The 216,585-nt window shown below is 55.8% G+C and carries 183 protein-coding genes and 1 pseudogene (1 of these 184 cut by a window edge); 90 read left to right on the forward strand and 94 right to left on the reverse strand.

Annotated features, from left to right (window positions below; translation table 11 throughout):
• The 3 genes from ACP15R_RS19580 to ACP15R_RS19590 form a co-directional block, all read right to left on the reverse strand.
• On the reverse strand, positions 1–812 hold the 5' portion of the coding sequence (locus tag ACP15R_RS19580; protein WP_424987890.1) for a zinc metalloprotease. The gene continues 106 nt to the left of window position 1, outside the view; 812 of the gene's 918 nt are visible here — the first part of the coding sequence; its start codon is at positions 810–812; its stop codon lies beyond the left edge, outside the window.
• A 371-nt stretch (positions 813–1,183) separates the two neighbouring features.
• The gene (locus ACP15R_RS19585; RefSeq protein ID WP_424987891.1) at positions 1,184–1,741 is read right to left on the reverse strand and encodes a DUF1330 domain-containing protein; all 558 of its coding nucleotides are present in this window, start codon (positions 1,739–1,741) and stop codon (positions 1,184–1,186) included.
• Between the two features lie 175 nt (positions 1,742–1,916).
• Positions 1,917–2,945: a zinc-binding dehydrogenase gene (locus tag ACP15R_RS19590; protein WP_424987892.1), complete on the reverse strand. Its 1,029-nt coding sequence runs from the start codon at positions 2,943–2,945 to the stop codon at positions 1,917–1,919.
• Between the two features lie 228 nt (positions 2,946–3,173).
• Between ACP15R_RS19590 and ACP15R_RS19595 the strand changes: the two genes are divergently transcribed.
• Genes ACP15R_RS19595 through ACP15R_RS19605 form a run of 3 tightly spaced genes read left to right on the forward strand, consistent with a single transcriptional unit; the run spans position 3,174 to position 8,152 of the window.
• On the forward strand, positions 3,174–4,841 hold the full coding sequence (locus tag ACP15R_RS19595; RefSeq protein WP_424987894.1) for a VRR-NUC domain-containing protein: 1,668 nt from the start codon (positions 3,174–3,176) through the stop codon (positions 4,839–4,841).
• The gene (locus tag ACP15R_RS19600; protein ID WP_424987896.1) at positions 4,838–7,345 is read left to right on the forward strand and encodes an ATP-dependent DNA helicase; all 2,508 of its coding nucleotides are present in this window, start codon (positions 4,838–4,840) and stop codon (positions 7,343–7,345) included. Before ACP15R_RS19595 ends, ACP15R_RS19600 begins: the two co-directional genes overlap by 4 nt.
• Positions 7,346–7,357: 12 nt before the next feature.
• Positions 7,358–8,152 carry a CLCA_X family protein gene (locus tag ACP15R_RS19605; protein ID WP_224868435.1) on the forward strand — a complete coding sequence of 265 codons (795 nt, stop codon included), beginning with the start codon at positions 7,358–7,360 and terminating at the stop codon, positions 8,150–8,152.
• On the opposite strand, the gene ACP15R_RS19610 is transcribed toward ACP15R_RS19605, so the two are convergent.
• Together ACP15R_RS19610 and ACP15R_RS19615 are read right to left on the reverse strand one after the other, a co-directional pair.
• Positions 8,109–9,908: a DUF885 domain-containing protein gene (locus ACP15R_RS19610; RefSeq protein WP_424987897.1), complete on the reverse strand. Its 1,800-nt coding sequence runs from the start codon at positions 9,906–9,908 to the stop codon at positions 8,109–8,111. The genes ACP15R_RS19605 and ACP15R_RS19610 overlap by 44 nt on opposite strands.
• Before the next feature lie 159 nt (positions 9,909–10,067).
• Complete coding sequence (locus ACP15R_RS19615; protein WP_224868431.1) at positions 10,068–10,862, reverse strand: SDR family NAD(P)-dependent oxidoreductase; 795 nt, start codon at positions 10,860–10,862, stop codon at positions 10,068–10,070.
• A 185-nt stretch (positions 10,863–11,047) separates the two neighbouring features.
• On the opposite strand from ACP15R_RS19615, the gene ACP15R_RS19620 reads away from it, so the two are divergent.
• From ACP15R_RS19620 to ACP15R_RS19630, 3 genes are all read left to right on the forward strand, one after another.
• Complete coding sequence (locus ACP15R_RS19620) at positions 11,048–11,707, forward strand: DsbA family oxidoreductase (protein WP_424987898.1); 660 nt, start codon at positions 11,048–11,050, stop codon at positions 11,705–11,707.
• Between the two features lie 41 nt (positions 11,708–11,748).
• Positions 11,749–12,366, forward strand: a complete 618-nt coding sequence (locus tag ACP15R_RS19625) for a hypothetical protein (protein WP_424987899.1) — start codon at positions 11,749–11,751, stop codon at positions 12,364–12,366.
• 112 nt (positions 12,367–12,478) lie between these two features.
• Positions 12,479–13,132 (forward strand): putative glycoside hydrolase, encoded by a 654-nt coding sequence (locus ACP15R_RS19630; RefSeq protein WP_224868425.1) that lies wholly within the window; start codon positions 12,479–12,481, stop codon positions 13,130–13,132.
• Between the two features lie 263 nt (positions 13,133–13,395).
• On the opposite strand, the gene ACP15R_RS19635 is transcribed toward ACP15R_RS19630, so the two are convergent.
• Entirely contained in the window at positions 13,396–15,648 is a 2,253-nt protein-coding gene (locus ACP15R_RS19635; RefSeq protein ID WP_424987900.1) for a carbohydrate-binding protein, read from the reverse strand.
• 273 nt (positions 15,649–15,921) lie between these two features.
• On the reverse strand, positions 15,922–18,516 hold the full coding sequence (locus tag ACP15R_RS19640; RefSeq protein WP_224868421.1) for a glycoside hydrolase family 3 protein: 2,595 nt from the start codon (positions 18,514–18,516) through the stop codon (positions 15,922–15,924).
• A 249-nt stretch (positions 18,517–18,765) separates the two neighbouring features.
• Between ACP15R_RS19640 and ACP15R_RS19645 the strand changes: the two genes are divergently transcribed.
• The 3 genes from ACP15R_RS19645 (at position 18,766) to ACP15R_RS19655 (ending at position 23,674) form a co-directional block, all read left to right on the forward strand.
• Entirely contained in the window at positions 18,766–19,899 is a 1,134-nt protein-coding gene (locus ACP15R_RS19645) for a sensor histidine kinase (RefSeq protein ID WP_224868419.1), read from the forward strand.
• Positions 19,886–20,722, forward strand: a complete 837-nt coding sequence (locus ACP15R_RS19650; RefSeq protein ID WP_224868417.1) for a LytR/AlgR family response regulator transcription factor — start codon at positions 19,886–19,888, stop codon at positions 20,720–20,722. Before ACP15R_RS19645 ends, ACP15R_RS19650 begins: the two co-directional genes overlap by 14 nt.
• A gap of 255 nt (positions 20,723–20,977) precedes the next feature.
• Complete coding sequence (locus tag ACP15R_RS19655; protein WP_424987901.1) at positions 20,978–23,674, forward strand: TonB-dependent receptor; 2,697 nt, start codon at positions 20,978–20,980, stop codon at positions 23,672–23,674.
• Between the two features lie 91 nt (positions 23,675–23,765).
• On the opposite strand, the gene ACP15R_RS19660 is transcribed toward ACP15R_RS19655, so the two are convergent.
• Positions 23,766–25,637: a beta-lactamase family protein gene (locus ACP15R_RS19660; protein WP_224868414.1), complete on the reverse strand. Its 1,872-nt coding sequence runs from the start codon at positions 25,635–25,637 to the stop codon at positions 23,766–23,768.
• Between the two features lie 141 nt (positions 25,638–25,778).
• Here ACP15R_RS19660 and ACP15R_RS19665 point away from each other — a divergent pair, with 141 nt between their 5' ends.
• Positions 25,779–27,896, forward strand: a complete 2,118-nt coding sequence (locus ACP15R_RS19665) for a winged helix-turn-helix domain-containing protein (RefSeq protein ID WP_224868412.1) — start codon at positions 25,779–25,781, stop codon at positions 27,894–27,896.
• Positions 27,897–27,941: 45 nt separating this feature from the next.
• Here the strand turns inward: ACP15R_RS19665 and ACP15R_RS19670 are convergent, their stop codons facing one another.
• From ACP15R_RS19670 to ACP15R_RS19705, 8 genes are all read right to left on the reverse strand, one after another.
• Positions 27,942–28,952, reverse strand: coding sequence for a fumarylacetoacetate hydrolase family protein (locus ACP15R_RS19670; RefSeq protein WP_224868409.1), 1,011 nt, complete (start codon positions 28,950–28,952; stop codon positions 27,942–27,944).
• 28 nt (positions 28,953–28,980) lie between these two features.
• Positions 28,981–29,529 (reverse strand): VOC family protein, encoded by a 549-nt coding sequence (locus ACP15R_RS19675; protein WP_222230671.1) that lies wholly within the window; start codon positions 29,527–29,529, stop codon positions 28,981–28,983.
• 39 nt (positions 29,530–29,568) lie between these two features.
• Positions 29,569–30,660 (reverse strand): 4-hydroxyphenylpyruvate dioxygenase, encoded by a 1,092-nt coding sequence (gene hppD, locus ACP15R_RS19680; protein WP_222247865.1) that lies wholly within the window; start codon positions 30,658–30,660, stop codon positions 29,569–29,571.
• Positions 30,661–31,001: 341 nt separating this feature from the next.
• Positions 31,002–31,736, reverse strand: a complete 735-nt coding sequence (locus ACP15R_RS19685) for a tyrosine-protein phosphatase (RefSeq protein WP_224868407.1) — start codon at positions 31,734–31,736, stop codon at positions 31,002–31,004.
• A gap of 145 nt (positions 31,737–31,881) precedes the next feature.
• Positions 31,882–34,065 carry a GumC family protein gene (locus ACP15R_RS19690; RefSeq protein ID WP_224868405.1) on the reverse strand — a complete coding sequence of 728 codons (2,184 nt, stop codon included), beginning with the start codon at positions 34,063–34,065 and terminating at the stop codon, positions 31,882–31,884.
• Positions 34,066–34,073: 8 nt separating this feature from the next.
• Positions 34,074–34,637 (reverse strand): polysaccharide biosynthesis/export family protein, encoded by a 564-nt coding sequence (locus ACP15R_RS19695; RefSeq protein WP_224868403.1) that lies wholly within the window; start codon positions 34,635–34,637, stop codon positions 34,074–34,076.
• Positions 34,638–34,648: 11 nt separating this feature from the next.
• Positions 34,649–35,860 carry a hypothetical protein gene (locus ACP15R_RS19700; RefSeq protein WP_224868400.1) on the reverse strand — a complete coding sequence of 404 codons (1,212 nt, stop codon included), beginning with the start codon at positions 35,858–35,860 and terminating at the stop codon, positions 34,649–34,651.
• Between the two features lie 50 nt (positions 35,861–35,910).
• Positions 35,911–37,323, reverse strand: coding sequence for an undecaprenyl-phosphate glucose phosphotransferase (locus tag ACP15R_RS19705; protein ID WP_224868398.1), 1,413 nt, complete (start codon positions 37,321–37,323; stop codon positions 35,911–35,913).
• Positions 37,324–37,894: 571 nt separating this feature from the next.
• Here ACP15R_RS19705 and ACP15R_RS19710 point away from each other — a divergent pair.
• The 4 genes from ACP15R_RS19710 to ACP15R_RS19725 all read left to right on the forward strand — a co-directional run bounded on the left by ACP15R_RS19710 (position 37,895) and on the right by ACP15R_RS19725 (position 44,074).
• A complete protein-coding gene (locus ACP15R_RS19710; protein ID WP_224868396.1) occupies positions 37,895–38,563 on the forward strand; it encodes a hypothetical protein in 669 nt (222 codons plus the stop codon).
• Positions 38,564–38,715: 152 nt separating this feature from the next.
• Positions 38,716–41,421 (forward strand): AMP-binding protein, encoded by a 2,706-nt coding sequence (locus ACP15R_RS19715; protein WP_224868394.1) that lies wholly within the window; start codon positions 38,716–38,718, stop codon positions 41,419–41,421.
• A 118-nt stretch (positions 41,422–41,539) separates the two neighbouring features.
• Positions 41,540–43,093, forward strand: coding sequence for an MBOAT family O-acyltransferase (locus ACP15R_RS19720; protein ID WP_224868392.1), 1,554 nt, complete (start codon positions 41,540–41,542; stop codon positions 43,091–43,093).
• A 63-nt stretch (positions 43,094–43,156) separates the two neighbouring features.
• Positions 43,157–44,074, forward strand: a complete 918-nt coding sequence (locus ACP15R_RS19725) for a hypothetical protein (RefSeq protein ID WP_224868390.1) — start codon at positions 43,157–43,159, stop codon at positions 44,072–44,074.
• 47 nt (positions 44,075–44,121) lie between these two features.
• Here the strand turns inward: ACP15R_RS19725 and ACP15R_RS19730 are convergent, their stop codons facing one another.
• The 3 genes from ACP15R_RS19730 to ACP15R_RS19740 are packed head-to-tail and all read right to left on the reverse strand — an operon-like array spanning position 44,122 to position 48,023.
• On the reverse strand, positions 44,122–45,348 hold the full coding sequence (locus ACP15R_RS19730; RefSeq protein ID WP_224868388.1) for a sulfotransferase family protein: 1,227 nt from the start codon (positions 45,346–45,348) through the stop codon (positions 44,122–44,124).
• A gap of 9 nt (positions 45,349–45,357) precedes the next feature.
• Positions 45,358–46,731 carry an oligosaccharide flippase family protein gene (locus tag ACP15R_RS19735; RefSeq protein ID WP_424987902.1) on the reverse strand — a complete coding sequence of 458 codons (1,374 nt, stop codon included), beginning with the start codon at positions 46,729–46,731 and terminating at the stop codon, positions 45,358–45,360.
• An 8-nt stretch (positions 46,732–46,739) separates the two neighbouring features.
• Positions 46,740–48,023 carry a glycosyltransferase family 4 protein gene (locus ACP15R_RS19740; RefSeq protein ID WP_224868384.1) on the reverse strand — a complete coding sequence of 428 codons (1,284 nt, stop codon included), beginning with the start codon at positions 48,021–48,023 and terminating at the stop codon, positions 46,740–46,742.
• A 145-nt stretch (positions 48,024–48,168) separates the two neighbouring features.
• Between ACP15R_RS19740 and ACP15R_RS19745 the strand changes: the two genes are divergently transcribed.
• Positions 48,169–50,142 carry a PKD domain-containing protein gene (locus ACP15R_RS19745; RefSeq protein ID WP_224868382.1) on the forward strand — a complete coding sequence of 658 codons (1,974 nt, stop codon included), beginning with the start codon at positions 48,169–48,171 and terminating at the stop codon, positions 50,140–50,142.
• 70 nt (positions 50,143–50,212) lie between these two features.
• Here ACP15R_RS19745 and ACP15R_RS19750 read toward each other — a convergent pair whose 3' ends face one another.
• Positions 50,213–52,099, reverse strand: a complete 1,887-nt coding sequence (locus tag ACP15R_RS19750; protein WP_424987904.1) for an immunoglobulin-like domain-containing protein — start codon at positions 52,097–52,099, stop codon at positions 50,213–50,215.
• Positions 52,100–52,732: 633 nt separating this feature from the next.
• On the opposite strand from ACP15R_RS19750, the gene ACP15R_RS19755 reads away from it, so the two are divergent.
• Positions 52,733–53,923, forward strand: a complete 1,191-nt coding sequence (locus tag ACP15R_RS19755) for a glycosyltransferase family 4 protein (protein WP_424987905.1) — start codon at positions 52,733–52,735, stop codon at positions 53,921–53,923.
• Here the strand turns inward: ACP15R_RS19755 and ACP15R_RS19760 are convergent.
• The 10 genes from ACP15R_RS19760 to ACP15R_RS19805 all read right to left on the reverse strand — a co-directional run bounded on the left by ACP15R_RS19760 (position 53,910) and on the right by ACP15R_RS19805 (position 65,211).
• On the reverse strand, positions 53,910–55,268 hold the full coding sequence (locus ACP15R_RS19760; protein ID WP_224868376.1) for a glycosyltransferase family 4 protein: 1,359 nt from the start codon (positions 55,266–55,268) through the stop codon (positions 53,910–53,912). The genes ACP15R_RS19755 and ACP15R_RS19760 overlap by 14 nt on opposite strands.
• 9 nt (positions 55,269–55,277) lie before the next feature.
• Positions 55,278–55,994: a hypothetical protein gene (locus ACP15R_RS19765; protein WP_424987906.1), complete on the reverse strand. Its 717-nt coding sequence runs from the start codon at positions 55,992–55,994 to the stop codon at positions 55,278–55,280.
• 27 nt (positions 55,995–56,021) lie between these two features.
• Positions 56,022–57,335, reverse strand: coding sequence for a hypothetical protein (locus tag ACP15R_RS19770; protein ID WP_424987907.1), 1,314 nt, complete (start codon positions 57,333–57,335; stop codon positions 56,022–56,024).
• Between the two features lie 62 nt (positions 57,336–57,397).
• Complete coding sequence (locus ACP15R_RS19775; RefSeq protein WP_224868371.1) at positions 57,398–58,663, reverse strand: glycosyltransferase; 1,266 nt, start codon at positions 58,661–58,663, stop codon at positions 57,398–57,400.
• Positions 58,664–58,674: 11 nt separating this feature from the next.
• A complete protein-coding gene (locus tag ACP15R_RS19780; RefSeq protein WP_224868369.1) occupies positions 58,675–59,721 on the reverse strand; it encodes a glycosyltransferase family 2 protein in 1,047 nt (348 codons plus the stop codon).
• A 9-nt stretch (positions 59,722–59,730) separates the two neighbouring features.
• Positions 59,731–60,501 (reverse strand): WecB/TagA/CpsF family glycosyltransferase, encoded by a 771-nt coding sequence (locus ACP15R_RS19785; RefSeq protein ID WP_224868368.1) that lies wholly within the window; start codon positions 60,499–60,501, stop codon positions 59,731–59,733.
• A 9-nt stretch (positions 60,502–60,510) separates the two neighbouring features.
• Positions 60,511–61,602: a glycosyltransferase gene (locus tag ACP15R_RS19790; protein ID WP_224868366.1), complete on the reverse strand. Its 1,092-nt coding sequence runs from the start codon at positions 61,600–61,602 to the stop codon at positions 60,511–60,513.
• Positions 61,589–62,512 (reverse strand): sulfotransferase family protein, encoded by a 924-nt coding sequence (locus ACP15R_RS19795; RefSeq protein WP_424987908.1) that lies wholly within the window; start codon positions 62,510–62,512, stop codon positions 61,589–61,591. Before ACP15R_RS19795 ends, ACP15R_RS19790 begins: the two co-directional genes overlap by 14 nt.
• On the reverse strand, positions 62,509–63,510 hold the full coding sequence (locus ACP15R_RS19800; protein WP_224868362.1) for a glycosyltransferase family 2 protein: 1,002 nt from the start codon (positions 63,508–63,510) through the stop codon (positions 62,509–62,511). Before ACP15R_RS19800 ends, ACP15R_RS19795 begins: the two co-directional genes overlap by 4 nt.
• A 924-nt stretch (positions 63,511–64,434) precedes the next feature.
• Positions 64,435–65,211, reverse strand: a complete 777-nt coding sequence (locus ACP15R_RS19805) for a ferredoxin--NADP reductase (protein ID WP_224868360.1) — start codon at positions 65,209–65,211, stop codon at positions 64,435–64,437.
• A gap of 121 nt (positions 65,212–65,332) precedes the next feature.
• On the opposite strand from ACP15R_RS19805, the gene ACP15R_RS19810 reads away from it, so the two are divergent.
• On the forward strand, positions 65,333–66,214 hold the full coding sequence (locus ACP15R_RS19810; RefSeq protein WP_224868358.1) for a LysR family transcriptional regulator: 882 nt from the start codon (positions 65,333–65,335) through the stop codon (positions 66,212–66,214).
• Positions 66,215–66,428: 214 nt separating this feature from the next.
• Here the strand turns inward: ACP15R_RS19810 and ACP15R_RS19815 are convergent, their stop codons facing one another.
• The 10 genes from ACP15R_RS19815 to ACP15R_RS19860 all read right to left on the reverse strand — a co-directional run bounded on the left by ACP15R_RS19815 (position 66,429) and on the right by ACP15R_RS19860 (position 75,526).
• Positions 66,429–67,115, reverse strand: a complete 687-nt coding sequence (locus ACP15R_RS19815) for a hypothetical protein (RefSeq protein ID WP_224868356.1) — start codon at positions 67,113–67,115, stop codon at positions 66,429–66,431.
• Between the two features lie 42 nt (positions 67,116–67,157).
• Entirely contained in the window at positions 67,158–67,652 is a 495-nt protein-coding gene (locus ACP15R_RS19820; protein WP_077399208.1) for a hypothetical protein, read from the reverse strand.
• Between the two features lie 153 nt (positions 67,653–67,805).
• Positions 67,806–69,515: a M28 family metallopeptidase gene (locus ACP15R_RS19825; protein ID WP_224868354.1), complete on the reverse strand. Its 1,710-nt coding sequence runs from the start codon at positions 69,513–69,515 to the stop codon at positions 67,806–67,808.
• Between the two features lie 87 nt (positions 69,516–69,602).
• A complete protein-coding gene (locus ACP15R_RS19830) occupies positions 69,603–70,352 on the reverse strand; it encodes a hypothetical protein (RefSeq protein WP_224868352.1) in 750 nt (249 codons plus the stop codon).
• Positions 70,353–70,467: 115 nt separating this feature from the next.
• The gene (locus tag ACP15R_RS19835) at positions 70,468–70,878 is read right to left on the reverse strand and encodes an ACT domain-containing protein (protein WP_224868350.1); all 411 of its coding nucleotides are present in this window, start codon (positions 70,876–70,878) and stop codon (positions 70,468–70,470) included.
• On the reverse strand, positions 70,875–71,756 hold the full coding sequence (locus ACP15R_RS19840; RefSeq protein WP_224868348.1) for a hypothetical protein: 882 nt from the start codon (positions 71,754–71,756) through the stop codon (positions 70,875–70,877). Before ACP15R_RS19840 ends, ACP15R_RS19835 begins: the two co-directional genes overlap by 4 nt.
• A gap of 172 nt (positions 71,757–71,928) precedes the next feature.
• Positions 71,929–72,474, reverse strand: a complete 546-nt coding sequence (locus tag ACP15R_RS19845) for a hypothetical protein (protein ID WP_224868346.1) — start codon at positions 72,472–72,474, stop codon at positions 71,929–71,931.
• 172 nt (positions 72,475–72,646) lie between these two features.
• Positions 72,647–73,870, reverse strand: a complete 1,224-nt coding sequence (locus ACP15R_RS19850; RefSeq protein ID WP_424987909.1) for a hypothetical protein — start codon at positions 73,868–73,870, stop codon at positions 72,647–72,649.
• 134 nt (positions 73,871–74,004) lie between these two features.
• On the reverse strand, positions 74,005–74,682 hold the full coding sequence (locus ACP15R_RS19855; RefSeq protein ID WP_224868343.1) for a thiol:disulfide interchange protein DsbA/DsbL: 678 nt from the start codon (positions 74,680–74,682) through the stop codon (positions 74,005–74,007).
• Between the two features lie 193 nt (positions 74,683–74,875).
• Positions 74,876–75,526 (reverse strand): c-type cytochrome, encoded by a 651-nt coding sequence (locus ACP15R_RS19860; RefSeq protein WP_224868341.1) that lies wholly within the window; start codon positions 75,524–75,526, stop codon positions 74,876–74,878.
• A gap of 135 nt (positions 75,527–75,661) precedes the next feature.
• On the opposite strand from ACP15R_RS19860, the gene yihA reads away from it, so the two are divergent.
• Positions 75,662–76,318, forward strand: coding sequence for a ribosome biogenesis GTP-binding protein YihA/YsxC (gene yihA, locus ACP15R_RS19865; protein ID WP_224868339.1), 657 nt, complete (start codon positions 75,662–75,664; stop codon positions 76,316–76,318).
• 683 nt (positions 76,319–77,001) lie between these two features.
• Here the strand turns inward: yihA and polA are convergent.
• Positions 77,002–79,743 (reverse strand): DNA polymerase I, encoded by a 2,742-nt coding sequence (polA, locus tag ACP15R_RS19870; protein ID WP_224868336.1) that lies wholly within the window; start codon positions 79,741–79,743, stop codon positions 77,002–77,004.
• A gap of 232 nt (positions 79,744–79,975) precedes the next feature.
• Between polA and ACP15R_RS19875 the strand changes: the two genes are divergently transcribed.
• Entirely contained in the window at positions 79,976–80,566 is a 591-nt protein-coding gene (locus ACP15R_RS19875; RefSeq protein ID WP_224868334.1) for a hypothetical protein, read from the forward strand.
• Positions 80,567–80,585: 19 nt separating this feature from the next.
• Here ACP15R_RS19875 and ACP15R_RS19880 read toward each other — a convergent pair whose 3' ends face one another.
• On the reverse strand, positions 80,586–81,542 hold the full coding sequence (locus ACP15R_RS19880) for a metal ABC transporter substrate-binding protein (protein ID WP_424987910.1): 957 nt from the start codon (positions 81,540–81,542) through the stop codon (positions 80,586–80,588).
• Positions 81,543–81,708: 166 nt separating this feature from the next.
• Between ACP15R_RS19880 and znuC the strand changes: the two genes are divergently transcribed.
• Together znuC and znuB are read left to right on the forward strand one after the other, a co-directional pair.
• Positions 81,709–82,533 (forward strand): zinc ABC transporter ATP-binding protein ZnuC, encoded by an 825-nt coding sequence (znuC, locus tag ACP15R_RS19885; RefSeq protein ID WP_224868684.1) that lies wholly within the window; start codon positions 81,709–81,711, stop codon positions 82,531–82,533.
• Positions 82,533–83,336, forward strand: coding sequence for a zinc ABC transporter permease subunit ZnuB (znuB, locus tag ACP15R_RS19890; protein ID WP_224868330.1), 804 nt, complete (start codon positions 82,533–82,535; stop codon positions 83,334–83,336). The genes znuC and znuB overlap by 1 nt, the downstream gene beginning before the upstream one ends.
• Before the next feature lie 170 nt (positions 83,337–83,506).
• On the opposite strand, the gene ACP15R_RS19895 is transcribed toward znuB, so the two are convergent.
• The 8 genes from ACP15R_RS19895 to ACP15R_RS19930 all read right to left on the reverse strand — a co-directional run bounded on the left by ACP15R_RS19895 (position 83,507) and on the right by ACP15R_RS19930 (position 89,408).
• Positions 83,507–83,686 (reverse strand): hypothetical protein, encoded by a 180-nt coding sequence (locus ACP15R_RS19895; RefSeq protein WP_224868326.1) that lies wholly within the window; start codon positions 83,684–83,686, stop codon positions 83,507–83,509.
• A 33-nt stretch (positions 83,687–83,719) separates the two neighbouring features.
• Positions 83,720–83,929: a hypothetical protein gene (locus ACP15R_RS19900; RefSeq protein WP_224868325.1), complete on the reverse strand. Its 210-nt coding sequence runs from the start codon at positions 83,927–83,929 to the stop codon at positions 83,720–83,722.
• Positions 83,930–84,078: 149 nt separating this feature from the next.
• The gene (locus ACP15R_RS19905) at positions 84,079–84,912 is read right to left on the reverse strand and encodes a lysostaphin resistance A-like protein (protein ID WP_424987912.1); all 834 of its coding nucleotides are present in this window, start codon (positions 84,910–84,912) and stop codon (positions 84,079–84,081) included.
• Positions 84,913–84,953: 41 nt separating this feature from the next.
• Positions 84,954–85,622 (reverse strand): SCO family protein, encoded by a 669-nt coding sequence (locus ACP15R_RS19910; RefSeq protein WP_224868320.1) that lies wholly within the window; start codon positions 85,620–85,622, stop codon positions 84,954–84,956.
• Position 85,623: 1 nt separating this feature from the next.
• A complete protein-coding gene (gene cyoE / locus ACP15R_RS19915; RefSeq protein ID WP_224868319.1) occupies positions 85,624–86,532 on the reverse strand; it encodes a heme o synthase in 909 nt (302 codons plus the stop codon).
• A gap of 216 nt (positions 86,533–86,748) precedes the next feature.
• Positions 86,749–87,801, reverse strand: a complete 1,053-nt coding sequence (locus ACP15R_RS19920; protein ID WP_224868317.1) for a COX15/CtaA family protein — start codon at positions 87,799–87,801, stop codon at positions 86,749–86,751.
• An 18-nt stretch (positions 87,802–87,819) separates the two neighbouring features.
• On the reverse strand, positions 87,820–88,485 hold the full coding sequence (locus tag ACP15R_RS19925; protein ID WP_224868315.1) for a hypothetical protein: 666 nt from the start codon (positions 88,483–88,485) through the stop codon (positions 87,820–87,822).
• A gap of 89 nt (positions 88,486–88,574) precedes the next feature.
• Entirely contained in the window at positions 88,575–89,408 is an 834-nt protein-coding gene (locus ACP15R_RS19930; RefSeq protein ID WP_224868313.1) for an SURF1 family protein, read from the reverse strand.
• Positions 89,409–89,440: 32 nt separating this feature from the next.
• On the opposite strand from ACP15R_RS19930, the gene ACP15R_RS19935 reads away from it, so the two are divergent.
• Entirely contained in the window at positions 89,441–89,665 is a 225-nt protein-coding gene (locus ACP15R_RS19935; RefSeq protein ID WP_224868311.1) for a DUF2909 domain-containing protein, read from the forward strand.
• Positions 89,666–89,712: 47 nt separating this feature from the next.
• Here ACP15R_RS19935 and ACP15R_RS19940 read toward each other — a convergent pair whose 3' ends face one another.
• From ACP15R_RS19940 to coxB, 4 genes are read right to left on the reverse strand one after another with little or no spacing between them, the layout of a single operon-like run.
• Positions 89,713–90,603 (reverse strand): cytochrome c oxidase subunit 3, encoded by an 891-nt coding sequence (locus tag ACP15R_RS19940; protein WP_222230793.1) that lies wholly within the window; start codon positions 90,601–90,603, stop codon positions 89,713–89,715.
• Between the two features lie 5 nt (positions 90,604–90,608).
• A complete protein-coding gene (locus ACP15R_RS19945; protein ID WP_224868310.1) occupies positions 90,609–91,181 on the reverse strand; it encodes a cytochrome c oxidase assembly protein in 573 nt (190 codons plus the stop codon).
• 24 nt (positions 91,182–91,205) lie between these two features.
• The gene (gene ctaD, locus ACP15R_RS19950) at positions 91,206–92,756 is read right to left on the reverse strand and encodes a cytochrome c oxidase subunit I (RefSeq protein ID WP_224868309.1); all 1,551 of its coding nucleotides are present in this window, start codon (positions 92,754–92,756) and stop codon (positions 91,206–91,208) included.
• Positions 92,757–92,780: 24 nt separating this feature from the next.
• Positions 92,781–93,941: a cytochrome c oxidase subunit II gene (coxB, locus tag ACP15R_RS19955; protein ID WP_224868308.1), complete on the reverse strand. Its 1,161-nt coding sequence runs from the start codon at positions 93,939–93,941 to the stop codon at positions 92,781–92,783.
• 419 nt (positions 93,942–94,360) lie between these two features.
• Here coxB and ACP15R_RS19960 point away from each other — a divergent pair, with 419 nt between their 5' ends.
• Positions 94,361–95,719 carry an MATE family efflux transporter gene (locus ACP15R_RS19960; RefSeq protein ID WP_224868307.1) on the forward strand — a complete coding sequence of 453 codons (1,359 nt, stop codon included), beginning with the start codon at positions 94,361–94,363 and terminating at the stop codon, positions 95,717–95,719.
• Positions 95,720–95,875: 156 nt separating this feature from the next.
• Complete coding sequence (locus ACP15R_RS19965; protein WP_222247961.1) at positions 95,876–96,535, forward strand: hypothetical protein; 660 nt, start codon at positions 95,876–95,878, stop codon at positions 96,533–96,535.
• A gap of 98 nt (positions 96,536–96,633) precedes the next feature.
• Here ACP15R_RS19965 and ACP15R_RS19970 read toward each other — a convergent pair whose 3' ends face one another.
• From ACP15R_RS19970 to ACP15R_RS19980, 3 genes are read right to left on the reverse strand one after another with little or no spacing between them, the layout of a single operon-like run.
• Complete coding sequence (locus tag ACP15R_RS19970; RefSeq protein ID WP_224868306.1) at positions 96,634–97,440, reverse strand: hypothetical protein; 807 nt, start codon at positions 97,438–97,440, stop codon at positions 96,634–96,636.
• Positions 97,441–97,456: 16 nt separating this feature from the next.
• Positions 97,457–97,717 carry a YheV family putative zinc ribbon protein gene (locus ACP15R_RS19975; protein WP_224868305.1) on the reverse strand — a complete coding sequence of 87 codons (261 nt, stop codon included), beginning with the start codon at positions 97,715–97,717 and terminating at the stop codon, positions 97,457–97,459.
• Positions 97,718–97,740: 23 nt separating this feature from the next.
• Complete coding sequence (locus ACP15R_RS19980) at positions 97,741–99,789, reverse strand: M3 family metallopeptidase (RefSeq protein ID WP_224868304.1); 2,049 nt, start codon at positions 99,787–99,789, stop codon at positions 97,741–97,743.
• Between the two features lie 132 nt (positions 99,790–99,921).
• Between ACP15R_RS19980 and ACP15R_RS19985 the strand changes: the two genes are divergently transcribed.
• Together ACP15R_RS19985 and ACP15R_RS19990 are read left to right on the forward strand one after the other, a co-directional pair.
• A complete protein-coding gene (locus tag ACP15R_RS19985; protein WP_224868682.1) occupies positions 99,922–100,461 on the forward strand; it encodes a gamma carbonic anhydrase family protein in 540 nt (179 codons plus the stop codon).
• A gap of 30 nt (positions 100,462–100,491) precedes the next feature.
• A complete protein-coding gene (locus ACP15R_RS19990; RefSeq protein ID WP_224868303.1) occupies positions 100,492–101,331 on the forward strand; it encodes a helix-turn-helix transcriptional regulator in 840 nt (279 codons plus the stop codon).
• Positions 101,332–101,418: 87 nt separating this feature from the next.
• Here the strand turns inward: ACP15R_RS19990 and ACP15R_RS19995 are convergent, their stop codons facing one another.
• The 5 genes from ACP15R_RS19995 to ACP15R_RS20015 form a co-directional block, all read right to left on the reverse strand.
• Positions 101,419–102,834, reverse strand: a complete 1,416-nt coding sequence (locus tag ACP15R_RS19995) for an NAD(P)/FAD-dependent oxidoreductase (protein WP_224868302.1) — start codon at positions 102,832–102,834, stop codon at positions 101,419–101,421.
• A 38-nt stretch (positions 102,835–102,872) separates the two neighbouring features.
• Positions 102,873–105,200 carry a TonB-dependent receptor gene (locus ACP15R_RS20000; RefSeq protein ID WP_224868300.1) on the reverse strand — a complete coding sequence of 776 codons (2,328 nt, stop codon included), beginning with the start codon at positions 105,198–105,200 and terminating at the stop codon, positions 102,873–102,875.
• 176 nt (positions 105,201–105,376) lie between these two features.
• Entirely contained in the window at positions 105,377–106,780 is a 1,404-nt protein-coding gene (locus tag ACP15R_RS20005) for an APC family permease (RefSeq protein WP_224868298.1), read from the reverse strand.
• A 53-nt stretch (positions 106,781–106,833) separates the two neighbouring features.
• A complete protein-coding gene (locus ACP15R_RS20010; RefSeq protein WP_224868296.1) occupies positions 106,834–108,261 on the reverse strand; it encodes an aldehyde dehydrogenase family protein in 1,428 nt (475 codons plus the stop codon).
• Between the two features lie 220 nt (positions 108,262–108,481).
• Positions 108,482–109,444, reverse strand: a complete 963-nt coding sequence (locus ACP15R_RS20015) for a LysR substrate-binding domain-containing protein (RefSeq protein ID WP_224868295.1) — start codon at positions 109,442–109,444, stop codon at positions 108,482–108,484.
• 163 nt (positions 109,445–109,607) lie between these two features.
• On the opposite strand from ACP15R_RS20015, the gene ACP15R_RS20020 reads away from it, so the two are divergent.
• Positions 109,608–110,855 (forward strand): Zn-dependent hydrolase, encoded by a 1,248-nt coding sequence (locus ACP15R_RS20020; protein WP_224868293.1) that lies wholly within the window; start codon positions 109,608–109,610, stop codon positions 110,853–110,855.
• 192 nt (positions 110,856–111,047) lie between these two features.
• Positions 111,048–111,959 (forward strand): dimethylarginine dimethylaminohydrolase family protein, encoded by a 912-nt coding sequence (locus ACP15R_RS20025; protein WP_077399111.1) that lies wholly within the window; start codon positions 111,048–111,050, stop codon positions 111,957–111,959.
• Positions 111,960–112,046: 87 nt separating this feature from the next.
• Here ACP15R_RS20025 and ACP15R_RS20030 read toward each other — a convergent pair whose 3' ends face one another.
• Both ACP15R_RS20030 and ACP15R_RS20035 read right to left on the reverse strand, forming a co-directional pair.
• Complete coding sequence (locus ACP15R_RS20030; RefSeq protein WP_224868291.1) at positions 112,047–112,436, reverse strand: c-type cytochrome; 390 nt, start codon at positions 112,434–112,436, stop codon at positions 112,047–112,049.
• 34 nt (positions 112,437–112,470) lie between these two features.
• Complete coding sequence (locus tag ACP15R_RS20035; protein WP_224868289.1) at positions 112,471–112,872, reverse strand: hypothetical protein; 402 nt, start codon at positions 112,870–112,872, stop codon at positions 112,471–112,473.
• A gap of 543 nt (positions 112,873–113,415) precedes the next feature.
• On the opposite strand from ACP15R_RS20035, the gene ACP15R_RS20040 reads away from it, so the two are divergent.
• Positions 113,416–113,949, forward strand: coding sequence for a hypothetical protein (locus tag ACP15R_RS20040; RefSeq protein ID WP_424987913.1), 534 nt, complete (start codon positions 113,416–113,418; stop codon positions 113,947–113,949).
• Here ACP15R_RS20040 and ACP15R_RS20045 read toward each other — a convergent pair.
• From ACP15R_RS20045 to ACP15R_RS20090, 10 genes are all read right to left on the reverse strand, one after another.
• Complete coding sequence (locus tag ACP15R_RS20045; RefSeq protein WP_424987915.1) at positions 113,921–114,280, reverse strand: hypothetical protein; 360 nt, start codon at positions 114,278–114,280, stop codon at positions 113,921–113,923. The two genes, ACP15R_RS20040 and ACP15R_RS20045, sit on opposite strands and share 29 nt — an antisense overlap.
• 2 nt (positions 114,281–114,282) lie before the next feature.
• A complete protein-coding gene (locus ACP15R_RS20050; RefSeq protein ID WP_224868286.1) occupies positions 114,283–114,774 on the reverse strand; it encodes a hypothetical protein in 492 nt (163 codons plus the stop codon).
• Between the two features lie 264 nt (positions 114,775–115,038).
• Positions 115,039–116,175 (reverse strand): 5-(carboxyamino)imidazole ribonucleotide synthase, encoded by a 1,137-nt coding sequence (locus ACP15R_RS20055; protein WP_224868284.1) that lies wholly within the window; start codon positions 116,173–116,175, stop codon positions 115,039–115,041.
• Positions 116,176–116,262: 87 nt separating this feature from the next.
• Positions 116,263–116,754, reverse strand: coding sequence for a 5-(carboxyamino)imidazole ribonucleotide mutase (gene purE / locus ACP15R_RS20060; RefSeq protein WP_318247436.1), 492 nt, complete (start codon positions 116,752–116,754; stop codon positions 116,263–116,265).
• A gap of 344 nt (positions 116,755–117,098) precedes the next feature.
• A complete protein-coding gene (gene aroE / locus ACP15R_RS20065) occupies positions 117,099–117,947 on the reverse strand; it encodes a shikimate dehydrogenase (RefSeq protein ID WP_224868282.1) in 849 nt (282 codons plus the stop codon).
• 91 nt (positions 117,948–118,038) lie between these two features.
• Positions 118,039–118,470, reverse strand: a complete 432-nt coding sequence (locus ACP15R_RS20070) for a hypothetical protein (RefSeq protein ID WP_224868280.1) — start codon at positions 118,468–118,470, stop codon at positions 118,039–118,041.
• Between the two features lie 52 nt (positions 118,471–118,522).
• Positions 118,523–119,428 (reverse strand): oxygen-dependent coproporphyrinogen oxidase, encoded by a 906-nt coding sequence (gene hemF, locus ACP15R_RS20075; protein ID WP_224868278.1) that lies wholly within the window; start codon positions 119,426–119,428, stop codon positions 118,523–118,525.
• 48 nt (positions 119,429–119,476) lie between these two features.
• Positions 119,477–120,103, reverse strand: coding sequence for an L-threonylcarbamoyladenylate synthase (locus ACP15R_RS20080; RefSeq protein ID WP_224868276.1), 627 nt, complete (start codon positions 120,101–120,103; stop codon positions 119,477–119,479).
• 470 nt (positions 120,104–120,573) lie between these two features.
• On the reverse strand, positions 120,574–121,728 hold the full coding sequence (gene dprA, locus ACP15R_RS20085) for a DNA-processing protein DprA (RefSeq protein WP_224868274.1): 1,155 nt from the start codon (positions 121,726–121,728) through the stop codon (positions 120,574–120,576).
• A 108-nt stretch (positions 121,729–121,836) separates the two neighbouring features.
• Positions 121,837–122,904 carry a LysM peptidoglycan-binding domain-containing protein gene (locus tag ACP15R_RS20090; RefSeq protein ID WP_224868272.1) on the reverse strand — a complete coding sequence of 356 codons (1,068 nt, stop codon included), beginning with the start codon at positions 122,902–122,904 and terminating at the stop codon, positions 121,837–121,839.
• A 304-nt stretch (positions 122,905–123,208) separates the two neighbouring features.
• Here ACP15R_RS20090 and def point away from each other — a divergent pair, with 304 nt between their 5' ends.
• From def to ACP15R_RS20115, 5 genes are all read left to right on the forward strand, one after another.
• Positions 123,209–123,715 carry a peptide deformylase gene (gene def / locus ACP15R_RS20095; RefSeq protein WP_222230840.1) on the forward strand — a complete coding sequence of 169 codons (507 nt, stop codon included), beginning with the start codon at positions 123,209–123,211 and terminating at the stop codon, positions 123,713–123,715.
• Between the two features lie 207 nt (positions 123,716–123,922).
• The gene (gene fmt / locus ACP15R_RS20100; RefSeq protein ID WP_224868270.1) at positions 123,923–124,891 is read left to right on the forward strand and encodes a methionyl-tRNA formyltransferase; all 969 of its coding nucleotides are present in this window, start codon (positions 123,923–123,925) and stop codon (positions 124,889–124,891) included.
• A complete protein-coding gene (gene rsmB / locus ACP15R_RS20105) occupies positions 124,884–126,194 on the forward strand; it encodes a 16S rRNA (cytosine(967)-C(5))-methyltransferase RsmB (RefSeq protein ID WP_224868268.1) in 1,311 nt (436 codons plus the stop codon). Before fmt ends, rsmB begins: the two co-directional genes overlap by 8 nt.
• 274 nt (positions 126,195–126,468) lie before the next feature.
• Positions 126,469–127,854, forward strand: coding sequence for a Trk system potassium transporter TrkA (trkA, locus tag ACP15R_RS20110; protein ID WP_224868266.1), 1,386 nt, complete (start codon positions 126,469–126,471; stop codon positions 127,852–127,854).
• Positions 127,855–127,871: 17 nt separating this feature from the next.
• The gene (locus tag ACP15R_RS20115) at positions 127,872–129,323 is read left to right on the forward strand and encodes a TrkH family potassium uptake protein (RefSeq protein WP_224868263.1); all 1,452 of its coding nucleotides are present in this window, start codon (positions 127,872–127,874) and stop codon (positions 129,321–129,323) included.
• A 33-nt stretch (positions 129,324–129,356) separates the two neighbouring features.
• On the opposite strand, the gene ACP15R_RS20120 is transcribed toward ACP15R_RS20115, so the two are convergent.
• The 3 genes from ACP15R_RS20120 to ACP15R_RS20130 all read right to left on the reverse strand — a co-directional run bounded on the left by ACP15R_RS20120 (position 129,357) and on the right by ACP15R_RS20130 (position 131,864).
• Positions 129,357–130,004 (reverse strand): CDP-alcohol phosphatidyltransferase family protein, encoded by a 648-nt coding sequence (locus tag ACP15R_RS20120; protein ID WP_224868261.1) that lies wholly within the window; start codon positions 130,002–130,004, stop codon positions 129,357–129,359.
• Positions 130,005–130,082: 78 nt separating this feature from the next.
• Positions 130,083–130,652: a DUF2239 family protein gene (locus tag ACP15R_RS20125; protein WP_224868259.1), complete on the reverse strand. Its 570-nt coding sequence runs from the start codon at positions 130,650–130,652 to the stop codon at positions 130,083–130,085.
• Positions 130,653–130,976: 324 nt separating this feature from the next.
• Complete coding sequence (locus ACP15R_RS20130) at positions 130,977–131,864, reverse strand: lysophospholipid acyltransferase family protein (RefSeq protein ID WP_224868257.1); 888 nt, start codon at positions 131,862–131,864, stop codon at positions 130,977–130,979.
• A 177-nt stretch (positions 131,865–132,041) separates the two neighbouring features.
• Here ACP15R_RS20130 and glyQ point away from each other — a divergent pair, with 177 nt between their 5' ends.
• From glyQ to ACP15R_RS20150, 4 genes are all read left to right on the forward strand, one after another.
• On the forward strand, positions 132,042–133,022 hold the full coding sequence (gene glyQ / locus ACP15R_RS20135) for a glycine--tRNA ligase subunit alpha (protein ID WP_222230855.1): 981 nt from the start codon (positions 132,042–132,044) through the stop codon (positions 133,020–133,022).
• Positions 133,022–135,103 (forward strand): glycine--tRNA ligase subunit beta, encoded by a 2,082-nt coding sequence (gene glyS / locus ACP15R_RS20140; protein ID WP_224868255.1) that lies wholly within the window; start codon positions 133,022–133,024, stop codon positions 135,101–135,103. Before glyQ ends, glyS begins: the two co-directional genes overlap by 1 nt.
• Before the next feature lie 10 nt (positions 135,104–135,113).
• Positions 135,114–135,662, forward strand: coding sequence for a D-glycero-beta-D-manno-heptose 1,7-bisphosphate 7-phosphatase (gmhB, locus tag ACP15R_RS20145; protein WP_263600896.1), 549 nt, complete (start codon positions 135,114–135,116; stop codon positions 135,660–135,662).
• A gap of 96 nt (positions 135,663–135,758) precedes the next feature.
• Entirely contained in the window at positions 135,759–136,901 is a 1,143-nt protein-coding gene (locus ACP15R_RS20150) for a class I SAM-dependent rRNA methyltransferase (protein ID WP_263600997.1), read from the forward strand.
• Between the two features lie 66 nt (positions 136,902–136,967).
• Here the strand turns inward: ACP15R_RS20150 and ACP15R_RS20155 are convergent, their stop codons facing one another.
• Entirely contained in the window at positions 136,968–139,133 is a 2,166-nt protein-coding gene (locus ACP15R_RS20155; RefSeq protein WP_224868249.1) for a TonB-dependent receptor family protein, read from the reverse strand.
• 323 nt (positions 139,134–139,456) lie between these two features.
• Between ACP15R_RS20155 and ACP15R_RS20160 the strand changes: the two genes are divergently transcribed.
• Positions 139,457–139,810 (forward strand): GNAT family N-acetyltransferase, encoded by a 354-nt coding sequence (locus ACP15R_RS20160; RefSeq protein WP_424987917.1) that lies wholly within the window; start codon positions 139,457–139,459, stop codon positions 139,808–139,810.
• A gap of 81 nt (positions 139,811–139,891) precedes the next feature.
• On the opposite strand, the gene gyrB is transcribed toward ACP15R_RS20160, so the two are convergent.
• The 4 genes from gyrB to dnaA form a co-directional block, all read right to left on the reverse strand.
• Positions 139,892–142,312, reverse strand: a complete 2,421-nt coding sequence (gyrB, locus tag ACP15R_RS20165) for a DNA topoisomerase (ATP-hydrolyzing) subunit B (RefSeq protein WP_224868245.1) — start codon at positions 142,310–142,312, stop codon at positions 139,892–139,894.
• Between the two features lie 122 nt (positions 142,313–142,434).
• Complete coding sequence (gene recF / locus ACP15R_RS20170; RefSeq protein WP_224868243.1) at positions 142,435–143,535, reverse strand: DNA replication/repair protein RecF; 1,101 nt, start codon at positions 143,533–143,535, stop codon at positions 142,435–142,437.
• Positions 143,536–143,668: 133 nt separating this feature from the next.
• Positions 143,669–144,778 (reverse strand): DNA polymerase III subunit beta, encoded by a 1,110-nt coding sequence (dnaN, locus tag ACP15R_RS20175; protein ID WP_224868241.1) that lies wholly within the window; start codon positions 144,776–144,778, stop codon positions 143,669–143,671.
• A gap of 82 nt (positions 144,779–144,860) precedes the next feature.
• On the reverse strand, positions 144,861–146,591 hold the full coding sequence (dnaA, locus tag ACP15R_RS20180) for a chromosomal replication initiator protein DnaA (RefSeq protein WP_224868239.1): 1,731 nt from the start codon (positions 146,589–146,591) through the stop codon (positions 144,861–144,863).
• A gap of 664 nt (positions 146,592–147,255) precedes the next feature.
• Here dnaA and rpmH point away from each other — a divergent pair.
• The 20 genes from rpmH to ACP15R_RS20280 all read left to right on the forward strand — a co-directional run bounded on the left by rpmH (position 147,256) and on the right by ACP15R_RS20280 (position 166,779).
• Positions 147,256–147,390: a 50S ribosomal protein L34 gene (gene rpmH / locus ACP15R_RS20185; RefSeq protein WP_043319858.1), complete on the forward strand. Its 135-nt coding sequence runs from the start codon at positions 147,256–147,258 to the stop codon at positions 147,388–147,390.
• Between the two features lie 44 nt (positions 147,391–147,434).
• A complete protein-coding gene (gene rnpA / locus ACP15R_RS20190; RefSeq protein WP_404804161.1) occupies positions 147,435–147,938 on the forward strand; it encodes a ribonuclease P protein component in 504 nt (167 codons plus the stop codon).
• Positions 147,935–148,204 carry a membrane protein insertion efficiency factor YidD gene (yidD, locus tag ACP15R_RS20195; protein ID WP_224868237.1) on the forward strand — a complete coding sequence of 90 codons (270 nt, stop codon included), beginning with the start codon at positions 147,935–147,937 and terminating at the stop codon, positions 148,202–148,204. The genes rnpA and yidD overlap by 4 nt, the downstream gene beginning before the upstream one ends.
• A gap of 7 nt (positions 148,205–148,211) precedes the next feature.
• Positions 148,212–149,867, forward strand: a complete 1,656-nt coding sequence (gene yidC, locus ACP15R_RS20200) for a membrane protein insertase YidC (protein WP_222248053.1) — start codon at positions 148,212–148,214, stop codon at positions 149,865–149,867.
• Between the two features lie 114 nt (positions 149,868–149,981).
• The gene (gene mnmE / locus ACP15R_RS20205) at positions 149,982–151,355 is read left to right on the forward strand and encodes a tRNA uridine-5-carboxymethylaminomethyl(34) synthesis GTPase MnmE (RefSeq protein ID WP_224868235.1); all 1,374 of its coding nucleotides are present in this window, start codon (positions 149,982–149,984) and stop codon (positions 151,353–151,355) included.
• Between the two features lie 646 nt (positions 151,356–152,001).
• Positions 152,002–153,891 (forward strand): tRNA uridine-5-carboxymethylaminomethyl(34) synthesis enzyme MnmG, encoded by a 1,890-nt coding sequence (gene mnmG / locus ACP15R_RS20210; protein WP_224868233.1) that lies wholly within the window; start codon positions 152,002–152,004, stop codon positions 153,889–153,891.
• A gap of 4 nt (positions 153,892–153,895) precedes the next feature.
• Positions 153,896–154,540: a 16S rRNA (guanine(527)-N(7))-methyltransferase RsmG gene (gene rsmG, locus ACP15R_RS20215; protein WP_224868231.1), complete on the forward strand. Its 645-nt coding sequence runs from the start codon at positions 153,896–153,898 to the stop codon at positions 154,538–154,540.
• A gap of 184 nt (positions 154,541–154,724) precedes the next feature.
• Complete coding sequence (locus ACP15R_RS20220; protein ID WP_224868229.1) at positions 154,725–155,543, forward strand: ParA family protein; 819 nt, start codon at positions 154,725–154,727, stop codon at positions 155,541–155,543.
• A gap of 18 nt (positions 155,544–155,561) precedes the next feature.
• On the forward strand, positions 155,562–156,470 hold the full coding sequence (locus tag ACP15R_RS20225; protein WP_224868227.1) for a ParB/RepB/Spo0J family partition protein: 909 nt from the start codon (positions 155,562–155,564) through the stop codon (positions 156,468–156,470).
• 269 nt (positions 156,471–156,739) lie between these two features.
• The gene (locus tag ACP15R_RS20230) at positions 156,740–157,153 is read left to right on the forward strand and encodes an ATP synthase subunit I (RefSeq protein ID WP_222248068.1); all 414 of its coding nucleotides are present in this window, start codon (positions 156,740–156,742) and stop codon (positions 157,151–157,153) included.
• Between the two features lie 117 nt (positions 157,154–157,270).
• Complete coding sequence (atpB, locus tag ACP15R_RS20235; RefSeq protein ID WP_224868223.1) at positions 157,271–158,212, forward strand: F0F1 ATP synthase subunit A; 942 nt, start codon at positions 157,271–157,273, stop codon at positions 158,210–158,212.
• Positions 158,213–158,304: 92 nt separating this feature from the next.
• Positions 158,305–158,553, forward strand: coding sequence for a F0F1 ATP synthase subunit C (atpE, locus tag ACP15R_RS20240; RefSeq protein ID WP_010131056.1), 249 nt, complete (start codon positions 158,305–158,307; stop codon positions 158,551–158,553).
• A gap of 54 nt (positions 158,554–158,607) precedes the next feature.
• Positions 158,608–159,078 (forward strand): F0F1 ATP synthase subunit B, encoded by a 471-nt coding sequence (locus tag ACP15R_RS20245; protein ID WP_077407905.1) that lies wholly within the window; start codon positions 158,608–158,610, stop codon positions 159,076–159,078.
• A gap of 11 nt (positions 159,079–159,089) precedes the next feature.
• Positions 159,090–159,623 carry a F0F1 ATP synthase subunit delta gene (locus ACP15R_RS20250; RefSeq protein WP_222248070.1) on the forward strand — a complete coding sequence of 178 codons (534 nt, stop codon included), beginning with the start codon at positions 159,090–159,092 and terminating at the stop codon, positions 159,621–159,623.
• 47 nt (positions 159,624–159,670) lie between these two features.
• Positions 159,671–161,215 carry a F0F1 ATP synthase subunit alpha gene (atpA, locus tag ACP15R_RS20255; RefSeq protein ID WP_222230897.1) on the forward strand — a complete coding sequence of 515 codons (1,545 nt, stop codon included), beginning with the start codon at positions 159,671–159,673 and terminating at the stop codon, positions 161,213–161,215.
• A gap of 65 nt (positions 161,216–161,280) precedes the next feature.
• Positions 161,281–162,141, forward strand: a complete 861-nt coding sequence (gene atpG / locus ACP15R_RS20260; protein WP_222230900.1) for a F0F1 ATP synthase subunit gamma — start codon at positions 161,281–161,283, stop codon at positions 162,139–162,141.
• A gap of 38 nt (positions 162,142–162,179) precedes the next feature.
• The gene (gene atpD / locus ACP15R_RS20265) at positions 162,180–163,577 is read left to right on the forward strand and encodes a F0F1 ATP synthase subunit beta (RefSeq protein WP_010131051.1); all 1,398 of its coding nucleotides are present in this window, start codon (positions 162,180–162,182) and stop codon (positions 163,575–163,577) included.
• 67 nt (positions 163,578–163,644) lie between these two features.
• Positions 163,645–164,064 (forward strand): F0F1 ATP synthase subunit epsilon, encoded by a 420-nt coding sequence (locus ACP15R_RS20270; RefSeq protein WP_010131050.1) that lies wholly within the window; start codon positions 163,645–163,647, stop codon positions 164,062–164,064.
• Positions 164,065–164,189: 125 nt separating this feature from the next.
• Entirely contained in the window at positions 164,190–165,233 is a 1,044-nt protein-coding gene (locus ACP15R_RS20275; protein WP_224868221.1) for a patatin-like phospholipase family protein, read from the forward strand.
• A 73-nt stretch (positions 165,234–165,306) separates the two neighbouring features.
• Positions 165,307–166,779, forward strand: coding sequence for a tetratricopeptide repeat protein (locus tag ACP15R_RS20280; RefSeq protein WP_224868219.1), 1,473 nt, complete (start codon positions 165,307–165,309; stop codon positions 166,777–166,779).
• Between the two features lie 70 nt (positions 166,780–166,849).
• Here ACP15R_RS20280 and ACP15R_RS20285 read toward each other — a convergent pair whose 3' ends face one another.
• Entirely contained in the window at positions 166,850–170,176 is a 3,327-nt protein-coding gene (locus tag ACP15R_RS20285) for an amidohydrolase family protein (RefSeq protein ID WP_224868217.1), read from the reverse strand.
• Between the two features lie 342 nt (positions 170,177–170,518).
• Here ACP15R_RS20285 and glmU point away from each other — a divergent pair, with 342 nt between their 5' ends.
• The 7 genes from glmU (at position 170,519) to ACP15R_RS20320 (ending at position 178,916) form a co-directional block, all read left to right on the forward strand.
• A complete protein-coding gene (glmU, locus tag ACP15R_RS20290; RefSeq protein WP_224868215.1) occupies positions 170,519–171,880 on the forward strand; it encodes a bifunctional UDP-N-acetylglucosamine diphosphorylase/glucosamine-1-phosphate N-acetyltransferase GlmU in 1,362 nt (453 codons plus the stop codon).
• A 289-nt stretch (positions 171,881–172,169) separates the two neighbouring features.
• The gene (gene pdhA / locus ACP15R_RS20295; protein ID WP_224868213.1) at positions 172,170–173,279 is read left to right on the forward strand and encodes a pyruvate dehydrogenase (acetyl-transferring) E1 component subunit alpha; all 1,110 of its coding nucleotides are present in this window, start codon (positions 172,170–172,172) and stop codon (positions 173,277–173,279) included.
• On the forward strand, positions 173,280–174,332 hold the full coding sequence (locus tag ACP15R_RS20300; RefSeq protein ID WP_224868211.1) for an alpha-ketoacid dehydrogenase subunit beta: 1,053 nt from the start codon (positions 173,280–173,282) through the stop codon (positions 174,330–174,332).
• Entirely contained in the window at positions 174,329–175,483 is a 1,155-nt protein-coding gene (locus ACP15R_RS20305; protein ID WP_224868209.1) for a dihydrolipoamide acetyltransferase family protein, read from the forward strand. The genes ACP15R_RS20300 and ACP15R_RS20305 overlap by 4 nt, the downstream gene beginning before the upstream one ends.
• Before the next feature lie 72 nt (positions 175,484–175,555).
• Positions 175,556–176,317, forward strand: coding sequence for a DeoR/GlpR family DNA-binding transcription regulator (locus ACP15R_RS20310; protein ID WP_224868207.1), 762 nt, complete (start codon positions 175,556–175,558; stop codon positions 176,315–176,317).
• A 35-nt stretch (positions 176,318–176,352) separates the two neighbouring features.
• Positions 176,353–178,182, forward strand: a complete 1,830-nt coding sequence (gene glmS / locus ACP15R_RS20315; protein ID WP_224868205.1) for a glutamine--fructose-6-phosphate transaminase (isomerizing) — start codon at positions 176,353–176,355, stop codon at positions 178,180–178,182.
• A gap of 158 nt (positions 178,183–178,340) precedes the next feature.
• Positions 178,341–178,916 carry a cysteine hydrolase family protein gene (locus ACP15R_RS20320; RefSeq protein WP_224868203.1) on the forward strand — a complete coding sequence of 192 codons (576 nt, stop codon included), beginning with the start codon at positions 178,341–178,343 and terminating at the stop codon, positions 178,914–178,916.
• Positions 178,917–178,997: 81 nt separating this feature from the next.
• On the opposite strand, the gene ACP15R_RS20325 is transcribed toward ACP15R_RS20320, so the two are convergent.
• Positions 178,998–179,537, reverse strand: a complete 540-nt coding sequence (locus ACP15R_RS20325) for a fasciclin domain-containing protein (protein WP_224868201.1) — start codon at positions 179,535–179,537, stop codon at positions 178,998–179,000.
• Positions 179,538–179,801: 264 nt separating this feature from the next.
• On the opposite strand from ACP15R_RS20325, the gene ACP15R_RS20330 reads away from it, so the two are divergent.
• The 8 genes from ACP15R_RS20330 to ACP15R_RS20365 all read left to right on the forward strand — a co-directional run bounded on the left by ACP15R_RS20330 (position 179,802) and on the right by ACP15R_RS20365 (position 187,401).
• On the forward strand, positions 179,802–181,271 hold the full coding sequence (locus ACP15R_RS20330; RefSeq protein ID WP_224868199.1) for a cytochrome ubiquinol oxidase subunit I: 1,470 nt from the start codon (positions 179,802–179,804) through the stop codon (positions 181,269–181,271).
• On the forward strand, positions 181,258–182,262 hold the full coding sequence (cydB, locus tag ACP15R_RS20335; protein ID WP_224868197.1) for a cytochrome d ubiquinol oxidase subunit II: 1,005 nt from the start codon (positions 181,258–181,260) through the stop codon (positions 182,260–182,262). The genes ACP15R_RS20330 and cydB overlap by 14 nt, the downstream gene beginning before the upstream one ends.
• The gene (locus ACP15R_RS20340; RefSeq protein WP_224868195.1) at positions 182,262–182,378 is read left to right on the forward strand and encodes a DUF2474 family protein; all 117 of its coding nucleotides are present in this window, start codon (positions 182,262–182,264) and stop codon (positions 182,376–182,378) included. The genes cydB and ACP15R_RS20340 overlap by 1 nt, the downstream gene beginning before the upstream one ends.
• A 19-nt stretch (positions 182,379–182,397) precedes the next feature.
• Positions 182,398–182,922, forward strand: a complete 525-nt coding sequence (locus ACP15R_RS20345; protein ID WP_224868193.1) for a lipocalin family protein — start codon at positions 182,398–182,400, stop codon at positions 182,920–182,922.
• 163 nt (positions 182,923–183,085) lie between these two features.
• Positions 183,086–183,628 carry a sorbitol dehydrogenase family protein gene (locus ACP15R_RS20350; RefSeq protein ID WP_224868191.1) on the forward strand — a complete coding sequence of 181 codons (543 nt, stop codon included), beginning with the start codon at positions 183,086–183,088 and terminating at the stop codon, positions 183,626–183,628.
• A gap of 2 nt (positions 183,629–183,630) precedes the next feature.
• On the forward strand, positions 183,631–185,238 hold the full coding sequence (locus ACP15R_RS20355) for a GMC family oxidoreductase (RefSeq protein ID WP_224868189.1): 1,608 nt from the start codon (positions 183,631–183,633) through the stop codon (positions 185,236–185,238).
• 6 nt (positions 185,239–185,244) lie between these two features.
• Positions 185,245–186,579: a c-type cytochrome gene (locus ACP15R_RS20360; RefSeq protein ID WP_224868186.1), complete on the forward strand. Its 1,335-nt coding sequence runs from the start codon at positions 185,245–185,247 to the stop codon at positions 186,577–186,579.
• An 18-nt stretch (positions 186,580–186,597) separates the two neighbouring features.
• Entirely contained in the window at positions 186,598–187,401 is an 804-nt protein-coding gene (locus ACP15R_RS20365) for a glucose 1-dehydrogenase (protein ID WP_224868185.1), read from the forward strand.
• Between the two features lie 21 nt (positions 187,402–187,422).
• On the opposite strand, the gene ACP15R_RS20370 is transcribed toward ACP15R_RS20365, so the two are convergent.
• From ACP15R_RS20370 to ACP15R_RS20385, 4 genes are all read right to left on the reverse strand, one after another.
• Positions 187,423–188,349, reverse strand: a complete 927-nt coding sequence (locus tag ACP15R_RS20370; protein ID WP_224868183.1) for an alpha/beta hydrolase — start codon at positions 188,347–188,349, stop codon at positions 187,423–187,425.
• A 73-nt stretch (positions 188,350–188,422) separates the two neighbouring features.
• Positions 188,423–190,315, reverse strand: a complete 1,893-nt coding sequence (locus ACP15R_RS20375) for a monovalent cation:proton antiporter-2 (CPA2) family protein (RefSeq protein ID WP_224868181.1) — start codon at positions 190,313–190,315, stop codon at positions 188,423–188,425.
• A gap of 86 nt (positions 190,316–190,401) precedes the next feature.
• Positions 190,402–191,724 (reverse strand): cation:proton antiporter, encoded by a 1,323-nt coding sequence (locus ACP15R_RS20380; protein WP_224868179.1) that lies wholly within the window; start codon positions 191,722–191,724, stop codon positions 190,402–190,404.
• Between the two features lie 100 nt (positions 191,725–191,824).
• Positions 191,825–192,703: a pirin family protein gene (locus ACP15R_RS20385; RefSeq protein ID WP_224868177.1), complete on the reverse strand. Its 879-nt coding sequence runs from the start codon at positions 192,701–192,703 to the stop codon at positions 191,825–191,827.
• A 149-nt stretch (positions 192,704–192,852) separates the two neighbouring features.
• On the opposite strand from ACP15R_RS20385, the gene ACP15R_RS20390 reads away from it, so the two are divergent.
• From ACP15R_RS20390 to gstA, 5 genes are all read left to right on the forward strand, one after another.
• The gene (locus tag ACP15R_RS20390; RefSeq protein ID WP_224868176.1) at positions 192,853–193,740 is read left to right on the forward strand and encodes a LysR family transcriptional regulator; all 888 of its coding nucleotides are present in this window, start codon (positions 192,853–192,855) and stop codon (positions 193,738–193,740) included.
• A 37-nt stretch (positions 193,741–193,777) separates the two neighbouring features.
• Positions 193,778–194,782: a Gfo/Idh/MocA family protein gene (locus ACP15R_RS20395; protein ID WP_224868175.1), complete on the forward strand. Its 1,005-nt coding sequence runs from the start codon at positions 193,778–193,780 to the stop codon at positions 194,780–194,782.
• Positions 194,783–194,950: 168 nt separating this feature from the next.
• Entirely contained in the window at positions 194,951–195,355 is a 405-nt protein-coding gene (locus ACP15R_RS20400; protein ID WP_077407850.1) for a DoxX family protein, read from the forward strand.
• A 33-nt stretch (positions 195,356–195,388) separates the two neighbouring features.
• Complete coding sequence (locus ACP15R_RS20405) at positions 195,389–196,360, forward strand: glutathione S-transferase family protein (RefSeq protein ID WP_224868174.1); 972 nt, start codon at positions 195,389–195,391, stop codon at positions 196,358–196,360.
• Between the two features lie 58 nt (positions 196,361–196,418).
• Positions 196,419–197,018 carry a glutathione transferase GstA gene (gstA, locus tag ACP15R_RS20410; RefSeq protein ID WP_224868173.1) on the forward strand — a complete coding sequence of 200 codons (600 nt, stop codon included), beginning with the start codon at positions 196,419–196,421 and terminating at the stop codon, positions 197,016–197,018.
• Between the two features lie 9 nt (positions 197,019–197,027).
• On the opposite strand, the gene ACP15R_RS20415 is transcribed toward gstA, so the two are convergent.
• Positions 197,028–198,272: a multidrug effflux MFS transporter gene (locus ACP15R_RS20415; protein WP_224868172.1), complete on the reverse strand. Its 1,245-nt coding sequence runs from the start codon at positions 198,270–198,272 to the stop codon at positions 197,028–197,030.
• 238 nt (positions 198,273–198,510) lie between these two features.
• Complete coding sequence (gene hexR, locus ACP15R_RS20420) at positions 198,511–199,365, reverse strand: transcriptional regulator HexR (protein WP_010130290.1); 855 nt, start codon at positions 199,363–199,365, stop codon at positions 198,511–198,513.
• Between the two features lie 295 nt (positions 199,366–199,660).
• Between hexR and uvrD the strand changes: the two genes are divergently transcribed.
• Both uvrD and ACP15R_RS20430 read left to right on the forward strand, forming a co-directional pair.
• Positions 199,661–201,877 (forward strand): DNA helicase II, encoded by a 2,217-nt coding sequence (gene uvrD, locus ACP15R_RS20425; protein WP_224868171.1) that lies wholly within the window; start codon positions 199,661–199,663, stop codon positions 201,875–201,877.
• A 105-nt stretch (positions 201,878–201,982) separates the two neighbouring features.
• On the forward strand, positions 201,983–203,116 hold the full coding sequence (locus ACP15R_RS20430) for a TRAP transporter substrate-binding protein (protein WP_224868169.1): 1,134 nt from the start codon (positions 201,983–201,985) through the stop codon (positions 203,114–203,116).
• A gap of 53 nt (positions 203,117–203,169) precedes the next feature.
• Here the strand turns inward: ACP15R_RS20430 and ACP15R_RS20435 are convergent, their stop codons facing one another.
• Positions 203,170–203,559, reverse strand: a complete 390-nt coding sequence (locus ACP15R_RS20435) for an acyl-CoA thioesterase (RefSeq protein WP_077407834.1) — start codon at positions 203,557–203,559, stop codon at positions 203,170–203,172.
• 669 nt (positions 203,560–204,228) lie between these two features.
• On the opposite strand from ACP15R_RS20435, the gene ACP15R_RS20440 reads away from it, so the two are divergent.
• From ACP15R_RS20440 to ACP15R_RS20475, 8 genes are all read left to right on the forward strand, one after another.
• A complete protein-coding gene (locus ACP15R_RS20440; protein ID WP_224868165.1) occupies positions 204,229–205,518 on the forward strand; it encodes a TolC family protein in 1,290 nt (429 codons plus the stop codon).
• Positions 205,519–205,536: 18 nt separating this feature from the next.
• Positions 205,537–207,126, forward strand: a complete 1,590-nt coding sequence (locus ACP15R_RS20445; protein WP_224868163.1) for an efflux RND transporter periplasmic adaptor subunit — start codon at positions 205,537–205,539, stop codon at positions 207,124–207,126.
• Positions 207,123–210,254, forward strand: coding sequence for an efflux RND transporter permease subunit (locus tag ACP15R_RS20450; protein ID WP_224868161.1), 3,132 nt, complete (start codon positions 207,123–207,125; stop codon positions 210,252–210,254). The genes ACP15R_RS20445 and ACP15R_RS20450 overlap by 4 nt, the downstream gene beginning before the upstream one ends.
• Positions 210,255–210,269: 15 nt before the next feature.
• Positions 210,270–210,626: a copper resistance CopC family protein gene (locus tag ACP15R_RS20455; RefSeq protein ID WP_224868159.1), complete on the forward strand. Its 357-nt coding sequence runs from the start codon at positions 210,270–210,272 to the stop codon at positions 210,624–210,626.
• Between the two features lie 79 nt (positions 210,627–210,705).
• Positions 210,706–211,488 (forward strand): copper resistance D family protein, encoded by a 783-nt coding sequence (locus ACP15R_RS20460; protein WP_424987918.1) that lies wholly within the window; start codon positions 210,706–210,708, stop codon positions 211,486–211,488.
• Positions 211,489–211,507: 19 nt separating this feature from the next.
• On the forward strand, positions 211,508–211,987 hold the full coding sequence (locus tag ACP15R_RS20465) for a YybH family protein (protein WP_224868155.1): 480 nt from the start codon (positions 211,508–211,510) through the stop codon (positions 211,985–211,987).
• A 53-nt stretch (positions 211,988–212,040) separates the two neighbouring features.
• Positions 212,041–212,757, forward strand: a complete 717-nt coding sequence (locus tag ACP15R_RS20470) for a PepSY domain-containing protein (RefSeq protein ID WP_224868153.1) — start codon at positions 212,041–212,043, stop codon at positions 212,755–212,757.
• Entirely contained in the window at positions 212,754–213,503 is a 750-nt protein-coding gene (locus ACP15R_RS20475) for a PepSY domain-containing protein (RefSeq protein ID WP_224868152.1), read from the forward strand. The genes ACP15R_RS20470 and ACP15R_RS20475 overlap by 4 nt, the downstream gene beginning before the upstream one ends.
• A gap of 23 nt (positions 213,504–213,526) precedes the next feature.
• Here ACP15R_RS20475 and ACP15R_RS20480 read toward each other — a convergent pair.
• Positions 213,527–214,234, reverse strand: a pseudogene (locus tag ACP15R_RS20480) (TRAP transporter large permease subunit); the annotation flags it as partial.
• A 22-nt stretch (positions 214,235–214,256) separates the two neighbouring features.
• Positions 214,257–215,021, reverse strand: coding sequence for a delta-class carbonic anhydrase (locus tag ACP15R_RS20485; RefSeq protein WP_424987919.1), 765 nt, complete (start codon positions 215,019–215,021; stop codon positions 214,257–214,259).
• Positions 215,022–215,601: 580 nt separating this feature from the next.
• Here ACP15R_RS20485 and ACP15R_RS20490 point away from each other — a divergent pair.
• Positions 215,602–215,829: a hypothetical protein gene (locus ACP15R_RS20490; RefSeq protein WP_424987921.1), complete on the forward strand. Its 228-nt coding sequence runs from the start codon at positions 215,602–215,604 to the stop codon at positions 215,827–215,829.
• 134 nt (positions 215,830–215,963) lie between these two features.
• On the opposite strand, the gene ACP15R_RS20495 is transcribed toward ACP15R_RS20490, so the two are convergent.
• The coding region (locus ACP15R_RS20495) for a TRAP transporter large permease subunit (RefSeq protein WP_424987922.1) at positions 215,964–216,585 on the reverse strand (622 nt) is incomplete at its 5' end.

The following is a 216,585-nucleotide window of genomic DNA, read 5'->3' on the forward strand; positions in this document are numbered from 1 at the left end:
GGATCCAGTCCAGCTGCGTTTTTACCTTTTGTACAGGAATCGCGCCCTACCGGACACCCGTATGCTGGCGATTTTTCCGCAGGTGTATCGGCAACATAATCCCCACTTCCGGAGCACCCACCCTGAAAAGTGTGGTACAGGCCCAGCCAGTGCCCGACTTCATGAGTCAGTGTATCCCCTTCATTGTATGGGGCCGCATCGCCGCCAGGCATTGAGTCCGTTAGAATCACCACGCCGTCATCCAATGGAGCAGACGCATAGCTGCTCGGGAAGGTAGCCCATCCAAGCAGACCATCGCCAATATTCGCCGCGTAGATATTCAGCGTGCCGGCATCGCCCTGACGCAGAGCAGTTTTCATCTGCTGTTCCGCAGACGTGTTATACCCGACATTGTACCAAGCATTGTTCGCAGTCACCGTGGTCGCGACCAGGTTGAATGTAAACGGCGTGCCGGCGTAGGCATCGTTGAGCACGGCCATCTGCGAGTTGATTTCACCACTGGAGAGCGCGCCATTATTGGAACTGTCAGTGATTACATGAAAATGGACATCGACACTCACCGAACCAGCCGGACGCGGTGTATAACCGCCGTCATCTCCACCACCCGGTTTGCCCCGCATGGCAGTAAAGTGCTGCTCCTTCAGAGCTGCCTCTTGGATTGAGGGATGCTTGGTGCCGCAGCGCTTGAACTTGGCATTATTGTTTGCGTTGTCCATGGCAGCACCGCTTTGCGCAAGTGCGACACCCGGTGACGCTAACAGACATAGAGACAGAACTGTTTTGATTGATACTGAGAGAGCGGTTTTTTTCATAACCCTGACCTTAACTTTATTATTCGAGTGGATACCTCTTCAGACCGAACCAACCTTCGTCTCTTAACCAAACTAAAGTCAATAGAACTAGTGCATACGGTTATAATAACGGCGTTAAATCCTTTATTTTGGCACCGTTTTCAAAACAGGGATCACTAGGACCTTTCTTTCTTCGCTACAAAAAAATCGACAGCACAGCAATAGGCACTTTAGTGCCAATTAAAAGTTCTCGTTATTCGGTCGCGTATCCACTGTATCCGGTTTCTGTGCACGAAAGAGTTACGACGAGATAAAAAACGGCCGCGCCATCAATGGCGCGGCCGTGCTTAGCGGTTGTCATTTTACAGTGTCAAACGACACTGAAAGGCTGCCTAGAAATTGACGTGTAGACCACGTTCGTAGATGGCTACCATAAAGTCACCAGCCTGATCGCGGAGCACAGCCAGCTCGGTATTGGTTTGGCTTCGCCAGAAGTCTTTTGCACGACTCTCACAAGGGAAGCGCGTCAGCATGAGAACTTCCGCGCCTGACTGGGCACCGTGCACTACTGTACTGGGTGATTGCTGCGTCAGTACCAGGCCATCATAATCTTCCACTTCCTCGGCGTAAGCTGCCCGATAACTGGCCAGAGCGCCTTCACTGCGTAATGTGCCACTGTGCACCAGATAAGCCGTGCGGTTACAGCTATTGCTATAGCCACTCTGGCCGCTATCCGTCACATTGATCGACACACAGCCCGACAGGACAGTGAATAAAGTGGCCACTAGCGCTACTCGAATCATCATTGGTTTCTCTCGATTTACTACGAATGGATCATATCGGATAGTTAGACGCACGTTGTCGATGCTTGGATGCGGGAAAGATGAAAACAATCCTGCGACAATCTGGCGCAGTAATTGAATCCAAAAGCGTCTTATGTTCAGCACCACAAGACGACCCCCACCATCGTGTATTCCAGTTGCCCCATGCTGAACGGGTGCGGTTCTGGAAACTGAAGAGGAACACATGCAGATTCTCGACGAGCATCTGGCGGACGTCACCCCCACTAGGTCTGGGCATTAGCGTATGGCGGTACCGTGGAGTAAAAAACAGTAACCGTAAAATTTAGCTGCTGATATTCAGCACCACCTTGCCAATGGAATTGCCACTGCGCAGGCACTCGATGGCATCGTGGGCCTGCGCAAAGTCGTATTCGTGACCAACATGGGGGGCGGGTAAATCCAGGCTCGCGCAGCCGCCTAACAGCTCATCGAACAATGCCTGTTCCTGCCATAACCAGATCAGGTTAAAGGCCAGCACGGATTTGTTGGTGCTGATCATGTCCATCACATCGTAGCGCGGACGCTTCAGGTACAACCAGGCCGCTTTCAGCCAATTAGGTTTATCGCCCGGAGTAAACTCCGCCGCACCAAATACTACCAGACGCCCGGTCGGCGCAAGCGCCGCGAAACACTGCTGCTGGAGCTTGCCGCCAATCCCGTCGAGAATGGCATGCAGTGGCTGCCCGCCCAGTTGCAGTTTTAACTGATCGGCAAAATGTTCGCCGCGCACAATCACATCGGTAAAACCCTGCGCGGCAAGAAACTCACACTTGTTTTCAGAACTGACCGTGCCGATGGGGATGGCCCCCATCTTCTCCACCATGCGCATCGCCTGCAAACCCACACCGCCCGCAGCACTTTGAATCAACACCTGCTGCCCCGGCTTTACTGCCGCCAGATTGGTCAGCGCATAGTAGGCGGTGAGGCTCTGGGCGGGAAAGGCGGCACCTTCGGCAAAACTCCAGGCATCCGGGATCTTGCGGCAGTGTTGCGCGGGAATATCGATCACGGTGGCATAGCCACCAAAACGGGTACAACCGTACACACGGTCTCCCACTTTTAAATCGGTTTGCGTATCCGCGGCCACTTCACTTACCACTCCGGCAAATTCCAGGCCGGGGATAAAGCTGCCTTCCGGCGTAGCGGAGTACAAACCGGTCAGCGCAAAAATATCCGCGAAATTAAGCCCGACGGATTTCACCGCCACGCGCACCTGGCCACTAACGAGGGGCGCAAGCGGCTCCTCTAGCAGCCGTAGATTGCTGATCGCACCGGCCTTGCGTGTACGCCATACGTGCCGGATTTGCTCCATCTGTCATTCCTTAGTTTATTTTCCCAAACCTAATTCGGACCGGTACTGTATCGCCTCTATATCGGTATATGAGAGTAACGATATTTCACGACCCAGCGCCAGTGAACCGTGCATGGATGAGCGGTCGATGTGAAGTTTGTCCCACTTCCACACATGCTGTATAACCATACAGCCCCTGGATGGCGCCCATACCCTTCAACAGCAATTGATTTCCCTAGCGAAACTCCCATGGCCGAGCCCGTCGAACTGGCACCAGACTATTACCTAAGCAATTTCCACGCCCTAGTGGAATTTGTGGTAACGCGCTATGACGCGCTGCTGTCTGACGAAGAGCGGTGTTTCCACCAGTGCTTCTGCGCACTCGATACCGATAGCCAGAAACTCTATGTACGCCTGCTGTCACGCAAGGGAGTGCCCTCCACCGCTGGTGCACTCTTTCGGCAATCCAAACTGGCGTACCAGGAAATTCACAACCTGCCGCACGCGGTGGAAACCCTGGCAACTGCTGGGCTGTTCCTGCGCGATCCGGCCCTGGACCTGACAGACATTCTGCCGCTGTTCACCAAAAACGAACTGCTAGCCTATAGCCTCGAACCGCTGCCCAAAACACTCAAGCGCCCGGCACTGGAGCAGGCACTCCTGCAGCAAGACCACGACTCTGTTCGCGCACAGCTGACCTTTGATGAACCTCTGCTCGCGGTACAGGCGGCAGCACACTTCGAGACCTTCAAGCTATTGTTCTTCGGCAACCTGAATCAGGACCTTACCGATTACGTACTGCGGGATCTTGGACTGTTCCGCTACGAAAATTATCCGCTGGAGCAGTCGCAACTGCCATTTAAAAGCCGCGCGCAGGTCGAGCGCCATCTGCACTATTACGCTTGTCTCGCACAATTGGAGCAGGCACTCAGCGCTGATGCGCAAGCCATCACCACCCTTGCCGCCGAACTGCCGGAAAACCCGCAAGGTGATACCACACTGCAACGGCGACTGGATCGCCTGCGCCTGGCACTGGCGCGCCAGCTGGAGCGGCTGCAAGCATTGGAAGCGGCCAATACGCTGTACCAACAATGTCAGCGCCCGCCGGCGCGCGAGCGCCGCGCCCGTATCGCCGCCACTCAAGGCAATACCGATGCGGCTCTGACTATCTGTGCCCAGATACTGGCGCAACCGGAGAATGAGCAGGAGCGCGAATTCGCTGCGAGCTTCGGTCATCGCACCGCCAAGAAAACCTCGCACTGCGACACCTGGCCTGCGCCAAAGCGTTATCGGGCACCCACGCACACCGTCACCCTGACGCAAACCAATGAGCGGGTGGAAGTCCGGGCTGCACACTATCTCGCAGACGCCGCCGCCGGCAATCAGTGCTTTTATGTGGAAAACACACTGATCAACGGCGTATTGGGCCTGGCCATATGGGATATCGTATTCGCGCCAATTCCCGGTGCTTTCTTCAATCCATTCCAGGTTGCGCCGAGCGATTTTCGCAGTGCAGATTTTTATCCACAGCGGCGGGCGGCATTCACCCAGCGCCTGACCGAACTGCAGGAAACCGGGCTCGACGAATGGGTATGGCACCACTTCCGCGAGAAGCGTGGTATCGCTAACCCGCTGGTGCACTGGGACGGGCTTTCGGAGCCACTGCTGGAACTGGCACTGTCACAGATCCCCACCGAGCACTGGCTGGCACTGTTTCGCCGGCTGCTGAACGACATTGCCCATCACCGCAGCGGCTTTCCGGACCTGATCTTGTTCCCCGCTGATGGCGGCTATGAACTGGTAGAAATCAAAGGGCCGGGGGATCGCCTGCAGCAAAACCAGCAGCGCTGGCTGGCTTATTTCGCCCAAAACCAGATACCGCACCGGGTATTGCATGTTGAGTGGGATACTTTGTGACTGGCACCCTGAACGCCCCTCTGGAAGACACTGAGTGTCGCCCAACAGCAGAGGATACCCTGCAGCTCTCTGTAGGGGAGCTGGTAGCGTTTGCCTGTCGCAGTGGCGATCTGGTTAGCGAACACAGGCACGGTGGGCCCACTGCCGCGGAGGGCATCCGCGCACACCAGCGTCTGCAACGCAAACGCCCGAAAGGCAGCGAGGCGGAATATCGCCTGCAAGTAGAACTGGAGCAGGACGGTCAGGCAGTGACGCTGAGCGGGCGCGTCGACATACTCCACCCCCAGGTGGACCTGCATACCCCAGTCCAACTCGACGAGATCAAAACCACCTATGTGCCACCGGAGGCACTCGCGGAATCCGCGCGCGCCCTGCACTGGGCACAGCTGAGGATCTACGGCTTTTGCTACGGCCTGCAGCACCAGTTCACGGCAGCTACGCCGGTAGCCCTGCAAATGCTCTGGCACAACCTCAAGGACAAGAAAACCTACCCCGAATCCCGCGAGTTCCGCTGGGGAGAACTAGAGGCCTTTACCCGCGAGGCGCTCACCACCTACATACAGTGGCATCGGCGCTGGCAGGCGCACCGACATACCGTGCGCGCGTCGGCTCGCGCACTGGCATTCCCATTTCCAGACTACCGCGCCGGCCAGCGCGAACTCGCGGTAGCCGCCTACCGCTGCCTGCGCGACGGTGGCGAACTGGTGGTGGAGGCGCCCACCGGTATCGGCAAGACCATCAGCACACTGTTCCCCGCCATCAAGGCGATGGGAGAAACCCCGCTCGATCAGCTGGTTTACCTGACAGCAAAAAATTCCGGCCGCCAGGTAGTGCGGGAAACGGCCACACGCTTACATGATCGTGGACTAACCCTGTCGGTGCTGGAGATTCAGGCGCGGGACAAAACCTGTGCGTGTAGCCTGGGCCTGTGTAGCCGCGACGACGCCGGGATTTGCCCACGCACGCGCAACTTCTTTGACCGCCTGCCGGAGGCGCGTATTAACCTCCTGGGCAAACCGTTGCTGACCCCGGAAGTGATTGCCGAGGAAGCCGACCGCCTGCAGCTGTGTCCCTTCGAACTGTCGCTACAGATGCGCCCCTGGGTGGATCTGGTGGTGTGCGATTTCAACTACGTGTTCGACCCGCTGGTACAAATGCACGGTTTGCTGGATAGCAGCCGGCAACGCGCGGTGTTAATCGATGAGGCCCACAATCTAGGGGATCGCGCCCGTGGCATGTTCAGCGCAAGCCTCAAGCGCGGCGACAGCCGCCGTGCCGCAGCCGCCTGTAAAGGTTCCCACCCGAACCTGCACCGGGCTATCCAGTCTCTGGTAAGAGCGCTGGACAAATGGGTGGAGGAACAGCGCGGCAGTGCGGAAGACCCGGCAGAGAACACTGCCGAGATATCCACAGCGGCAAATTTTCCCACCGAGGGAACCAAAAATCGCGAGCTGTGGATAACTTCACTGAGCGACGGCGCACCGCAAAAGATCAGTGCCGCGGTGCAAAAAGTGCTGCTGGTTGTGAACCAGTTATGGGAGCAAGGCCAGCAACCACCCGAAGACATCAATGACTGGCTGCGGTCGCTATTTCGCTATCAGGTGATCGAACAGTCGGTGGCGGAGCAGCACCGCTGTATTACCCGCGTCCAGAGCGCTTCCAACCCGGATAGTCACTGGCGGGAACAGGAAGTCGAATTACTTTGCCTGAATGCCGCCACCTATTTACAGCAGGCATACCAAGCCTTCCACGCGGTCATCGGGTTTTCCGCCACCCTGCGCCCGCCCGGCTACATCTGCCAGCAGCTCGGCTGGCAACAGAATGCCCCTTACCTCGCCCTGCCCTCGCCATTTCGCAGCGAGCAGCTGGGACTTTTCCTGTGCCCATACGTGGATACCCGCTACCGGGCACGGGACCGCGCCGGCGAGCACCTGGTGGAGATGATTGCTCGCACGTATCAAAGCCGCCCGGGTAACTATCTGGTGTTCTTTCCCTCCTACCGCTTCCTGCAGCAGGTGGCCGAGCGCTTTGCCAGTGCCTACCCGGAGATACCGCTGCTGCTACAGGAATCTGGTAGCTCCGACCAGCAGCGCGCGGAATTCCTGCAACAGTTTCAGGCGGGTAACCGCACCCTGGGGTTTGCCATCATGGGGGGGATCTTTGGCGAGGGGATCGACTATGTGGGCGAACAGCTGATCGGTACCATTGTGGTCGGCACCGGACTGCCGCAGGTCAATGAAGAGCAGGAACTGTTGCGAGCAACCTGGGAGCAGCAAGGGCAAAATGGCTTCGATATCGCCTATCGCTACCCCGGACTCACCCGGGTGCTGCAAACCGCCGGGCGGGTAATACGTACAGAGAGCGACCGCGGCGTAGTGATTCTGGCAGACTACCGCTTCGCCGACCCATTTTATCGGGCCCTTTACCCGCAACACTGGCAACCACACAGCTGCCGCAACGGTCAGGCGCTGTCCGACGCACTGACAAGGTTCTGGAACGAATAATTTTCTGCACGCATGGTTTTAGATCGCAAGTTTTACCGCCGCAGCCCACACCTGCGCCCCCAATCGGGCGCACAGGAAACTGTGGGCTTTAACGATGTGCGTAAACGCTTCGACTTCCGCTCCATCGCTATCGGGCGCTGGGTCACCGAGGCGGAAAAAACCCGCGCGGCGGGATTGTTTTACGGCGCGCTGGAAGACCTGATGACTATTCTGCAGGGGCCGGAATTGCTCATCTCCCTGCGCGGCACCCTCGCCTTCCAGTATGGCACCGGCGGCCGCCCGGGTATCTGTGCCCACTATGAACCCGGAACCCGCACCTTTGCCCTGGCAAAAAACGCCGGCCCCGGCTCCATTGCCCACGAGTGGTTCCACGCACTGGACCACTACCTCGCCGGCAAAGCGTTTAGCGATGCACCGGGAAACATGTTCGCCTCGGAAGCCTGGCTGCGCGAAGCCACACCGGTGCCCCACCCCGTCAATGACCGGCTGTTTGCCTGTTTCCGCGCGGTTATGCTGGACGCAAGCGGGGAGCACCCCAGTGATATGTTCCGCGCTTCAAAAGCGGCGGATAAGGCAAACGGTTGCGTCTACTACGCGTCGCCGGCCGAGATGTGCGCGCGGGCCTTCGAAGCCTTTGTGCAGGACGCAACCATCTCCAATAATTTTCTGGTGGCCGGCACCAAGGCAACGGAAGAGGCAAGATTGGGGCTGTATCCACAGGACGTACAGCGCACGCGAATCAATCTTGCCTTTACGGATTACTTCACTGTGCTGGGCGCGAGCTTGCGGCGCGCTGGTCAGCAATAAACAGGTTCATCTGCGCTTCCAGCATCTCCATGGGCACCGCGCCGTTGGCAAGCAACGCATCGTGGAATGCGCGCAGATCAAATTGATCGCCCAATTCCCGTTCGGCTTTTTCGCGCAACTCGCGAATCTTTATCTCACCCATCTTGTAAGACAGTGCCTGCCCCGGCCAGGAAATGTAGCGGTCTACTTCCGCGCGTACATTGCCTTCGGATAAGGAGGTATTGTCGGCGAGGAAATCCAGAGCCTGCTGACGGCTCCAGCCCTGGGAGTGGATGCCGGTGTCGATCACCAGGCGTGCGGCGCGCCACATTTCATAACTCAGGCGCCCGAAACTCTGGTAAGCGGTGTCGTACACACCCATCTCTTCACCGAGGCGCTCGGTATAGAGCGCCCAGCCCTCGCCAAAGGCGCTCAGATACAGGTTCTTGCGGAATGCGGGGACGTCTTCCAGTTCCAGTGACAGCGCGCCCTGCAGGTGGTGGCCGGGTACCGCTTCGTGCAGGGTCAGCGCGACCAGCTCGTAGAGCGGGCGCTGGTCCAGTGCATAGGTATTCAGCCAGTAGGCGCCACCGCGGGTGCCGCCGATCGCTGCAGGATTGTAGGACGCGGTGGTGTAGTTGGGAGCGATTTCATCGGGCACCGGCACCACCCCATAGGGCAGGCGCGGCAGCTTGCCGAAGAATTCCGGCAGGCGGTAATCGATGTTCTTGGCGATGTATGCGGCTTCCTTGAGCAGCTCCTGCGGTGTTTCCGCATAGAACTGCGGATCGGTACGCAGGAACTCGGTGAACTCTTCAAAGCTGCCCTCGAACCCGCTGTCTTCGATCAGCTGATTCATTTCCCCACGGATACGCTTCACTTCCGCCAGCCCAATCTTGTGGATGGCATCCGGGTCCATGTCCAGGGTCACATAAGTACGAATGGCATGACGATAGTAGTCTTTGCCACCGGGCAACTGCTCGGCGCCGAGGCTGTCGCTGGCCGCGTTCAGGTAATCGCCTTCGAGAAAGGTCGCCACGCGATCAAACGCGGGCATGGCGTATTCGCGAATGGCCTGCTTGCCGTGCGCCTGCAGACGCTGTTTGTCTTTGTCTGAAAAGCTCTCGGGAAACTTTTTGAAGGGCTCGTAAAGACTACTATTGGTCGGGTCCTGGTAAACCTGGGCACGTACCGTCGGTGCAATGCCCTCGATCACGATTTTCGGCAACACGAAACCGTCTTTGATGCCCGCGCGCATATTCGCGATATTCTCATCAAAGAAGCGACCGGTATCCTCAAGGCGTTTGATGTAATCCTCGTAGTCCGATACCTGCGGCATATTCAAGCCGCGACTGGCGCCAAGGGCGGTATTCCAGAAGCTGTAGAAGGTATTGACCGGGGTGCGGTCCAGATAAAGTTCGTTTGACTCGATGGAATTATTCAGCACCCACAGCAGCAGATCGCGGTTGACCTGTTGATCCCGCGACAGCTTGGCGGAGTCAATCTTCCGCAGGCGCTCTACAAACGCTTTTTCTGCCTGCAAGCGACGAGCGCGATCGGCATCGGCAACGCCGGGCAGGCGGTCGTTATAGCGCTTGTCACCCATGCGGCTGGCCGCCGTCGGGTTCTCTTCAAGATAGTACTGCCAGTGGTCGTCGATAACTTGCTGCAGCTGCTGCGCCGCGCTGTCAGCTAGAGCGCTGGCGCTGAAGATAAAAAGTGCAAACGCAACCAATAACCGTGGCAGGCTGCGCGAAGGGGAAAACATGACCGACATGTGGTTCTCCGGTTCTGTACCTAGTCGGTCATAAACATACCATGTCCACCGGACGCTTTGTTGTCCTATTCACATTGTCCTATTCACATTGGCCTAGTCACATTGGCCTAGTCACGCCGCCGCATACAAGTTGACCCATTCAAGAAGACCGGTTCCTTATTAAGCAATACTCTTGATCAACCCGCCTTCCGCTTTGATGCTCGACCCGTTGATGGCGATACTCAGTGGCGAAGCAACAAAGGCCACCACCGCGGCAATTTCTTCCGGATTGATAAAGCGCTGCAACAGTGACGTCGGCTCGGTCTCCTGAAAGAAGTCGCGCACAAAATCCTCTTCTGATTTGCCCTGCACTTCCGCACTCTCCTTGAGCCAGGTTTCAACTCCCGAGGTAAGCGTCGGGCCCGGCAGCACCGAATTAACGGTGATATTACGGCCGCAACCGCGGGTCAAATTTGCCATCCCGCGCCCCATGACAATTTGCGCCCCTTTGGTAACCGAGTAGTGCACCATGCTCTCCAGGCCGCGCATACCCGCCTCGCTGGAAATGTTAATCACACGACCGAAATCCTGCTCCAGCATCTTCGGGAAGTAGTAGCGCGACAGTCGCACGGTACTCATCACATTGACATCGAGAAAGTTGCGCCACTCTTCATCGGATATTTCCGCAAAGGGTTTCGGGTTAAAAATACCCATATTGTTCACAAGAACTTCAAGTGCACCATGCTTGTCGATCTCGCCACAAATTCTTTCCGCATCACCGGCGTCCGCCAGGTCACCATCGATGCCGATCGCTTCCCCATATTGTGCGAGTTCCGCCGCCGCATCCGCACTGCCAGAGCGACCATTAACGATTACCCGGGCACCCTCCTGTAGCAGGCTGACGGCTATAGCGCGCCCGATGCCTTTGGTCGAACCACTGATAAATGCCAGGCGGCCGTTTAATTGCAGGTCCATGGTTTACCTCCCGATAAATTCCCCCATAGTAGTTTCGGTCTGTTTTGGATCAAAAAGGTGCCGTTCAATGCCCGCGGGACTACACTATGCGCGCCTGCGCAATTGCTTGGGCAGATTCAAGTTGGGCAAATTCGGGCTTGTCGCCCTCGGCGCCATGCACAACCCACAACACAAGACAAATCGTTATGCAGAAGCTTCCCCTTCGAATCGACATCGTTTCCGATGTGGTTTGCCCCTGGTGTGTCATCGGGTACTACCGACTGCAGCAGGCCCTGGATAATTTTGACGAGGCCATTGATCCCACGATTAACTGGTTACCGTTCGAGCTGAATCCGGATATGCCCAGCGAGGGGCAAAACCTGCGCGAACATATCGCCGAGAAATACGGTACCAGTCCCGAGGAAAGTATTACCGCACGCGAGCGCCTAACCAAGCTGGGTGCGGATGTGGGCTTCCACTTTGATTACTTCGATGAAATGCGCATGGTAAACACCTTCCAAGCGCATCAGTTATTGCACTGGGCGGCAAGTGAGGGCAAGCAGCATGCTCTTAGCCTGCAGCTTTTTGCTGACTTTTTCAGCCATCGAAGAGATGTCAGTGCGTTCGATGTATTAATCGCCGCGGCGGAAAGCGCCGGTTTAAATAACTTCGCAGCGCGGGAGGTGCTGGCACAGCAGACCTATGCCAATGAAGTACGCCAGCTGGAGCAGGGAATCGTCAGCAAGGGGGTGCGCGGTGTGCCGCTATTTGTGTTTAATGGGCAATACGCGTTAAGTGGCGCCCAGGAAGTAACAACCTTCGAGGCGCAACTGCAGCGCATAATTGATGACAAACATACGGTTTGACACCCGTCTCAGTTCAATTTCTATCTAAGTTGAGAGTAAACATGATGCGCTTATCCATGGTAACCATGGGATGCCTTGTGGGCCTGGTCGGTCTGCTGCAGGGCTGCCAACAAAAGCATGACGCCACGGTGCCCGCCGATGTATTCCTGAAAAATATCTCCGCCTATTGTGGCAAGGCGTTTGCCGGCAAGATCGTCGCCAATGAACCAGAAACCGATACGCCAGATCCATTTGAGGGCAAACAGCTGATTATGCATGTGCGGGGCTGTGACCAACCCGATACGCAAATCAAGATTCCCTTCCATGTTGGTGATGACCATTCCCGCACCTGGATACTCACTCGTACCGACAACGGCCTGCGCCTGAAGCACGACCATCGCCATAAAGACGGTAGCGAAGATGCTGTGACCATGTATGGCGGCGATAGCCAAACGGTCGGAACCAACAACCGACAGGAGTTTCCGGTGGATGCTGAATCCATAGCCGTGTTCAACAAAGAGGGCTTATCTGCTTCTGTGGAGAACACCTGGGCGATGGAGGTTCACCCGGGATCGATGTTTGCCTATGAACTCACTCGCCCAACCGGTCGAAAATTCCGCGTTGAGTTTGACCTCACCCAGCCTGTGGAAATACCACCGGCGCCCTGGGGGTCAGATTAGATCGCACGCGATCCGCTCGTCTCACACAGATACCCGGACAGCGCGATCTCCGCCCTGAAATACATAAACGTGCCAGTATTCAATTTCATAAAATAAATTGAATAGGCCAAAGATGATTAAGTATTTCGGGTATGGTGTCGCGCTTGCCTGCGCCCTGGGGAGTAGCGTAACGCACGCTAGTGCTAGCAATCTTGAGAATAATGCATTGGGCAATGGCGTGCTGTTGTCTGGCGGTGCAGTGGGTGACCCCTGGAAATTCTATGTGGGCAACCCAACAAATTGGCACACTCCAGTGCGCGACGGCTCCGCTAACACGCGCTCGCCGAAGAATGTACAAGTCGATTTCATAGAAGATGCTATCGGCTACAACGTAGTAGAGGCAAAGTGGCGATCGGGGAGTACCGGTCAGATACTTTGGCAAAGCAAGCGCAAACTCGACCTCGAACCGCTGGCCACTGAAGGCGGTGCTCTTAGCCTGGTATTGCGTGTGGATGAAGTACCCACTGACAAGGTGACTCTGCGAATGGATTGCGGTTACCCGTGTACGGGCTCCTTTAAACTCGGACAGATTCTCTCTGCAGTACCACAAAAGCAATGGTTCCACCTCGCGATCCCTCTTTCCTGCTTCGCGGATGCTGGCACCAAATTATCCAAGGTAGACTCACCCCTCGTTGTTATCACTAATGGCAGTTTGGGACTTTCTCTTGCGGACGTGCGCTTGGTAACAAATGCGCCTGAGAGTTCAACGATCAATTGCTCAACTTAAAGGTTTTGCTGCGCTGGACTTGCAGAATAGCGATAAAAAAATAGCCCCACCAAAGTTTGGTGGGGCTTAGGCGAAATAACCGTGAAGCACGGCGCATTGCCTGAGAGGAAACAACACAATCTGTTGTACTGAAGCTCTTACTTCTCGCGTATTAAAAAGATACCCACTCCACAATCTTTTAATTTTCTTTTTTGCCGTTGTGTTGGCCATTCGGCTTAACAGACGCGGCCCGAAGGCCGCGCTTCATCCTGTGAGATGAACTTTTAGAAGCAGCGATTCACGCTGGATGTCTCATCGTAATTCAGGCTACCGCTGACATCACTCACGCAGAACTCTACTGCCAGATTGCCGCCCGCACTTACGCTGCTCTGCAGTACCGCAACGCCATTGGCATCGGTAACGCCGGACACACCGTTTTCGATAATGCCGCTGGTGAAGTTACCGGTTACAGTGGCACCGGAAACCGGGTTGGCGTTGTTGTCCAGCACGGTAACCGTTGCCGTGCCGTACTTCTGGCCGCGACCCGCACCCACGGTACCGGTTACCACCGAAGATACATACATGTCGGTGCCAGCCGGAGGCGGCGGAGCGCTACCTTCCTGGATATCAAAGCTGATCAGGTTAAAGCCACCGGCACTGGCCATTTTCATTACCTGAATGCCGGAGACGAGCTCAACTTCTTTGGTGATATTGACCCAGTTATTCCAGGCACCAGTATTCGGCGTGCTAATCGGGCCGGAGACATCCACACCATCAAATTCCATATGGAAGCTGCCGTTGTCTGCAGCGGACGCCACACGGAAGGTAAAGGTGTAGGTACCGGCACTCTGCACGTCGACGGTGTAGGTCAGCCATTCACCGGGATCAATCCAACCTACGTTGGGTACACCCTCATTACTCGCCTCAATATCGACACCTACGTCAAAGCGATAGGCACCGCCCCAGTTCTCGTCGTCGATGTCATGATAGGCAACACCCTCACCGCCGTGGTCGAAATCTGCTGCGAGCAATGGGCTAGCAGTTGGAATCGCGGTCGGTGAACCATTGAAAGGACCGGGGGCCGGCGGCGGCGGCGGAGTCGGTGCATCAGGCGCGCCACCGGCTTCGGTCACATACGCCAGAGTGGCGGGGCCGTTGATGGAAGCATTATCACCGTTAGCAGAAAGCTTGCCCGCGTTTTGGCCGCGTTCAACACTTCCCCACAAGTGACCACCGCCACCCCATGGGCGCAGGGCGAAGTCGCCTGCCGGTAGCTCCACCCATTCCCATTTCTCTGCATTGCCAATACTGGTAGCCGTCACGGTCATCGGTAGGCCGTCACCCGCCGCAGAGACATAGTTGCCGTTGTCTGCGCGCAGGCCGACATAACCGTTGCCAGCATCTACCACGGTGAAATTCTCTCCATTGGCTTTGCTATAGGTGGCCTTGTTTGCGCTGAGCTTGTCTCCATCCAAACTCACGAACATTCCCTGTCCACGACTATAGATACCAATCTCCGCACCCAGTGGAATGTTGGGCGCGCCGCTGGCCGGCCAAGTGGTTTCCGCCAGTTCGGGCTTCCACACAGTACCAGCATTATCCAGCTTGTTTTTCAGGTTCTCCAAGTCCAAATCATTCGCGCCCAGCCACTGGAACTGCTGCCAGCCGATGTGATACGTCTCAAACGCAGCGTTGTAGCCGTTTTCTGTATCGCCCGGCCAGAACTCGGTACAGATCAGCGCAGGGTAGTCCGTGCTGGCCAGGAACGGTGCGATGGTCTTTTCGATATCCGGCAGGTTCCAATAGCCATGGAAAGCGAAACCGGCGTTATCCCAGGATACGCCCTGTGCTTTCAACTGGTCGGCGCCTGCAATGGCCGCGCTACCGCCGAAGAAGGACATAAATGAACCCAACAAGATCATGGTGTCCGGCGCAATGCCACGGATATGGTTATACATGATCAGCTGGTTGTCCCAGTCCTGCTGGGTCCAGTTCGATAATGTTGAGGGCGCCGGCTCATTGTGCGCCTCGAAAATCACATGGGTTTCGTTCTTGTAGCGCTCGCCATACAGGGACCAGAAATCCAAGGTCTTTTGCATACTGTGGATCGCACCGTTTTCACCGTTATTACCCACGGTAATAATCAGATACAAATCCGCGGCACGAGTACGTGCGACCAGTTCATCGGCGAGCGCCAGATTAATGCCAACGGGATCAGGGTTTTGGCCCGCATCACCCTCAAGATATACGTGCACGGTGTTATAACCATACTCCGTATTCAACGCATCCAAAGACTCCTGCGACGGCATTACCGCGGGTAAAGTCCCATATGGATCACCACCATCGAAAGACAAGCTGACACCACGTAACGTAGTGTTTTTATCGGAAAGGATGACATTGTAGCCAAGTGACTGATCAATGTGCGGACGGTCCCGCACGGCCAGTGCATCGTTCGCGGCCAAAGTCATACAAAGAGCGATCCCTGCCGTACATATGCGCCGCCATCCTGGCTGCACTCTTCTCATCAAGATATTCATCGGAGATATCCTATATTTATTGTTATGCCGGCTCGGATACTGCAGACAAACCTTATATTTCTTTCCGTGCCGAGCTTTGGGCACCCGGTATATTGCATTGCTACCGGTAAGAGGTACTGCTACATCAAGTTCTAACGGCTAAAGAGAACGTGAAATTGGTCAAGCGCTTTTTCGGGCAAAGTTCGCCCCTCAGCATTAATAATTTGCTGAAAAATTTTCTATTTTATTGATGCGGCGCGACTGCGCCGCCCAGTGAGTTTGCTAGCTGTTAAATTAGCTACTGCAAGTCATATGATGTTTCGCCGGCGAGCCGATGGATATGCGACTGAAACTAAGCTGCATGGTGCCGTCGGTCGATAGCTGGAAGGGCATATCGACTTTACTAAAGTCCATTTCTCCACTTCCGAAACAGCTCAAGTCAACACTCAACTTTTGCCATTCGGATATCGAGAGATTTTTTACCAGGTCCGACACTTCCACTTTTGCACCACAATTGTCGCCACAGCGCATCTGGGCGAATATTGATGCGCTCGGCTTTTTGTCGAGGCGCACTTCTGCGACCAATGCACCATCCGCAACCAAGTACTCAGAAAGATCGAGTCGATTCCACGCCTTCAGGTACACCGAGCCGGTGCCGTTCCCGAGCCATTCGATGGAGCGCGCATCTTCCTGCATGTTGCGATCGATAGCCGCAATACTCATATGCGCATTATTGTGACGATTACCGGTCATTTCGAGCTCGGCACCCTGATCATCACCAATAAATAAATGCCAGGGTTCCATTGGTCGCGCGGCAAACAAATCCAGTTCTGCCAATTCCGACACATCAATTTGTGGACGCTCCTCATTCAAGCGAGCAAGGGAAACTTCGTCGTCAGCGCTCATACCAAATCCGTACTCGAATAGCGCTGTTGTTTTGTCATCGTGGCGATTTACCACTTTTTGCGCGAGACTCTCCGGCCAGCTAAATGAAAGCTTTCCGGTAAAGTCATGATTAATCGATCCATCACTGTTGCGGAAAAGGACGTCGGCGACCGCGGCGCCCTCGCTCCCCGGTAGCCAGGCGACAACAAAGGCATCAGAAGCGTTAATTTCCGCATTCACCCAAAGAGGACGGCCAGTCAGAAAAACGGAAACCACCGGGATACCCTGAGATCGGAGTTTATTTAGTAACTTCAGATCTTTGCGATTACCGGCCTGGTATTCGAGGGTCTTCAGGTCACCCTGCATTTCTGCGTAAGGATTCTCACCAAACACCACAATGGCAACATCCGCGTCAAAACCCTCTTCGATATCGCCCGACACACTCAGTTTGGCGACGCCGCCAGCTGCCTCAACAGAAGACTGAATGCCGTCATAGATTGACGTACCACCCGGAAAATCCGAATTTGAGTTTCCGGTCCCCTGCCAGGAAATCGTCCATCCCCCCGATTGCTTACCGATGTTATCGGCCCCATCTCCGGCAACCAGTACACGCATATCGCGCTGCAGCGGTAGCAACCGATTTTCATTTTTGAGAAGTACCAGAGACTCGCGTACCGCCTGGCGCGCAACCTCCCTGTGTGGCTCGGAACCGATAATGTCGAGTTCACCGGCGAGTGGACGTTGTGACGGGGGTGCGTCAAACAGACCCGCACGTAATTTCACTCGTAGAATACGGGTTACTGCATCGTCCAGACGCTGCTGCGGAATTTCACCCGTCTTCACCTGGTCAATGGTGTTGTGATACAGGGTCTTCCAGTCTGCATTGGACGCCATAAACATATCGAGGCCGGCGTTTATCGACTGTGCGCAACTTACTTCACTACAGCCGGGCACAAATGCATGCCCAAGCCAGTCACCCACTACAAACCCGTCAAAGCCCATCTGCTCCTTGAGAACCTCCGTGAGCATGTAGTGACTGCCGTGCAGCTTTTCACCATTCCAGCTGTTGAACGACGCCATGACGGTTTGCACACCGGCTTGCAGAGATGAGAAATAGCCCTGGCCGTGAATCTCCATCAATTCACGCTCTGTCAGCTTGGTATCACCGCGATCGATACCGTTTTCGGTACCTCCGTCACCAATAAAATGTTTTGCCGTCGCGACTAATTGCCCCGATCCAAAACGCCCGCGCTCGTCGCCCTGGATACCACGCACAATTTCACCAGCGTATTGGTAGATAAGCTCCGGATCTTCCGAGTAGCCTTCATAGGTACGGCCCCAGTGATCATCTCGCGGTGCGGCGACAGTGGGTGCGAACAACCAGTCAATTCCGGTCACCGCGACTTCACGAGCGGTTACCTCACCTATCTTGCGCATCAGCTTGGGATTGCGGGTCGCACCGAGACCGATATTGTGTGGAAACAATGTGGCTCCGATCACATTATTGTGACCGTGCACGGCGTCTGTGCCCCAGATAATCGGAATTGCGCGCCCGCCCTTCGATGTATCCATGGAGGCGAAGTAGTATTTATCCGCAAGCGCAATCCAGTCTTCGGGCGTTGCGTATTTGTTATTCCCAGGGAAACTGCCTCCACCGTTCAGCACCGACCCCAAGTGAAAATCGCGCACATCGTCCGGTGTGGTGAACTTGATCTCCGTCTGGATGATCTGACCGACCTTTTGCTCTAGCGTCATAGTCGCCAGCAGTTCCGCAGCACGCTGCTCCAGTTCGCTGTTTGGTTGCACTTCGCTGGCGATTTTCGGCCAACCTGACGCACTGTTAGCGGACCCGGAGTTGGGGTTTTCCGCCTGCGCTATCGGCGCGCTGGGCCATTTGATTTGCTGCGCACTGTATTCGCTTTGTGGGTCCACACGCTCGCAACCCGCCATAATCAACAACAATGAACCCGCCGCGGCGGCAAATAGTGGGAAATGTTTTCTCATCATTCACTCGTCAATCGCTTAGTGGCAATCGACCCTATTAGAGTTATTCACGGATTCGACGGTAACAAACCGCCCCACCCTAGCTCCATGCGGATGCGACAAGCCGGAACATCGTTACGACAACCTACACAGCGGGTTGCCAAGTAGCGTCCACATACCCGCTCTGATCGATGGCGGGGGTTATTCCAGCGTTGTCTCGCTTTGCCATTGACAGCGTCCGCCACTCAACACTACCCTCAAGAAAAAATAATGATTGCCATGTATATAGCGAATCCTTCTCTCCACTATCCGCCAGCGTTGTCGTTGCTGCGGAGCCACAATCGACTATTCTGGGGTCTTCAGGGCGCTGGTTGGTCAGGCTATTTTTTGTTGGTTTACGTGGCCGTGGTGATCCCAAGGCTGACGCCCGACAATCTATTGATTGCGCACACACATATTTTTCTGGAGACAATGACCGGATTGCTGACGTCTCTGGCACTCAGACAGGTGCTTCGACTGGCAATACGGCTGCCCCTATCGATGGCGGCCATCGGAGCCGTCATCCTTTCCGCGCTGTTCGCCGCAGTGTGGAACTTCTTCAAGCTCTGTACTTTCGACTTTCTTTATAACTTTCCGTGGCTCAACTGGAGCTGGCACGATTTCGGCGCCTGGTATCTATTTTCCCTAACAACTATGGCCGCCTGGACAGGCCTGTATTTCGTATTCAAGTTCTATGGCGCTTTACAGGCGGAGCACCACAAGGCGCTGCAGGCGGAGAGCTCAGCACGTGAAGCGCAGCTGAAAATGTTGCGTTATCAGCTAAATCCGCACTTTATGTTCAACACAATGAACGCCATTTCCACGCTTATTCTCAAGCGGGAAAATGACACTGCCGGTGAGATGGTTGATCAACTCTGCCAGTTTTTGCGCAGCTCGCTGGACAATGATCCATCCACCCAGGTCACTCTCAAAAATGAGCTTGAAGCGTTAGATCTATATCTCAACATTGAAAAAGTTCGCTTTGAAAAACGACTTCTTATTAAAAGATCGATAGATCCTGTGACGCAGTTTGCACTGGTGCCCAACCTCCTGTTACAGCCACTCGCTGAAAATGCCATCAAGTATGCCATCGCCCCGCGCAAGCATGGCGGTGAGTTGATCATCAAAACGACCAAACAGGGTGGTGAACTGGTCATCGAAGTTGGTGACGACGGGCCTGGATTAGAAGACTCTAAGGGCGGCAATGAGCGCCCGTCCGGCATCGGGCTAAGTAATACCCGCAATCGCCTGACAACACTTTATGGAAGCAACCACAAATTTTCCCTGAAAAGCCATGCAAACGGGCTGACTGTGGAAATTCGTATTCCGTTTCAATCCGGGAGCACGGCGAATGGCACAAAGTAAGTTAAATACGCTTCTCGTAGACGATGAACCACTGGCACTGGAGGGGCTGCGATTACGCCTGTCGCAAATCGATCAAGTGGAGATAATCGGTGAATGCAGCAGTGGCGAAGAGGCTATTGAGCTTAACAATATGCTTAAGCCAGACCTTATCTTTCTCGATATGGAAATGCCGGGCATTAACGGTTTGGAAGTCGTTGAAGAACTGCGCACATGTTCTGACCCGATTATTATTTTCGTCACGGCTTACGATAAATATGCAGTTGATGCATTTGAACTAAATGCAGATGACTATCTGGTAAAGCCGGCAAGCCTTGGGCGCCTGAAACAAGCTATAGATCGCGCGCAACAGCGCCATGTACCGTTAGCAAATGATGGCTGTCAGGAAAAACTCATGGCGGCTTTGCACGATGTATCCGGGATCTCGATGCCCGAACTCGAAGAATGGCTTGATAGTGATGTACCGCTTCCCAGCGGGTACCCGGATAAACTGGAAATTAAAAATTCAGACAATGAAACTGTAATGGTGCCGACAGGCTCAATCGACTGGATTGATGCCGCAGGTGACTACATGTGTATCCATGCTGCCGGCGAGACACACATACTGCGTATTACCCTCAAGAAACTTCAGCAACTGCTGAACCCGAAACTGTTCTTTCGCATTCACAAATCCACCATAGTTAATGCTGAACGCGTGTCCAAGATTATTCCACTGCGTAATACAGAATGTATTCTGGTGCTGGATGGCGATATTCAACTTAAGGCAAGCCGCAATTTTAAGGATCAGGTCCACGCACTGCGCAGCCGTCAGGCGACACACGCCTAATCCCAGTTAGGACCCTGCAGGTTATCGCAGGTAGATCTCACCTTGTCGTGCAGTCCCGCAGTGTCTGCGCGACGTCTAGGGCTTCTCTCCCGATACCGATTTCCGATTGAGACCAGCGCGCAAGGTCAACAAACTAAACACTGGCGGTTAAGTGGGGCAGACATGGCACCAGTATTGGTGCACTAGCGACCGCCGGCAAATCGGCCAGGAGTTATGGCCATTAAAATCATAACGATACGAGAGAGAACACCGACGATGATGCGCTACAAAAAACTTGCAGCAGCAATCGCTCTGTCAAACCTCGCCTTTGGTTCTGTGGCACTGGCCCAGTCCAACGAGACCGCTGACACACAAAACGAAAATGATGATTCGGCGCTGGAACAGGTCATCGTGACCGCCACCAAGCGCGAAACCAACCTGATGGACACCCCCATCGCAATCTCCGCATTTTCGGAGGAGACCCTGGACACCCTTGGTGTAAAAAACATCAAGGACTTGAACAACCTGGTGCCGAACATGAGCATCATGGTGGACAATGAGTCCTCGGCACCGATTATCACAATGCGGGGTATTCGTTCGACCAATACCACAGAGTGGGGTGACCCGGCAGTGGGTGTCCACTTTGATGGTGTGTACACGCCACGTCCGCAAGGTGCAATGGCGCTGATGTTCGACATTGAAAGGGCCGAAGTGCTCCGAGGCCCCCAGGGTACGCTGTTTGGGCGCAACTCCACTGTGGGCTCGATGAATATCATTTCAGCCAAGCCAAATACTGAAGAATTTGAAGCATCCACCCAATTTGAAATGGGTCGTTTCAATCAACGTGCACTCAAGGGCATGATCAACATCCCTGTATCTGAGACTTTTGCATTACGAGCCGCGTACATGACGGAGAAAAAAGACTCCAATCTTACCGGTTACTATGATCCCAACCAGTGGGATCAGCGCTACCTCCCGATCGACGAACTAGAACCCACAGATTCGGCGGTTAACCCAGCCGCAAACAGCTGGGATGCTTGGTTCTTCAATACCCAATACTACAAGGAAGTTAAGGCTGATCCGGAGGATTTTTACAACAACGCAGACCAGTGGGCTGCTCGGGTTGCGGCCAAATGGACTCCGACTGAAAAAGCGGATTGGCTCGTAACAGTTGAGCGTTTCCGTGACAAGGGTGCCGGCGGTATTGGGCAGCGCGACTGTGAACGTATTGAAGATCGGCCTTCCGACGTTAACGGCGGCTCCTGTACGAATATCTGGGGCAGCGAAGACAACTTCGTTGCCTATGTGAATGTGCCGGGCAAAGTTGACATGACCATGGACAGTATCCGGTCTCACTTTACTTACGATATTAATGACGAGCTGCAGTTCGTTTATAACGCGGGATACCAAAACCAGGAGCGAACTGGCCAGTTCGATATCGATCAAGGTTACTACCACTGGGATCAGATGATTAAGTGGGTCGATACGGACTACTCTTCTTGGTCCCACGAACTGCAATTGAAGTCCACTGGTGACGGCCCCCTGCAGTGGATTGCCGGGTATTTCAATTTTAAAGAAGATAACTATATGAATGGGCACTACCAAGGTGCCATGGGTGGGGCGAGCCTTTGGATCCAGCCCGAGCGTATCATTAAATCTGAAGCACTTTTTGGACAAGCCACATATTCGGTTACCGACAAGACTCACTTGACTCTGGGGCTGCGCCATACTGAGGATAGCAAAGAGGATGTTGGCGGACGTAACTGGGGCTGTTGGGGCGAGTGCTCAGGCCCTATCGATGCCTGGGGACACATCGGCCAGTACGGCTGGGATGTTGTATGGGGACAGTTAGACGATTGGATGGACAACCATGCTCGGGTACCGCGTGATACGCTGAACGCTCTACCTGCTGATTACTATGATTATCCGCGCGAAGGATTCGTCGTAGAAACCCAGAATGATGTATACGAGGACTGGTCAAAAACCACCTGGCGCGTGGGTATCGACTATGACTATAGCGATGAGACCCTGATTTACGGTTATGTAGCCAATGGATACAAGGGTGGCGGTATTGGCGATGTGATTTATAAAGAATCCACCATTACCCCAGATAACCCAACCGGAGACCGTTTCGATACCAGCTATGATGGTGAGACCGTAGTTACCTATGAGCTCGGTATCAAAACAACTGCTCTCGATGGCAATATGAATCTTCGTGCGAACTACTTCTATAGCGACTACGAGGATCAACAGTTCACTCAGTGGGAGCTCTATGACACCGTATTCAGTGAGGGTATCGATGAAGACGGCAATCCTATTACTATCGCTCAAGACAAAGGTACTTTCCTGACTCGCAATGCATCCAACTCTCGGATTCAGGGCCTGGAACTTGAAATGGAATGGGCGCCTTGGGCCGGCGGCCATATAGGCGGCTATCTAACCTTCCTAGATACTGAAATCACTAGTGACTATATCGGTCAATGGGGCCAGGAGGTACGCCAGGTATTTGGCATCGGACCTAATGACTCACTGAACTACGATGATACGGCTTATCCTCAGATTTTCCGTAATCTTAAAGGCAATGAGCTCGCATATTCGCCTAATGCAGCACTCACATTGAATATCAGTCATGACTTTGAATTTGCGGACGGCTCTTCATTGACGCCATTCCTAAATATTCATTGGGAAGACGAGTCTTATACCTCTATCGATAACAACGAGCGCTGGACCTTCGAAGAAGGTGTAATAGCTGACAATATCGATCTAGATATTTATACCGACAAGCGAGATGCCTGGGCAATGGCAACGGCCAGCCTTAAGTACACTTCCGCCAGTCAAAACTGGTTTGCGGAAGCATGGGTATACAACCTCACCGACGAGGATGTGAACTGGTGGCAAGGTTATGCTGGTACTACTCCCGTAGCCGGAAAAGCCCAACGCAACTACGGCCTACGCTTCGGTTATAGCTGGTAAGTTCTTTTTCATCACTGTCTCCCTTCGACATGGCCCGCAGCAATGCGGGCCTTTTTTATGCATGAAGCGATGTTTCATCGATTTACAGATGTCAGATCCACAATCGCAAGCCAACTCCCCCATATATCAATAACCAGACAGCTATACACGCGTTTAATGCCAGCCACACTGTCGTATACCAACGAGCAAATCCTCTCTGTTTGGCAAACCCTATATACAGTTCACGCAGCCCCCAAATAGCCATGGCAAAAAATACAATCGATCCGACGAATACAAAAATGCCCGGTAGAGAAATACTGGCTGCACGAGTGTATGGCTCCGGCGAACTGAAAGCCGCATTCGCACAAAGAACGGTAACCAACCCCATCATAACGGTTGCCACAGGCCAAACTTTGAATCGGCTATTATCCCCAGTTCGCGCGCTGAAAATCCGCCATACCCAACCACCAACAGCAAACAACGTTCCCAGTAAAGTCACAAGTACCCACGATATCACCAATGCTGGTGAAGCCAGTGCATGCAAGGTGCTAATGGGTTCTAACGTGATTGGTCCATAGTGAATAACACTACCCACTAATGGATCCTCACCCTGCACCAGCACAACGCGCCCTGTTTCAGGCTGTACGCCTTTACCGCCCACATTCATTCGAACAGATTTTTCTGACCCTCCTAGTAGTGGTGTGATCGTTAAGTCATTCTCATTTTGTTGAATCTTCCAAGGCGTTATTGTCGGTATTACCCTCGCCCGGTCTGCTATGGGGCTGATATTGCGATAGTAACCTGATGTGACTTTGGTATTCTTTATGGAATTAGCCAGCCGACTGTCAGTTTGTTTTGCACGTTGGCTTCCATATTCAGCCACAATAAACGCCTGCAGTAACTTGTGGATACGTGCAGCAGCCGGGCCATCCTGGTTGACCAAGACAACATGGCCTATCTCTCCCTCAGGTTCGTAAGCGATTAACACCCCAGCGCCGGGGAGACTCCCCTCATGCCCAGACCAGACAAAACCCTTGTGATGAAAGGAGGTTAAACCCAGCCCCCAACCAACTTCCAACCCCAATCCACCAGCCTGACTCGCCTGTACAGCTTCCATGGTCCTTACAGATGTAGACGAAATAATTCCTTCAATCGATAAGTCAGGTTGCTGAAGAAGACGGATAAACGCGACTAAATCACTCAGGCTACTATTCAGGCCACCTGCGGCGCGATTGCCCAGATGCCAATACGGCATGGACACGCCCTTGCGATATTGAGTAACCGCGTTCTGACGATAATGATCGTCAAAAAAGTAACCGCTGTTCACCATGCCCAAAGGGGTAAAGAAGTGCTCACTTACATACTCTTCAAACGGTTTTCCCGTTAGTTTCTCGACGATATACGCTGCAACTAACGGTCCAGTGTTGTTGTAGGCACTCCGAGTTCCCGGCACCCAACGGCTGGTGCGCGAATGGGGATGCAATGCGAGCTGGTCAATGATGCCAATAGGACTCGTGGAGCTGGCCACCAATTCCGGGAAATGCGGTGCATCCCAGCCACTGCTGTGATTAAGCAAGTGGGCCAGTAACAATGGGTTACTGTCCTCCCATGGATTGTTAAATTCCACTTCCGGTACCAGGTTTGCCACCCTGTCTTCAAGCGACACTCGGCCCTCTTCAACCAGCTTCATCACCGATAGGCTCACCAAGATCTTGGCTACTGACCCGGTACGGAATACCGAATCTACCGTAATTGGCTGGCGGGATTCGAGGTGTGCAAAACCTCTGGTGTATACCCATGGCTCCTTGCCCGGCTCTAACAAGGCAACTGCCGCACCTGGTGTACGCGTTTGATCCAGCACCTGCTGAATATCGCGAGCCAGCTTGGCATAGCGACCAGCTCCATCGCTATCGGCGACACATTGGACTTGTACTCCCCAAATGAGAAAAGCGGCCAATAGGCAAGCACGTATTTTTTTATACATAAGGTCCCCTCGTTCATACCCTGCGGTGTATCGTGAGGCCATCATGGCGACGGCTGTGATTAAATATGAGGAACTTGCCGGGTGCCGTATTGGCCGGCAAACGAAGAGTTGTGAACTTGTGTGTACAAGGTGTCTTCAGCGATGTTCACACAAGTTCACAGGGAAGAATTGATCGATTGGGTACATATGATGCGTGGACAGCAGCCAACATCCAGCGCTTTCCGAATTGGTGACTACCTCTACACGCCCACTCACGCCACCATCACTTACGATGGAGATGCACGGCGGCTTGAGCCACAGGTCAACAGTCTACTGAAATTACTGGTCGATCACGCCGGTCATACCGTAAGCCGCAAAACCATCAACACCCATATCTGGGCTGACCGAGTGGTAGGCGATGATGCCCTTCGGGCAATGATTCGCAAGCTGCGGGACTGCCTGGGGGATGACGCACGCAACCCCAACTATATCCGCACGGTTCCGCTGAAAGGATATGCATTGATCGCCAAGGTGGAAAAAAGACCCATAAAGCCACCAACCTCAAGGGCTAGAGCACTATGGTGTGTCGCTGGGCTCGCGACGATTGCGCTAATCGGCACTCTGTTGCTCTTTATACAGCCTGAAACGACAAAAAAGGTGGAAGTTTCTCGCCTCACGCTGATGCCAGGCTCTGAGGTGAACCCGGACTACAATCCAGCCACCAATAGACTGGTATTTGCCCACCGAGCCAACAAAGACGACTTTTTGCAGTTATATGTGAAAGACCTGCAAACGCAGCAGGTGCAGCGACTAACATGGGAAAAGGCCAATTATGCAAACGCTCATTGGTCACCAAATGGCAATCAGCTGGCTTTTACCCGGAGTACCGCTGGCAATGAGCTCGACCATTTTGTCGCAGACTATGATGTTGACCATGGTCTGATAAACCTACAATCCATTTCGTTGCCGGAGGGCAGAAAACAGTATCTTTCCGGGTGGAGTTACAATGGAAATGCCTTGTATTTCAAATCTAGCCCGGCATCGTCAACCCCTGGAATCACGCGGCTGGCACTCGAGGACTATACGCTTGAGCATGTAACCGAGCCGGGCAATAACGGCACTTTCGATTTTTTCGCACGTGAGTCGAAAGATGGTCATAAGCTAGTGGTATTGCGCAGTCTCAACCGAGACAAACAGGAACTGCTAATTCTGGATGTCGCAACAGGCGCTCTGCTACACACTCGAAATCTTAGCCAACTCTACCTGCGAGCGGCATGGTCCGAGGATGGACGGGCCGTGGTGCTATCAGGGTTTACGGGAGAACTCGCGAAGTACTTGTTGGATACAGATCGGTTTGTCACTTACTCAAGTGTTAACGGCAATACCAACCACGTCTTCCACCACTGTGGGGAAAATTGCTTTTTCATGCGGACGCATAACGGCAACTATCTCGACCTGCAGCAACAGCCATTACCATTCCACGACACTGCATTGATGGCAACGAGCCAGTTCAGCCTCCCTAACGCTGAAGATTACCCGGTAATCCATCCGTACGGGGCTGGACTCTACTTCCTATCGCGCACTGAACGAGAGCAATCGCTGCAGTTTCAATCGAGCCAAGGTGAGAGTCGCGCGATACTCGAGCTCCCGCCCACTGCGACACTTCAATCACTTCAGGTTAGCCCTGATGGCAGTCAACTGACAGGCTTGTTGGACGGCAGGATATTTTTACTTTCGGTTGACGATGGCCAAGTAAACTATTTTGGTAACGGTGTAGACACGCTCGGCCATCCGACGTGGAGCAGGGACGGCAGCAGTATTTATTTCAGCAAACTTTCATCCGGAACACCCACCCTGTACAAAGCGGCTCCGGGCGGCAAGCCGGAGCCGCTGCACAAAAATTACATTGCCATGCGAGAGGTGGATAAAGACAGTGCAATATTCATCGATGCAGACCGCCTCGCCTGGCTGCACCGATCTGGCGATAGACCTATACAGCTCGTGCAACTACCCGATGTCAGCCCCAATCGATGGCGTACTCATAACGATTGGTTGTACTACACGGATCGCACCGGGACCGATTCAGAAATCCATCGAGTTCATCTCGAATCTGGCCTGCGGGAACAGCGCACACTTGCGCGAAATCGCTTTCGGCTGAATTTTGACCTGGATTCGAATGCCCGGAAAATTGTAGTTGTGAAGTCTCTGTTAGCCGAAAGCGACTTGGTGCGAGTCATCGCTATGCCAGATACAACAAAGGCCAACATGCAGAATCAATAACTGCATATTGGCCTTGGGGAGCCCGAGCCAGGATATTTATCCCGTTCAAGCCTGCTGCTCTACCACCTGCTCAATACGACCAAAAACCGACTGGCCTTTGTCATCCAACATTTCGATGGCGATGCTGTCACCGAACTGCATAAACGGCGTGGTGGGCTTGCCGTCCTGAATGGTTTCGATCATGCGAATTTCCGCAATACAGCTGTAACCAACACCACCCTCTTTCACCGGCTTGCCCGGGCCACCGTCGAGCTTGTTGGATACGGTACCGGAGCCAATGATGGTGCCGGCACCCAGTGGACGGGTTTTCGCGGCGTGGGCGATCAACTGACCGAAGTGGAAAGTCATATCCACACCGGCATTGGGTTCACCGAACTTGTCGCCATTCAGGTGGGATACCAGCGGCAGGTGCAGCTTGCCCTGCTGCCAGGCATCGCCGAGCTGCTCCGGGGTTACACACACCGGGGAGAAGGCACTGGATGGCTTGGACTGGTAGAAGCCAAAGCCCTTACCGAGCTCGTTCGGGATCAGGCCACGCAGGGACACGTCATTTACCAGCATCACCAGCTTGATGTGTTTCAGTGCATCTTCGGGGGAAATACCCATGGGCACGTCGTCGGTGATGACGGCAATTTCCGCTTCGAAGTCGATGCCGAAGCCTTCACTCTGCGGCATTACTACCGGCGCACGAGGTGCGAGGAAGGTGTCGGAACCGCCCTGGTACATCAGTGGGTCGGTCCAGAAGCTTTCCGGCATTTCTGCATTGCGCGCCTTGCGCACCAGCTCAACGTGGTTCACATAGGCACTGCCATCGGCCCAGTGGTAGGCGCGTGGCAGGGGTGAATGGCACATGGCCTGGTCGAAGGTCTCGCCCGTGATCTCACCGCTATTCAGTTTGCTTTGCAGCGCTTCCAACTGGGTAGAAACACTTGCCCACTCATCCAGGGCGCTTTGCAATGTGGGTGCGATTTCGCTGGCATCCGCCATGCGGGTTAAGTCATCGCTCACTACGACGAGCTTGCCGTCGCGGCCACTTTTCAGGCTGGCTAACTTCACTGTGCCGTCCTCTTAATAGTTGATTGATTTAGGGGTCGAGAGCCTTGAACTCTTCTTCACCATGCATCCAGGCCGCATGTCGCGGTGCCTTTTTGGTCCGCGACCACTCTTCCAGCATATCCTCGGCGACGCGCTTCAACTCCTTGTGCATACCGGGCTTGGCGGTATTGGCAGCGAGCTCGATGCGGTGGCCGTTTGGATCAAAGAAATAGATGGATTTAAAAATCGTGTGGTCGGTGGGGCCGAGCACATCGATACCGGCATCTTCGAGCTTCTGCTTCATCGACAGTAGTTCGTCCATGCTCTCCACTTCCATCGCAATGTGCTGTACCCATTGCGGGGTATTTTCATCGCGGCCCATATCCGGGGAATTCGGCAGTTCGAAAAACGCCAGTACATTGCCCTGCCCTGCATCGAGGAACACGTGCATGTAAGGGTCAGGCGCCCCGGTGGAAGGCACCTTGTCTTCGGCGATCGCGAGCTGGAATTCCATACCGAGGAGATCGCGGTAAAACTCCACGGTCTCCTTGGCATCTTTACAGCGATAGGCCACATGGTGGATTCGTTGAATCGCCATAGCTATATATCCAAGTTATCCAGAGTGGAACCGGGGCGCTTAGGCCGCCGGCTTGTCTTCGTTACCGATCACACCACGCTCGAGCTGGTCGCGCTCGATGGATTCGAACAGCGCCTTGAAGTTACCTTCACCGAAACCTTCGTCTTCCTTGCGCTGGATAAACTCAAAGAACACCGGGCCGAGCATGTTGGCGGAGAAAATCTGCAGCAACAGGCGTGGCTGGCCGCCCTCGGTGGTGCCGTCCAGCAGAATGCCGCGAGACTTGAATTCTTCGGTGGGCTCACCATGGCCCGGCAGGCGCTCTTCCAGCATGTCGTAGTAGGTGTTCGGCGGCGCAGTCATGAACTCCATGCCGCGCGCCTTCAGGCGATCCCAGCAGGCGATCAGGTCGTCACAGGCAAAGGCGATGTGCTGGATGCCTTCGCCGTTGTACTTCATCAGGAACTCTTCGATCTGGCCACCGCCACCGGCGGCTTCTTCGTTCAGGGGGATACGGATCTTGCCGTCCGGTGCGGTCATCGCCTTGGACAGCAGACCGGTGTATTCGCCCTTAATGTCGAAGTAGCGGATTTCACGGAAGTTGAACAGGTCTTCGTAGTACTTGGCCCAGTAGTCCATACGGCCGCGGTACACGTTATGGGTGAGGTGGTCGAGGGTGTGGAAACCACAACCTTCGGGATGCTTGTCGACACCTTCCAGCCATTGGAAGTCGATGTCGTAGATGGTCTCGCCTTCTTTATAACGGTCGATCAGGTACAGGGTGGCACCACCAATGCCCTTGATCGCCGGCAGGCGCAGCTCCATAGGGCCGGTTGCAACATCGACCGGCTGGGCGCCCTTCTTGATCGCTTCGTTGTAGGCAAAGGTGGCGTCTTTAACGCGGAATGCGAGGCCACAGGCGGAGGGGCCGTGCTCACGCGCATAGTAGTCGGCGTGGCTACCGGGCTCGTAGTTGGTGATGAAGTTGATATCACCCTGGCGCCACAGCTCCACTTCTTTAGTGCGGTGGCGGGCTACCTTGGTGAAGCCCATGGCCTCGAACACGGTTTCCAGAATGCCCTTCTCAGGTGCTGTGAACTCGACGAATTCAAAGCCGTCCAGGCCCATGGGGTTCTCAAACAAATCGGCCATGTGATCCTCCGTTATACAGGATTCGTTATTAGGACCAGGGATGCGGCTTGTGGCCGCTGGGTCCACTTGGTTTCAGGTGCAACGAATTTAGTTACGCGTGTAACTAATGTCAATAGGTAGATGGGACAGCCCATCTATTGATAGATCCAGAATGGCGATTTGGGGGGGGAAATAAGTGACTAGTGGAGGGATTTCAGTCTAAATGTGCAATTGGCCACACAATGGCTGCAGATAGATCACTTATGTGCCGGGCATACAGCTGTCATTTTCCGTAAACTTTTGGCGAAAAATAGCTGAATACTTGGCTAGACGGAGTCTAATAGAGGCACTGCCAAACTTACTCAGGGTAGGAAAGTCCGCTCGCGAACAATTTTTTCGGGATTGTCTCTGACCAGCTGCCAGGCGAGTGATTCACCAACAATCTCTTCAGCAGCTTTGCGGCCTTCCGCCAGGTTTGGTGGGCGCCGAATTATATGGTGCGCGTCAGTGGCCAATACGGTGACCAAACCTTGCTTGAGAATTTGCTTCGCACGCACCTGCACTGGCATCCCAAACTGTCCCACCAGAGCACCTGCAGTAACCTGAAATAAACAACCCACATCTACGAGAGGCTTAATTCGGCCAAGATCCCGCAAAATCTCTTTGTTCCGCTCCGGGTGCGCGATCATAGCGCGTATATTTTGACGAGCCAGCCAGCCGACCAAATTCGTAATACCCGCAGGAATATGACTATGCGGCATTTCTAACAAGATGATGGGATCACCTTCCCAGTGACCGAGCGCAGGTAGCTGACCAGAAGAGGCAAGGTTGATCAGGTCCTCCGATACTCGTATCTCTGCGGCAAGGGCAAATTTCACGCCAAGATCTTCATCAGCAGGGAGCTGGTCGAGAAACTTACGAAAGGCATTACCAATTGAGTTCACCGTGTTGGGGTAACGCCCCGGGTGAATATGCGGCGTTGCCACCATATGAGTGATGCCATTTGCTGCAGCAGCACGAACCAGACGCATGCTGTGTTCGAACGTGCGAGGGCCGTCATCTATGCCCGGCAGAAAATGGTGATGGAGATCTATCATGCGAGAATACTACCGCATTTAACGCGCATAGATCGTAAAATCGAGAGTCAGGTAAAGGCTCACCTATACCAGGACCAGAACCCAGGACGAATCACCAAGGAGCGCTTCCGGATAGCGCTCCTGCCCGCCAAAATTCTGACTCTACCTAATGTGCGTAGTCCGGATAATGCCCGTAATATTGGTCTGAATAGGCTCCGCGACGCGTCATAACAACGCTATTGAGCACCACCCCTTCTGGCTTCACTCCTAAGTTAAGTAGACGTGAGATACCGGCACGGATAACACCGATTCTCGTTTCTTCGGCCCGCACGACATAAAGCACAGAACAGACTAGTCTCGAGATGACCAATACATCACTCACAGCTTGTACCGGTGGAGTGTCAATAATAATACGGTCATATTTTCCGCGGAGTTCCTTAATCAGCTTTTGGAACTGAGAGGAGCCAAGCAGTCGCTGGGGATCTTCCGGTCGAATTCCCGCGGGAATGATATCGATACCGCTTCTTTCATCTTTCACCACGCATTCATCGACGGTAAAGCGACCGGACAAAATATCCGCGAGACCCGGACGACTCGGCGCAACAGAAAACCTTCGACCAACGGAGGGCCGCCGCATATCAGCATCGATTAGCAGCACCTTTTCCAACTGACCGAGAGAGAAGGAGAGATTGGTCGATATCGTCGTTTTGCCTTCTGATGGTGCAGATGAGGTAACGCAAATTACATCAGCCTTATCATCCATTCGCGATAACACAACACCTGTACGTAAAGAGCGAATAGCCTCGGAGAATTGTGGCTGGCTGGGGTCAAAGTATGTGTACAAATCGAGCTGCTCATCCTTCTTTAGGGAAAGCTCCGGTACCATACCCAAAAGTGGCAGACCAATTTTCCGGCCCACATCCTGCGGATCGCGAATACCACTTTTCAATAAGTCCAATAAAATTACGATGCCCGCACCAAGGCCTGCACTGGCAAAAAACGCAAACAGAATAAGAAGCTGCTTTTTCGATGCGAGTGGTCGACGCGGAATTACCGCGGGGTCCGCCACGCGAGCGGCTGCAGACTCGTAGTCAGAGACCTCACGGGTCTCTTTAAACCGTGTTAGGAAGGTGTTGTAGAGCTGCCGGTTAACCTCTACTTCGCGCTTCAGTTCGTCGTAACGAATTTCTTTTTGCGCAACATTTTGCAAGCTCGATTTGGCACCTGAGAGTTCGGCCTCCAATGCGTATACCTTTTGCGCGGCCTGCTCATAATCCACTTCGATACTTGCTACCAGCTTGCGAATTTCACTTCTTAACTGTGCACGCGCACTCGCCAGCTCATCTTGTGCTGCAAGCATCGTCGGGTGTTTCGGGCCGTAACGCCGCGCCAGCTCTGTGACCCCTAGCTGGGCATTTGTCACTGACTGACTGGCTGCCTGAATCAGGGGGTGATTCAGTACCTCAGGCTGGCTCAAAAACGATTCTTCCGGCACATCCTTGGGCCGCACTTGGTTATACAACAGCCTGACGCCTTTCAGTTCGCGCTTGGCGTCCAGCAATTGCTGCATCGTCTCGTTCAACTCTTGCGAGGCCAGCCCTCTTACCCCTTGCAGATCGACGAGATCTTCTTGCTGCTGGAATTGATTCAGCGCATGCTCGGATAGCTCTAATTTGTCACGAAGACTCTCAAGGCGCTCACTCAACCAACTGGTCGCTTTTTCGGTAACATCACTGCGAACCGTCTGTTGTTCTGCAATATAGGCTCGTGCCATGGCATTAGGAATTGCGGCCGCAAGCGATGGTGAGTAGCTCTCATAGGAAAGCTTGATTAACTTGGTATTGCGAACCGGCGAAACTTCAATATTTTTCGCAATAATGTTGATGATTCGTTCACGCTGGATGCGTGCTTTTTCCACTGGATCAACGTTCTCGACAGAGGTTTCAATCCCGAGCAGAGACTTAATGTTAGATTTTAGAGAGGGCTTTGATACTTGACTAAAAATTTCGTGATTGGCCAGGTCTAAGTCATCCACCACTCGCGCCGCGATCCCACGGGAGCGCAACATCTCCACTTGCGTCATAAGAAATTCTCGACGCTGGACGCCAGCCTCGTAAACATCTCGAATAGACACAAGATTGGCCTCATTGCCACCAAGCAACAGCGTAGCCGTTGCCTGATAGCGATCACGAATATTCTGAACCGAAAGGTAAGCGACAATGGTCATCAGGATAGCAAAGGCTATGATGAACCATTTTCGCTCATATACAGCAAAAAACAGAGCGACCAGGTCAATATTACCAACCTGAGAGGACTCTCCTTCTTCCGAATTGTTCGTATACTTCTCCATAAAGATATCTAAAAGAATCCCTGTTCGATAGTGATGACATCACCCGGCTGAAGTTTTGTCGACATGTCTGCCCGGACTTTCTGATTTTCAGACATGCCCTCGCGGGTAAGAAAAATTCTTTTTTCAGACCCTCTTTCCGTCATACCCTGGGCAAGCGCAGCCGCCTTACCGACGGTTAGACCGGGCTGGTAGCTGTAACCACCGGGCGCCTGAACTTCGCCATAGATAAATACCTGCCGATACTGGGTAACCGAGACAGTTACACTCGGGTTGATCAAGTAGTCCCCTTTCAGGCCTTTCAGAATCACGTTCTCGAGTTCTGCAGGGGTAAGTCCGCTTACTTTTAACTCACCTAAAAACGGATAATTGACAACACCGGACTCTGCCAGCATCACGTCAACACTCAAATCGCTCTCACCGTAAACACGGATTGAAATACTGTCTCCTGCATCAATTCGATATTCTGGAGTAGCAGCTGACACCAGAGAAGCCTGGAATATAAAGCCAAGGAAAACAGCAATCGTTGCTTGAAACGATCCGAATAGAAACTTAAAAGTGGTGCTATGCATCATAGATCCGCCCTTCAAAGTGGAGCCTCAATACCAATAAAGTACCGGGTATTTTGCAGACTCGCAGGAACTTGTACTGTCTCATTTTTCAGGTCAACCAGCCCCATCTGTACCTGAAGCCACTCCAAAGGCTGATAACGTAGAGAAAATCGTGATCGGGAAACTACATCCGTACGCTCTATTCCTACAAATTCACCTTCAGATTTACTAAAGGAAATATCGCTGCTAAAACTTCCCGACCACTGATGCGACCACGAGAACACACGACTATCTACATCAACGAAATCGGCAGCACCAGCTGCCTCCTGGGCATTTCGACCAACAGTTATTGACAGGGTGCTGTAGGTGCGTGGGCGCCACGACGCCGTAATGTCCCAGCGCGCTCCGCTAAAGTCCGGACGCTCGTCCGCAGCAAAAGAGCGCTGCAACTCACCCATGCGAACTTGGATACTGGTTTTCGGCAGTCCGTAGGTAATACTACCCATGATGGATCGCTCTTTACTGTCTCTCGAAACGATGTCATCGACCTCGACATAGTCGAGCTTGCGATCAATGACTTGCACCCCAACAGACCATTGCTCTGTTAACGCATAGTCGCTATCCAACAAGTTATAGGTATCCGTAAAGTCGCGAGATGAATCTTCGAATTCGTTATCCTGGAAACCGTGTGTAACCTGCGTCTGCAACAATCCGTTCTGCCGACCGAGTTGTAAGGCGATATCTGCACTGGGCCGCTTTACTCTCTCTGCCTCAATCAAAATCGGCGCGAGACCGGAATCCTGCGCACGCCCCAAAGACTGCGCTACGTCAACATAACCAGCAGACACATTTACGCCCAGAAAAGATGCCGCGCGCCATTGCCAGCCTAGATCAGCGATGTAGTCTGTAAACTCTTGCCGTGTGTCATTCTGATATACACCGTGCGTACTCACCACATCCACTTCGAGGCTGGTGATATCGGTCTCGCGAGACCATCTGACCTTGGGGGTAACTCTTGTTACCCAATCATCTCGCCGGTTATCTACCGTGAGGTATACATTGTCATCATATTCCCGCTCCAGAAGTAGGCTACTTGTCACCTCAATGCCCGCGGGCAGAGTCACAGTGATGCCATGCGCATAATGCGTCAAAAAAAGTGCACAAACACCAAGCAAACATACCGCCGTGCAAGAGGCTTTCCGTCGCGGTAAATTTTTCTCGAATTGAGCAAAGCGTAAAGATTGCATTATATTCCGAGCCCTTCTTTTGAAGTGAAATGTCGCAGTAAGCAAGTCACTTAATAGGCGTTCTTATGATAAAAACCACGATATATAGTCAGAAAAACGATCCGTAAATCGAGAATGATTGACCAACGACGAATGTATTCGAGATCGTATTCCACGCGACGGCTCATCTTGTCCAGCGTATCTGTTTCTCCGCGGAAACCTTTGATTTGGGCGAGGCCTGTAATACCCGGCTTTACCTTGTGCCGCAGCATGTAACCATTCACAAGGTTGCGATACTCTTCATTGTGCGTGACGGCATGCGGCCTGGGGCCAACGATGGACATGGTGCCACGCAACACGTTGAAAAACTGCGGTAGTTCGTCGAGCGATGTGCGCCGCAAGATTCGCCCAACGGCCGTAATTCTCTGATCCCCGCTTTTGGCCTGCATGACTTTTTCACCATCGTCCATGGTTGTCATACTACGGAACTTCCAAACATAGATCGTACGTCCATCAAGACCATATCGTCTCTGTTTGAATATTACTGGCCCGGGTGACGAGCACTTAACAGCGAGGGCAATCAAGAGCATTAATGGTGAGATCGCGACAAGGATCGCGGTCGCAAGTACCAGATCCTCAAGTCTCTTAAGCCACCCGTCAAAACCTTGGATCGGTGTATCAAATACACTTAGCAGGCTGCTCCCGCCCACCTGATGCCAGCGCGCATGGAGCATTTTCGCAACAAAGAAATTTGGAAGAATATGTACGGTCGCGGTGGTATCTGAGAATTTATCCAGAATCTCACTGATGAGATCTTCTGCCCGCATCGGCAATGCAATAAATACTACATCCAATTCGCCAGCACGGCCTTTTGCAACTGCATCATCGACGCTACCCAGTACATTAAACTCGGAGTCCATAATACGGCGCGACGCTAGGTCCTGTGCTTCAGTGACCTGATAAAACCCGCTCACGCGGATACCATGCTGAGGGTTTACCGAGAGGTCTTTCGCGAGCTTGAAGCCTGAATCGGTACAGCCAATGATGACAGCATTGCGGGTATTTCTGCCGCGAACGCGAATAAAGAAGAGCAACTGACGGAGGCAAAAACGCCAGAACGCAAGGCCGAACAAGGTAAACACCAACCACGCGGCAACCGCCGGACGCAGAAAATCAGCCGCGAATGCGTTGAAAGAATACGCGATGATGATGAGGAATATACAGACCGCTACCCACGCGACCGTCACCGTACCCAGAATACGTACATACGTTTCGCCACGCCAGGATCGATACAATTCGACCGATTCAGCAATAAACGCGAAGCTAACCGACGCCAGAAGCCCGGCGATCAACCAGTCTTTGTCTGGCGTGACATTAAAGTATGCCAGACACGCATAAAGTACGCCCTGAATCAGCAATACATCGAAAAGTCGATAGAGCGCTATGATTCCACTCTGCCGACTGCGGACCCATCCTTGTTCCACGAGAACCCCCTGAGGTGAGATCAATCGATCTCCACGTTCCTTGTTATACCTGCTAATTTTCAGCAACCATGCCGAAAGCAGCAGTACGGTTGGTTGAAAGCTATCGAGAGCTTGTTACATCTCCAATCTCACCAACCTCAAATCCTTCCCTGCACAATCCGGGCCGAAATCTCGCAGGCGAATAACGAATGGTTTTTCGTCTTGCCTCCTCGCGCCACTGGATACTGCGGGGCGCGATTATCATAAAAAAATGTGATGGAACTCAACTATTCTTGTCGCAAGAATCCACGTGAAGCGTAAAAAGGCGCAAGTTGGCACAAAACACAGCAAATGAAACTGAAGTGAAATATTTAGAAGAAATACGCGCCATGCATGTTGGCACTGCCCTAAAATGATTTCCAAAACGTGCATCACGCACAATTTCGAAACACAAATTTGAGAGCGTGTAATTTTGTGTACCAGTTCTCAGAACTTTATTTGTTGACATTATTTTTCGCGCTGCCATATTAGGCGGCGCTAGTCGCAGGGTTTGCGACAGGGAAGCTATTTTCTCATTTTGGGGGGACACGGAATGTCTAGAGTCAACAGAGTTGACCATATCGCCTATGCAGTCGCATCAGGCATGATCGAAAAATGGGCCTGGTATCATATCGAGATCGAAGGCGGCAAGCTCACCAAACGGGTTGACGACGTTCGTCCCGATGACCCCGATAGCAGCATGAAGCTCTGGTGTATCGATTTCGAAAGCTTTGGTGTCGTCTTGGTCGAAGGAATCGACCGCAAGAAAAAGAGCCAGGTATCTGCATTCGCAGAGTGCCACGGTGATCACAGTGTCCAGCATATCGCTTTTGACACGACCAATCTTGAAGATTTCGTCACGCACGCCATTTCCAAGGGTGTAAACCTGCGTGGGCAACAGCTAGTCAGTAACGACGGTTTTGGTGATCTGAAACAACTGTTCGGAAAGGGCTATTCAAAGCAAAACGCGGCACTCATGTCTTTCCCGGAATATGTAGAGCGCCCAAAACAAGGGGCCAGCATGAGTACCAGTGTCCCCCAGAATACCGGCAAGAATTTCTATCAGCGCATAGAAGACGCACGCAATTCCGGGGACACCTCCACTCTAATAGACTTTTCTCTGATGCCGGAAAATTGGGCACCTGGAAAGAACCTCCCTCCCCAACGTGCGTCTGCGGCTAGCACCACGCACACAAGTGAGGAAACCGTTGAGCCAGCCTAGTAGCTGGCCAGCTGCCTTAATGTGTAGCTAAGTACTAGCTACGGACTACTGCTAATCGATTTCCGGATACAGCAAGTATCTGTGTTACTTAATGTCACACGGTGACTAGACCATTATGGAGATGATTGGCGCCTGCCAGGGATGAAATCCGTGTGGAAAAGCGTGAAGCCGAACTGACGGTACAAAACGCGAGCAATAGCCTCGATACCCAGAGTTCTGTAACTAGATCCGAGCGAGTACCCTTTAGTGAAGGCGGCATGACCGTGCCGCAGCGCATACTCGAGAACTCGCGGCTATCTCCAAACAAAACTGCAATTATCTTCGATGGCCAAGAACATACGTATCGCGAACTGATACTGGCCGCGACGCGAATCGGTGAAGTACTAAAAGCACGCGGTGTCACCCCTGGTGACCGTATCGCTGTACTTATGCAGCCGGGTTATACCTTGGTATGTGGTTTGCTCGCCATTCATTTCAGCGGCTGTACCTACGTCCCGATCGACCCAATGTTCCCGAAGACCAGAATTGAGATGATCTTCGAGGATATCGCCCCCTCCGTAATTATTTTCGATCCTAACCATTACTCAGAACCAGGTTCTACATTTGGGGCGACCTTTTCCAACCGCCTGCTAGATGTCACCCAACTTGAAGAATATGATGCACTAGGCCCTGAATTTTCCCCGCCTACAGAAATTTCGTTAGATAACGAATCCCATATATTTTTCACCTCAGGAACAACCGGCCGTCCCAAAGGCGCGGTTTCGACGCATCAAAATTTAGCACATGGAATGTTCTCATCCATCCGCTGCTTCGGGCTAAAACCCGAGATGAGCATACTATCGGTCGCAGGTGCTTCGTTCAGTATTAGCACCTTCGAGCTGCTGGCAATGCTGGCCTGCGGTGGCCACACGGTAGTCGCACGGCGCCATGACATTCTCGACATCAACCGTCTGTTCAAGTTGGCAAGCACGGTCGCGGTTTGGCACTTCGTACCAACACTACTTGCAAGAATTATTGATCACGTAGAGCGTGCCCCGGATAGGGTTGCCCAGCTATCGAATTTGAAATGCATACTCAGCGGCGGCGACAACGTGCCACCAGATCTCCTCGCAAGAATTCGCTACCTCTTGCCTGAAGTAAATCTGTACGTGAACTATGGCGCCAGTGAAACAAATTGTATGGTGACATACTGGCCGGTTGAGCAGCCGAAGCCACACAAAACGAAGATCGGCTTTCCCCAGCAAAATGTCCAGCTGAAGGTCCTGGATAGCAATCGTCGCCCGGTACCCATAGGGGAGGCTGGAGAATTATTTGTAGCAAGTCCGGGGGTCATTAAAGGCTACCTGCACAGGGAAGACCTGAACTTCGAGAAGTTTTATCGCCATGAAGGTATACGATATTTTGCTTCAGGGGATATCGTACGAGCGCATGAAGATGGCACTTTTGAGATGCTAGGACGTGAAGACTTCCAGATCCAGCTCAATGGCAACCGGATCGAGTTATTGGAAGTCGAAGCCGCTGTAAAGCGGGTAAAGGGCATAAGGAACTGTGTTGTTGCCGCGAAGCAACTGCAAAGTGAGGGAAACTCGAAAACCCTAGTCGCTTATGTAGTCATGGAACAGGGTCAGTCGCCAGACGTCAATGAAATAAAGTCATTTCTTTCCGCACAACTGCCGGCCTATATGGTCCCGTCAATGTACCTGGCGACTGAGCAGATACCGACTAATCACAACGGTAAAATTGACCGGATTAACCTGCCCGATCCTGCAGGTTGTGCAATCTTGCAGTCAAGACAACGTGAACCGCTTGTTGGTGAAGTAGAACACCAAGTTGCGAAAGTCTGGCGCGATCTTCTAAAGGTTGACAACATCCATGCACACACGGATTTTTTCGAAACCGGTGGTGATTCAATCGCTGCAGTCCGTGCCGTTGCTAGGCTGTCCGATGCGTACAGTTGCCAGTTGACCATCTCCGATATCGTAGAGAATGCCACCGTCAGAACATTGGGAAATCGAATTTCACAGCAACAATCCAATACTGACCGTAAAGAGAGCACTACCGCCCTAATCCCAGAGGGCTGTATCCCTCTAAGACAAGGGGATCCAAGTTTATCGCCGCTATTGCTAATCAACGGCGTTGTTGAATACCTCCATTTAGCCAAGTCAATAGATTCCAATCGGCCAATATATGCACTGTTTTTGCCGGAAGAGGTGGATTTGATACTCAAGGGATCCACTTCCGATGCAGTCGAAAGCACCAATTCAATTGAAGGTGTATCCCGACTATATCTATCTCTGGTAAAGAAAGTACAACCAAATGGACCCTACCTGCTGGTTGGAAAATCTTTCGGCGGCATTATCGCAATCGAAGTAAGTCGAGCCCTCGTCGAAAGCGGCGAAACCGTGGATCTCATCGGCCTATTGGATACGATTGTCCCCGACACATTCACAGCGCATAAAAAACTGTCATTCAGACTTGGCGAACACCTACGACGTACAGCGGCGGAGGGACCTGCGTATCTGCTCGGAAAGATCAGACAACGACTCTTAACCAGGAAGAGCGCTTCAGGGGATGATCGTGTATCTAATACGGATAGTGAGACAGATAACATCCGTATAAGGCACAAGACTAGAAAAACTGCCATTCTCTCAACGCGGTTAGATAGCATCGAAATGCCTCTCACCCTCATCAAGGCGAGCGATCGCAAATTCCTTTACGGTGAACGCCCACAAAAAGATCTTGGGTGGGGAAAATATGCGAAGAAACTGGTAATACATGAAGTGCCCGGCGAACACCACTCCATGCTCAATGAGGCAAACGCGCCGAACGTCGCCAGAATAATTGAAAAAATAATATAACGAGAATATCGACGCTCTTATGTAAGGCTAGGCACACGTGCTATTCAATTCCATCGAATTCATACTGGTATTCCTACCCCTCGTAATCGCGGGGTACTATATCCTTCGGAATGTCGCTATGTTCCGAGCTGCCTTGCTATGGTTATCAATTTCCTCCCTATTTTTTTACGCCTGGTGGAACCCCAAATATCTACCGCTGCTTGTTGGATCCATCCTATTCAATTTCTTTCTAGGGCAATTGCTTGCAAAACACCACCTAAGATATATTTTTCTAGTTCTAGGAATCAGCACTAATCTATGTATTATTGCACTATATAAATATCTTGGCTTCTTCGCCTCTATAGCTTCAAGTATCACTGGGGCCAGCCTAGACTTACCTGACATCATACTTCCTCTCGCGATATCGTTCTTTACTTTCCAGCAAATCGCTTATCTGGTTGACACCTTTCGCACGGGACGTGCCGAAAAACGATTCGACCGTTATCTGCTTTTTGTCACGTTCTTTCCCCAGTTAATTGCGGGGCCGATCGTGAAACACAGTGATGTCGCATCCCAATTCACACTTCTTGAATCCCGCCGAATACCACTAAATCAGGTGAGCGCTGGTCTACTGCTATTCAGTATCGGCCTTGCCAAGAAAGTGTTAATTGCAGATCAACTTGCTCCCTACGCTACACCAGTGTTTGTCTCAGCGGACCAGGGTTCGGAAATCACACTACTGGAATCATGGGGCGGACTACTCGCGTATACGTTTCAGCTCTATTTCGATTTTAGTGGCTATGCTGATATGGCGCTGGGGATTGCCAAAATGTTTGGCATAAATTTGCCAAAGAATTTTAACTCCCCATATCAGGCGACAAGTATTATTGAGTTTTGGCGCCGCTGGCATATAACACTTTCGAATTTCTTACGTGACTACTTGTATATTCCATTAGGAGGGAACCGCAAGGGATCGCGCAGCGCAAATCTGGTTACCACGATGCTACTCGGTGGTTTGTGGCATGGCGCTGGCTGGAATTTTATTATTTGGGGAGGCCTGCATGGCCTATTCTTGGTGATTAACCACCAATGGATTCGTATCCGCACGGCCATTTTCAGTCAAGTTTACGCACAGGGACACCAGTTACCTACGACGGCTGGTGTCGCGGTTTCATCCGATTCGATCAATACAAGCAATAATACAGAGCAAAGAGCCACAAGAAGTTCATCTCGGATATGGATAAGGTTTAGCAGCCTTCCCGGCATGGTAATTACATTCTTGGCGGTATGCTCGGCGTGGGCATTTTTTCGCGCAGAAACCTTACAGGGCGCCCTCTCAATCCTACAAGGATTTTATGGATTTAATGGGATTCTTCTGCCAGAAAAAATCACGCATATGGCACCAGCACTCCTCAATGATTTTTCAGAATCGAATCGCGGTGATGCATTGGGAGCATTTCCGCACTTAAAAGGTTTCTTGCTTATTGCCATTGCAATGGCAATTGCCTTTCTCACACCAAATTCAAATCAGATTTGCAACCGATGTTTTCCCGGTGATGAATCCCGCACAGCAATTGAACGACGTAGTACTTTGGCATATGCCTGGATGATATGTGCGGGTGTGGCGATCACCCTCAGCTTAAAGACGCTGGCATTCACACAGAGCAGCGAATTTTTATACTTTAATTTCTGACAAATGCGCTATCTATTCACCTTTTTTGCTGGCGTCCTTCTTTGTGTTGCAGCACAGATCGTAATGATCCATATCCAGGAAGGCGTACCGACATCCAGTTCCAAGTGGGCTGCTGACCTATACCACCTCAAGGAGCTTCACGCGAGGAAATATACTACAGAAAAGCTACTCATCCTTTCTGGATCCAATAGCCTTTTCGGAATCTATACACCAGCGCTAGAGAATGCCTATGGGATACCCACAACAAATTTTGGTGTACACGCTGGGCTTGGATTACGTTACATTCTCGACCGAAGCAAGCGCGTCCTAAATAGCGGGGACATCGTTTATCTGCCACTTGAGTATGCGCTGTATCAAGATTCAAAAATTCCTTCGTCACAACTTATGGATTTTTTAATCGCGCGGGATCCTTATTATTTTCGCACGCTACCTGTGCAGGAACGGCTCCTAGGATATACAAACCTTCCCATATCGAGAATTGTTGAAGGGCTGCGCGGAGGTAACGACCGTTATCAAGGCCAATCAGCGAAACTATATAATGTCGCAAATGTCGACGAATCTGGAAATCAGCTTCAGCACTCCGTCAGCCCGCAAATGTCCAACCGTGGGCAGTTAGCCACTCTCAAAGCCAAAGATATTGCTGACGGCCATCTTACCAGTCATTCGCAACGCGTCCTTTCTGAATACTTCGTTTGGGCACGCAAAAATAGTATTTGTGTTATTGGCGCACCTCCTAACCTGCTAGACAATCCCGAATATCATTCAACACGGTTCGATGAGTTTTTTGATGTGGTTCTGGATTTTTATGCAAGTAATGACGTGCCCTTCGCCGGTCATCCGCGCAACTATTTACTACCGATAGACCTGTTTTTCGACACTGAATACCATCTAAATACTAAGGGCATTAAATTACGTACCGAATTGACAATATCTCACCTAGGAGAAGATCCTCGCTCGCTATGCGGTAGGTACGATGCATAATTTCTGAAATTTTCAGTCGCCTATTCTCATTGAATCCTGCTTTGCCCCTACGGCGCCAGCCTTTGCTGCTTTCCAAATATTAGGGCGATCTTGCCAATACAACGGTTAAGTGATCCGACACCTAGATCCACATCAGGGTCGATACTAACCGGGCGAGCCGTCAAGAATCTGAATATTATCTGCAAGCTTGCCGACAGAGTATGAAAGATACGCACTGAAGTTTTCTTTCCGAGTGGAATATCACCGAGTACAACGTCAGGTATCACCTTAAATGTCGCACTAATTGACTCTGGGTAGGTGTCATCGTAAGGGCGATACCGAAGTCCACGCTTCGCGCACTCAAGGATATGCTGTTCATTCGCAGCGCCGAAGTTTTCGCCCAAGGGATAAACCATCAACTCTCGCTCGGGCAACCTGGAATCTGGGTATCCGAGTTCTAACAGTGCTTCGCTGCAGATCAGAGATGCCGCTATTGCCACATCTGGATCCATCTTCGACTTCCAGCCGTAGATGTTGTCAGCCGAAATTTTCTTGTCTATATCGCTTTTCCAAGTCTCTGAAGCCACCCGGACAAGCTCAGCGCCTTTTCGCTCAAGCATTTGTGGTTCAAATTCTTCGCCGATAAACTGGCAAATCTCTGAGACTTTTTCCGCCGGGTCAGTGACAAGATCTTCGTAGCGAACGGTAATGCTGTTTGCATCCTGCGCAAAGAACTTCGAACTTTTCATATATACGCCCATCCACCGGTAAAATTCAGCGATATATGAAGTGGATAGCCCGATATTTTTAATCACCGACGGTATTGAATCACGCGGATCGCGAATAATACGAATAATCTTCGCATCCGGGAAAAGGGCTCTAATGGTGTCGACGTAGAATAAGTGGCGGGGCGTCTTCTCAGCCCAACGTTGCTTACCTTGTACCTCTGCAAAAGCTTCAGGTATTGCTGCGTAAACTGCCTTTACAAAATCATGCCGGGTATCGAGTTGTTTACGTAAATGTTCATTGCTCAAGCCAAAATGACTCGCAAGACTTCGACCATCTGGATATCGGATTTCGTCAAGCTGCTCTATTGTCTTCGCAATCCTGTTATTGCTTTGCGCCAGTGACCTTGCGCGCTTGATCGGCAACGCCCTGAACAGGTCTGTTTCTGGGCCACAGGCAATGCGGCTGTGACTGCCGATAATTGCAGACAGCAATGACGTACCAGACCGTGGCGGGCCTACAATAAAAACTGGCGCGGTACTGGCCGTCGCGGTTACTGCTGATTCCAATGTGTCGTCCTATCCAATGTAGTTTTTTGTGAATACCACAAACAGGTAGCCTGTAATCACGCCCGGTAACAGGAATGCGGTATAGATAATTTCACGTGTAATGCTCATCAAGCCTGCTTGCCACTTCAGGTAAAGCTGGAGGGGTACAACGAACAATGGATATATGCCGAGGAATACCACAGCGGCATAAAAGCCATATTCATACAGGAAAAAAGGTAGGCCAACGCTCAGAATCATTGCCCTCGATAGTGCAATGGGTAACATCTTCTTGGGTTTGCCCGTTGCTTGGTAATATAGCCCCAAACCACGGTAGCGATCCGCAAATAGGCCAATGGCTAACACTGCAAGAAATGGACCCGCCTGGCTATACCGGTCATCATATAGCACTTCAATTAGTGTTGAGCCGCTCACAAATAGGAAACCACAGAAGCCGCAAATGATGAGATCCAACGGTAGCCGAAATCGATAATATACATTTGAACAGTTTTCGCCTTCACGTACTGCCCTGCTTAGCGCCGGGTACATCACTTTCTGCATTATGCTATTTAGTGCACCCCTGACTGACCCAACGATAAAAATTGCAATGGAATATATGCCCATTTCCGCTGCAGTAATGTCGAAAGCCAAAATTATCCTGTCGCCATTAAGCACCCAGTAACCAAGCAATGACGTGGCGAAGATCCATTTCCCGAAATGAAAAATCTCGCGAGCATGATCCCACTGCCATTTCCAACGATTGTTATATCCCGGTAGCAAGATATACTCGGCAAGGACTTTGGCAACATTTGCTACGATGGTCCCCGCAACCAAGGCCCAAATTGTAGGGGAGTATGTAGCCCAGGTGACCATCGTTATGATCGATAAAAGTTGTGACGCAAGCTCTATCGAAGTAACTCTCGCCAAGCGAAGTTCGCGATTTGAAGTAGCGGATTTCGTCGAGCGGAAACCGCTAACGACAAGACTAAATGCGAGAATCGCGAGTACTGCGGGCAAATCCGGATCAGCATAGACGCTTTCTGCCGGCAAAGAAGAACTACCCACCCAAAGTGCAATTGCTATTCCAAAGATAATCGCGGCTAGGGAAATCCCGCGAAATATTTGCAGTATCCACGCGGTGTCAAGGAAATCTCTGTGTGTACCGGCCTTACTCTGAATGATACTTTTTTGGATGCCGACATCAGTGACCATCTGTATCCCGGCAATCACGACATTGGCAAGCGCCATGATTCCGAACATCTCGGGGGCGAGCAGTCGTGTCATGATCAGGTTACTAGCCAAACGAAATATTTGACCAAATGCGTAGCCACCAAACACCCAAAATGCCGCGCTGCGAATCACATAGCGGTTAAACCCTTGTCCAGTACTAGCAGGTGCTTCAGACACCGGGTTACTCATACGTACACCGCAGTGGTTTCTTGTGCTTTGCACTCACTAATTTGCACGAGCGCCCGCTCAAATAGTGTGGCAGAAGTTGTCCAGCTACTTTCCTTGACCGACTTGCTGGCCGCGCCGGACATCAACTTCCATTCATTATCATCGAGTGTCAGTGCCCGGATGATTGATTCTGCCTGAGCTGAAATATCGTCAATACCGTTGAGATAGCCATTAGTGCCATCGCGGATATAATCAGGTGCGCATCCACTACGGGTCGCAATTACCGGACACCCACAGGCCAAGGCTTCCAATATTGGGAGCCCGAACCCCTCGCTTCTGCTACTGAAAACATAGCCTCGGGAGCTCGAGTATATTGCCCGCAATTCTTCTCGATCTGGGGATAGAACAAACTCAACACCGTCGGGGAATTCAATTGAAGGGCTGGGAGCGCTTGCTCCAAACAAAATCAGTCTCGCTTGCGGAACAATCTGTCTTGCTCTGGAAAACGCCGCGAGCGTGACATCGATGCCTTTAAATTTTGACTCTGAATACATGCCACACACGGTAAACGGTGACATCGTTATATTTGCCGGCCGATAAAATTCCTCATGATCCACCGCGTTTGGCACGAGAAATGTATCGTTGTCACCATATTCAGTCGCCATCACATGCGCCAACCACTCGGCGATGACTATTTTTGGAAGACTAGTCTCGTACGTTTTCTTGACCCGTGCCACTGGCATTTCATCATGTACTTCATAGTGCTGCACGAAATAGCATTTGGCGCCCTTTTCCACTGGAAAATGCCGCGTCCACTCTACGGTTTTCCACCAGGTGGTGATTAGTACATCGGCAGATGGGAAGCGATCGGAATTGGACATCTGGTCAGGCGACAAAGTAATGATATTGACACCGTGTAACCGGGAAAAATGAGAATGCTCAATAGGCGAATTCTTGGAAAAACGCCTTTTTAATAGCCGCTTTAGGCCGTTTGAGAACCCACCGTACTTATATTTTGGGCAGACTATGGTAACTTTGTGGCCTGCATCTGACAGAGCCTGAGCATAGATAGCAACGACGCGGCACCCACCACTAAGTGAGGGTACCGGAAATGCGAAAGTAATATTCATCCGTGATTTCGCCTTGTGGTCCGTTGCTAATTTTATCGCCCCTGGTCGGCATGTGTAAATGATTGGAAGACAACGATGTTTTCTTATCGCGGTGGTCAATTTCGCGCGTTCGTCACATTTTTTTGAGGCATTTAGGTAGTACCATTCATATAGCTCAAGCACTGCTGTCATCGCACCGTGAATCCGTTACGAGCTGTTCGTCCGTCGGTTTATAGTTTTCGACAGTTCTCACCAGTCCGAAAATTTCTCTCTCGAGAATCGAATGCAATATGGATTTATGTATTCGAGCTTTCATCCAAATTAGGGATTATCTTTCATGAAGTACTTTTTTATTCATTGCGTAATTTGTCTATTGCTCGTCGGTTGCGGAGGCGGCAGTGGATCGGACGGCGGCAATAATAATCCCCCCGCTGATAATCGCGCACCAGTAGCGGAGGCCGGCAGCAACCAAAGCACCATGCCGGGGCAATCAGTGATCTTGAATGGTGCGGATAGCTCGGATGCAGACGGCGATACATTGAGCTACCAGTGGTCTGTTGTGCAGGCACCATCAGGAGCAGAAACCAGCTTTTCCGCTTCGACCAGTGTGGAAACCAATTTTTCGGCGGATATTCCCGGTACCTATGAAATCCGCCTGACCGTAAACGATGGCGCAGCTTCAGATACGGATTCCGTGAGTGTCGTCATAGCGGAAGATAGTGACGCTCTTGTAGCCAATGCCGGGACCGGCTATTCCGGGGCCGATGGGGAAGATATTACACTTGATGGGCGCGCCAGCACCGGACCTTCCGGCGAGTCGCTAACCTATAGCTGGTCAATCACATCGGGCCCGAGTGATTCTACGGCAATACTTTCTGAACCTAATAGCGCGACCCCAGTACTCAGCTCTGCGTCTGTGGGCAGTTATGAAGTCACACTCGTCGTAACCAGTGAAAGCGGAGGAACTGACTCCGATATCGCCCATATTCTGGTCCTCGACTATCTTCCCATTACACAGGTTGTGGAACACTACACCCAGATCCTGCCAGCGGATGATACTCGGGTTATCTATGTAAGTAGCCAAGAAGGCAACGATGCAAATGACGGCCTGTCCTCCAGTACACCGGTGCAGAGCATCCAACATGGGGCGCGCCTATTACGCGACGGCCATCCCGATTGGCTCGCGCTGAAGAGTGGCGATACATGGGAAACAGGCATTGGCGGCTGGATCAAGTCTGGTCGCAGTGCATCGGAGCCTATGGTGATTACTAGCTACGGGATTGGCGAAAGCCGCCCTCTGTTACGCACACGTGATGAGACCGCATTCCGCTACCAAGGGGGTGGCGGTAGTCCGGAATACGTGGATTTTCTGGTAATCCACGGCCTGCACTTTTACGCGATTTCTCGCGATCCAAACGCCGGGAACAACTTTACCGGTGTGTCGGATGACCGGGGTATTACCTGGTTTCGCGGAACCAACGGCCTCCTTATCGAAGACAATATGTTTGAGCTGTACAAAGAAGCTATTACCCTCGAGGAAATAGACGGCTTCCACATTAGGAACGTCCTGATCAAGAACAATGTATTTATTGACTCATATAATGTGACCGGCAGTCATGCCCAGGGTATTTATCTCGATAAAACAGACAATGTACGTATAGAACGCAACATATTCGACCACATCGGATGGAACGATTCGGTTGCCGGTGCAGAGAAAACCATGTTCAACCACGCTATTTATGTTCAAACCACTAATCGTGATATTGAAATCGTTGACAACATTATCACCCGGAGCTCTAGCAATGGAATTCAGTTACGATCAGGCGGCTTGATGGACGGCAATGTACTGGTGCAAAACGCGATAGGGCTGATGCTAGGGGGAGACCAGGCCCAAGGCAATCCAGGCGTGATCAAGGATAATATTGTTCTACATGGAAGTGATATATCTGCTAGCGAACCGCGAGGCTGGGGTATCGATCTGGCGACTGGTATAGTCTCCGCGGAAATCACCGACAACATTGTCGCTCACGAAGAATCGATTTCGGAAAACCTTATCGCAATTCGTGAGAGTGACTTAGCTACACGCTCTGGCAACGCGGTATACAACTGGGGTGCTCAGTCGGAACCCGCCAGTAGTTTCGTAAACGCCGCGCTGACAATCAATGATTTTGATAGCCATGCCGGTGGAAACGGCACGATGGAGTCCTTTTATAATAATATCCGCGCTCACTCGCAGCGGTCCCCTAATCCGAATTATGATGTAGAAGAGATCCGTCAATACTTCAAAGACGCGTTTTCGCCAGCGCAGTAAGTATTCGCATCAGATATAAAAACGGCCGCCTGGTATTCCAGGCGGCCGTTTTTATGCTCAAATTTATGACCTATTGCTCGCTAAATCCATCAACAAAAAATTGTCTTAGTTGCCTGACCGAATAATCAGGATTCCAAGTTAATCTCGATTGTGCGCGGATATTGCCGATGAACGAATCATAGGTACCGGCACCACCCATGAGTTGATCGAACTCTTCGATTGTGCGTTCTGGATCTATGTAATTCCCAGGGTCATCGGTACCCTCTTCCCATTTATAAACAATGTTGTTGATGTATGTCGCATTTTCTGACTCCTTGATCGCAAAACGATTACTTGCATCACTCATCACATGCGCAACGATATTGTTCTTCACCAATCCATTATTCTGCGTATTGAAATCAATACCCCAACCTCGACGGAGATCACCCGGGCCAATATCATTACCATTTAGCACCACATTATTTATGATCTGTCCATCGCTCGGTGAATTTGTGGCGCGACCTAATAATATGGAAATTGGGTTCCTAATCAGGAAGTTACCCTCGATAATTCCACCCGGTCGTAGCTGCATGCCATGGCTTGAGCTGCGAGAAATAATATTGTTTTTTATGTCGATATCCGTGTTGTCACTCTGGATATAGATCGAGTGGTTAAATTTTGTGGCAACCGCACCTGGATAAGTCGCGTGCCAACCGTTGTGATCAAAGATGTTCTCTTCGATAAGAACCCCCTCAGTCTGCGATACATAAATGCCCTGAGAGTGCGTATCGGTTGCATAAGAATCGACAATTACATTTCTACGGATTACCACGCCACTGATATCAAGATTGTCCAGATCATGAATCTGAATACCCTCTTTATAATGCTCGATGTAATTATCTTCAAACAACAGGTAGCTGCAGCCTCGATACCAGTTGATCCCGCGGTTTGTCGATACCTGGGTAAAACTGGGTGAATCGGGGTCCCGTGTTTCGGAATAAAGATGAAGTCCACTAAAAACAAGGTTATCTATGATCAGTGGCGATCCGCCCCCACCGGATGCGCGCAAACCATCTTTGGTACCGCTCATCAAGAGCGGTCTTTTGGTACCCTCGCCGTAGGCAGTCACAACCATTGGCTCAGATGCGGATCGTCCGCTTTTGACCCATTTGCCCAGCCCCTCCTGCCATTCGTCACCAATCTTTAGCAACAGCCAGTCAGGGCTGCCATCTCTCAGTAAATCCTTCCCGCGGGTAATGCTATTAACTGCTGTTTCAGGAGTCAGTCCGTCGTTTGCATTATCCCCGGTGCTGCTGCTTACATAGATCAGACGCGAATCAGACGCGGGTAAAATTGTGGTAAAGCCCGCCTTTTCAATGGTAATTGGTATATGTGAGAAAGATGAACTGACTTGCGCAACGGTTACCATTCGCGTCGTTTCTGCCGTTGCGCCGGCGGAATCTGTGACACTGTAAATCAGTTCGTAGGTGCCTGGCGTTGTGGTATCGACCTCCCCGGCGACATCAATTTTCGCGTTGAGATTTCCGTCCTCTGTATCGTTCGCTGTCGCACCCGGATCCGAAAATTCTGTATTCTGCTCCACTTCTAGAGAGGCAGCTCCGTTTAAATTGATCGTAGGCGCGTTGTTTTCAGCGACATTTACCAGTCGTTCGATTGATGCGGATGCGCCATCGGAGTCCGTAACCTGATATCCGATAACGTAGTTACCCGGTACATTTGAAGTAATCGGTAAGCCGGTAACGATTATTTGGTCGGTCAAGTCTCCGTCCTCACTATCGTTCGCCGTGGCGCCCATATCTTCGTACGCTTCACCGTGGTGCAGTTGGATATTGTTGGCACCAACCAATTGAATCTCTGGCGGACTGTTGGTGTCGCCATCTCCCGGATCCGGTGGATTCCATCCTCCACACCCTGTACAAATGAGCATTATCAAAACGTACATTGAATACCTGGACATTCGTTACCTCGTCTCTCGCAGTACAAAAAAGCAGAAAAAGTATGGGTTAGCCGCTTTTCTTTTCCAGATTCAGACGAGAATATTTGCTTCGATTGACACTTTTTGTGAAACGATTTACTAATCGGTCACACCATTTTCCATTCTATAAGAACAAACTACTAGCTTGCACAACAGGCAAACCATCAAAATATTTCAAACGCTTATCTCCGCGTCGCGTGCTAGTGTCGCATCCGTCGTGGCTTGTACGCCTATGCCCACCAGCTCGTGAAAATTCGATGCTCGGATTAGGGGACCCTGACAAGGGTGTGACCCTTCCGATAGCGCCATAGGGAAAACTAACCAAGTGCGAATCCGTGCAAATAGCAATAATGGTGCGCATTTACCCTGTCTCCTTTCGACTGTGTCAATGATCTTCGCGCCGTTATGGTATTATCCCATCCGTCATCTATATCGATACGGCCTACGCGATACATTTAGTTATCGATCGCGCATAAGGATCAACTTACTAAGTAATTCCTTCATTCCACTCCCGAAAAGGAGACATCTCAGGAGTATGGTGGTTTTAGTGCTATCGCGTGTTTTCTACGCCAAGTGATAGCAGGTAGAAATTGATTATCAAACAAGGATGTTAAGATGCATGACTGCAGACGAATGGCAGTTCTAATCCCAGAATTTCCCGGACAAACACATATTTTCTTTTGGCGTGAGATTCAGGCGCTCCGCGAAGCGGGCAACCATGTCGAAATCATATCCACGCGCAAACCGCGCGCAAAGAACTTTCACGAATTTTTTTCTCAGGTTAGCGATACCTACTACCTTACGAAGATCCCAGTCATACGACTGATTGCGCACATCCTGGCAAATCTACCTTGGCTGATGCGTTCAGTACTATATTGCTTTCGGCTACAGGCTAGCTTTTCAGACAAGTTGCGCACCCTGTTATTTATTCCGCTCGCAGCGAATCTTCAGTTGTATTGCAAAACAAAAGAGATAGGACATATTCATGTCCATTCATCTGCAGATGCATCACATATAGTAGCGATCGGTGCCCTGTCGGGTAAATTCACATACAGTGTCTGTATTCATGGCAATCTCAATCAGTATGGCCGCAACCATCCAGAGAAGTTATCAGGCGCTTCTGCAATTATCACTGTGACAGAACCGCTGCGTAGTGAAATTCTGGACGCACTTCCGAACTACCCTAGAGATCAGGTACACGTTGTACCAATGGGTGTAAATGTGAGCAAATTTTTGCCACGTACTTACGCGGAATTCGGCACCAAACCAATCATCTTGACCTCCGTAAGTCGATTGGCGTATGTCAAAGGGCACACCTATACGCTGCAGGCATTAGCGCAACTCCCAGAAAACCTTAACTTCATTTATAAGATCGTCGGTGACGGCGAAATGCGGGAGAAGCTCGAGCAGGAAGTGCATGAACTCGGACTCACCGACAAGGTCGTATTCATGGGCTTCAAAAAAGAGCAGGAAGTTAACAAGATTTTACAGACAACAGATATTTTTGTATTAACAAGTTTTGGCTTCGGCGAAGCTGCACCTGTAGCAATCATGGAGGCGATGGCATGCGGTGTTGCTACCGTATGCTCAATTATAGGTGGAACAAGAGACATGATTACGGACGGGCATGACGGCATGCTTGTGCGGCAAAAAGATGTTGAGGATATTAAACGAGCTATTTTATTCCTTCTGGAAAATAGTGGGAAAATAAAAGCCATCTCGGAAAACGCTCGTGCAACTGCGGAAGAAAAATTTTGCCACCGCCGTGTAGCCAACCGGCTGGCACAACATATCATACATGCCTGACCTGCTCGATAGATTCGAACTCACTCGACGTTATTGCTTGCCTATATATTTTTTCCAGTGCCGAGCCTTTATTTTTCCATGAATATAGCTCGGCTTGCTTCCTTGCCGCTAAGGCCATATCAAAAAGTCTCTTAGGGTTGTCCTTCAAAAATCTGATTTTCTCAGCTAACTGCTTTACAACGTGCTCTCGGGATATTGGCTCTATCTTAAAACCACTATTTTCCGTCACGTATTCACCGATTCCGCCATTGTTTACGACCAGACATGGCGTCCCGGCTGCCATCGATTCCATCACAACTGCTCCGCCAAATTCACGAACCGACGGAAAACAAAAAAGATCTGCATCTTTGCACTCGGCCGGTACATCAGCGTGCGGAATCCAGCCTTTGAAATCTACCAGAGCAGTTAACTTGTTATTCGCCACATAATCCGTTAGCTGTTTCCTCTGGGAACCGTCTCCAACGATAGTAAACTGCAAATGTTCCTTATCCGTTTCGGAAAGTTCAGCCAGCGCTTCCAAAATCATATCACAACCCTTATATGGCTCCAGTCGGCCCAGAAACAGGAGTTTGAACATGGACCTAGCATTTGTAGACTTACCTTCACAGAAGCTGCGACTTTCCGCCTCTTTTCCAATTTGCAAAGCGGATTTATAGAACATTTCGTTGGCGGCATTTTCATACATCAAACGCATCTTGGCGGACTGTGATGGGAATACCTTTTTTAACCAGGAGTCTGTGTATGACGAGCCCGTCAAAATTACGTCAGCATGCTTGTAGGTCGCACGATAGCCGGGTACCAGCCATACACCGACACTGCGGATCCAATTGAAGTAACTAAACTCCCGTCTTCCTATGTTCCGAAAGGCTTCTGGATAGGGAACACCACCGTTTACAGGCCCAAGAATGAATTTTGTTTCTCGCTCAGATTTACGACACGCAGCGGCAATAGAATACGGATATCGCGGCATAATTGGCGTCAACGCATGGACGATTTCATAGTCACCGTTGGCGACATTCTCCGCAAATTCTTGATCAACGAAACGGTTAAAGAAGAAATAGATTGGAAACTGTAGCAGGTGGCGCAGTGGCCAAACAGTTCGCCCGCGGAAAGTCGTGAGAAATGCTATTAGTTTGTAGTAGGCAATCTCTGTGCGTGTCTGCTCATAATAAGTAATGTCGCTGGTATGTCCTGCGCGATAAAGCGCTTCCTTATTCCGACAATGTGTCACCAAATGAACATCAGCAAAGTCACTTATAATCTTATAAAAATTATAACCAACCAGCGGAACCGAGCTTAGCTCTGGATTACAACTTTCAATTACCAACAGTACTTTAATTTTCATTTTGTCGGCCTAGTGCTGAGTCATTCCACTGCGAATTCCAGTATTTATCACCGGCGCTCGTTTACCAAAAATTCGCGTTGCCAACTTCGTTATTATCATAGTGCTGATTTTTTTTGGATTAACGGGATAATATGTTTTGGCTTTAGCCTTAAGCCCTGTCAATCTTGATATTTTCTGAACAATTTCGGGAAACTTTTCTTGATCCGTTAGTTCATCGAAGTTGACCTCCAACACATCATTCGATACTCCACTCCAAAATTCAAAAAAGTCGTCTACCTTTTGTTTATATAGATCAACATCATTTACCAGACCCCAAGACTGAGTCGATCGAAGCGTCTGGTCTACCGGCCTACGTAATAGAATGACATGTGACTGCTCAACAAGCTTCTCGATAGTCGCTCGCATATTTTCAGGCGCGGCCTGAGGAAAATGGGTTTTGACAACACACCTCCCGATCTGCAGACCATTATTGATATATTGGTCCCTATTCATCTTACTTCTAAATAGCTGGTCAGCATCGACATATAGCGGTTTCTTCGCCAGCTCTGAGAAATTATTCAATAGCAAGTCTATCGCCAAGTGTGTTCCGGAACGCATAACAGACGCTACTATAATTGGCTTACCACTACCCTTGGGGATTATTCCAGGCGGGCACACCACACGCGGGTTTGTAAATGGCACTAGATGTTTACCTATTACATTAATCAGACTTCTAAACATATCCACGATTTTTTCACAATTTCTCTGAAGATTTTATTGAGCTGGCAGTTGCACAGCCGAGTTTCCTATTATGGGTTCCCGATCCGCAGATTCACGTCGACGTGATTTTCGAAACTTATGATTCGCACACATACCGATGGCAGCGCCATACAAAAAGAACACCCAATTGTGTTGCGAAGCATTTGGAATCTGATCAACCATCAGCATTGCGATGGTCACGCAAAAAGTCGCACATACCTGAGCATGTTGTGGATCACGAATCTTACTCAAAAACGCTTTGCCATTTTTTACTGCTAACATCGGTAGTCCAAGGAATACCAAATAGCCAAGTAGACCAAACTGGGTAAACTTGATAATCCAGTAACCATCTGTGACCACACCATCAATACGGTTACGGTCCCACCCTCCCCAACCGAACAGTATTTTTTCCTGACCATGTGCAAGCATGATTTCTTCATTTCCAAATCGGAACGCCAACGAACCAACCTTATCAGGCCCAAAAACGGCGGCCAGCTCCAGTAGTCTGTCGTGAGGGATGTAGTTAAACATGGCCAATATTGGATAGAAAAATACAGCGGATGCAATTATGTACGCGCCCAAAGTCGATAGTCTTGATGGCAAGACCGCGAGCATAAGAAAGCCAAGCGTACCCAGGAGCCAAGCCCCAACAGACTTACATATCAAGAGAAGGAATAATCCATACAGAACAAAGACGATGTTTGGCAGAATGAAGATCTTTTGTTTCGCTTTCCATAGTCCGGTCATTGCGAGCAAGACAACAACAGAAAAATTAGCAACCAATAGCCCGTGCCCCATGAATACGACCGGCCGGTATCCCCCAAATCGGATTTGCTGATTAAACGCATGGGGGAAAAAGCCATAGATCCATGTGTGGAGCTGCGGGCTCAGCACCACTTCGATAATCATCAACGGCGAGTAGAGAACCCCAGCAATTGCGACCAGTCTTAGGACATTAATGCCATCTTTTATGTCTTTGACAAGAATTGACGCGAGGGCAAATGGAACCAGTGTAAATGCCATCTGAAATGTCATTGAAATTAGGTCTTTAGGTGAAAGGGCAGGTTTCACCCGTACTCCCGTGAACACAGGATCGAGATTTGTAAGTACCGTCAGGCTTGAAATTAGCAGGCCGGTAACAAGTAATAACTTGCTGCTGAATGTCGGCGGAAAGCGAAACTTTACCTTTTTAATAAGAAAGCAGCCGATGAGTGCGCTGTACGCTGCAACATTTTGCTTGTCTATATTGGGTAAGATAGGAAGTACAAATGCGACCTTCTGAGGCAGAAACATATATGCGCCAAAAATCGTCCAGAAGGTAGCCGTCAACGCACTATATTTTCTGTATAGCAGTAAGGATAGAAATGGCCATACTAAAACAGCCAATAATGCTATTGTATTTGGCATGACTCAAGCTGGAGATTGATATCGAAGCTGTCGCGTAAAATTCGTGTGTTTTTCGCGAGATTAAATTCTGACTCTACCTTTGATATTGCATTATTGATTTTTGTTACGCTGCTTTCTGGCGTCTCATTTACGACATTTTGGATTGAGACCGCCAAGGCACTTGCGTCAGGTTCAGACAAGCTTCCCGTAATGCCATCAATTACCAGTTCAGGAATTCCCGATACCGAAGTTGCAATTACCGGGACCCCACGCATCATTGCCTCCATCAACACGACCGGAATGCCATCCATATCGCCGTTGGAGTCGACTTTCCCGGGAAACACGAAGCAATCAATCTTTTCATACCAACTGGAAACAAGATCGTGCGGTAGAGCACCGCCGAAAGAGACATTCTCTGTCAATCCGTGACTTTGAACGAGAGCTTTAAGACTTTGCTCCAGCGGTCCATGACCCATGATCTCGAGCTTAATATTGGTTTGGTGTGGCGATAGTTTTGCCATCGCATTGATCAATATATCAACACCTTTTTTCTCAACGAGTCGACCTAAAAAGCCAAGAACAACCACTCCACGTTCCTGATTAGACTGATCCCGTGGAGAAAATTGATTGGTGTCTACGCCGCATCGAACCAGCACCATTTTGTCCGCAGGAATGCCCTGGGACTTAAGCACTTGCATGTTGAAGGTGGAAATTGTTGCAACGAACTTCGCGCGTTCACCCTTCTGTCGCATCAGGTATGCACGCTGAAAAATGTCATTTGCGTGGGCGGTAAAGCTAAAGGGCGTGTCCAGCAGCATGCTGGTATACATTCCAATGTCGGTAGCGATATGCGAAAAATGGCAATGAATATGATCAATATTCTCCATGAGCAACCTGTTGGAGAGATAACCAGCCACCAGGAAACGGTATATCTGGCCTAACGCGAGCTTTGGGTCTTTTACACAGAGCAGGCTATCCCCTAGGCAATGTCGCGCGCTCTTTAGGTAGGTTAGCGGATGCTTCGCCAGGAACTTAACGTTTTCAACTAATACATGCTGCAGTTTCTTCCCATACAGGTAGTGGCAATTTTTTGCTATTCGTACAATCTGTTCATCTGCACCACCAGTCTCCACCGAATGCAGTGAAAATGGGAGAACGGTTTTCCCCAGCTTTTCCAGCTCAAGAATCTCGTTGTATACGAAGGTACTGGACTTACCAGGTATTTCAGGAGCGATGTAGGCAATGCGCCCACTATTTTCTATCTTTGCCATGAGGTTCCTTCTCATGCTCCTCTTAGCAGGGATTTGTCGGTAGGGGACCTGGCTACATCGTTAGTATTTGTGTTTTCGGCATTCATCCGAGCTTGTAACAATGCATTTCCCGTGGCATTTGCGTCCGGATTCCAGCGGGAGGCATTGGTAGCTTCCAGGCGCTCCACCGCTCTATGTCTTCCCACAAGTAGTGAGCGAGATTGATACCAGCGGATTTCTTTGATCAATTCTGGATCATCCAGCTGCTTATCTTGCCTAAATAACGCTTTTAGATAGCCGTAGTACATTGCAATGCCACCGATGACGTATGGGTATTCGATGGCCCTAAACACACAGGTTGCGAGCATGTATAACCAGCCCGTACCCATAAAATACTGTCCAAATCCGTGACGGGCGCGGCCTGCCAGGACACCGTGTTGGCTGGAACCCATCACACGGAGATGGATGAAATTGAGCTCTGGCTCATCCCAGCTCAACGCACGCCACCCCATTTCTCTACATTTGTGACAATCAATTGCGTCCCACATAACTTCCCGCACAAACCCACCAATCTGTTCAAAGCATTGGATACGATAGAACTTTGTCATCCCTGCTGACATCTCGTCACCGCGGCGCTCACTGACCAGTTTGCCGTCTCGCTCGTTATAGGGTTTGCCACTGCAAGTACCGATTCGCGGGTCCGCCTCCATTTTTTCCATCAAATGCTCGAAATATCGCGCGGGTAGTTCGAGATCCAGGTCCAATTTACAGAGATAGCTGTACTTCGCTCGATCAATGGTTTTCAGACCAGCATAGAAAGTATCGACAACCCCTGGACCGACGTTGCGATACCCGCGGTTCTCGCGGGTTAAAATACGGATGAATGGGTACTTATTTGCATACTCAGCGAGAATTTCGCTCGAGCCATCGGTGGACCCATCATCGACAATGACCCAGAGCCTCGGTGGTGCTGTCTGCGCCACGACGCTATCCAGCGTCCGCTGCATATATTCTGCTTCATCGCGACACGGCGAGATTATGACGTAATCTCTATTCTGCACTTGTACATTCCCTTGCATAAATTAAATTCAGTTTGCTGCCGGCTCAGCAACACTCTGGGCGAGCATGCGATTAATTCTTGGCAGAACGAGCGCATTTTGGATATAACGTTTTGTGAGCCTTGTAGGATTTTGCAACAAGCGATAAAGCCATTCTAGGCGTGAGCGCTGCATCCACTTCGGCGCCCTTTTTTCTTTGTCAGCAAGGAAAAGTATCGACGCCCCAATACATAACGCAATACCGTTGAATCGAGCCTGCTGTTTTAGCATCAGGGCGAGCTTCTCCTGTTGGGGCGAGCCAACCGCAAGGAACACGAAATCTGGCTGTGCACCTAGAATATTATCGATAACTTTTTTTACTTCGTCGCCCTTGTTTATAAATCCCATCGTCGGGTTATGGTGGGTTATATCCAGATAGGGAAATCTATCCCGAACGATGTTGATAACCTCATCCTCGCCGCCAAGGATATATATTCGGTCCCTACTATTTAGTTCGCTTTCGAATAGACGCCGCGTTAGGTCACTGCCAGTCACGACCTGCGGTATCTTGGTACCATGGCGATTGAGCAGAGCTTCTAGAATGCGACTGTCACAAAGTGACAAACTCGCATTGCGATAGATATGCTGAAGGCTTCCCGTGTCATCTTTTCTTGCGAGTCTGGCCAGGTGATCAACATTCGGTGTCACAATGTAACCTGCATGTTTATTTCTCTGCATTTCACGAATATGGTCAACGGCACTGTCCATACTCGCTGTATCGATGCGGCAAAGTCCAATATCGACAGAATGAATATCAGGCATTAGTAATCTCTATTTATATTCGATGATCGAAGTTTTGCACCCGGAGAACTGGCCCATGGCGAACTTCGTCACCCCAAAGAACTGCGGGATCTTTCCAATTTGTGTTAACACCCCGTAGACCAGGGAACGTCGAAATGAATTTCTACGCTGTAGTTTTCGTATAAATATACGGAACGCCATTGCCGGGTAGGCAAGAATTAGGAAGAGCGCGATTGGGGCAGAGAACGGATATATACTTATAATTAGAATTGGGAACACACACGCCCAGAAACAAATACTTGCGACTTCTCTAACACAATATGGATTTTGCTTGGTGGCGTGTAACGCACTGCGCGCAGCATAAGCAAATCCTGCGCGCTTATTTCGTAACCAGAATTGCCGGAAGCTTGTCATTGCTGCGTCATGCGAAGTCATTTCCTCCGCGATTCGCCAGATTTTCCAATTCTTTTTTCTCAGCCTAAAGCACATTTCGGGCTCTTCACCCGCGATCATTTCAGGGTTGAAGCCACCCACCGCGATTATCGCTTCCTTTCTCGCGAGAAAGTCACCGCCACAGGATTTTGTATCGCCTATTGGGGTATCCCATTCCATATCGCACAAAGCGTTATAAATGGTTCTTTGTGGATAGACTTCCCTTCTTCTCCCACATGTGATCGCCACATGTGGATTAACAGACAAAAAGGAAATCGCTTTCACTAACCAGCCGGGTTGTATGGCGCAATCGCCGTCAATGAACTGGATGTATTCAATATTTGGGTATTTTTCCAATAGATAGGCTAACCCGGTATTACGCGCACGCGCGGCGGTAAAACGCGTGGTCATATCGAGTTGTATAACGTCACTGCCTACGCTGTTCGCATACTCGACACTGCCGTCTGTTGAACCCGAGTCAACATACACAACTGGTGGTAAGTTAAGGTTGCTATCCTGATTCAGAGTGTCGTCGTTTTTATGCGCTTCAATTCCCGGGCTGATAGACTGGCGCTGCTCAAGTATTGAGTCGATACAACGGCGCAGCCGGTCTCCCTCATTCCTGCCGATAACGACAAATCCCAGAGTTGGTTCACCAAGCTTGTGTGCGTCATTGTTATGAGTAGGCATGTTCGCCCCCCACAGCAGTATCGTTTTGCTTCGTGCTCCAGTCCAAAGTATCTTCCACAACGCAATCTCTATAGTTGTCTACTGTAATTTCAGTACCCAGTAGATAACCAAGTTCTTCCAAATCACGATTTAATATGTGTTGAATCTTTCTAAGCGATGCTTCAGATAAAATAGGGCGTTTCTTCATCTGCAGACGTGATTTAACTGCGTTACGGAGTGCTCGCGGTACAAGAACTCTGCGTAGAAATTTTAGAACCGGATTTCCAATCAGGAATCTCGTTACAGGATTGGTGCGAAGGCGCTCAGAGGAAACATTGGTTTTAGACAAGTCATCTTGCCAGGTCACCTTACCGGTATAACCAATAAACTGTGCGATTCTCTCTAGTTCAGACTGTGGGTATGCTCTTAGCCGCTCGAAAAATACCGGCAGTATCTTGTCCCGGCCATATCGTTCAATAAATGGGCCCAACTGGCGTGCATAACAGCTATAGTTGAGCAACTCCGAATGTTGCTCAATTGCCTGGTTAATATCGACCTTTATATTGTTACAGCTCCATTCGTGGATATATTGCGATATCAGACGCTCAATCGGGTGGCGCATTACATAGATGAGCTTTGCGTTGGGCAGTGACTCATAGAGTCTCTCAACGGTCTTTGGGTAAGTGGGAAGCTTGGTATAGTGGGTGCTAGCCTCACCAAGAATATCGTCCCTTACGGCGCTCTCGAACAACCCTTTGTACCAGTCTGCACCCCGGGCATACTGTGCATCATCGCTAAAGAAATTTGGCTCCTTCAATTCGGGCATGTATATCCCATCAAGCTTACGCAGCTGCTCATAGATCGTCGTAGTTGCCGACTTCATGGACCCAATGATTACGAAATCTGGAAGAGTTTGCTTCTCTTGAATCATTGGTTTACCACTCGACTGCTTTTTCTTGGTGAGAAAGTAGTGGATGTCTGCGGGGCCAGGAAATCAATCCAGATATCACGCCATTCCCCTGGTATCCGGGGTCCAGGATATTTACCGCGCAGGCACTTCAGCATTCGGATGGCACGTCCGAAATACCACGCCAAATTCGCAATTAAGAGCCTTTTTTTGCCACCTAATAACATAAAATATCGAGTCCGTGACCGGTAGAAGTAGGCAGGTATACGTTTTTTGTTTTTAGCACTTTCTTTTACGCTGGAAGTACCACCACGCAGATGCACAACGCGGGCTCCCAACGCCTGTTCGATGGTATATCCTGCTTTCTGTATTCGTAGACAGTATTCAATGTCTTCGAAATACATAAAGAATTGCTCATCCATCAAGCCGATTTTTTTGATGACCTCTGCTCTCAGCAGGACACATGCAAAGCTTACCCAGTCAATCTGTTGCTCGGGTTCGTCAAGCTCTATAGGCGTATTTTTTCTACGCAGAATGTGTGAAATAAGTTGAATTTGTGCGCCGCGTATAAACTCACTGGTTACACCACGGCGTCGGAAGCGGCTGACCTGCGGCCTCCCGTCCAGATACTCAAGTCGGGGGCCAACTGCTGCGATTTTTGTGTCTCGTTGAATACGATCCATCAGGAGAGAAATAGCACCAGGACGAACGATCGTGTCGCTATTTAGCAACAAATAGAATTTCGCTCGAAGGCGCTTGATCCCGAGATTATTGCCGGCCGAAAACCCTCCATTGGCTGGAGATGCAAGTAAATGTACTTTTTCAGCAGTTGCCGCGTCAGTGCCGTCGATCCAGGCCTGGAGTGTTTCGATAGAGTGATCGCCAGAGGCATTATCAACCACGACCACGCCGGCACGGCTCGGTAGCTGTGGTACCAAGCTTTCCAGGCAATCTACGACGAGATCAGGTGTACGGTAGTTAACGATGACTACCGCAAGAGCTAAGGGAGCGCGACTTTCCATTGTCTGCTTCTATATGAGAGACCACTTCGCAAGGAAATGACCGAAATTCCATTTTAGTTATTGCAACGACTAGTGATCTTGGACTCGCAAAGTGCGTGCCAGTCCGTTCCATTCACTAGTAACTGGTGTATTGCTAGAGTTGGCCTTCCTATCCAGCCAGATAGCTACCTTTCAGTAATTTACATCCGGTGTACCCGAGCGCAGCGGTATCAATACCGTGCACTTTCCCCTGTCGCCGGTGCTGAAAGGTTCTCCAATACGAGATGCGGGTCACACTTTACCAAGAATTGATGACATTTCAAAAATTAACATCAAATAATGATTTATACGCCATGGTGGACATGCAAATAACTGAGAAAAATTTTGAGGGGATTAATGAAACAAGAATTCAAACTATCGAAAGTTAATAAAGCTGGCTCCCAATCGGTGCTACCTGGAAACCCCCGGTAAAGAAAACTGAAATTAAGGCTAGGTTTCACACACGTTTTACCCAGTGCAAAATTTCATGTGTGCCTGGTCCAGACCAGTGAGAAAGATGGACTAAAGTCCCGAATCATTTCTTGCAGGTTTTGGAGTCAACTCGTTGTACATTTTGTACAAACTGGATGCATTACTCATCCAATACTGCCATTTACCGCGATCTGGTACGGTACAGCAACGTGCCCCCCCTTGGCCATATCTTTTATTAATTCCAAGTCCAGTGGGTGGGTACAGGCTTTCTAGGCATAAAAAAACCACCCGAAGGTGGTTATCAAACAGGGTAAAACCCTTTCACTGGTGTGGTGCGGCCGATTCTTCGGCAGGGCACCGGGGTCGACACTTGGGAGTGGAGAAAACCTTTTCTTTCCTTGCGCAATCCATCACGCAATCACTCCTAAGTACCGACGCCGCTGCCCTGCCCCAGCAGCAAATACTTATTTCGGTTTATTTTTCGACGAACGCGCGCTCGATCACGTATTCGCGCGGGATACCGGCGCGTGTTTCGCTAAAGCCCCAGTCGTCGAGAATCTTGGTCAGATCCTTAAGCATGGCCGGGGAGCCGCACAGCATAAAGCGATCCTCTTCCACATTTGGCGTGGGCAGGCCGAGGTCACTGAACATTTTGCCGGACAACATCAGGTCGGTAAGGCGGCCATTGTTACGATAAGGCTCGCGGGTCACCGTGGGGTAATACAGCAGGCCGTTCTGTACCATTTCACCGAAGTACTCGTGCTCGGGCAGTTCCTTCTCGACGTAATCCTGATACGCCAGCTCAGACTTGAAGCGCACACCGTGGGTGAGAATCACCTGATCGAAGCGCTCGTAAACATCCGGGTCCTTGATGATGCTCATAAATGGTGCCAGACCGGTACCGGTGGACAGCAGCCACAGACGCTTGCCGGGCAATAGGTGGTCGGCCACCAGGGTGCCGGTGGGCTTGCGGCTGACAAAGATTTCATCACCGGGCTTGATTTTCTGCAGCTGCGAGGTCAGCGGGCCATCGGGCACCTTAATGCTGAAGAACTCCAGTTCATCCTCGTAGTTGGCGCTGGCAATGGAATAGGCGCGCAACAGCGGGCGACCGTTGGGCTGTTCTAGCCCGATCATGGTGAAGTGGCCGTTTTCGAAGCGGAACCCGGGGTCACGACTGGTTTTGAAGCTGAACAGCGTATCGTTCCAGTGATGGACCTCAAGCACCGTCTCTTTATTCAAGTTAGACATAACAATAGAACCGCTTATTCCTCAATTTCTCGGTGCATTCTAATGCTGGTAAATGTATTGGCAAAATGGGATATTTTGATATCTGTTATCTAATTTTCCGATACTTGGAGGCTGACACTATATGCGCTATTCCCTGCGCCAACTGGAAGTGTTTCTGGCTTGTGCTCACCACGAAAATGTCAGCCGCGCCGCGGAGAGCCTGAATATGTCGCAGTCGGCGGCGTCCACCGCGTTGAAGGAATTTGAGCAGCAGTTTGACCTGCGCCTCTTCGAACGTACTGGCAAGCGTTTGCGCTTGAATGAACTGGGCCGGCAATTGTGGCCGCGTGCGGAAGAATTACTGGAGCGCGCGCGGGAGCTGGAAGCCACCCTGATGGTACACAGCGACCTGGGCCGCCTTAAGATCGGGGCCACCCTGACCATCGGCAACTATCTGGCAGCGGGCATTATGGCGCGCTATATGGAGGAACAGCCCGAGGCCCGGGTAGAACTGGAGGTTGCCAACACCGCGGCAATTGCCCAGGGCGTAGTGAACTTTGAGCTGGATCTGGGCTTGATCGAAGGCGAGCTGAATCATCCGGATCTGGAAATGATCCCGTGGCGGGAAGACGAGCAGGTGGTGTTCTGCGCACCGGACCACCCTCTGGCAAAGCGCGCACAATTAAGTGACGAAGATTTGCGCGAGGCCACCTGGATTTTGCGGGAAACGGGTTCCGGTACCCGCCAGACCTTCGAACGCGCCCTTGCCGGACTGTTGCCGGAACTCAACATTCGCCTGGAGCTGCAACACACCGAAGCAATCAAGCGCGCGGTAGAAGCAGGGCTCGGTATCAGCTGCCTTTCACGAGTTTCCCTGACGGATGCGTTTCGTCGCGGCGCGCTGGTGGAATTGCCCGTGCCACAGCGGGATTTCAGCCGTGAATTTTACTTTGTGCTGCATCGACAAAAGTATCGCAGTGCCGGTATTGAGCGCTGGCTCGAGCTCTGTCGAAAAGTGCAATAAAGACATTGCTTATCGGCAACGGTTACCTAGAGACAAGCTTTATTGTATTTTTCCATCGTTAGCTCCACTGGCGCAGGCGTCGAGCCTATGGTTGTGCGTTTTGCGACTATGCGAATTACAGACACAAAAAAAGCGAGTCTCTTGAGAGACTCGCTTTGCGGTCGTACACGGGACAACGGCTCAAGCCATCACCCCGCTTTACCAAAAAGCGGGATTACTCCTCGGTCTTTTCCGCCAGAATGGTTGGCGCTTCGCCACGCTGCTCTGGGTGAGTCCACGCAGGCAGCAGGTTTTTGGCAATGGCCTGGCTGGCAATGTACGGGTATTTCGCCTTCAGAGCTTCCATATCCGCATCGTAGTTATCGGTAATGCTTACCTCAAAGGTACCGTTAGAGAAACCGGCAACGGCCTGATCGATCAACGGGATCACCAGGCCGGCACGAGGCTCTTCACCTTCGCGCGGCTTGATAGTGGCGGTGATATTACCCACATAAACCACTTCATTCGCCGGCACGTCGATTTCGTATTCAAACGGCAGGTCAGCCATTGCATTCAGTAGCAGCGGAACCTGACGTAGGAAACGGGCCAGCTTGATAGTTGCCTTACCGGGGGCCACGTCCATGCTGATAAAGTACTCTTTACCGCCCTTGTCCAGATCAGCGATCAGGGTAGGCTTGGTAAAGGAATAGTCTTTTTCGTTCTGGTTTACGAACACTGCGAGCAGGTTCGGCTGATGGCTGGGCTTGTTGTCGTTACGAATCGACAGCTTCGCCACCAGGATACTTTTCTCAGAAGTATCGATTGCGGCGACTTTGTCGTTCAACGGCATTTTGCTGACGCTTGCACAACCAGCAAACGCAACCACGGTTAACATCAAAACTACACGAGCGAGTACTTTCATGGATAACCCCAAAATTATTATTGGTATGTTTATGCAGCGAAATTAGTTCAGCGGAATCAGCTGCGCTTTGGCTTCATCGGTCAGCTGGTGAACGGAAGCGATGGACAGGGTTTCAAGACCGGTAGCCGCAGTTACAGGAGCCAGGGAAACGTTGGCGGATTCCGGCAGTTTCCACATAGCGCCAGTGGCCGGGTCAACAATCAGCATGCCGATCAGGCCGCCGAACAGAATGTTACCGATGTACCAGCCGTCCATGCCTGCACGCAGCTGGAAGCTCTGCTCTTCGAAGCCGGCCATCTGGAACTTCACCACGTAGCTCGCGGAGGAGAAGAAGCCGTCAGAGGCAGACAGGGTGATGGTGTCCGGGGTAACGCCGGTGTGAACATCGAAACCAGCTTCATTCACAACAACAAAGTTGGCACCCGCGGGGTTGCTGTTGATGGTTACAGGGTAATTACTGTCACTGAGGATACTCGCACAACCAGATACCAGCCCGAGACCCGCAATTGCCGCCACTAAAGTAATTTTTTTCAACATGATGAAGCCTTAACAATATTGTTGTTTATCTATTTGCTGGACGAATGCTCCGCCAGCGGTCGGCAAGGCTATCACGAAATCTGGTAAGTGGGTCCCAAATAGCGATTACATGTCATTACAGGTGGGCTCTGATCGCACTTTGATCAATGTCGGCTATTTATTTCCAGCAAACAACTCGCCAAAAAAATCAGCGCGATTCCAGCGCGGTTTCTGTGCGGAATCCGCGACTTCCCATGCGATTGCGTAATTCACTTCGGCAAATTGCTGTGCCGCCACGTAGTTAACCCCCGCATCTGCTGTGTCACTGGGACTGTGATAGTGATTGCGCAGGAACTGGATCTGCGCGCGGCTGCCGTCGACCTCGCCGTTAATGGCCTCGCGCCCGGTGATGAGGTAAATCGCCGGGATGCCCCGGCGTACAAAACTGTAATGGTCGCTGCGCACAAAGATGACCTGCTCGGGCATGGGGTCTGGACTCAGCTTGAGGCCTGTGCGACGGGCAGCGCGGGTGGCGGTTTTACCGAGACTGGAATGCTCGGCACCGAAGGCGATGACATCGCGGAACGGATACAGCAGCATCGGCATATCGAGGTTGATGTTGGCCACCATGGACTTGGGGGCAACCGGCGGGTGCCGGGCAAAGTAATCCGAGCCGAGCAGGCCCTCTTCTTCCGCGGTTACCGCCACAAACAGAATGGAACGCCTGGGCGCGCGGTTCGCGGTGGTAAACAGCCGTGCGACCTCCAACATCACCGCGATACCGGCGGCATTATCCTGTGCGCCGTTGTTAATAAGCCCCGTGCCGGGCTCAATGCCGATATGGTCCAGGTGTGCGGAAAAGATGATGTACTCGTGTCTGAGCTTGGGGTCGCGCCCCGGCAGGAGGCCGACCACGTTCGGGCTGGAGATACGCTGGTGCTTGGCGCTGCTGGTGAGGGTGGCGGTATACGGCAGGGCAAATCCCTGCGGCACCAGGCCGTTTTCAATTTCGGTGAAGATGGTGTCGAGACTGCGTGCGGCACCCATGAACAATTGCTTGGCCGCCGGGATATCGAGCATGACGCCCGGTTGCAGGTGCTGGATGCTGTTACCGGGCGTGCCGTCGGCACGCAGCCAGTCCCAGCGCGGGTCCTGCACATGCTTGGCGGAAGCGGCAAACGCGCGGCGCAGCTCGCGTATGGGGGTATTCAGGGTAATGGTGCCGACTGCTCCGTGGCGCGCGGCGGTCTGCTGCTTGGTGCGGTTGGAAGCGAAGTGGGCACCCACCTCATTCGGCAGGTACTGCGGGCGCCCGGACAGGTACACGACAATTTTGCCCTGCACATCCAGCCCGGCATAGTCGTCGACACCATAGGCGGGCGCATCGATACCATAGCCAACAAATACGAGGCCGGCCGTCGTCGCACTGTCGTTATGCGCCGTCGAGGGGGCACCGAGAAAATCCACCCCCAGGTCAAAGGTGATGTCACCCTCGCGGCTATGCAGTACCAGTGTCGCCGCACCGTCTCCCCAAAGCGCTTTGCGCAGCGGCACCTGTTGGAAGTAATCAGCACCGGTGATAGAAGTCAGCCCGAGCTTGGCAAATCGGTCAGCCACATAATCCGCTGCCTGCTGGTAACCGGCAGAACCGGTTTCCCGCCCCTGTAAGCGGTCGTCCGCCAAAAATTCCACATCCACGCGCATGCTGTCCATGTCGGCGCGAGGCGTCGCTGGCAGCTGCGCGAGTCCGACGCAGGCACTCAGCAACCCTGTAAACACGAGGGAAACAAACCATGCTATCGGGCGGAACGGTTGCGGTACTTTTATAAAGTTTGCGCGGATCGCACGTATGAAGTTTGCGGAGATGGCACTGAAGCGGGACATGCTGGGCTCATTCTAATACTCGAAACGCCGACAGCTTATCACGGCACCGCACGGGACACCGGCGATTGCTCAACATAGGTTTTGCGATCAATGCCGCGTATTGAGCGATACGGAGAAACTCGCAGCGACGGCGCGCTCGGCGAGTTCGTGGGCGCGGTCAGCACAGAAATCGCCGTGACCGGCAAGCATATGCTGAAATGGAAGATCGAGCAGCCGCTCAAAGTCGGTGGCAAGCCAGCACTGACTATTTTCCCCTTCCGGGGTGGCGCGGCGGCACCAGGCCGGCGATACCTGCATCCCTCGATGCATCCCGCTCAGGCGCAGTGCCCAGCGTCCGGCCCAGTTACAGGCCGTCCAGCTACTCCAGTATTGCAGGGAGTCCCCGGTAAGCAGCAATCCGCCGGAATTGGGGACATACAATGCCGCCTCCGGAATCTCGCTGTGGCTGAATTCAAATATCTGGCCATCCGGCACCGGGCAGCGGCCGCCCTCTTCCAGGAATTCGTCCGCGGCAGGGACCGGATAATAGTCGGAGTGGTGTTGTCGCCAGAAAAATACATTAAAACGGTCGCGATAGTAGAGATCATCGCATCCAAAGAAATATCCGAGACGCACCGCCTGGCGCACATTGCCGAGATCGCACAGGCGCTCTTCCTGTAAACGGGTGAGACGTATGGGGTTGACCAACAGTAAGTCGTCCCCGCTGCGCACGATGCCCATATTGCGATTGACCAGCACTCCCGGCGCAACCCGAGCCTGACCGCGCACCACAAAAAAATCCGGCAACAACTGGCGGATTGGCCCGTGGGGCAGTGGCGGCGGATAGGCGATATGCATGGTCGGCAGCGCACTCCTCTATTCAAGAAAGGTTTTCTCTGGGGCGCTCCCTGCCATCGGCAAACTCCGCCCAGACACGCACATCTGGGCGGAGAAAGGGAAAGGTAACTACTTGTTAGGAATACTGCAGGCGGTTGCTGATGCCATAGAGGATCTGCATCGCATGTGTGGCATCACGGGCGCGTACCAGAATGTGCTCGTGATAGCGCGCAGAAACCACATTGGCCTGAATCCCGGCATCGGCGAGTTCACGTAAAATTGTGGCGGTGAACCCAGGCGCTTCCACGCCGTCAACGAACTGTAGGGTAATCTGCCGGTAGTCGTCACTGACCGGTAACTGTCCCAGCTCGGCGAGGTTTTTTGGCAGTAACGCCGTAATACCTTCACGCTCGCGGAAAATACACCGGCAATGCGCCAAGTGTTCCCGCAACTGGGGCTCATCCAGCACACACAAACCCAGTACTTCGCGATCGAGAATCGGGGTCAGCCGCAATAGCAGCTGGTCGATTTTTACCTGAGCATTCATTGGCGGTCTCTCCTGGATTTGTCCTTCACCCGCGCCTTGGCGGATTTACTTTTTGACGATGTTTTCTGGCCTGGGACTTTGCCCTTGGGCTCATCCACTGCTGGTCCAAAGTCTTCACCGGTAAATTCTGGTTCCCCTTCTACCGGGGTGGTATCTACGAGTTGTTCGTGTTCGCTCTGTTGCGCTTCCTGCTCCCAGCGGTCCAGCGCCAGGTCGATATCTTTTTCCACATCCATGCGCGGGAAAATCGGACAGGGAGCGTTTTTTTCCGGGTTGTGCCAAGCAGACAGGGGCGCGACGAAAACCACTAGGGATTTATGCAGGTAGTTGCGACCGATGCTGGCTTCGGTCCAGGTGGTCTGCCAGGCGAATTTGCCTTTTACGGCGTAATCACTCTCGTAGGATTTGAGCGTGAGGAAGTAGGGATAGACGCGGCCGCCCCGGCACACAATACGGCGCTCGGTTTTGATATTGGCCATCTGGGTATGCGGATCGAAATACCAGCTTATGTCGTAGCCATAGGCAAATTGCATCTCATCGCCATGGCGATTGAACGCATAGGAGCGACCGGTGCCGTCTTTGTTCAGGCTCCACACGTGCTGCGCTTCGCCGTCGCGGGAGATCAGCCAATTTCCCACCCACTGCTCGGCCTGCAAACGCGACTCCACCTCCCAGCCGGGATACTGGCCTGGTTGCTCGCGGGTGGAATTCTGCGGTGATTTGTGCTGCAGATCCTTGGAAGGGCCAGGAGGGGACGAAGAACCAGCAGCGGAATCTTGTGCCGAAACCACCCCTGTCGACGACAACAAAACAACGCCCGCCGCGATCAGCGTTTGTTTGCTGGTGACCAGTAGCTTGTGAATAAAGCGTTGCTGCATGACTGCCAGGCTCCGCTTGCGCTGTATTCTTCCCTGAGATGAATACCTGCCCCTATGACCCGGGCCGGAGACTTCCTTCCCCGGCCGCAGGCTGGACGCCTTCGTTGCCAGCGCGCTGGCCTGTACTTTGATCAGTACCACTTTGCTCAGCACTGCCTTGTGCGCTCTGGCTTCAATTGCCGGCCGAGGCGGTCTGCGGGGTCTCTTTCCGCTCGCGATCGTACAGATTGGGGCACTCGGCGCCGTGATTGGGTGTTTCCCAATCACCAAGACGGCGCTGAAAGGCCAGGATACCGCCGTTGTGCTGGCGCCAATGACGACCGTCAATCACGTTGAAGTCTAAGGTGACCGCGCTCCAACCGGTAAATTGCGCGTACACCATGCCACTGTTGCAGTGCAGCGTGCCGCCGGTGCGGATACGCACCGTATCGCCGTTAATGCGCCAGGAGATCGCAAAGCCATGGGTAAGCTGACCATCTGCGCGGAAACCGTGCGCAAAGCCGGTACCGTCAGCGTGGAGTTGCCACACCAGCTGCTCATCCCCCTGCCCCACCACCAGCCAGTTACCGACCCAGCTTTTGGCCGCAGCCTGGTTGCCGGTCTGCTCCTGCGCGGAGGCGAATACGGGGAGAATCAGGAACACTGCAAAGGTAAGGACGTAGGATTGCAGCAGGGATACGAGAACGGGACGGAAGGACAACTGACGCAACAACTTCATGCGGCACTCTTCTCTGTTGGGTTCAACGACTGGCGGTTATTTGCACAACCTAATTAAAAGCCTAGTCGTAAATCTCAACAGTGGCAGCGAATGCGACAATTTTCTTTGTTTTCGCGTCAAGCCAGCCTAAGAGGCTATGTGGTCACCAACCAAAGGGATCGGCGTTTCTTACCTACCCTGTGCGCCGGCGACGCAAGCCGAACCACAACAACAGCCCGAGCGCCAGCGCGGCAACAAACAGTATCCCCGCCCACACATAGATGACGCTGCTGCTTGTGGGCTGCAATAACTCCCTGCCCTTCACCACACTGGCGAGTAGGCGCTGAAACTGCTCGATCACCTCATTGGCCGGTGCGCGCGCGAGAATGGCCTCACGCAACGCCTGCCACTGTTGATCGAGCTGGGCTGCGAGTGCCGGATCGCGCTCAGCCAATTGCGCGCGTGCCGGCAGGTAGCCGCTGCGCAGGGCCAGCATCAGTTTGTGGTAGGCGTCCGCGGGGTCGCCACCGCGATAGGTAATGTGCGCCAGATAGATCAGGCCCGCGGCCCGGGCCAGCGGGTGCTGCAAGGCGCGGGTCTGTTCCGGGTGGGCGCGCCACCACATCAGCGACGCGCGCGCCGGTTCGGGAAGTTCTGACGGGCGCAACACCGCCATGCCGGGAAGGCCAACCAGTGCCGGGTACTGTTCGGCAAGTTTGCGTGATGGCGCCACCGGTGGCGCGCTGAAGCTGGCCACCTTGACCGCCAGCGCCCAGCGCTGGCGACTGCTGAGGTCGCCGTCCACGGCCTCGTCGTGGGCATCGTTGCGGGTGGGCTCCAGCACATTGTAAAAGTCGTACAGACTCAGGTTCACCATGCGCGCGGGATCATTCAGCGCGCGCTCCGGTTGCTCGGCAACGCCATTTTCCCCATGGCAGTGCTGGCAGCGGTCGCGATACAGGGCGTTGGCCTCGCTCGCGGCAGGCAGGGGTTCTGCCGGGGAACGGGGCAATTGATAGAGGGCTGCCAGGCGGTCGGCCGCCGTGTTGGCGCGGCGCCGTACCAGGTCCGCGGCGTCTTTGCCGGAAATTGCCGCCTGCAGCGACTGCAGTGTATTGAGCAGCTGGGCCCGCCCCGGCCTGTCGGGCAGCTCCGCCACCAGATCGGCGGCCAGTTCAGCGTTTTCGCGAGTCTGTCGATACAACCCGCGATCCCGCACACTGCCCTCGGCGACCGCCTCGGGATAATCCACCGCGACAAATGACAGTAGGCTCACCGCGCGCGCCGCAATATCCACCGGGGTCTGCTGCACGGGCAGCGGTTCTTCGATCGCCTGCCCCTCAGGAACCTGCGCGACGGCCAGCAGCCACCCAGCCCAAAGGCTGAGCAACAGAGCAATCAATACTGGCAGGGGCAAGTTGCGCATTCTGGCACTGGCGAAATTGGTGGCGGTACCCACTGTTAGCCTAGCAGTGAGGCGGCGCAGGGATATTCAGGCATAAAAAAACCCCGCGATTGCGGGGTTGTTCGAGCGGAGCAGGTTGGGCGCGATCAGCCCTTCTCGGCGCGCTCTTTTTCTACCAGGAAGTCCACTACGTCCAGCATGATCTGCTGACCGTTGGACTTGCCCTTGATGCCCGGCAGCGAGGTGCTGATACGGTATTTGCCGGCAACAACCATTTCCGGGGTACCGGTCAGTTTGTAGGCACGCTGTTTCGCCTGACCCTGCTTGACCTTGCTGTTGATCGCGAAGCCATTCATCAGTTTCACCGCTTTGGCGCCGTCGGCACCGGCATCGTTGAACAGGGCTTCAATAGCCGCATCATCGACTTTCCAGTCGCGACCGTCGCGGGTGGCGAACATTTTGCGCTGCTGGGCGATGGCGGCAAAGATCGGCTCGTGCACCTTGTCCAGTACACCCATGGCGTCCGCCACGTAGAACATACGCGCGTGGATCTCCATCACCGGCTGCCAAATGGCCGGGATTTTTTTCAGCGCCACATCGGCCGGCATGGTTTTCTGCCACTTTTTCAGCGGAGACTCAAAGTGGTAGCAGTGGCCACAGCCGTACCAGAAGAGCTCGGTCACTTCGATCTTGCTGTCGTCATCCTGGGCAACGGCCTGCGGGAGTACTTCGTAGTGCTGACCGGCCTTGAATTTGCCCGGGGCTTCCTGGGCACAGGCTGCCAGGCTCAGCAGCATGGTAAAGAGTGCGACGACGGCTTTCATAAAGAGTTACTCCCAAAATTTATTCTGTGTGCCTGCATCAGTCTGGCCCCAGTATGCTCGGGCTCAGCTGACTCCTGGCTGAATATAGACCGCGGAAATTATTGAAGTTCCCGACGGCCGGTGCAAGCTGGGTTCGGCAGGCGGAAACAAAAAGGCCGGTCAGTGACCGGCCTTTCTCGCAACGACCTACCGCTTACTCGGTCAGGCCCGCTACGTAGTTCGCAACCGCCTTGATTTCGGCGTCGGACAGCTGGCGCGCCACGGTACGCATGGTGCGGGTATCACCGTCGTTGGCACGGGTGCCTTCACGGAAAGCCTTCAGCTGCTTCTCCACGTATTCTGCGTACTGGCCAGACAGGCGCGGGTAAGCCGCGGGCGCGTTACCCAGGCCACTAGGTGAGTGACAACCCATGCACGCGGGGACACCGGTTTCGCTGTTGCCAGCGCGGTAGATCTCGCGACCCAGGGCCAGGCCATCCACGTTGTCGCCGTTGTTCAGCATCACGGAGAAGGCGGTAGAACCGGAAATCTGGATGTTCTGCGACGCGTAGAAGGCGGCGATATCCTGCAGGTCCTGATCGGTCATGTTGTCGAGCTGGCCGGTCATTTCGGGAATGGACCGCGCACCGCTCTTCACGTCACGCAACTGCTTGAGCAGGTACTTGTCGCCGAGACCGGCGATTTTCGGGAACGTCGGCGCCGGGCTATTGCCGTCCGCACCGTGGCAGGCTATGCAGGCAGCGGCCTTGGCCTGCCCCGCACTGGCGTCACCGGCAGCGTGTCCCATCTGGGCAAAAGCGATCATCCCCAAAGCCAGAGCGGCCTTCTTTATAATGCTGTTCATACGTCGTCCTGTTGCGCGCTGAAGTTTTGCACCCATCTTCGCTGCTGGCGGCACCCAAACGCCCTTAAACCATCAGCGACGATAAAACCGCGGCATTATATACTTGCGCGCCATCTGAGTGTACCGGGAAGTCCCATGTCTGAAGCCAATGTTAAACGAATCAATTACCGCCACGCCGAATTTCTGATCAGCGCACCCACCCTGGCGGAATGCCCGGTGGATTCTGGCGCCGAAGTGGCCTTCGCCGGCCGCTCCAATGCCGGCAAGTCCAGTGCGATCAACGCACTCACCGACAACAATAAACTGGCGCGGACCTCCAAGACGCCCGGACGCACCCAGTTGATCAACTTCTTCAGCCTGAGCGAGTCCCAGCGGCTGGTCGACCTGCCGGGCTACGGCTACGCCAAGGTGGCGCGCGCGATGAAGGACGAATGGCAACGCAATCTGGCGTTTTATCTGGAGAACCGCCAATGCCTGAAGGGGCTGGTGCTGTTAATGGACATTCGCCAGCCGCTGAAAGAATTCGATTTGCAGATGTTGAACTGGGCGGTCAAGTCCGGCCTGCCCGCACATATCCTGCTGACCAAGGCCGATAAACTGAAAAATGGCCCCGCCAACAACACGCGCTTTGCCGTAGAGAAGGAATTGAAGGCGCTCGAGCTGGACCACAACGTTACGGTTCAGATTTTCTCCGCCCCCAAACGCAAGGGCCTCGACAAGCTGGAGCGTCAGTTGAATCAGTGGCTGGCCCTGCCGCAGGACGACTCTGAGGCAGAACAGGCTGACGCGTGAATTGCACCGCCAAATTTCGTCTAGACTCAAGGTAAGCCGTTCATTTTTTAGCCAACCACAGGGCGATGAGCCGCTCACAGGATGTTTTCCCGGGCCTCTCTGGCCCGATAAGCGCTTTCAAGAACTTGGAGGCAAAAAAAAGCCGGCAGATTGCAGCTGCCGGCTAGGGGTCAGTGCCCTTGGGGAGGGGCACTTAGGAGCTGCGCCCAGGGGGACGGGCGCAACCTTGGGTTCTCACCCAAATTCCACTGCATCCATTGCGATGCCTTCAAACCAAATCCTATAGTCAAAAGACTAAGCTGGGCCTGAAAGGTTCCCCACTCTTTTTTCGCGGTTCGGACGCCGCAACTGTATCCCACCCACCACCGTTTTGCGGGCAAAAAATTCTGTTTCTGAGACTTTATTCCTCGCCGCACGTCAAAAAACGCTATTTCTGCTTATTTAATAATCAGGCGTTTTTGACACACACTGAGCGGCTCAGCCAACTCACTCGAGCTACGGGAATGAAAATTCAGGCAAAAAAAAGCCCCGATGGGGGTATCTTCGGGGCGAGGGGCTTCTGACTAAGCTTTGGGGATGATGTTGCAATCCAACGATCTTGCTTAGTTAGAGGTGCCCCTTAATCAGTAGTTCCGCGAAAATGAAAAAAATCGCAAAAAACTTAAAATAAACTGCTGACCAGCTCAGTGCGCCTCGTCCCAGTTGGCACCCTCACCCAGGTCCGCAATCAGCGGTACATCCAGCTCGGCCGCAGCCTGCATCAACTCCGGAATGCGCTGCACCACGAGCTCACGCTCATCGGCCGGCACTTCCAGTACCAGTTCATCGTGTACCTGCATGATCAAACGGGTCTTCAGCTGTTCCTCGCGCAGCCACGCATCCACGCTAATCATTGCGCGCTTGATGATGTCGGCCGCGGTACCCTGCATGGGCGCGTTGATCGCGGTGCGCTCCGCAGCCTGACGCTGCATGCCGTTGCGGGAATTGATTTCCGGCAAATACAGGCGGCGACCGAACAGGGTCTCCACGTAGCCCTTGTCGGCTGCCTGTTTGCGCGTATTTTCCATATACGCAAGCACGCCCGGGTAGCGCGCGAAATAGCGGTCGATATAGGTCTGGGCGTCCGCGCGCGGGATATCCAGCTGCTTGGCCAAGCCAAACGCGCTCATGCCGTAGATCAGGCCAAAGTTAATCGCCTTGGCTCGGCGGCGCTGCTCGTCGGTTACCTCGTCCACCGGCACCTCGAACACCTCCGCGGCGGTTGCGCGGTGAATATCCGCCCCGTGGGCAAAGGCATCCAGCAGCCCCTTGTCACCGGACAGGTGCGCCATGATGCGCAATTCAATCTGCGAGTAATCCGCAGCCACAATCGCACTGCCACCATTGATGCGCGGGTCGGCGACAAATGCCTGGCGAATGCGCCGGCCCTCTTCGGTGCGGATCGGGATGTTCTGCAGGTTGGGGTCCGAGGATGACAGACGCCCGGTTGCCGCCACCGCCTGATGATAGGAGGTGTGCACCCGCCCGGTGGCCGGGTCGATCATCTGTGGCAACTTGTCGGTATAGGTATTCTTCAGCTTGGCCATGCCGCGGTACTGCATAATCAGCGCCGGCAGCTTGTGCGAAAGTGCCAGCTCCTGCAGTACCGGCTCGGCGGTCGACGGTGCCCCTTTCGGGGTTTTTTTGATCACCGGAATTTCCAGCTTTTCAAACAGGATGGCACCCAGCTGTTTGGTGGAGCCGAGATTGAATTCTTCGCCCGCCTCGTCGTACGCCTGCCGTTCCAGCGCGCGCATTTTCTTGTCCAGCTCGTCGGACTGCTGTTTCAGCATCGCCGCATCGATGTAGGCACCGTTGCGCTCGATGTGCGTCAGCACCGGCACTAGCGGCATTTCAATTTCATCGAGCACCTTTTCCAGGCTCGGCTCTTGCGCCAGGCGGCCGCTCAGCTCCTGGTGCAGGCGCAGGGTAATGTCCGCATCTTCCGCCGCATACGGGCCGGCCTTGTCCAGCTCGATCTGGTTAAAGGTCAGCTGCTTGGCGCCCTTGCCGGCAATGTCTTCGAACTTGATCGTGGTTTCGCCCAGGTATTTCTGCGCGAGGCTGTCCATATCGTGACGGCTGCCGGTGCTGTTCAGCACATAGGATTCGAGCATGGTGTCGCGGGCAATACCGCGCAGCGCGATATCGTAGTTGGCGAGAATGTGGCTGTCGTACTTGAGGTTCTGGCCAACCTTTTTGTATTCATCACTCTCGAGAATGGGCTTCAGCTTGGCCAGCGCGCGATCAAAATCGATCTGTGCCGGTGCGCCCATATAGTCGTGGGCCAGGGGCAGGTAGGCCGCCTCGCCGGCCTCCACCGCAAAGCTCACCCCCACCAGCTTGGCCTGCATGTAGTTGAGGCTGGTGGTTTCGGTATCGAAGGCAAACAGGTCCGCCTGCTTCAGCTTGTCCAGCCAGGCATCCAGCTCTTGCTCATCAAGGATGATGCTGTAGTTGCGCTCTACCGCGGCGGCCGCCGCAGACGATGCCTCGCCGTCGCCACCCAGTTCGTCGACCCAGCTGCGAAACTCCATTTCGGAAAACAGTTCACGCAGTTTATCGGTGTCCGGCTCGCTGTTGGCGAGGGTCTGCGGCTGGTAGTCCATCTCCACATCGGTCTTGATGGTGGCCAGCACGTAGGACATATCCGCCGCGTCCTTGTGCTCTTCCATTTTCTTGGCCAGGGTTTTCGAGCCGCGGAAGCCGAGCGGCGCGATGCCATCGAGGTTGGCATAAATATCTTTGAGACTGCCGAGCCCCTGCAGCAGTGCCAGCGCGGTTTTCTCACCCACACCGGGAACCCCCGGAATGTTGTCCACCTTGTCGCCCATCAGCGCGAGGAAGTCGATGATCAGCTCCGGGCCGACACCGAACTTGGCTTTCACGCCCTCCACGTCCATGACTGTATTGGACATGGTGTTCACCAGGGTTACGCCGGGGCGCACCAGCTGGGCCATATCCTTGTCGCCGGTGGAGATGATCACGTCCATGCCCTGCTCTGCGCCCTGCAGTGCCAGGGTGCCAATAACGTCATCTGCCTCAACCCCGTCGATCACCAGCCGCGGCAGGCCCATGGCATCGATGATGTCGTGAATCGGCTGGATCTGCGCGCGCAGGTCATCGGGCATAGGCGGACGGTGCGACTTGTATTCCTCGAACAGCTCATCGCGGAAGGTTTTGCCTTTGGCGTCAAAAACCACCACCACCGGGCTGTCCGGATGCTCCTTAAGGTGCTTGCGCAGCATGGAGATCACCCCGCGCACGGCGCCGGTAGGCTGGCCGGTGCTGGTCGCCAGCGGCGGCAGGGCGTGGAAAGCGCGGTAAAGGTAGGAAGATCCGTCCACCAGGATCAGTGGCGCAGAAGAGGTCTTATCGTTGCTCATAGACAAATAGAAATTCGGTTGGCGATGACAGATAGATGAATGCGATGTGGCGCAGTTTGCGCAGGGCGACAGGATACCTGCCTTGAGAAATTTTCGCTCGTACAGCGGCGGCGGAAGTTGCTTCGCCCGACTCCATTTGTCGATGCCGCCGCGCGAGTCATCGCAGTGTCACCCCCACTCAGGCAACAGCTTCTAGGCTTGCAATAGGGAAGTTGCAGAGAGGCATGAAAAAATGAAATCCCGCATATTGATCCACCTCGCGGTGGTTTGGGGGCTCGCCGGCGCCGTTGTCGCGCAAGGTCAGGCACCAGCCGCCACTGAGGAAACCACAAGTGGCTCAGCTTACGCGGCGGAGACCATGGAACACGTGGAGGTAACCGCGTATCCGGTGCCGGAGTTGATCGCTGAAGAAGAAGTGAGCGACAACGAGTACCTTATTCAGGAACAGCACCGCGAGCAGTACCGTCAGGAAATGCTGCGCGATCCAAGCCGCAAGGCCCTGCTTAACAGTGTGCGCAACGTTCAGCAGCAGCAGGTCGAAACGTTGATGCGCGAGGCGGAGGAGCAACTGGCACAACAGCAGGCGCCGCAGGAGGCGCCAACGCAGGAAGTGCTGGAAACAACCGCGGCGGACGCCGCAACCATTGAGCCAGCGCCCGCAGAGGCGCTCACTCAGTCGGTGTCCGATTCGTCAGAGTCAACGCGTGAAACATCGCTGACCCCTGCCGTATCGCCAGAGCAGGAAGCCGACCGGGAAACACCCGCTAACGAGATACAGCTGGAGCAGGATCAGGAGAATACCGCGGGGCAGGAGCCCAGCTGACGCGTGCACGCGCCCGCAATCAGGCGCTACGATCAGGAATCGTACTCAGGCAGCGGCGAGCATCCGCCAGCAGCTTTTCCATCAGCGCACGATAGCCCGCACCTTGCGGCAGCGTATTTCCCAGAGGGTCCAGAGCCTGGTAGCCCAAATTCAGATGACTGGCGGTCTGACGATCGCGGTCGTTGGCAGGGACCTCACCAAACAGGCAGCCGACCGGCCCGCCATCCCCTTCACTTCGAATCTTGTCCAGCATAGTGCGCGCGCCATGCGCCTGCTTTGACCCACCGCTGAGGCTTTCCACCGTCACCCCGGCGGGACCGAAGAACTGGCTGTACGCCTTGTGCGTGGAGACGATGGGCACTTCTTTATACGCCCACAGCGCACGATCCTGAACCTTTTGCAGATTGGCCATGGCGCGCGAGAAGTCGCGGGCGCGCTGGCGGTAGCCCGCGGCCTGTTGCGGATCCAGGGTGCTGAGTCGCTCGGCGATTTGCGCAGCAATTGCCGCAGCATTGCGCGGGCGTAGCCAAAGGTGTGGATCGGCGGGATCCGAGCCATCAAATTCAAACAGGCTTGTATCGCGCAGTAATGATAATTGCCGCTCAGCAGAAACCAGTGCCATCTGTCGAGCAAGTGACGATTCCAGAGCGGGCCCCATCCACACCACCAGCGGTGCCCCCTCGATCGTCAGGCGGTCATTCACCGTGGGCGCGTAATGATGCGGATCACCACCCTGCACCAGCTGGCGGACCTCGGCTGCCTCTCCCGCAACTTCGCGCGCGAGCATCGCCAGCGGCGCAATACTCGTAACAACCACCAGTTTTTCAGAACTGTCAGTACCCGGGGACTTTGCGCCACAACCAATACCCACCAGTGACGCCAAAATCAACCCGAGCGCAATAACAACACCCAATGGTTTTTCGAACATAGACAAACGAACCAACAAAGCAGACAACAAAGCGAATGCAGGCGGCAAGGATAAACCCAACGGCGGGCATCAACCGCGATTGCCCACGAACACTCACCAACACCGAATAAAGGGGTGCGATATAATCATACGCGGCTTACACTCGCCAGCCGTTTTATCAACGATCGCGATTCTGCAGAGGCAAAATCCCTCTCTAACCAGTCTGGAGTCTCCCCTGAGTTCATCCACCCCGCTCATCCGCGCCCACGACCTCGGCCTGAATATTGGTGGCCGGCAACTGTTGCGGGATATTACGCTGGAGCTGCGACCCGCAGAGATCGTCACCGTGATCGGCCCCAATGGTGCAGGCAAGACGACCTTGTTGCGCCTGTTGCTCGGGTTGACCAAACCCACGTCGGGCACGATCGAGCGGCGACCGGCGCTGCGACTGGGCTATATGCCACAGCGCCTGCAGATTGACTCCAGTATGCCGATGACCGTCTCGCGGTTTTTGCAGCTCGGTATCGACGATGTCAGTGCCGCCGCAGCCCTCGACCGTGTGGCAGCCAAGCACCTGGCGAACGCCCGCCTTACCGACCTGTCCGGTGGCGAAATGCAGCGGGTGTTGCTGGCACGCGCGGCGGCGCGCAAACCCCAGTTGCTGGTACTCGACGAACCCACCCAGGGCGTCGACGTCGGTGGGCAGAGCGAGGTCTATCAGTTAATCGCGCAGCTGCGCGACGAGCTGCAGTGCGGCGTGTTGCTTGTGTCGCACGATTTGCACCTGGTGATGGCGGCGACCGATCGCGTGTTATGCCTCAACCAACACATTTGCTGCCACGGGCACCCGGAGCAGGTAAGCAAAGACCCGGTGTACCTTGAAATGTTTGGCGACAAGCTCGCCCTGTATACGCACCACCACAATCACCACCACGATTTGAGCGGCGACGTGGTGGATGAGTGCTGTGATCACGACCATGCGCATGCGCTAACACCTGCGCCCTCCCGGCCAGGTGTGCGAACGCCCGGGAAGCGGAAGAATTCAGGGGGGCGAGATTAATGGACTGGTCACAACTACTGAGCTCCACATTCCTCTGGTACGCGCTGGCGGCCGGCCTGCTGGTGGCGGTGGTCAGCGGACCGCTGGGTTGCTTCGCAGTGTGGCGGCGCATGGCCTATTTCGGCGATACCCTGGCGCACTCAGCACTGCTTGGGGTCACCCTGGGGTTTGTATTGCATATTCAGCCGACACTGGCGGTGGTCGCGAGCAGCTGTGTGCTGGCATTGCTGTTGGTGTACTTTCAGCGCCGCCAGAACCTGTCGGTAGATACCCTGCTCGGGATCCTTTCTCACAGCATGTTGGCCCTGGGCATCGTGACCATGAGCCTGCTGAAGATCAATGTGGATTTGCTGTCGCTGCTGCTCGGCGACCTGCTCGCGGTATCGTCGCAGGATCTGGCGCTGATGGCGGTGGCCGCGGTCATTATTGCGGCCCTGTTGTGGTACCTGTGGCCTAAGTTGTTAGCGTTTACCCTGCACGAAGAACTCGCCGCAGTGGAAGGCGTGCCAGTGGACAAAGTCCGCCTGGCGCTGATGTTGATGCTGGCGCTGTTGATCGCCATCGCCATGAAAGTCGTCGGGGTACTGCTGATCACCGCGCTGCTGATCATTCCGGCAGCAACCGCACGCCGCTTGTCAGCAACACCGGAGCAGATGGCCGGCTTCGCGTCCCTGATCGGCTGTGTATCGGTGGTGGTGGGACTCACCATGTCAGTGGTATGGGACAGCCCCGCTGGGCCATCCATTGTGCTGGCGGCGAGTCTGTTTTTCCTGCTGGGGCATGTGCGCACCGCGTGTGCATGACGGCGACATCGATTAACTGCCCTGGTGCGGCCCCCGCCTTTGTCCTTTGTGGGCCGGTGTCACCGGTTCACTTCCCGCGCGGTGAAACGCATACACCGTGAGGCCGATACCAATCAGCATCAACACAAAAACCGCCAAGCCGACGTAAAAGATCAGTTGGTCAGACATGACTACTCGCTGCGCGCCAGCAGCGCAGAAACTTTTACGTAAATACCAAACGCGAGAATACTCGGCACCCAGAGGGCGGTAAACACGCCCTGCTCACGGTAGCCGTTGAACCAGAGATAACTGGAAAGGGCGAAGGAAATCCCCACGGCGAGAAAAATAAACAGGTCAGACAACCGAAACATTTGCGGCACCTAGTTGCAGTTTGCCCCAAAAGTTTAGTCTTGCCAGAAGCCGATCGCGGCAATTAGCAGCCCGCCAATAGCGAAAGATGCCGGAATGCGCAATCCGGGAACGCCGAAGGTGGTGATCAACGACGGCTCCCACCCGAACAGGCCAGCGATAAACCAGATCACCCACGGTAATACCATGGCAATGCCCAGGTACCCCAGCAGGCGCCGGCCAAAAGGCAGCCATTTAAACCGCATGTTTGCCAGTGCTCAGATTCAACTTCACAGACTTACGCGTCAAAAACCGGTCTTTTCAGATTAGTTCAAGCGCGCAGCTTGCGCACCTCGACGATTCTTACCCCGGATTCTCACCCTGGACTCTCACCCTGGACTCTCACCCTGGACTCTCACCCTGGATAGGCGAGCAGCGTCATATGCAGCAGGTTAACCCCCCAGTGGGCGAGCACACAGGCCCAGAAACTACCGCGCAACTGCCACAGCAGCGCGTAACCAAAACCAGCCACACCGACCAGTGCAAGCATCGTCGACGAGGCCGCCCAGCCGGTATGCAGGGAGACGAACAGTAGTGTCACCAGTATGGTGGCGATCCAGGGCCAACGCTTAAGCCACAGGCCAAGACCGCGCTGTAACACCCAGCGGAAAAAGCCCTCCTCGGCAATGCACACCACAACAAAGTTGAGCAGTGCCGCAAGCGCGATCGTGGCGGTCAGTTTCGGGGCGAAATCGAGAACCATCGCTGCCAACGCGATGGGTAACGCAATCGCAAGCGCGATCCAGGGCAGGTCGTTGCGCTTTAGCGGTTGCGGTCGCACCAACATAAACAACACGATGGTCAGCGCAATGACCGCCTTGGCGGGACGGAAGCTTGGGTAAATCAGATTGGCCGATGCATCCCGATAGGGTTCCATCAACAATATGTGTTCATTGCCCGGAACAACGCCGCTGTTGACCAGCAACATCAACAAACCGGTAATCAAAAAGCTGATGGCTTTTTTCCAGCCGTGGGCACTTTCCATCGCCACCAGGCCGAGCCAGATGGCCGGCGCAAACACACCAATCCAGCCAAAGGGAATGACCAGAAAGCAGAGAAAAGCGGCGGGTAACCAGAGCGATTTGCCGTCGAATGGTTCGCGCGCGGCAATTTCCGGCGCCCCCCGCCGAACACTAAGAGAAAACATAGAAAATCCATTTTCAATAGGTCGAATGGGAACAGGCGCCATCATAGCGCCTGTTGTCGATTACTTCAGTGAACCCCGTCCCTTCAGCCGGTGAACGTGGCTCTCATTGAGCGGTAGGTCAGTTTCATTTTGGCCGGATCCAGTGGCGCCTTGAAAAAGCCATGGTAGTGACCGCGGGGATTAATCAATACCACTTGCGAGCCGTGGTCGACGGTATAGTTACCATCCTCCAGAGGCACCTTGTTAAACGGTACATTCAACTGGTTCGCAAAGCGCTTCAGGTTCAGAAACTCACCGGTTACCCCGGCAAATTCCGGATTGAAGTAGCGCACGTAGTCATGTAGTTGTTTTGGTGTATCCCGCTTTGGGTCTACCGACACCAGTAAAATATCGGTGGTTTTCCGGGTTTCTTCATCCAGTGTCTGATAAAAATTATTTAGCGTCGCCATGGTGGTCGGGCATACGTCCGGGCAGTGGGTAAACCCGAAAAACACCAGTGTCCAACGCCCTTCGAGCTGCGTCGTTTTGAAGGCACTACCAGTATCTGCAATCAGATCGAATTCGTCGAGAATACGTGGGCGCTCCAGCTTGATTGCACCATTGAGGCGTAACTCGGTATCGCTGATTACCCGCGGCTGGTTCATTTTATTCAGGAAACCGGCCATCACCGCGACCATAAATAAAACCAGAACGCCGACGGTTAAAAATATTCCCCGCTTTTGCGTGGCCGTGTGCTGCGAATTCTCACCCATCTCAGACTCCACTGGTTGGTAGTGCAACCAGATAATGATCCAGCAACATAATGCAGAACAGCGCCATCAAATAGATGATCGAGTACTTGAATGTTTCCATGCCCGCGTTGGGGTTGCGATCGCGCAACATTTCCACCGCCCAGTACAGGAAACCAATACCCAGCACCACCGCGCCCAGCAGATACAACCAGCCGAGCATGGCGGTAGCAAATGGCAACAGCGAGACCGCAAACAAAATAAACGTGTACAGCAAAATATGGACTTTGGTGTATTGCACTCCGTGGGTAATCGGCAACATGGGGATTTCCGCCTTGGCGTAATCATCGCGGCGGTGTACCGCAAGCGCCCAGAAGTGCGGTGGTGTCCAGGCAAAAATAATCAGTGCCAGCAGCAGGCCGTGGCCATGAATTTCACCGGTTACTGCGACCCAACCCAGTAATGGCGGTGCCGCGCCGGCGAGGCCACCAATCACAATATTTTGCGGCGTCGCGCGCTTGAGAAACATGGTGTAGACCACCGCGTAACCCAGCAGAGACAGCAGCGTTAACCAGGCGGTAAGCGCGTTCACAAACACAAGTAGAATTGCCATGCCCGCGCAACCGAGAGCCATGGCAAACATCAGGGCCTTTTGCGGCTCGACGCGACCGCGTGCCACCGGCCGATTGGTGGTGCGCGCCATCTTGATATCAATCTGGCGGTCCACCAGGTGGTTTACCGCCGCGGCGCCACCGGCGCACAGGGCGATACCCAGATTACCCAGTATCAATATGTCCAACGGCACCATGCCAGGTACCGCCAGCAACATGCCGATCACCGAGGTGAGAATCATCAGCATCACCACACGGGGTTTGGTGAGCTCATAGTAATCGCGCCAGCTGGCGCGTTGGACCGGTACTGCCTGGGTACTCATGGTTACCACCTCGTTGTCGTTGTTATATGCGGCCGCTTGCGTCTGACTTTTATGGGCGCAGCGCAAAGGTCGCTATCGAGCAAGCGTTGCCAACGGGCAAGGTTTACCCGGTGGCAGGGAGTCCCGATCAGGGCTTCCCTTCGTTCAACCAATTCAACCGAGAGGTACTACTTAACCCTCCTCTCAATACTCTTTTCAATCCTCTACCAATACTTTTTACGGATATTGCTTGATCGCTGGCTGCACCGTATTGATGCGGTAACAGAAGGTCAGCAAGCTCAATAGCAACAGTGCCGCACCGGCATTGTGTGCCACCGCAATGGGGAGCGGCAGGAACATCACCACGTTGGCGATACCCAGCGCCACCTGCAAGGCCAGCACGACCAGCAAACCCTGCCCCCAGCGTGGCGAGCCGGCGCGCCATGCGAGTACCGCCAGCAAGCTCACAATCAGGGTGACGATAATCGCGCCGATGCGATGGGTCAGGTGAATAGCGGTGCGTGCATCATTCTCCAATGCACCGCCGAGGTAATTGGGCCCGATTTGCTGGGCAATATTGAATCCCTCGGCAAAGTCTGCGGTGGGCCACCACTGGTCGTGGCACTTGGGAAAGTCCGGGCAAGCAAGCGCTGCATAGTTGGAACTGGTCCAGCCACCCAGAGCAATCTGTAACCCAACCACTACCACGGCAGCGATCGCCAGCGGGCGCAGCCGTTGCAGCGCGGTAAATTCGTGGGCGGGAATCAGTCGTTTGCGATAGCGCAAACGCTCGGACAACATCCACAACACCGACAGGGTCGCCATACCCCCAAGCAGGTGCAGGGTCACGACCTGCGGCCACAGCTTGAGCGTCACGGTCCACATTCCAAATGCCGCCTGCAGCGTGATCAGGCCGAGCAGGATGTGACTCTGGATAAAGCCGCGATGGCCGCGACGCCGCCAGAACAAATAGGTAAGACCGGCCACAAGTAGCATCAACATACCGGCGAAATAGCGATGCACCATTTCCGGCCAGGTCTTGTCGGTCTCTACCGGGGTATCCGGGAAGGCGGCATTGGCCGCGGCGATTTCACTCTGGTTATCCGGCCACAGCAGATGACCGTAGCAACCAGGCCAGTCTGGACAACCCAAGCCGGCATCGGCGAGACGGGTAAATGCGCCGAGCACCACCACGACTACCGCAAGCCCGGTGCCGATTAAGGCAAGACGAAACCGCCAATCCTGCTTGTAGTTTTTTCTCAGCTCGGTGATGTCTGATTCCACATCCATTGCTTTCTCCTGTTCCCGTTACTTCTCGTAGGAGTACTTCAGCAGTCGCTTGATATCCTTAAGTAGCTGATTGCCGTTGTGGGTGTTGTCGTACACCATCATGGCGTAGCCCTGTTGATCCACCAGCAGCGCACTGGGGCGTTTCAATTCTGCGTGGTCACTATCCGCCAACCACTCATCCAGTTTTTGCTGGTCGGTGGTGGTAAAGCGCAGCTTCGGGTGCTGATCGGCAAGAATACTATGACGGAGCTCCGTAAGCGGCGCACCGGTTACCAGCAGCCGCTCCACACGGCGAGATTTTTCACCCAGGCGGATGTGCACCTGGCGCGTGGTATAGAGGAGCTTTTCGCACTCTCCTGCGCAGTTTTCTCCGCCCACAATCAGGTAGCGCCATTTCGGCTCCTGCATCGCAAGGTCAACCGCATTGCCATCGTCAGCCAGTAGGTCAATTTCAGCGAGGTCCTGGGCCGGCGTGAGCAGCTCGCCCTGATTCACCGTATCCGTGGGCATGCCTACACCGGTGTAAAAAATGATGTAGGCCGCGAGCATCGGCAGTGCCACCGACGCGACCACACTCATGCCGGCCAGGCGACTCAAACCACCCCGCGGCGCAGGTAATGGAGACGGGGACGCCTGCTGAGAATCAGGCTGTGCTTCAGGTTCGATCTGGGTTTGCTCAGTCACGTGAGTACCTCGCTATCACACTCATAACCGGACACAGGTCCAATCGAGTGTTAGTTATTGTTATGCGTTGATTATGTCTGTTTTGGTGTTTATTTAAACCACTTTTCTCGCACTATTTGCCCAAGGCTGGTCGCAGCCAGTAGCCACATCACTACCAGGGCGAAAGCCATGGTGAACCACTGCACTGCGTAACCCGTGTGCTTGGCCGGACTGGTGGTCAACAATTTCCAATCGGTTAGCAGCGCCGTATCGGAATCTGCGCTCAAACGAATATGCCAGTCCGGTTGTTGCAGCCCGGTGTTATGCGCGCGCAACTGTTCCAGTGACTGGATGCGACCATGGACAGCAACCGCCGGCAGAGCATCGTCGCCCGCAAACGAATCACCATTCGGGTAGAGAAAGCCGGTAATTACCTTGGCCGCTAATGGATAGGACACTTGCGGCAACTGGTCACGGTGACTGCTTGCCGGTATCCATCCACGATTGATCAGCCAGCGCGACTTTTCTGCGCTGCCGCTACCGGTCTCAAATACCTGCAGAACCTCATAACCGACACGGCCGTGACGGGTGCGGTTATCCAGGAGAAAGTATTCATCGGTATAAAACCCCAACAGGCGCACCGGGGTATAGGTCGCGGGGACTTTTAGCTCGGATATTTTGATGGGCTGTGCACTGAGACGTGCGTCGACCTGCTGCTGGATACCTTCTTTTTCCGCCGCCCGTTCTAGCTGCCAGTTACCCAGCCCTAGCAAAAGGGGAAAAAAACATATACTCAGAACGGTCAGTGGCCAGTTGCGGATAAATGCTACACTGGCCCCCCGCGCTAAATTATCCTGGCCTTTTGCCAATTGCGCGGAATGGGCGGAGTTCCCGGTCTGTACTGCCTGATCGCGTTGTTGCTGCGATTTTTTGGGAGCTATCATGCCAATAAATACTTCAATAAGTGGCGTTTGTTATGTGGCTTAAAGCAATAATTGTGTTGTTGTTTCTCGCGGTACTGGCCAGCCTGACCAGTGCACTCTTTTTTCTGTTGCGCGACATGGGCGCACCGGAATCAAAACGTTCCCTTTATGCATTAGGCATTCGAGTTTCTCTGGCTGCCCTGCTACTTTTAGCTATCTGGTATGGCTTCGACAGCGGCATACTTTCCAACACCGCACCTTGGGCGAATAAATACTGATTCGGTGAAGGGGTGGGTACCCAAAGGTATCCACCCCTAATTTTTCGTTAGGCGCCCAGCACGTAAACGAAGATGAACAGACCTACCCAAACCACATCTACGAAGTGCCAGTACCAGCTGGCCGCTTCAAAGCCAAAATGATCGTCCGGCTTGAAGTGATTCGCAATCACCGAACGCAGTAACATGATCAGCAGCATAATCGTGCCGAGTGTTACATGCATACCGTGGAAACCGGTCAGCATAAAGAAGGTCGTACCGTAAATTCCGGATTCCAGAGTCAGACCAAGATGCTGGTAGGCTTCGAGGTATTCTTCGACCTGGAAGAACAGAAAGGCGCCACCCAAGGCAACAGTTGCGGTAAGCCACCAATTAAAGCCTTTGCGGTTACCCTTTTTCAGGTACACGTGCGCGATATGCACGGTGACACTGGAAGCGAGTAGCAGCACGGTGTTAATCAATGGCAGGTGCCAGGGGTCGATAATACCCTTGGGGCCGACCACTTTTGCCGCATCACCGCTCACGGCCTGCTCCGGAGTCACCATCAGTGGCCAGGTATTCTGGAAGCCTTCCCACAGCATATTCGAAGAACCGCGGTCACCTTCGCCACCGAGCCATGGCAGGGTAAAGGTCCGGATGTAGTACAGCGCACCAAAGAAGGCGGCGAAGAACATGACCTCGGAAAAAATAAACCAACCCATGCCCCACACGTAAGAGCGCTTGAGCTGATCACTATTGAGCCCCTGCATGTTTTCTTTAATCACCGCGGCAAACCAGAACCACAACACGGTGGCCATCGCGAGGCTGCCGGCAAAGAAAATATAGGAGCTGCCGCCATTGATCCAGGTAGCGGCGCCAAACGCCATCAGGAATATGCCGATGGTGGCGAAGATGGGCAGCCGGGACTGCTCGGGCACATAGTAGCTGCTTTCAGTGGCCATAGTTTTTATCCCTCTCGCTCGGAGTCGGTATTTTTGTTGTTCGCTTGTTTGGCAAATCTTTCCGTGACATCAAACAGCGTGTAGGAAAGCGTAATGGTATTCACGCCGACGGGCAGATCGGGGTCGACGATAAAGCGCAGCCCCAATTCAGCGGTTTCGCCGGCGGCGAGTGATTGCTGGTTAAAGCAAAAGCACTCGGTCTTGTGAAAATAGTTGGCAGCCTTGAAGGGCACCAGGCTGGGGATAGCCTGGCCGATCATTTCACGATCGGTGGGATTGCGCGCGTGAAATACGGTATCCACTGCCTCACCGGGGTGCACACGTATTTCGACCATGCCGGGTTTGAATTCCCAAGGCATGTTTTCGTTATTGCTCGCCACAAACTGCACTTTGACGGTGCGCTCTGTATCGACCGCTGCCGGCACCGCTTCGTAGCGGCCGCCGGTTTTGCCATTCAGGCCGGTTATTTCACAAAAGGCATCGTAGAGAGGCGGCATCACGAACAGCGCAAAGCCGAGCATGCCGACCGCGAGGGTCGTTAACTTGGCTGTGGTTTTTGCATTTGCGCTCAGTGCCATGATGCCAGCCCTCTCAATTCCGGATTAACGTACGACCGGTGGCGTGCTGAAAGTGTGGTACGGCGCCGGGGACGGCACGCTCCACTCCAGCCCTTCCGGGTTTTCCCAAACTTCATCGGTCGCCTTCTTGCCACCGCGCACGGTGCGGATCACATTGAACAGGAACAAGATCTGCGCGGCACCAAACAGGAAGGCGCCCACGCTGGCAATCTGGTTAAAGTCTGCAAACTGCAGTGCGTAGTCGGGAATACGGCGCGGCATGCCGGCCAGGCCAACAAAGTGCATCGGGAAGAAGGTAACATTCAGGCCGACAAAGGCGAGCCAGAAATGCACTTTACCCATGGACTCGTTGTACATGTTGCCGGTCCACTTCGGCAGCCAGTAGTAAACGCCGGCGGTGATCGAGAAGATGGCACCGGGTACCAGCACGTAGTGGAAGTGCGCCACAACGAAATAGGTATCGTGGTACTGGAAGTCCGCCGGGGCGATCGCCAGCATCAGGCCGGAGAAGCCGCCGATGGTAAACAGAATCACGAAGGCAATGGAGAACAGCATTGGGGTCTCGAAGGTCATCGAGCCCCGGAACATGGTGGTTACCCAGTTGAACACCTTCACGCCGGTAGGCACCGCGATCAGCATGGTGGCGTACATAAAGAACAGCTCACCGGCAATGGGCATGCCCACGGTAAACATGTGGTGCGCCCACACGATAAAGCTGAGGAAAGCGATACTCGCGGTGGCATAAACCATGGAGCTGTAACCAAACAGCGGCTTGCGCGCGAAGGTGGGAATAATCGCCGACACAATGCCGAATGCCGGCAGGATCATGATGTACACCTCGGGGTGGCCGAAGAACCAGAACACATGCTGGAACAATACCGGGTCACCACCACCGGCGGCACTGAAGAAGCTGGTACCGAAGTGGATGTCCATCAGCATCATGGTGACCACACCGGCCAGTACCGGCATTACCGCGATCAGCAGGTAAGCGGTAATCAACCAGGTCCACACAAACAGCGGCATCTTCATCAGGGTCATGCCCGGTGCGCGCATATTCAGAATCGTGGCCACGATATTGATCGCACCCATAATGGATGAGGCACCCATAATGTGCACGGCAAAGATAAAGAAGGTCACGCTGGGCGGCGCATACTCAGTGGAGAGTGGGGCGTAGAAAGTCCAGCCGAAATCGGGTGCGCCACCTTCCATGAACAGCGTGGATGTCAGCATCGCAAACGCGAACGGCAGAATCCAGAAGCTCCAGTTGTTCATCCGCGGCAGGGCCATATCCGGTGCGCCGATCATCATCGGCACCATCCAGTTGGCAAGCCCCACAAACGCGGGCATCACCGCACCGAACACCATGATCAGGCCGTGCATGGTGGTCATCTGATTAAAGAAACCGGGCTGCACAATCTGCAGTCCGGGCTGGAACAATTCGGCGCGGATTACCAGCGCCATACAACCGCCTAGCAGGAACATCGCAAAACTGAACCACAGGTACATCGAGCCGATGTCTTTGTGGTTAGTGGTGTAGAGCCAGCGGGTAAAACCGGGTTTCGGACCGTGTGCCATAACTAAACTCCTCTCGGCTCTTACTTACTTATTCTTGAAATTGAGAACGTCAATGGGCTGCACGGTGTCGCCCATATTGTTGCCGAAGGCACTGCGCTGATAGGTGATGACCGCAGCCAGATCGACTTCACTCAGCTGTGCGCCAAACGCCTGCATTGCCGGATTGCTCGGTGAGCCATCCACGACCATGCTCATATGAGCATCCATCGGACCGGTGGCAATCTTGGAACCGGCAATGGCCGGGAAGGTACCGGGGATACCCTCACCCTTGGCCTGGTGACAGGCGACACAAGCACTGTTGTAGATCTCCTCGCCGCGGGCGTAGAGCTCGTCAAACGTGAAGGTTTTATTGGTGAGTTCTTTGATGCGCGCAGCGGCAGCGGCGCGGTCGCTCAACCAGGAATGGTATTCGTCTTCCGGCACTGCCTTGACCACGATGGGCATAAAGCCGTGGTCCTTACCGCACAGCTCCGCACACTGGCCGCGGTAAATGCCGGGTTCTTCAATGCGCGTCCAGGATTCGTTTACAAAACCGGGAATCGCATCTTTCTTCACTGCCAGATCGGGCACCCACCACGCGTGGATTACGTCATTTGCCGTAATCAGGAAGCGGATTTTCTTATTGATCGGCACTACCAGCGGCTCATCCACCTCGAGCAGGTAGTTGGCTGCCTTCGGCTGCTGATTGTTGATTTGCGACTGCGGGGTAGAGAGGTTGGAGAAGAAGGAAACATCGGAACCCATGTAGTCGTATTTCCACTTCCACTGGTAGCCGGTGATCATGATGTCCAGATCGGCTTCCTTGGTGTCGTAGATATCGTAGAGGGTTTTGGTGGCGGGAATCGCCATGCCGATCAGGATCAAGGTGGGGACGATAGTCCAGGCCAGCTCCACCAATGTGCTCTCGTGAAACTGTGCGGCCTCATAGCCTTTGCTCTTGCGGTGACGCCACATGCTGTAAAACATCACGCCGAACACCACTACGCCGATCGCCACACAGATCCAGAAGATCAACATGTGCAAATCGTAAGTGGTACGGGAAACTTCGGTTACCCCTTGGGTCATATTGACCCCCCAGCGTGCCGCGCCCCCCTCCACGTTCTGCGCAGTTTCCTGTGCAAGAACACCGGGTGCAATCGTCGCTAGGGTCAGGAAGGCGAACAGCCGTTTTATGCCCATCAACATCGCCTGCAGATCTCCATGTTTGTTATTCTCGCGGGTCGCTCACGGAGGTCGCACGACAACGAACCTGACGCACGGGCAAATACCCGAGCGAGATCGCGGCGTGAAAAACCACAAATAAGCAAAACCCGTAAACAGCGGCTGGCTGTTCGGAGGACTGGAGTCTGCCCCGACCACGAGATCGGGAACACATCCACACATTATGAATGTGGACACGCTGTAGTAAACCAAGACTACATACACTGTTCGCACACCGGGCGATGACCTCGACTGCGCGATACTGCCGTCAGTGCAACTTGTTATTTTTACTTCAGATGTCGTCGCCCGGAAGGTACAACCAACAACCTGTGTCTTTTTGTCGCATCTAGCGTGTTCAACAGAAACACATCGTCAGAAGAAAGTCAATTAAACCGCCAACTTACATGAAAAATTCATCGGCGCAGACGCGCGTCACCAGGCGCCGCCAGCTGGCTCCCTACCTGCGGGTCTGGCACCTCGCCTGGCCCATGATTTTGAGCAACATTACTGTGCCGCTATTGGGGGCTGTGGATACAGCTGTGCTCGGTCACCTGCCCAGTCCGGAATACCTTTCCGGGGTCGCCATCGGCGCCAGCGTAATTTCCATGTTGCTGTGGGCGTTCGGCTTTTTGCGCATGGGCACTACCAGCCTGGTGGCGCGCGCCAGCGACAGCGGGGCGTCGTGGTTACTGCGCGCGCTGGGATTGGCGTTTTTGCTCGGCACCCTGCTGTTGCTGCTAGCCTCGCCACTGCTGCCACTGGTCACCCAGTGGATGAATGCGAGTGCCGAGGCAACCCCGCACGCGCGGGACTACCTGCAAATCCGCCTGCTCAGCGCCCCCATTGCGCTCGCCAACTTTGCCCTGCTGGGATTTTTTATTGGCCGTCAGGATAGCCGCGCGCCGCTGGCGATTCTGGTCACCGCCAACCTGTTGAACATTGTGCTGGATCTGGTATTGATTCTCGGCCTCGGCATGGGCGCCCGCGGCGCGGCCTGGGCATCGGTGTGTGCGGACCTGTGCAGCTTCGGCATGGGCTGGTGGCTGCTGCACCTGCGCCATCGCGACACGCCCCAGGAAATGGCACAGGTATTGCGCAATACTGCCTTCTGGCCGTGGCAAAACATTGCACCGTGGCTGGAGTTATTGCGGATCAACAGCGACCTGTTCGTACGCACCTGCCTGCTGTTATTTACCCTCACCTTTTTCACCGCACAGGGTGCGGCGCAAGGGGACACGGTACTTGCAGCCAACGCGATCCTACTGCAGCTGTTGATGATGACATCCTATGCGCTGGACGGATTCGCGCATGCCACCGAGTCCCTGGTGGGTCAGTCAGTAGCCAGAAAATCGATGGCCCAGTTCCGCCGCACCAATCGCGCCGCGGGGGGGCTGGCGCTGGTTACCGCCGTTGGGATTACCGCGATACTGGTGAGCGGAAAATTTTGGATACTGCCGCTTTTTACCAACATCCCCGCAGTACTGTCGGCGGCAAACGCATACTACCCCTGGTTGTGTGCACTGCCCATGGTGGCGGTGTGGAGTTATCAACTGGACGGGGTTTTCATCGGCGCAGGCAAGAGCCGGCAGATGCGTGACACCATGTTCATCGCTACCGTCATCGTATTCCTGCCAAGCTGGTGGCTTACACGCCAGCTGGATAACACTGGCATCTGGTTCAGCCTTTTTTTGTGGTTTGTCGCACGCTCTATCGGATTGATGGTCTACTTTTATAACTACACTAAAAAGAATTATTGGCTGTAATTGGAGCTACGGTACGGATTCCTCATCCTTCGTTAGGCAGTCTTGTTGCGCACATTTTGTTTGCTCTATTTCTGGAGCAGTTCTGGACCACAAAGTCCCGGGGAAATAGGCGAACAATGAAACGAGGACGCGGTTTCACCGTTTTCGTTTCGGCGTATGTCTGACCATTATGAACTGATCCAGCAGTGCATTGAGCGTGCCGTGGCCGCAGAGCAGGCCCGAAGTCGCTTTCGCCATTCGCTGCACAAAACTCTGCCCAACCTGCATCGCAGTATCCACTTGCCCGAGCGGGACGCACCACTCCACCTCACCTGTTTTGTGATCCGGTATATCCAGGTTATTCCTGCCTGGCTAAAGCGTCTGGAAGCACTGTGTGATGCCGGCGGCATGGACTTCCACCCAGTGCAGGAGCTGATTGCACACAGCTTTAGCGAAATCCCTGAGCGACAGCCGGAACAGCATGGCCTCGGCTCGATTCTCGACGAGGCGTATCTGGCGCATCGCATCATGGAAGAGATCAACGATGTGTTGCAGCCGGTATGCGGCACGCCGTTATTGCCGATGGATCCGATGGTGGCCAACCTGGTGGTGCGGGAGTTGCTGGGGGAGAGTCTGGCGTGCCAGCTGGATGGGCTCGCCGATATTTTGTTGCAGCGCTTCGAGCCAGCGGAGCTGGATCCGGAACACCTGATCTCGATGATTTTGTATAAGCAGCGCTTCGACGATGTGCCCGGTCAATGGCCCGACTTTGCCCAGCATATGCAAATAGAATTGCGCGGGCCGTCAATTAACCGCCAGGTAGATTTATCCCACTAGTATTTCCGGTGCACCGCTTCGAATAACGCGATCGCGCAGCCGTAGGATCTATGCCACCTCACGCACCAACGCTTCTCGGCCTCTCGCATCGACACACATCACTGCACAACAATTTGTCGCCAGCTGGCAAAAAAATCTGCCTCACCATGCATCAGGGAACGATTCAGGTCGTCCACCTTTCGGTGCAGGGCTTTATTGTAAAAAAACAGACTGCCACCGCGGAGTGTAAACCCTCTGGTATTGTCGGTGAGCAATTGATAAAAGGCTTCCTGGCGCTCCAAATACTGCAAAACACGGCGTTTACTGAAACGCCCCTTGTGATACTTCTGGAAAATAAAATCGCGCAATTGCTGGTCGGCGAGGGCGCGCGCTTCAGGCGACATACGACTGACATCCAGCCAGTGTTTTACATCCACCTCTAATTCCTGCATGTACTGATCCGCTGCATCTGCGGCAGTTTTACTGCGGTACATCGCTTTTTTGCGCCGCTCCTGGAAAGGCGCACTCTTGGCCGTGCCCAACTCCCAGATGTCTTTTTTCGCCATATCTGTGAGCGGATGGAAAATGGTTTTGTGCAGTCGATTACTGTTTTCCGTCAATCGATCACACACCTCAAGCGCAGCCTGCCAGTCAGCAAAGGGCTTGCCGACAAGAATGGCATCCGGCAGGGCCTGTGTCTGTTGTTTTAACCGGCGGGTCTCGACATCCAGGAGCTTGGGCTGTTTTGCCCAGTCATTGCTCTGCAGTACAAACAGTGACAACAGCCCCTGATTTACACAGCGGGTAATCAGGTGCGCGGTCATTTCCTGCTGCTGTTCACGCACCTGGCGCTGGTGGTCGAGCCAGTACAGGCTCGCGACAACGAGGGTAATCGCCACGGCGATCAAGGAAAGGAGCTTTTTCACGTGGAAATCGTTTTGGTTATTTTTTTTCAGACGGCGGCAACAGAATCTTCACCGCGGTTTCTTCCACTTCCCTGTCTTCGGTTTGATTGACCCGGGTGTCCAATTCCCGGACCGAGGCCTGCAGTCGAATTTCATCTTTGAAACCGCAGGCCACACATTCACGATAATTCTTATCGCCCAGTTTGTAATTGACGATCTTGTCCATCTCGCTACAGCGTGGACAGACGGCGCCGGCAATAAACCGGCGTTTGGTGGGCTTGTTGGTTTCGTCGCTCAAGGGATACCTCTACTACTATCGGGTTATTCTATACCCGAGTGACGCAATAGTGCGTCTATTTTCGGTGCACGGCCACGAAACGCCACAAAAATTTCCTGTGCATCGCGGCTGCCCCCCTGCTCCAGCACCGTGGTCAGGAATTTTTCGCCGGTCTCCGGATCGAAAATACCCCTCTCTTCAAACAGCGAGAAGGCATCGGCACTCAGCACTTCGGCCCATTTGTAACTGTAATAACCCGCCGCATATCCGCCGGCAAAGATATGGCTGAAGCTGTTCTGAAAACGGTTTTCCGGAGAGACCGGCACCACCGATACCTGTGCGCGCACCTCGTTGATCAGGCGCTGGATTTCCTCGGCATTGGCGCCCTCGGGGCGTGAATGCAGCAGGAAATCAAACAACGCAAACTCTAACTGGCGCACAGTAAACATCGCGGACTGGAAGTTCTTCGCCGCCAGCATTTTATCCAGTAACGCCTGCGGCAGCGGCTCACCGGTCTCATAGTGGCCGGAGATCATCGCCAGCGCCTCCGGCTCCCAACACCAGTTCTCAAGAAACTGGCTGGGTAATTCCACTGCATCCCAGGCCACACCATTGATCCCGGAAACCGCGGCCACATCCACGCGCGTCAGCATATGGTGCAGGCCGTGGCCAAACTCGTGGAACAGGGTGGTGACTTCGTAGTGGGTCAACAGCGCGGGGGCGTCCTGCGACGGCGAAGAAAAATTACACACCAGATAAGCCACCGGCAACTGCAAGCCGGCAATCGTCTGGCGACGCACGCGCGCATCGTCCATCCAGGCCCCACCGCGTTTTTTCTCGCGCGCATAAGGGTCGAGATAGAAGCCGGCAATGGGTTCGCCACCGCGCTTCACCCAGTAAAACTGCACGTCCGGGTGATAGGTGGGGATACTGTCATCACGTTCCGCGACGACACCGAACAGCTTTTCAACCACCGCAAACATGCCGGCGAGCACCTTGGGATAGGGAAAGTACGGGCGCAACTCTTCCTGGCTGACGGCGTAGCGGGATTGCTTGAGTTTCTCTGCAGCCCAGGCCACATCCCAAGGGTGCAGGGTATCGAGTCCCAGCTCGCTGGTGGCAAACGCCTGCAGCTCGGCAAATTCTTTCACCGCGGCGGGCTTGGCGCGCTTGGCCAGGTCGCGCAGGAAGGTTTCCACCTCCTCGGTGGAGCCGGCCATCTTGCTTGCCAGCGAGCGCTCGGCGTAATTTTGCATGCCGAGCAGATGCGCCTGTTCCGCGCGCAACGCAAGAATCTCTGCCATCACATTGGCATTGTCGAATTCGCCCGCATTGGGACCGACATCCGACGCCCGCGTAATAAACGCGAAGTGCACACGATGGCGCAGATCGCGATTTTCCGCGTGGGTCATCACCGCGAGGAAACAGGGGCCATCCAGGGTGAGCAACCAGCCCGACTGGTTTTTCGACTCCGCCAACGTCTTGGCCTGCGCCAGTGCGGAATCCGGGATACCTGCCAGTTCGGACGCCTCGGTGATATTCAGGGTCCACGCATTGGTAGCGTCCAGTACGTTGTTAGCGAAGGTGCTCTTCAATTCCGCGAGGCGCTTGCTGATCGCGGCGTAGCGCGTGCGTTTTTCGCCCTCGAGACTCACGCCGCCCAGATGCATATCGCGCAACCCGTGGCGCACTGCCTGCTGGCGGGCCTGCGGCCAGCTGGCGAAATCTTCCGCTTTGGCCAGCGCGCGGTAGGCGGCATACAGTTCGGGGTTCTGACCCAGTTCGGTCCAGTACTCGGTTACCTTGGCCAGGCACTCTTCATAAGGTTGACGCCAGTCGCCGCTCAACACGCTGTTCAGGTGCGATACCGGCGAAAATGCCTTGCTCAGCTGGTCCTGAACCTCCTCCAGTGGTGCCATGGTGGCGTCCCAGGTAGGGCTATCTCCGGCACTTTCCAGGCAGGATCGCAGCTGTTCGCGGCACTTGACGATCAGCGTGCTGACGGCAGGCTCCGCGTGCAGGGGCTTTACCGTGTCGAACGGCGGCAGTACCGGTGCACCCAGCAACGGGTTGTCGAGGGAAGTGTCTGACATCGGAATTCCTTGTCGATGGGCGGCCATCACAGGGGCGATGAACGCGGGGACGGGTTAACATATGCCCCCTATTCTAGTGGATTGCCCAAGCGGAGGTCAGCCTTGCCCAAACCGGATTTACCCCATGCTTCCATGCACGAACACCTGCGCGAACACCGCGGCCATACGCCGAACCTCGGCGAGCGGGTGTTTATCGACCCGCAGAGCTGCGTGATCGGAGATGTGACGCTGGGCGACGACAGTTCCGTGTGGCCCATGGCGGTGGTGCGCGGCGACATGCACCGGGTGCGCATTGGCGCCCGCACCAGCGTGCAGGATGGCTCGGTGCTGCATATCACCCACGCCAGTGACTTCAACGAGGGCGGCTGGCCGCTCACCATCGGTGACGATGTCACCATCGGTCACAAGGCCTGCCTGCATGGCTGCACCGTCGGTAGCCGTGTGTTGATTGGTATCGGTGCCATCGTCCTCGATGGCGCGGTGATTGAAGACGAAGTGGTGCTGGCGGCCGGCGCACTGGTGCCGCCGGGAAAACGCCTGCAAAGTGGCTACCTGTATGTGGGCTCCCCGGCCAAACAGGCACGTCCGCTGTCTGAAAAAGAAAAAAGCTTCTTTACCTACACTGCGGGCAACTACGTGAAGTTGAAAGATGAATATCTGGCCAAAGACTAAAGTGGCAATTCGGCCCGGCAGGTGTGCTGCATGAGTGTTACTCCGGATTTATTCCACTGGCATCAGTGCGTCAGTAACCTGCTGGATTGTGAGTCGGATTCGCAGCGGGTATATGAACTGCTGCGCGGTGCCGAACAGCTGGTACATGGCAACAGCAGTATGGCGATCCTGTACCCCTCGGGCAGTGCGCCGGAAATTGCCCATCACCGCTTGCTCGCCAACGAACAGCCCAGCACCCAGGTGGATCGCTACGTAGAGGGCGCTTACCTGTTCGATCCGTTCTATCGCGCAGCGGTGGATGAAGAAAAACAGGGGCTGTTTTTCCTGCGCGAAGTCGCGCCCGATGCCTTTTCGCACACGGAATATTTTCGCAAGTACTATCGCGAAGCCAACCTCGGGGACGAAGCCTGTTATCTGGTAGGCGGCCGCGATGGCACCATTGCCAGCCTGTCGATTGGCCGCGCGCGCGACCTGGGCAATGGGCGCTTCTCCAATCAGGAAATGGCGGTGCTGCGCTCTTTGACGCCGCTGGTAGAAAACATTCTCAGAAAATGGATGACCAGCTATGAGGCGGCGGAAGCTGGCAAAGAAAGTTTCGGCACGCGTTTGGATAGCGCGCTGGAAAATTTTGGCCGCTCGCGCCTGACCAATCGCGAGTGCGAGGTGCTGCACCTGACCATGCGCGGGCATTCCATCAAGTCGATGGCGGAAAGACTCGATGCCAGTGTCGATACGGTAAAAACCCATCGCAAAAACATCTATGCCAAGCTCGATGTCACCTCCCAGTCAGAGCTGTTTTATCTGTTTATCAGCGCATTGCGCCACCATTCCAGCGGCGATCCAGACCCGCTGACCAGCCTGGAAAAATAATCGGCATAAAAAACCGCACCTGACCAGGTCGCGATACAAATCGCGACGCGGCGGTGCGGAAACGATTTCACACTCGGAAACACAAACTTACTTTTGCGTGATGGGGAATCCCATTTTTTCCACCATGCGCACCCAGGGAATACGCCAGCCACCCTTTTCGTCCAGGGTATCCAGCGCATACATGGTGATCTTGGCACCAATCCAGCGGAAGGGCTCCGGCGGAATAAATGCCGGTTGCGTGCGCGCAAACTGCAAATTGCGCTCGGGCACTTTCTTGTCGTCTAGCATCGCCAGAGCCACCCGCGCGCCGAAGCGCGTGGCGGTCACACCGAAACCAGAATAGCCACCGGCGTAAAGCATTTTGCCACCGTGATAGGACTGGTAGTGCACCGCCATCCGCGTGGTGAGTGCAATCGGCCCACTCCACGCGTGGCTGAAACGAATGCCGCGCAGGGTGGGGAAGGTGCGATAGAAGTTATCCACAAGGCGCAGATACGGATCCGCCTTTTTATCTTCTGTGGGATCGGTATTGTTACCAAAGAAGTAATCCAGTCGCCCACCAAACAAAATACGGTTATCGGCGGTAAGGCGCATGTAGTTCAGCTGGGTGCGGGTATCGTAGATACCCTGGCGGTTCTGCCAGCCAATCGATGCCATCTGCTCTTCGCTGAGCGGCTCGGTGACAACAATACGATCGCGGATTGCCGCTACGCGGTTGCGAATTTTGCGGTTGCCCGCGGCAAATGCATTGGTTGCCAGCAAGACCTTGTTTGCCTGTACCTGGCCCTGCGGTGTCTTTACCAGCACACCCTGTTTGTTCTGCTGGTTGCTCACCATGGGCGTGTTTTCGTAAATCTGCACACCCAGCTCAGCGGCGACACGTTTCAGTCCCCAGGCGAGCTTCGCCGGGTGCACGGTGCCGCTGCGCTGTTTGGACCAGAGCCCACCATTGAACAACGGCGAGTTCACTTCCTGCTGTACCGCATCGCGATCCAGCAGGTGTGCGTCGTGCCCGTAGTGACGGTAGAGCTTGTACTCTTTTTCGATATCTTCATGGCCTTCGTCACCGATCGCCACGGTCAGTTCGCCGCCCCATTCCAGATCGCAATCGATACCGTAGCGCTCGATGGTTTCGCGGAAACCGTCGAGATTGTCCTTACCCAGCTGCTCCAGGGTTTCCATATCTTCCGGAAACAATCGCTGGGCATTGGCCAGGCCGTGCATTACCGAAGTGGACAGAATCGCCGCCGGTCGGCCGGAGGCACCGATGGCAATACTGTTGGCTTCGATCAGCACCACGTCGCGCTCGGGGTTTGCCTCTTTTGCCTGTACCGCAGCCCACAAACCGGTAAAGCCGCCACCAACGATCAGCAGATCGCAGTTCAGCGCGCGCTGCAGCGCCGGTTCATCCGCCGGTCGCTGCGGCGCGTCGAGCCAGTAGGGAAAAAAGGTTGTGCCCTGTAACGCTTCCAGAGCATCCGCCCTGGCTTGTTCATCACACATAATTATCTCTCATCAACCAATCTATCGCCGGTCTGTAATTAGAAGAAGTTGTAGCGAACCGATACCCCGAAGGTCGTCGGTGCCTGGCGATAGTAGGAGCGCCCCGCGAAGCTGGAGAACGCATAGGTTTCTGCACTGCTGTCTTCAATATTTTTGATCCAGCCGCTCAGCTGCCAGCGTTCGTCTCCGTCACTCAGGGTTGCTTCTGCGTCCCAAGAATGTACCGGGCCGGACAGCGCATTGGCGTCTGCGAGCTGAGCGGTCATTTCATCGCTGTAGGTGTAGCTGGTTTGCAGGCGCAGGTTGTACTCAGCCAGCGGCAGGTCGTAGGCGAGCAAACTGTTGTAGCTCCACTCCGGCGCCTGCGACAGTGACGCACCCGCGGGCAGCGGTGCTGCCAGTGCATCCACAAACAGTTGATCCACGCCATCCGCAGCATCGTTCACCGAAGCATCGGCGGAGATACCGCGCATGCCCGCAGTGGTCGGCGCGCGGGTAACTTCGCTGTCGAGGAAGGCAACCCCGGCCATAACGGTCAGGTTATCGGTGGGCAGCCAGTGCAGGTCCAGTTCAAAACCGTTGGTCTTGGATTCCGGCACATTCACCAGGGTGGTATCGGCCACCGGGAATTCGAGGAAATTACTGAAGTCATCAACGATGATGGTGACCAGTGACTGACGGTCGGTGTAGTCGAGGCTGAACAGGGCACCGTTCAATTGCAGCGAAGCATCAAACAGGGTGGCCTTAAAGCCCGCTTCGTAGGACAGCACCTTTTCCGGTTTCACATAAGCCCAGCTGATGTCATCGAGAATCGCCGCGCCGTAGTAAGCGCCGGCCTTGTAGCTGTTAGCCACATTGGCGTAGAGCAGGAAGTCGTCGTTTACCTGCCAGTCCAGTCCCAGTTTGCCGGTTACGGCATTTTCACTGGTGCTGTCGTCGAGTTCGGCAATGGTGTCGTTGAAGGAATAAATATCGTCGTGATTGGTAGAAATACCATCGAAGGTGCGGTCATCGGCACTGTAGCGCACACCGGCGATCAGGTTCAGTGAATCGGTCAGCATGGTTTCGGTGTGCAGGTAAGCCCCCCAGGACTTGGTGACCTGTTCGTATTGCGCGGTGAGCAAATCCCAGCCCTGCACGCTCACATCCGCGGGATCGAGCACAAAGGTGCTGGCGACGGAGTCGGTCACGAAGAACGAATCGTCGAATACGTCGTGCACTTTTACGGTGTCTTCGGAAATATTCACACCGGCCACCCAGGTAACGCGGCCATCACCGTTGCTCACCAGGCGCAATTCCTGAGACCACTGGCTGATTTCGTTGTCCTGATACAGGTCCAGAATTGCCGCCGAAGAGCCGCCGTAGTTATCCACCACTTTGCGGTCGTAAGCGTCGAATGCGGTGATGGAAACCACATCCAGGGTTTCGAAGCCGTAGCTCAAGTTAAGGGAGGCGCCGTAGCCGGATTCGTCGCGGGCAACTTTCAGATCGCCAACGTTGACGAGAGTGGGGTCATCGCTGCTGTTCAGCACATCGAACGACGGGTCGCCGAAGGCTTCGCCGAGGCCACTGACCTGCGGGGATACCGGCGTGGATTTGTCATTGCTGAAATAGACCTTGGCCACGGCCTCACCGTTATCCGCAAACGGGAACAGGATCTGGCCGCGCCCCGCGGAGCGATCCACACCGCCGAACTCACGTCCGGTCTGCGCGTCTTCCTGCCAGCCATCGGCCTTGGACATGTTCAGGCTCAAGCGGCCGAGGACTTCGCCGTTGATAGCACCGCTCACCACACCGGTCAGCTCGTGGGCGCCGTAATTGCCGATACCCGCATCCACAAATGCTTCAAATTCGTCGCTGGGCTTGGCACTGATAAAGTTAATCGCACCGCCGGTGGTGTTTTTGCCGTACAGGGTACCCTGCGGGCCTTTCAGTACTTCGACGCGCTCGATATCGAACAGCTGGCCGCCGAGGAAGGATGGATTGCTGGCAAACACTTCATCGGTGTAGATACCCACACCGCTGCTGTTGTTGGGGCTGAAATCATCGAGGCCGATGCCGCGAATGGCAAACACCGGGGTGCCGCCAGAGGTGGAGTTCACAGTCACCAGACCCGGCGTATGCGCACCGAGATCCACCGCACTGTCTATACCCAGGCTCTGCATCATTTCGCCGCTGAACGCGTTGGCGGATACACCAATGTCATTTACCGACTGTTCGCGCTTTTGCGCGGTCACGGCAACTTCTTCGATCTGGTTGGCAAACGCGCTGGTGGTCACACCAAGTGTCGAAAGAAATGCGCCGGTGATGGCGACCGCAAGTGTGTTTTTCGCAAAACGTCGGCTGGAACGGTTCGACATTTCCATGACGATCTCCCCTTAAAAAAATTATCGGTTTTATGTTGAGGGAGACTATAAAAACCGAACAACTATTCGGCTATCACCCCAACGGGTGAGGTGTACGAGGGATCGCCGGCAAGACACAACAAACACAAAAACCCGCAAAAAAGCGGGTTTTTGTAGCTAAGCGAAGCGTTTGCGGGTTACAGCATTGCGCGCATTGCCGAATTTACCGGCGGCTGACGGCGCCCCTGTTTTTCGGCCCACAAGATGGCCAGCTCACCGAGCAGCAGGGTCACGAAGGAACCAATCAGCACCGGCCATTGCACACCCTCACCGGGAGTGTAAATAAACAGGAAGATACTGCCGGCAAGGATTGCCACGCAGAACAGGGTCAGCGCACGCACAAACAGGCGGTTGCCCGGCACGCGGAAAGGACGCTCACGCTCGCCATCTACGCGACGCATTTTCGCAAACGCCAGGAACATACCCACGTAGGGCAGCAGGAAAATGACCCCGCTAAATGCGAACAGTGACCAGAACAGGTCCTCGTTCGAATCCACCAGAAAACCGTACAGCACCAGGATTACGGTACTCATGACGCCCATCAATATTGCAGCGCCCACCGGCGTATTGCGGGTGACACTTTTGATCGCAAAAGCACGCGGCAGTTCGCCTTCTTCGGCTGCTTCTGCAGCGGCGCGGTTGCCACCGATGGCCCAGGTAACGCCATTGGAGAAAAAGCTATACAGCGCGGCAATACCCAGTGCCATCACCAACGCATCACCAAACGGCAGCGGCGCAAAGAACAGGCGAAGTGTGTCCACCAGCCCCTCGACCAGGTCGATATCCTGTGCGGGAATCGCGGCGAGAATTGCCATGGTGCCGAGCGTGTACAGGGCAAGAATAATGGCACCGGAAATCAGGATGGAGCGCGGCACATCGCGCTTGGGGTTGCGCATTTCATCGCTGCTTGCGCTGATCAACTCAAAACCGAGCATGCCGTAAATGATTGCGGGAATATATTGCAGGCTGTCACTCAGGTTCGGTTTGATGCTATCCAGTGTAATCGGATTGGCGAGGCCGTTTTCCGCCGCGTAAAACCCGGCGCCGACAATGATCGCAACAAAAATCAGTATTTTAAAAATCGCGCCGATGTTCGGCACCCACTTGCCCACGTTCAGGGTGACCACGTTGGCGGCGACGGCGATCCAGGTCAGCACCACGCCCAGTACAATCTGTGCAGTGACGGTCATGTCCGGCCAGAACAATTGTTTGGCTACGCCGGCAAACAGAATAAAGATCGCCGGCATCCAGATCGCTACATTGACCCAGTAGCTCCAGCTCACCCGCGACGCCCAGCGGCCGCCGAAGGCATCGCGCACCCAGGCGTAAATACCGCCTTTCTCCGGGTAGGCACAGCCCAGCTCGGCAGATACCAGCGCAAAAGGCACAAAGAAAAACACACCCAGGAACAGCCACCAGAAAATACTCGAGGTGCCGATGGCGGCGGTGGCGGCGAGGGTATCCACCAGCAAAATGGCGGACACGGTAAACAGGATCATGTCCCGTTTACCAAGATTCTTTTTGACGGCTACTTCTGTCACGGAGATTCTCCCGCGTGTTTTATGTTGTTGTTCAGTGTTTGCCGGAGTGTGCCTTAGCTTGCAGGCACACCCAGTTGTGCGGATTTGATTTCGGTGAACTCTTCGACACCGTGGTGGGAGAACTCGCGGCCATTACCGCTTTGTTTGAAGCCCCCAAACGGCGCCTGGTAATTGAACTCGCCGCCATTAACAAAGCACAGCCCCGCGCGAATGCGTCGCGCGATGGCCAGCGCGGCGGTGTTGTCTTTCGCGAACACACCGGAAGACAACCCGTAGGGCGTATCGTTGGCGATCGCCACCGCCTGCTCCAGGTCATCGTAGGCAATGATGCACAGTACCGGGCCGAAAATTTCCTCGCGCGCGATGCGCATGTCATTGGTCACACCGGCAAACACGGTTGGCCGCGCAAAATAACCCTGCTCCAGCCCTTCCGGTTTGCCGAGGCCGCCGCACACCAGTGTTGCGCCCTCGTCCATGCCAATCTGAATATAGTCCTGAACCTGCTGCCACTGACGCCGAGAGGAAACCGGGCCCATAAACGCAGCTTCACCCATACCCACTTCGATCTCGGCGACGCGCGTGCGCACAATGTCCAGCGCCTCGTCGATACGACTCCGAGGCACCAGCATGCGGGTGAGTGCGGTGCAGGTCTGGCCGCTGTTGATCATCACGTCGTCGACGCCATAGCGCACCGCCGCGGTTAAGTCGCAATCCGCGGTGACGATATAGGGGGATTTGCCACCCAGCTCCTGGGTGACACGCTTGACCGTCGGCGCACAGGCCTTGGCAATTTCGATGCCGGCGCGGGTGGAGCCGGTAAACGACATCATGTCCACCAGCGGGTGTTCGCACAGGGCGCGACCTACCTCTATGCCGCGTCCCGGCACCAGGTTGAATACGCCCGCCGGCAGGCCGGCCTCGTGGAAAATTTCCGCCATCAGGTAATCCTGCAGCGGTGTCTGCTCCGAGGGTTTGACCACCATGGTGCAGCCAGCGGCGAGCGCTGCGCCCACCTTGCCGACAAACTGGTGCAACGGGTAATTCCACGGATTGATAAACCCGCATACGCCAACGGCTTCGCGCCATACCAGCGAGTGGCCGAGCTCTTCGGTCTCTTCGGTAATGGCTACCTGCTCGGCAAACAGGCGCATGGCCTCGATGGGCCCCGCCACCTGCAACCAGCCGGCAATATGCTGGGGGCAGCCCATGCTGGCGGATACCGCCGCTATCAGTTCCTGCTCCCGCGCCTGCATCAGGTCGGCCGCGCGCAACAGCAGCGCGCGACGCTCCACAGCTGGGGTATTGGCCCAAGAATCAAATGCACGGGATGCGGCCTGCACCGCACGATCCACGTCGTCGGCACTGCCGGCGGGCACGCGGGTAATAACAGATTCGGTTGCGGGATTGATCACTTCCAACCAGTCGTCGGAAGTCGATTCCACCCAATTGCCATCGATGTAGAGCTTATTCTGGTGTTGCATCGTTTTCGGCTCAGTTGCTGCGGCTGCGCGCCGCTTGCAGCTAATGAAGCAGCAAGCGAGAGCGTCTAGGTCCGCGAGGCGGACAAACTGCGCAATTGTTTGTGTTATTTGAAGGATTATTCAGTATGCGCCAAGGGCAAGTGTGCCTGTATCACCTGAACAGGTGATACGAAACCTCGGGTGAAGCAGAGAGAAATGCCAGAAATATGCCGATTAGCAATCAGCTATCTGTGTCCTTGGCCGTGGGCGACAGCGCCTGCTGCAGGGCTTGTGCCTGGGTAGCCAGCGCCGCACCGCGGGTGTCCAACCACTTGAACACGCTCTCGAGCACCAGGCGCGCGCGGTCATGCATGGCGCCGTGGTGGTCGCTCACCAGATACAAAAACTGGCCGATGGTGTAGGGGCGCTCGATCACCGTCGCCAGGCGCCCGCTGCTGAGGTCTTCGCTCACCTCCAGACGATCGGCCAACGCCACGCCCATACCCAGGCGTGCCGCTTCGATGGCCTGATAGGCATAATCCACGGTGACGCCCTGGATCGCCGGCGCATACTCCACACCCTGCGCAGTGAACCAGCCGCGCCATTGCTGCTGGCGGTCGTGCAACAGCGGCAGCTTCAGCAGATCCGCCGGGCGCAGTGCGCGGCCATGCGTCTGCAGCAGCTGCGGGCTCGCCACCGGCAAATAGTGTTCCTGATACAGCGGCGTCACCTGGCGCCCCGGCGCATCCGGCTCACCCAGGCAGATGGCAATATCCGCCTCCTCATCGAGCCTTGCCGCGCGCGGCTCAATGGTGGTCAGGCGCAGCCGGATCTCGGGATAGCGCTGCTGCACCTCGGCGAGAATCCGCAACAGCCAGCGCGAGGCAATGGTGGCGGTGGCGGCAATCACCACCTCGCCGGCAAGGTTGTCCGGATCCAGCGTCAGCAAGCCCTGCTCCAGACGCCCGAACGCATCGGCAACCGAGCGGTGCAAACGCTTGCCCGCCGCGGTCAGGGACAGGCGATTACCACTGCGCAGGAACAAGGCAGTGCCCAGCCGCTCCTCCAACTCGCGGATCTGCCGACTGAGCGCCGGGTGCGACACGTGCAGTTCCTCCGCCGCACGCCGCAAATGGCAGTGGCGGCCCACCGCGTAGAAACTGCGCAATGATGTCAGCGACAGGTTTCTCAGCTCTGCTGCCATGGTTTACCTCGGAAATAACCCCGCTTACTGGGGTTCGACTAGTTTTGGTGCCAAAAAGATACCAAAGTGGCAATTAATAGTTAATTGTGTTCACAAAAACAAACCATAGACTTGTGCTAAACCCTATACACCCTCCCAGACAATAAAAGTGCGGATCGACCCCATGACTGACACCAGCCAAGTGCGCATCAACGGCCAGCGCCTGTGGGACTCCCTGATGGAGATGGCGCAGATCGGCGCCACCGACAAAGGCGGCTGCAACCGCCAGGCCCTTACCGACCTCGACAAACAGGGTCGCGACCTCTTCGTAAACTGGTGTGAAGACGCCGGCTGTTCCGTCTCCGTGGACGAAATGGGCAACATCTTCGCGCGCCGCCCGGGCAACAACCCGGAGCTACCCGCGGTGCTCACCGGCTCCCACCTAGACACACAGCCCACCGGTGGCAAGTTCGACGGTGTCTACGGCGTGCTCGCCGGCCTGGAAGTGGTGCGCGCGCTCAACGACGCCGGCATCGAAACCGAAGCACCGCTGGAAGTCGCCGTGTGGACCAATGAAGAAGGCGCCCGCTTCTCCCCCGCCATGATCGGCTCCGGTGTGTGGGCCGGCGAATTCGACCTCGACTACGCCTACGCCCGCGCCGACAAGGAAGGTAAAACCTTCGGCGACGAACTCGCGCGCATCGGCTACAAGGGCGCAGCCCCCGCCAAGCCGCGCCCGCTGGCCGCCGCCTTTGAAGTGCATATCGAACAGGGCCCAATTCTGGAAGCCGAAGAAAAACAAATCGGCGTACTGAGCGGCGTGCAGGGCATGAACTGGTACGACCTCACCCTGATCGGCCAGCCCTGCCACGCCGGCCCCAGCCCCATGGAAATCCGTCGCGACCCGTTTATGGGCCTGCACAAGATCCTCGACCAGCTGTACAAACTCGCCGCAGAACACGGCCCCTGGGCCCGCGCCACCTTCGGTGATATCCGCGTCGAGCCCGGCAGCCGCAACACCGTGCCGGAGAAACTCGTTCTCGCCGTCGACCTGCGCCATCCGGACCAGCAAGTGCTCGATGCCATGGACCAGCGCTTCCGCGAAATCGCCGCTACCGTCGCCGAGGAAACCGGACTGGAACACGACATCCGCGACGAATGGCGCTCTCCCGCCGTCGCCTTCGACAAGAGCTGTGTCGAAGCGGTGCGCGCTTCCGTCGCGGACCTCGGCTACAGCAACAAAGAGATGGTGTCAGGTGCCGGTCACGACTCCGTGTACATCTCCCGCGTCGCACCTACCAGCATGATCTTTGTGCCCTGTGAAAAAGGCTTGAGCCACAACGAAGCGGAGAATGCCGAGCCGAAGGATCTGGAGGCGGGCGCGAATGTACTGCTGCACGCAATGCTGAAGATGGCCAACAACGCCGAGTAACGAACGCACTTACGAAGTAAAAAATTTAATGCGAAGCCGCTGTTGCCGGTGGCTATTCGCGAGACCTTCTAAAACAGGGATGTTTTAGAAGAGCCCCCAGGGATGGGTGCACGGCGTGTCTCGCGAATAGCCACCCCCGGCCCGGGCGCCCCCGCGCCCCAACACAGCGCCGCACAAATAGGGAAACCAACAATGACTGAATTCACCTACAAACACCGCAAAGACAACGGCAACACCGAGGCCCTCAAACGCTGGGGCATCGACTCCGAATACGGCGTGCTGACCGACCTGCTGGTAGGTCCCATCGACCACTACACCTGGCAGATGGGCAACGCCGCCTCCCGCCGCTCCGTGCGCCTCGGCCGCGAATTCGATGCCACCGTCGCCAAGCGCCAGCACCAAGAAATGCTCGACGCCTACAAACAAGCCGGTGTTAACACCCACCTGTTGCCCGCAGACGGCAACCTCCCCTACCAGCTGTACGCCCGCGACAGCAGCGTCATGACCCCGTGGGGCCCGATTGTTACCCAGATGTATTCCCCCTGGCGCCGCGGCGAATGGGTCGACGTAGTGAAGACCTACCAGAAACTCGACATCCCCATTTACGACATCATCACCGCCGGCAGCCTCGAAGGCGGCGACTTTATGGTGCTGGAACCGGGTGTCATCCTGTGTGGCTACAGCGGTGAGCGCACCTCACCCCAAGGCTTCAACCAGATGAAGAGCTGGATCGAAAAAGAAGGCTGGGAAGTAAAAGGCTACCAGTTCGACCCCTACTTCCTGCACCTGGATGTACTCGTAGCCGCGCTTGCGGAAAAACTGGTCGCGGTGTGTGTGGACGCGGTAGAGCCAGAACTGGTGCAGTGGTTTAAAGACCGCAACTTCGAAATTATCGACATCTCCTACCCGCAGGTGATGGAGCTTGGCGTCAACGTGGTAGCGCTCGGCAACGACCGCGTAATGCTACCCGCCGACAACACCGAACTGAAAGAAAAGTGCCGCGCTCACGGCCTGCAGGTGATCGATCCAGATATCTCCATGATCACCGCCGGTGGCGGCGGCGTGCACTGCATGTGTCAGCCACTGGCGAGAAAGCCTGCCTAAGCAGGCTGGCACAAAAAAGGTCGGCCATAGGCCGACCTTTTTTATTGCTGGAAAATTTTTCGCTCCGTACTAAGGCTCACAGCCGATTCAGCGCGCCGCCTTAACTTCCTCTTCACTCACCACTATTACCTCATCGCCCCAGGTATTGGTGATAAACGCGATGATCGCCGAAACTTCGCGGTCCGTCAGAAACTCCAGTGGCGGCATCAAATCCTCTTCACCGCCATTGCGGCGCGGTGCCGAGCGCCCGTGTAACACGGTCTCAATCAACAGCGGTTTATTTGCCAACAATGCGGGATTGCGCAGAGATGGGTACAACGCCTCCTCGCCATAGCCGTCAAGCTTATGGCACTTTTGGCAATTATCGGCAAAGGTAAGCGCACCCAGTCCAATCAGGTCTCGGGTCTCCTGCTCTGAAGCGACGGCTCCCAGAGAGAGAGTCGTAAACAGTATGCCGATGGATAATGTGCGTTTCATATGCTGTGCCCTGTTGCCAGTCAATTGTACGAGGTTATTTTCCCTGCGCGCGCAGCCATCCGGAGCCGGCGATGCCGCCCGCGGCACAGGCCAGGATGATCACCAGTGGCGTCAGCGTACCCAACGCCAGTGCACCCACACCCAGTCCGCGCATGGGCAGCATTACCAACAGCAAAATGCCCGCAGGTATCAGGGATAGCAGAAATCCACGACTAATCCAGCTTTTGCGCCACGGCAGCAGGAAAATCAATCCACAGATGCCACCCCAGACAACACGCTGGTAAATATAGGCATTGGACAGATGCGGCGCGATATCCACAGACAGCGCCCGGGTAATCCCGTAGTGCCCCAGCGCCCACAAGCCCAGCGCATAGCACAGGCCCGCTACACCGCCGGCGGCAAAACAGATGGAAAGGTTTTTAATAAATTCTTTCATGTACGACCCAGCGAAAAAAACTTCAGGTCAATAGTACACGAGTAATTACAATACACATGGCATACTGAGCCACAAATATTACCTGTACCCACAGGATACTGTTCGACCTATAACGTCAACGATAAAATAATCGCACAAAAATTAAGCACCAATCATTGTGCGGTCTCTCGCCGCTCACACTGATTCAGACCTTATTCCAATGACAGTACGGCAATCGCGTCTTTTTGGCGAAAATTCGGAAATACAGCACCTGAGAATGGGCATTGGGTCCATCGCTGGATTTTGTGCTTTTTTCATTTACCCCTGCGCAAGCTATCTCGCCATGCTTCTTGGGGGCGCTTTAGTGGAGAAAGGCTACTTGGTAGCCATGATCAGTTTTTCGCCGCTGGCCTTGGCACTCTTTTTTTCCGTAAATTTAAGTCCTTCGCCATATCCGTTTTAATGTTTATTATTTTTTTGACTTCGGCATTCGGATATTTTTTGTTTGAGTCGAACCTTCGAGCTTTGATAGCGAAAAATACTAAATTCTATTCCGAGCATTCCGTGTTACCCACATACTCCGAAAATGAGCACGCCGGATTAACGGTAACTTCAATCGGAAACTTTGAGTATGAGATTAGCAGCCCGAAGAATTGGTCAATCGAGCTTAAAACCAACATACTCAATAGCAAAATCAATTATTCGTCTCCTGATAATGACACAGCGTCATTAGTTTTCAGGTGCTTTAATCCAAACAAAAAAGACGCGGATATCCCCACACTGGTCAGTAAAATCAAGCCCAATAGTTCAAGAGATACCGGATTTAACGTACAACCGGAATGCTATCGCTCACAATCAGACTTAAAAGTTTGCTTGATGCAACAACAATTACAGAACAATGCTCAAATCTGGAATTTATATTTATTAGATGACCTGGCCGCACATGGACTAAAAATTTCTGCAAAAACCACCAGCACAAGTTATGCATTCAAAACGCAATTAGCCAAGTCGCTATCTTCTATAAAACTACGGTCGACGGATGGAAGTATTGGTGAGTGCCAAGGGGTTTCTAGGATGATCGATTTTCCGTCAAGCTAGGGTGGGCAGATGCCTCTATCACCGCCTTCATCGCTGGACACTCCCAATTGCGCTTTAAGGTCGCATCCGCCCCTTCTTTGAACAAGTTGTAACGCTCGCTCGTTGGGGCACCAGTTATTGCCTCCCAGGAATTTCTCGCCGGGCTTCCTTCCACGAGCTGCTCCCGGATTTTTTTCACAGAAACTCTCAGCATTGTCTCTTCTGTCAAACTATCTTGCTGACGACTTATGCTTTCGAAAATTCCGCAAACCACCTCGAAATCATTTACAGTCGGCTTGCCACAAGCTAATAACCCAAAGGAAATTGAAGCTGTTAAAAGTATACGCCTCATAGTCACCACTTCCTCTTTATATCCCAGCGTAATTTACCGTAGGCATTCTCCTCTAGAGGATATTTTGGCTGGTAAATGACCTCCCATTGTTTCGGGATGTAGTCCATCACAAAATTTTCTTCTGCATCCACAATAAAAACCCAAAGCCCATTTGAGTGGCGCCATGCGGTCCCACCTAAGGCGGCTATCTTCTGCGCGGTGATGTTCGGTGCATGTAAGAAATATGAGGAGCACGCGAAAATAAAGTCGCTATATGGCGCTCCCTCGGCTGCCCGTATCTGACGCAACTTCATTGCGGTATTGTCGTCTACTGCGGATTTCATCAGACCGGTAACAGTCGCAGCAACTGCAGCTGGCCAAGCGAGTAAGCCCAGAACATACAAGCTGATATCCAGCTCGTCTGGCCTTTTTTCATTAACGGCATAATCAACAGCCCATACCGCTGGCGCTATCAGCTTGCTCGCCGTCGAATTCCCGAGTTTGTCGAGGCCCATTGAGGCCCATTGAGGCCAATGTGGATGCCGTCGACTTGATTACCGAATTATGATTATCAATGATTTCCGTTGCTTGCGGCACTTTATCCTCCTTGAAAAGTAAACCACGGAGGATTCTAAAGGAGGCAAAAAGCAATATTCATATTTATAAATTTAACTCTGGCACGAATTAAATATTGCTTTATCGGGAGGGAGGATTGGGGGTAAGGACAGCGGGCATTATCCAGATATAACCGAACGTTGCCCGCCCTGTGAGACAGAAATTTATGCGGGGCGTTTGCTAGGGCCGTAAAGCTCTTCCAGCATGCTGTCGATACGCGCAGCCAGGGCATCCTGGGTATCGTCCAACAGAATCACGTGGCCCATCTTGCGGCCCGGGCGCAGCTCCTTGCCATAAGACCAGACGCCTTCGTTCTGCAGCGCTGGCTTTTTATCCACACCCAACATATTGATCATGACTGCCACGCGGTCGCAGCCGGTTTCGCCCAGCGGCATGCCGAGAATTGCGCGCACATGGTTGGCGAACTGGCTGGTTTTAGCGCCCGCCAGGGTCCAGTGGCCGCTGTTGTGGACACGCGGCGCCAGCTCGTTGATCAGCAGGCCATCGTCACTGACGAAACACTCCATCGCCAGTACACCGACATAGTCCCAGGCGTTCATCAACGTGGACAGGTATTCTTCCGCAGTGGTTTGCAGCTTCTCATCCACATGCGGCGCCGGTGCGGTGGATACCAGCAGGGTGCCGTTGTAGTGATCGTTCTCGGCCAGCGGATAGGTGACCACTTTGCCATCGGCGGTACGCGCACCGATCAGGGAAACCTCGCGGGAAAAGTTGATGCCCTTTTCCACCACGTATTCCTGCGCCGGTACCTGGTCGGCGATTGCGGCGAGGTCTGCGTCGCTGTTCACACGCCACTGATTTTTACCGTCGTAACCGTGTTCACAGCTTTTGATAAAGGACGGGTAACCCAGTTCTTTGACCGCCGCACAGATTTCATCGTAATTGTTGGCCGGGCGGAAAGGCGCCACTGGCAGGCCGGCATCATTGATCGCGGTTTTTTCGCGCACGCGGTGCTGGGTCTTTTCGAAGGCATCCGGACGCGGGTACACCGGGCAGAATTTTTCCAGCGCGCGCAATAGACCCACATCCACACTTTCGCGCTCGGCGGTAATCACCTCGGGGCTGCCCATCGCCTTGTACAGTTCTTCGATATCAGCGCCTTCACTGGCGTGCACAATGGTGCCGAGCCCTTCCACGCAGGTCGTGTTTTCGCCACCCTCGGCAAGGAAACTGAACTCGATTCCCAGCGGGCGGGCTTCCTGGGCCATCATCTGCGCCAATTGGCCGCAGCCGACAATACCGACACGACGCTGTGCAGATTGCTCTTGGCTGGATGTCATTTCCGCGATACCTCGTAAACCTTCAGTGCTGGTCGCACTATTCAAATATCTAGCTGGTCAACAAATCGAATAAATCGGCGAACCGGCTTATTCAACTTCAAACGGCACACCGGCGCTCTGCTTTTCACGCCACGCGATCAGGCGCTGCTGCAGCTCGGAGTCGGTCAGCGACAGCATCTGTGCAGCCATCAGGCCAGCGTTGTAGGCGCCGGACGCGCCCACCGCCTGGGTGGCCACGGCCACGCCCTTGGGCATCTGCACGATAGACAGCAGGCTATCCATACCGGTCATAAATTTGCTCGCCACCGGCACGCCGATCACCGGCAGCGGGGTCATGGCCGCGATCATTCCCGGCAGGTGCGCAGAGCCGCCGGCACCGGCGATGATCACCTGGGTACCGCGCTCGTGCGCGGTGGAGGCGAACTCGACCATACGCTGCGGCGTACGGTGCGCAGAAACCACGGCCGTGGCAAAAGGCACACCCAGCTCGGTGAGTGGCTTGGTCGCCATTTCCATGGTCGGCCAGTCGGACTGCGAGCCCATCACAATGGTGACTTTTTCAAACGGCAGCTGATTCACGGGGATAACTCCAGTGTTCGCGGGCACCACAGCGCTGTTGTTCACTGGCGGCACCGGGGAAAAACAGGGTCTTGCTGGTCACGCTTTCGAGAGTGCGCCCACCCGACCCGAAAATTTTAGGGGCGAGAGGATAGCAAAAATTGGCCGCAAAAGTACGCTATACGGCGTTTTCCCACGGGTTTCATCGCGGTATCGGCGCTATCTAGCCGGAAAAGATGGCTTTTCGGGCTCCCGTGGTCGCGCTTGCACCACCGGAACCCCAAAATATAGTGTGGCGAGGCGGTCACAACAGCTATAAGTGGCCGCCTGGATGGAGTGATATGTGGCTGCGGAAAGGTCCGGCCTCAGTCCGCCTCTCCCGCTTCCGCATTGCGTTTTTTGCGCAGGGCTTCACGCAACATCGCCTGCACCGGCGCCTCGGACGGGCGCACACCCCGCCACAGGTGGAATGCCTCCGCCGCCTGCCCCACCAACATACCCAGGCCATCTGCGGTGCGGGCGCCCAGCGGTTCCGCCCAGCGCATAAACGGCGTTGGTTCGGCACCGTACACCATGTCGTAGACACAGCAGTCCGGGCCCACCACCGATGCGTCAATGTGTGGGCGTTCGCCGCTTAGCCCGGCCGCACTGGCATTGATGATCAGGTCAAAACCCGCGGGGATATCTTCCAGACCTCCGGCAGTCACGCTGCCGAAACGCTGAAAATCCTCCGCCAACTGGTGCGCCTTGGAGGCGGTGCGATTGGCAATGTGCAACCGCGCGGGCTGCTCGTTAAGCAGGGGCAACAGCGTTCCGCGGGTAGCACCACCGGCGCCCAGCACCAGCAGTTTTTTGCCGCGAATCTGCCAACCGAGGTTGTCACGAATATCCGACACCAGACCGGGGCCGTCGGTATTGTCGCCCAGCAAACGGCCATCTTCCTGCAGTGCCAGGGTATTTACCGCACCCGCACTGCGCGCGCGTTCGGTCAGGCAGTCGGCGTACTCAAATGCGTCCAGTTTGAAGGGAGCGGTGACGTTCAGCCCGCGGGCGCCGGCGGCAAAAAATTCGTCCACCACCGGTTTGAAGTTATCGACTTCGGCAAACAGTTTGCCGTACTCGAGATCCTGATTGGTTTCCGTGGCAAAGGCGCTGTGAATCACCGGCGACATGGACTGCTTGATAGGATTTCCGATGACCGCGTATTTATCCATAAATAACCTGAATCTCGTTTGTTATATTGCGTTGCACTTGCTTGGCTTGCGGTACTGATTATTAAAATGTTGGTCGCAACAATGTACGTCGTTACAGTGCGCGCAGTGCCTTGCGCACTTGCACGGTTTCATCGACGCCAACCAGACTGTCGATTTTCAATTCTCCCTGGTATTCGCTCACCAGATAGCGTGTGATGGCACTGTATACCTGCTGCGGTTTTTCGCCACGAGCGTCAAGCAGTATCCAATTGAGGGTGGCGAGGCTGGCATTTTCGTTCAGCTCGATCACATCGGTCACCGCGCCAACAATCTGCGTTACCCCAAGTTTCTGGTAGAGCTTCAGCAGTTTCTCGACCCGACCAATAAAGTAGCCCCGATCCAGTTGTGACTTTTTGCCATTGGAAAAGTGGTAGTGCAGCGGGAACCGATAAAAATCCGCGATTTGCTCTGCGTCTCGCGCCTCAAACAGTCGGCGGTATTCGAGAAACAATTTATTAATGTCTTCGAGACGAGCCTTGTGCATATCGTTACCTCTTTTTACAGCAGCCCCACAACCTATGATTTCGGCAAGGCATTTATATCCAATCCCGGTGCGGCAGGAAGTCAGTATACAGTTTCGCCTCGGCACTGCCCTCTTCCGGGTGCCAGTCATAACGCCAGCGCACCTCGGACGGCAGTGACATCAGGATTGACTCTGTACGCCCGCCACTTTGCAGGCCGAACAGGGTGCCGCGGTCGAACACCAGATTGAATTCCACGTAGCGGCCGCGGCGATACAGCTGGAAGTCGCGCTCACGTTCACCGTACGGAGTATCCTTGCGTTTCTTCAGGATCGGCAGATATGCATCCAGATAGGCATTACCCACTGCCTGCATAAAGGCAAATGCATTATCGAATCCGCCTTCATTAAAATCGTCAAAGAACAGGCCGCCCACACCGCGAGCCTCCTTGCGGTGCTTCAGATAAAAATATTCGTCGCACCACTTTTTAAAGCGCGGATAAATATCCTCACCGAAGGGTGCACAGGCCTCTTTCGCGGTCTGGTGCCAGTGCACAACGTCTTCTTCAAAACCGTAGTATGGGGTCAGGTCAAAGCCCCCACCAAACCACCACACAGGGTCCGCGCCTTCTTTTTGCGCCACAAACAAGCGTACATTGGCGTGGCTGGTGGGCGCATAGGGGTTGCGCGGGTGAATAACCAGGCTGACACCCATCGCTTCGAAGGAACGGCCCGCGAGCTCGGGGCGTGCTGCGGTAGCGGACGGCGGCAACTTGTCACCGTACACATGGGAAAAGTTAACCCCGCCTTTTTCGATCACATTGCCATTTTCCAGCACCCGGGTGCGGCCCCCGCCGCCACCCTCACGCTCCCAGGCATCCTCAAAAAACTGCTGCCCGTCCACCGCCACAAGTTCCGCACAAATGCGGTCTTGCAGGTCCAGCAGATATTTTTTGACGGCCTGAATGTCGATGGTACTCATGTAATGCTCACGATTTAATTTCGCTAGTAATAAGAATTTCTGTCGGGATTATCCCGCGCGCACAATGCGACCGCTGGAAGCGTCGCGAATTTCACTGGGGGATGCGCGCCCACCGGTGCTGCCGCCGCCAATAAAATCCAGCGCGTCGCCAAAATAACGCAACACTTGGAATTTTTGACGCGCCGGCTGACAGCCTGCCGGGTTGGCGGAAGTCGACACAATGGGACCACCAAATGCCCGCGACAGTGCCGCGGTAAACGGGTGGTTGGTATGGCGCAGGGCGACACTGTGGTGCACGCCGCTGACCCACGGCGGTATCTGGTCAAAATGCGGCACGAGCCAGGTAACCGGTCCCGGCCAAGTTGCATCGATACGCGCGCGCTGATCGCCGGAGAGATTGTGCAACAGACCGGAGAAGTGGTTCACGTCGCCCGACACCAGGATCAAACCTTTTTCCAGCGGCCGGTTTTTCAGGCGCACCAGACGCTGCACCGCTTCGGCATTGTTCGGGTCACAGGCAAGGCCCCACACGGATTCGGTCGGGTGGGCAATCACACCGCCGGCGGCAATGATACGCGCGGCGCTTACCAGACTGATGCCTGCACCAGGCAAATTGGGCGTGTGCGTTGTGGAGGTGTCGTCGACGGCGGTAACGGAGGTAATTTTCTCGGACAAGGCTAGGACTCTTCAGGTCAGCAAGCGGAAGACGCGGCGAGCGCGCCGGGTAGACGTCCTCGGTACTTTTCGATGCGCCACTCAATGCGCAACAGTACTGGAAGGTCGTCAGGTGGCAGCGCGGCAATTTATCGAATACTACCAGCCTAGACAAGGTAGCCTGAAGAGACAGTAAGGTTCCAGCGCCACCTCACCGTCATACCAGATCGCCACGCCGGACTCGCTCTCGCTTTAGTCTGAGTAGGTAACGCTGTGGCCGAATTTGTTACTGCAGCTCCAGGAGCCATGTTCGGTGATCAATACCTGATTTTGTATTCCCCCGGGCACTGATCACCGGTGTAAACCTTGATCCCGAGCGGCGCCACAATTGAGGCTCTAGGTTTTGTACCGGGCGCATAAAGTCACTGCACTGTTTGACCGCGCCGAATTCCGGATCGAGGTAGTCAGGAGTTACCGTACCGATTTTTCGCTTATTCCACCAGCCCGGCCAGGGCTTTGGCACCACTGCCGGTCAGCTGATAGCCTCCGGGGAGCTGCTCCACCAGCCCCTCCAGCTCCATGTGCAACAGGCTCGCCATCAACTCCCCGGTATCACCACCGGTGTCGCGAGCCAGCTGCTCGATACTGCGCGGGTCACCGCCGAGGGCGACAATAAGGCTGCGCTGCTCCGGTGGCAGGCGTATGCCGCTATCCGCGGTCTGTTCAAACAGCGATGGCTGCTGCGCCAGTCCCGACAACAACCCACCCAGTTCAGCCACGATATCCGCGCTGGTTTCCACCAGATGGGCGCCGTTTTTTATCATGTGGTGACAGCCGCGGGCCATGGGGTTGTGCACGGAGCCGGGGATCGCGAATACCTCACGATTCTGCTCCAGCGCCAGGCGCGCGGTGATCAGCGACCCGGAACGCACCGCGGCCTCCACCAGCAAGATGCCCAGGCTCAAACCGGAAATAATCCGGTTGCGCCGTGGAAAATTGCCGGGCTCTGGCGCGCTGGCCAGCGGCATTTCACTTACCAGCGCGCCGCCCGATTCCAGGATCTGCTCTGCCAGCGCGGCATTCCGCTGCGGGTAAATACGATCCACACCGGTGCCGAGCACGGCAACAGTTTTGCCTGCGCCGCGCAGTGCCCCCTTGTGTGCCATGGCGTCGACCCCGAGTGCCAGGCCAGAGGTAATAGCGAAGCCAGCGGCCGCGAGGTCCGCGGAAAATGCCTCGGCATTGTCGAGACCGGCGCGACTGGCACGGCGCGCCCCCACCACGGCGATCTGCGGCAGAGACAGCGCCAGGGGATCACCGGTGATATACAAAACGGGCGGCGGACGGTCGATTTGGCGCAGCAACGACGGATAGCTTTTGTCATCGCAATGCAGCAGATAGATGCAGTTTTCCACACAGCGCTGGCGTTCAGCGAGTGCCCATTGCGCCAGTTCACTGTCGCAGCCCAGGCGCTGGTATTCGGCCAGCTGGGCGCGGGCGCGCTCGGGTAATTTGCGGGGGAAATGGGTGGCAGACTGCTGGAGAGCGGCTTCGGCGGAGCCAAATTGCTCCACCATTTGCCAATACAAACTGGGGCCAATGCCCTCCAGCCGAAGCAGAGAGAGAGTCGCGGTCAACGCATCCATGCGATTTGCCGTAAATATTGTTCAGTAAAGCTTTAGGATTGAAGGAGCCGGGGAAAACGTAGCGAGCGGCCGCCGTCAGGCGACCGCGCAGTAGTTTTTCAGTGATTCCTAGGGGTTGCGCACCAGATCCATCACTGCCAGCGGCTTTTCGGCTTCCAGCACCAGGCCGAGGCTCATTTTTTCGAAGCTGCGGAATACCATCAGCACACCGGCGCGCTCGTCCGGCAGTTTCACGTTCTGGCGGGCGATGCGATCGCGCACGGTGGCGCCGCGCTTGTAGATCGCCAGCACATTACCGGGCTCCAGGCCTTCGCGCAGGCCGCGGTTGATGGCAACCACGTCGTACTTGGCGACCTGGGTTACACCCTCTTCCACGCCGAGGATGACGCCATCCACGGGCACTGCCGGAGCGCTGGGCTGAAACAGCGCAGCAATCGCGCGCTCTTCCACCGGCAGCAAGCGGTCTTCCAGGCGCATGTCGCGACTGCTGCGGGTCACATCCAGGGTGGCCACGGCGAATTCACTGTTGGCGTTATCCACATCCAGCTGACGGAGGTCTACGGAGGCGACATCCAGCGCTTGCTGACCCAGCTCTTCGCCGGTGTAGGGATCGGCGTAAACCGGACCCGGGCGGTAGACCCCGTAAGACGGCAGCGGCTCGCGGAAATCGCCGCGGGCGTAAACTTTTTCACCGGCACCCATCAGGATGCGCTGGTCCTGCCCAGAGATTACGTAGGGAACACCGCGGAAGGCGTTGGGGCCGACGATGCGGGTGCGCGACAAGAAGGCATTGATGGCGTCCAGCGGAATGGCTGGGATCGCGGTATCAATGGGTTCGCGGCGCACGGAGGGACCCAAGCGGTTGTCACTGGCCGGGCTCAATCGGTAAGCAGTGGGCGCGCGCTCGAGTTCGAGGCGCGGCTGGCCGTCAACGTATACCAGATTGAGGCGGTCGCCGGGGTAGATCAGGTGCGGGTTCTCTACCTGCGGGTTCACCTGCCAAATCTCTGGCCAATACCAGGGCATAGAGAGGAAGCGCCCAGAGATATCCCACAGGGTGTCGCCCTTCTGGACGGTATAGGTGTCCGGATGGTCGGGCTTCAGCAGCGTATCTTGTGCGTGCAAGCCAAAGGTCGCCAGCAGGGTTGCGGCGGCGGCCAGTATTATTTTTTTCATGGAAGCATTCCTATGCTTTTTTGTCGCTAACGCTATTGGCCATCCAGTCTGCTGATGCTTTATACGGCTATCGCTGAGGTTTTATATCGCTATAATCTGTCAGCGCTGGGCCCGGCGGTGGCCGCACTACCAGACAGGTGTTCTGCTAGTGCTTCTGACCACATGCGGCAAAGTGGGGGCTAAAGGCGCCAGCTGGCGGTTTCGCCAGGGTGCAAAAACTCTCCCCCAGTTCAGCAAATTTCAAGCGCGATCATTATGTTATCAGCGCAAGTTCCACTAAGACTAGAAGTTTGTCACAGGTGTTATGGCCAAACTGGAAATCCTTGAATTCCCCGATCCCCGCCTGCGCAAGGTTGCAGAGCCTGTTGCTGAGGTAACGGACGATCATCGCACGCTGATCGAAGACATGTTTGAAACCATGTATGAGGCGCCAGGCGTTGGTCTGGCGGCGACACAGATCAATGTACACGAGCGCATTGTGGTGATTGATGTGTCGGAAGATCAGAGTGAGCCGCTGGTGCTGATCAACCCTGAGGTTGAGGTGCTGGATGCGGAAATCCACAAGTACGACGAGGGCTGTCTGTCGGTCCCGGGCTTCTACGAGAAGGTAGAGCGCCCGCGCAAGATCCGCCTGAAGGCGCTGGATCGCAACGGTGAAGCGTATGCGCTGGAAGCCGAGGGGCTGCTGGCAGTATGTATCCAGCATGAGATCGACCACCTCGATGGCAAGCTGTTTGTCGATTACATCTCGCCGCTCAAGCGCAATCGCATTCGTTCCAAGCTGGAGAAGGCGCACCGCCAGCGCGCTTAAGCACTTAAGGTCGCCCGGTGGCGTCGGGTCACCGGGTGTGGGTTTTCAGGACCAGGCTAGGCGCCCCCCCTGTTAACCCATCCCTGGGCGTTTCGGCGCAAACATCCTGTTTGCGACGATCCTGAAAACCCACACCCGGCACCCCGACTTCGCATTTTATTTTTGGACTTATCTATAAGTCCGCCCTTTCTTACCCGAAATACTGCCATGAGCCTCAATATTATCTTTGCCGGCACCCCCGATTTTGCTGCCGTCCACCTGCAAACCCTGCTCGACAGCCAACACAACGTCATCGCTGTCTACAGCCAGCCGGATCGCCCCGCGGGGCGCGGCAAGAAGCTGCTGGCGAGCCCAGTGAAGCAGCTGGCGCTGGAACACGAGATCCCGGTATATCAGCCCCTGTCGTTGCGTGATGAACAGGCGCAACAGGAACTGGCGGCGCTGAATGCGGACCTGATGGTGGTGGTGGCTTACGGTTTGATTCTGCCGCAGGTGGTACTGGACACGCCGCGGCTTGGCTGTGTGAACGTGCACGCCTCCCTGTTGCCGCGTTGGCGCGGTGCGGCGCCGATTCAGCGGGCAGTGGAAGCCGGCGATGCGGAGAGTGGCGTGGCGATTATGCAAATGGAGGCGGGGCTGGATACCGGGCCGGTGCTGGTGGAGGCGCGCACGCCGCTTGCCGCGGGCGAGACCGGCGGCAGCCTGCACGACAAGCTGGCCGGGCTCGGTGGGCCGGCGCTACTGGAAGCGCTGGCCATGCTGGAGAGCGGCACCGCGAAACCGCAGGTGCAGGACGATGCACTGGCGAATTACGCGGGCAAGATTAGTAAGGAAGAAGCACGACTGGACTGGAGCCAGCCGGCAGCGGAATTGGAGCGCCTGGTGCGCGCGTTCAATCCCTTCCCGGTGTGCTGGACCGAGTACCGGGACAACAAAGGCAAGCCGCAGCGACTGCGCGTATACGCGGCGAAGCTGGAACAGGGCTGCCATAACGACACCCCGGGGACGATTCTCAGCGCCGATGACGAGGGTGTTCTCGTTGCCTGTGGCCGCGAGGCGTTGCGCCTGACGCAACTACAATTGCCGGGAAAGAAGGCACTGCCGGTGGCGGAGATATTAAAAGGTTACCGCGACCTGTTTGCCGCAGGCATCACTTTGGGAGCAGCCGATGAATGATCCAAGAGCCCTGGCGGCGCGGGTAATCGCGCGCCTGTATCAGGACCGCGGCTCCCTGCAGCGCCTGCTGCCGTGGGCGGAAAAACAGGTGGACGAGAAAGACCGCTCGCTACTGCGCGAACTCTGCTACGGCACCGCGCGCTTCGCGCCGCGTCTGGAGCTGATGCTCAACAAACTGCTGCGCAAGCCGGTAAAGGACGAAGAGCTGGAAGCGCTGATGCTGGTGGGTCTGTACCAGCTGGAATACACGCGCATTCCCGACCACGCGGCGATTGCCGCCACCGTGGAAGCGGCTCGTGCGATCAAGCTCGGCCACGCCACCGGTGTGGTAAATGGTGTGCTGCGCAATGCACTGCGTAATAAGGAAGCGCTCACTCGCAAACTCTCCGGCAACCCACAGTTCAGCTCCGCGCATCCGGAGTGGCTACAGCAAGCGGTAAAGGGCGCTTGGGGCACCGATGCGCGCACCATCTTCACCGCGAACAACGAAAACCCGCCGATGACCTTGCGGGTGAATCAATCGCAAATCAGCCGCGATGACTATCTGCAACAGCTGCAAGATGCCGGCATCGGCGCGGGACCCTGCGCCTTCTCCGCAGCGGGCCTGATACTGGAAAGCCCGGTAGCGGTCAGCCGCCTGCCCGGCTTCGAAGATGGGCTCGTCAGTGTGCAGGACCAATCCGCACAGCTCGCCGCGCCGGTGCTGGATCCACAACCCGGTGAGCGTGTGCTCGACGCCTGCGCCGCGCCGGGCGGTAAAACCTGCCACCTGCTGGAGCTACAGCCGGACCTCGACCTCAGCGCGCTGGATATTGAGGAAGATCGCCTCGACCGGGTGATCGAAAACCTCGAGCGCCTCGGTGTGGGCGCGCAAATCATCTGCGCGGACGCCGCCGAACCGGAGCACTGGTGGGACGGTGAACCCTTCGATCGCATCCTGCTCGATGCACCCTGCTCCGCCACCGGCGTGATCCGTCGCAACCCAGACATCAAGCTACTCCGGCGCCCGGAAGATATTGAGGAACTCGCCGCGCTACAGGGCAAAATCCTGCGTGCAATGTGGCGCCTTTTGAAACCTGGCGGCACACTCCTTTACGCCACATGTTCCATACTCCCGGAGGAAAACAGCGCTCAAGTGGCACGCTTCGTTGCGGAGACACCGGATGCGAGGGACAATACGCCGCAGTTGTTGCACGGGGAGCCCTGGGGATTGCCGCAGGAAGTCGGTATGCAGTTGCTGCCAGGCCTCCATGCAGGCGATGGGTTTTACTACGCAAAGCTGGAAAAAGCCGAAGACAAGTAAGCGCAGAGCGCAATGGCTCTGCGCTGTTTAGGCGGGCGAATCTAGCGTTCGCCCGTGTCGAAGCAGATAAGTAAAAATTGAAGTCGCGGTGCCGGGTGTGGGTTTTCAGGATCGTCGCAAACAGGAGGTTTGCGCCGAAACGCCCATGGATGGGTTCACAGGGGGGCGCCTAGCCTGGTCCTGAAAACCCACACCCGGTTCTGCGGCGCTACCGCGCTCGCTTAAGAACAAGTACCGCGGAACAGGCCAGAAAACACAGGCCCAATCGCATAATATGAAAATCATTATTCTCGGCGCCGGCCAGGTCGGTGGATCACTGGCGGAAAGTCTCGCCTCGGAACGCAACGACATTGTTCTGGTAGACAGCAACGAGAAGACCCTGCGCGAGCTCCGCGACAAGATCGATATCGGCGTCGTCGAAGGCCATGCCTCTCACCCGGATATCCTGCAGGAAGCCGGCATCGAAGACGCCGACATCCTCGTCGCCGTCACCAATAACGACGAAACCAACATGGCCGCGTGCCAGATCGCGCACTCGCTGTTCCGCGTGCCCACCAAAATCGCGCGTGTGCGCGCATCCGCCTATCTGCAATATCCCGAGCTGTTTTCGCCCGAGTCGATTCCCATCGACGTATTGATCAGTCCGGAACAGATCGTGTCCGAATACATCGCGCGGCTGATCGCCCACCCCGGTGCCCTACAAGTGCTCGATTTTGCCGATGGCCGCGTACAGCTCGTTGCGGTGCGCGCCGTACAGGGCGGGCCACTGGTTGGCCATCAGCTGCGCTACCTGCGCGAGCATATGCCCCAGGTCGACACCCGCGTTGCCGCCATCTATCGTCGCAACAGCCCCATCATCCCGCAGGGCTCAACGGTGATCGAAGCCGGCGATGAAGTCTTCTTTATCGCCGCGAAACAGGATATCCGCGCCGTCATGAGTGAACTGCGCCGCCTGGAGCAGGGCTACAAGCGCATCACTATCGCCGGCGGTGGCAATATCGGGCTGCGTCTGGCCACCAAGCTGGAAAACCGCTATTCGGTCAAAATCATCGAGCAGAGCCACGAGCGCTGTATCTTCCTGTCGGAAGAATTGAGCAACAGCATCGTGCTGCACGGCAGTGCGTCAGACCAGGACCTGCTGCTGGAAGAGAACATCGAAGACACCGATGTATTTTTGGCACTCACCAACGACGATGAAGCCAACATCATGTCATCGTTGCTGGCGAAGCGACTCGGCGCGCGCAAGGTCATGGCACTGATCAACAACCGCGCTTATGTAGACCTGGTACAAGGTGGTGAAATCGATATCGCCATTTCGCCGCAGCAAAATACCATCGGCAGCCTGCTCACCCATGTGCGTCGCGGCGACATGGTAAATGTGCACTCCCTGCGCCGCGGTGCAGCGGAAGCGATCGAAGTGATTGCCCACGGCGACAACCGCACCTCGAAGGTAGTGGGCAGAAAAATTGAGGATATCGACCTGCCGGAAGGCGCCAGCATCGGCGCTATCGTGCGCGAGCGCGACGGTGAAAGCCAGGTGCTGATTGCTCACGACAACATCGTGGTGGAAACCGACGACCACGTCATCGTGTTCCTTGTCGACCGCCGCCACACCCGCCACGTGGAACAGCTGTTCCAGGTCGGCTTTAGCTTCTTTTGACGTCGGGACACGATTAGATGCGTTTAGCAGTCATAGCGCGGGTCTTCGGCATACTTCTGACGGTGTTCAGCCTTACCCTGTTGCCGCCGATCGGCGTGTCGCTGTGGTACGACGACGATACCCATGTGGCGTTTTCCATCGCGTTTGGCATCACCCTGATCACCGGCTTGCTGATGTGGCTGCCGGTGCACGACTTGAAACAAGACCTGCGCACCCGCGACGGCTTCGTCGTCACCTCACTGTTCTGGCTGATTCTGGGTAGCTTCGGTGCCCTGCCGCTGATTATCAGCCCCGCGCCGGATCTCAGTGTGGTGGATTCTATTTTTGAATCGATTTCCGGGCTCACCACAACCGGCGCCACCACCATCGTTGGCCTGGATACCCTGCCGCCCGCCATTTTGTATTACCGCCAGCAACTGCAGTGGTTTGGCGGCATCGGGGTAATTGTGATCGCGCTGGCCATTCTGCCAATGCTCGGCATCGGGGGTATGCAGCTGTACAAGGCGGAAATGCCGGGCCCGGTCAAAGACACCAAGCTGACACCGCGTATCGCGGAAACCGCACGCGCGCTAATCGTTATCTATGTCGCGCTCACGGTGCTGTGCGGTATTGGTTACTGGTGGGCGGGGATGACCGCGTTCGACGCCGTGGGACACGCGTTCTCCACCGTGGCGAATGGCGGGTTTTCGACGCACGATGCGAGCATGGGCTTCTATGCCAACAACAACGCGATTATGGCGATCGCGATTATCTTTATGCTGACCGCGGCGATTAACTTTGGCCTGCACTTTTATGCGCTGGGTAACCGCACCCTCAAGCATTACTGGAAAGATTCTGAGTTTCGCTTCTACATACTGGTAACCTTTTTTTCCAGCATCATTATCATCGGCTACCTATTCACTTCGGGCACCTTCAATATGAAGGACAGCTTCCTGCACGGAATTTTCCAGGTGGTCTCAATCGGTACTACCGCGGGTTTTGCCTCAGAAAGTTTTGCACTGTGGCCGGCTTTCTTGCCCTATATTTTGTTATTGCTCGGAATCATGGGTGCCTGCGCGGGTTCCACATCGGGTGGCATTAAAGCCGTGCGGGTAATGCTGATTGTTAAATCCGGCCTGCGCGAGCTCAGTCGCCTGGTACACCCCAATGCCGTTGTGCCGATCAAGGTAAATAAAAAAATCGTACCTACCCGAGTCACCGATGCGGTATGGGGGTTTTTTGCAATTTATATTCTGTCGTTTTTTATTCTTACGATTGTGGTGATGGCGACCGGCGAGAACTTCGTTACCTCGTTTTCCACCGTGGCGTCCTGCTTGAGTAATATCGGCCCGGCACTGGGCGACGCTGCTTCGCACTACGGCGAAGTCAACGGCGTAGCCAAATGTTTTTTGATTCTCGCGATGCTAATGGGGCGTCTGGAAATCTTTACCCTGTTGGTGCTGCTCACCCCGGCTTTCTGGCGCCACTAATTCCTTTTATGCTAACCGGAGTTAAGGGAGACACTACTCAAAGGTGTCTTCTTTGCCGCGCATAACATCCCAATAGCGCGGCAAGAAACGCGCTAGCACCCACACCTCCAAAATACAGCCAATCAGCGTCAGCGCCTCCATGGTGTGATCAAAAACCTTCTCTTCTGTGGTGCTTTCCGGGATGAGTTCAATTGCCAGCTGCTCGGCGAAGCCTATTCCAAGTATTAAAAATGCAAGCGCCATAGCTGCACGTGACAACCATTCCGGGCGAAGCTGCGGACGCCTTTTAAGCCACAAAAGTAATACCGGGTAGGCCGTTAGCTGTATTGAAAATCGTGTAATAACCAACGTGGTGTAGATGCCACTTATGGATCCGTAGTGCCACAATAGTGGGATTAGCGCGAGGATATAAATACGATCGGCGACAGGGTCCAGTAAGGCGCCAAAATAGGAGTGCCAATTAAACCGATTTGCCAGCCAGCCGTCGAGCTGGTCGGTCCACGCGCCGAAACAATAGATCACCAGTGCCCAGAGGTGCTTGTCCGCCAATGACAGCCAGTAAATGATCGGAATCAGCGCTATACGCAACAGCGACAACCCGGTCGGTAAGAACCGCCAGGGTGACTTTTCTTCGGGTATTGGGGCTTCTTCCGATTCGGGTTCGGGTTCGATTTGGCTCATCGAGGTATGGGTTATTGAAATACCTACCTATGAGCTTAATCGAAATTTTTCGGGAAACGTGCGAGGGTACAAATTAAGTTAGTCATCGTTTACTTGATCGCTCGTAGGCCGGTTCACCGGCGCATTAAAGGCGTCAAATTTTTCCAGAAGTACGTCTTTCACATCTGCGGGCCAGGATTTCATCGCCGCGATAAATCCGCTGCGGCTATTGCGATACATAGCGCGTGCGGCTTCTTCAAAGCCCTCTGCGTCGGCAAACAGTGAAAGCAGTTTGTACAGTTGGTTTTGCTGCATGCTGAGCTGCTCTTCCGCCGTCGCGTTTTTGATAGCTGCGTCCACCAGACGTCGCAACGTTACCGATGCGCCACCGCGCTGCGTCGCTAGCCACTCCCAGTGTGCCGGCAGCAAAGTTACCTCCCTTGAGGTAACCCCCAATTTGGGGCGCCCGCGTCCGCTTGGCGCAGAAAGCCTCGCCACAACACTGTCCACATCGCCCTGCCAGTCGAGCTCAATCCGCTTACAGGTATCCAGCGCCATCACCACCGGCTCCATACCAACGGTCTGCGACTTGCTCTTGCGCACCACGCTCTCAAGGTCGCCGCGTGCGACAAGGGAACCGTTATGAATGGCGAGATATTCAGTGGTCATTTCAATTCCAGAAAAAACGCATGTGTGATGCCATTATTACCCGGGTATTAATAGCGATCAATTTACCCGGGTAATATGGGCAGTTATTTCTGCCAGAATACTTTAGCCTCAGGTAGTGACCAGATGGTCCTATAACCGCATGGGCAGAGGACTTGTAGACAAGACTTAAGTGCCGTCTCAGGGCAACCAGGCAGCGAAATTAAAGAAGTTGAGGCGAGGATTGTGCGCAATGGAGCGCGGCGAGCCCGAGAACTGGGCACGAATAGGTATTGCTGCCCCGGGGTTATTCCTGGAACAGCACCCTTGGTAGCGATAACAGAAGTATCAGCTTTTCTTATACAGGCCGGTGCGGCCTTCCGGAGCGCGGCGGAAACGCTTGTACTCCCACTGATATTGTTCCGGCGCTTCGGCAATGCAGGCTTCCACGCCGCGGTTCAGTGCAGCGAGGGATACCTTGGATTCTTCGCTGTAAATGGCGTCTTCGGCCGGCAACAACACCAGCTCAAAGCCCTGTTCAAGTCGCTTGGCAAACCCGAACACCACCTTGCAACCGGTGCGCTGGATCAGGTTATAGGCGAGCGTCATGGTCAGGGTGGGGTGGCCGAAAAACGGCGCGAACTCACCGCCAGACAAATCTGGCTCCTGATCCGGTAGTACTCCAACGATGCCGCCGGCTTTTAACGCCTTGAGCAATGCGCGCACACCGCGGACATTGGTCGGCACCAGGTTTGCGCCGGTTTTTTCACGGCCGGCGCGGATCAGGGGATCCAATGCCTCAATCTTGGGTGGCGCATACAGGCTGGTAGTGGGGCCAACAGTGGCCAGATACTGGCCGAAGATTTCCCAGTTGCCGATATGGGGTGCGAGTACCAATACGCCGCGCCCTTCGCTGACACCCTCGGTGAGCAACTGTTGGTTGCGGATGCGTTCGATACTGTCTTCCGCCAGACTCCACGACTGACGCCACAGGCTGGCGACTTCAAATCCCGTCATGGCGGTATTCACCACACTCTGACGGGCGAGTAGTTCCCGCGCCTTTTCCTGCATTTCCGGATAGCAGTGTGCCAGGTTGATGCGACTCACCCGCAGACTGTTTGCCCGGGTCGCGACAGCGCAGTGGCCCGTGAAACCGCCGAGGCGCCGCGACCACTTGAGTGGCAGTTGTCCGATCAACTTCAAGGCACCTGCGGCCAATTGCCCTTTGATATCCAACCGTTACATCCTTCTTGCCGGGGCCTCAGCCCACTCTTGTTCATGTTTTTTTCGGTGATCGTCTTATATAGGCCAGATTGTGGCCATCAAATCCCCCGCGCGCTGTTTAGCGTGCAACCGGCTACCGCTATAATTGCGCCCCTTGTCTATTCCACCCAGCTGAAACCGGAGATTGTGGTGTCCGAGCAACAAACCAGCGGTTCTGCCCCTGCGCAGGATCTGAGCACCTTTCAGGGACTGATTTTTACCCTGCAGGAATACTGGGCGCGCCAAGGGTGCGTCATTCTACAGCCTCTGGATATGGAAGTGGGCGCTGGCACCTTCCACCCCGCAACCTTCCTGCGCGCCATCGGCCCGGAAACCTGGAATGCGGCCTATGTGCAGCCTTGCCGTCGTCCTACCGATGGCCGTTACGGAGAGAACCCCAACCGCCTGCAGCACTACTATCAGTATCAGGTGGTAATGAAGCCCTCGCCGTCGAATATCCAGGAGCTGTATCTGGACAGCCTGCGCGCACTGGGTATCGATCCGGCGGTACACGACATCCGTTTTGTTGAAGACAACTGGGAATCCCCGACCCTGGGTGCCTGGGGTCTTGGCTGGGAAGTGTGGCTAAACGGTATGGAAGTGACCCAGTTCACCTACTTCCAGCAAGTGGGCGGCATCGAATGCTATCCGGTTACCGGTGAGATCACTTACGGTATCGAGCGTATCGCCATGTACCTGCAGGGCGTGGAATCCATCTACGACCTGGTATGGACCCGCGACGCGGAAGGCAATGCGGTGACCTACGGTGATGTTTTCCACCAAAACGAAGTGGAAATGTCCCACTACAACTTTGAGCACGCGGATGTGGAATTCCTCTTCGCCACCTTCGATCACTGCGAGCGCGAAAGCCAGCGCCTGATCGAACTGGGCCTGCCGCTGCCCGCCTATGAACAGGTAATGAAAGCTTCCCACGCATTCAACCTGCTGGACGCACGCCACGCGATTTCCGTCACCGAACGCCAGCGCTTTATTCTGCGTGTGCGCACCCTGGCGCGGGCTGTCGCCCAGGCCTATTTTGACGCGCGCCATGCGCTCGGTTTCCCACTGGCAACCGAACAGGCCCGCAACGACGTACTTGCCCAACTCGACGCGCAGAAGGAGAAGAAGTAATGGCTCAGGATTTTCTGGTTGAGCTGGGTACCGAAGAGCTGCCCCCAAAAGCGCTGCACAAATTGATGCAGGCCTTTGCCGACGGTATCGAACAAGGGCTCAAAGACGCCGAGCTCGCGTACGGCGAGGTAAACGCGTTTGCCAGCCCGCGCCGCCTGGCGGTGTCGGTGAGCGACCTGGCCGAGCAACAACAAGATAAACAAATTGAAAAGCACGGCCCCGCCGTGGCCTCGGCGTTTGATAAAGACGGCAACCCGACCAAGGCCGCGCAGGGTTTCGCGCGCGGTGCCGGCGTCAGTGTTGACGAACTTGCGCGCGTGCAAACCGACAAGGGCGAACGCCTGGCATTTATCAGCGAACAGAAAGGCGCAGCGACCCAGGACCTGCTGGGTGACATCGTCAGCAAATCCCTGGCGCAACTGCCTATTCCAAAGCGCATGCGCTGGGGTGCACGCAAGGAAGAATTCGTACGCCCGGTACACTGGCTGATCATGCTGTTCGGCAACCAGGTTGTGGATGCCGAGGTGCTCGGACTAAAGGCCGGTAACACCACCCGCGGTCACCGCTTCCACTGTAACCGCGAACTCACCGTGGCCTCTGCCAACGATTACGTGCAGCAATTGCGCGATCCTGGCTTTGTGATTGTGGACTTCGCCACGCGCAAGGAAATGATCCGCGAGCAGGTGCAGGCGGAAGCCAACAATGTAAACGGTGTGGCGGTAATCGATGACGATCTGCTGGACGAGGTGACGGCACTCGTCGAGTGGCCGGTGGCGCTGACCGGACGCTTCGAGAAGCGTTTCCTCGAGGTTCCGGCAGAAGCTCTCATTTCTTCGATGAAGGAACACCAGAAGTATTTCCATGTGGTGGATGAAGACGGCAAATTGATGCCGTTCTTTATTACTGTTTCCAATATCGAAAGCACCGACGCCAAGCAGGTGATCGAGGGTAACGAACGTGTTATCCGTCCACGCCTGGCCGACGCGGCCTTCTTTTTTGAGACCGATAAAAAGACCAGCCTCGAAGCGCGCCGTGAAAAGCTCAAGTCCATCGTGTTCCAACAAAAGCTGGGAACCGTTTACGACAAGACCGAGCGCCTGGCGAAACTGGCTGCGGCCATCGCCGAGAAGCTGAACGGCGACGCGGCGCTCGCGGAGCGCGCGGCAAAACTGTGTAAGTCGGACCTCGTTACCGAAATGGTATTTGAGTTCGCGGATATGCAGGGCATCGCCGGCTATTACTATGCGGAAAACGATGGCGAACAACTCGACGTGGCCAAGGCCATGTATGAGCAATACATGCCAAAGTTTGCCGGCGATGAATTGCCGCAAACCGAGACCGGCACCATCGTAGCCCTGGCCGATCGCATCGATACCCTAGTCGGTATCTTCGGCATAGGCCAGCCACCCAGCGGCTCACGCGACCCATTCGCGCTGCGCCGCGCCAGCCTCGGTGTACTGCGCCTACTGGTAGAAAAAAATATCGATCTGGATCTGCGCGAACTACTTACCCTGGCCCGCGATGGTTATCCGCGCACCGCGCTGGCCGAGTACGACAATGTGGTTGAGCAAACCCTCGCCTACATGATCGAGCGCTTCCGCGCCCGCTATGAAGACGCCGGCATCAAGGCCGAAGTATTCCTGGCGGTATCCGCGCGCAAACTGTCACGTCCACTGGATATCGACAACAGGGTGAAGGCGGTGCACAGCTTCAGCCAGCTGCCAGAAGCGGAAGCACTGGCGGCAGCCAACAAGCGTGTATCCAATATTCTCGCCAAACTCGACGGCCCCGCGCCGAACGAGGTCGATCAGGCGCTGCTGGAAGAAGATGCAGAAAAAGCACTGTATCTGGCGGTGCGCGACGCGGCGGATGCGGTAAGCCCGCTGTATGCCGAGGCGCGTTTTGAAGAGGGTCTTGCGGGCCTGTCCGGCTTGCGCGACACGGTCGATGCCTTCTTCGACGGCGTGATGGTTATGGCCGAGGATGAAAAGCTGCGCAACAACCGCCTGGCCCTGCTGGCGCAGTTGCGCGGGCTCTTCCTGGAAGCCGCAGATATTTCACTGCTGGCACCGGCGAAGTAAAGCGCACGCTATGAGCATTATTGTTCTCGATCGCGACGGCGTCATCAATCAGCCCAATGGTAACCATGTTACCTGTGCGGCGGAGTGGGCGCCGATACCTGGTAGTATCGAAGCAATGGCGCGTCTCAGCCAGGCCGGTCATCAGCTGGTCATAGCCACCAACCAAAGTGGCCTCGCCAGCGGCCTGTTTGATCTGGACGATCTCGAAGCCATTCACGCGATGTTGCGCGAACAGGTAGAAGATGCCGGCGGCGAAGTCGCCGGCATCTTCTACTGCCCGCACAGTGACGAGGACAACTGCCGCTGCCGCAAACCGAAGACCGGTTTACTCGATGCTATCGAAGCGGAATTTGATGTGAGTTTGCACGACTGTTTTTTTGTCGGCGACCGCGCCAAAGATCTCTACTGTGCCGTGGCCAAAGGCTGTAAACCGGTGCTGGTTCAGACCGGCTGCGGTCAACAAACCCTGGCTGACCTGATGCAGAACCCGGACGCGCGTCTCGCTGAAACGCGCGTGATGGAAAACCTCGCTGAATTTGCCGACTTCGTTCTATCCTAATCGATCACTGTCGGCGCATCTGCCGACGGCACTCATCACCGGAGTTTTCCCGTGGATCAATTAATTCTCAACCCTCGCGCCGAGCGCCGCCTGAAAATGGGGCATCTGTGGATTTACAGCAACGAGGTGGACACCAAGCGCAGTCCACTAAAGGGAATCGAGCCCGGCACTCAGTGTGAAGTTCTGGATAGTAATGGCAAGAGTCAGGGTTTTGCGCTGGTTAATCCAAATCAACTGATCTGTGCGCGTCTGGTGTCGCGCAAGGGTGCATTCACGCGCAAGACTTTGCAGCGGCGATTGGAGCAGGCTCTGGCTTTGCGCGAGCGGTACTTCGATCATCCCAGTTACCGTATGGTGTATGGAGACTCCGATGGGTTGCCCGGCCTTGTAGTGGATCGCTTTGGTGATTATCTGGTGGTGCAAATCAGTAGCTGGGGCATGGAGCGGTTTTGCGAAGACATTGTGAATGCACTGCAGGCACTGTGTAAGCCACAAGGCATTTTGCTGCGCAACGATCACCAGGGTCGCAAGGTGGAAGAATTGCCGGAGCTGTGCGAGGTCGCTTACGGTGAAGTGCCGCAGATGGTGCCATTTGAGGAAAATGGGGTACCGCTGTTGGCGCCGGTGTACCAGGGACAGAAGACGGGTTGGTTTTACGATCATCGCGACAACCGCGCCCATTTAAACCGCTGGGTGAAAGGCCGTCGCGTGCTGGATCTGTTTTCCTATGCCGGGGGTTGGGGTGTGCAAGCGCTTGCTCACGGCGCTACAGAGGTAACCTGCGTGGATGCTTCCGGGCAGGCTCTGGACTGGTGTGAGGAAAATGCCGCGCTCAACAAGCGCAAAGAGGATCTGATTACCATTCAGGGCAAGGCGATCGATGCGATGAAATCGTTGATCGCCAGTGGCGAACGTTACGATGCGGTGGTGCTGGATCCCCCAGCGTTTATTAAACGCCGCAAGGATCAGAAGTCTGGCGAGGCGGCCTATCGACATATCAACGAGTTGGCGCTGCGCCTGCTTGAGAAGAACGGTTTGTTGGTGAGCGCCTCCTGCTCCATGCACCTGGCGTCGGATACTTTACTGGAAATCCTGCGTGGCGCTGGTCGCCACCTGGACAAAAATATCAGCATCATCGGCAGTGGTGGCCAGGGTGCGGATCACCCGGTACATCCGGCGATTGCAGAGACACGCTATCTCAAGGCGCACTTCGTCCACCTGAGCGGCACGCTGCAATAATTATTGTTGAGACATAAGAAAACCCGGCAATTGCCGGGTTTTTTATGTGTCATTCAACTTCAGGAATTAGAAGCTGTAAGTCACACCAACAGAAGCGGTACGCGGACGATTGGCACGTGCGCCGTCTGGAGCGCGGTTGATGATTGCCTGTTCGTCCAGCAGGTTGTCGATCTTCAGGTAACCGGCCAGATCTTCGCTGAAGTCGTAGTGCGCAGCCGCATCAACCACCCACAGGGACTCGGTGCGCGCAAACTGGTCGACGTCGCCGCGATTACAGGCGTTATCGACACACATGTCATCCTGATAGGCGGCAGTCAGGTTTACACGCCAGTCGGCACCGCTATCGATACCGGTGGTGACCGCAAAAACGTTCTCCGGCAGGTAGGCAAAGTTGTCGCCCGCAAGGATGTCTTCCGCCACATTGTCGCGAGTGATTTCAGCATCGGTCCAGGTGTAGCTGGCGCTCAGCGGAATCAGCCAACCGTTCGCCAGCGACCATTCGGTTGCGACAAGAGCCTCAACACCTTTAATTTCCGATTCACCCAGTGCGTAGGTGCCACTGTCGTTGCCGTTGGCACAAGGAACGGCCACGGAACAGTTTTGTACGGTGCTTTCGTAATCGCTGTAGAAGGCGATGACTTCGGTGCGCAGGCTACCGTTGTCGAAGCGCGCGCCCCACTCGTAGTTAGTGGACAGGTCTCCGGCCTCGCCGTTAGAGGCGCCGGAACCGGGAGGCGCGAAGCCGCGGTGGGCTCCAGCCAGCAAGGTAACGGATTCGGTCAGCTGATAGGTCAGACCCAGGCCCGGCAACCATTCGCTCAGGGAATTTTCGCGGTAGCTGCCTTTTTCGCTGCGGTCGACATCGTTGTAACGCTGCTGTGAGGTTTCGATATCTTCGTAGCGCAGTGTGGCGGTCAATGCGAGGGCATCATTTACCTGAATCTGGTCATACACGAACAGGGACGTGGCATCTGCTTTACCGATGCGGTTGTTGCTCGAGCTAGGGTCGGTGATGTCGACAAATACGAGTTCGCCATTAACCTGGTTGTAGTTATCGACCGGCTGGAAACGGTCGATATCGTCGTAGTGATCGCGTACGCCAAATTCCAGATCATGTGCGATGGTGCCGGTCTGGAACTGCCAGTTAGCACTTACTTGCAGACCGCGGGATACGTAGGTGCGGTCGTTGTGTTTGATACCAACACCCTCGTAGTCCAAGGTCCCGTCAAGCACGGCCTGTGCATCGGCATCGCCAGCATTGGCTGCATCGATCAGGCCGCCGAGGCTCACCTTGAACCAGTCGCGCTTGAATTTGTTGTAGTAGGCCTGGGTGTTCAGGCTGAAGCTTTCACTGAGAGCAATGGAGTGGTTCAGCTGTACGGTGCTGTGGCGGTTTTCGATCTCGTCTAGGGCACTGATGCCGTAGCGGCGATTCGGATCGGCGGCGAAGTCGGCGTCGGTGAGACCGAGGTAGCTCATGCCAGACTCTTCTTCCGAGTACTGCAACTTCACGTCCAGCTGCTGAGCGTACTTGGCTCCTTCGGCGGAGTTCAGGCGGCCTTTCAGCAGGTAGTCTTCCTTGTTGATATCGGCGCTGTCAGCGCGATCGATGTCACGGAAACCGTCTGCGCGTTGCTGGTGGGTTTCGATCAACCAGCCAGTGGTGTCGGTGCTGTCGCCGTAATAGGTGTGCAGTCGGTTCTCACCAAACTGACCTGCTTCCAGTTGTACCTTGCCGGTAGATTCACTGGGGATTTGTGTACTGATCATATTCACCGCACCGCCAACAGTGAACGGTCCGTACTTCAGTGTGGATGGGCCCTTGAGTACTTCGATGCTGCTCAGGCGACCCGCGGTCGGGAAATAGTAGGCCTCGGGCGCGGAATATGGAGCCGGTGCAACCAACACACCGTCTTCCATCAATGAGATCTTGCCGGAACGGCCACCATCGGCGCCGCGAATACCAATGTTTGGACGCAGGCCATAGCCGTCTTCTTCACGCAGGTAGACGCCCGGTACCGCACGCATCATGCGGTTGATATCAACAAACTCGAACTTTTCCAGATCTTCAGCGCTTACCAGATGCGCTGAACCTGGGAGTTTTTCGATCTGAGTGGTGTCGCCGAGAACGGAAATCGTTTCCAGAGTTTCAGTTTTTTCTTCAGCGAAAGCGCCGGTGCTCAGGCTTGCGAGCAGGGCAACAGAGATCGGGGCGAGGGTAAAGCGGGCCAAGTGACGCTCCTTGTGTACATCTCTCATTACGATAGTTAATGAGAATTATTATATTTTACAAAGCGATCTTTGTCACCGTGTAGAACTCTGTTTTTGTTGAACTTTCGTGCCAATTTTCGGTCGCCGATCGACTGGATGTTCGGTTAGGAGCCACTGGCGCGGGAAGCTACCATCTGCTACTGCATCGACATAATCTGGGAGTTGTTATGCTGAGACCCTTGCAGGAATCGGATATAGAACGACTGCTACAGCTATGGCTTTTTCTGGCATCTACGGCACACCCGAGCCTCCCTGTTAGTTATTGGTCAGAACAGGGCCGCGCCATGCGGCGCAAGCTCAGGACACAGTGCGGCCCGTGGAACCGTGGTGAGCCGGTAGCTGACGTGCACTGGGTTTATTCACGCCCTGGCAGTGCCATCGCCGAGGGACTGGTAACCGTGGGTGATGATCATCAGGTGCAGACGATTTTTGTGTCGCCAGGCGAGCAGGGGCACGGTGTTGGCAGCGAGTTAATGGAACAGGCCAAGTTCGGCCAGGTTGAGCTCACATCGGTGGTGCTGGAGGAAAATCTGCGCGGGCGCTACTTCTTACAGCAGCACGGCTTTGCCGAATTGGAGCGGACTTTCAATGCAAGCGCCGGCCAGGATGAGATCGTGATGCGCTGCCGGCTAACATAAAGTAAACACTTACTTACCAAAAAGCCCGCGCGGTTGTTACCGAACGGGCTTTTGATTGTGAGATTAGCAGTAGGGGTGACCTTAAACGTCCAGGTTCTCCACCGCCAGTGCGTTACTCTCGATAAACTCGCGACGCGGCTCTACCTGATCGCCCATCAGTGTGGTGAAAATCTGGTCGGCAGCGATGGCGTCTTCCACGGTCACCTGAAGCATACGGCGGGTTTCCGGGTTCATGGTGGTTTCCCACAACTGTTCCGGGTTCATTTCGCCCAGACCTTTATAGCGCTGGATGCTGTAACCGCGACGGCTCTCATTCATTAACCAGGCCAGCGCTTCCGGGAAGCTGTATACCGGCTGCTGTTTCTCGCCGCGCTGGATGTAAGCCCCCTCCTCCAGCAAGCCCTGCAGCTTTTCGCCGAGCTGGCAGATGGCGCGGTATTCCGCCGATTCGAAAAACTCGTGGTTAACGGTATAGCTGCTGCTTACGCCATGGGCAACGATATCGATGGTTGGCAGGAACAGATTGCGCTCCTGGTCTTCCGTTACGCTAACGCTGTGGCGGCGGCCGCCACCCTCGCCTTCCTGCTCCAGACGGGTCTGCAGCTGGTTAGCCCACTCGGCCATAGCCTCGCTCGACTGAAGCTGTTCTGGCTTTACTGCCGGCAGGTAAACCATGCTCTGCAGCACTTCTTCCGGATACAGGCGCGACAGGCGGTCGATGGTCGCCATTACGCCGCGGTACTCTTTGACCAGGGATTCGAGTGCGGTACCGGACAGGCCTGGAGCTTGCGGGTTTACAAATAAAGTGGCGCTTTCCAGAGCCGCGTTGGTCAGGAACTGGGTCAGGGCAGCCTCATCCTTCAGGTACTGTTCCTGTTTGCCCTTACCAATCTTGTACAGTGGTGGCTGGGCAATAAAGATGTGTCCGCGCTCAATCAGCTCCGGCATTTGACGGAAGAAGAAGGTGAGCAGTAGCGTACGAATGTGGGCACCGTCCACGTCCGCATCCGTCATGATAATGATGGAGTGGTAGCGCAGTTTGTCCGGATTGAATTCACTTTTACCAATACCGCAACCCAGTGCGGTAATCAGAGTGCCGACCTCGGCACTGGACAGCATCTTGTCGAAGCGTGCTTTTTCGACGTTGAGGATCTTACCTTTCAGCGGCAGGATCGCCTGGGTACGGCGGTCGCGGCCCTGCTTCGCAGAACCACCCGCGGAGTCACCCTCCACCAAGTAGAGTTCGGACAGCGCGGGATCTTTCTGCTGACAGTCGGCCAGCTTGCCGGGCAAGCCAGCGATATCCAGGGCACCCTTGCGGCGGGTCATCTCGCGTGCTTTGCGCGCCGCTTCCCGGGCGCGGGCCGCGTCGATCATTTTACCGACAACTGCCTTGGCTTCCTGCGGGTTCTCCAGCAGGTAATCGTTAAAAGACTGCCCCATTTCCTGCTCGACCGCCGGCTTCACTTCGGAAGACACCAGCTTGTCTTTAGTCTGGGAGGAGAATTTAGGATCAGGTACTTTTACCGAGATAATGGCAGTCAAACCTTCCCGCGCGTCATCGCCGGTGGTGCTGACTTTATCTTTTTTACCGACGCCTTCTTTCTCAATGTAACTGTTAAGTCCGCGGGTAAGCGCTGCACGGAAGCCAGCCAGGTGGGTACCGCCGTCTTTCTGGGGAATATTGTTGGTGTAGCAGTAGATATTTTCCTGGAAGGAGTCGTTCCACTGCAGGGCAACTTCTACCGCGATACCGTCTTCACGCTGGTTCTGGAAGTGCAGGACCTTGTTGATCGGCGTCTTATTCTGGTTCAGGAACTCCACAAAGGCGTGTAGGCCGCCCTCGTACTCATATACTTCTTCTTTGCCGCTGCGCTCGTCACGCAGGACGATACGTACCCCGGAGTTCAGGAAGGAGAGCTCGCGCAGGCGCTTGGCGAGCTGCTCGAAATGGAATTCGATATTAGTGAAGGTGTCCGCAGAGGGCTTGAAGTGTACGGTGGTGCCGCTGGTTTCACTGTCGCCAACAACGGTCAGGGGCGCATCGGGTACGCCGTGGCGATAGACCTGCTCGTGGATTTTGCCACCACGGCGAATGGTCAGTTTCAGCTCTTCAGACAGTGCATTTACCACCGAAACACCAACACCGTGCAGCCCACCAGATACCTTGTAGGTGTTATCGTCGAACTTACCACCGGCGTGCAGTACCGTCATGATTACTTCAGCGGCAGAAACACCCTCTTCCGGGTGTATTTCGGTAGGAATACCACGGCCATTATCGGAAACACTGACCGACTCGTCCGGGTGAATGGTCACTCGGATTTCGTCACAGTGCCCGGCAAGGGCCTCATCAATGGAGTTATCGACCACCTCGAATACCATATGGTGGAGGCCGGTGCCGTCGTCGGTATCGCCGATATACATTCCCGGGCGCTTGCGCACCGCATCCAGGCCCTTCAGTACCTTGATGCTACTGGAATCGTAGTTATTCTCTTCCGACATTCTGTTGCTCCATTCCGCCGGCACGGTAAGTGTGCGGCCTAATCTCTTCTAGAAATAAATGCGTTTTTGTTTTCCGGGCGTCCGCCAGCAAAGGCAAACGCCGAAGTTCGAACTCTTAACAGCTAACCGCTTAAATCAAAGTCTTCGACACGACCATGTTCCACGTGGAACATCTGTGGGCTACCCCAAGCGCCGTCGAGCGTCTTCCAAGCCCGCTGTGTCGTCTCTGGGTCAATACCAGTGACAAGTACTTGGCTGGCCGTATCACGCACCCAGCGGGCAAACAGAGCCTGATTGGCATCATCTAGCTCCGCAGGTAAATCATCCACCAAAAACAATGGTTTTTCTGAGCCACCCACCGTCGCAGCCATGGCAGTACGCAGTGCGCACACCGCCATCTTTTGTTGGCCACGGGACAACACGGCTTCCGCCGGCTGCCCGTTGATGCTGAACCGAAGGTCGGCGCGATGGGGTCCAATGCGGCTAAAACCCTGTTCGCAATCACCAGATCGAGATGACTCAAGGGCCTCTGCCAGACTCAATTCGCGCTTCCAGCCGCTGCGATACTGAACATCCAGATCGCCAAAAACGTCCCGGGGCAATTCATCAAGGCGCTCCTTAAAAAGGACCTTCAGCCTCTGAAAGACCTCATAGCGACCCTGATGAACCACCTCCCCCGCGGACAAGAGCTGTTGCTCCCAAGGGGCCAGCAAATTCGAGTCAATTTTACCACGACGGAGCAGTGCATTGCGCTGCTTTAGCGCGCTTTGGTACACCTTCCACTGCCCGGAAAACGAATGTTCCACGTGGAACACTGTCCAGTCCAGCAACTGCCGGCGCACCCCGGGACCACCGTCCAGCGCAGAAAAACTGTCGCTATTAATTACCTGCAGCGGCAGGCATGCTGCAAGCTCCGAGCTGGAGCTGGCGGGCAATTGGTTGATACGTATGCGTCCCTTACCATCCCGCAGCTTCTCAACACCCAGCGCGACGCCACTGCGCAAGCGACCGAACACCGCGAGCGATTCCGCACCATAGCGGATGAGTGATTGACTCTGTCGCGAACGAAAAGAGCGACCGCTAGCCAGCGTATGCACTGCTTCCAACAACGAAGTCTTGCCGCTGCCATTCGCACCGCAAAACAGGTGCACGACACCATCCAACACCACGTCAGCGTGCTGGATATTGCGAAAATTTGTGAGAACTACACGAGATAGCGCCACACTCACACCCAAAATAGCGAACTACAGATACGAAAAGACCGCCGGCCCCAGGGGGTGGCGGTCTCCAGCGACAAAGTGCGTAACCAGCTCAATTACAACACTCTCGACAAGCGAACTACTGACATACCGTTGCTTACAGACGCATCGGCATAATCACATACACCGCATCGCCCTCTTCCGGCTGCTGCAGCAACGCACTGCTATTCGCGTCGCCGAGGCCAATACGAATCTGATCGCTGTGGATGGCGCCGGTAACGTCCAGCAAATAGCCGACGTTGAAACCAATCTCCAGCGGATCGCCGTGGTAGTCGACCATCAGCTGCTCCTCAGCCTCTTCCTGCTCCGGGTTATTCGCCACAATCTGCAACAAACCCTCGGATAACTGCAGGCGTACACCGCGATACTTTTCGTTGGAGAGAATCGCTGCGCGCTGGAATGCTTGGCGCAATGCCAGACGGTCGGCAAACACTTGATTACCGGTACCACGCGGCAAAACGCGCTCGTAATCGGGGAACTTGCCATCAACAAGCTTCGACGTGAAGGTAAACTGTCCGCAAACCACACGAATATGGTTATTCCCCAGCACTACCTCGGCACTCGCGTCGGAATCCTCCAGCAGGCGGGCAAGCTCAAGCACCCCTTTACGCGGAACAATTGCCTGAATCGGCGCATCAACATTAAGGCCCGGCGCATCGCGATCACACAGGGCCAGACGATGGCCATCGGTAGCCACCGCGCGCAACTGCTGCGGGCGACACTCCAACAACAAACCATTCAGGTAGTAGCGAACATCCTGCTGCGCCATGGCAAAGCCGGTGGCATCAATCAGGCGGCGAATCTCACGCTGCGAGATTGAGAAACGACTCTGTGCGGTGGTTTCTTCCTGATTCGGGAAGTCACTGGCGGGCAGCGTAGACAACTGATAACGACTGCGGCCACTGCGCAGCACCAGGCGCTCACCATCGCGCTCAAACTTTAGCTCCGCGCCGTCGGGCAGCGAACGACAGATATCGAGCAGCTTGCGTGCCGGAACGGTTACCTCACCCTCCATCTCGGCCGGCTGCTCGAGTTGCAGGCGACCAACAATCTCTACTTCCAGGTCGGTACCGGTTAGCGACAGCTCCTGCCCTTGCAGTTGCATCAGTACATTCGCCAGTACCGGCAGTGTCTGACGCTTTTCTACCACACCCGCAACAAGTTGCAGTGGTTTTACCAGGGCATCACGGCTCACGCTGAATTTCATAATTATTGCCTTGATCTACGTTAGGTCGTTTTTATCCTACCGCTATCACGAGCAGTAGTAAAAATTATTAAATATCAAACAGTTAGGTGGTTAAAGAGCGCGTTAGCAGACGTACGTCTTCGCGAATATCACCATCGGATTCCTGCAGCTCCTTGATCTTGCGACAGGCGTGCAACACGGTGGTGTGATCGCGGCCGCCAAAGGCATCGCCAATCTCAGGGAGACTGTGGTTGGTCAATTCCTTGGCCAGTGCCATAGCCACCTGACGGGGGCGCGCTACGGAGCGACTGCGGCGCTTGGAAAGCAAGTCCGCCACCTTGATCTTGTAATACTCCGCCACCACGCGCTGGATATTATCGATGCTTACCAGGCGATCCTGCAGCGCCAGCAGATCTTTAAGCGCCTCGCGTACCAGAATATCGTCGATAGCACGACCGGTGAACTGAGCGTTGGCAATCACCCGGCGCAATGCACCCTCAAGCTCACGTACATTGGAACGAATACGCTGCGCAATAAAGAACGCTGAATCCGGCGGTAACTCCACACCCACCTGCTCGGCCTTCTTCATCAAAATCGCCACACGGGTTTCCAGCTCTGGCGGCTCAACCGCTACGGTAAGCCCCCAGCCGAATCGCGACTTGAGCCGCTCTTCCAGGCCGTCGATCTCTTTCGGATAGCGATCACAGGTCAGAATGATCTGCTGACCACCCTCAAGCAGTGCGTTGAAGGTATGGAAAAACTCTTCCTGCGAGCGCTCTTTGCCGGCGAAAAACTGGATATCGTCGATCAACAACGCATCCACGGAACGGTAATAGCGTTTGAAATCACTGATCGCGTTCAGCTGTAACGCCTTCACCATATCCGCTACAAAGCGCTCGGAGTGCAAATACACAACCTTGGCATTGGGGTTGCGCTCAACCAATGCGTTGCCTACGGCATGCATCAGGTGCGTCTTACCCAGACCAACACCACCGTAGATAAACAGTGGGTTATAGGCACCACCGGGGTTATCGGCAATCTGCTGTGCCGCAGCCAAACCCAACTGGTTCGACTTACCCTCAACAAAGGAGGCAAAAGTGAAACCGCGATTCAGCGCACTTCCGTGCTTGATCGCCCCTTCGACTTCCACCTTACGCTGACCACCGGCCCCTGCGGGTAAACCGCTTGGCACGACTTCACCGTTATGTAGATCCGCCGGCAACTTCTCTGCCGCACTCAATGCGTCCGCGCCAGCAGCTTCCGCTGCCAGGTTCTCATGGGAATCCATGCCCGGCAGTGAACGATTAATCGGCAACGGCGCCGGTGCGGGAGAAACGGGCAACGGGGAACGCGCCACTTCTGGCGTAGAGAAACTTGCTGGTGCTGCCTCCGCGGAACTCGCCGCCGGAGCGCTGGCAACCGCCGCGTGCCCAGGCTGTACACCTGACTGCGCTACGTTGTTCGCTACAACGTTGGACGCGCCGCCGTAGCCCTGATCAACACGCCCATGCCCGCTATTCTGCTGATAACCGGAATAAGCGCTATCACCAGTGAGGCTGCGACGGAAGCGGGACGTGCGACGATCAAGCGCCACCACTTCGACGCCGATCACGCGACCGGCAAACTGCTGCGCCAACTCGCGAATACGGTCGAGAAATTTGTCGCTTACCCAATTGAGAATAAAACGGTTGGGCGCCACCAGACGCAGCTCGCCTTCAGCGCTCTCAGCACCGGCATCCGCGACGCGCAGCGGCCGAATCCAGGTATTGAACTGCTGTGGTGGCAATTCATCCTGCAAACAGGCAGCACACTGCTTCCAGATGGAATCAGACAAGGAACCCCCTAAGAAAGACAAATTGAGGTACAACTGCGCCCGCCAATACCGGCCACACTATCGCTGTGGACCGCCCCCAAGAAACGCGGGCATCACCTCAAATGAAGGCCGACAGTATATCGGTTGGGCGTCGGGTTATCCACAACTCCACCACATTTGGGGACAAGTTTTTGGTAAGAAAGACTAGTAATATCAACCACTTGACTACAAATTGAGCGAACCTCCAACAACTACCACCTTAAGTTATCCACAACAACTTGTGAGTATCTTGGGGTCAAACAGTGAACTCTCGAAAATAGTGCAGACAATACAGGGACTTACCTGGTTGGCGCGCAATTCACCCAATGAACAAGGACAAAACGCTTTGCTCCCAGCGCCGTGCACACTACTTATATAAAAGGAAACAACACTCGACCTCATGTATTGGGCACAAGCCGCGCGAACGCAGATTCACTCGCCAAGATTCCATTGCGTCACTCAGGAATCGTTGCTTTAACTGGCTTCTTTCTATACAATCCGCCGCCTTCGCAGCGCATAGCCCGCGATAACCTTTGCCCGGTTCGCAAGACTTGGCACACCGCTAACGGGCTATAGCCAAGCGCGGTAAAGAATTACCCAAACTTCCCGGACACGACTCCAGGACAACAATCCAGGTAGTAACAAAATGAAACGTACATTTCAGCCCAGCAACTTGAAGCGCGCACGTACCCACGGTTTCCGTGCTCGTATGGCAACCAAAAACGGCCGTAAAATCCTGGCCCGTCGTCGCGCCAAGGGCCGCAAGGTTCTGTGCGCCTAAGATTGCCGCCTAGCGAGCAACCTTATACTTGCCACTGAATCATCATGCAGTGTTCACGCAGCGACTTCGCATTCGCCAAGCCGCTGCGGCTGCTCAATGCGGCGCACTATCGCGCCGTATTTGATTCCGCTCCGGTTCGCGCAGCGCAACCGCAATTCCTGATCCTCGCCCGCCCGAACGAGCTGTCTCACCCAAGGCTCGGTCTCGTTATTGCTAAAAAGCACGTCCGCAACGCCACCGATCGCAATCGTATTAAACGTATTGCCCGTGAAACATTTCGTCTGCGCCAGAATGATCTGTTCCCGCTCGACGCCGTGGTACTCGCCCGCGCAGGTGCCGGCGAACTGGATAATGCGGCTCTCGCCAAGATATTCAATAAACTGTGGCGCAAGCTCGACCAACGCGCGCGCAACCCGCAGCCCGAGCAACCGGGACCAAAGCGCGGCTCGAGGGGCGGTAAACGGCCCCCGCGACGCAAACCGGCTGCCAACAAGGGCGGCCAGACTGCACCGCAAGAAAGCGATAGCGGCGGCGAGAAAACCCCATGACCTGGTTGGCTATCCGACTGATCAAGTTGTACCGCCTCATCGCCAGTCCGTGGGTTGGCAACCAGTGCCGCTTCTACCCCACTTGCTCCTGTTATGCCGAAGAAGCATTTAAAACTCACGGATTCTGCAAAGGGGGTTATTTAACCCTGCGCCGCCTTATAAAATGCCACCCCTGGCATCCGGGTGGATTCGATTACGTACCACCGGCGCAACAAGCAACCGAAACACCGGCGAACAATAGAACGCCGCCAACGCAACAAGGCTAACGACATAATGGATTGGCAACGCTACACGCTGGTCGGCGGCATCGCCGCTGTCCTTCTGGCACTGATTTACCAGTGGAACGCTTTCCAGGAGCAACACGCCCCGGCGATCGACCAGACAACCGTGGTGAACCACCAGAACACCGATACGGAAACCCTTCCCAGCAGTCAGGCCCAGTCCACCGCCGGCAGCGATCTTCCTGAAGGCAGTATCCCGGAAGTTGGCACTACCACGCAGCCTAAATTGATCAGCGTCGAGACCGACACTCTGAGCCTGCTGATCGACCCACAGGGTGGCGACATTGTGAAAGTCGCACTGCGCCAGTTCCATGAAGAACTGAATACCCCAGATCGCCCGCTGATTCTGCTCAACCAGACCCGCAGCCATACCTATATTGCGCGCAGCGGCCTGGTCGGCGGTAAAGGCAGCTGCTCCGCCGCACGCCCGGCGTTCACCAGCGATGCCAGCGAGTACGCGCTGCAGGAAGGTAAAGACACCCTCACGGTAGAGCTTAAGCAATCCCAGAACGGCATTGGCTTCACCAAACGCTTTACCTTTACCCGCGGCGATTACCTGATCAACGTTGCCTACCTGGTGGACAACGGCCGCGACAAACCGCTGCTTGCTGGCATGTGTGGCGAGATTATCCGCGACGCCCAGGAGCCGCCGGTCGACATGGGTATCGGCATGGCACCATTCCTTGGCGCCGCCCTGCACACCAGCGAAGAGAACTACTTCAAGCAGGATTTCGAAGACATCGCCAAGCGCCCGACCACCGAAACCATTCAGGGTGGCTGGGTTGCCATGGTGCAGCACTATTTCCTCAGTGCCTGGATTCCAAACCAGCAAGACCTCAACACCTTTACCCTGGCGCCCATCGGCAACGGTCTGTTCAGCATGGGCTTCACCAGCCCACAGCTGCGCATCGAACCGGGCCAGCAGGGTACGGTGGCCGCCGACTTCTATGTCGGTCCAAAAGATGTATACCGTCTGGAAGAGATTTCCCCCTACCTGGACCTGACCGTGGATTACGGCTGGTTGTGGTGGCTGGCCAAGCCCATGTTCCGCGTACTGCACTGGATTCATGAGCACCTGGTCGCCAACTGGGGCTGGGCAATTATCCTGCTGACCGTATTTATCAAGGCGCTGCTCTATCCGCTGTCTGCCGCTGGCCTCAAGTCCATGGCACGCATGCGCAAATTCGCCCCGCAGATGAAAAAGCTGCAGGAGCAGTACAAGGACAACCGCCAGAAGCTCGCCGAAGAAACCATGAAGCTGTACCGCCGGGAGAAGATCAATCCCGTGGGTGGCTGCTTGCCGATCCTACTGCAGATGCCGGTGTTTATCGGCCTCTACTGGATGCTGATGGAAACCGTGGAACTGCGCCACGCACCCTGGATCGGCTGGATTCACGACCTGTCGGTTAAAGACCCCTACTTCATCCTGCCGGTGATTATGGGTGCCAGTATGTGGCTTATGCAGAAGCTGCAGCCGCAGCCCACCGATCCCACCCAGGCGAAGATCATGCAGCTGATGCCGATCATGATGACCTTCTTCTTCTTGTGGTTCCCGGCCGGACTGGTTCTGTACTGGATCGCGAACAACCTGATCTCGATTGCACAGACCTGGTTTATCAACAAACAGGTCGAATCCGCAGACAAGTAGTTTGCGTGATCGTGACATCCAGAAGGGCCGCTACTAGCGGCCCTTCTTGTTGGTGAACCCCATGGCGCAGCCTGTTCGTTAAGCCCGTTGTTGAAAGTCGGATAAACTCAAACTATGTCCCTGCAAAGCCTCAGCAAAGACACCATTGCCGCCGTCGCCACCCCACCGGGCCGTGGCGGTATCGGCGTGATCCGCCTGTCCGGGCCAGACGCACGCAAGATCGGCGAGCAGCTGTGTAACAAAGCCTTCAAACCCCGCTTTGCCCACTACTGTGATTTCACCCATCAGAAGCAACTCCTCGACCAGGGACTGGCGCTCTACTTCCCCGGACCCAACTCCTTCACCGGTGAGGATGTGGTGGAACTGCAGGGCCATGGAGGCCCGGTAATTCTCGATACGCTGCTTGCCGCACTTATCGATATGGGCGCCCGCCAGGCACGTCCCGGCGAGTTTTCTGAGCGCGCATTTCTCAACGACAAGCTCGATCTGGCCCAGGCAGAAGCCATTGCCGACCTGATTGACGCCGGAACGGCCCAGGCCGCGCAAAACGCGCTGCGCTCGCTGCAGGGAGTATTCTCCGAAAAAATCGAAGATTTAGCGGAAAAACTGACGCATTTGCGCATCTATGTCGAAGCTGCGATTGATTTTCCTGAAGAAGAAATCGATTTTCTCGCCGATGGCAAAGTTGCCGCCGATATTGAGGCGCTGTTGGCCCAACTGGACAGCGTGGAAGCGGAAGCGCGCCAGGGTGCGATCATGCGCGAGGGAATGCAGATGGCCATCGCCGGTAAACCCAACGCGGGCAAGTCCAGCCTGTTGAATGCACTGGCTGGCAAAGACACGGCCATCGTCACCGACATCGCCGGCACCACCCGCGATGTGTTGCGGGAGCATATCCACATCGATGGCATGCCCCTGCATATCGCCGACACCGCCGGCTTGCGAGAATCCCCGGACCAGGTCGAACAGATTGGCATGCAGCGCGCCTGGGATGAGATTCACAGCGCCGATCGCGTACTGCTGGTGGTGGATGCTGCAGAAGTCACCAGCCTGGACCCGGAGCAGGCCTGGCCGGAATTCACCGCGCAACTGCCGGACCCAGACAAACTGACCCTTGTGGTCAACAAACTCGATCTCACCGACTACACCGCCGGACTACAAGCCCACAGCGACGGGGTACCGGTGGTCGCGATCAGCGCCAAAACTGGTGCGGGGATTGATGCACTGCGCGATCACCTAAAGCAGTGCATGGGATATCAGTCCGGGAACGAAGGAAGTTTCAGTGCGCGCCGCCGTCACCTCGACGCCCTGGCTCAGGCGCGCGCGTTTATCACCGCCGGGCAGGCGCAACTCAATGCCAGCGGTGCCGGCGAATTGCTGGCGGAAGATCTGCGCCAGGCGCAACAATCACTGGGTGAAATCACCGGCGCCATGACCGCCGACGAACTGCTGGGCAAAATTTTCGGCAGCTTTTGTATCGGCAAATAAAAACCCACGACACATCGATGGAAACGATCCAGACAAAAGGCGAAGAACGCGCTCGAGGCATCTGCAAGCGTTGACGCAAACTTTTCTACAGGCTCTCCCCGAGCAAACCACAAGAGTTGCGCACACAAACTCACAGAGTTATCCAGATAGACCACCTATCCAGATCGCTCACACAAGCTTTTATCCCGTTAAACCACAGACTTATGCACACAACAACGAAAAGAGAGACGCCTCACCGCGAAGTGTGGATAAAAACAGTGGAAAAGTGAGGGGAAGCCGGTACGCAAATGGGGACAAATCAACGAATCGGCTCAAACCCCCTGACTTATCCCACTCGTCCACAATGCCATACCGCGGTTTTACCCCGCTAAAAGCAAGGGTTTACAGGGTAGTTATCATGCCCGTAACCAACTGTTTTTAAACGATTTTTCATACTTATACGTAAAAAACACTACCCTATATAACTACATTAAACATAAACACATACATACACATAAGATATGTATAACTTTATTTAAATAGATATAAGAAAGCGCAAAATGAAATTTCAAAATGCCGCTTTTTTGCACAGCTCAAGGCGCCTATAATGTGCGGCCGATTTTTACCGTGACCTGTCAGCGGCAAAGCTGACACCAGAGCTGAACCTATGGATTACCCCACGCAATATGATGTGATCGTGATTGGCGGCGGACATGCCGGCACCGAGGCGTGCCTGGCATCTGCGCGCATGGGGAGTCGCACCCTGCTGTTGACCCACAACATCGAAACGCTCGGGCAAATGTCGTGTAACCCGGCTATTGGCGGCATCGGTAAAAGCCATCTGGTGAAAGAAGTGGACGCCCTCGGCGGCGCCATGGCCACCGCCACAGATCTCGGTGGCATCCAGTTCCGTGTTTTGAATGCCCGCAAAGGCCCTGCAGTACGGGCCACCCGCGCCCAGGCAGACCGCGCGCTGTACAAGGCGGCGATTCGCAATATCCTCGAGAATCAGCCCAACCTGGACATCTTCCAGCAGGCGGCCGATGACCTGATCGTCGACAACGACCGGGTGACCGGCGTGGTAACCAATGCCGGCCTGCGCTTTCACGGCAAAACCGTGGTCATAACCGCCGGTACCTTTCTCGGTGGACGCATTCATATCGGCCTGGACAACCACGCCGGTGGCCGTGCTGGCGACCCGCCCTCCATTGCCCTTGCCGAGCGCCTGCGTGCGCTGCCTTTCCGCGTTGAGCGCCTGAAAACCGGCACCCCGCCGCGTATCGACGCGCGCTCCGTGGACTTCTCGGGCCTGGAAGAACAGTGGGGCGACGAGCCGCTGCCGGTCATGTCCTATTTGGGCAACCGCGCCCAGCATCCGCAACAGGTGTGCTGCTGGATCACCCACACCAACGAGCAGACCCACGACATCATCCGTGGTGGTCTGGACCGCTCACCCATGTATTCCGGGGTGATCGAAGGTATAGGCCCGCGTTACTGCCCGTCCATCGAGGACAAGGTGCACCGCTTCGCCGACAAGGACAGCCACCAGATCTTTATCGAGCCCGAAGGGCTCACCACCAACGAGCTCTACCCCAATGGCATCTCCACCAGCCTGCCGTTTGATGTGCAGATGAATCTGGTGCGCTCCATCAAGGGCTTTGAGAGTGCGCATATCACCCGCCCGGGCTATGCCATCGAATACGATTTCTTTGATCCGCGCGACCTGCTGCCGTCACTGGAAACCAAGTTTATTGCCGGTCTGTTCTTCGCCGGCCAGATCAACGGCACCACCGGTTACGAAGAAGCTGCCGCTCAGGGCTTGCTGGCTGGCGCCAATGCCGCGCTGCAGGCGCAGGACAAGGACGCCTGGTCACCGCGCCGCGATGAAGCCTATCTCGGTGTGTTGGTGGACGATCTGATCACCAGCGGCACCAAAGAACCCTACCGCATGTTCACCAGCCGCGCGGAATACCGCCTGTTGCTCCGCGAAGACAATGCGGACCTGCGTTTGACCGAAAAGGGGCGTGAGCTGGGGCTGGTGGATGACACCCGCTGGCAGGCCTTCTGCGAAAAGCGTGAAGCCATTGCCCTCGAGCAGCAGCGCCTCAAGGAAACCTGGGTTCAGCCGGGTACCGATGCGGCCACCAGTGTGGAGCAAAAGCTGCCGCAGCCGCTGGCCCGCGAATACAGCCTGCAGGACCTGCTGAAGCGCCCGGAGCTGGAATACACGGATATCGCCAGTCTCAAAGGGGAAGCTGTCGCCGACGAGCGCGTCGCCGAGCAGGTGGAGATCTCCGCCAAGTACGCCGGTTACATCGATCGCCAGCGCGACGAAATTGAACGCCTGCAGGCGTACGAGGACACCCCGCTACCCGTGGATTTCGACTATGGCGCGGTATCCGGCCTCTCCAACGAGGTGGTGCAGAAGCTAACAGATGCGCGCCCCGACACCCTGGCGCGGGCCAGCCGCGTACCGGGCGTGACGCCGGCAGCGGTTTCGCTGTTGTTGATCCAGCTGAAGAAACGCGGACTGTTGACCCGCAAGAAGGCGGTTTGAGGTGATGGAGCAGTTTCGGCCCCGCCTGCAGCAGGCGGCAGATCAGTTACAGCTGGCGTTGACCGGTGAACAGCAGGACAAATTGCTGGCCTACCTCGACCTGTTTGCGCGCTGGAATGCCGCTTACAACCTGTCCGCCGTGCGCGACCCGGCGGAGATGCTTGAGCGGCATATCATCGACAGTCTGAGTGTGGTGAATCTGTGTGGTACCAGTCCCGCAGACCAGACCCCGCTGATCGATGTCGGCTCAGGTGGTGGCCTGCCCGGTATCCCGCTGGCGATCATCCACCCCGAGCGCCCCATCAGCCTGCTCGACAGCAATGGCAAAAAGTCGCGCTTTCAGTTTCAGGTGGCCAGCCAGCTCAAGCTCGCCAACATCAACGTGGTGAACCAGCGGGTGGAGGCCTACCAGCCGGAAAACCTCTACTCTGGCGTGGTTTCCAGGGCGTTTGCCTCCCTGCAGGATATGGTGCAGGGAAGTGAGCACTTGCTCGCCGCGGGCGGCCGCTTTTATGCGATGAAGGGCAAGATCCCCGAAGATGAGTTGAGCGCATTGCCAAAAGGCATTAAGGTCGAACAGATGCACCCATTGCGAGTACCGGGGTGCGACGCCGAGCGCCACCTGATCGTCCTTGTTCGCGAGGACTGAACCGCCAGCTCTGGCAATCCACTCCAATGCCGGGGTGGAACAAAAACAACTGAGATTAATACCAGTGCACCGGGCTGATGTTCGCGGGTGCGCTTTTGCTGCCGCGCCTCCCGGTCAAACCGGCCTAGCGGCGAGCCCGGGACGCCAGAGGAACTGCGTCAACGGGACCAACAGGACCAGAACCTTGAGCAAAATTTTTGCGGTAGCTAACCAGAAGGGCGGAGTCGGCAAGACCACAACCTGCGTCAACCTGTCCGCGTCACTTGTTGCCAACAAGCGACGCGTATTGCTGATTGACCTGGACCCCCAGGGCAACGCCACTATGGGCAGCGGCATCGACAAGAGCGAGTTGCAGCTGTCGAGCTACGACGTGCTGGCCAGCCTGCTGCCGCCGCGCAAGGCGATCGTGACAACCGCCAGTGGTTACGACCTGATGCCGGCGAACATAGACCTGTCCGCGGCGGAAGTGGAATTGCTGGAGATGGATGGCCGCGAATCCCGCCTGCGCCAGGCGCTCGTGCAGGTCGCTGATGATTACGACTACATCATCATCGATTGTCCGCCGTCGCTGAACATGCTCACCGTAAACGCTCTATGTGCCGCCGGCGGTGTATTGATCCCGATGCAGTGCGAATACTACGCGCTGGAAGGACTGTCCTCGCTGATCGATACCATTACCCAGGTCCAGCAGGCCGCCAACCCGAGCCTGAAGATCGAAGGCATCCTGCGCACCATGTTCGACCCGCGTAACAGCCTGACCAGTGATGTTTCCGAGCAGTTGAGTGAATACTTCGGTGAGCGTCTGTACCGCACCTGCATACCGCGCAATGTGCGTCTTGCGGAAGCCCCGAGTTTTGGCAAGCCCGCACTGGACTACGACCGCAGCTCCAAAGGCGCCATCGCCTACCTTGCCCTCGCCGGTGAGATTACCCGCCGCGACACCGCGGCAAACCAAAATAGCAACCAGAACAGTGGACCACGCCCGGTAGCGGAAGCGGTTTAAGACTGAGGTAACAAACCTATGGCCGCGAAACGCAAGGGCCTCGGGAAAGGGCTTTCCCACCTGATCAGTAACAATGCCAGCGAAGCCATTGCCGTGGCCACTGGCGAGCGCAACGGTGATGTCGCCGAACGTGTGGATGGTGAGCTCAAAGAGTTGCCGATCGAATTCCTACAGCGTGGCCGCTACCAGCCGCGCCGCGATTTCCCGCAGGAGTCCCTGCAAGAATTGGCCGACTCCATCCGCGCCCAGGGCATTATGCAGCCCATCGTGGTACGCCCTGTCGGTGAGCGCAAATACGAGATTATCGCCGGTGAGCGCCGCTGGCGCGCCGCCCAGCTCGCCGAGCTGGATAAAGTCCCTGCGCTGATCCGCGAAGTGGCCGACGAAGCCGCCATTGCCATGGCGCTGATTGAAAATATCCAGCGGGAAGACCTGAACCCGGTCGAAGAAGCGGTAGCGCTCAAGCGTCTGCAGGATGAATTCGAACTCACCCAGCAGCAGGTGGCCGAAGCCGTGGGTAAATCCCGCACCGCCGTGACCAATCTGCTGCGCCTGTTGAGTCTCACCGACGAGGTACGCACCTTCCTCGAACGCGGCGATATCGAGACCGGTCACGCCAAGGCGCTGCTCGGTCTTGCCGGTGAAGATCAGAAAGCCACCGCCCGGCAGGTGGTCGATCGCGGTTTGACCGTGCGCCAGACCGAGGCGCTGGTGCGCAACGTCCAGGCCCAGGCAGGCCAGCCGAAACCGAAGAAAGCCCCGGTGGACCCCAATATTCGCCGCCTGAGTGAACAGCTGGCAGAAAAAATTGGTGTTCCGGTGACGATTGATCACGGCGAAAAAGGCGCCGGCAAGCTGGTGCTCAAGTACACCAGCCTGGATGAGCTGGACGGCATTTTGGCGCACCTGGGTTACCGCGAAGACTGACCAGCGCCCCGCCGAGACGTGCTGGAAACGTTACTATTGCAACGTTTTTGTAAAAAGTGCGCCAAAATAGTGCAATGTTTTGGCGCATCGATCCCCGCCCGCTGGCGCATCTGTCGGCAAATAACCCCTCAGTTTGTAAGTGCTTACTGTCACCGAAATGGGTGGTAAACGACCGCGAAAGCCATGCCATCTGACGAGATTTGCTAGTTGAATCGACAGCCTCGTTCCTCCATAATTCGCACGCCCAAATTTTGGGCGGAAAAGAAAGTTTGGCCGGCCTGTTCCCGCCTATGCGTAATCCCCCAGTTGTACAGATTTCGCTGATCCAGCTTGCGGTTGTTTTGCTGGCTGTAGTGGCGCTCGAATTCACGCTGGGACGTGTCATCGCCCTTTCCGCCCTGCTTGGCGGCGCCCTGTGTGTGGTGCCCAATCTGTATTTTGGTTTGCGTGCCTTTGAGCTGTTAGGGCCGAACCGCGGCAAGATCCGCGGAGCGCGCGCCAGCCAGCGCGCGGTGGGAAGCTTCTACCGCGCCGAAACCGGCAAGTTCGTAATGACCCTGGTGGGGTTTGCGCTGGTGTTTACCAGCGTCAAAACGCTGAACCCCGCAGTGCTGTTTATCAGCTACGGCTTGTGCGTGATTTTGCAATGGATTCTCGTAGCCCGCCTGCATACCAAAGGTTAGCGGGGGGCGGGGAGCCTCGAAGAGTGACTGCGCTTTTGCTCAGGGCCGAAAACCAAGGCCGCGCAGGTTCGGGGTTCCACGAAACAGATTTTTCATCTTAAAACGTGTTGAGGAACTATGGCTGCCGAACAAACCGCGACGGGTTATATCCAGCACCACCTGCAAAATCTTGCATACGGTAAACTTCCAGCGGGTTACACCCGTACCGACGGAACCGTACTTTCCGAATCCACCTGGACGATTGCACACAGTAGTCAGGAAGCCGCCGATATGGGCTTCTGGGCTGTGCACCTGGACACCCTGGGTTGGTCCATTGGTCTGGGTCTGATTTTCTGCTTCCTGTTCGCCCGCGCGGCGAAAAAAGCGACTCCGGGCGTCCCCTCTGGCTTCCAGAGCTTCGTCGAAGTAATTGTCGACTTCATCGACAAAACCGTTAAAGACACCTTCCCGCACCGCAACAGCATGGTTGCACCGATGGCTTTGACCATCTTCGTGTGGGTGTTCCTGATGAACCTGATGGATTTGATCCCGGTTGACTGGCTGCCGCTGGCGTTCGCCCACGGTACCTCTGCTCTCACCGGTGCCGATCCGCATCACGTCTACTTCAAGGTTGTTCCTACCACCGACCTGAACGCCACTCTGGGTATGGCGCTGGCGGTGTTCGCCCTGATGATTTTCTTCAGTGTGAAAGAAAAAGGCCTGATGGGCTTTGTGAAGGAACTGACTCTGCACCCCTTCCACTCCGGTAAGTGGTACGTAGATATCTTCCTGATCCCGTTCAACTTCCTGCTGGAAGCGGTTTCCCTGATCGCCAAGCCTGTCTCTCTCGGCCTGCGTCTGTTCGGTAACCTCTACGCGGGTGAGATGATTTTCATCCTGATCGCCATCGTATTCGGTGTTGGCGTTCTGGGCTTTATCGGCGCCAGCTTCCTGCAGATGGGCTGGGCGATTTTCCACATCCTGGTCATCACCCTGCAGGCCTTCGTATTCATGGTACTGACTACCGTGTACATGGCCATGGCGCACGACCGGGAAGAAGAGCACGCGCACGACCAGTAAGGTCGTGCCAGCTGTAAAGGATTTGTCGGTTTACTGACTTTTTTCACTCACTTTCAACTTCAACAACTCTTAACTTACTTTTGGAGAAAACAATGGAAGCATTAGGTCTGGTATACGTAGCTGCTGCACTGCTGATCGGTCTGGGCGCACTGGGTACTGCTATCGGTTTCGGCACCCTGGGTGGCAAACTGCTGGAAGGTTCTGCTCGTCAGCCGGAGCAGGCTCCTGCTCTGCAAGGCAAAATGTTCCTGATGGCTGGTCTGCTCGACGCCGTACCGATGATCGGTGTTGGTATCGCTATGTACCTGATTTTCGCGGTTGCTCCTGGTCTGGCTGGTTAATCCATCGTTCCAATTGCCCTTTAATCCACTTTTGAAAGAGCAAGAGGTGTCGGTGTGAATATCAACCTGACTCTGATCGGCCAGTCGATCACCTTTTTCGCCTTTGTATGGTTCTGCTGGAAATACGTCTGGCCGGCCCTGCTGGGTGTAATGCAAGAACGTGAGCAAAAAATTGCCACCGGTCTGCAAGAAGCCGAACGCGCAGAAAAAGATCTTGAGCTGGCCCAGCGCAAAGCGGCCGAGCAACTGAAAGAAGCCAAAGCCCAAGCGGCCGAAATCATCGATGGTGCCAACAAGCGCGCCAACCAAATCGTTGATGAAGCCAAAGAGGCAGCACGCAGCGAAGGCGATCGCCTGAAAGCTGCCGCACAGGCGGAAATCGAACAGGAAGTAAACCGTGCGAAGGAACAACTTCGTACCCGTGTTGCTGACCTGTCTGTTGCCGGCGCAGAAAAAATCCTCTCAATCAACATCGATGCCAAGGCACACGATGACATGATTGAGAAACTGGCAGCCGAGCTGTAAGCGAGGAACCCATGGCGGAACTCAGCACTCTGGCCCGGCCATACGCTAAAGCGGCATTTGCCCACGCCCAAGAAGCCTCCGACCTTAGCGGTTGGAGCGCGGCGTTGGTAACCGCAGCGGCGGTCAGCCAGAACGAAAAAGTTGGCGAGCTGCTGGATAACCCGCAGTTGACCAGTGAAGTGCGCGCGGAAAAATTCCTGTCTGTATGTGGCGATTACGATGCCGCCATGCAGAACTTCATCAAGCTGCTGGCGGAAAACCACCGCCTGCCGCTGCTGCCGGAAATTTCCGAACTGTTCGAAGACCTGAAGGCCCAGGCAGAAGCCACTCTCGAAGTGGAAGTTATCTCTGCCCGCCCGCTCAGCGACGAACAGTCCCAGCGCCTCACCCAGGCACTCAGCAAGAAGTTTGCCCGCGAGGTGCACCTGCACAGCGCGGTCGACGAAAGTCTGCTGGGCGGCGCGATTATTCGCGCTGGTGACACGGTGATCGATGGCACCGTGCGCGGCCGACTGGCCAAACTCGCCGAGGCGATGAACTCCTAAATTACCTTCCCGGTGGGCAGCCCTGCCGGGGAATCGAGGAACAGAGCATGCAGCAACTGAATCCCTCTGAGATCAGTGAAATTATCAAGAGCCGCATCGACAATCTCGATGTGAGCACTGAAGCCCAGAATGAGGGCACAATTGTTTCCGTATCCGACGGTATCATCCGCATCCACGGCCTGGCCGACGTGATGTACGGTGAGATGATCGAGTTCGAAGGCGGTGTTACCGGTATGGCACTGAACCTGGAGCGCGACTCCGTTGGTGCCATCGTACTGGGCGACTACAAATCTCTGGCGGAAGGCCAGAAGTGTCGTTGTACTGGCCGCATCCTGGAAGCCCCGGTTGGTCCGGAGCTGCTGGGTCGTGTGGTTGACGCCCTTGGTAACCCGATCGACGGTAAAGGTCCGCTGAACAACAAGCTGACCGACGCTGTTGAGAAAGTAGCACCTGGCGTAATTGCCCGTCAGTCCGTTGATCAGCCGGTACAGACCGGTCTGAAAGCGGTAGATACCATGATCCCGATCGGTCGTGGCCAGCGTGAGCTGATCATTGGCGACCGTCAGATCGGTAAAACTGCGGTTGCGATCGATGCGATCATCAACCAGAAAGGCACCGGCATTAAGTGTATCTACGTTGCCGTAGGCCAGAAGCAGTCTTCTATTGCAAACGTTGTGCGCAAGCTCGAAGAGCACGGCGCAATGGACCACACCATCGTTGTTGCTGCCGGCGCCGCCGACCCAGCTGCGATGCAGTTCCTGGCTCCATACGTTGGCTGCACCATGGGTGAGTACTTCCGCGACCGCGGTGAAGACGCCCTGATCATTTACGATGACCTGACCAAGCAGGCTTGGGCCTACCGTCAGATCTCCCTGCTGCTGAAGCGTCCTCCGGGCCGTGAAGCATACCCGGGTGACGTTTTCTACTTGCACTCCCGTCTGCTGGAGCGCGCTGCTCGCGTAAACGCTGAGTACGTAGAGAAGTTCACCAACGGTGAAGTGAAAGGCAAAACCGGCTCCCTGACCGCACTGCCAATCATTGAAACCCAGGCGGGTGACGTTTCCGCGTTCGTACCGACCAACGTAATCTCCATTACCGACGGTCAGATCTTCCTGGAAACCGACCTGTTCAACTCCGGTGTACGTCCGGCGATCAACCCGGGTATCTCCGTATCCCGTGTTGGTGGTTCCGCACAGACCAAGGTGATCAAGAAGCTTTCCGGTGGTATCCGTACCGCACTGGCGCAGTACCGCGAACTCGCGGCCTTCTCCCAGTTCGCTTCTGACCTGGACGAAGCCACCAAGGCCCAGCTGGACCACGGTGAGCGCGTTACCGAATTGATGAAGCAGAAGCAGTACTCCCCGATGTCCATCGCGGACATGGCGGTATCTGTTTACGCTGCCGACAAAGGCTTCCTGAACGACGTAGAAGTCAACAAGGTGCTGGACTTTGAATCCGCCCTGCTCGCTTACATGAACAGCGAACACGCAGAGCTGATGGCAAAAGTGAACAGCACCGGTGACTACAACGGCGAAATCGACGCTGCCTTCAAGGCCGCTATCGAGAAATTCGTCGCTACCGGTAGCTGGTAATCCGCTTTCGCCCTGCACTCTCTGAGTACAGGGCGAAACAACGCGAGCGAACAAGGTAAAGCACTATGGCAGGCGGAAAAGAAGTACGCACAAAAATTGCCAGCATCAAGAGCACGCAGAAAATCACCTCGGCCATGGAAATGGTTGCGGCGAGCAAGATGCGTAAAGCTCAAGATCGCATGGCACTGGGGCGCCCTTACGCAAGCCGCATTCGCGCGGTGATTGGCCACATTGCCAACGCCAACGCGGAATACCAGCACATCTACCTACAAGAGCGCGAAGTAAAGCGTGTGGGTTACATTCTGGTATCCACCGACCGCGGTCTCTGTGGTGGTCTGAACATCAACGTGTTCAAGGCAGCGATCCGTGATATGCACACCTGGGACAAACAGGGTGTAGGCGTAGACATCTGCGCGATCGGCAACAAGGCGGCCGGCTTTTTCAACAGCATCGGCGGCAACGTCGTAGCAGCAGTGCGCGACCTGGGCGACCAGCCTCAGGCCAAGCAACTGATCGGTTCTGTGAAAGTGATGCTCGATCGTTTCGCCAGTGGCGAGATCGACCGTCTCTTCCTGGTGTCCAACGAATTCGTGAACACCATGACCCAGAAGCCGCAGATCAACCAGCTGCTTCCGTTGAAGAAAGACGAAGATGAACAACTGCAGCACGAATGGGATTACCTGTACGAGCCAGAGCCTGTCGAGATTCTCGACGGACTGTTGTCTCGCTACATCGAGTCTCAGGTGTATCAGGCAGTAGTTGAAAACAAGGCCTGTGAACAGGCTGCACGTATGATTGCGATGAAGAGCGCCACCGATAACGCCGGTGAGCTGATCGACGCACTGCAGCTGGTTTACAACAAGGCGCGCCAGGCAGCGATTACCCAAGAGCTGTCTGAGATTGTTGGCGGCGCCGCAGCGGTCTAATTCGACCGCCGAAAGATTTGAACTTTGAGGATCGGGAAATGAGTAACGGGCAAATTGTGCAAGTTATCGGCGCGGTCATCGACGTGGAATTCCCGCGCGACGCCGTACCGAATGTATACGATGCACTTGTGGTTGAGGGTAAAGACCTCACCATGGAAGTGCAGCAGCAGCTGGGCGACGGCATTGTACGTGCTATCGCCATGGGTTCTTCCGAGGGTATCTCCCGCGGTCTGCCAGTAAAGAACACTGGCGCGCCGGTTTCTGTACCGGTAGGTACCGAGACCCTGGGTCGTATCATGGATGTACTGGGTAACCCAATTGACGAATGTGGCCCTATCGGTGAGAAAGAGCGTTCCTCTATCCACCGCGCCGCACCAACCTACGAAGAGCAGTCCAGCTCCACCGAACTGCTGGAAACCGGCATCAAGGTAATCGACCTGGTATGTCCGTTCGCCAAGGGTGGTAAAGTTGGTCTGTTCGGTGGTGCCGGTGTAGGTAAAACCGTAAACATGATGGAGCTCATCAACAACATCGCCACCGAGCACAGCGGTCTGTCCGTGTTCGCGGGTGTAGGTGAGCGTACTCGTGAAGGTAACGACTTCTACCACGAGATGCAGGAAGCTGGCGTTGTTAACGTCGAAGAGTTTGCCAAGTCCAAGGTAGCGATGGTTTACGGCCAGATGAATGAGCCGCCCGGTAACCGTCTGCGTGTAGCCCTGACCGGCCTGACTATGGCCGAGAAATTCCGTGACGAAGGTCGTGACGTACTGTTGTTCGTAGACAACATCTACCGTTACACCCTGGCCGGTACCGAAGTATCCGCACTGCTCGGCCGTATGCCGTCTGCGGTAGGTTACCAGCCGACTCTGGCGGAAGAGATGGGCGTGCTGCAGGAGCGTATTACCTCCACCAAGACTGGCTCCATCACCTCCATCCAGGCGGTATACGTACCGGCGGATGACTTGACCGACCCGTCTCCGGCGACCACCTTCGCCCACTTGGACTCCACCGTAGTACTGAGCCGTGACATCGCCGCCAAGGGTATCTACCCGGCTGTTGACCCGCTCGACTCCACTTCCCGTCAGCTGGATCCGCAGGTGATTGGTGAGGAGCACTACTCTGTAGCCCGTGGCGTACAGTCTGTACTGCAGCGCTACAAAGAGCTGAAGGACATCATCGCGATCCTGGGTATGGACGAACTGTCCGAGGAAGACAAGCAGATCGTAGCGCGTGCGCGTAAGATCGAACGCTTCCTGTCCCAGCCGTTCCACGTAGCGGAAGTATTTACCGGTGCGCCGGGCAAATACGTTTCCCTGAAAGAAACCATCCGTGGTTTCCAGGGCATCCTGAACGGCGAATACGATGATATGCCAGAGCAGGCCTTCTACATGGTCGGCACCATCGACGAAGCCGTCGAGAAAGCCAACAAGAAGTAAGGCACGCGCGTGAGGCCCGGTTTACGCCGGGCCTTTCAAGGCAAACAGCTGAGAATGAGGTAGCCTTATGGCTATGACTGTACATTGCGACATTGTTAGCGCAGAGGAATCCCTCTTCTCGGGTCTGGTGAAGATGGTGATTGTCAGCGGCGTCGAAGGGGAGCTCGGTATCTCCTACGGTCACGCGCAGCTGCTCACCCACCTCAAGCCCGGCCCGGTACGCATCATCAAAGACAATGGTGATGAAGAGGTGCTGTTCCTGAGCGGTGGCTATGCCGAAATCCAGCCTAACATGGTAACCATCCTGGCCGACATCGCCGAGCGCGATATCGACGAAGATGCAGCCAAAAAGGCACGCGAAGAGGCGGAACACGCCCTGCGCAGCGCCCCGGCGGATATCGACTACGCCCGCGTTTCCGCGCAACTCGCCGAAGCCGAAGCTCGTCTGCGCACCCTGCAGGCGATCCGCAAGGCCGCCGGCAAGTAACGCGCATCTGCTTCCTACAGCAGGTCTGAAAAAGCAGCTTCGGCTGCTTTTTTTGTGCCTGTCATTTCAATCCCGCTCAAGCCGCGTCATTATTTATCCAGTTAACTGCCGGAATTGGAATCCACATGGTAAATGGAACGAAAAACGGTGCTCCGCGTATTGGCCTTGCTCTTGGCAGCGGCGCAGCAAAAGGATTCGCACATATCGGCGTGCTGCGTGCACTGCAAGAAATGGGCATACGCCCGGATGTGATTGCCGGCACCTCCATGGGTGCATTTGTCGGTGCGGCCTATTCCGCCGGGCACCTGGATCGTCTCGAAGAGTGGGCGCGTCTGCTGGACAACTGGAAGGTACTCTCGCTACTGGATATCAACTGGACGCTGAGTGGTGGGGTCATCGGTGGTATCAAGCCATTTCGCACCTTTTTCGAAGAGGTGGAATACAAGCAGATTGAGGAGCTGCCGGTTCCATTTACCGCCATCGCCACCGATCTGCACAGCGGACAGGAAATCTGGCTGCAACAGGGCAACCTGCAGGAGGCGGTAAGTGCATCCTGCTCGATTCCGGGCCTGCTATCCGCCAAGGATCTCTCAGGTCGCTGGCTGGTGGATGGCGCCGTGTCCAACCCGGTGCCGGTGGATGTGTGTCGCGCCATGGGCGCCACCACCGTGATTGCCGTCGACGTTACCGAAGATGCGGCGCCGTTAATGGACCGCGAGCACGGCGAAGTCCGCAGTGTGATTAGCGCCGCGTCGCCTGACGCCGATGAGCTCCTACTGGAGGCGGAAAGTGAAGAAATTGAGCAACGTGAATCCGGTGGCGGCGAACAGGAGAGTAGCTTTACCGAAGGGTTGTCGCGGCTCGTGGAACAGGGGCGCGAACAGTTGAATCACTTTCGCGGAAGTCGCGAAGGCAAAGCGAGCCCCCCGGGCATGTTCGATACTATGCGACGGGCCATGGAGATCCTCGAGCGCCGCCACAAGCGCACCCGCATGATGGGTGCGCCACCGGATGTGCTGATCAGGCCCAAGGTGGGCGAGATCGGCGGCAACGAATACGCGCGTGCTGGCGAGGCGATTGAACTCGGCGAACAAGAAGTTCTGCGCCTGCGCACCTGGATCGAGGACACGGTGCGCCAGGATTGTGAGCAAACTGTCGTCGGTTCTTAGGCTCAATGGCTGGATGACAGTAATGTCCGCGCTGGGCTAGCGTCCTGTGAAATGGGGTATGCAGAGGTAATAGATGTCTGTGACGAAATACTTGCGTATTAGCGCCCTGCTTACCTTGGTGCTGCTTAGTCCTCGCATAACTGCTGCGGAGTGGCATGAATACCAGTCGGAAAACTTCACCGTGTATTCCGACGTTTCCGAGCAGCGCGTCAACAAGTTGATGCGCGACCTGGAGCGCTTCCGCCGCACTGCGCTCTCCTTTACCGGCCTTGAAGAAGTTCCCGAAAACGCAAAACTTCGGGTGTTCCATTTCCGCAACTCAACCGAATTTCAGAAGTTCTCTGGCGATCAAAAAATTGCCGGGTTTTACCGGGAGACCTGGCAAGGCCCGGTAATCTTTTCCCGCGACGGTGATCATGGGATTACCGGTTCTGGACTCATATTCCATGAGTACGTGCACCACCTGATGCGCGAACACAGTGCCATGACCTACCCGCGCTGGTACGCGGAAGGCTTCGCCGAACTGCTGGCGAGCGCGGAATTGCGCAAAAACACGGTGCTGGTGGGCGGGTTGCCGGAATGGCGGTTAAGCGCCTGGGCCAAAGACACACCACTAACGATTGAGCAGCTACTATCGCCACCATCACTCGCGGCAGCAAATGGCCGCGACAGCAGCCGTTACTGGAATAATTACTATGCCAGTGCCTGGTTGCTGACCCATTACCTGCAGCTGGGCCACAATGCCGGCCACCCGGACTATCGCACCGCTACCGAAAATTACCTGCGCGCCGCTGCTGCCGGCGACGACCCGGTTGCCAGCTTTACCGAGTATTTCGGTAAGCCGATTGCCGCAATACAGCGCGAAATGCTCGCCTATATGCGCGATGACATTCATCGCTACAGCCTGGATATACCGGAATATTCCTACTCCATCCCCCGTCGCGCGTTAGATGAAAACGAGCGCTTGTTCCTGCTGGCCAATCAAGCGCTCGATTTGCAAAAGTCCTTACTGGCGATGGATTACCTGCAACAAAGCGAAGAGCAGGGACTCGGCTGGCCCGAGAATCTGACTGCTATGGCGGTGATCGAGGCTGAGAAAGGCAACTTTAAATTCGGCGAGAAAATGCTGCAGGATATTGGTGACTACGGCCTTGTCAGCCACCTCACCGCGGCAAACCTTGCGCGTTACTATTTGCTGCGTTTGCATGCACCCAGTCAAATCCGCAAGTGGGATGAGGGCGATTACGCGCAGGCAGAAAAGTACGGCAAGCTCGCGATACAAGCCGGGCCCGACTACTTGCCGGGCTACCGTACCTTGTGGGTGGTGTATCAATTAAAGGGAGAAAGCGAATCGGCGTTGCAAATTATGCTGAGCGCTCATCACCAGCAGCCCAATCACCTGAACCTGAATGCGGCAATCGGCTTTTACCTGTCGCACTTGGGTGAAGCTGGACTGGCCCGGGAATATCTGGAGCGTGTTGTGGCTTGGAGCCATTCGCAAGACTTGCGTGCCAGAGCGCAGAAATTACTCGAGCTCGGCCACTGAAAAACTGGTTTCCCAAAAACGAAAAAGCCCGCGAGATTTCGCGGGCTTTTTTGTTATGGGTAATGGGAAATCAGTGCACCCAGTGATGTCGCTCCTGCTTCTCCTGGATCGCTTCCGCGGTCGGGGTCGGCATGGCGCTGACCGGCAGACGCTCATGGAAGAACGCCAGACGCTGGCCGCCGTCCACTTCGTTCATGGTGGCTGCATCGAATACCTTGCCGTTGATCACGGTGTATTTGATGTTCTCGGACAGGCGCAGGTTTTCCAGTGGGTTGCCGTCCACCACGATGATGTCCGCCAGCTTGCCCGGCTCCAGGCTGCCCAGGTCCTTATCCATACCCAGATAGCGGGCGCCGTCCATGGTGCCGGAACGAAGCGCTTCCCACGGGGTAAAACCGCCCTGCTCCATCATCCACATTTCCCAGTGGGCACCGAGACCCTCGCGCTGACCGTGGGCACCGATATGCACGGTAACGCCCTGATCGCGTAGCTGCTTGGCGTGGCTGGCCACATTGAAGTGGTTGTAATGGTGATCCGGCGCGCGCTCGCGACGGATAGAGCGCGGGTTGACGATAAAGTCCGGAGTGAAGCGCGTCAGGCGCTCGTTTTTCCAAACCTCGGTGTGATCGTACCAGTAGTATTCGCCGGTCAGGCCGCCGTAGGCCACCACGAAGGTCGGCGTGTAACCCACCTGTGTCTGGCTCCACAGCTGCTGCACATCGGAATAGATATTGGCGATCGGCAGTGAGTGCTCAACACCGGTATGGCCGTCCACAATCATATTCATATTGTGCTGGTACTTGCCGCCACCTTCCGGCACCACCATGATGCCGTGTTTACGGCCCGCTTCCAGCACCTGCTGGCGCTGCTCGCGCCGCGGCTGGTTGTAGCTCTTCACGGAAATTGCGCCCATGTCCTTGAGACGCTCAACATGGAATTCCGCATCTTCCAGGCTGTTGATCTTGGCTTTGTAGCCGGGGCCCTTGGCGCCGTAAAGGATGGTGCCGGTGGAGTAAATGCGCGGGCCGTTGATGATGCCGGCCTTCTGCATTTCCGCAGCGGAGAAGATCTCACTGCTGTCGTTGGAGGGGTCGTGAATGGTGGTCACGCCAAACGCCAGGCTGGAATACAGGTTCCAGTTCTGCTGCGGGATGATTTCCTCACGTCCCTGGGCGCCGTGGGCGTGGGCATCAATCAGCCCCGGCAGTACGGTTTTGCCGGTCACATCGATACGCTGGGTGCCCACCGGGATTTCCACCTCACTGGTTGCGCCCACTGCGACAATACGATTGCCGCGGAACAGCACCACACCGTTTTCAATCACTTCCTGAGTCTGCTCGGAATCGCGCATGGTGACCACGGTGCCACCGGTGAGTGCCACCAGTTTGCCGCTGTTGGCAAACGGCTTCTCGAAGCTCAGGTCGGTCCCATCGCTAACGGGCTCAGGTAGCTGCTCTGGCGCACCGGCGACAAAGCCAAAGGCGTCTTTGAGTTCGCGCTCGTACAGTTTCGGGCCGTGGGCCCAGCCCAGGGTGTTGCTGTCGGCGGACCAGTGGAGGTTCTCACCGGCGCGCTTGGATACCTGGGTGACCTTGACCGCACTGGCCTTGGGGCCAATGGATTCAGATTTGCCAGTGTGCATAAACGGGGCGGCAAATGCCTTGAAGTCCTGGGTAAACGCCACCCAGCGACCGTCCGGTGACAGGCGGAAGGAGGTGATTTCTGCGCCGTGCAGATGTTCACGCTCGTCCTTTCCGTTGGTGTCGACACTCTTGAAGACACGCTTGCCACCGTTGCCGTAAATGTACTCGGAGAAGTAAATGCGCTCACCGTCGGCACCAAAGTGCGGCTCGTAACCGGACTTGGCGATACGGCGCTGCCAATCGCCATCGGCGTCGGCGAGGTAAATTCCCGGCTCGAGGGAGTATTCGGGGCTCAGCAGGTAGCCACCGGTAAAGCGGCGGAAGGTTACCTGTTCACCATCCGGGGAGAAGCTCGGCTCCACATACAGGCCCGGTTCCTGGGTGATGTTCTTGCCACGGCCGCTGCGCGCGGATACCACACGTACCTGGCCCAGCTTTTCGTCGTCCCAGGACACGTAGGTGATTTGCTTGCCGTCGCGGGACCAGCTCGGATAGAACTCAAAGTGCTCATCCTGGCGGGTCAATCGGCGACGTTCACCACTTTTCACCTCCTGAACGTAAATTTTACCCAGTGCCTGGAAGGCGATCTGCTTGCCATCCGGAGACTTCTGCGCCCAGCGAATCATCTTCACATCGAACGCATCCGGCGCCACATCGACCGGGAAGCGCACCGCATCGGCGACCTGCTTGTCGGTTTGGATGTGCGCCACGATTTCGCGTGCGCCGCTCTGCAGGCTGCTGCCGTCGGCGGCGATGCGCAGGAACTTGCCCTTGCTCCACACCACCAGGGACTTTCCGTCGGGCATCCAGTCGTACTGTACGTAGTTGCCGTGAGAGCCGAAGGTTTCCTGTAGATCGCGCTCCAGTTCGGAGTAGATCGGTGTCTCCAGACCGGTGCTCAGGTCTTTCACGAACAACGCGGTATTGAAGTCCTGACGGCGCACGAAGGCCAGTTTTTTACCGTCCGGGGAAGGCATGGGGGAGATAGAGCCGCCGGGGCCGGATACAAAGGTCTCGTCCTTGCCGTCATTCAGGTCATAGCGGTTGATGGCAAAGATCTGTTTGGTGGAGTTCTTGTTGTACTCCCACACGGTGCCCGGCGTGGTGTCGATGGTGTAATAGATGTAACGACCGTCCGGAGAGAACACCGCATCGGAAATGTTCTTCTGCGCGTTATCTCCGCCAAGACGCGCCTTGATCTGGCGCCCTTCACCACCGCCATAGTGGTACATCCAGATCTCACCGGCGGGGATACTGCGGCCGCTCATAAAACCTTTACGCGCCACCAGGTATTGCCCGTCCGGGCTGAAGCTCGGCGCGTGCACCAGATTCTCGCGCTCGGTGGTGAGCTGACGCAGATTGTCGCCAGTGCGATCCATGATCCACACGTTGTCCGCACCGTCGCGGTCACTCACGAAGACGATCGATTTGCCGTCCGGGCTGAAGCGCGGCTGGGTATTCCAGGCAATCTCATTGGTGATCGAGGTGGCCTTGCCGCCATCGATCGGCATCTCATAGATATCACCCAGCATATCGAACAAGATGGTTTTGCCGTCTGGGCTGATATCCAGGTTGCTCCACGTGGTTTCGCGGGTATCCAGCGGAATGGTTTTGAACTCGTAGGGCGGTTTGTTCACGTCCCACTTTTCGGCTTCCTTCTTTGCCTCTTCTGCGGCGGCGGCCAGCGGTAGGGTCAGGGCGAGACTGGCGCCGCCGATCAGGCGTGCCAGCTGGCGGACTTTGGTTTTTATCATTCGGGGCTCCCGGGTTACTGGAGTGGTCTTGTTTCGCGCTATACCTAAACAGGATCGCGCTTCAGGAATTTGCTGACGGAAAAATTACCGCAACGTCGGTAAAAAACAACGCATCGACACCGAATGGGATAAAACTCGGTATATTTACGCTTGACCGAATTTTTGTCTGCGCAATCTGATTGCCACGCTCCAGGGCACCGCTGCCGACCAGGTACAACGGACCACTTGCGGTCATGGACCTGAGCCGTAACAATCCGCACCCAGCAAAATTGATTGGTATCTATCTATAAAGAAGGGTGCTCGATCACACTTTCTTCTGTTGCTAATTCTCCAAGGATCCTCATGGCTATCGACGTTGTCATCCTCGCCGCGGGCAAAGGCACCCGCATGCGCTCCAACCTTCCCAAGGTTCTGCACCCCATTGGTGGCGTGCCGATGCTGGAGCGGGTGATCAATGCGGCCAAGGGGCTCGGTGACGTTGGTATTACCGTGGTTATTGGTCACGGTGCGGATCTGGTGCGTGAGCGTTGCGCCGATAGTGGTGTGCAGTTTGTCGAGCAGACCGAACAGCTGGGAACCGGCCACGCCGTTGCCCAAGCGATTCCGAACTTTCGCAAGGGTGCGACGGTACTGGTGCTCTACGGCGATGTGCCGCTGGTAAAAACCGCGACGCTGCAAAGCCTGCTCGAGGCTTCTGCTTCCGGGCCTGCGCTGCTATCGGTGGTGATGGATGACCCAAGTGGTTATGGGCGTATCGTGCGCGACGGGTCCGGTGCGGTGCAGGCGATTGTCGAGCAGAAAGATGCCGACGCCGACACCCTCAAAATTACCGAAATCAACACCGGCATTCTCGCGGCCCCCGCTGACCTGCTGGCCCAGTGGCTACCGGAACTCTCCAACAATAATGCCCAGAGTGAGTACTACCTAACCGACGTGATCGCGCGCTCCGTGAGCGAGAACATCGCCGTCACCGGTGTGATCGCCGATGACCCCAACGAGGTCGCCGGCGTAAACAGCCGTGCCCAGCAGGCGGAACTGGAGCGTGCGCTGCAGGCAGAAAATGCCGAAGGCCTGATGGCCGCCGGCGTCACCCTGCTTGATCCTGCGCGTCTCGATGTACGCGGTACTCTTTCTTGCGGCGCAGACGTTTGCATCGACATCAACTGCGTGTTCGAAGGAGAGGTCACTCTCGGTGATGGCGTAAAGATCGGAGCCAATTGTTTGCTGAAAAACTGCCAGTTGGCGGCGGGCACAGTGCTGGAGGCCAATTCGATAATTGAAGATGCCAATGTCGGTGAAGCCTGTACCATTGGTCCCTTCGCGCGTCTGCGCCCAGGGACCGAGTTGGCTAACGGAGCAAAAGTCGGCAATTTCGTTGAAACCAAAAAAGCCAAGATCGGCCTTGGCAGCAAGGTGAATCACCTGTCTTATGTCGGCGATGCGGAAGTCGGAGAGGGCGTGAATATCGGCGCCGGCACCATCACTTGTAATTACGACGGCGTAAACAAATCCAAAACCATTATTGGCGATGGCGCCTTTATCGGTTCCAATTCGGCGCTGGTGGCGCCGGTAACCATCGGCTCTGGTGCGACCATCGGCGCCGGATCAACAATTACCCGTGAAGTGAGTGCTGACGAACTGGCTGTGGCCCGTGGCAAGCAGCGAAATATTGGTGGCTGGCAGCGGCCCACCAAGAAGTCCTGATCTTTCATTAGAAGCTTTATTTGCCTAAGTGGCGTCCAAGCATCCGGTAGTCATTTTTGAAACCGCTATGAACCCATCCCTGGGCGCTGCGACGGCGACGTCCCTGTCGCCGACGCTTTCAAAAATGACTACCGGATACTTGGTCTTAGCGTGAGAGCTTTTCGCTTCGTTAGCTGGTTCGGTTGTGAAGTGCACAAGTCGAATTGAAGGCGGATCACTGGGGCTGTGAAAAATCGAACCCCGTAACCTCCAACTACACTACAAGCATCGGAACCCAGGGACCGCGCCGATGCACAAACCCCGCCTGCAACTGCAAGCTTCCTTCGATATTGCCCATCTCCAGTATCTGGATAACCAAGGCAAGGCAACACAGCCGCTACCTGAATTTGCCACACCGGACTGGCTCACCCACTGTTATCGGCAAATGCAGCTGGCCCGGCTGGTGGATGATCGTGCGGTAAAACTGCAGCGCACCGGCCGCCTCGGCACCTACCCTTCCACCCTTGGTCAGGAAGCCATCGGCATCGCTACCGGCAATGCCCTGGATGCCGATGATGTCTATTGTCCCTACTACCGCGAAACCGGCGCGCTACTGGAGCGCGGCGTCACTATCGAAGAAATTCTCGCCATCTGGGGGGGGGATGAACGCGGGCAGAACTTCCAGCATTCCCCCAACGACCTGCCCATCTGTATTCCCATTGCTACCCAAATGCTGCACGCAGTGGGTGTCGCCTTTGCCCTGAAGCAGCGGCATCAACAGGAAGGCGCGCCGTTGCAGGCAGCCGTCGCCAGCAGTGGCGAGGGTGCGACTTCTAAAGGCGACTTTTACGAAGCAATGAATCTCGCCGGGGTATGGAAGCTGCCGGTGGTGTTTGTGGTGAACAACAATCAGTGGGCCATCTCGGTGCCGCGCCACGGCCAGACGGCCACGCAGACAATCGCGCAAAAAGCCGTTGCTGCGGGGATTCCCGCGCTGCAGGTCGATGGCAACGATATTGTCGCGGTGGCCTGGGCGGTGCGGGACGCGCTGCAACGGGCGCGCAGTGGTGAGGGCCCCGCGCTGATCGAGGCGATTTCCTATCGCCTGTGCGATCACACCACCGCGGATGACGCCAGCCGCTATCGCAGTGCCGAGGCGCTGGAGCAAGCCTGGCAGTGGGAGCCGATCCAGCGTCTGGATCGCCACCTACGTGAACAGGGTTTGTGGAGTGATGCCAAACAGCAGGACCTCGATCGTGAGTTGGCCGCAACCATGGAGGCGGCACTCGGCAACTGGCACGCGCGGGTACCCGAGCCGGTTACCGCCATGTTTGATCACCTGTATGCGCAGTTACCGGAGGGCCTCTACGAGCAGTACGACCAGTTGCGCGATGAACAGCAACAGGGGGCCGACGCTTAAATGGGAGAGCAGGAAAAAACGATCACCCTGGTGGAAGCAGTCACCCAGGCGCTGGCATTCGAACTGGCAATCAATCCGGAAGTTGTGGTGTTTGGGCAGGATATCGGTGCGAACGGCGGCGTATTCCGCGCAACCGACGGATTGCAGGAGCGTTTCGGCGCGGCGCGCGTACTGGATACACCACTCGCCGAAACCATGATCGCCGGCGTCGCCGTGGGCATGGCCACGCAGGGGCTGCGCCCGGTGGCCGAATTCCAGTTTATGGGGTTTATCTACCCAGGCCTCGACCACATCCTCAGTCACGCCGCGCGTATGCGCAACCGCACTCGCGGTCGGCTCAGTTGTCCCATCGTATACCGCGCACCGTATGGCGGTGGCATTCACGCACCGGAACACCACAGTGAAAGCACCGAGGCAATCTTTGCGCATATTCCCGGTCTGCGCGTGGTGGTGCCCTCCTCGCCGGCGCGTGCCTACGGTCTGCTGCTGGCGTCCATTCGCGACCCAGACCCCGTTTTGTTCCTGGAACCGAAGCGCATTTACCGCGCCGCCAAACAACCGGTACCGGACGACGGCGAAGCTCTGCCGCTGGATCGTGCGTTTGTACTGCGGGAAGGTCATGACCTGACGCTGGTTGCCTGGGGTGCCAGCGTTAAGGAAACCCTCGAGGCGGCGGAGCAACTGTCTGCCGGTGGCATTGAGGCGGAAGTGATCGACCCCGCTACGCTCAAGCCGCTGGATATCCACACGATTATCGATTCCCTGGAGAAAACCCGGCGCTGCGTGGTGGTACACGAAGCCGCGCGTTTTGGTGGTCTTGGTGCCGAGATTGCCGCGCAGATCCAGGAGTACGCCTTCGATGTGCTGGATGCCCCGGTGCAGCGCGTTACCGGCTACGACACGGTAATGCCCTACTACCAGCTGGAAGGCGCGTATTTGCCCGGCGTCGAGCGCATACTCGCCGGGGCCCACAATGCACTGGAGTATTCGCGCTCCGGCCCGAGTTCCTCCAGAAGTGAGAGCGCGTTGAATGGCGGAGCGACGCAGCCATGAAGATCTTCATGCTGCCCGATCTGGGCGAGGGCCTGCCAGATGCCACTATCCGCGAGTGGCTGGTTAGGGAGGGCGACAGGGTTGGTGCAGATCAGCCTTTGGTCACAGTGGAGACCGCCAAGGCCCTGGTGGAGGTGCCATCGCCATACGCCGGCGTGGTGGAAAAGTGCTTTGTCGCCGAGGGCCAAACCCTGAACACAGGCCAACCGCTGATCGGCTTTAAACAGGACAAAATAGCGCAAACGGTGGAGAAAACGCCCGATACTGGCACGGTTGTCGGCAAAATCGAAGCCGGGGGGCAGGCCCTGGCGCGCGAACATCGGCGTCCCTCTAACCGCCCACGCAGTGCCACGCCGGCGGTGCGCGCGCTGGCGCGGCAACTGGGTGTGGATCTTTCCAGGCTTCATCCCGCCGGTTCCCGTTTCACTGAAATCGAAGTGCGCGCTGCCGCCGCTGGGGCAGTGGCGCCGACACGGGAACACGCACTGCCGCAATCCGATGCCGCTGCCGTTGCGACAAAAGTCGCGGCCGCCGTCGCAGAACCTGCGCGCCGCGCCATGGCCATGGTAATGGCACAGAGCCGCGACCAGGTCTGCCCCATGACCCTGTGCGATGAGGTGGACATCTCGCGCTGGCCCAAAGGCTCCAATGCGACCATGCGCCTGCTGCGGGCCATGGCCGAAGCGGCTTCGGCAGAGCCGAACCTCAATGCCCACTTCGTAAACGACGCCTTGCAACCGCAGACCCCGGTCAACGTGGGGCTCGCGGTGGATGCATCCAAAGGCCTGTATGTGCCGGTGCTCAAGGATGTCGCGGCACTCTCGCATCAGGATCTGCAGGAAGCGATCAGCCGCTTCAAACAGCAAGCGGAAGATGGCGGGATTCCACAGAAAGATCTGCAGGGCGCCACTATCCATCTATCGAACTTCGGCAGCCTCGCCGGCCGTTTTGCCACTCCGGTGGTGGTGCCGCCGCTGGTCTGCATTGTCGGAGCGGGCCGCGCGCACAAGGCGGTGTTGCCCCACAAAGGTAAGGCGCGGGTGCGCAAGCTGCTGCCGCTGTCCATTACCGCCGACCACCGTGCGGTGACCGGCGGTGAACTCGCGCGCTTTCTGCAGGTAATGCGGGAGCAGCTGGAGTCCGGCGAATAGGCGGGAGAATCACCTTGTGATTTTAACTTTCGTTTTGCTATCCTTTTCTTTCGAAACGAAAGATGTGAGAACATGTCGAAACGTAATACCCAGCAGAGGCGCCACCAGATTCTGAGCCTGATCAACGAGGCTGGCGAAGCCAGTGTCGAAGATTTAGCGCGTCAGTTCGAAACATCGGAAGTTACGATCCGAAAGGATTTGGCAGCCATGGAGGACAGCGGCCTGTTGTTGCGTCGCCACGGTGGTGCCATTCCCCTGCCGCGTGAACTGATGACGGAAGGCACGCTGTCGCACACCAAACGGGCCATCGGCCGCGCCGCCGCAGAATTGATCCGCGATCACAATCGCATTGTGATCGACTACGGCCGCACCACCACCGGCTTGATTCCGGAGCTCAACCACAAGCGCGGTTTGGTGGTGATGACCAACTCCCTGCACGTGGCCAATCAGCTGCGTGAGCTGGAAAACGAGCCCACCCTGCTGATGACCGGCGGCACTTGGGATCCGCACTTCGAGGCGTTCCAGGGGCAGGTGGCCGAGCAGGTATTGCGCGGTTACGACTTTGACCAGGCCTTTATCGGCGCCGATGGCATTGATCTCGAGCGGGGCACCTGCACATTCAACGAACAGATAGGCCTGTCGCGGGTGATGGCGGATGTCGCGCGCGAGGTGATTGTGATGGCGGAGTCCAGCAAGGTCGGGCGCCGTATTCCCAACCTGGAGTTGAGTTGGGAAATGTTCGGCACCCTGGTCACCGACAGTGGCATTGCAGACAAGGTCTGTGCGCAGCTGGAAAGCCGAGGGCTGCGGGTGATTTGCGCGGACGCCAAGTAGCGCTCGCACAGCAATAAATAATAGAGGTTAACAAGATGTGTGGAATCGTAGGTGCCCTGGGGCAACGCAACGTAACCGGTATCCTTCTCGAGGGCCTGCGCCGGTTGGAATACCGTGGCTATGACTCCGCCGGCGTGTGTCTGGTGAACGGCGACGGCAAATTACAGCTGCGCAAAACCCAGGGCAAGGTTGCCGACCTGGAATCTACGCTGGATGAGAACCCCACTTCCGGTCAGCTCGGTATTGCGCACACCCGCTGGGCCACCCACGGCGTACCCTCCGACAAAAACTCGCACCCGCACGTATCCGGTGACTTCGCCCTGGTGCACAACGGCATCATCGAAAACTACCAGGAACTGCGCGAAGAACTTCTCGCCAAAGGCTACGAGTTCCAGTCGGAAACGGACACCGAGGTCGTGGTACACCTGATTCACTCTCTCGCTAGCGAGGGCCGCAACCTGCTTGAAGCGGTTTCTGATGCCACCAAAAGACTGCACGGCGCCTACGCCCTTGGGGTTGTCTCGGCCAAGGAGCCCGAGCACCTGGTTTGTGCGCGACTGGGTAGCCCACTGGTGATTGGCGTCGGTATCGAGGAAAACTTTATTGCCTCCGACCCCATGGCCCTGCAACAGGTGACCGACCGCTTTATTTTCCTCGAAGAGGGCGACCTGGCCGAGGTTACCCGTGACGCCATTGCGATCTGGGATAAAGCTGGTGAAGAAGTCAGCCGCCCGGTGAACAAGTTGCAAGGCGGTCACGACGCTGCGGACAAGGGCCGCTATCGCCACTATATGCAGAAGGAAATCTTCGAGCAGCCCAAGGTGGTGGAAGCGACCATGGCCGGGCGCATCGGCGAGCATTCGGTACTGTCTCAGGCACTGGGTACTGCCGCCAACGAAATTCTGCCGAAAGTAAAACAGGTGCAGATTGTTGCCTGCGGTACCAGCTATCACGCGGGACTGGTTGCGCGTTACTGGATTGAGGACTGGGCCGGTGTGCCCTGCTCCGTAGAAGTGGCCAGCGAAATCCGCTACCGCAAGACTGCGGTGCGCCCCGGCACTTTATTTGTCACCATCTCCCAGTCGGGTGAGACTGCCGATACCCTGGCCGCCCTGCGCCAGGCCAAAGAGCTGGGCTATCTCGCCTCCATGACTATCTGCAACGTGCCGAACAGCTCACTGGTGCGTGAGTCCGAGTTGCACCTGATGACTGAAGCGGGCCCGGAAATCGGTGTCGCCTCCACCAAGGCCTTCACCACGCAGTTGGTCGCGCTGCAAATTTTCTGCATCGCATTGGCCAAAGCCAATGGCATGGATGGCGACCGCGAAGCGCAGCTGATCAGTGCTTTGCACCAGTTGCCGAGACTGATGGAAAAATTTACCGGGCTGGACGCGCTGGTAAAGGCAACCAGTGAAGCCTTTGCGGAGAAAAATCACGCGTTGTTTCTGGGGCGCGGTGTGGAATACCCGATCGCCCTGGAGGGCGCACTCAAGCTCAAGGAAATTTCCTATATCCACGCCGAGGCTTACCCCGCCGGTGAACTCAAACACGGCCCGCTCGCTCTGGTCGACGCGGATATGCCGGTTATCGTCGTTGCCCCTAACGACGAGCTACTGGAAAAGCTGAAATCCAATCTGCAGGAAGTGCGCGCGCGCGGCGGCGAGCTATTCGTTTTTGCCAGCCCCGAGGCCGGGTTCCACAGCGAGGAAGGGCTCACCGTGGTAGAGGTGCCGGATGCACCGGAAAGTCTGCAGCCCATTCTGTATACGGTGCCGCTGCAGCTGTTGAGTTATCACGTGGCGCTGCTGAAAGGCACCGATGTGGACCAACCGCGCAACCTGGCGAAATCGGTGACTGTGGAATAGCTATTGCCTTTCGTATGTGTGCAAATGTTCCCAAAATGGGAGAAGCCCGCGCAATATTGTGCGGGCTTTTCTTTATCCGGATATTTTCTTTCCATCCTCATTGCGATCCACAGGTAGGGTTATCATCCCGTTAATCATATCTGCTTCAGGTCACTCTTATGTACATACCGTCCTTTGCATCAATCAATCCTGCTTTACTGATAATTGACGTACAGCAGGCCATTGATCACTTCGATGTGGGTACACGAAACAACCGGGATGCGGAACAGTGCATCGCGCAACTTTTACATCAATGGCGCCAGTGGAGCAAACCCGTGGTCCACGTGCGCCATGCCTCCAGAAGCAGTGATTCCCCTTACCATGCGGATTCACCATTCTTTGCCTTTAAGTCGGAAGTGACTCCGGTGACGGGTGAGAAGGTGGTGACCAAATCCGAAAACTGCGCGTTTATCGATTCAGAACTCGATGCCTACCTCAAGCGTGAACAGGTTACCGAGTTGGTTATCTGTGGTGTGCTGACCAACAATTCCGTGGATGCGACCGTGCGTGTTGCTGCAGGCCTTGGCTACCGCGTTTATTTACCGCAGGATGCAACCGCAGCGTTTCCCCTGCAGACCCTGAATGGCAAGCAATTTTCTGCGGAAGATGTGCACTGGATTTTCTTGAGTAATCTGGACGGGGAGTATGCGCAGGTTGTTGAGACTGCGTCTATTCTGTCGACCTTGCCGGACTGAACCTTGATCTAGCATAAAAGAAATCGGCAACGCTATCTGCGCTGCCGATTTCGTGTTTACCGTTATTGCTTGTCGAAGCGATTACTTGCTCGGCATCAATACACCATCGATCACATGCACCACACCATTTGAATTCATGATGTCTGCCTGAACAACGTTTACGGTATTGCCTTTTGCATCGGTTACGGTGACTTTGTCGCCCATCATTTTCAGGGTAAGTTCATCACCTTCCACCGTCTTCACTTTCGCATGGCCACCACCTTGCTTGATGAGTCCCACTACCATTTCTGCAGTGGCTTTGCTGGGGACGACATGGTACGTGAGGATTTTTTTCAGTTTGTCCTTGTTTTCCGGTTTCAGCAACATTTCCACGGTACCCGCGGGTAGCGCGGCGAAGGCATCGTTGGTAGGGGCAAATACCGTAAACGGGCCGTCGCCTTTTAGTGTGTCGACCAATTCAGCGGCTTGAACTGCGGCAACTAAGGTGGAAAGCGCTTCTGCATTTGCAGCGTTCTCCGCGATCGTTTTACCTTCATCTGCATAGGACGACGCACTTAGAAGTGCAACGAGTACAAAGGGTGCGAGGATAAGCTTGGCGGGTGAAAAGCTAAAGCGCGTCATAAAAACCTCCGCGTGAAAGCCAAATAAGTAGCCGAACCGGGGTTAGCCGGAACAGTGGAGGAGTATAGGGTGGTACTTAATCTATCCACAGCGGGGCAATTGACCTTCGAAAATCGCCAAATCCGGAGCACTGTCTAATCGGTTGTCACAATATACCTGGACATCACCAGGCCAATACCGCCTGTCTATTCTGATTTTCAATTTCTCTGCAATGACACGAATGGCTGGTTGGCTAGACACTCCTCTTGTAGCGGCTACTTTTGAATGAGCGAAATAGAGACCTTGCTTAAAGGAGCAGCCGTGTTTGAGCATTTAGACGCCGTCTTTCTGGCGCGAGTGCAGTTTGCGTTCACCGTATCATTCCATTTCATATTCCCCGCATTTTCCATTGGCCTGGCGAGCTACCTTATGGTGCTGGAGGGGTTGTGGTTGAAGACTGGGCGAGGGGTCTATGCCAATTTATACCGATATTGGCTGAAGATCTTTGCGGTTGGTTTTGGAATGGGTGTTGTTTCCGGCATTGTGCTGTCTTATCAGTTTGGCACCAATTGGTCTGAATTCTCTCACAAGGCCGGCCCGATCATTGGTCCCTTAATGGGTTACGAGGTGATTACCGCATTTTTCCTCGAGGCAGGATTTCTCGGGGTAATGCTGTTTGGGATTACCAAAGTCGGGAAACGACTGCACTTCTTTGCTACGTGCATGGTAGCACTGGGAACTTTCATTTCGGCATTCTGGATCCTGTCGGTCAACTCCTGGATGCAGACACCAGCGGGCTTCGCCCTGAATGAGGCTGGGCAGTTTATTGTCGAAAGCTCCTGGTGGGATGTGATTTTCAATCCGAGCTTCCCGTATCGATTGACACACACGGTGATCGCCGCCTACCTCACCACGGCGTTTGCGGTTGGTGGTGTCGGCGCTTGGCATCTACTCAAGGACCGCGCCAATATCGGGGCGCGAAAGATGTTCTCAATGGCAATGTGGATGGCGGTAATTGTTACCCCAATCCAAATCGTGGTCGGTGACTTTCACGGATTGAATACACTGGAGCACCAGCCAGTAAAGGTTCTGGCTATGGAGGGTGATTTTGATCCCAGTCCCAATGGCGCGCCACTTGTTTTGTTTGGTGTGCCGGATGTAGACGCTGCAACCGTACGCTACGCGTTGGCAATCCCCAAACTCGGTTCACTCATTCTGAAGCATGACCCCAATGCGCCCTTACCGGGGTTGAAGGACTTCCCGCGCGAAGAATGGCCGCCAGTGGCCGCCATATTCTGGTCTTTTCGTATCATGGTAGCGATAGGTTTTGCGATGTTGGCGCTCGGCATCTGGGCACTGGTAGCGCGCTATCGCAAACGTCTGTTCGCGTCGCGCGCATTGCATCGCACTGCGGTTTTCATGGGACCCGCAGGCTTTGTTGCGGTAATCGCAGGTTGGATTACTACGGAGGTCGGGCGTCAGCCATATACAGTTTATGGCCTGATGAAAACCGCCGAGTCCGCTTCGCCCCTCGATGCACCCGCTGTGGCGGTTTCCCTGATTGCTTTCATCGTGGTCTATTCGGCGATTTTTGGTATGGGGATTTATTACCTGCTGCGATTAATGGCGAGCCCTCCACATCGCGGCGAGACGGAGCCGCCCAATGTGCCGACCTATGCTGCCGGCATTACGCCCGCTTCCAGCCTGGAGGCACCCGCCTCACATCACTCGGGAGGTGCCGATGGAACATCTTGATCTGCCACTGATTTGGGCGGCGCTAATTTGCTTCGCCATTTTCGCCTACGTGGCATTGGATGGCTTCGATCTTGGTGTCGGTATTCTGTCCCCGGTGCTTGAACCGGGGCAAGAGCGGGATCAGGCTATTAACTCGATTGCACCTTTCTGGGACGGTAATGAGACCTGGTTGGTAATGGGAGGCGGTGGTTTACTTGCGGTATTCCCCCTCGCCTATGCGATTATTTTGCCTGCCACATATCCGCTGATGATTGCGATGCTACTGGGGCTGGTATTCCGTGGGGCTGCGTTTGAATTCCGCTGGCGGGACCCGAGGCATCAGCCGCTATGGGATCTGGTGATTAACGTTGGTTCGACCGTAGCCGCATTAGCGCAGGGGATTACCATCGGGGCAATACTGCAGGGTATCGAGGTCGAAAATAACGCTTATTCAGGTGGTTGGCTGGACTGGCTGAGCCCGTTCAGTATGCTTACTGGTATCGCAGTCGTTGTGGGTTATGCATTACTCGGTGCGACCTGGTTGATCCGCAAAACCGAAGGGGGATGCCAGCGTCATGCCCATCGCCTTGCCTACTGGCTGGCGAGTGCCACTGTTGTTGCGATCATTGCAGTGAGTGTGGCAACGCCATTTCTGCACAACGACTACTGGCGACGCTGGTTTGAAATGCCTCAGGTATTACTCACTGCGCAGGTGCCGCTGCTCGTGGCTATTTGCACCGCAGTGCTTTTCTGGAGTTTGAATAGAGGGCGCGAGCTGTTGCCGTTTGTCATGGCATTGGCTCTGTTCCTTTTAGGTTTTATCGGGCTCTGTATCAGTATCTACCCCAATATGGTTCCGCCGTCGATTTCGCTTTGGGAGGCGGCTGCGCCACGAGATAGCCAGTTGTTTCTGCTGGTGGGTGCGGTGTTTATTATCCCGGTCATCCTCGCCTATACCGGCTGGGCTTACTGGGTGTTTCGCGGCAAGGTAGGTACGGAGGGTTACCATTGATGAAAATTGAAGCAGCCGCGCGGAAGCGGTTGGGTTGGATGGTGCTGATTTGGGCGACTAGTGTGGCTGCGCTCGGTAGTGTCTCCCTTGTGCTCAGGTGGTGGCTTGGCAGTTAAAATTGGTGCTTAAAACCCTATGAAGAATTTTTTAACTCGCCTCGTCATTGCGGCCAGTGTTTTTCTCACAAGCTGCACCGGTATCCCCGAGGGGGTTACACCGGTGGAGAATTTTACCCTCGATCCTTACCTCGGGCGATGGTATGAAATTGCGCGCCTGGATCACTCTTTTGAACGGGGCTTAACTCGAGTGACTGCCGAGTACAGTATGCGTGAAAACGGCGGTGTCAGAGTGGTCAATCGGGGGTTCGATGCCGAGAAAAGCAAATGGCAGCAGGTAGAGGGCAAGGCATACTTTGTCGGCGCGCCCAATGTCGGCCACCTGAAGGTCTCCTTCTTCGGCCCCTTCTACGGGTCCTATATCATTTTCGACCTGGATCAGGACTATCGCTACGCAATGGTTGCGGGACCGAGCCGTTCCTATCTCTGGTTGCTGTCTCGCACGCCGACTGTGGATGAGGCGGTTAAGCAGCGTTTTATAAACCGCGCTGAATCCCTCGGCTTTGATACACGCTCACTGATCTTTGTCGAGCAGGCACCTTAAGGTTCATTATTCCATGACGGAGTGGGTCCCGGGGCATAATCGACGCACAGTTCCGTTGATCTAGTTTTGCCATTTACGCTGGGTAACCGCTCTTTCCGGCGGCGCTCTCCCAGCCTTATCTATACTGCCACTAACGGATGATGAGTTACTCTGAGAGGGTGGTGTGGGCTCTGGTAAGTGCAAAGATGAGCAAGCGCGGGCAGCGACGAGCGCAGCACCGAATTCCCTTGCCAGGCGCAGATTTATCGGGCATCAACTGGTCTTGGGTGCCAGCCTTGTGGGCGGCAGTGTGGCACCGGTTTTCTCTCAGTCGCATCGCTTGCCGGATAGTGCGGAGAGCGCCTTGCACCGCCTGGAAAAATTCTTTTCCGTGTCACAGAAGCTGTTTTATCCCCTGCCCATCGATACCCCATTAGATAGAAGAGTGGCGGCGCGTTTATTGGTAGCGCTGAATGATCAGTACCCAAGCTTCGCACAGCAGCTCGATCTTATACCTGACGAACCCGGTGAAGCTGAACGCCATTCACCGGTAGCGAAACTGATTATCGCGGCTTGGTTTCTCGGTACCGTTGGTCAAACGCTGGTCACCTATGAGCGTGCGCTGATGTATCGGCTCACCTCCGATGCTCTCCCCGTACCCAGCTACTGCACGGGCAAGCCCGGCGATTGGGCCAGGGCCCCACAGCTGAAATTCAAGAGGGTCTAGGTTTGGCGAGCAGGGATGCGGAGTATGTGGTAATCGGGTCGGGGGTGGCCGGTGCGCTGGTGGCCAACGAGCTGGCCAGAGCCGGGAAATCCGTAGTTATTCTCGAGGCGGGGCCGCGCGTTGCGCGCTGGCGCACGGTGGAACGGTTTCGCAACCAGCTGGATAAGTCCGACTTTATGGCCGCTTATCGGTCACCCCGCTGGGCGCCCCATCCGCAGTACGGTGAATTCGCCAACAACTATCTGATCTTCAAGGGCAGCCACAAATTCAAGCAACAGTATATTCGTGCGGTGGGTGGCACCACCTGGCACTGGGCGGCTTCCTGTTGGCGCTTTTTGCCGAATGATTTCAAGTTGAAAAGCCTGTATGGGGTTGGCCGGGACTGGCCGATTGAATACGGTGACCTGGAGCCGTGGTATTACCGCGCCGAGCAGGAACTGGGTGTGTGGGGCCCGAAAGATGAAGAACTGGGTTCGCCGCGCAGCGCGGCCTACCCCATGCAGCCGCTGCCCCTCTCTTACAATGACGCGCGGCTCAAAACGCGCATGAACCGGCACAATCCCGCCTGGAGGGTGGTGACGGAACCGGTGGCGCGCAACAGCCGCCCTTACGATGGCCGACCAACCTGCTGTGGCAATAATAACTGCATGCCGATTTGCCCAATTGGCGCCATGTATAACGGCATCGTGCATGTGGAAAAAGCCGAGGCCAATGGCGCAGAGTTGATTGACAGCGCTGTGGTCAACAGGCTGGTGACCGAGGGCGACCGAATTGTCGCTGCGGAATACAAGGACCCGCGCGGCAAACGTCATCGTGTCACCGGCAAAAAATTTGTGCTTGCGGCGAATGGCATCGAAACGCCCAAACTTATGCTGCTTTCCGCGGCGCGCAACCATCCGAATGGGGTCGGCAATCGCTCGGACATGGTGGGGCGCAACCTGATGGATCATCCGGGCACCGGCGTCCACTTCTACGCCGATGAACGGTTGTGGCCCGGGCGTGGGCCCCAGGAAATGACCTCGGCCATCGGTTTTCGCGACGGAGCATTTCGCAGCGAGTACGCCGGCAAGAAACTGCATCTGTCGAACGGCTCTGCGATACACAAAGCGACCGAGGCGGTACTGCGAAATTCTGGGACGATGGATGTACTTGGTGTCACCGAGCAACTGCGCGAGCGTGCCGCCACCTATGTGGAGTTCAATAGTTTCCACGAGATCATGCCCCAGCCACAAAATCGCATTCAGCCCAGCAGCACTGAAAAAGACGCCAGCGGCATTCCGCGTCCGGAAATTACCTACGCGATCGATAACTATGTGGTGAAAAGCGCTGCACATACCCGTGAACTCTACACAGAAATCGCCAAGCTGATGGGTGGTAGCGAAGTCACCTTTGCCGACGATTTTGCCCCCAACAACCACATCACAGGCACCACGATTATGGGTAGCCGCGCGACGGACTCGGTTGTCGACAAGGACTGCCGAACCTTCGACCATCCCAACCTGTTTGTTGCGGGCAGTTCGGTGATGCCTTCCGTGGGTACCGTCAACGTTACGCTGACGATTGCCGCGCTTGCCCTGCGTCTGGCAGACACCCTGCTCAGGGAGGGTTGAGCAGCAATGCACCGGCGTCTTCTCTGGCTTTATGTAATCACCATCGCCCTCGCAGGGAGTCTGTTGGCGGGCTGGCATGCGGTTGCGCAAGAAATCTGGGATGAAGCTGCGGCCGCCTCCGTGAATAAAGAGCTGAACCGCGCCGATCTGATTGAGAAGGGGCGTTACCTTTCGGTTGCCGCTGATTGCAAAGCCTGCCACACCGCAGAGGGTGGGTCTGTGTATGCCGGTGGGCGTGCACTGCATGTGCCGCTCTTGGGGACACTGTATTCAAGCAACATCACGCCGGATATTGCCACCGGTATCGGCGGCTGGACCCTTCAGGAGTTTGACCGGGCGCTGCGTGAAGGCATTGGTAAGGATGGGCGCAACCTGTATCCAGCGATGCCATATGTTTCCTACGCGAAGATTATCGATGAGGATATCAAGGCGCTGTATGCCTATTTTCTGTTCGGCGTCGCGCCGGTACATGAAAGACCTCCGCCAAACAAAATCCCGCAATTGCTCAGCGCGCGCTGGCCACTCTATTTTTGGAATTTGTTGTTTACACCCAACAAACCCTTTGAGCCGAACCCGCAGAAAAGTGATGCTTGGAACCGCGGTGCTTACCTCGTACAGGGGCCAGCCCACTGCGGCGAGTGTCATACGCCCCGCGGGCTGGCCTTCCAGGCAAAAGCGTTTGACGAAACCAAGAAAGGATTCCTCGCCGGTGGCCCGGTGCTGGATGGTTGGGAGGCGTACAACATTACGCCGGATCCAATCGGCGGTATTGGCAAGTGGACAGAAGAGCAGCTCACACAGTATCTAAAGACCGGTCATGTAAACCGCCTGGCCCAGGCCGGCGGCTCCATGGCGGAGGCTATCGAAAATAGTCTTGCCAACATGCACGACAGTGACATAGCGGCCATCGTGACTTACCTGCGGGACATCCCCCCCGTAAAAGGCAGAGTCAGAATGCCACGGCAGAGCCTCGGCAACCCCGCCACTGACGTAGTCATCCTGCGCGGTAACCCCTTGTCGCGGGATATTGATCCGAGAAAAAAGGCCGATGGTGCGCGACTGTACCTGGGATTTTGCGCGACCTGCCACGGGGTGGACGGAACCGGCAGCAAGGATGGTTATTATCCATCGCTGATTCGGAACTCAACCGTTGGCGCGAAAGACGATCACAACTTGCGTCAGGCAATACTGGAAGGTATTAGCCGCACCATTGATGGTGAAGAAAAAATGATGCCTGGGTTCGCCAACAAAATGGACGAGGAGCAACTCAAGAGGCTGATGAATTATTTGCGCGCGCAGTTTGCCGTACCTCCCCGGCAAACGCCGGAACCGAATAACTGATTATTGGGGTCGCACGAAATGCATCGACTGGAAAATAAAGTCGCGCTGGTTACCGGCGCCGCCAAAGGTATCGGGCGCGCCGTTGCCGAGCTGTTTGCACAGGAGGGGGCGACGGTCATTCTCAGCGATATCGACGATGTCCGGGGCCAGGCGGTGTGCTCTGAAATTGGCGGCGCCGCCCACTATATCCATCTGGATGTGGCTGACGAGTCCCAATGGGATTCAATTTCCAGCGCCATTGAGCAACAGTTCGGCCGGCTGGATATTCTGGTCAACAATGCGGGTATAACCGGTTTTATGGAAACCGAGGGTCCCTTTGATCCGGAGAACTTCAATCTGCCAAGCTGGCAGAAAATCCACCAGGTCAATGTGGAGGGTGTGGCGATGGGTTGCCGGGCAGCGATCAAGCTGATGAAACAGGCCGCGCATGGCAGCATCGTTAACTTGTCCTCGCGCTCGGGGAATGTGGGGATTCCCGGTGCTGCGGCCTATGCATCGAGCAAGGCCGCGATTCGCAACCACACCAAATCGGTCGCCCTGTATTGTGCGCAACAGGGGTACCGCATTCGCTGTAACTCGATTCACCCCGGCGCCATCCTCACCCCGCTGTGGGATTCGATACTGGGCCAGGGTGCTGAGCGTGCGGAGGCGATTGCGAAAATCGCAGCCGATATTCCCCTGCGCACCATGGGCGAGCCGATGGATGTGGCCTATGCCGCGCTGTATCTCGCATCGGATGAGTCCAAATATGTCACCGGCACCGAGCTGGTGGTCGACGGCGGTATCCTGGCGGGCAGCACTGCATCACCGAAAAAGAAGTAACTGCCCCGGAAAATGCTGTGTCTATAGTGGTTTCGATCTTGGAATTGCCCACAGCAACCCATCGGTAATCAGTGTCGGAAACACACTCACGTGGTATTCCTCTGGTATCACCTTGGTTGTGACCTCAAGACCGGCGTATTCCCGCGATACCAATTGCTGTTCAAACGCGAGCATGTCGTCGACCATGGTGAAATGGCTGTGCGGTTTACCGTTTTCGTATTCGCCGATCACCATCATCACCCGCGCATCCAGTGCCTTGTGCCGCTTGGCATAGCGGGATTCCATCTCAAAGATCACCTTGTTGTCGTACCACAGGGATGGGCTGCCGAGGATGTAGTAGTCGAACGCTTCGGGCTGATCGAACAGAATCGATGCACCGAGCAGGCCACCGAAGGAGTGCCCCACAAAAATCTTTTTGTGCGGATGGATACGGTAGTGTTTGCTGAGATAGGGGAGCACCTCGTCGGCGAGAAAGCGGATGTATTTTGCCGATTGACCGGAGGCCCGGCGCGCGGCCTCAGAGTGGCCACCTTTTTCATAGGGTGATGGGGTCGGTGTGTAATCGCGGGTGCGGCTGAGCCCGCCGTTATCGCCCTTGGAGTAGGACACGCCTACCAGCACCACGTCTTCAATTTTTTTGCCGTGGTCGCCGAGCTGCCGGGTGATACTGCTGATCAACGGAAATGCATAGTCCGCGTCGTTGACCAGCACCAGTGGGTATTGCTGCTCGGTGTTGTGGAAAGAACGCGGCAGCTTGATGAACAGCTCGTAGTCTTTGCCGTTGGCTTGCGAGTGGATATCCACCACCTGCGAGCCCTTGATTGTGTATGGTTTGATCGCATACGGTTTGGACTCGGGACCTTGGGGGCTTTCCGTTTGGGCAGAAGTGAAGCTTGTCAGCGTGGCAAGCCCGCCACACAGCAGCAGGCGGGCAAAAATATTTTTCACGGCGCAGTCTCGTTATTGAATTTTTTAGAAAATGATCCCGCTCAGATCAATTGCACCGGTATAAGTTCCTGTATTAAAGCCCCGGCTGCACCGCCTTTTTTCCTTTCTTCTGCTTGCGCTGCGTTTGATTGCTATCGCCGTCGTCCCAGTGGTGATCCAGGTGCAGGTCGGGATCCCGCCGGTCTTCCTGCAGTGCCTGCAACAGTTGTTCGCGATAGATCTTGGTCTGGGCAATATGCTGGGATTCATCGCGCCAATACGGGAACAGCGACTCCAGCATGCGCTGGTCGTGCTGTTTGAATTTGCGCGCCGCGCGCAGGGCCTGGTGCTTGGACAGTCCCAGCAACTGCAGCGCGCCCGCGCCGATTTCGATGGCGCTGTCGACGGTCTCGCGGTAGATATACTTCACCCCCGCTTCCATCAACGCATATTGGTGCATGCGGTTGCGTGCACGGGCAAGGATGGTGAGGTGCGGGAAGTGCTTCTGAATGCGTGCAATGATATCCAGCGATGCCGCCTGATCGCTCAGGGTGAGGATGATGAGCTTGGCGTTGTCGGCGCCGGCGGCATGCAGCAAGTCGCCGCGGGACGCATCACCATAGTAGGCCCTGATGCCATAACGGCGCACCATCTCCAACTGCTCCGCATTGTGTTCCAGCAGGGTTGTCTCGAAACCACAGGCATTGATCATGCGCCCGGTAATCTGTCCATAGCGGCCGTAACCGATGATGATTACTGGCGAGCCGTCGTCGTGCGGGCCACTGTCGGCAACATCCGGTAGCTGCGGGCCGGAGAAGAATTTTGGCTGGATCAATTGCTCGTAGGCCAGCAGCAACAGTGGGGTGAACGCCATCGACAGTGCAATCAGCGCGATCAGAATACTGCTGACATCCGACGGCAACACGTGGTTCTGGCTGGCGTAGGCCAGCAGTACAAAACCAAACTCACCCGCCTGTGCCAGTGACAGTGCAAACAGCCAGTCCTCCCCTTTCGCCATGCCGCGGAAGCGCGCCAATGCGAACAGAATGATGAACTTCACCAACACCATCAGTAGCAACAAGCCGAACAACAGCAACGGCTGCTGCATCACCAGTGCCAGATCCAGGGTGGCGCCCACCGCCAGGAAGAAGAGCCCTAGTAGCAAGCCTTTAAACGGCTCGATATCCGCCTCCAGCTCGTGGCGGAATTCGCTCTCCGCCAGCACCACGCCGGCAATAAAGGTACCTAGCGCCGGTGACAGTTCCAGCCAGCTCATCAGCGCGGCGGCACTCAGTACGATCAACAGCGCGCAGGCGGTGAACAGCTCGCGGGTGCGGGTGCCCACGACAATGCGCAGCAGCGGTGTCAGCAGGTAGCGCCCCGCCAGAATCAGCCCGATCACCGCACCCAGCACCGCGAACGCGTAGCTCCAGCCCTGCAGGTCGTTGGGATCGGGGGCAACTTCTACCGTCGCTAGCAGGGGCAACAGGGCGAGAATGGGAATTACCGCGATGTCCTGAAATAGCAGCACGCTGAATGCGTTGCGTCCGCCCTCGGTCTTCAGCAAATTTTTTTCCGACAGGGATTGCAGCACTATAGCGGTGGAAGATAGCGCCAGTATCAGACCGACCGCGGTGGCACTGCGCCAGTCAAAGCCAAACAGGGCGATGGCCAGCCCGGATACCGCCAACGCAGTCAGCAGCACCTGGGCGCCGCCGGTACCAAAAATCGCCCCGCGCAGTGCCCACAGTTTCCTGGGTTGCAGCTCCAGGCCAATCAGGAACAACATCAGGGCGACGCCGAATTCGGCGAAGTGCAGTTCATCGCTGGTATCGCCCACCAGACCGAAGGCGTGGGGGCCGATCAGTACGCCAGCAACCAGATAGCCCAGTACCGAGCCGAAGCCAAGCCGTTTGGCCAACGGTACCGAGATCACTGCGGCGCCGAGAAAAATGACGGCCTGAAGTAAAAAATTATCTTGTGCCATAACGCTGTTTTGAATTGTGTGTGCGGGTTATGGATGCCCCCCGGCATCCAGTGGTCTTGGAGCTGGTTGTCTATTGTCCGTTGCGCTTATTGCGCCTGTTGCCCCGCTTTCGGGGGTGGCGCGTTGCTGGAAAAATTCGCTTCGCGACTGCGGCGTATCAGTGGGGCAATGGTGGAGCCCTGAACCACAATAGAAAAGAGTACCACGCCGTAGGTCATAACCACCCACAGGTGGCGCAAGTCCTGGCTGTTCCCCCCATCCTCGCTTCCGATCTGAACGCCAGACGGAATCGACATCGCCAGTGCCAGCGCCAGACCACCGCGCAGCCCACCCCAGATCAGAATACGTTCGGTATAGGGGTGGTACCTGCGGTGGCGTTTCAGGAACTGGAAGGGAATGCTCACCGCCGCTATCCGGCCAATCAACACAATCATGATCGCGGCGACGATCATCACGTAGTCGATGGGCTCAAAATTGATCGTGATCAGGAACAGCCCCACCAGCAGGAACAGGATGCCATTTAAGAACTCTTCGGTGATGCTCCAGAAGTTGTCCAGTTCGTGTTGGCTCACCCGCGAGAAACCGTGTTCGCGAGTGAAGTTGCCGATAATGATCCCCGATACCACCATGGCCAGCGCACCGGACACGCCGAGGATATTGGCCGTGGCAAAGCCCGCGGTCGGGATTACCAGGGTGAGCAGTAATTCCAGGCTGTGATCATTGGTGGAGCAGATCAACCAGTGAAACAGCCCACCGATGGCGAGCCCGAGGGCGATACCGCCGAAGGCCTCCACCATAAACAGGTGGCTGATTGCTGGGAACGTTGGCTCGGTGCCCTGGAACGCCAGCGCATACAGCACCGCGAACACCACCATGCCGAAGCCGTCGTTAAACAGAGATTCCCCCTCTACCTGGATCGAAACCTGTGACGGCGCCCTCAGGTTCTTGATGATCGCCAGCACTGCGATGGGGTCGGTGGGGGAAATCAGCGCGCCAAACAACAGGCAGTACACCAGTGGCACCGGCATGCCGAGCAGCCCGAACAGGAAATACAGCAGGTAACCCACCACAAAAGTCGAGATCAGGGTGCCGAAAATTGCCAGTGCGGTAATCTCGATTTTCTGGTTGCGCAGCATATACAGGTCGATATGCAGGGAGCCGGCAAACAGCAGAAAGCCGAGCATGCCCTTCAGCAACAGGTCTTCCAGGTTCATCAGCGGCAGTAATTGCGCCGCCCAGTCGCGCAGCTCGACGATTTCCAGTTTGCCGAGACCGGTAACGATCAGCGACAGCGCGAGGGAGCCGGCGGTAATCGCAATGGTGGTCTGGGTGCGGAGTACATACTGGTTGAGAAATCCGAGGAAAACGGAGGCCGCGGCAATAAAACAAAAGGTGTAATAGACATCCATGTGAGCGCGGAATCTCCATACCGGATTGCGTCAGGTTTGCAGGGCGCGTGGATCGTGCCCTGCAAAGCGCAGTAATGCGAGCGCAATATCCCGGCTGAATTTAATCGGTCAGGGTGCCGTTATTGTAGTCGCGCACAGCCTGCTCGATTTGCTCGCGTGTGTTCATCACAAAGGGTCCGTAATGGGCGATGGGCTCATTCAGCGGATTGCCGTGCAGGATCAACACACCCGCTTCCTCAGCGGCGCGCAGCTGCAGGGCTTCACCTGCGCCGAACAGCACCAGGTTGCCACGGTCCACCACGCCGCGTCCGGTATCCAGTGAACCGCGGTAGATATACACCAGCACCGTGTGTGCTGCCGGCAGCGGCAGGCTGACCTCGGCACCGGCCGCCAGGCGCAGGTCGGCGACCGCTGCGCTGGCCGAGGTGTCGAGCAGGGGCGCGCATTCCGGTTCACCGGCGACCTGCCACTGGCCCGCGATCAGGCGGATCATCGAGCCCTGCGCATCGAGGGTGACCTCGCGCACCTGCTCCGGTTGCACATCGCGCCAGTCCGGGTCGGCCATCTTGTCCCTGGCCGCCATATTGATCCACAACTGAAAGCCGTGCATGCCGCTGTCGCCTTGCGAGGGCATCTCCGAATGGATAATGCCGCGCCCGGCACGCATCCACTGGGCGCCCCCCTGGGAGATTGCGCCGCGATTGCCCAGGTGGTCCTTGTGCTCGAACTCACCACTCAACATATAGGTGAGGGTCTCGATACCGCGGTGCGGGTGCGGTGGAAAACCGGCGATGTAGTCGTCGGGGTTTTCTGAGCGGATTTCGTCGATCATCAGGAAGGGACTGAAGTCCGCAGACTGGAAGCCCGCGACGCGATGAATTTTTACGCCGGCGCCATCCGCGGAGGGATGTCCCGCCACTACCCGCGCTGCGGGGCGGATGCCGATGATATTTGCGCTGTTCTGTGTGACGTTTTGCATGGTTATGCTCCTCCATTTCCGGCAGTATAAGCCGATAAAATCGCCTGAAAATGGCAAAAAATCGCAGCTAATATTCGAACAAATTGATAGATCAATCGCAGCGCACTTCGAGCGCATCGGTTTTGATCCCATTGGACAAGGGAAAGTCTATGGCCAAGGTAACTTTGGAACAGTGGCGCATGTTTCAGGCGGTGGTGGAATACGGTGGCTTTTCGCAGGCCGCAGAAGCCGTGCACAAAAGCCAGTCTTCCATTAATCACGCGGTGCACAAACTGCAGGAAAGCTTGGGTATCGCCCTGCTGGAAGTGCGCGGGCGCAAGGCGGAGTTGACCGACGCCGGGCGCGTGCTGCTGAACCGCGCGGGCGGTCTGCTGAACGAAGCCGAGGCACTCGAGTCGGTCGCCTCCAGCCTCGCCGCCGGCACCGAAGCCCAGCTGCGCCTGGCGGTGGATGTACTGTTTGACTACGACGCCCTGCTTACCGCCGTCGAGCGCTTTGCCGAAGTCTATCCACACACGCGCCTGGAAATCCGCGAGACGGTACTGTCGGGCGGCGAAGAGCTTCTGCTGCAGCAGGAAGTAGACTTTATCCTCTCTGCCCGTTCCCCCCAGGGCTTTGTCGGCGAGCCCCTCACGCGGGTGAAATTCCTGCCGGTGGCGCACCCGGATCACCCCCTGCACCACTTGGGCCGCCCGGTAAACCGCGAGGACTTGAAGGCCACGCGGCAGATCGTGATGCGGGACTCCGCACTGAAGAATCGTCAGGACGCGGGCTGGCTTGGCTCCGATGAACGTATTACCGTCACCAATGTGCACACCTCGATCGACCTGATCGAACGCGGCCTGGGATTTGCCTGGCTGCCCGAGCCGCGCATCCGCGATTCGCTCTGTGCCGACCGCCTGTTGCCGCTGCGCACCGAGGAGCCCTGGGAAAGGAATGTAATGGTGTACCTGTTCTTTGCCGACCGCGACTGCGCCGGCCCCGCCGCCAACATGCTGCTGAGCGCCCTGCGTGAAAGCCTGCCGCCACTGGACTGAGATACACCAGAGATTGTGAGACCAGAGTTTGTAATAAATGGAACAAAATAATCGCCCGATCCGCTGGGGCATCATTGGTTGCGGTAATGTCACCGAACTGAAGAGCGGCCCCGCGTTTGCCAAGGTACAGGGCTCTGAGTTGCTGGCGGTGATGCGTCGCGATCCAGCAAAGCTTGCCGACTACGCCGAACGCCACGGGGTGCCGAAGACCTATGCCAATGCCGACGCGCTGATTCAGGACCCGGAAATCGACGCCATCTACGTGGCGACACCGCCGGGCAGCCACCGCGAGTACGCGCTGAAAATTGCCGCCGCCGACAAGCACTGCTGCCTGGAAAAACCCATGGCGCTGAATTTCGCCGAGTGCGAAGAAATCGCCGCGGCTTTCGCAGGCCGCAACGCACAATTGTTTGTCGCGTATTACCGCCGCTCCCTGCCGCGCTTTAATCAGGTCAAGGCGTGGCTGGATGAAGGCAAAATCGGCGACGTGCGCCATATCAACTGGAGTTATGCGCGGCTGCCATCTGACGCGGACCTATCCGCAGACTACAACTGGCGCACCGATCCTGCCGTATCCGGTGGCGGTCACTTTGTCGACCTGGCCTGCCACGGCCTGGACCTGTTTATTTATCTGCTTGGCGATATTCGCGTCGCCAAGGGCATCGCCGTCAACCAGCAAAACCTGTACGACGCCGAAGACGCCGTATCCGCCTGCTGGGTATTCGACAGTGGCGCCACCGGTTCCGGCTTCTGGAATTTCGGTTGCGCCGAATACGGCGATGAAGTGGTGATTCACGGCAGTCGCGGCAGCATCCGCTTTTCTGTGTTTGCCGATGCCCCCCTGGTGCTGGAAAGTGCCAGCGGGTCCGAGCAAGTGGCAATCCCCCATCCGGAGAATATCCAGTTCTTCCATATCGAAAACATGGTCAAACACCTGAATGGCGCAGCGCGCCACCCGGTCGCCGGCGCCGAGGGCGGCAAGGCCTCGCGGGTGATGGACCAGATCCTCGCCGGGCTGGTCGACGAGCGCCGGCGAGGTTGACCAAAGCTTCCAATAATCCCTTCTGGGGAAACATCACGTCAAGGTCCGAAAAAATCGTAGATTCGTGCCGATAATTTGCGATTTTTGTTTCGAAAAGTCGAATTACACTGAACAGCGTTGTCACTCCATACACTTTCCGTCTCGACGGCTATTTACGAGGATTCTGCTATGCAAAACGGTGCACTATGTGATTTCGGCAAACTGATTGGGCGTATTCTTATTTCGGTGATGTTTATCGTTGCCGGCTACAGCAAGATTGGCGCCTACGCGGGTACCCAGGAATATATGGCGGCCGCGGGCGTGCCCGGCATTCTGTTGCCGCTGGTTATTCTGCTTGAGCTGGGCGGCGGCCTGGCGATTCTGTTCGGTTTCTTCACCCGCTGGGTAGCGCTGGCGTTTGCTGTCTTCTGCGCATTGAGCGCCTGGCTGTTCCATAACGTACCGGGTGACCAGATGCAGCAGATCATGTTTATGAAAAACATCACTATCGCCGGCGGCTTTCTGATCCTGGCGTGCGCCGGCGCGGGTAAATTCAGCTTTGATCACGCCATGGCGAAAGTGAAAAACCGCTGATCGCCAACCACAACCTCTACACGGAGCACAATCATGGGACTCTTGGTGAAAGGCGAGTGGAAAGATCGCTGGTATGAAACCGACAAAAGCGGTGGTGAGTTTGAGCGTGAAGCGGCGCAGCTGCGCAACTGGGTGACTGCCGACGGTAGTGCCGGCCCCAGCGGCGAGGGTGGCTTCCCGGCGGAAAAGGGCCGCTACCACCTGTACGTTTCCCTCGCCTGCCCCTGGGCGCACCGCACACTGGTCTTCCGCAAACTCAAAGGACTGGAAGACTACATCACTGTTTCCGTGGTCAGCCCCTACATGCACGAGCACGGCTGGACTTTTAATCAGGAGGAAGGCAGCAGCGGCGACGCGCTGTTTGGCAGCGAATTCCTGCACGAGGTTTACACCCGCAATCGCGGCGATTATTCCGGGCGGGTGACGGTGCCGGTGCTGTGGGACAAGCAGCGCAACTGCATCGTCAGCAACGAGTCGTCGGAAATCATCCGCATGTTCAATACTGCGTTCAACGATCTGACCGGAGATGACCAGGATTTCTATCCCGAGGATTTACGCGGCGATATAGACGCCACCAACGCGCTGGTATACGAAAACGTCAACAACGGCGTGTATCGTGCAGGCTTTGCCACCAGCAAAAAGGCCTACGAGGCGGCGTACCATCGCCTGTTCGAGGTACTGGAGCAGTTGGAGCGCCGCCTGGCGGACAATCGCTACCTCACCGGGGATCGCATCACCGAGGCGGACTGGCGGCTGTTTACTACACTGGTTCGGTTCGACCCGGTGTACCACGGCCACTTCAAGTGCAACAAGCAGCGTCTGGCGGATTATTCGAACCTGTGGGGGTATGTACGCGAGCTGTACCAGCGGCCCGGGGTCGCGGAAACGGTGGATTTCCACCATATCAAAACCCACTATTACGCCAGCCACCGGAACATTAATCCCACCGGCATTGTGCCCGTGGGTCCGGAGCTGGATTACGCGGCGCCCCACGGTCGCGGCTGAGGCGCGGTTCTGGAGCCGGGCGCGATAAACTCGATCAAAACCAGAAAAGGGAACTCTGATGAAGTTGTTTTATTCGCCCGGCGCCTGCTCGCTGTCGCCCCATATCGTTGCCTGCGAGGCGGGTATCGATCTGGAGCTGTGCAAGGTCAACCTGAAAACCAAGGAGATGGATGGCGGTGGCAATTTTGTCGAGGTCAACCCCAAGGGGCAGGTTCCGGCGCTGTTGCTCGAGGGCGGTGAATTGCTGACCGAAGGCCCGGCGGTCGTACAGTTTCTCGCTGAACAGAAACCAGAAAAAAACCTGACGCCACAATACGGCTCGCTCGCATACTATAGAGTACTGGAGTGGCTGACCTTTCTGGCCACCGAAGTCCACAAGACCTTCCTGCCGTTGTTCTGGGGTGGCACCGATGACGAAAAGGCGTTGGCCAGTAAAAAACTCGCCAAGCGCTTTCAGTATATCGAGGGCAATATGGCGGGTGATTACCTGTTGGGCGACGATTTCTGCATCGCCGATGCCTACCTGTTTACCGTGTATAACTGGTGCAAGTTTGTCGAAATCGACACCAGTGCCTGGCCGAAGCTCGCGGCGTTTGCCGCACGCATGTCCCAGCGCCCGGGTGTGCAGAAGGCGCTCAAGGCCGAGGGTTTGATTTAACCCGGGACGTCACTTTCTTTCTGATATCTCGATCGGCCGCCGCGCTTTCGCCACAAACAGCACCAGGCACAGCGCGGCGGCCGAGCAGCACAACATCCCCGCCGCAATCGGCACCAGGGTGCCGGTGTGCACCGCGCTCACGGTGCCACCAAGTACCCCACCAAAGATAAACAGCGACGCGCCGAACAACGCATTGGCGGTGCCGCTGATCGAGGGGAAGAACTCCAGGTAACAGGCCGCCGAATTGGGTGTAATCAGGCCGATGGTGGCCATCGCCAGTACCAACGGAATCATCCACGCCAACAGCGGTTGCTGCGCGCCGTAGTAGAGAGTGCTGGCCAGCAACAAGGCACAGAACACCAGTTGCAGCGCGATACCCGCCAGCAGGATCTGACGGGGCTCGAAGACTTTCAGCAGACGGATATTCAGCTGCACGAGGATCACCAGGCCCAATACGCTGCTGCCGAACAGAATTGGGAAGGTTTGCGGGCTGACTCCGAAATGCTCCATAAACACAAACGGCGCGGTGGTGATGTAGATGAACATGCAGCCGCTGATAAATGCCTGTCCGAACAAGAAGCCCAGTGCCCGTGGGGTGCGAAAAATCTCCGCGTAGCCCTGAAACATACTGTGCGGGGACTGGCGCTGGCGCCGCGCACGGCGAAAGCGCGACACGGTTTCCGGCAGAATGCCGCGTACCAGCACCATCATGGCCAAGCCATATACCAGCAGGAAGATAAAGATCGCTTGCCAGTTGCCAAAGGTCAGCAGGGTGGAACCGATCACCGGTGCTACCATCGGTGCAATCAGCATCATGGTGGCAATCAGCGACATGATGCGTGCGGCCTCGCGGCCGTGGTACAGGTCGCGCACGATGGCGCCGCAAATCACCGTGGCAAACCCGCCGCCTGCGGCCTGGAAGAAGCGCAGCGCCACCAGCATTTCCACGCTGTTGGCAAATAGAATCAGCGTGGTGCTGACGATAAACACGCTAAGGCCAATGGTGCCCACCAGAATACGCCCCCAGCGGTCCGACAGTGGGCCACCAAACAGCTGTCCCAAGGCAAAGCCCAGCAGATAGCTGGAAACCGAGTGCTGCACCTGTGCGACTTCCACGCCCAACGCGACCGCCATCGCGGGAATCGCCGGCAGATAGGTGTCGATGGCAAACGGGGTCAGCGCGACCAGCGCGGCGAGACAGGGAGCGAGCCAGCGCGGCGGGCGGCCGTCGGCGTCGAAGAAATTCGGGGGCATAACAAACCGGTAAATAGGGAAACTACGGGTACAGCGGCAACGCCTGTGGGAGCCCGCGAGCCGATGCTCAAAGCATAGTTATCGGCAGATATTGCCTGCGGGCGGCGGCATAGTAGCGGGCGCGCCCGGCAGATGCCATGGGTGCTGGGGAATATGCGGTGAGTAGTTTTCTAGTAAGGCGGGATAAGCGCTGCCAAGAGCAGCGCGTTCACAGCAGATAGCCGCTTTTTGTACTCTTTTAGTGCTTTTCTTCGCGCAAATTGTACAGGCCCTGCTTCAGCTTCAGCAGGTGTTCCTGCAGCTGCGGGCCCTTGCGCTGGGCCACGCCGATGGCGAGCACGTCGATCACCACCAGGTGGGCGATACGCGAGGACAGTGGGGTGTAGAGTTCGATGTCTTCCTCCACATCCACTTCCAGCGGAATGCTGGATTGGCGGGTCATGGGTGAGCCGCTGGGGCCGAGGCCAATCACCGTGGCGCCCTGCTGCTTGGCCATTTCCATGGAACGTAGCAGCGAGGAGGTGCGGCCGCTCTGGGAAATGGCAACCACCACGTCGCCGGGCTGCATGCTCATGGCGGACATGCTCTGCATATGGTGATCGGAGTGGGCCGCGGTGGCCATCTGCAGGCGGAAGAACTTGTGCTGGGCATCGGCGGCAACGGCACCGGAGGCGCCAAAGCCAAAGAATTCCACGCGCTTGGCGGCGGCGATGGCGGAAATTGCCGCTTCCAGGGCGCGCCCGTCAATCTTGTCGCGCACGTTCAGCAGGGTATCGACGGTAGAGTCGAACACCTTGCGCTTGTATTCGGCGATGGAGTCGGTTTCGGTGACCGCGATCTGGCCAAAACTCGGGCTGGAAGCCAGCTGCTGGGCCAGGTTCAGCTTGAATTCCTGGAAGCCGGAGCAGCCCACGGCGCGGCAGAAGCGCACCACGGTCGGTTCGCTCACCTGTGCTTCAGTGGCGAGATCGACAATACGCATATGAATGATTTCGCCCGGATTGGCGAGGATATATTCCGCAACCTTGCGCTCTGATTTGCGCATGGAACTCAGCTGCTCGCTGATTTTTTGCGTGACTTCCGCTGGCTTCACGACAACACCTTCTATGGTTCAAGTTGTGCAGTTTAGCGGCATGGCTCGGTGCTGGCGAGTGTTGGTGTTGCTTGATCGTGCTCTCGTGGCGGCACTGCCGCCGGGTATGCCTGTGCGAGCACGGGCTAGGCGCCCCCCCTAAACCCATCCCTGGGGGCTCTTCCGCGAGGTCCCTCTCGCGGAAGGTCTCGCACAGGCATACCCGACACCAGCACCTTATCGTCGACCAATGTTGATCCGAAAAACCTGTTCATATAAACAGGTGAATGGCACTTCCTCTGATACAATCCGCCCCATGGACGTATCTGAACTTTTAGACCCCCTCAACGACCCCCAGCGCGAAGCCGTGGCCGCGCCTCCGGGCAATCAATTGGTTCTGGCCGGTGCCGGCTCGGGCAAGACCCGCGTGCTGGTGCACCGTATCGCCTGGCTGATGCAGGTGGAGGGGGCGTCGCCCTACTCCATTATGGCGGTGACCTTTACCAACAAGGCGGCGCGCGAGATGCGCGGGCGTATCGAGGAGCTGCTCGGGGTAAACACCTTTGGCATGTGGGTGGGTACCTTCCACGGCCTCGCCCATCGGTTGCTGCGTGCGCACTGGCAGGAAGCGAAGCTGCCGCAGAATTTCCAGATTCTCGATTCCGACGATCAGCTGCGCCTGATCAAACGGGTGCAGAACGAGCTGGGCCTCGACGAGAAGAAGTGGTCACCGCGGGAATCCCAGTGGTGGATAGGCGCGCAGAAGGATGAGGGAATTCGCCCCCAGTATATTCAGCTGACCGGCGATCCCTGGCTGCAGACCATGGTGCGTATCTACAGCGCCTATGAAGAGGCCTGCCAGCGCGCCGGCGTGGTGGACTTTGGCGAGCTGCTGCTGCGCGCCCACGAACTGCTGCTGAACAACGACGGCATCCTCGCGCATTACCGCCGCCGCTTCCCGTTTATCCTGGTGGACGAATTCCAGGATACCAATACCATTCAATACGCGTGGCTGCGCCTGCTCGCTGGCGACCAGTGTGCCATTACCGCGGTGGGTGATGACGACCAGTCCATTTACGGTTGGCGCGGTGCCAAGATTGAGAATATCCAGCACTTCGAAGCGGATTTGAAGGACGTGCAGACGGTGCGCCTGGAGCAGAACTACCGCTCCACCAGCACCATCCTGAACGCCGCCAATGCGGTTATCGCACACAACTCCGGCCGCCTCGGCAAACAGCTGTGGACCGAGGGCGACAAGGGCGAGCCGATTTCCCTGTATTCCGCCTACAACGAACAGGACGAGGCGCGCTTTATTGTCGAGCGCATTCAGGACTGGGTGCGCGACGGTAACCGCCGCGACAGCATTGCCATTTTGTACCGTTCCAACGCCCAGTCGCGGGTGCTGGAAGAAGGCCTGTTGCGTGAGCAGGTGCCCTACCGCATTTACGGTGGCCAGCGCTTCTACGAGCGCATGGAAATCAAGAATGCGCTGTCCTACATGCGCCTGATGACCAACCGCCACGATGACACCTCATTCGAGCGGGTCGTCAACACGCCCACGCGCGGCATCGGTGCGCGCACCGTGGATACGGTGCGGGCGTTCGCCCGTGAGCACGGCTGTTCCCTGTGGAGCGCCGCAGAAAAAATGCTGCAGCAAAAGGTGCTTGCCGCCCGCGCCGGCAATGCGCTGGCGAATTTCCTCAGCCTGATCGACGCGCTGGACGAAGAGAGCACCGACAAGACCCTCGACCATATCGCCGAGCTGGCCATCGAGCAGACCGGTCTGATCGAATTCCACGGCAAGGAAAAAGGTGAGAAGGGCCAGACTCGCGTGGAGAACTTGCAGGAACTGGTCAGCGCCTGCCGCGGCTTCGACGGTATTCCCACCGCCGATGCCGACGGCGAAACGGTAGACGAGGAGGAAACCCCCCTGCTCAACCAGTTCCTCGACAGTGCCGCACTGGATGCCGGCGAAGGTCAGGCGGACGAGTTTGAAGATGCGGTGCAGTTAATGACACTGCACTCCGCCAAGGGCCTGGAATTCCCGCTGGTATTTATGGCCGGTGTGGAAGAAAACCTGTTCCCGCACAAAATGTCGGCTCAGGAGCCGGGGCGCATGGAGGAAGAGCGTCGCTTGTGTTACGTGGGTATTACCCGCGCCATGCGGAAGCTGTACATCACCTACGCGGAAAGCCGTCGCCTGTTCGGCAGCGAGACTTACAACAAGCCGTCGCGGTTTGTGAGCGAGATTCCGGTGGAGTATATCCACGAGGTGCGCCTGAAAACCGAAATCTCCAAACCGCTGTTCCAGCCTAATTATGGGCGAGTGGGCCAGTTCTCCGATCCGGCCCCGGAGTTCGACGATGACCTGCCTCCGCTGGCACTGGGCGGCCGTGTGGATCACGCCAAGTTCGGCGAAGGCACCGTCGTGCAGTTCGAGGGCTCCGGCCCGCGCGCGCGCGTACAGGTCAACTTCGACGACGCCGGTAGCAAATGGCTGGTAGTATCCATGGCCAAGCTGCAGCCGCTGTAAGTTCTTCTAATAGCGTTGAGTGCTGAAAACTAGGGTGCGTGAACCCGCATCCACCACCCCGGGCCAGATGCCCGGGGCCAATACACAATAAAAACTCAAACGGACATGAAAAAAATAAACTGGTATCCCCCCGTTATCTTGGGCCTGCTTGCCCTGTTGGTGCTGACGTTTGGCAGCCTGGTGATTTCCCGCTCGGATCAAGAGCACACCGTTACCGCGCTGGAAAATGCCGGCCAGCAGAGCTTTGAGTGGAAGATGGTTACCACCTGGCCGAAGAACTTCCCCGGCCTTGGCAGCGCCCCCGAGCGCTTTGCCAAGAACGTGGATGCCATGTCCAACGGCCGCCTGAAGATCAAGGTGTTTGGTGCCGGTGAGCTGGTGCCCGCCATGGGCGTGTTCGGTGCGGTATCCAGCGGTGCGGCGGAGGCCGGCCATGGTGCGGCCTATTACTGGAAAGGCAAAATCCCCGCGGCCCAGTTTTTTACCGCGGTGCCGTTTGGCCTGAATGCCCAGGAAATGAATGGCTGGCTGCACTACGGCGGCGGCCTCGAACTGTGGGAAGAACTCTACGAGCCGTTTGACCTGATCCCCATGGCCGGCGGCTCCACCGGTGTGCAGATGGCGGGCTGGTTTAACAAGGAAATCAATTCCGTCGACGACCTGAAGGGCCTGAAGATGCGTATCCCGGGTCTCGGTGGCGAAGTCCTGAACCGCGCCGGCGGTACTGCGGTAACCATTCCCGGTGGTGAACTGTATACCGCACTGCAAACCGGCGTGATCGATGCCACCGAATGGGTTGGCCCCTACAACGACCTCGCCTTCGGCTTCCACCAGATCGCCAAATACTATTACTACCCGGGCTGGCACGAGCCGGGCTCGGTGCTGGAAATCCTGATCAACAAAACCGCATTCGAGAAACTGCCAGAAGACCTGCAGGCCATCGTGCGTGTCGCCGCGCGCGATGCCAACCAGGATATGCTGGACGAATACACCGCGCGCAATAACCGCGCCCTCAAGGAGCTGGTGGAAGAGCACGGTGTGGAGCTGCGCAAATTACCGGACGAGGTAATCGCGCACCTGAAGGAAATCAATCAAGGCATCATGCAGGAAACCGCGGCCAAAGATCCGCAGTTCAATCGGGTGTATGAGGCCTTCCAGGATTTTGAAGCGCAGGTAATTCCGTATCACCGGATTAGTGAAGAGGCGTACTACAAGACGCGCGAAATCAATCAGCATTAAAAAAGGGGCCGTTTGGCCCCTTTTTTGTCATTTTTTAACGGCTTCTGCGAAGCTTACGGCAGCGGGCGGGTGCGGCCGCGGTCGTCAATGGCCACAAACACAAACTCGCCTTCGGTCACTTTTACCTGCTCACCGGTGTCTACCCGGGTTAGCCAGACTTCGACCAGTGTTTTGATGGAGGAGCGGCCTACTTCCACCGCTTCGGCGTAACAGCTTACCGTGGAGCCAACCGGTACCGGGCGCAGGAATACCATGCTGCCGACGGCGACGGTGGTCACGCGGCCGCGGGCAATGCCCTGGGCGAGGATGGCACCGGCGACGTCCATCTGCGACATCAGCCAGCCGGCAAAAACGTCTCCCTGGGGGTTGGTATCCCGAGGCATGGACTGGGTCTGCAGGGTCAGGGTTCCGCTTGGTTGCGGTTCTTCATCAATGGCGGACATCACGGGTGCTCACAAATTCTTAGACTTATTGGCCCGGCGGTGGATTTTCGGTCACCGTCATCGGGTGGCGCATTCTAACACAAACTGCGTACTAATTAGCCAGTGCAGTTCGATAGTCTTTTTTGTTTTGCGAATGGATACATCGGGCACCCACCCTTCGTTCTGGGCGGGGACTTGCTGGTTTCCCGCTTGGTCTCTTAGAATTAGTCCATGCGGAAATTGGTCCTAATCGTGATTGTGTGGGGTTTCGCCTTCCAGAGCTTGGCGCTGGGGATGAGTCCTGCCTGCGACCCGGGTGCCGATTCCCACGCAGAACACGCCATGATGATGGGCAGCGCGGAGCATGTTGCGAGCGACATGCCTGACAACGATCACCATAATATGCCGTGTTGCGAAGAGTCCGGCGACAACACGTCGGCGGAACTCTGCCAGTTGACTTGCGCTGTCGGCGGTTGCGGCGCGGCTGCACCCCTGGCACAGGAATGGTTGAGCACCGGACCTGCGGCTGCCGCACTGTTCCAATCTATTTCCCCCTCCCCCCTCGCTGCATCGCAGCGCAACCTGCTGCGCCCCCCCATAAGCGCCTGATGCTTCTCCATCAGCACCTTTTTTGGCGCTGAATCCTACGGTCGGAGCTTCGACCAGACATCAGACAGACAGGATTACTCCATGGGATATGCATTGCGTGCTCTGGGCCCCCTGGTCCCAGCGCTGCTGATTTGTGCGTTTGCCCTGCCCGCGCGGGCGCAACTGACCCTCGATAGCGCCATCCAACTCGCGCAACAGCAGGATCCACAGACTGCGGCCGCTCTGGCCGCCGCTGATGCGGCGGCGGAAACCGCCGTGGCGGACGCCCAGTGGGCAGACCCGATGTTAAGGCTGGGGATTGCCAACCTGCCCACCGACACCTTCGCTTTTGACGATCAGCCGATGACCCAGAAAGTCATTGGTATCAGCCAGAAGCTGCCCCGCGGGGATTCCGCGATACTCGCCCGCGAGCGCGGTACTAATACTGCAGAGGCCGGTTATGCGGGTGCCGCAGACATGGAACTGGTGCTCGCACGAGACGTGGCGCTGGCCTATCTCGCCGTGGCAGAGCAGCTGCGGGTGCGTGAACTGCTGGCGAAGAACCGTCGCTGGATGCAGGAGCTGGTGGGCTACAACCGCGCGCGCCTGGCCAGCGCGCAGATCCAGTCCCAGCAGCTGTTGCAGTCGCAGCTGGCACTGGCGCGACTGGACGATCGCATTGCCGCGGTGGAGGGCGAGATCCATCGCGCCCGCGGCACCCTCAGCCGCTGGATTGGCGATGCTGCCTGGGGCGCGCTCGATCCAGCACCGCCGGCTTGGCGGAATACCCGCGACTGGCTGGTGGGGCAGTCACTGCCGGTGCCGATGGTGCTGGTAGAGCAGCATCCGGCGGTGGCGGCCAGCAGTGCCCGCGTGGCTGCAGAGCGGGCCAATGTGGCACTGGCCCAGGAGGCCTACAAGCCCCAGTTCGGTGTCGACTTCAGTTACGGCCAGCGCGAGCGGACCCCCATGAGTGATGGCTCAGACTTCGCCAGTGTGATGGTGTCGTTCGATGTACCGCTGTTCCGCCAGAATCGTCAGGACCGCCGACTCGCCGCCAGCCGTGCACGCGAGAGCGCGGGCATCCTGCAGCGCCAAAGCCTGTTGCGTCAGTTGCACGCCGAGCTGAACGCGGCCGTGGCCATGGCCCAGACGCTGGAGCGCCGCCGCACGGAGTACCGTGAGTACCTACTGCCGCAGGCGGAAGCTACCGCAGACGCAGTGCTGCGGGGCTACGCCAGCAATACCGCGGATCTGGAAGCGGCCATCGCCGCGCGCATGGACGACATCGAGACCCAGATCAGCGCCGCGCAGCTCACCTACGGCTACTTCAGCGCTCTGGCCCGTATCCGCTACTTCCGCGCCGTCGACCTCGACGCCAGCCTCAAATAATCATCGGTTCGCAAAGTTATGAACAAAGTATCGATCGTCGCGCTCGCCATCATCGCCCTGGTAGTCGGCATTTTCATGGGGCGTGGACTGCCTGGTGGTGACGACAACACCGATGGCGCTCGTGGAGAAAAGAAAATTCTCTACTGGGTCGCGCCCATGGACCCCAACTACCGCCGCGACGGCCCCGGCAAGTCACCCATGGGCATGGATCTGGTACCTGTCTACGAGGGCGACGAGGGTGAAGCCAAACCGGGCACTGTATCCATTGCTCCCGAGGTGGAAAACAATCTGGGTGTGCGCACCGCCGTGGCGGAGAAAGGCCCGGTGAATATCGAAGTGGACACCGTAGGCCTGGTGCAGCTGGACGAGGACAAGCTCCATCACGTGCACACCCGTCTGAGCGGCTGGGTGCACAAGAGCTGGGTTAAGGCAGTGGGCGACCGTGTGCGCAAAGGCCAGCCAATGGTGGCGATCTACTCGCCGGAGCTGGTGAAGGCGCAGAGTGAACTGGTCGCAGCGCTCGAGAGTGGCAACCGCACCCTGATCGAGGCAACCCGCGAGCGCTTGGACAGTCTCGGTGTCCCCACCGAGCAGGTGCGCGCTCTGGATAAATCCCGGCAGGTGCGCCAGACCATCACCCTTTACTCGCCTACCGATGGTTACGTAAACGAATTTTCCGCCCGCGACGGTATGTATATCACTCCCGCCACCACCCTGATGAGTATCGGCCCGCTGGACACCGTGTGGGTGGAGGGGGAGCTGTTCCCGAAGCAAGGTGCGCAAGTGCAGGTGGGTGATACTGCCACCCTGCAGGGTGACTTTGCCCCCGGCCGCACCTGGATCGGCAAACTCGTGCACATACTCCCGGATCTGGATCCCAAGACCCGTACTCTGCGTGTGCGAGTGCTGGTGGACAATCCGGACAAATCCCTGCGCCCGGGCATGTTTGTGCGTCTGCAGTTCGAAGGAAGGAAGATCAATGCCCTGACGGTGCCGCGCAGCGCGCTGATCCGCACCGGTGACATGGACCGGCTGGTGATTGCCGAGGGCGACGGCCGTTACCGCTCGGTGCGTGTGCGGGTGGGCCGCGAGCTGGGCAAGTGGGTGGAAATCCTCGCCGGACTTGAATCCGGTACCAAGGTGGTTACCTCGGCCCAGTTTCTGTTGGACTCAGAATCCAGCATTAGCGCCGACCTTGAGCGTATCGAGGGCGAAGGCGGCGCTAACGGCAGCAAAAAATCAGTAAACAATGAAACTGCGTGGGCCGAGGCCAGGGTGCTCAGTATGCCTGACGACAACCACTACGCACGCCTCGAGCACGGCCCGGTACCGGCGTGGGATTGGCCCGGCATGGTGATGGGTTTCCACATAGCGGAAGCCGCGCAACAGGCGTTGCGCGAGGCTCTGGAAAGCGGCGCGCCAGTGCGGGTGCAGATGCGCCAGCGCGATGATGGCAAGTACGAGGTGATTGCCACGCGCGCTTTGGCCGGTAGTTCCCTGACGCCGGGACACCAGGGCCATGAGCACATGGAACACTCGGAGATGGATCACGGCGACATGAACCACGATGAGATGGATCATTCCGAACCGCAGGAGCCGCAGAAATGATCGCACGTATCATCCACTGGTCCCTGCACAACCGCGCGCTGGTGCTGATCGGCGCGGTGGTGCTGACCCTCGCCGGTCTCTATAGCCTGCGCAACACGCCGGTGGATGCGCTGCCGGATCTCTCCGATGTGCAGGTGATCGTCAAAACCAGCTACCCCGGCCAGGCGCCACAGGTGGTGGAAGACCAGATTACCTATCCCCTGACCACCGCGATGTTGAGTGTGCCCGGTGCGCACACGGTGCGCGGGTATTCGTTTTTTGGTGATTCCTATGTCTATGTCATTTTCGACGACGATGTGGACCTCTACTGGGCAAGATCCCGAGTGCTGGAATACCTGAGCCAGGTGGCCCCGCGGCTTCCCGCCGCTGCCCGCTCGGAACTGGGCCCGGATGCCACCGGTGTGGGCTGGATCTACAGCTACACCCTGGTGGACCGCAGCGGCAAACATGACCTGGCACAACTGCGCTCGCTGCAGGACTGGTTCCTCAAGTACGAGCTGCAGACTCTGCCCGGGGTGTCCGAGGTGGCCACCGTGGGCGGTATGGTGCGACAGTACCAGGTGCAGGTAGACCCGTTGCGCTTGCGCGCCTATGACCTCACTCTGGCCCAGGTGCAGGCGGCCATCGAGCGTGGCAACCGTGAATCCGGCGCCTCAGTGGTGGAAATGGCAGAAGCCGAATACATGGTGCGCGCCAGCGGCTATATCCAAAGCGTCGAAGACCTGCGTCAGCTGCCGCTGCTGGTGAATAATAGTGGTACCCCGCTGCTGCTGCGGGATGTGGCGGATGTGCATCTGGGACCACAAATGCGTCGCGGCCTCTCGGAACTCAATGGCGAGGGCGAGGCAGTTGGCGGCGTCATCGTGATGCGCTTTGGCGAGAACGCGCGCGCGGTCATCGATCGCGTGCGTAACCGGCTCGACGAATTACAGCGCAGCCTGCCTGAGGGGGTCGAAATCGTCCCCACTTACGACCGCAGTGAGCTGATCGACAGCGCGGTGGAAAACCTGTGGCACAAGCTGTTGGAAGAATTCATTGTGGTGGCGCTGGTGTGCGCGCTGTTCCTGTTCCACTTGCGCTCGTCGCTGGTGATTGCCATCAGTTTGCCGCTGGGTATCATCGGCGCTTTTATTGTGATGCACCTGCAGGGGATCAACGCCAACATCATGAGCCTTGGCGGTATTGCCATCGCCATTGGCGCTATGGTGGATGGTGCCATCGTGATGATCGAAAACCTGCATAAGCATATGGAGCGCACCCCGCTCACGGATGAGAACCGTTGGCAAGTCGTCGGTGAGGCTGCGAGTGAAGTGGGGCCGCCGCTGTTCTTCAGCCTGCTGATCATCACCCTCAGTTTCCTGCCTGTGTTTGCACTGCAAGGTCAGGAGGGGCGTCTCTTTGCGCCGCTGGCCTATACCAAGACCTACGCCATGGCAGTGGCTGCGGGTCTTGCCATCACCCTGGTGCCGGTGCTGATGGGCTATCTGGTGCGCGGTAACGTGAAGCCGGAACAGGCCAACCCGATCAACCGCGCGTTTACCGCCGTCTACCGCCCCGCCCTGGAACTGGCAATCCACCACCCGTTACTCGTCGTCTTTGCCGCACTGGTGTTGCTTGCCAGCGCGCTGTACCCCCTGTCCCGCACCGGCAGTGAGTTTATGCCGCCGCTGGACGAGGGTGACCTGATGTATATGCCCAGCACCCACCCCGGCATCTCCATCGGTAAGGCCCGCGAACTGTTGCAGCAGACGGACAAGATGATCATGCAGGTACCGGAAGTGGCTCAGGTGTGGGGCAAGATGGGGCGCGCGGAAACCGCCACCGACCCGGCACCCCTGACCATGGTGGAGACCATTATCCGCTTCAAGCCCCGCGATCAGTGGCGCGAGGGCATGACTTCGGAAAAACTGCGCGCGGAGCTGGACGCAGCGGTGCAGTTACCCGGGGTCACCAACGCCTGGGTGATGCCTATCAAGACCCGCATCGACATGCTGGCCACCGGGATCAAGACTCCCGTGGGCATCAAGGTGGCCGGTGCCGACCTGCACCAGATCGAGCAAATCGCCACCCGGCTGGAATCTCTGCTGAAAAATGTGCCTGGCACCGCGTCGGTATTCGCCGAGCGCGTGGAGGGTGGCCGCTATATCGATATCGACATCGACCGCAGCGCCGCCGCACGTTACGGCCTGAACATCCAGGACGTGCAGACGGTTATCGATACCGCGGTGGGCGGCAAAAAGGTGGGCGAAACCACCGAGGGTCTGGAGCGTTACCCGATCAACATGCGTTATCCACAGGCATGGCGAGATTCGCCCGAGAGCCTGCGTGGCTTGCCACTGGTCGCCCCCAACGGCACCCACCTGAGCCTGGGTGACGTGGCCACCATCGAAGTGCAGAGCGGTCCGCCGATGATCAAGACCGAGAACGCCCGCCCCAATGGCTGGATCTACATCGACATAGCTGACCGCGACCTGGGTTCCTGGGTGGCGGAGGCGCAACAGTTGGTGGACGACGAGCTGGAGCTGCCGCCCGGCTATTCCCTGGCGTGGTCCGGACAGTATGAATATATGGAGCGCGCCCGCGAGCGCCTGAGTCTGCTGTTACCCATCACCCTCGGCATCATCGTGCTGTTGCTGTACTTCAGCTTCCGCCATGTAGGCGAGGTGCTGATCATCATGGGCACCCTGCCAATGGCGCTGATCGGCGGCCTGTGGCTACTGTACTGGCTCGACTTCAACCTTTCGGTCGCGGTCGGCGTAGGTTTTATTGCGCTGGCTGGGGTGGCGGTAGAGATCGGTGTGATCATGCTGGTCTACCTCAACCAGGCCTGGAAACAGGTGCAGACCGATTGTGAGGCTGCTGACCACAAGCCAACGCAGGAAGACCTGCGCAATGCCATCCGCTACGGCGCCGGTCAGCGCATGCGCCCGGTACTGATGACCACCGCCACCGTATTTATCGGCCTGGTGCCGGTAATGATTGGCTCCGGGGTTGGTTCGGAGGTGATGCAGCGGATTGCTGCGCCGATGGTGGGGGGTATGGTCAGTGCCATGCTGCTGACCTTGATCGTGCTGCCCGCCGTCTACCGTTTGTGGAAGTCGCGAACGCTGCAAAACCAAATTAGTTAATACCGGAGCTTACTTATGAAAAATATCCTTATCGCTGTTTTCTCTCTACTGCTGGGGCTGGCGTCATTACAGGCCGCGGCACACGCAAAGCTCGTCGAAAGCGTGCCGGCGGACGGGAGCATGCTGCAGCAGAGCCCGGCGGCCCTGAGCCTGACATTCAACAAGCCGGTGCGCCTGGTCAAGCTGATACTGAGCGCCGAACAACACGGCAACATCGATTTTTCCTTCCAGCCGGCAAGGGTGCCGAGCGCCGCGCTCGAGTTTGCGCTGCCCAAACTAGCGGTGGGCAATTACAAGGTCGAGTGGGTTGCCATGGGCGCTGATGGTCACAAGATGAGCGGCAGTTTCCAGTTTATGCAGCACGTGAATTAATCCATTGGGGAGCTGGGAGTGGCTGCAGCTGGCCACCAAGAGCCTCTATTACGCGAGTTTCGCGTTGCTGGCAGGCGGCATGTTGGTGCATGCGATAGCGCCTTCCGCAAGGTCACTGTGCCAGCGCTACCTGCTGTCCGGGGCTATTGGGGGCCTCTTTGCGGCCAGCGGGTTTTTCTTCGCCCAGGTTGGCAGCTTTGCCGGCGCCGGAACAAGCGGTGCGGTAGACCCGTTTTATGTGGGGATGCTGTGGGATTTCGGCAGTGGCGACGCTTTGGCGCTACGAATAGTCGGATTTTTGCTGGCGGCCCTCGGTGTATTTTTAACTGATCGCGCCAGACCGGCGATACCCTGGCTGGTGCTGGCTGGGGTGCTGCTCAATGGTGTGAGTTTTACCGTCACCGGGCATGGCGCCGAGGCGGATCTTGCCGGCAAGGCTGTCCTGCTGCTGCATGCGCTGGCAGGCGCGACCTGGATGGGCGCGCTACTACCGCTGTGGCGCTTGTGCTATGTGCTGGAAACGACTGCCTTGGTCCGGGTTATGCAACGGTTCGCCAGTTTCATGGCCTGGGTTCTGGCGCTGCTGTTGGCCTGCGGTGTGTATATGGCATTTCGTCTTGGCGGCACAGAGGTGTTGTGCCTGAACGATGGCTGGAGCCTAGCCCTGTGTGCCAAGTTATTGCTGGTGGCGTGTCTGTTGCTGGTTGCGGCAGTTAATCGCTGGCGCCTTGTGCCGCGCCTGGCCACAAGCCAGGGCCACAGGCCACTCGCGTTCGCGTTATTACTGGACAGTTTCCTGGCAGTCACGGTGCTACTGTGTACCGCTTATCTCACTACACTTGTTGGTCCTCCGGAGCATTGATTTAATTTGGAAAATAACTATGAAAATCGAATTACTTCGCACAGCGGCTTTCATTTTTTGCCTGACAATTGCGCCCCCGCTGGCTGCACATGGCGAAGACAAACAGCGGCAGACCCCGAACTTGTTCGGCGGCATGGACACTGACGCGGGCAAGGTCGTGACTGGATTTCACAAAGCGCTCCGCAGCGGTGATGAGCAAACACTTCGGGAGCACTTACATAACGACGTCTTGATTTTTGAAGGTGGCAAGGCAGAGCGCTCGCTGGAGGAATATGCGAGCCATCACATGAAATCCGATATCAAGTTTCTAAAGCAGCTGCAGGTTGAGCAGCTGGAGCTGCAGGTAACCCAGCGCGGAGAGATGGCATGGTCAGCTGGTCGCACACGCTCGACCGGTGAATACAAGGGCCGAAAAATGGATATCAGCGGAATGGAGTCCCTGGTTTTGCGCAAAGTCGAAGGGCAGTGGAAAATCGTATACATCCACTGGTCACACTAGAGCGAGACGCCGAGGAAGCATGCCCAGAATAACTATTACAAACGGGGGCGATGATGAAAGCGGCCGCTTTTATTCGCAAATTGCATAAGTGGGTCTTCCTGCTGATCAGTGTGCAGGCACTGCTATGGGCACTGAGTGGCTTCTACATGGTGGTGGTGGACCTGGACTTTATCCACGGCGACCACCTGGTAAAAAACCAGCGGGAGCCGCTGCCAGCGGTAACGCCGGTCGCCGCTGAATCGGTGCTGGCCGGTTTTGGCCGGGTGGACTCGGTCAGCCTGCGGGCCATTCAGGGCCGGCCCTATTACCTGGTGCGGGCCGATGGCAGCAGCTACCGCTTTGACGCTGGCACCGGCACACCGGTAGCAGAGCTGGATGCGCAGGCGGCGAAGGCGCTGGCCCGGTACTATTACAACGGTGACGCCCTGCCCCGTCGCACACAGCTGATTACGGAAAACCCACCGCAGGAAATTCCGGCACGCATCCTGCCGGTGTGGCGCGTGGATTTTGCAGATCGCTACGGCACCAGTCTGTACATAGACCCGGTAAGCGCACAGCTGGTCACCCGCCGGCACGATTACTGGCGTCTGTTCGATTTCCTGTGGATGTTGCACATCATGGACTACGAGGCGCGCGAAGACGTGCACAACAACCTGCTGCGCTTCGTGGCCTTGCTCACTTTTGCCGGAACGGCTACCGGTTTCGCCCTGCTGTACTTCCGCTTCAGGCCACGCCGGCCGCGACGCAAGCTTCAGGAGGTGGGCGCATGAAAGCGACATTACTGAAACTGCACAAGTGGCTGAGCCTGCTGGTGGGGCTGCAGCTGGCCATCTGGTTGGTGAGCGGGCTCGGCTTTAGCCTGCTGGATGGGCAGATCGTTTCCGGCCGCCACCTCGCTGAACACCAGCCACAGCAATCTCTGCAGCAGCCGGTGGCCGCCTACGGCCAGGCCGCGCTACTGCAGAAATATACCCGGGGTAGTGTGCTGGACCTACAGCTGCGCCGCCTGCACGGGCGCGACCTGTATCGGGTCCAAACATTGGCTGGCGTGGAGCTGCGGGATGCGACCAGTGGTGCACTGGTTGATGTGGATGCGGCGATGGCGCTTGCCGTCGCGAGACGGGATTACGCCGGTGCTGATGCCCTGCTGGGTACACCGGAATACCTCCCGGCGGCCGGGCTGGAGGCGCGCAAGCACCGCGGCCCGATATGGCGGGTACCGGTGGCGGATACCTTCAATACCACGCTCTACGTTTCCGCTGAGGACGGCCGGGTGCTGGAGCGGCGCAACGACTACTGGCGCCTGTTCGATGTGCTGTGGATGCTGCACATCATGGATTACAGCGAGCGCCAGGACTTCAACAATCCGCTGCTCATCGGGGTCGGGTTCGCCACCCTGTGGCTGGTGCTGTCCGGAGTCTGGCTGTTGTTCTACCGGGTCAGCCGCCGGGATTTTCGCTGGCTGGCGCTCGCCCGCCGCAGCCGACCGCGCAGCGGGCATGCGCGGCAGGCATGATGGGAATGTCCGGTGTAGCGACGTTATAGCTGGCCGGGCAGCCAAGTGGCCAGTTGTGGCCACAGTGCCAGCATCAGCATCAGCATCAGCATCAGTAGCAACTGGATGCAGATAAACGGCATCACGCCGCGGTAGATGGCCCCGGTGGCCACGGACTCCGGCGCTACGCTGCGCAGGTAGAACAGCGAGAAGCCAAACGGCGGGGTGAGGAAGGACGTCTGCAGGTTCAGGGCGATCATCACACCCAGCCACACCGGGTCCAGCCCCATGGCCAGCAGCACCGGGCCGACAATGGGCACCACCACAAAGGTGATCTCGATAAAGTCGAGGATAAAGCCGAGCAGGAAGATCACCAGCATCACCAGCAGGGTCGCACCCACGACGCCGCCGGGCAGGCTCTCGAAGAAGTGAGTAACCACTTCCTCTCCGCCAAAGCCTCGGAATACCAGCGAGAACAGCGAGGCGCCGATCAGGATTGCGAACACCATGGCGGTGACCTGCAGGGTACTCTGCCCCACTTCGCCGGCGCGGGACCAGTTCAGGGCGCCGCGCCCCCAGGCCAGGATGCCGGCACCCAGTGCGCCCACGGCCGCAGCCTCGGTCGGGGTGGCGGCGCCGGTAATGATCGAGCCGAGCACCAGCAGCATCAGCTCTGACGGAGACGGTTTTAATGGCGCGGTTTCAGTATTTCGTGAAGAAACTTTGGATTTGCAGACCGCCAAAAAGGCGGCCTGCAACATCGAATTTTCTACATCAGTTAATTTCTGAAAGCAATTCACGAGCCTTCACTAGATTTCGGACACCCTGTGCCTCAAACTCATAAAAGACGTTATTGCCACACCAATTATTAACCGACTCGGCAGTGACTTTTTTAACCTCGGGACGTACTGACCAAGATATCTGAACCGGCGATCCTTTGGTGTTGTAGGACGGTCCCGTGGTAGAGCCTTCATATTGAACAGCATCGCCAGTATCATTGGGGATGTTGGGCGCTTGCCAATAGCCATTTACTTCATCAACATACATTTGTTGTTCAAAGTCTGCACCGGCTGCATCATCATTGACTATCACGTATACCTGCGCCTCGACTCGAAGCTGAGGATTAATGATGGATTCGCTCAGGCACGCGCCGAGAGTAGGGCCGGGGGTAACTTGTGCAGTACTATGCACAAAGTGAACTTCAATAGTATCGCCAACCTCCAAACTGCCGTTGTTCCCGGGGCAAATGAAATAATTAACCGGGGTCTTTTCTTCATCGGAAAGTTCACCGCTATATTCCCAGCCAGTCCCAAAACCTAACCCATCGCCATTCCCAGCATATTTGGTGAATTCGCCGCCCTTGTGCTCTGCCGCTTCATGAAAGTGGATGTTACACAAATTCATCTTTTCATATGGCGGAGCCTCACTGAAAATACGCTTGTTATTACCTTCCGTTTTTTCAATATGACGTGGCCCCTGCGGGCCATAGCCCTTACCCTCAGTATTGATGATTAATAAATCATTTTGCGCATCAATCACCTAATCCGGCACTTCTACATCATCTGAATACTGCCGCCTACGAGCTTAGGAAAAATGTTACATCGATGTTACAAAATGATCATTTGATGTCTGAATTGCCGCCAGCTTTTTCAGGTGGTGCCGAGGCTCAGAGAATATGCTTCGCTAAAGGGAACGAGGCATGAATTCTGGCGCTAATATTGGGCCATAACGAATCAGTTGCTGCGTCAGTTAAGTGTCGATTCCCCCGAAAAAGCCTACCCGGCGGATATCTCCTGCGTATGCACTTATACGGCACGTTTAGTGAAGTTTGGGTGTGAGGCGCGAAAACTCAAAGCAGTGGTAACGGTACACTCAGATTCGGGCAGCCTCTCCACCAGAGTTGTATCTGCAGACCCTCAGATTGGAACGCGGGGCGAGTCAACAGGGCCGCTGTCATGAAAATCCCGGGTGGAAGTATTTTCTCCGGTTGCTAAAGTGAAAGGGGATTAAGCACAAGCTCTATCCGATCCGCAATCCGCAATCCGCAATCCGCAATCCGCAATCCGCAATCCGGCCGGCACCGGCATTGTGCCTACATTCTTGAGTAGAGGAGTTTCTGATGACCCCACAACATGCAGCGATTCGCGCGGCATTAGTTGCCCATATCGACCAGGACGACCAAATCCACGCAGACTTGATTAATACGATTAATGCGCATGCTGCTGAAGATACGGTTCAGGATCACGCCGGCCTTATTGCAATTTTAAACCGGCATGTTGAAGAGACGAAGGCCAGCCATAAGGTGTTGTTGGCGGCGCTGGATCAGCATATTTCTGAAGAACCTTAAGTGCTGACCAGCGCACGCCGTGAATATTGGGTTAGGGTACTCTAACGCATTCAATATTCATCCGACCCTCGGTAGCCGTCCAAAAATCCCCAGCTTTCAGTCGGGGATTTTTGTGTTCATGGGGAGCCTTGGTTTCACCTGGCCACATACTCCGGCAACCAGGTCGCCAACGAAGGCCAAACGGCAAGCAACAACATCACCAGCAGCTGGATGGCGATAAACGGCACTACACCGCGGTAGATGGCCCCCGTGGCCACTTCCACCGGCGCCACGCCGCGCAGATAGAAGAGTGCGAAGCCAAACGGCGGGGTGAGGAAGGACGTCTGCAGGTTCAGGGCGATCATCACACCCAGCCACACCGGGTCCAGCCCCATGGCCAGCAGCACCGGGCCGACAATGGGCACCACCACAAAGGTGATCTCGATAAAGTCGAGGATAAAGCCGAGCAGGAAGATCACCAGCATCACCAGCAGGGTCGCACCCACGACGCCGCCGGGCAGGCTCTCGAAGAAGTGAGTAACCACTTCCTCTCCGCCAAAGCCTCGGAATACCAGCGAGAACAGCGAGGCGCCGATCAGGATTGCGAACACCATGGCGGTGACCTGCAGGGTACTCTGCCCCACTTCGCCGGCGCGGGACCAGTTCAGGGCGCCGCGCCCCCAGGCCAGGATGCCGGCACCCAGTGCGCCCACGGCCGCAGCCTCGGTCGGGGTGGCGGCGCCGGTAATGATCGAGCCGAGCACCAGCAGCATCAGC

The organism is Microbulbifer sp. S227A (assembly GCF_049800935.1).

Coding starts and splice junctions, on each gene's coding strand:
- ACP15R_RS20125 (WP_224868259.1), bottom strand. CDS start 130,652: ATGACCACTGAATATCTCGCCATTCATAACGGTTCCCTTGTCGCACGC.
- ACP15R_RS19815 (WP_224868356.1), bottom strand. CDS start 67,115: ATGAAAGTACTCGCTCGTGTAGTTTTGATGTTAACCGTGGTTGCGTTT.
- ACP15R_RS20055 (WP_224868284.1), bottom strand. CDS start 116,175: ATGACATCCAGCCAAGAGCAATCTGCACAGCGTCGTGTCGGTATTGTC.
- uvrD (WP_224868171.1), top strand. CDS start 199,661: ATGGACGTATCTGAACTTTTAGACCCCCTCAACGACCCCCAGCGCGAA.
- hppD (WP_222247865.1), bottom strand. CDS start 30,660: ATGGCCGATTTGTTTGAGAACCCCATGGGCCTGGACGGCTTTGAATTC.
- ACP15R_RS20090 (WP_224868272.1), bottom strand. CDS start 122,904: ATGAAAAAAATAATACTGGCCGCCGCCGCAACCCTGCTGGCGACCTTT.
- ACP15R_RS20000 (WP_224868300.1), bottom strand. CDS start 105,200: ATGGAAATGTCGAACCGTTCCAGCCGACGTTTTGCGAAAAACACACTT.
- ACP15R_RS19935 (WP_224868311.1), top strand. CDS start 89,441: ATGTGGCTTAAAGCAATAATTGTGTTGTTGTTTCTCGCGGTACTGGCC.
- ACP15R_RS19900 (WP_224868325.1), bottom strand. CDS start 83,929: ATGCGGTTTAAATGGCTGCCTTTTGGCCGGCGCCTGCTGGGGTACCTG.
- ACP15R_RS19750 (WP_424987904.1), bottom strand. CDS start 52,099: ATGTCCAGGTATTCAATGTACGTTTTGATAATGCTCATTTGTACAGGG.
- ACP15R_RS19860 (WP_224868341.1), bottom strand. CDS start 75,526: ATGAACAGCATTATAAAGAAGGCCGCTCTGGCTTTGGGGATGATCGCT.
- glyS (WP_224868255.1), top strand. CDS start 133,022: ATGGCTCAGGATTTTCTGGTTGAGCTGGGTACCGAAGAGCTGCCCCCA.
- ACP15R_RS19895 (WP_224868326.1), bottom strand. CDS start 83,686: ATGTTTCGGTTGTCTGACCTGTTTATTTTTCTCGCCGTGGGGATTTCC.
- atpG (WP_222230900.1), top strand. CDS start 161,281: ATGGCAGGCGGAAAAGAAGTACGCACAAAAATTGCCAGCATCAAGAGC.
- rsmB (WP_224868268.1), top strand. CDS start 124,884: ATGAATGATCCAAGAGCCCTGGCGGCGCGGGTAATCGCGCGCCTGTAT.
- ACP15R_RS20300 (WP_224868211.1), top strand. CDS start 173,280: ATGGGAGAGCAGGAAAAAACGATCACCCTGGTGGAAGCAGTCACCCAG.
- ACP15R_RS19960 (WP_224868307.1), top strand. CDS start 94,361: ATGAAAAATTCATCGGCGCAGACGCGCGTCACCAGGCGCCGCCAGCTG.
- ACP15R_RS19905 (WP_424987912.1), bottom strand. CDS start 84,912: ATGGCGCCTGTTCCCATTCGACCTATTGAAAATGGATTTTCTATGTTT.
- ACP15R_RS19830 (WP_224868352.1), bottom strand. CDS start 70,352: ATGCATATCGCCTATCCGCCGCCACTGCCCCACGGGCCAATCCGCCAG.
- hemF (WP_224868278.1), bottom strand. CDS start 119,428: ATGAGTACCATCGACATTCAGGCCGTCAAAAAATATCTGCTGGACCTG.
- ACP15R_RS20415 (WP_224868172.1), bottom strand. CDS start 198,272: ATGCCCCCGAATTTCTTCGACGCCGACGGCCGCCCGCCGCGCTGGCTC.
- ACP15R_RS19820 (WP_077399208.1), bottom strand. CDS start 67,652: ATGTTGAAAAAAATTACTTTAGTGGCGGCAATTGCGGGTCTCGGGCTG.
- ACP15R_RS20460 (WP_424987918.1), top strand. CDS start 210,706: ATGTTGGTGCATGCGATAGCGCCTTCCGCAAGGTCACTGTGCCAGCGC.
- ACP15R_RS20390 (WP_224868176.1), top strand. CDS start 192,853: ATGGCCAAGGTAACTTTGGAACAGTGGCGCATGTTTCAGGCGGTGGTG.
- ACP15R_RS20270 (WP_010131050.1), top strand. CDS start 163,645: ATGGCTATGACTGTACATTGCGACATTGTTAGCGCAGAGGAATCCCTC.
- ACP15R_RS20275 (WP_224868221.1), top strand. CDS start 164,190: ATGGTAAATGGAACGAAAAACGGTGCTCCGCGTATTGGCCTTGCTCTT.
- ACP15R_RS19640 (WP_224868421.1), bottom strand. CDS start 18,516: ATGAGAAAACATTTCCCACTATTTGCCGCCGCGGCGGGTTCATTGTTG.
- ACP15R_RS20035 (WP_224868289.1), bottom strand. CDS start 112,872: ATGAAAGAATTTATTAAAAACCTTTCCATCTGTTTTGCCGCCGGCGGT.
- ACP15R_RS20310 (WP_224868207.1), top strand. CDS start 175,556: ATGTCGAAACGTAATACCCAGCAGAGGCGCCACCAGATTCTGAGCCTG.
- ACP15R_RS20160 (WP_424987917.1), top strand. CDS start 139,457: ATGCGGCGCAAGCTCAGGACACAGTGCGGCCCGTGGAACCGTGGTGAG.
- znuB (WP_224868330.1), top strand. CDS start 82,533: ATGGACTGGTCACAACTACTGAGCTCCACATTCCTCTGGTACGCGCTG.
- ACP15R_RS20465 (WP_224868155.1), top strand. CDS start 211,508: ATGAAAATCGAATTACTTCGCACAGCGGCTTTCATTTTTTGCCTGACA.
- ACP15R_RS19710 (WP_224868396.1), top strand. CDS start 37,895: ATGTCTAGAGTCAACAGAGTTGACCATATCGCCTATGCAGTCGCATCA.
- ACP15R_RS19695 (WP_224868403.1), bottom strand. CDS start 34,637: ATGATGCATAGCACCACTTTTAAGTTTCTATTCGGATCGTTTCAAGCA.
- yidD (WP_224868237.1), top strand. CDS start 147,935: ATGACCTGGTTGGCTATCCGACTGATCAAGTTGTACCGCCTCATCGCC.
- glmS (WP_224868205.1), top strand. CDS start 176,353: ATGTGTGGAATCGTAGGTGCCCTGGGGCAACGCAACGTAACCGGTATC.
- ACP15R_RS20020 (WP_224868293.1), top strand. CDS start 109,608: ATGACTGACACCAGCCAAGTGCGCATCAACGGCCAGCGCCTGTGGGAC.
- mnmG (WP_224868233.1), top strand. CDS start 152,002: ATGGATTACCCCACGCAATATGATGTGATCGTGATTGGCGGCGGACAT.
- ACP15R_RS20030 (WP_224868291.1), bottom strand. CDS start 112,436: ATGAAACGCACATTATCCATCGGCATACTGTTTACGACTCTCTCTCTG.
- ACP15R_RS19685 (WP_224868407.1), bottom strand. CDS start 31,736: ATGATAGATCTCCATCACCATTTTCTGCCGGGCATAGATGACGGCCCT.
- ACP15R_RS20325 (WP_224868201.1), bottom strand. CDS start 179,537: ATGACGCGCTTTAGCTTTTCACCCGCCAAGCTTATCCTCGCACCCTTT.
- glmU (WP_224868215.1), top strand. CDS start 170,519: ATGGCTATCGACGTTGTCATCCTCGCCGCGGGCAAAGGCACCCGCATG.
- trkA (WP_224868266.1), top strand. CDS start 126,469: ATGAAAATCATTATTCTCGGCGCCGGCCAGGTCGGTGGATCACTGGCG.
- pdhA (WP_224868213.1), top strand. CDS start 172,170: ATGCACAAACCCCGCCTGCAACTGCAAGCTTCCTTCGATATTGCCCAT.
- ACP15R_RS20120 (WP_224868261.1), bottom strand. CDS start 130,004: ATGAGCCAAATCGAACCCGAACCCGAATCGGAAGAAGCCCCAATACCC.
- ACP15R_RS20400 (WP_077407850.1), top strand. CDS start 194,951: ATGCAAAACGGTGCACTATGTGATTTCGGCAAACTGATTGGGCGTATT.
- ACP15R_RS19805 (WP_224868360.1), bottom strand. CDS start 65,211: ATGTCTAACTTGAATAAAGAGACGGTGCTTGAGGTCCATCACTGGAAC.
- yihA (WP_224868339.1), top strand. CDS start 75,662: ATGTCTGAAGCCAATGTTAAACGAATCAATTACCGCCACGCCGAATTT.
- atpD (WP_010131051.1), top strand. CDS start 162,180: ATGAGTAACGGGCAAATTGTGCAAGTTATCGGCGCGGTCATCGACGTG.
- ACP15R_RS19655 (WP_424987901.1), top strand. CDS start 20,978: ATGATGCGCTACAAAAAACTTGCAGCAGCAATCGCTCTGTCAAACCTC.
- ACP15R_RS19700 (WP_224868400.1), bottom strand. CDS start 35,860: ATGCAATCTTTACGCTTTGCTCAATTCGAGAAAAATTTACCGCGACGG.
- ACP15R_RS19740 (WP_224868384.1), bottom strand. CDS start 48,023: ATGACAGCAGTGCTTGAGCTATATGAATGGTACTACCTAAATGCCTCA.
- gyrB (WP_224868245.1), bottom strand. CDS start 142,312: ATGTCGGAAGAGAATAACTACGATTCCAGTAGCATCAAGGTACTGAAG.
- ACP15R_RS19795 (WP_424987908.1), bottom strand. CDS start 62,512: ATGATTCAAGAGAAGCAAACTCTTCCAGATTTCGTAATCATTGGGTCC.
- ACP15R_RS20345 (WP_224868193.1), top strand. CDS start 182,398: ATGAAGAATTTTTTAACTCGCCTCGTCATTGCGGCCAGTGTTTTTCTC.
- ACP15R_RS20010 (WP_224868296.1), bottom strand. CDS start 108,261: ATGCAACACCAGAATAAGCTCTACATCGATGGCAATTGGGTGGAATCG.
- ACP15R_RS20320 (WP_224868203.1), top strand. CDS start 178,341: ATGTACATACCGTCCTTTGCATCAATCAATCCTGCTTTACTGATAATT.
- ACP15R_RS20050 (WP_224868286.1), bottom strand. CDS start 114,774: ATGGGCCTCGACAAACTCGGGAATTCGACGGCGAGCAAGCTGATAGCG.
- ACP15R_RS20445 (WP_224868163.1), top strand. CDS start 205,537: ATGAACAAAGTATCGATCGTCGCGCTCGCCATCATCGCCCTGGTAGTC.
- ACP15R_RS19645 (WP_224868419.1), top strand. CDS start 18,766: ATGATTGCCATGTATATAGCGAATCCTTCTCTCCACTATCCGCCAGCG.
- ACP15R_RS19625 (WP_424987899.1), top strand. CDS start 11,749: ATGATGCGCTTATCCATGGTAACCATGGGATGCCTTGTGGGCCTGGTC.
- ACP15R_RS19985 (WP_224868682.1), top strand. CDS start 99,922: ATGCACGAACACCTGCGCGAACACCGCGGCCATACGCCGAACCTCGGC.
- ACP15R_RS20330 (WP_224868199.1), top strand. CDS start 179,802: ATGAGCGAAATAGAGACCTTGCTTAAAGGAGCAGCCGTGTTTGAGCAT.
- ACP15R_RS19745 (WP_224868382.1), top strand. CDS start 48,169: ATGAAGTACTTTTTTATTCATTGCGTAATTTGTCTATTGCTCGTCGGT.
- ACP15R_RS19690 (WP_224868405.1), bottom strand. CDS start 34,065: ATGGAGAAGTATACGAACAATTCGGAAGAAGGAGAGTCCTCTCAGGTT.
- ACP15R_RS19615 (WP_224868431.1), bottom strand. CDS start 10,862: ATGGACCTGCAATTAAACGGCCGCCTGGCATTTATCAGTGGTTCGACC.
- aroE (WP_224868282.1), bottom strand. CDS start 117,947: ATGGATAAATACGCGGTCATCGGAAATCCTATCAAGCAGTCCATGTCG.
- ACP15R_RS19920 (WP_224868317.1), bottom strand. CDS start 87,801: ATGGATGTGGAATCAGACATCACCGAGCTGAGAAAAAACTACAAGCAG.
- ACP15R_RS19720 (WP_224868392.1), top strand. CDS start 41,540: ATGTTCCGAGCTGCCTTGCTATGGTTATCAATTTCCTCCCTATTTTTT.
- ACP15R_RS20305 (WP_224868209.1), top strand. CDS start 174,329: ATGAAGATCTTCATGCTGCCCGATCTGGGCGAGGGCCTGCCAGATGCC.
- ACP15R_RS20440 (WP_224868165.1), top strand. CDS start 204,229: ATGGGATATGCATTGCGTGCTCTGGGCCCCCTGGTCCCAGCGCTGCTG.
- ACP15R_RS19650 (WP_224868417.1), top strand. CDS start 19,886: ATGGCACAAAGTAAGTTAAATACGCTTCTCGTAGACGATGAACCACTG.
- ACP15R_RS19775 (WP_224868371.1), bottom strand. CDS start 58,663: ATGGCAAAGATAGAAAATAGTGGGCGCATTGCCTACATCGCTCCTGAA.
- ACP15R_RS20405 (WP_224868174.1), top strand. CDS start 195,389: ATGGGACTCTTGGTGAAAGGCGAGTGGAAAGATCGCTGGTATGAAACC.
- ACP15R_RS19635 (WP_424987900.1), bottom strand. CDS start 15,648: ATGAATATCTTGATGAGAAGAGTGCAGCCAGGATGGCGGCGCATATGT.
- rnpA (WP_404804161.1), top strand. CDS start 147,435: ATGCAGTGTTCACGCAGCGACTTCGCATTCGCCAAGCCGCTGCGGCTG.
- ACP15R_RS19855 (WP_224868343.1), bottom strand. CDS start 74,682: ATGAAAGCCGTCGTCGCACTCTTTACCATGCTGCTGAGCCTGGCAGCC.
- ctaD (WP_224868309.1), bottom strand. CDS start 92,756: ATGGCACACGGTCCGAAACCCGGTTTTACCCGCTGGCTCTACACCACT.
- ACP15R_RS19785 (WP_224868368.1), bottom strand. CDS start 60,501: ATGCCTGATATTCATTCTGTCGATATTGGACTTTGCCGCATCGATACA.
- dnaN (WP_224868241.1), bottom strand. CDS start 144,778: ATGAAATTCAGCGTGAGCCGTGATGCCCTGGTAAAACCACTGCAACTT.
- ACP15R_RS19790 (WP_224868366.1), bottom strand. CDS start 61,602: ATGCCTACTCATAACAATGACGCACACAAGCTTGGTGAACCAACTCTG.
- ACP15R_RS19980 (WP_224868304.1), bottom strand. CDS start 99,789: ATGTCAGACACTTCCCTCGACAACCCGTTGCTGGGTGCACCGGTACTG.
- ACP15R_RS20150 (WP_263600997.1), top strand. CDS start 135,759: ATGGGGCATCTGTGGATTTACAGCAACGAGGTGGACACCAAGCGCAGT.
- ACP15R_RS19910 (WP_224868320.1), bottom strand. CDS start 85,622: ATGGGTGAGAATTCGCAGCACACGGCCACGCAAAAGCGGGGAATATTT.
- ACP15R_RS19835 (WP_224868350.1), bottom strand. CDS start 70,878: ATGAATGCTCAGGTAAAAATCGACCAGCTGCTATTGCGGCTGACCCCG.
- ACP15R_RS19845 (WP_224868346.1), bottom strand. CDS start 72,474: ATGAAGTTGTTGCGTCAGTTGTCCTTCCGTCCCGTTCTCGTATCCCTG.
- coxB (WP_224868308.1), bottom strand. CDS start 93,941: ATGTTGATGGGCATAAAACGGCTGTTCGCCTTCCTGACCCTAGCGACG.
- ACP15R_RS19945 (WP_224868310.1), bottom strand. CDS start 91,181: ATGGCACTGAGCGCAAATGCAAAAACCACAGCCAAGTTAACGACCCTC.
- ACP15R_RS19780 (WP_224868369.1), bottom strand. CDS start 59,721: ATGCAAGGGAATGTACAAGTGCAGAATAGAGATTACGTCATAATCTCG.
- ACP15R_RS19755 (WP_424987905.1), top strand. CDS start 52,733: ATGCATGACTGCAGACGAATGGCAGTTCTAATCCCAGAATTTCCCGGA.
- atpE (WP_010131056.1), top strand. CDS start 158,305: ATGGAAGCATTAGGTCTGGTATACGTAGCTGCTGCACTGCTGATCGGT.
- ACP15R_RS20385 (WP_224868177.1), bottom strand. CDS start 192,703: ATGCAAAACGTCACACAGAACAGCGCAAATATCATCGGCATCCGCCCC.
- atpB (WP_224868223.1), top strand. CDS start 157,271: ATGGCTGCCGAACAAACCGCGACGGGTTATATCCAGCACCACCTGCAA.
- atpA (WP_222230897.1), top strand. CDS start 159,671: ATGCAGCAACTGAATCCCTCTGAGATCAGTGAAATTATCAAGAGCCGC.
- ACP15R_RS19630 (WP_224868425.1), top strand. CDS start 12,479: ATGATTAAGTATTTCGGGTATGGTGTCGCGCTTGCCTGCGCCCTGGGG.
- ACP15R_RS20450 (WP_224868161.1), top strand. CDS start 207,123: ATGATCGCACGTATCATCCACTGGTCCCTGCACAACCGCGCGCTGGTG.
- ACP15R_RS20490 (WP_424987921.1), top strand. CDS start 215,602: ATGACCCCACAACATGCAGCGATTCGCGCGGCATTAGTTGCCCATATC.
- yidC (WP_222248053.1), top strand. CDS start 148,212: ATGGATTGGCAACGCTACACGCTGGTCGGCGGCATCGCCGCTGTCCTT.
- ACP15R_RS20395 (WP_224868175.1), top strand. CDS start 193,778: ATGGAACAAAATAATCGCCCGATCCGCTGGGGCATCATTGGTTGCGGT.
- ACP15R_RS20475 (WP_224868152.1), top strand. CDS start 212,754: ATGAAAGCGACATTACTGAAACTGCACAAGTGGCTGAGCCTGCTGGTG.
- ACP15R_RS19620 (WP_424987898.1), top strand. CDS start 11,048: ATGCAGAAGCTTCCCCTTCGAATCGACATCGTTTCCGATGTGGTTTGC.
- cyoE (WP_224868319.1), bottom strand. CDS start 86,532: ATGAGTACCCAGGCAGTACCGGTCCAACGCGCCAGCTGGCGCGATTAC.
- ACP15R_RS19660 (WP_224868414.1), bottom strand. CDS start 25,637: ATGTATAAAAAAATACGTGCTTGCCTATTGGCCGCTTTTCTCATTTGG.
- ACP15R_RS20430 (WP_224868169.1), top strand. CDS start 201,983: ATGAAAAAAATAAACTGGTATCCCCCCGTTATCTTGGGCCTGCTTGCC.
- ACP15R_RS20015 (WP_224868295.1), bottom strand. CDS start 109,444: ATGGCAGCAGAGCTGAGAAACCTGTCGCTGACATCATTGCGCAGTTTC.
- ACP15R_RS20280 (WP_224868219.1), top strand. CDS start 165,307: ATGTCTGTGACGAAATACTTGCGTATTAGCGCCCTGCTTACCTTGGTG.
- ACP15R_RS19590 (WP_424987892.1), bottom strand. CDS start 2,945: ATGGAGCAAATCCGGCACGTATGGCGTACACGCAAGGCCGGTGCGATC.
- ACP15R_RS20340 (WP_224868195.1), top strand. CDS start 182,262: ATGAAAATTGAAGCAGCCGCGCGGAAGCGGTTGGGTTGGATGGTGCTG.
- ACP15R_RS19840 (WP_224868348.1), bottom strand. CDS start 71,756: ATGCAGCAACGCTTTATTCACAAGCTACTGGTCACCAGCAAACAAACG.
- ACP15R_RS20375 (WP_224868181.1), bottom strand. CDS start 190,315: ATGGCACAAGATAATTTTTTACTTCAGGCCGTCATTTTTCTCGGCGCC.
- ACP15R_RS20225 (WP_224868227.1), top strand. CDS start 155,562: ATGGCCGCGAAACGCAAGGGCCTCGGGAAAGGGCTTTCCCACCTGATC.
- mnmE (WP_224868235.1), top strand. CDS start 149,982: ATGTCCCTGCAAAGCCTCAGCAAAGACACCATTGCCGCCGTCGCCACC.
- ACP15R_RS19725 (WP_224868390.1), top strand. CDS start 43,157: ATGATCCATATCCAGGAAGGCGTACCGACATCCAGTTCCAAGTGGGCT.
- ACP15R_RS19800 (WP_224868362.1), bottom strand. CDS start 63,510: ATGGAAAGTCGCGCTCCCTTAGCTCTTGCGGTAGTCATCGTTAACTAC.
- ACP15R_RS19605 (WP_224868435.1), top strand. CDS start 7,358: ATGGTTTTAGATCGCAAGTTTTACCGCCGCAGCCCACACCTGCGCCCC.
- ACP15R_RS20380 (WP_224868179.1), bottom strand. CDS start 191,724: ATGGATGTCTATTACACCTTTTGTTTTATTGCCGCGGCCTCCGTTTTC.
- ACP15R_RS20115 (WP_224868263.1), top strand. CDS start 127,872: ATGCGTTTAGCAGTCATAGCGCGGGTCTTCGGCATACTTCTGACGGTG.
- ACP15R_RS20360 (WP_224868186.1), top strand. CDS start 185,245: ATGCACCGGCGTCTTCTCTGGCTTTATGTAATCACCATCGCCCTCGCA.
- ACP15R_RS20435 (WP_077407834.1), bottom strand. CDS start 203,559: ATGTCCGCCATTGATGAAGAACCGCAACCAAGCGGAACCCTGACCCTG.
- ACP15R_RS19930 (WP_224868313.1), bottom strand. CDS start 89,408: ATGATAGCTCCCAAAAAATCGCAGCAACAACGCGATCAGGCAGTACAG.
- ACP15R_RS19760 (WP_224868376.1), bottom strand. CDS start 55,268: ATGAAAATTAAAGTACTGTTGGTAATTGAAAGTTGTAATCCAGAGCTA.
- ACP15R_RS19665 (WP_224868412.1), top strand. CDS start 25,779: ATGTTCACACAAGTTCACAGGGAAGAATTGATCGATTGGGTACATATG.
- ACP15R_RS19675 (WP_222230671.1), bottom strand. CDS start 29,529: ATGGCGATTCAACGAATCCACCATGTGGCCTATCGCTGTAAAGATGCC.
- ACP15R_RS19610 (WP_424987897.1), bottom strand. CDS start 9,908: ATGTCGGTCATGTTTTCCCCTTCGCGCAGCCTGCCACGGTTATTGGTT.
- ACP15R_RS20470 (WP_224868153.1), top strand. CDS start 212,041: ATGAAAGCGGCCGCTTTTATTCGCAAATTGCATAAGTGGGTCTTCCTG.
- rsmG (WP_224868231.1), top strand. CDS start 153,896: ATGGAGCAGTTTCGGCCCCGCCTGCAGCAGGCGGCAGATCAGTTACAG.
- gmhB (WP_263600896.1), top strand. CDS start 135,114: ATGAGCATTATTGTTCTCGATCGCGACGGCGTCATCAATCAGCCCAAT.
- ACP15R_RS19875 (WP_224868334.1), top strand. CDS start 79,976: ATGAAATCCCGCATATTGATCCACCTCGCGGTGGTTTGGGGGCTCGCC.
- ACP15R_RS20365 (WP_224868185.1), top strand. CDS start 186,598: ATGCATCGACTGGAAAATAAAGTCGCGCTGGTTACCGGCGCCGCCAAA.
- ACP15R_RS20045 (WP_424987915.1), bottom strand. CDS start 114,280: ATGAGGCGTATACTTTTAACAGCTTCAATTTCCTTTGGGTTATTAGCT.
- ACP15R_RS19940 (WP_222230793.1), bottom strand. CDS start 90,603: ATGGCCACTGAAAGCAGCTACTATGTGCCCGAGCAGTCCCGGCTGCCC.
- rpmH (WP_043319858.1), top strand. CDS start 147,256: ATGAAACGTACATTTCAGCCCAGCAACTTGAAGCGCGCACGTACCCAC.
- ACP15R_RS19965 (WP_222247961.1), top strand. CDS start 95,876: ATGTCTGACCATTATGAACTGATCCAGCAGTGCATTGAGCGTGCCGTG.
- ACP15R_RS19595 (WP_424987894.1), top strand. CDS start 3,174: ATGGCCGAGCCCGTCGAACTGGCACCAGACTATTACCTAAGCAATTTC.
- gstA (WP_224868173.1), top strand. CDS start 196,419: ATGAAGTTGTTTTATTCGCCCGGCGCCTGCTCGCTGTCGCCCCATATC.
- polA (WP_224868336.1), bottom strand. CDS start 79,743: ATGAGCAACGATAAGACCTCTTCTGCGCCACTGATCCTGGTGGACGGA.
- ACP15R_RS19810 (WP_224868358.1), top strand. CDS start 65,333: ATGCGCTATTCCCTGCGCCAACTGGAAGTGTTTCTGGCTTGTGCTCAC.
- fmt (WP_224868270.1), top strand. CDS start 123,923: ATGAGCCTCAATATTATCTTTGCCGGCACCCCCGATTTTGCTGCCGTC.
- dprA (WP_224868274.1), bottom strand. CDS start 121,728: ATGGATGCGTTGACCGCGACTCTCTCTCTGCTTCGGCTGGAGGGCATT.
- ACP15R_RS20285 (WP_224868217.1), bottom strand. CDS start 170,176: ATGATAAAAACCAAAGTCCGCCAGCTGGCACGCCTGATCGGCGGCGCC.
- ACP15R_RS19825 (WP_224868354.1), bottom strand. CDS start 69,515: ATGTCCCGCTTCAGTGCCATCTCCGCAAACTTCATACGTGCGATCCGC.
- ACP15R_RS20070 (WP_224868280.1), bottom strand. CDS start 118,470: ATGCACAAGGCTCGTCTCGAAGACATTAATAAATTGTTTCTCGAATAC.
- def (WP_222230840.1), top strand. CDS start 123,209: ATGGCCAAACTGGAAATCCTTGAATTCCCCGATCCCCGCCTGCGCAAG.
- ACP15R_RS19990 (WP_224868303.1), top strand. CDS start 100,492: ATGAGTGTTACTCCGGATTTATTCCACTGGCATCAGTGCGTCAGTAAC.
- ACP15R_RS20025 (WP_077399111.1), top strand. CDS start 111,048: ATGACTGAATTCACCTACAAACACCGCAAAGACAACGGCAACACCGAG.
- cydB (WP_224868197.1), top strand. CDS start 181,258: ATGGAACATCTTGATCTGCCACTGATTTGGGCGGCGCTAATTTGCTTC.
- ACP15R_RS20455 (WP_224868159.1), top strand. CDS start 210,270: ATGAAAAATATCCTTATCGCTGTTTTCTCTCTACTGCTGGGGCTGGCG.
- ACP15R_RS20250 (WP_222248070.1), top strand. CDS start 159,090: ATGGCGGAACTCAGCACTCTGGCCCGGCCATACGCTAAAGCGGCATTT.
- ACP15R_RS19995 (WP_224868302.1), bottom strand. CDS start 102,834: ATGTGTGATGAACAAGCCAGGGCGGATGCTCTGGAAGCGTTACAGGGC.